134 protein-coding genes, 1 tRNA gene and 3 pseudogenes are annotated in these 162,740 nt (G+C 69.8%); 75 read left to right on the forward strand and 63 right to left on the reverse strand.

Annotated elements, in window-relative coordinates:
- Positions 1–188: 188 nt before the first annotated feature.
- The 5 genes and pseudogenes from ACFY2A_RS21475 to ACFY2A_RS21495 all read right to left on the reverse strand — a co-directional run bounded on the left by ACFY2A_RS21475 (position 189) and on the right by ACFY2A_RS21495 (position 6,304).
- Positions 189–1,121 carry a hypothetical protein gene (locus ACFY2A_RS21475; RefSeq protein WP_387173966.1) on the reverse strand — a complete coding sequence of 311 codons (933 nt, stop codon included), beginning with the start codon at positions 1,119–1,121 and terminating at the stop codon, positions 189–191.
- A gap of 954 nt (positions 1,122–2,075) precedes the next feature.
- A pseudogene (locus tag ACFY2A_RS21480) lies at positions 2,076–2,857 on the reverse strand (transposase family protein).
- A 482-nt stretch (positions 2,858–3,339) separates the two neighbouring features.
- Positions 3,340–4,704, reverse strand: coding sequence for a hypothetical protein (locus tag ACFY2A_RS21485; RefSeq protein ID WP_387173968.1), 1,365 nt, complete (start codon positions 4,702–4,704; stop codon positions 3,340–3,342).
- Positions 4,701–5,081: a hypothetical protein gene (locus tag ACFY2A_RS21490; protein ID WP_387173970.1), complete on the reverse strand. Its 381-nt coding sequence runs from the start codon at positions 5,079–5,081 to the stop codon at positions 4,701–4,703. The genes ACFY2A_RS21485 and ACFY2A_RS21490 overlap by 4 nt, the downstream gene beginning before the upstream one ends.
- A gap of 113 nt (positions 5,082–5,194) precedes the next feature.
- On the reverse strand, positions 5,195–6,304 hold the full coding sequence (locus ACFY2A_RS21495) for a hypothetical protein (protein ID WP_387173972.1): 1,110 nt from the start codon (positions 6,302–6,304) through the stop codon (positions 5,195–5,197).
- Positions 6,305–6,499: 195 nt separating this feature from the next.
- On the opposite strand from ACFY2A_RS21495, the pseudogene ACFY2A_RS21500 reads away from it, so the two are divergent.
- A pseudogene (locus tag ACFY2A_RS21500) lies at positions 6,500–7,156 on the forward strand (MAB_1171c family putative transporter); the annotation flags it as partial.
- Entirely contained in the window at positions 7,153–8,052 is a 900-nt protein-coding gene (locus tag ACFY2A_RS21505; protein ID WP_387173974.1) for an oxygenase MpaB family protein, read from the forward strand. The pseudogene ACFY2A_RS21500 and the gene ACFY2A_RS21505, both read left to right, overlap by 4 nt.
- Here ACFY2A_RS21505 and ACFY2A_RS21510 read toward each other — a convergent pair.
- From ACFY2A_RS21510 to ACFY2A_RS21530, 5 genes are read right to left on the reverse strand one after another with little or no spacing between them, the layout of a single operon-like run.
- A complete protein-coding gene (locus ACFY2A_RS21510; RefSeq protein ID WP_387174193.1) occupies positions 8,045–8,461 on the reverse strand; it encodes a Pycsar system effector family protein in 417 nt (138 codons plus the stop codon). The two genes, ACFY2A_RS21505 and ACFY2A_RS21510, sit on opposite strands and share 8 nt — an antisense overlap.
- 38 nt (positions 8,462–8,499) lie before the next feature.
- The gene (locus ACFY2A_RS21515; protein WP_387173976.1) at positions 8,500–9,174 is read right to left on the reverse strand and encodes a hypothetical protein; all 675 of its coding nucleotides are present in this window, start codon (positions 9,172–9,174) and stop codon (positions 8,500–8,502) included.
- Entirely contained in the window at positions 9,171–11,207 is a 2,037-nt protein-coding gene (locus ACFY2A_RS21520) for a hypothetical protein (protein WP_387173978.1), read from the reverse strand. Before ACFY2A_RS21520 ends, ACFY2A_RS21515 begins: the two co-directional genes overlap by 4 nt.
- The gene (locus ACFY2A_RS21525) at positions 11,204–11,989 is read right to left on the reverse strand and encodes a hypothetical protein (protein ID WP_387173980.1); all 786 of its coding nucleotides are present in this window, start codon (positions 11,987–11,989) and stop codon (positions 11,204–11,206) included. Before ACFY2A_RS21525 ends, ACFY2A_RS21520 begins: the two co-directional genes overlap by 4 nt.
- 30 nt (positions 11,990–12,019) lie before the next feature.
- On the reverse strand, positions 12,020–12,727 hold the full coding sequence (locus ACFY2A_RS21530; protein WP_387173982.1) for a Crp/Fnr family transcriptional regulator: 708 nt from the start codon (positions 12,725–12,727) through the stop codon (positions 12,020–12,022).
- 261 nt (positions 12,728–12,988) lie between these two features.
- Here ACFY2A_RS21530 and ACFY2A_RS21535 point away from each other — a divergent pair, with 261 nt between their 5' ends.
- Positions 12,989–13,537: a hypothetical protein gene (locus ACFY2A_RS21535; RefSeq protein ID WP_387173984.1), complete on the forward strand. Its 549-nt coding sequence runs from the start codon at positions 12,989–12,991 to the stop codon at positions 13,535–13,537.
- Between the two features lie 97 nt (positions 13,538–13,634).
- Here ACFY2A_RS21535 and ACFY2A_RS21540 read toward each other — a convergent pair whose 3' ends face one another.
- The 3 genes from ACFY2A_RS21540 to ACFY2A_RS21550 are packed head-to-tail and all read right to left on the reverse strand — an operon-like array spanning position 13,635 to position 15,200.
- Positions 13,635–13,838: an NlpC/P60 family protein gene (locus ACFY2A_RS21540; RefSeq protein ID WP_387173986.1), complete on the reverse strand. Its 204-nt coding sequence runs from the start codon at positions 13,836–13,838 to the stop codon at positions 13,635–13,637.
- Positions 13,825–14,619: a hypothetical protein gene (locus tag ACFY2A_RS21545; RefSeq protein WP_387173988.1), complete on the reverse strand. Its 795-nt coding sequence runs from the start codon at positions 14,617–14,619 to the stop codon at positions 13,825–13,827. Before ACFY2A_RS21545 ends, ACFY2A_RS21540 begins: the two co-directional genes overlap by 14 nt.
- Positions 14,616–15,200 (reverse strand): hypothetical protein, encoded by a 585-nt coding sequence (locus tag ACFY2A_RS21550; RefSeq protein WP_387173990.1) that lies wholly within the window; start codon positions 15,198–15,200, stop codon positions 14,616–14,618. Before ACFY2A_RS21550 ends, ACFY2A_RS21545 begins: the two co-directional genes overlap by 4 nt.
- A gap of 168 nt (positions 15,201–15,368) precedes the next feature.
- Here ACFY2A_RS21550 and ACFY2A_RS21555 point away from each other — a divergent pair, with 168 nt between their 5' ends.
- The 10 genes from ACFY2A_RS21555 to ACFY2A_RS21600 all read left to right on the forward strand — a co-directional run bounded on the left by ACFY2A_RS21555 (position 15,369) and on the right by ACFY2A_RS21600 (position 25,717).
- A complete protein-coding gene (locus ACFY2A_RS21555) occupies positions 15,369–15,698 on the forward strand; it encodes a hypothetical protein (RefSeq protein WP_387173992.1) in 330 nt (109 codons plus the stop codon).
- A gap of 3 nt (positions 15,699–15,701) precedes the next feature.
- Positions 15,702–16,457 (forward strand): hypothetical protein, encoded by a 756-nt coding sequence (locus tag ACFY2A_RS21560; RefSeq protein ID WP_387173994.1) that lies wholly within the window; start codon positions 15,702–15,704, stop codon positions 16,455–16,457.
- Positions 16,454–17,881: a hypothetical protein gene (locus ACFY2A_RS21565; RefSeq protein WP_387173996.1), complete on the forward strand. Its 1,428-nt coding sequence runs from the start codon at positions 16,454–16,456 to the stop codon at positions 17,879–17,881. The genes ACFY2A_RS21560 and ACFY2A_RS21565 overlap by 4 nt, the downstream gene beginning before the upstream one ends.
- Positions 17,878–19,365 carry an SCO6880 family protein gene (locus ACFY2A_RS21570; protein ID WP_387173998.1) on the forward strand — a complete coding sequence of 496 codons (1,488 nt, stop codon included), beginning with the start codon at positions 17,878–17,880 and terminating at the stop codon, positions 19,363–19,365. The genes ACFY2A_RS21565 and ACFY2A_RS21570 overlap by 4 nt, the downstream gene beginning before the upstream one ends.
- Before the next feature lie 22 nt (positions 19,366–19,387).
- Positions 19,388–20,821, forward strand: coding sequence for a hypothetical protein (locus tag ACFY2A_RS21575; RefSeq protein WP_387174000.1), 1,434 nt, complete (start codon positions 19,388–19,390; stop codon positions 20,819–20,821).
- On the forward strand, positions 20,818–22,194 hold the full coding sequence (locus tag ACFY2A_RS21580) for a type IV secretory system conjugative DNA transfer family protein (RefSeq protein ID WP_387174002.1): 1,377 nt from the start codon (positions 20,818–20,820) through the stop codon (positions 22,192–22,194). The genes ACFY2A_RS21575 and ACFY2A_RS21580 overlap by 4 nt, the downstream gene beginning before the upstream one ends.
- Positions 22,098–22,652 (forward strand): TraG/TraD/VirD4 family protein, encoded by a 555-nt coding sequence (locus ACFY2A_RS21585; RefSeq protein WP_387174195.1) that lies wholly within the window; start codon positions 22,098–22,100, stop codon positions 22,650–22,652. Before ACFY2A_RS21580 ends, ACFY2A_RS21585 begins: the two co-directional genes overlap by 97 nt.
- 27 nt (positions 22,653–22,679) lie before the next feature.
- Complete coding sequence (locus ACFY2A_RS21590) at positions 22,680–23,765, forward strand: toprim domain-containing protein (RefSeq protein WP_387174004.1); 1,086 nt, start codon at positions 22,680–22,682, stop codon at positions 23,763–23,765.
- 687 nt (positions 23,766–24,452) lie between these two features.
- Positions 24,453–25,043: a hypothetical protein gene (locus ACFY2A_RS21595; protein WP_387174006.1), complete on the forward strand. Its 591-nt coding sequence runs from the start codon at positions 24,453–24,455 to the stop codon at positions 25,041–25,043.
- Positions 25,040–25,717: a hypothetical protein gene (locus ACFY2A_RS21600; protein WP_387174008.1), complete on the forward strand. Its 678-nt coding sequence runs from the start codon at positions 25,040–25,042 to the stop codon at positions 25,715–25,717. Before ACFY2A_RS21595 ends, ACFY2A_RS21600 begins: the two co-directional genes overlap by 4 nt.
- A 98-nt stretch (positions 25,718–25,815) precedes the next feature.
- Here ACFY2A_RS21600 and ACFY2A_RS21605 read toward each other — a convergent pair whose 3' ends face one another.
- The 3 genes from ACFY2A_RS21605 to ACFY2A_RS21615 are packed head-to-tail and all read right to left on the reverse strand — an operon-like array spanning position 25,816 to position 28,825.
- Positions 25,816–26,325, reverse strand: coding sequence for a DUF4913 domain-containing protein (locus tag ACFY2A_RS21605; protein WP_387174010.1), 510 nt, complete (start codon positions 26,323–26,325; stop codon positions 25,816–25,818).
- Positions 26,322–27,464 carry a hypothetical protein gene (locus ACFY2A_RS21610; RefSeq protein ID WP_387174012.1) on the reverse strand — a complete coding sequence of 381 codons (1,143 nt, stop codon included), beginning with the start codon at positions 27,462–27,464 and terminating at the stop codon, positions 26,322–26,324. The genes ACFY2A_RS21605 and ACFY2A_RS21610 overlap by 4 nt, the downstream gene beginning before the upstream one ends.
- A gap of 20 nt (positions 27,465–27,484) precedes the next feature.
- Positions 27,485–28,825, reverse strand: coding sequence for a relaxase (locus ACFY2A_RS21615; protein ID WP_387174014.1), 1,341 nt, complete (start codon positions 28,823–28,825; stop codon positions 27,485–27,487).
- 159 nt (positions 28,826–28,984) lie between these two features.
- Between ACFY2A_RS21615 and ACFY2A_RS21620 the strand changes: the two genes are divergently transcribed.
- Both ACFY2A_RS21620 and ACFY2A_RS21625 read left to right on the forward strand, forming a co-directional pair.
- The gene (locus ACFY2A_RS21620; RefSeq protein ID WP_387174016.1) at positions 28,985–29,827 is read left to right on the forward strand and encodes an IS5 family transposase; all 843 of its coding nucleotides are present in this window, start codon (positions 28,985–28,987) and stop codon (positions 29,825–29,827) included.
- The gene (locus ACFY2A_RS21625; RefSeq protein ID WP_387174018.1) at positions 29,824–30,243 is read left to right on the forward strand and encodes a hypothetical protein; all 420 of its coding nucleotides are present in this window, start codon (positions 29,824–29,826) and stop codon (positions 30,241–30,243) included. The genes ACFY2A_RS21620 and ACFY2A_RS21625 overlap by 4 nt, the downstream gene beginning before the upstream one ends.
- A 92-nt stretch (positions 30,244–30,335) precedes the next feature.
- Here the strand turns inward: ACFY2A_RS21625 and ACFY2A_RS21630 are convergent, their stop codons facing one another.
- The 3 genes from ACFY2A_RS21630 to ACFY2A_RS21640 all read right to left on the reverse strand — a co-directional run bounded on the left by ACFY2A_RS21630 (position 30,336) and on the right by ACFY2A_RS21640 (position 32,619).
- Positions 30,336–30,752, reverse strand: coding sequence for a hypothetical protein (locus tag ACFY2A_RS21630; RefSeq protein WP_387174020.1), 417 nt, complete (start codon positions 30,750–30,752; stop codon positions 30,336–30,338).
- 185 nt (positions 30,753–30,937) lie between these two features.
- Complete coding sequence (locus ACFY2A_RS21635; protein ID WP_387174022.1) at positions 30,938–31,780, reverse strand: hypothetical protein; 843 nt, start codon at positions 31,778–31,780, stop codon at positions 30,938–30,940.
- Positions 31,781–32,310: 530 nt separating this feature from the next.
- Positions 32,311–32,619 carry a hypothetical protein gene (locus ACFY2A_RS21640; RefSeq protein ID WP_387174024.1) on the reverse strand — a complete coding sequence of 103 codons (309 nt, stop codon included), beginning with the start codon at positions 32,617–32,619 and terminating at the stop codon, positions 32,311–32,313.
- A gap of 355 nt (positions 32,620–32,974) precedes the next feature.
- Between ACFY2A_RS21640 and ACFY2A_RS21645 the strand changes: the two genes are divergently transcribed.
- Positions 32,975–33,724, forward strand: coding sequence for a hypothetical protein (locus tag ACFY2A_RS21645; protein WP_387174026.1), 750 nt, complete (start codon positions 32,975–32,977; stop codon positions 33,722–33,724).
- On the forward strand, positions 33,700–34,350 hold the full coding sequence (locus ACFY2A_RS21650) for a hypothetical protein (protein WP_387174028.1): 651 nt from the start codon (positions 33,700–33,702) through the stop codon (positions 34,348–34,350). The genes ACFY2A_RS21645 and ACFY2A_RS21650 overlap by 25 nt, the downstream gene beginning before the upstream one ends.
- A gap of 1,050 nt (positions 34,351–35,400) precedes the next feature.
- On the opposite strand, the gene ACFY2A_RS21655 is transcribed toward ACFY2A_RS21650, so the two are convergent.
- The 3 genes from ACFY2A_RS21655 to ACFY2A_RS21665 all read right to left on the reverse strand — a co-directional run bounded on the left by ACFY2A_RS21655 (position 35,401) and on the right by ACFY2A_RS21665 (position 37,096).
- Positions 35,401–36,420 carry a tyrosine-type recombinase/integrase gene (locus ACFY2A_RS21655; protein WP_387174029.1) on the reverse strand — a complete coding sequence of 340 codons (1,020 nt, stop codon included), beginning with the start codon at positions 36,418–36,420 and terminating at the stop codon, positions 35,401–35,403.
- Positions 36,417–36,896: a hypothetical protein gene (locus ACFY2A_RS21660; protein WP_387174031.1), complete on the reverse strand. Its 480-nt coding sequence runs from the start codon at positions 36,894–36,896 to the stop codon at positions 36,417–36,419. Before ACFY2A_RS21660 ends, ACFY2A_RS21655 begins: the two co-directional genes overlap by 4 nt.
- A 113-nt stretch (positions 36,897–37,009) precedes the next feature.
- Positions 37,010–37,096, reverse strand: a tRNA-Leu gene (locus ACFY2A_RS21665).
- A 207-nt stretch (positions 37,097–37,303) separates the two neighbouring features.
- Here ACFY2A_RS21665 and ACFY2A_RS21670 point away from each other — a divergent pair.
- The 6 genes and pseudogenes from ACFY2A_RS21670 to ACFY2A_RS21695 all read left to right on the forward strand — a co-directional run.
- Positions 37,304–37,486: pseudogene (locus tag ACFY2A_RS21670) on the forward strand (hypothetical protein); the annotation flags it as partial.
- A gap of 1,713 nt (positions 37,487–39,199) precedes the next feature.
- Positions 39,200–40,078, forward strand: coding sequence for a fibronectin type III domain-containing protein (locus ACFY2A_RS21675; protein WP_387174204.1), 879 nt, complete (start codon positions 39,200–39,202; stop codon positions 40,076–40,078).
- Between the two features lie 218 nt (positions 40,079–40,296).
- Positions 40,297–42,906 (forward strand): fibronectin type III domain-containing protein, encoded by a 2,610-nt coding sequence (locus ACFY2A_RS21680; protein ID WP_387174196.1) that lies wholly within the window; start codon positions 40,297–40,299, stop codon positions 42,904–42,906.
- Between the two features lie 25 nt (positions 42,907–42,931).
- The gene (locus tag ACFY2A_RS21685) at positions 42,932–43,927 is read left to right on the forward strand and encodes a MoxR family ATPase (RefSeq protein ID WP_204002867.1); all 996 of its coding nucleotides are present in this window, start codon (positions 42,932–42,934) and stop codon (positions 43,925–43,927) included.
- 15 nt (positions 43,928–43,942) lie between these two features.
- On the forward strand, positions 43,943–45,088 hold the full coding sequence (locus ACFY2A_RS21690; protein WP_387174033.1) for a DUF58 domain-containing protein: 1,146 nt from the start codon (positions 43,943–43,945) through the stop codon (positions 45,086–45,088).
- Positions 45,064–47,337, forward strand: a complete 2,274-nt coding sequence (locus ACFY2A_RS21695; RefSeq protein ID WP_387174035.1) for a transglutaminaseTgpA domain-containing protein — start codon at positions 45,064–45,066, stop codon at positions 47,335–47,337. Before ACFY2A_RS21690 ends, ACFY2A_RS21695 begins: the two co-directional genes overlap by 25 nt.
- Positions 47,338–47,371: 34 nt before the next feature.
- On the opposite strand, the gene ACFY2A_RS21700 is transcribed toward ACFY2A_RS21695, so the two are convergent.
- Both ACFY2A_RS21700 and ACFY2A_RS21705 read right to left on the reverse strand, forming a co-directional pair.
- On the reverse strand, positions 47,372–48,205 hold the full coding sequence (locus ACFY2A_RS21700; protein WP_387174037.1) for an SDR family oxidoreductase: 834 nt from the start codon (positions 48,203–48,205) through the stop codon (positions 47,372–47,374).
- Entirely contained in the window at positions 48,202–49,182 is a 981-nt protein-coding gene (locus tag ACFY2A_RS21705; protein ID WP_387174198.1) for an LLM class F420-dependent oxidoreductase, read from the reverse strand. The genes ACFY2A_RS21700 and ACFY2A_RS21705 overlap by 4 nt, the downstream gene beginning before the upstream one ends.
- 104 nt (positions 49,183–49,286) lie before the next feature.
- On the opposite strand from ACFY2A_RS21705, the gene ACFY2A_RS21710 reads away from it, so the two are divergent.
- On the forward strand, positions 49,287–50,150 hold the full coding sequence (locus ACFY2A_RS21710; RefSeq protein ID WP_387174039.1) for a DUF1028 domain-containing protein: 864 nt from the start codon (positions 49,287–49,289) through the stop codon (positions 50,148–50,150).
- A 128-nt stretch (positions 50,151–50,278) separates the two neighbouring features.
- On the opposite strand, the gene ACFY2A_RS21715 is transcribed toward ACFY2A_RS21710, so the two are convergent.
- Both ACFY2A_RS21715 and ACFY2A_RS21720 read right to left on the reverse strand, forming a co-directional pair.
- Positions 50,279–51,031, reverse strand: a complete 753-nt coding sequence (locus tag ACFY2A_RS21715; RefSeq protein ID WP_387174041.1) for a maleylpyruvate isomerase N-terminal domain-containing protein — start codon at positions 51,029–51,031, stop codon at positions 50,279–50,281.
- 4 nt (positions 51,032–51,035) lie between these two features.
- On the reverse strand, positions 51,036–51,923 hold the full coding sequence (locus tag ACFY2A_RS21720) for a phosphatase PAP2 family protein (RefSeq protein WP_363924113.1): 888 nt from the start codon (positions 51,921–51,923) through the stop codon (positions 51,036–51,038).
- 82 nt (positions 51,924–52,005) lie between these two features.
- Between ACFY2A_RS21720 and ACFY2A_RS21725 the strand changes: the two genes are divergently transcribed.
- Positions 52,006–52,731, forward strand: a complete 726-nt coding sequence (locus ACFY2A_RS21725; RefSeq protein WP_387174043.1) for a DUF3159 domain-containing protein — start codon at positions 52,006–52,008, stop codon at positions 52,729–52,731.
- 277 nt (positions 52,732–53,008) lie between these two features.
- Here the strand turns inward: ACFY2A_RS21725 and ACFY2A_RS21730 are convergent, their stop codons facing one another.
- Positions 53,009–55,909: a glycoside hydrolase family 48 protein gene (locus tag ACFY2A_RS21730; RefSeq protein WP_387174045.1), complete on the reverse strand. Its 2,901-nt coding sequence runs from the start codon at positions 55,907–55,909 to the stop codon at positions 53,009–53,011.
- A 965-nt stretch (positions 55,910–56,874) separates the two neighbouring features.
- Between ACFY2A_RS21730 and ACFY2A_RS21735 the strand changes: the two genes are divergently transcribed.
- Both ACFY2A_RS21735 and ACFY2A_RS21740 read left to right on the forward strand, forming a co-directional pair.
- On the forward strand, positions 56,875–58,368 hold the full coding sequence (locus tag ACFY2A_RS21735) for a GH1 family beta-glucosidase (RefSeq protein ID WP_387174047.1): 1,494 nt from the start codon (positions 56,875–56,877) through the stop codon (positions 58,366–58,368).
- Between the two features lie 60 nt (positions 58,369–58,428).
- The gene (locus tag ACFY2A_RS21740) at positions 58,429–59,664 is read left to right on the forward strand and encodes an MFS transporter (RefSeq protein WP_387174049.1); all 1,236 of its coding nucleotides are present in this window, start codon (positions 58,429–58,431) and stop codon (positions 59,662–59,664) included.
- Positions 59,665–59,701: 37 nt separating this feature from the next.
- Here ACFY2A_RS21740 and ACFY2A_RS21745 read toward each other — a convergent pair whose 3' ends face one another.
- The 3 genes from ACFY2A_RS21745 to ACFY2A_RS21755 all read right to left on the reverse strand — a co-directional run bounded on the left by ACFY2A_RS21745 (position 59,702) and on the right by ACFY2A_RS21755 (position 64,144).
- A complete protein-coding gene (locus tag ACFY2A_RS21745; RefSeq protein ID WP_155218583.1) occupies positions 59,702–60,115 on the reverse strand; it encodes a roadblock/LC7 domain-containing protein in 414 nt (137 codons plus the stop codon).
- Positions 60,116–60,120: 5 nt separating this feature from the next.
- Positions 60,121–62,637, reverse strand: coding sequence for a nitrate- and nitrite sensing domain-containing protein (locus ACFY2A_RS21750; RefSeq protein ID WP_387174051.1), 2,517 nt, complete (start codon positions 62,635–62,637; stop codon positions 60,121–60,123).
- Positions 62,638–62,761: 124 nt separating this feature from the next.
- Positions 62,762–64,144 (reverse strand): FGGY family carbohydrate kinase, encoded by a 1,383-nt coding sequence (locus tag ACFY2A_RS21755; protein WP_387174053.1) that lies wholly within the window; start codon positions 64,142–64,144, stop codon positions 62,762–62,764.
- Positions 64,145–64,398: 254 nt separating this feature from the next.
- Here ACFY2A_RS21755 and ACFY2A_RS21760 point away from each other — a divergent pair, with 254 nt between their 5' ends.
- On the forward strand, positions 64,399–66,309 hold the full coding sequence (locus ACFY2A_RS21760; RefSeq protein ID WP_387174055.1) for an anthranilate synthase family protein: 1,911 nt from the start codon (positions 64,399–64,401) through the stop codon (positions 66,307–66,309).
- Positions 66,310–66,403: 94 nt separating this feature from the next.
- On the opposite strand, the gene wrbA is transcribed toward ACFY2A_RS21760, so the two are convergent.
- On the reverse strand, positions 66,404–67,021 hold the full coding sequence (wrbA, locus tag ACFY2A_RS21765) for an NAD(P)H:quinone oxidoreductase (RefSeq protein WP_363924103.1): 618 nt from the start codon (positions 67,019–67,021) through the stop codon (positions 66,404–66,406).
- A 201-nt stretch (positions 67,022–67,222) separates the two neighbouring features.
- Here wrbA and ACFY2A_RS21770 point away from each other — a divergent pair, with 201 nt between their 5' ends.
- From ACFY2A_RS21770 to ACFY2A_RS21795, 6 genes are all read left to right on the forward strand, one after another.
- Positions 67,223–67,711 carry a GNAT family N-acetyltransferase gene (locus tag ACFY2A_RS21770; protein WP_387174057.1) on the forward strand — a complete coding sequence of 163 codons (489 nt, stop codon included), beginning with the start codon at positions 67,223–67,225 and terminating at the stop codon, positions 67,709–67,711.
- A 46-nt stretch (positions 67,712–67,757) separates the two neighbouring features.
- Positions 67,758–68,345 (forward strand): HAD family hydrolase, encoded by a 588-nt coding sequence (locus tag ACFY2A_RS21775; protein ID WP_387174200.1) that lies wholly within the window; start codon positions 67,758–67,760, stop codon positions 68,343–68,345.
- A 244-nt stretch (positions 68,346–68,589) separates the two neighbouring features.
- Positions 68,590–69,744, forward strand: a complete 1,155-nt coding sequence (locus ACFY2A_RS21780; RefSeq protein ID WP_387174059.1) for a winged helix DNA-binding domain-containing protein — start codon at positions 68,590–68,592, stop codon at positions 69,742–69,744.
- A gap of 271 nt (positions 69,745–70,015) precedes the next feature.
- Positions 70,016–72,910: an ATP-binding protein gene (locus ACFY2A_RS21785; RefSeq protein ID WP_387174061.1), complete on the forward strand. Its 2,895-nt coding sequence runs from the start codon at positions 70,016–70,018 to the stop codon at positions 72,908–72,910.
- Positions 72,911–72,991: 81 nt separating this feature from the next.
- Positions 72,992–73,144, forward strand: coding sequence for a hypothetical protein (locus ACFY2A_RS21790; protein WP_363924096.1), 153 nt, complete (start codon positions 72,992–72,994; stop codon positions 73,142–73,144).
- A gap of 14 nt (positions 73,145–73,158) precedes the next feature.
- Complete coding sequence (locus tag ACFY2A_RS21795; protein WP_387174063.1) at positions 73,159–79,344, forward strand: S8 family serine peptidase; 6,186 nt, start codon at positions 73,159–73,161, stop codon at positions 79,342–79,344.
- 103 nt (positions 79,345–79,447) lie between these two features.
- Here the strand turns inward: ACFY2A_RS21795 and ACFY2A_RS21800 are convergent, their stop codons facing one another.
- Both ACFY2A_RS21800 and ACFY2A_RS21805 read right to left on the reverse strand, forming a co-directional pair.
- On the reverse strand, positions 79,448–79,870 hold the full coding sequence (locus ACFY2A_RS21800) for a hypothetical protein (protein WP_387174065.1): 423 nt from the start codon (positions 79,868–79,870) through the stop codon (positions 79,448–79,450).
- Between the two features lie 351 nt (positions 79,871–80,221).
- Positions 80,222–80,716, reverse strand: coding sequence for a hypothetical protein (locus tag ACFY2A_RS21805; protein WP_387174067.1), 495 nt, complete (start codon positions 80,714–80,716; stop codon positions 80,222–80,224).
- Between the two features lie 92 nt (positions 80,717–80,808).
- Here ACFY2A_RS21805 and ACFY2A_RS21810 point away from each other — a divergent pair, with 92 nt between their 5' ends.
- Together ACFY2A_RS21810 and ACFY2A_RS21815 are read left to right on the forward strand one after the other, a co-directional pair.
- On the forward strand, positions 80,809–81,387 hold the full coding sequence (locus tag ACFY2A_RS21810) for a TetR/AcrR family transcriptional regulator (RefSeq protein WP_387174069.1): 579 nt from the start codon (positions 80,809–80,811) through the stop codon (positions 81,385–81,387).
- Between the two features lie 199 nt (positions 81,388–81,586).
- Complete coding sequence (locus tag ACFY2A_RS21815) at positions 81,587–82,600, forward strand: NAD-dependent epimerase/dehydratase family protein (protein ID WP_387174071.1); 1,014 nt, start codon at positions 81,587–81,589, stop codon at positions 82,598–82,600.
- Between the two features lie 262 nt (positions 82,601–82,862).
- On the opposite strand, the gene ACFY2A_RS21820 is transcribed toward ACFY2A_RS21815, so the two are convergent.
- Positions 82,863–83,054 (reverse strand): DUF397 domain-containing protein, encoded by a 192-nt coding sequence (locus ACFY2A_RS21820; RefSeq protein WP_387174073.1) that lies wholly within the window; start codon positions 83,052–83,054, stop codon positions 82,863–82,865.
- On the reverse strand, positions 83,045–83,845 hold the full coding sequence (locus tag ACFY2A_RS21825; protein ID WP_387174075.1) for a helix-turn-helix transcriptional regulator: 801 nt from the start codon (positions 83,843–83,845) through the stop codon (positions 83,045–83,047). Before ACFY2A_RS21825 ends, ACFY2A_RS21820 begins: the two co-directional genes overlap by 10 nt.
- Positions 83,846–84,158: 313 nt before the next feature.
- Between ACFY2A_RS21825 and ACFY2A_RS21830 the strand changes: the two genes are divergently transcribed.
- Positions 84,159–84,458 (forward strand): hypothetical protein, encoded by a 300-nt coding sequence (locus tag ACFY2A_RS21830; RefSeq protein ID WP_387174077.1) that lies wholly within the window; start codon positions 84,159–84,161, stop codon positions 84,456–84,458.
- Complete coding sequence (locus ACFY2A_RS21835) at positions 84,455–84,709, forward strand: flavin reductase (protein ID WP_363924087.1); 255 nt, start codon at positions 84,455–84,457, stop codon at positions 84,707–84,709. Before ACFY2A_RS21830 ends, ACFY2A_RS21835 begins: the two co-directional genes overlap by 4 nt.
- A 64-nt stretch (positions 84,710–84,773) precedes the next feature.
- On the opposite strand, the gene ACFY2A_RS21840 is transcribed toward ACFY2A_RS21835, so the two are convergent.
- Positions 84,774–85,532: an IclR family transcriptional regulator gene (locus tag ACFY2A_RS21840; RefSeq protein WP_387174079.1), complete on the reverse strand. Its 759-nt coding sequence runs from the start codon at positions 85,530–85,532 to the stop codon at positions 84,774–84,776.
- A gap of 161 nt (positions 85,533–85,693) precedes the next feature.
- Between ACFY2A_RS21840 and ACFY2A_RS21845 the strand changes: the two genes are divergently transcribed.
- The 6 genes from ACFY2A_RS21845 (at position 85,694) to ACFY2A_RS21870 (ending at position 93,503) form a co-directional block, all read left to right on the forward strand.
- The gene (locus tag ACFY2A_RS21845; RefSeq protein ID WP_387174081.1) at positions 85,694–86,878 is read left to right on the forward strand and encodes a fumarylacetoacetate hydrolase family protein; all 1,185 of its coding nucleotides are present in this window, start codon (positions 85,694–85,696) and stop codon (positions 86,876–86,878) included.
- A complete protein-coding gene (locus ACFY2A_RS21850; protein WP_387174083.1) occupies positions 86,875–88,398 on the forward strand; it encodes an aldehyde dehydrogenase (NADP(+)) in 1,524 nt (507 codons plus the stop codon). Before ACFY2A_RS21845 ends, ACFY2A_RS21850 begins: the two co-directional genes overlap by 4 nt.
- A gap of 49 nt (positions 88,399–88,447) precedes the next feature.
- Positions 88,448–89,788, forward strand: a complete 1,341-nt coding sequence (locus ACFY2A_RS21855; protein WP_387174085.1) for an ABC transporter substrate-binding protein — start codon at positions 88,448–88,450, stop codon at positions 89,786–89,788.
- Positions 89,789–89,864: 76 nt separating this feature from the next.
- Positions 89,865–90,806: a carbohydrate ABC transporter permease gene (locus ACFY2A_RS21860; RefSeq protein WP_387174087.1), complete on the forward strand. Its 942-nt coding sequence runs from the start codon at positions 89,865–89,867 to the stop codon at positions 90,804–90,806.
- A complete protein-coding gene (locus tag ACFY2A_RS21865) occupies positions 90,806–91,690 on the forward strand; it encodes a carbohydrate ABC transporter permease (RefSeq protein WP_387174089.1) in 885 nt (294 codons plus the stop codon). The genes ACFY2A_RS21860 and ACFY2A_RS21865 overlap by 1 nt, the downstream gene beginning before the upstream one ends.
- A gap of 85 nt (positions 91,691–91,775) precedes the next feature.
- Positions 91,776–93,503 (forward strand): IlvD/Edd family dehydratase, encoded by a 1,728-nt coding sequence (locus tag ACFY2A_RS21870; RefSeq protein WP_387174091.1) that lies wholly within the window; start codon positions 91,776–91,778, stop codon positions 93,501–93,503.
- A 69-nt stretch (positions 93,504–93,572) separates the two neighbouring features.
- On the opposite strand, the gene ACFY2A_RS21875 is transcribed toward ACFY2A_RS21870, so the two are convergent.
- From ACFY2A_RS21875 to ACFY2A_RS21890, 4 genes are all read right to left on the reverse strand, one after another.
- Positions 93,573–94,781: an ABC transporter ATP-binding protein gene (locus ACFY2A_RS21875; RefSeq protein ID WP_387174093.1), complete on the reverse strand. Its 1,209-nt coding sequence runs from the start codon at positions 94,779–94,781 to the stop codon at positions 93,573–93,575.
- Between the two features lie 10 nt (positions 94,782–94,791).
- Positions 94,792–95,625, reverse strand: a complete 834-nt coding sequence (locus tag ACFY2A_RS21880) for a carbohydrate ABC transporter permease (RefSeq protein ID WP_387174095.1) — start codon at positions 95,623–95,625, stop codon at positions 94,792–94,794.
- A 1-nt stretch (position 95,626) separates the two neighbouring features.
- Entirely contained in the window at positions 95,627–96,625 is a 999-nt protein-coding gene (locus ACFY2A_RS21885) for a carbohydrate ABC transporter permease (RefSeq protein WP_387174097.1), read from the reverse strand.
- A 76-nt stretch (positions 96,626–96,701) separates the two neighbouring features.
- Positions 96,702–97,991 carry an ABC transporter substrate-binding protein gene (locus tag ACFY2A_RS21890; protein WP_387174099.1) on the reverse strand — a complete coding sequence of 430 codons (1,290 nt, stop codon included), beginning with the start codon at positions 97,989–97,991 and terminating at the stop codon, positions 96,702–96,704.
- 307 nt (positions 97,992–98,298) lie between these two features.
- Here ACFY2A_RS21890 and ACFY2A_RS21895 point away from each other — a divergent pair, with 307 nt between their 5' ends.
- The 3 genes from ACFY2A_RS21895 to ACFY2A_RS21905 all read left to right on the forward strand — a co-directional run bounded on the left by ACFY2A_RS21895 (position 98,299) and on the right by ACFY2A_RS21905 (position 99,933).
- The gene (locus ACFY2A_RS21895; RefSeq protein ID WP_387174101.1) at positions 98,299–98,994 is read left to right on the forward strand and encodes a VOC family protein; all 696 of its coding nucleotides are present in this window, start codon (positions 98,299–98,301) and stop codon (positions 98,992–98,994) included.
- Positions 98,995–99,184: 190 nt separating this feature from the next.
- On the forward strand, positions 99,185–99,616 hold the full coding sequence (locus tag ACFY2A_RS21900) for a hypothetical protein (protein WP_363924183.1): 432 nt from the start codon (positions 99,185–99,187) through the stop codon (positions 99,614–99,616).
- Between the two features lie 47 nt (positions 99,617–99,663).
- Entirely contained in the window at positions 99,664–99,933 is a 270-nt protein-coding gene (locus tag ACFY2A_RS21905; RefSeq protein ID WP_332907863.1) for a hypothetical protein, read from the forward strand.
- A gap of 3 nt (positions 99,934–99,936) precedes the next feature.
- On the opposite strand, the gene ACFY2A_RS21910 is transcribed toward ACFY2A_RS21905, so the two are convergent.
- The 9 genes from ACFY2A_RS21910 to ACFY2A_RS21950 form a co-directional block, all read right to left on the reverse strand.
- On the reverse strand, positions 99,937–101,757 hold the full coding sequence (locus ACFY2A_RS21910) for a BTAD domain-containing putative transcriptional regulator (RefSeq protein WP_387174103.1): 1,821 nt from the start codon (positions 101,755–101,757) through the stop codon (positions 99,937–99,939).
- 192 nt (positions 101,758–101,949) lie between these two features.
- Positions 101,950–102,645, reverse strand: a complete 696-nt coding sequence (locus tag ACFY2A_RS21915) for a hypothetical protein (protein ID WP_387174105.1) — start codon at positions 102,643–102,645, stop codon at positions 101,950–101,952.
- A gap of 71 nt (positions 102,646–102,716) precedes the next feature.
- Entirely contained in the window at positions 102,717–102,920 is a 204-nt protein-coding gene (locus ACFY2A_RS21920; protein WP_387174107.1) for a hypothetical protein, read from the reverse strand.
- Between the two features lie 283 nt (positions 102,921–103,203).
- Complete coding sequence (locus ACFY2A_RS21925) at positions 103,204–103,692, reverse strand: hypothetical protein (protein WP_387174109.1); 489 nt, start codon at positions 103,690–103,692, stop codon at positions 103,204–103,206.
- Positions 103,693–103,703: 11 nt separating this feature from the next.
- Positions 103,704–112,400 (reverse strand): DNRLRE domain-containing protein, encoded by an 8,697-nt coding sequence (locus ACFY2A_RS21930; RefSeq protein WP_387174111.1) that lies wholly within the window; start codon positions 112,398–112,400, stop codon positions 103,704–103,706.
- A 165-nt stretch (positions 112,401–112,565) separates the two neighbouring features.
- A complete protein-coding gene (locus ACFY2A_RS21935; protein WP_387174113.1) occupies positions 112,566–113,270 on the reverse strand; it encodes an HAD family hydrolase in 705 nt (234 codons plus the stop codon).
- A 131-nt stretch (positions 113,271–113,401) separates the two neighbouring features.
- On the reverse strand, positions 113,402–114,424 hold the full coding sequence (locus ACFY2A_RS21940; RefSeq protein WP_387174115.1) for an acetyltransferase: 1,023 nt from the start codon (positions 114,422–114,424) through the stop codon (positions 113,402–113,404).
- A 206-nt stretch (positions 114,425–114,630) separates the two neighbouring features.
- A complete protein-coding gene (locus ACFY2A_RS21945) occupies positions 114,631–115,203 on the reverse strand; it encodes a TetR/AcrR family transcriptional regulator (RefSeq protein WP_387174117.1) in 573 nt (190 codons plus the stop codon).
- 82 nt (positions 115,204–115,285) lie between these two features.
- Positions 115,286–117,988: a glucosidase gene (locus tag ACFY2A_RS21950; protein ID WP_387174119.1), complete on the reverse strand. Its 2,703-nt coding sequence runs from the start codon at positions 117,986–117,988 to the stop codon at positions 115,286–115,288.
- Between the two features lie 41 nt (positions 117,989–118,029).
- Here ACFY2A_RS21950 and ACFY2A_RS21955 point away from each other — a divergent pair, with 41 nt between their 5' ends.
- The 12 genes from ACFY2A_RS21955 (at position 118,030) to ACFY2A_RS22010 (ending at position 134,089) form a co-directional block, all read left to right on the forward strand.
- The gene (locus ACFY2A_RS21955; protein WP_387174121.1) at positions 118,030–119,961 is read left to right on the forward strand and encodes an amylo-alpha-1,6-glucosidase; all 1,932 of its coding nucleotides are present in this window, start codon (positions 118,030–118,032) and stop codon (positions 119,959–119,961) included.
- Between the two features lie 140 nt (positions 119,962–120,101).
- Entirely contained in the window at positions 120,102–121,433 is a 1,332-nt protein-coding gene (locus ACFY2A_RS21960; protein WP_387174123.1) for a glycosyltransferase family 4 protein, read from the forward strand.
- 133 nt (positions 121,434–121,566) lie between these two features.
- Positions 121,567–123,396: a protein kinase gene (locus ACFY2A_RS21965; RefSeq protein ID WP_387174125.1), complete on the forward strand. Its 1,830-nt coding sequence runs from the start codon at positions 121,567–121,569 to the stop codon at positions 123,394–123,396.
- A gap of 57 nt (positions 123,397–123,453) precedes the next feature.
- The gene (locus tag ACFY2A_RS21970; RefSeq protein ID WP_387174127.1) at positions 123,454–124,032 is read left to right on the forward strand and encodes a DUF1707 domain-containing protein; all 579 of its coding nucleotides are present in this window, start codon (positions 123,454–123,456) and stop codon (positions 124,030–124,032) included.
- A gap of 197 nt (positions 124,033–124,229) precedes the next feature.
- Complete coding sequence (locus tag ACFY2A_RS21975; RefSeq protein WP_363924056.1) at positions 124,230–125,039, forward strand: metal-dependent hydrolase; 810 nt, start codon at positions 124,230–124,232, stop codon at positions 125,037–125,039.
- Positions 125,036–125,953 carry an amidohydrolase family protein gene (locus ACFY2A_RS21980; protein ID WP_387174129.1) on the forward strand — a complete coding sequence of 306 codons (918 nt, stop codon included), beginning with the start codon at positions 125,036–125,038 and terminating at the stop codon, positions 125,951–125,953. Before ACFY2A_RS21975 ends, ACFY2A_RS21980 begins: the two co-directional genes overlap by 4 nt.
- Positions 125,954–126,081: 128 nt before the next feature.
- Positions 126,082–127,194: a LacI family DNA-binding transcriptional regulator gene (locus tag ACFY2A_RS21985; protein ID WP_387174132.1), complete on the forward strand. Its 1,113-nt coding sequence runs from the start codon at positions 126,082–126,084 to the stop codon at positions 127,192–127,194.
- Positions 127,195–127,231: 37 nt separating this feature from the next.
- Positions 127,232–128,527 carry an ABC transporter substrate-binding protein gene (locus tag ACFY2A_RS21990; RefSeq protein ID WP_387174134.1) on the forward strand — a complete coding sequence of 432 codons (1,296 nt, stop codon included), beginning with the start codon at positions 127,232–127,234 and terminating at the stop codon, positions 128,525–128,527.
- Between the two features lie 57 nt (positions 128,528–128,584).
- Entirely contained in the window at positions 128,585–129,562 is a 978-nt protein-coding gene (locus ACFY2A_RS21995) for a carbohydrate ABC transporter permease (RefSeq protein WP_387174136.1), read from the forward strand.
- Complete coding sequence (locus ACFY2A_RS22000; RefSeq protein ID WP_363924052.1) at positions 129,562–130,437, forward strand: carbohydrate ABC transporter permease; 876 nt, start codon at positions 129,562–129,564, stop codon at positions 130,435–130,437. The genes ACFY2A_RS21995 and ACFY2A_RS22000 overlap by 1 nt, the downstream gene beginning before the upstream one ends.
- Positions 130,434–132,665: an alpha-xylosidase gene (yicI, locus tag ACFY2A_RS22005; RefSeq protein ID WP_387174138.1), complete on the forward strand. Its 2,232-nt coding sequence runs from the start codon at positions 130,434–130,436 to the stop codon at positions 132,663–132,665. The genes ACFY2A_RS22000 and yicI overlap by 4 nt, the downstream gene beginning before the upstream one ends.
- A complete protein-coding gene (locus ACFY2A_RS22010; protein ID WP_387174140.1) occupies positions 132,662–134,089 on the forward strand; it encodes a GH1 family beta-glucosidase in 1,428 nt (475 codons plus the stop codon). Before yicI ends, ACFY2A_RS22010 begins: the two co-directional genes overlap by 4 nt.
- 76 nt (positions 134,090–134,165) lie before the next feature.
- On the opposite strand, the gene ACFY2A_RS22015 is transcribed toward ACFY2A_RS22010, so the two are convergent.
- From ACFY2A_RS22015 to rox, 7 genes are all read right to left on the reverse strand, one after another.
- Entirely contained in the window at positions 134,166–134,759 is a 594-nt protein-coding gene (locus ACFY2A_RS22015) for an NTP transferase domain-containing protein (protein ID WP_387174142.1), read from the reverse strand.
- 144 nt (positions 134,760–134,903) lie between these two features.
- A complete protein-coding gene (locus ACFY2A_RS22020) occupies positions 134,904–136,154 on the reverse strand; it encodes a glycosyltransferase 87 family protein (RefSeq protein ID WP_387174144.1) in 1,251 nt (416 codons plus the stop codon).
- Positions 136,151–137,572, reverse strand: a complete 1,422-nt coding sequence (gene mptB, locus ACFY2A_RS22025) for a polyprenol phosphomannose-dependent alpha 1,6 mannosyltransferase MptB (RefSeq protein WP_387174146.1) — start codon at positions 137,570–137,572, stop codon at positions 136,151–136,153. Before mptB ends, ACFY2A_RS22020 begins: the two co-directional genes overlap by 4 nt.
- Before the next feature lie 174 nt (positions 137,573–137,746).
- Positions 137,747–138,853: a hypothetical protein gene (locus tag ACFY2A_RS22030; protein ID WP_387174148.1), complete on the reverse strand. Its 1,107-nt coding sequence runs from the start codon at positions 138,851–138,853 to the stop codon at positions 137,747–137,749.
- A 202-nt stretch (positions 138,854–139,055) separates the two neighbouring features.
- Complete coding sequence (locus ACFY2A_RS22035; protein ID WP_387174202.1) at positions 139,056–140,765, reverse strand: bifunctional 3'-5' exonuclease/DNA polymerase; 1,710 nt, start codon at positions 140,763–140,765, stop codon at positions 139,056–139,058.
- 25 nt (positions 140,766–140,790) lie between these two features.
- Positions 140,791–141,189 (reverse strand): nitroreductase family deazaflavin-dependent oxidoreductase, encoded by a 399-nt coding sequence (locus ACFY2A_RS22040; RefSeq protein WP_387174150.1) that lies wholly within the window; start codon positions 141,187–141,189, stop codon positions 140,791–140,793.
- 1 nt (position 141,190) lies between these two features.
- The gene (rox, locus tag ACFY2A_RS22045) at positions 141,191–142,624 is read right to left on the reverse strand and encodes a rifampin monooxygenase (protein WP_387174152.1); all 1,434 of its coding nucleotides are present in this window, start codon (positions 142,622–142,624) and stop codon (positions 141,191–141,193) included.
- A gap of 178 nt (positions 142,625–142,802) precedes the next feature.
- On the opposite strand from rox, the gene ACFY2A_RS22050 reads away from it, so the two are divergent.
- The 4 genes from ACFY2A_RS22050 to ACFY2A_RS22065 all read left to right on the forward strand — a co-directional run bounded on the left by ACFY2A_RS22050 (position 142,803) and on the right by ACFY2A_RS22065 (position 145,137).
- Positions 142,803–143,177, forward strand: a complete 375-nt coding sequence (locus ACFY2A_RS22050) for a VOC family protein (RefSeq protein WP_093407273.1) — start codon at positions 142,803–142,805, stop codon at positions 143,175–143,177.
- On the forward strand, positions 143,161–143,808 hold the full coding sequence (locus ACFY2A_RS22055; protein ID WP_387174154.1) for a GyrI-like domain-containing protein: 648 nt from the start codon (positions 143,161–143,163) through the stop codon (positions 143,806–143,808). The genes ACFY2A_RS22050 and ACFY2A_RS22055 overlap by 17 nt, the downstream gene beginning before the upstream one ends.
- A gap of 32 nt (positions 143,809–143,840) precedes the next feature.
- Positions 143,841–144,809 (forward strand): GNAT family N-acetyltransferase, encoded by a 969-nt coding sequence (locus ACFY2A_RS22060; protein ID WP_387174156.1) that lies wholly within the window; start codon positions 143,841–143,843, stop codon positions 144,807–144,809.
- A 109-nt stretch (positions 144,810–144,918) separates the two neighbouring features.
- Entirely contained in the window at positions 144,919–145,137 is a 219-nt protein-coding gene (locus tag ACFY2A_RS22065) for an RBBP9/YdeN family alpha/beta hydrolase (protein WP_387174158.1), read from the forward strand.
- 41 nt (positions 145,138–145,178) lie between these two features.
- On the opposite strand, the gene ACFY2A_RS22070 is transcribed toward ACFY2A_RS22065, so the two are convergent.
- Positions 145,179–145,919 carry a TioE family transcriptional regulator gene (locus ACFY2A_RS22070; protein ID WP_387174160.1) on the reverse strand — a complete coding sequence of 247 codons (741 nt, stop codon included), beginning with the start codon at positions 145,917–145,919 and terminating at the stop codon, positions 145,179–145,181.
- Between the two features lie 54 nt (positions 145,920–145,973).
- On the opposite strand from ACFY2A_RS22070, the gene ACFY2A_RS22075 reads away from it, so the two are divergent.
- The 3 genes from ACFY2A_RS22075 (at position 145,974) to ACFY2A_RS22085 (ending at position 149,143) form a co-directional block, all read left to right on the forward strand.
- On the forward strand, positions 145,974–147,563 hold the full coding sequence (locus ACFY2A_RS22075; protein ID WP_387174162.1) for a DUF6194 family protein: 1,590 nt from the start codon (positions 145,974–145,976) through the stop codon (positions 147,561–147,563).
- Between the two features lie 93 nt (positions 147,564–147,656).
- Positions 147,657–148,217 (forward strand): GNAT family N-acetyltransferase, encoded by a 561-nt coding sequence (locus ACFY2A_RS22080; protein ID WP_387174164.1) that lies wholly within the window; start codon positions 147,657–147,659, stop codon positions 148,215–148,217.
- A 92-nt stretch (positions 148,218–148,309) separates the two neighbouring features.
- Positions 148,310–149,143: an AEC family transporter gene (locus ACFY2A_RS22085; RefSeq protein WP_387174165.1), complete on the forward strand. Its 834-nt coding sequence runs from the start codon at positions 148,310–148,312 to the stop codon at positions 149,141–149,143.
- On the opposite strand, the gene ACFY2A_RS22090 is transcribed toward ACFY2A_RS22085, so the two are convergent.
- Positions 149,091–149,858, reverse strand: a complete 768-nt coding sequence (locus ACFY2A_RS22090) for a S1 family peptidase (protein ID WP_387174167.1) — start codon at positions 149,856–149,858, stop codon at positions 149,091–149,093. The genes ACFY2A_RS22085 and ACFY2A_RS22090 overlap by 53 nt on opposite strands.
- A gap of 132 nt (positions 149,859–149,990) precedes the next feature.
- Between ACFY2A_RS22090 and ACFY2A_RS22095 the strand changes: the two genes are divergently transcribed.
- A complete protein-coding gene (locus tag ACFY2A_RS22095) occupies positions 149,991–150,446 on the forward strand; it encodes a GNAT family N-acetyltransferase (RefSeq protein ID WP_387174169.1) in 456 nt (151 codons plus the stop codon).
- A 44-nt stretch (positions 150,447–150,490) separates the two neighbouring features.
- On the opposite strand, the gene ACFY2A_RS22100 is transcribed toward ACFY2A_RS22095, so the two are convergent.
- Positions 150,491–150,904, reverse strand: a complete 414-nt coding sequence (locus tag ACFY2A_RS22100; RefSeq protein WP_387174171.1) for a DUF6924 domain-containing protein — start codon at positions 150,902–150,904, stop codon at positions 150,491–150,493.
- A gap of 196 nt (positions 150,905–151,100) precedes the next feature.
- Here ACFY2A_RS22100 and pyrE point away from each other — a divergent pair, with 196 nt between their 5' ends.
- The 3 genes from pyrE (at position 151,101) to ACFY2A_RS22115 (ending at position 152,878) form a co-directional block, all read left to right on the forward strand.
- Positions 151,101–151,625 (forward strand): orotate phosphoribosyltransferase, encoded by a 525-nt coding sequence (gene pyrE, locus ACFY2A_RS22105; protein WP_387174173.1) that lies wholly within the window; start codon positions 151,101–151,103, stop codon positions 151,623–151,625.
- 284 nt (positions 151,626–151,909) lie between these two features.
- On the forward strand, positions 151,910–152,239 hold the full coding sequence (locus ACFY2A_RS22110; protein ID WP_387174174.1) for a VOC family protein: 330 nt from the start codon (positions 151,910–151,912) through the stop codon (positions 152,237–152,239).
- Between the two features lie 243 nt (positions 152,240–152,482).
- Positions 152,483–152,878, forward strand: a complete 396-nt coding sequence (locus ACFY2A_RS22115) for a nitroreductase family deazaflavin-dependent oxidoreductase (RefSeq protein ID WP_387174176.1) — start codon at positions 152,483–152,485, stop codon at positions 152,876–152,878.
- A 75-nt stretch (positions 152,879–152,953) separates the two neighbouring features.
- Here the strand turns inward: ACFY2A_RS22115 and ACFY2A_RS22120 are convergent, their stop codons facing one another.
- The gene (locus tag ACFY2A_RS22120) at positions 152,954–153,637 is read right to left on the reverse strand and encodes an FAD-dependent oxidoreductase (protein ID WP_387174178.1); all 684 of its coding nucleotides are present in this window, start codon (positions 153,635–153,637) and stop codon (positions 152,954–152,956) included.
- A gap of 324 nt (positions 153,638–153,961) precedes the next feature.
- Between ACFY2A_RS22120 and ACFY2A_RS22125 the strand changes: the two genes are divergently transcribed.
- From ACFY2A_RS22125 to ACFY2A_RS22135, 3 genes are all read left to right on the forward strand, one after another.
- The gene (locus ACFY2A_RS22125; RefSeq protein ID WP_387174180.1) at positions 153,962–156,175 is read left to right on the forward strand and encodes an MMPL family transporter; all 2,214 of its coding nucleotides are present in this window, start codon (positions 153,962–153,964) and stop codon (positions 156,173–156,175) included.
- A 134-nt stretch (positions 156,176–156,309) separates the two neighbouring features.
- Entirely contained in the window at positions 156,310–156,786 is a 477-nt protein-coding gene (locus ACFY2A_RS22130) for a DUF6223 family protein (RefSeq protein ID WP_387174182.1), read from the forward strand.
- Positions 156,787–157,080: 294 nt separating this feature from the next.
- Positions 157,081–157,605, forward strand: coding sequence for a hypothetical protein (locus ACFY2A_RS22135; RefSeq protein WP_387174183.1), 525 nt, complete (start codon positions 157,081–157,083; stop codon positions 157,603–157,605).
- 236 nt (positions 157,606–157,841) lie between these two features.
- On the opposite strand, the gene ACFY2A_RS22140 is transcribed toward ACFY2A_RS22135, so the two are convergent.
- Positions 157,842–158,741, reverse strand: a complete 900-nt coding sequence (locus ACFY2A_RS22140) for a helix-turn-helix transcriptional regulator (protein ID WP_387174185.1) — start codon at positions 158,739–158,741, stop codon at positions 157,842–157,844.
- 131 nt (positions 158,742–158,872) lie between these two features.
- Here ACFY2A_RS22140 and ACFY2A_RS22145 point away from each other — a divergent pair, with 131 nt between their 5' ends.
- Entirely contained in the window at positions 158,873–159,778 is a 906-nt protein-coding gene (locus ACFY2A_RS22145) for an oxidoreductase (protein WP_363924028.1), read from the forward strand.
- 123 nt (positions 159,779–159,901) lie between these two features.
- Here ACFY2A_RS22145 and ACFY2A_RS22150 read toward each other — a convergent pair whose 3' ends face one another.
- Positions 159,902–161,104, reverse strand: a complete 1,203-nt coding sequence (locus ACFY2A_RS22150; RefSeq protein WP_387174187.1) for a tetratricopeptide repeat protein — start codon at positions 161,102–161,104, stop codon at positions 159,902–159,904.
- A 95-nt stretch (positions 161,105–161,199) separates the two neighbouring features.
- The gene (locus tag ACFY2A_RS22155) at positions 161,200–161,967 is read right to left on the reverse strand and encodes an SDR family NAD(P)-dependent oxidoreductase (protein WP_387174189.1); all 768 of its coding nucleotides are present in this window, start codon (positions 161,965–161,967) and stop codon (positions 161,200–161,202) included.
- A gap of 46 nt (positions 161,968–162,013) precedes the next feature.
- On the opposite strand from ACFY2A_RS22155, the gene ACFY2A_RS22160 reads away from it, so the two are divergent.
- The gene (locus ACFY2A_RS22160) at positions 162,014–162,376 is read left to right on the forward strand and encodes an ArsR/SmtB family transcription factor (RefSeq protein WP_387174191.1); all 363 of its coding nucleotides are present in this window, start codon (positions 162,014–162,016) and stop codon (positions 162,374–162,376) included.
- The last annotated feature ends 364 nt before the right edge of the window (positions 162,377–162,740 follow it).

Here is a 162,740-nt window from a genome sequence, read left to right on the forward strand (position 1 = left end):
CAGTCGTGGTGACATTGCCCTTGATGTCGGTCGCACTCACCGGCCGGCCCGCGGAGTCATAGCCGCCCTGCGACACGACCTGCCACACAGTGCCGAGTCTGGGTCGGTGGTGCGCGAGAGGCGGTCCGCGTTGACGATCGAGTGGCTCACGACCGCATCGATTGTCGGTACCCTAACGGGACGCTGGATCAGATGCCGAGCGCTGCCCGCAGCCGGTGAACGCGATAGACGGCCATGGGGTTGGCGCCCATGTCGTTCCAGGGCCATCGGGTCGCCCGGCCCCGGATCAAGGCGAGGTGTGGCCTGGCTGATTTCCGGTCGCCGATGACGCTGAACCAGGCGGCGGCGTAGTTGTGAGCGAGTATCTCGCCGGGCCGCTCGCAGCTTGCCAGGTTCATCCGGGTCGACGCCTGCCGGGCGCGTTCGAGAGCGTCGATGTCCTTCCGCAGGGGCGTGCCGGTGTTGTCGCGGCGCCAGCGTTCGAAATTTGCGATGTGGATCAACGCGTGAGTCGGGGAACCGATGGGATGGCCGTCGGTCCACTCTCGCGCGCACTGTGCCGTGAAGGCGGCGGAGTATCCCCAGTGCGGAGTGACGGACATAACCGCTTGATAGTGCCCGCGAAAGTGGTAGGGATTGCGCTTGGCCAGCTCCTCGCGGCGTTCACCGGTACGCTGCGGGCCGATTTCCAACCCTCGCGCCAGCTGCAGTAGCCACACCCAGGGCGATGCGTCCGCCGGCGCCAGCGCGGCGGACGCCTGCAGCAACTCCTCGGCACAGTGCAGACCTTGGTGGAAGCTCGACATCTGCTCGGCGCCGGTGTAGCGGGCAAGAGCCCCGCCGCGTAACAGCCAAGCCCGTTCGACTTCCAGCGCGCCCCGCAGCAGGTACGCGGTAGCGTCTGCTCCGAGCGAGGCAATGTACTGCTCGAACTGGGCCGGGACAACAACCTTCCATCGCCCGATCAAGGTCTGCACGGCAACTTCGACGCGGTCTGACCGATCTTCGTCATCGGATAGGCCAGCCTTGATCGCATCCATCAGGCCGGGCCAGTCACCCTTCCGGGCCGCATTACGCACCGCCAGCAAATCAGGTCGGCCGTAAGTGATGTCGAGTGCCATGTCACCTTGCCCCAGATAGATCCACGCCCGGGATCGTGCCACACCGAACGTGGGCCGCCGAGGCCCTACCGGGCTGATTGGGGTTCGACGGGCAGACGCCGCTCGCGAACTCGGGCTTGCCGATTTCCAGTCCACTCCGCCGCCACGCCATGATCAACAGCGCGTTCTCCTTCGACGCGAGACACGCACCGACCCAAGCACCCATCGACAGCCCCGTGATCATCAACTCGACCGGGTGACCGTAGAGAGCCTGCGGTTCCGGTGTGAAGCACCGTTACGAGTTGATTCCACAGAGCGGTCATCGGAGTAGCAAAAGGGCCGGTCGTTCACGGTCAGCTACGGCGGCGGCCAGCGTGCGTGAGCGAGTAGGGTCAACCCGCCCGTCCTGGCGGGTCTCGTTGCCGAACCGTCCATCGGCCCCGACGCTGCGTCAACTGTTCCACCGGCACGGCGGCCGACACCGTCCAGTAACCGTCGAACATTCGCGTCGGCGGACCGCTCGTTGACGCAGATACGCGACCGTCCCGCGGCGTAGGAAAGAAATGCCCTATCTGTCCAAAATCGCCTGCCGTTAAGGAGTCCAGCAGCGACGAAAACTGAGCCGATGCAGTGCGCCTACCAGGCGATTGACCGCAGAGGCAACCAAGATCGGGTCGCAAAACCGCCCGAGTTAAGGGCTCCAGCAGCGCCTCACACGCCACTTCATCGAGCTAGAACAATAGACTGAGGGTTTCCGCAAGTCACTGACCTGCGGAAACCCTCTCGCTGTCGGGACGGCCGGATTCGAACCGACGACCCCTTGACCCCCAGTAGTCCAGTGGCCCGGCGGCATGCTCACGCACGTCTGCCCAGGTCACCCAAAGCATAAACCAGCCGAGTAAAGGAGTCGTCGCACGCGTCCCGCCCGTCGGCTTCCCTACAGCACAGCCTCCCCACACCCACAGTGAGCCGTTTTCATCCTGAGTGGCGGCTGGTCTCGATGCGGTGCAGGACGAGGATGGCCTGCACGATCGCCGTGGCGCGGCGGGGACAGCAACGCAGCTTGGCCAGGACCTTCCAGGTCTTCAGCGTGGCGATGGCTCGCTCGCCGCGGGCGCGGAGCCGGGCATGACCACGGTTGACGGTCCGCTGACGGCGGGACAGTTTCGGTCGGTGTCGGTGGCGTTTGAACGGCGTGCGCACGCTCCCGCCGGCTCCCTGATAGCCCTTGTCCGCGAAGGTCAGCACGTTCGCGCTGGTCAGCGCGTCGATCAGGCCGTGGGTTCGGGCGGCGGTGAGGTCGTGGACCGCGCCGGGCAGGGCGGCCGAGGTCCAGACCAGCCGCCCGGCGGCATCGGCCAGGACCTGCACGTTCACCCGTGGCGCTTGTGTTTGCCCGAGTAGTAGGGGCGTTGGTCGGCGACCCGGTCGATCGGGATCAACGTGCCGTCGAGGATGGCGTACGCCAGCCGGGCGGCCCGGCGCATCGCGGCGGCGAGGTCGTCGGCGCAGGCGGCGAGCAGGTCGACGGCCTCGCGTAGGTACCGCCACGCAGTGCTGACCGACACGGCGAAGCCGGCCGCGAGGTGGGTGAGGGTATCGCCGTTGCGCAGGTGAGCCAAGGCCACCAGCGCCTGCTGCTGCGCCGCCAACCTGCGCCAGCGGCCACCGAGCGCGCGGCGTCGGTCGCGGATCAGCTCAGTCAGCCGGGTCAGGCTGCGCGTGGACAGCGGGATGCTGGCAGGATAGGTCAGCAACGAAGCTCCCGTACTGGGCAGTGCGTCTTGGTCGACTGCTGTCCTACCGGGAGCTTCGTCCTATCTGGAGCATCGGCACGCTGCCCCTGCCTGCCTGGTCAACCGTCCTTGACCACGATGAAAAGGCTTCACTCCATGGTCATGGTGGACCTTGGAATCCTGAGCGACGAGGCGAGCTACCATGTGGCCCACCTTGTAGAACAATTAGACGTAGAGCCACCACTTACTCCCGGTTGGCGAATCTCTTCGATCAAGTACGACATGTGGGGTTCAGCGGTGGTAGACAACGAACCAATCCTGAGACTGCTCCGCGAGAATGATGCACGCCGCCTGGACCACGGCCACAGCTAGCCCGGCGAGCAAGCGAGATCGACACCGATTTCCGACGGCAAATCCGTCGGTTAGGCGCACTAAGACGACGCTCGCCGGAACGCTTGGAAGAATTCGATAATGGTGCGGGCAGATCAATTCGTTCTCGGTGATTATTGCGTTCGGCTACGACTGCGCGACGCTGCACCGGTCACCGTTCGGTCCGACGTTTGGTCCACCGAAGTCCTTGGTCGTGGTGGTTGAGGAAACGCCCGAGCCGCAGTCCCTGGAGTGTCGTTTTCTGGTTGATGCCGCTGCGCGAGCCCTCGGTTCAAGTCATGGACCACGTCGTCATCGGCGACAGCCGGCCGCCACCGCTCGGCGGTACGGAAAACGAGCGAACCGGCTGGGCGCGTCAGAGGCATCTCGCCCTTGACGAACAACTGCCCCCGCCGAAGGGCAGCCGACAACCCGCGGTGAAGGGTGACTGCCAGGAACGAGAGCTCGGAGCTGAGGCGTACGACCAGCTTGTTGCTCAGCGGCACGCGCTCGTTGCGGCCGACCGCCGCCTGTGACCGCACCCAACGCAGGGTCTCCGCCAACTCAGCGGCAGCTTCCTGAGCCGGGCCGATCGGCGGGGTGGCCCGCAGGCCGGCGGCCGCGATGGCGGCCTGCCGCCAACCGCCCACCATCGTCGGGGCACCCTTGCTAATCAGCATGTGCACGGCCAGTCCGAGCTGGGTTCCGAGCTGCAGATGGACACCCGTGACCTGCCCCGGGTACTGCCACATCCAGCTCCGCGCGGCGGCCACGGCGCCGATCGCGTCGTCGACGGTACGGACGCTGGGCGTGGGGTTGATCGGGGAACGGGCGATATCGAGTGCATCCAGTGGAGGTTGACCTCGCCCGGCGGCGATCATTTCCCGGGCGACTGCCGCCAAGCCACTGTTGGTAGTCCACCTGGCGGCCTCCGCCACCGGACGGTAGATCTCGGTCAGATGGCCGCGCCCGTGGCTGAACCATCCCGGTAGCGCGAGGTCGATCATGACCAGGTCTGAGGTGAGCCTGGCGATGTCGGCAATGCCGGCTTGGAGACCGCCGCCCGCTCGAATCGCGAGCCCTTCCGGTGTCCGGGGTCGCTGTCCCGGAGGAACGTGGCTGGCGAAAATGTCGGCAATCACGCCGACGGCGTCTGCGGCCCGGTGCAGCGAGCGTGCCGGTTCGGCGGTCACTGGGGCGGGAGGCGGCGGGAACTGCCGCTCGACGATCCCGGCGACTCGAAGCCCGACGTAGAGCTGGGTGAGCCGTTGCCCGCGTCGCCGCAGAATGGTCAAGGCAGCGGCCCGGTTCGGCACCTCGGCTACCGGGCGACCGCCGACCAGAAGTTCGGTCGCTCGGGCCAGCTGTGCGTAGATGGCAGACCTGGCGATAACGGCGGCGTTGATGTCGGCCGCGCTGCTGGCGGGGTGCCGTTCCATTGCCGTGGCCGCCGCACGCAGCGCCCGCTGCGCTTCCCTGTGCCAGTGGCCGATGGTCATGCCAGGGCCGCCGCCGCACGCCGTAACTGCTGGGCACCGGCGTCGTGGTGGAGTCGACGAGCCAGGTCGTCTCGCCCGTCGGCGGCCAGCCGCTCGTGGTACCGCGCAAGCTGCTCCACCAGCGTCGTCACAGCCAGCCGGGTCGCCGCGTCATCGCGAACCGGTGCCGCCGCATCGACGACCACGTCGTCGTGATCCGAGTAGAGCCTCGCCCGAATGTCGAGCAGTTCCAGGCCGAAGTGGTCCCAGGCAAAGTCGGTCCCGGCCAGGCTCTTCCAGGCTTCGATCGCCAGCTCAATGGCTGCCGCCGCAGCGGTGTCGTCTGCAGCGTCCGCGAGTCGAGCGCCGACCTGTCGCGTTGCCTCGATGTACTCCATGCCGCCAGTTTCTTTCGACGTCAGCAAGGTCGTTCACTCCGTTCGGTCGGTTGTTCAACCTGTCTGTTCGTGGTCTGGGTTCGCCGGTAACCGGTCGGGTACTCACGGACCGCCTATCCGCTGCTGCTCGCAGCGAGCAGGTCCGGCAGGAGTTCGCGCAGCAGGGCGTACGTGACCGGCGCAAGGTCCTCCGGCACCTCGGCCTCGCGGACCCGCATCAGCTCCCCCAAGAGGTTGCGCAGCTCCGCGGTGTGTCCCTCGGTGTGGGCGGCTCGCATGATGTCGTGCCAGGGCCCGTCGTCGCCACGCTCCGGGTCGGCCAGCCAGGCTTGCTGCACGGCCCACCGCGCACCAGTCGGATCGCCGGCTTCGAGGTAGAGCTCGGCGAGTTCGTGTGCGGTGTCCACGATGGCGGACGTGATGTGCCCCGGGTAGATGTCGGATTCGGGTAGCCAGGTGAAAGGGTTGCGAGCGCCGGCTGCGTAGGCGCGTTCGGCCCCTTCGAGGGGTACGCCCCGAACCAGCTCCAACGCGGCTCGTAGATCCTTGACTCCGGCAGCGCCGCGACTTTCGCCGCGGCTGCGCAGCCGGCGGAACAGGTGCCAGTCGAGTAGGTAGCCCGAGTTCAGCCGGTAGAGCCGGTCAGAGCCCATCTCCGGCAGCCAGGCGTTGCCGTCCGGGGTCTCCCCCAACCACCGGCGGGCCCGGGTGATGGCGACCCGGCGGCTGGCGTCCTTGACCTGCTGGTCGGGCCACAGTGCGTCGGTGAGCTGCTCGGCGGAGGCTCCACGGGCTCCACGTTGGGCGAGGTAGACGATGAGTTCGGCGTGGAAGCGGCGGCGTTGGTCGGGTACCGGTCCGGGCGCGTCGACCGTGACCGCGCCGAGGACGCTGATCCGTGGTCGGGTGGTGTCCTGCTCGCGCCAGGCCCGCAGGTCCGAATCCAGCTGCGGGTCGGCTTGGCGGCGTCGCTGTCGGATCGCAGCGGTGACCTCGCGCCGTGGGGTGGCGACGGTGTGGGTGTACTCGACGCGGGGCACGGCAACGATGGGGTCCAGCGGAACTGCTGTATCGACAGAAGCGGTGGCGCTTACTGCCGTGACCGGCTCGTCTCCGGTCAGCAGGGCGAGCACGGAGCCAGCCACATCGGTACCGTCCGCCCATGTCTCCGGCTCCGGGGCCGGCGGGGTCTGCTCGTCGGTGGCGGATCGCGCCTGCGTCATGATCTCGACGAGCGGTTCCAGCTCGCGTACGGTAGTCCTGCCGCCGCCCCTTAGACGAGGAGGAACGGCAGGGCGAGGTGCAGTTGACCGTCCTGGTCGACGATGGCGGTGTTCGGGCCGGCGGTCGCCTGGGCTCTGGTTGTACTGACCACGGCGACGGCGCACCGACCGGCGTCTCGCAGTTCCTTCCCGCCCCTGCTCTACAGCACCAACAAGATCGCGTACCTGATCGCCTACTGGAGCGGGTACCAACCCACCGGCGAGCGGGAGATCGCCGCGGTCCTGGTCACCATCAGCGCACTGCTCATGATGATCGGCCTGACCATGCCAGCCTGGGGCCCGATTCTCACGATCACCCGACGCTGGGACGACTTCCGCTCCTACCAGCGCCTCGAACCGCTCTGGCGCGACCTCGTCAACGCCCTACCCGACCTCGACGCGAGCCTGCGCCGCCGGCTCGGCGCCGTCCGCGACATCGACTACGCACTGACCCGCCGCGCCGCCGAGATCCGCGACGGCTGCCTCGCACTGCGCCCGTACATGGACCTCAGAGTGACCGCGCTGGCCGAGCAGCACGCCGATCGGGCCGGCCTGACCGCCGACGAGCGGCGGGCCACAATCGAGGCGGCGCACCTGGCCTGCGCACTCCGCGCGCATCAACAGAGCCTCCTCGCCGCAGTCCCCCTACCACCCGACGACCTGCACCGCCCCTCCGGCGGCTACGCCGGGGAAATCGCCTGGCTGACGCTGGTGTCCAGCACCTACGCCCGGTCGCTCGTGGTGGCCCAAACGCTCGCCGACTCACGACGCCTCCCCGTACAGAAGTCCGCGCTTGGAGACTCCCACCGATGAGAGCCCGCTACGCCAACCTCGCTCACACTCGCACGCTCGACCCCGAACGCGACTACCTGGCCATCTACCAGACGATGCTGCGCTACGAGGTCCCGTGGGACATGAAGCTCGGGCTGAACCTCGCCTTCAACCGCTCCTTCTCCATCCCCGCCATCGCCGCCGTACACACCGCCACCGGCGAGCTCACCGAACGCACCCAGAAGCGCCTCGACGACACCGGCCTGCTCATGTACGAGATGGTGCTCAACGGGTTCGACCAACCACGAGGCCGAGACGCGCTACGACGGGTCAACCAGATCCACCGCCCGTACGACATCCCCAACAAGGACTACCTCTACGTCCTCGGCTGCCTGGTCGTCGTCCCCACCCGCTGGCTGCAGAAGTACGGCTGGCGCCGCCCCTGCTGCCACGAGATCCAGGCCACCTACGTGTTCTATCGGGAGTTGGGCCGGCGGATGGGCATCACCGACATCCCCGACTCCTACCAGCACTTCGAGACCTGGTTGGACACCCACGACGCAGCCCACCTGCAACCCAACGACGACGCTGCCGCTATCGAGCGCGCCACCCGCATGCTGATGCTCACCCGCATCCCTAAGCCACTGGCCCCGCTCGGCAACGCCCTGGTCAGCGCCATGTACGACGCACCACTGCGCCGCGCGATGCAGGTCGACAAACCAGCCTGGCCCGTCCGGGCCGGCCTGCACCTGGCGCTGAAGATGCGCGCCCGGCTGCAACGCTGGTTCGGCACACCACCGACCACGCCGCTGTTCGCCGACGGCATCCACACGAAGACCTACCCTAACGAGTACGACGTCAGCCAACTCGGTCCACAGGAAGCCCACGTACCGGATCGGCGAACGTGGCCGTCAGGTGCGGCAAGAGATTTCAGGTAAGCGCCACGGCCGCGAGGGCCACGACGCCGACCACGAGTGCGCGAATGGCCCAGGTGATCCGGGTGAACTTTCGGTACGCCACCATGTTCGCCGCCCAGATCTGTCCGACGACCGCCCGTTCGAACGAGGCCTCGTCGGCCGCTGCCTCCACCCATGCATCGATGAAGGCTTCCCGGTCATCGCCGTATCGTCGGGCGACGTGGTCGTAGTAGTGCAACGACCATGCAGTCGTCATCTGCCGCCGCGGTGCCAGGGTGTAGAGCGCCAGCAGCGCGCTGAGCACGATGCAGATACCAGCGACGAGCAGAACGGCCCTGGCCCAGTAGCCATGACCCGACGGCAGCTGCCCGGCCAGGACCCCGGCAGCGGCCAGTATGGCGGCCGCCTTGACGTCGGCGAAGCGAATCATCTCGTTCACCTGTTGCAGTGAGGCACGTTCCGCTTCTCTCATGAAATTTCCAGCCGTTCCGCTAGGTCGGTCCGGTTGTACGAGGAGAAGACCTGCCCCACCTGCCCGAGCAGATATCGCCGCTCGCTCTCCCCGAGCTGCCCGAGAAATTCATCGATCAGCTTGGCAACTCCCAGTGACCGTGACTCAGCGGCATCCCCGAACTTCTCCGCGATCTCCTCGAACTTGATGGTGAGGAGCTCTTCCGGCCGGTCGGGGTGGTGGTAGAGCCAGTAGCTGCGGGCCACATCGGGTTGGGAGTACACGGTCTCGCGCATGAAGCGGACCCGCTCCAACTCGGCCTGCTGCTTCAAGCGTTCGAGCGCGGTCTGCCGGTGCACGTCCAGGATGCCTTCTGCCGCAGCACGTGCTTGCCGGCTGACCGTCAGTTGGACGTTGGCGTTATAGGCGACGCCGCTGTTGATCTCGTTTTCAGCGTTGCCGACCTGGGTAACACAGTACTTGGCGGTTACCTGGTCGGCCCACCTTGTGACGTCCTGCCGCACTCGCCAGTAGGCGTCATGGCCATCCCCCTGCCACTGCATCTGGAAAATCGCGTCAAACGCGATGTGCGGATGGCAGCTGCGCAGCTCAGCGGAAAAGGTGAACGACCGTACGGAATCCGCGGGTCGCGTCCGGAGGCCCGTCAGGTGGCCAAGCCAGTTGGCAGTCATGAGGCGACCAGCGGACTCGCGTTGTGAAGCCGCTCGTTGAGTCGGTCACGCAGGTCCCGGGCGGCTGGTGCCTGGGTGTCACGGGCGACAGGCTGCCAGTCGTACAGCAGGTCGGACATGCGGGCGAAGCGGCTGCTGGCGCCTTCGCCGGTCCCCCCGGCAGCGACCATCACGCCGGTTAGCAATTCCTCGTACACCGGTTCCTCAGTCGCCGCATCCAGCCAGCGCAGAAGCGCCTCGCGGATTTTGCCCTGCGGCCCTTCGCTCCCGAACAAGTACGTGAAGGCGTGAATGAGTCCGGCCTGCACCTCCGCGACGCCAGCCAGTTCGGCTAGGAGAGAGCCGGCACGCTCCGGGGTGTCCGAGATTGCCGCTAGCGCCCGCCTCCCTGTGTCGCGTCGCTGTTGGTCCTGCCCGGCCGCCCACTCGACGACCTGACGCAGCGTCGTCTGCCGGTGCAACGGTCGGTCCCAGAGCGAACGCACAGCTTCCACGACCCCGTCGGTGACGGGGTCTATCCCCCGCCCTGCCAGGTTCTTCATCCGAGTCAACACCGCCTGCGGATACGCATCTGCCAACGCCCCGCCGCACACAGCGGCGACCGCACAGAGCAGCGGCACGCTCCCCGATTGGACGGCCCACTGGTTCAGCCGACCACGCATCGCCGTCCCTGCCTCAGGGCTCATCGCGATCGCTGTCATCAGGTCGACGACCAACGGATGCAGCGTCTGGTAGTTCCACCACCGCTCGATGAGGGTGCGCACCTCAGGAGCGTCGGCCCCGGGAAGCGCCAGGGTCACGGCGAGCATGGCCGAAGCGACCTGCCCGGCCACGCGCGCGTTCGGAGAACCGCCGCGTCGTATCGGCAGGTCGGACGCCCAACTCCAGAGGCGGGTACGGAAAGCCTTGGACTGGTCACCGTGCACGTAGCGCAGGATCGCGACATCGTACGAGGGCAGGGTGAAGAAGATCCGGTGCCTGTCGTCGATGCGGGCGTTGACGTTCTTGGCGAGTTGGCGGATTCCCGGTGCACCGATGCCGCCGCATACGTCCGCCGGTTCGTTCAGCTTCTCGGCGAGCTTTTCCATAGCGTGCAGGACATTGGTGGCCTGTCCTCCCTGCAGAAAGGCCAAGGCGATAAGGAAGAGCCGTGTCCGCGGATCGGGGTTGTCCTGGAACCAGGCGGCCAACTCTTCGTCCCAGTTTTGGTAGGCCTGCACCGACTTTCGGGCGATCTCGGCCAGCGATGCCTGCGGATTATCTGCGGCGGCCCTGATCCGGCGGGACAGCCTCGCCACCTGGGCCGGGGTAGCGCTCTCCAGCATCTCCGGCAGCGGCGACGTCTGGAGCAGCGCGTCCACATCGAGCCGGGCGCGCTGGTCTTCGAGAAGTTGGCTCAGCAGACCCTCGCGCGCGGGTGCGGTAGCCGTGAGGACGGTGAAGCCTGGAATTTCCTCGGGTCGTTCGAGGCTCTTCTGGTCGACTAGGACGACAAGGTACGAATCTCGCTTCTCCACCGCCTCTCGGTAGGCAATGAGCAACTCCCTCAGCCGCCCGTTACGGTTTCCGGTCGGCACTGTGAGCAGGTAGGCAGACTGGTCGTAGTACGACCATGGCACCTCGTCGACGGGCAAGAGCCGCTGAGTGTCGTCATCGATGGGAATTTCTCGCCGAGGCGAGGGAACACCGCCGAGCAGTCCCACTGCGGCGGTGCGACGGCCGGTGCCGGGGTCGGCTACCAGCAGGACGTGTCGTCGCTCCCGCAGGATCGCGGCCGCCGCTTCCCTGGACCATCCGCCTGGGCCGTAGTTTCGTTCCACGAAGGTCGCGATCGTCTCACGCACGAAGGCGTCGGAAAGTTCCCGGGCGGCTTGGTAGCGGCCGAGCCAGTTATGGACGTTCTGCACCATGTCGCCCCCGACGTGCGAGGCGACTTGGCCGCTGTTCTCTTCTACATAGGGGCTGTCGTCGATGTCATCGGCGTAGGACTCATCGATGTCCGGATCCACGATCTCGATCTGGTCCGTCGTCATCGCGCACCGCCCTGGTTCTGAGTCATGCTCTCGACAGCGGTGGCAACCTGGCCGTCGTTCCGCCTTACCCGCGGCCCGGAGATCCGAGGCCGTTCAGATTTCTCCCCGTCCATCGGCGGCGGCAGCACGGCGTGTGGCAACACGCCGAGCAAGTTCCCGGAAACCTCGGGGAGGTAGAGCCACGCCTGCCGACTGAACGCTTTGTCGTCGACCGTCGCCATGACCGGGAGACAGCGGTCGGGCTGCATCCCGGCGTACCCAGCGGCGATGACATCCTCGAAAACGCGGTCGGAGAAGATGCAAGCCACGAAGGTCACCTGCGGGCTGGCCGCGGCGAGCACGGCCTTTACCGGCGCGGAGTCAAGCAGGCGATGTGTGTCATTGCGCGCGTCCCCGTTGCCGGTCCAGTTGGGATTTTCTGGGTCGGCCGGCAGCGGGCCGACGTGCAGGCTGACTCGCAGCTGAAGCCGTCGTCGGCCCTGACGGTTGTGCTCGGCGAGGCGCTCCTGAAGCAAGCGTGGAAAGGGGTCCACCAGATGCGGCAGGACGTGCGTCGGGAGGCCGACGGCGAAGCCGTCACCGGTCGAGCCGAGGAACGCCGGGCGATCCCACTCGGCCTGCAATCCGGCGCCGGTCAGGGCATCGCCCACCAAGTCGAGCAAGCTTTTGCTGATCGCCTCGTGGGTGCTGCCTGGTTCCGCGGTGAAGCCCTTGGCATCCACCGCCAATATCGCCCGGTACGGCGGTAGATCGATCGAACGTGCGAACGGAACATATTCCACAGGAGTCCCTTTCTCGATGAACTGACCCCCTCAGCGTCCGTTGGCAACGCGCGGCTCTCTGCCCAAATCTGGGCGTAAACCGTGTGACCGGCCACGCAATGCCGCCGGGTCCACGATGGTGACGTCGCGCCGGCCGGTGACGACGATGCCGGCCTCGCGCAGCGCAGCCAACTCGGCGACGACCGCGTTGCGCGAGGCACCGACCAGTTCGGCGAGCTCCGCCTGGGACAGTCGGATCGCGGGCGGCCCATCCGCGCGCCGGCTCTCCCGGTCAAGCTGGATCAGGGCCCGGGCCAGCCGGTCCCGCACAGGCAACAGGGCCAACGCCGCGCGCTGAGCGTCCGAGATGCGCAGCCGGCGCACCGTATATGCGGCGAACCCCGGTGCGAATTCCGGCCGTGTCAGAAAGCGCCGGAACTGCGGTCCGGTCAGTAGGCGGGTGACGGTGGTGGTCAGAGCGGTGGCCGTGGCAGAGCGGGGTTGCAGGTCGACGGCAGCCAAGTCTCCGACGACGTCGCCGGCCACCCGCAACGTCAGCATCGCGCGACTGCCATCGCTTTCCGACCGCACGATCTTGACGCACCCAGCCAGGAGCACATACACATGCTGCGTAGCGTCGCCCTGACGTACGAGAACATCGCGGGGCTCGAATCGCACAGGAATTCCGGTCTCCTGAACTCGGCGCCACTCGTCCTGCGGCAGATAAGCAACGAGCCCGGAATCGCCGTAGTCAATCATGTACAGAATGTATCGTCGACCGCCACGTCAAAGTAATGACAACCGGTAGCACTGCCCGCCCACTCAGCCCCGCATCGTCGCCGCTCGCCTGGTCACGGCACCGGACAAGTTCTCGGTGGAACCTGCTCAATGCCACAGCCACGCGATCCGCAGCTGCCGGAGGATCCGAGACGGTCCACAGAGGTCGGCGCAGGTTCGCATTGCGGCCCAACCTGATGACCTCGATCAACACTGTCAGCCGTCGCGCTTACGATCACGGCCATGCCGAACGCCTTTACCACCCTATGGACCCAGGATGTCTGCCGGGAGCTACGCAGACACCGCGTCGGTCAGCGTCCCCCGGTGGCATTCAGCGGGTCGCATCAGTCTCTTCCCAGCTGGACCAGCGTCGGTGTCGGCGATGATGTCTTCGCGCTGCATGTCAACCGATGCGTGGTCTACCTCGTGAGCCGCCTCCGTGTTGTCGACAAGCAGCGGCAGGACTGTTGCGGCACCGCCCCAGCAACATGGTCGGACCATGCCTGTCCGGGGCACACCGACTGGGCCATGCTCGGTGCCGCCAGATGCGGAGCAAGTCCGGTGCATATCGAAGCAACACCGGTCCGCTTCGATATCGCCGTCCCCGGCGACATGCTCAGCACCCTGACCTGGCGCAACCGAAGTGGAGAACAGCGCAACTTGAAGTACGTCGTCAACGGTCGCCTCGAACGCTCCGTGAGCCTCCAGGGCATCTATGGCCTGGCCGAAGACTCCGCCGCCCGGCTGGGCACCCTGCTCGATCGTTCGCCAACCCCGAGCCAAGCGGCATAGCCACATCAGTTTCGGGTTGGAACACGGGTAGCGCCTCCACGTCTGTTGCGTCCTGCGCTATTCCGGGCACGAGACTTCATCAGGCGCACGACCTGCCCTACTGCGCCAGCGGTCTGCGGATAGCGGCGACCTGTCGGCTCCAGTTGCTGACGGCGACGACCTTCACGACGTCGCCGGTCCTGGGCGCCTGAACGAGGTACTGCCGGCCGTGCCCGTCGGTGCCGATGTACATGCCGACATGGCCGGGACGGGACATTGTCCCGTCGGAGCCGGGGATAAAGATCAGGTCACCGGGTCGCATCGCCGCTAATGAGGGGACGGCGACACCCGTTCGCAGCTGGTCGGTGGTGATCGGCACCCCAGACGTAGGGCTTGCCTCGCTGAGCGAGCGCGAAGGAGACCACGGCCCGAAGCTGCGGGTCCGCCGGCAGGACGAAGCCGTCCGGGAGTCCCGCGTCGTCCAGAGGCGGCAGGCCGTCGCCGCCGTCGCTGGTGCAGACGATGCCCAGTCCGTCGCTGATCACGGCGACCATCTGCTGTGCCTCTGGCTGCCACTTCGCGTACGCGTCAGGGAACGCCGACCGCTGCACGGCCTGCGCGGCCTGCGTGAGCCCCATGGTCTGCCAGCCGTCGACGTCGACCAGACGCTCGTAGAACTTCCTGGCGGCGTAGCGCGGACCGAGGATTTGCTCGGGGGTCCCCCAGCCCTGGCTGGGTCGCTGCTGGAACAGGCCGAGTGAGTCGTGGTCGCTGTCCGCGCCGAGGTGTCCGAGGTTGCGCAGGGTGGATTCCTGCATGGCGGTGGCGACGGCGATTTCCCTGCCGTAGCGGGGCACCTGCATTTCGGCGCCGACGGTGACGATGCTGGCGGCGTTGCTGACCTGCTCAGAGGTCCAGGAGCCCTGATCGGACCAGTCGGACGTTGCGGGTGTCGCCCCGGGTGAGGCGCTGGGCGGGCCGATGGTGCAGGCCGTGGCCGGGCCAGCTCCGACGACCGAGAACGTGACAAGCACGATCAGGGCCAGCGGTGCCAGGACCACAGCGGCGAATCCTCCGGCGAGGATCGACCAGCCGCGGTTCATCGCAAACCAGCCTGGCGGATCTCGTAGCCAGCGACCCGCCACCCGGGTCCGTCCGGACCGCCACGAATCAGGGCGCAGTCGGCGATGCTGTGCTCGGTCCAGCCACGCCAGCCGCCCTCGCCCAAAGGAGTCACCGTCACCCGGATCGCACGCCGGGCGGTGATGCCGTTGTCTGCTGGTTGCTGTGGGTCGGCGAAGGGCTCCACTTCCGCCGTCAGGTGGACGCGGTGGTGAGCCCAGGTCGCCCAGCGGCCGTCGCGGTCGGCGGCGGCGCTCTGCTCGGCCAGGGTGCTGCTGGCGAAGCGCATGGCTCGCTGGTAGGCCTCGGCCGGGCCGGTGTCGCGGCGGGTGTCGGCACTGTAGAGGGCCGTCACGAAACGTCGACACACCTGCCCCGGATCGGCGTACGAGAAGCCGGGCTGCGTCGACGGCAGCACCGGGGCGGCCACCCCGGTCGGGCCGGTGCCGGTCGTGGGTCGGTTGATGCTCGGCGTGGGTGGCGTTGGCGGTGGGCTGGTGGCGCAGCCGGTAACGGCCAATGTGATCGCCACTGCCGTGGTTACTCGAATTCGCGCGTCCATGGCCACGACGGTGTCGGGTCGCTGGGGAAGCTACCGCTGCCAGCTGTAGCTGGTAGCGACGGTAGCGGTGGCGGCCACGCCAGCGTCAACTCTGCCGTCAGCGATGCCTGGTCAAGGTCCCTGGCAGATGCCCCGACCGCGGGCGTCCTGACCTTCGGGAGACCTGCCGTGCTTGTTCACTACCTGACCATCGCCGCCGCCCTCGCGGATGCGCCATTCGCTGCCGTGACGGGCGTTCTGGCCGCCGCACCGAACCCGAGCCCTGCTGCGCCGCCCGGGTTGGAGGCGACCGGGAACCTGTTCATCGGTTGGATGAAGTGGATCCTGATCGTCGCCGGTGTCGGCGACCTGCTGGTATGCGGGATCATGATGGCCGTCGGTCGTCGCAACCGTTCGGCGTTCGCCGCCGATGGAGCGGCCGGCATCCCCTGGGTGTTGGCCGGGTTGACGTGCGGGGCGGTCGCGGCCGTCGTTGTCGGCGCGATTCTGCCGAGCTGAGCCATGACCTACGACGTCATCGCTCGTGCTCGCTGCACCACCCGCCGCCGCATGCTCACCGCCGTGTGTGTGGCCGCCGCGATGCTGGCCGGCGCGGTCGATATCGCGGTGTTCGGCGTGTCCCCTGATCGGCCTGCCACCTCACCGGCAGATCCGGCACTGACAATCCGCCCTGACGCCAGCCCGACTGCCGATGACCGGATGGCCCTGCCCAGCGATCTGGACTGGGTCGACCTGGCGGGCGTGTCGGTGCCTGCGTCGGGCCGGTCGGGTCCCTACTTCAGCAGAGGCGGGCTGGCTTACGGCTTCGCGCACGACCGCGCCGGCGCGGTACTCGCCGCGGTCCACATCGTCGTGCGCGTCAATCCCCAGGTCGGCCCGGCTGTGTTCGAACCCACCCTGCGCGACCAGGTGGTCGGGCCCGATGCGGCCTCGATGCGGGTCCAGGTCGCGCAGGCGTACGACGAACTGCGCGGACAAGCGGGCGTCGCACCCGGGCGACCCCTCGGGCGGTTGTACTCCACCCTGCGGGGTTACCGGATCCTCAGCTACACCGACGGCGAGGCGGTCCTGTGGCTGCTGACTGAGGCGCCAGGCACCACCGGTAGCCCGCTCACGGTCAGCACCGAGGTACGCGTGCGCTGGACCGGGTCGGACTGGGCTCTGCTGGCGCCCGCCGGCGGGACGTTCGACCAGGCGGTGACCACCGCGTCGGACCCCGACATCGCCACGTTCCTTCCCTTCACCGCAGGCGGGTGATTCTCGTGCCGTTCTGTAATCCATTCCTTCCTGCCACCTGCGCCGGAGTCGTCGTCGATGGCGCCAACGCCCCCGCAGCCGTACGCGATTCGATGGTCAACACGACCCTCGACGGGCTGGCCAGTGCGGTCAGGGAAGCGATCCAGTGGGTCGCCGGCCTGCTGACCAGTTGGACGCTCATCCCGTCGAACAGCCTGTGCCCCACCGATGGCTCGGATCCAAGTCAGTGGGCCGCTGACTGGGTGGTCCAGTGCCAGGAGGCTGCCGGTCCGGCGCAGCAGCTGCGCGGGTTCATGCTGCCGATCACGATTCTGGTGCTGGTCGGTGGGCTGCTCTGGCAGGGCATCACCATCGTCGTCAGTCGAAAGGGCGAGCCGCTGCTGCGGGCCGTACGCGGGGTGTGGAACACCGCGCTCTGGGGCAGCATCGGCGTCGCCGGCACCCACCTGGTCCTCAAGGCCGGGGACAGCTACTCGATGTGGCTGCTCAACGAGGCGATCTTCAAGGATTCCGACAAGCCACCGAACGAGGCGATGAGCGCGGCGCTCGGCGGGTTGTTGCTTCCCGGCACTGCGGTGGCACCGTTCGTGATGATTCTGGTCGGTGTCGTGGTCATCCTCGCCGCCGTGGCGCAGACCATCCTGATGGTGTTCCGCGAGGGCTCGGTGGTCGTCCTGGCCGGAATTCTGCAATTGGCGGCGGCCGGCTCCGTCACTCGAGGCACCAGCCAGTGGCTGCACAAGACCCTTGGCTGGTCGCTGGCACTCGCGCTGTACAAGCCGGCAGCCGTCTCGGTGTACGCCACCTCGTTCGTGATGATGCGCGGTAACGGTCGGGACTGGCTGATGGGTCTCGGCATGCTGGCCCTGTCGGTGATCGCTCTGCCTGCGCTGATGAAGTTCTTCACGACCTTCACCGGCGGCGTCGCCTCCGGCGGTGCGGGCATCGGCATGGCCGGCGCCGGAGCGGCGGCCGGCCTGCACGCCGCGTCGTCGCTGCGCGGAGCCGTCGGCGGTCACAGTGCCAGCGACCACGCCCGCTACCTCGACTCGCGGGGACCCGGTAGCGGCGGCGGCAACGGTCCCACCGGGGCCATGCCGACCACCTCGGCCTCCTCTCCCGCGACCGGTAGCGCGCCGAACGTGATGAACGGTAACGCTGGTAGCGGCCCGCCCGGTCCGGTAACGCCCACGACCACCGTTCCGCCCGGGACCGGCGCTACCGCATCCACCGCCACGGCTGCCGGTGGTAGCGCAGCGACCGGCGGCAGCATGGCCGGAGCCGGGGCGGCGGGAGCTGCGACCGGACCGGGGGCACCCGTTGTCATCGGTGGCGCGGTGGTCGCTCAGGCCGGGATAAGCGCCGCGAGGGCGGGCGCGAACACGGCCAGTTCGGCGATGCGGGACGGGAGTTCGTCGTCGTGAGCAGCGAGCAGGCACAGGTACGCACCTACGGCGGCTGGCGGAGGGCCCGGGGCATGGGCCTGTTCGGCCTCGGACCGGCGCAGACCTTCACCGTGTTGTTGGCGATCACCGCGCTGATCGTTTCCGGCTCGCTGGGGCTACGGGCGCTGGCTGTTGCCGCTGGGCCGTGTGTGCTGCTCGTAGCGATGCTGGTGCTGCGCTGGGACGGGGTGCCGCTGTCGGCCGGAATTACGCAGCGGGTGCGCTGGCTGATCGGCACCAGCCGCGGCTACACCTCGTACCGATCCGGGTTGATGGTGGCCGGCGAGCATGCCTGGCAGCTGCCGGGTGTGCTCGCCCCCACCACCCTGCTGACCGTCGACTACAGCGGCGGCGCGTACGGGTTGGTCTACAACCAGCGGCTGGGCACCATGACGGTGACGTTGCGCTGCGCGGCCACCTCCACCTGGCTGGCTGACCCGGACGCCAGCGCCGCGTGGGTGACCGACTGGGGCGGATGGCTGGCCAACCTGGGCTACCTGCCGATCGTCGACCACGTCGCGATCACCGTGGACACCGCACCGGATCCCGGTTCCCGGCTGGCCGATCACGTCAGCCGGCGGATCGTGCCGCACGGGCCGGCGTCAGCCCGACGGGTACTGCAACGCCTGGTGGAAGTCTCCCCGGCAGCCGCTGCGGACGTGGAAACCCGGGGGTCGGTGACCTTCAAGCCCGGCGCCTCACCCGGCAAACCGAAGAACCTCGACGAAGCCTTGGAGGAGATCAGCCGCACCCTGCCGGGCCTGCAGGATTCGCTGAGCAGCTGCGGGCTGACCGTCCTCGGCCGGGCGAGCGCCGACCACATCTCGGCGATCGTCCGTACCGCGTTCGACCCGGCCAGCCGCGGCGACGTGGCCCGACTCGCCGCGGCCCCCGGGCTCGACCTGAGCCGGTGGGTGGACTGGGACAGCGCCGGACCCGTGATGGCCGAGGAACACCTCGACCGGTACGCCCACGACTCCGGCACGTCCGTGTCGTGGGCGTGGCACGAAGCGCCGCGTCAACACGTACACGCCGACGTCCTCGCCCGCCTGCTCGCTCCTGGCCCGTACCCGAAACGGGTGTCCCTGCTCTACCGGCCCTTCCCCGCCGGCGAGGCCGCGCGGATCGTGGAGAGCGAGGTCAACGCGGCGGCGTTCCGCGCGGCATACCACCGCGCGCAGAAGCGCGACGAGTCCGCCCGCGACCACGCCGACCGGGAACGCGCCCTACAGACCGCGCGGGAAGAAGCCACCGGCTCCGGGGTGGGCCTGATGTCGCTGTTCGTCACCACCACCGTCGTCTCCCCCGACGACCTGGGCCGGGCCATCGCCGACGTCGAGTCCCGCGCCGACGTGGCCAAGATCCGGCTACGGCAGCTGCGCGCCAGCCAAGCCGCCGGCTTCGCCACCACCCTGCCCTGCGGCGTCTGCCCGCCGCAGCTCGCCCGCCACTGGCCCCACTGACCTGATCGCGAGGAGAAACTCGTTGAAGAGCACCGTTGCTGCCCCTGCCTGGGGAGTGCGAGCGCCCGGCACCGGCCGAGCGAGCCACGTCTCCCCCGGCATGGAGTACCAGGGCACCACCGTCCAACTGTGTGGGCTGTTCCCCTTCGTCGCCGGCTCCGGGGCACCCACCATCGGGGTTCCGATCGGACGGCACATGCTGTGGGGCGAAGTCGTCTGCCTCGACCCCCTCGAATGGCTCCGCGAAGGCCTGATCACCAACCCCGGCGTGTTCGTCCTCGGCCAACCCGGCGTCGGCAAGTCCACCGTGGTCAAACGACTGATCACCGGCATGACCGGCTTCGGCACCAGCGCCCTCATCCTCGGCGACACGAAACCCGACTACACCAGACTCGTCGAACACCTCGGCGGACAGGTCATCCGCATCGGACGCGGCCTGGACCGCCTCAACCCCCTCGACTCCGGCCCTCTCGGCACCGCCCTCGCTCGCATGGGCACCGCCGACGCCCGACAACTACGCCTGGAAATCCGCGGCCGCCGCATGTCCCTGCTCCTGGCACTCTGCGCCCTCGTACGCGGACACGTACTCAACAACACCGAAGAGATCATCCTCGGCCGCGCCATCGACGTACTCACCGAACGCCTCGACCACGACCCGACGGTGCCCGACGTGCTCAGCCTCATCGAAACCGGCACCGGCGAGCTGCAGGCCGCGGCCGCGGCCCGGGCACGCACAGACGGCGAGTACCGCCGCCGCGTCGACCAGCTGGTGCCCACCCTCGCACTGCTCTGCGAAGGCAGCCTGCGCGGGGTGTTCGACGGACCCACCAGCAAACCCCTCGACCTCGACGCCCCCGCCGTCAGCGTCGACATCTCCCAGGTCGCCGCCGCTGGCGACCAGCTCGTCGCCGCGGCGATGCTGTGCACCTGGGCGTACGGCTTCGGCATGGTCGACGCCGCCTCCGTCCTCGCCGACCAGGGCCTGGCCCCACGCCGCCAGTACCTCGGCGTCATGGACGAACTATGGCGGGCGCTGCGCGGCGCCTCCGGGCTCGTCGAGCACGCCGACGCACTCACCCGACTCAACCGGCAGCGGGGCATGGCCAGCGTGATGGTCACCCACTCCCTCGCCGACCTCGACGCCCTACCCACGGCCGAAGACCGGGCCAAAGCACAAGGCTTCATCGAACGCTCCGCCATCAAAATCCTCGCCGGCCTGCCACCTCGAGAACTGGCCCGCGTCAACGAAGTCATCAAGCTCTCCGGCCCCGAGCGGGAGCTGGTGGCGTCCTGGGCCGCGCCGGAGGCTTGGTTCGCCGGCTCTGTGCATCCCGGCCGGGGCAAATACCTGATCAAGACCGGCGAACGAAATGGGCTGCCGGTGTCGCTGACCCTGGTCGGCGAGGAATGGGACCTCTACGACACCGATTCGGCCATTCGTGAGGTGCGGCCATGAGCACCCGACCCGTCGAGCCGCGCGGCACCGCCGGCGGCCCTCTCACTCCGTTCCTGGTGCTCGGGCTGGTGTGGGCGGTGTTCGTCCTGATGTGGTTGTCCTGGCTGGCCGGCCTCATCGCCGCGACGGTGACCCAGCCTTCTGCTGCTGGTCCCCGCTTCGGATCCTCGTACGTGCAACACCTGCTGCGGGCCGACTGGGCCGTGCTGTGGCCCGAGGTCTCCCCCACCGTGGTCGGCGTCGTCTACGCAGTGCTGCTGCTGGTGCTGGTCGGCCTGGTCACCTTCGTGACTTTGTGGTGGCAGGGCCGCAAGCCGGACGCCGAGGACCCGCTCCCATCGCTGGCCGGCCCTGTCGAGGTGCGCACCATGACACTCCCAGCGACAGCCGCCAAGGCTCGCCGACTGCGGCCCGGCCTGGCGAACGTGCCGGTGAAGGAGATCCCGGCCGAGGCGGCCGGTGTGGTGCTCGGCGCGCACCGACGACGACGCGGCTCGGGTCCCCGCGTATACGCCTCCTGGGAGGACGTCGTGCTCGCGGTGATGGCACCCCGCGCCGGCAAGACAACCGCGCTGGCCGTCCAGTCGATCCTCAACGCGCCGGGGCCGGCGCTCGCCACCAGCAACAAACCGGACCTGTGGGCCACCACGGCGGCCTTTCGCGCTACGCACGGCGCTGTGTGGGTGTTCGATCCGCAGTCCATCGCGCACATGCCGCAGGGCTGGTGGTGGAATCCGCTGGCTGCCATCGAGGACGTCGAGGGCGCACACCGGCTGGCCAACCACTTCGTCCAGCAGGTACGCAACTCCCACAGCAGCGACGACTTTTGGATCCAGGGAGCGCTGGACCTGCTCACCTCGCTGATCCTCGCCGCCGCACTCGAAGGCCGCACACTGACCTCAGTGCAGACCTGGCTGTCGGACTCCACCTCCCGCGAGCCAGCGACCATCCTCAAGAGCCACGGCTTCGGCGCCTCCGCCCGAGCCATGTCCGGCCGCCAAGCCGGCGCCCCCGAAACCCGCGAAGGGCTCTACGAAACCGCCCGCACCGCAGCAGCGTGCCTGGCTAATCCGACGATCATGGCCTGGGTCACCCCACCGGATCGGCCGCTACCAGCGCTGGACGTCGAGGCCTTCGTCGAAAGCACCGACACGCTCTACCTGCTGTCCAAGGACGGCGCGGGTGCCGCCGCACACTCGTCGCCGGCCTCACCGACCAGGTGCTGCGCGCCGCAGTCACCGTCGCAGAAGCGCACGGTGGCCGACTCGATCCGCCGCTGGTCGCCTGCCTCGACGAGGCCGCGAACATCTGCAAGATCGCCGACCTACCCGAGCTGTACAGCCACTTCGGCAGCCGCGGCATCATCCCCCTAACCATCCTGCAGTCCTACCGCCAAGGCACCTGCGTCTGGGGCGAGCAGGGCATGGACGCCCTCTGGTCGGCCGCCACGGTCAAGCTCGTCGGCGCCGGCATCGACGACGCGCGGTTCGCCGAAGACCTGTCCCGACTCGTCGGCGAACACGACGTCACCGTCGCCTCCCGCACCCGCGACGCCCAAGGCCGCACGTCGTACCAGACCTCCGTGCGCCGACAGCGCATCCTCGACCCCGCGCGGATCCGGGCACTGCCGAAAGGCTCGGCGCTGCTGTTCGCCACCGGCGTCAGGGTAGCGATGCTCAACCTCCTGCCCTGGTACGACGAACCAAACGCCGAGCGGCTGACCACCGCCGTCGCCACCTCCACCGCCGAAATGACCCGCCACGCGCGAGGCACCCGCGCCGCACGCCAGGACCGGATGACGCAGCGGTCCTGGCCGAGACAGGGCAGCTGAAGCTAGCTTGGATATCGGAGGTCGACTATGGGCGCACCTCGAATCAGTCAACCGACGTTCCCGATACGCGGCACCGGACTTGAGCCCAGGCGGCTGCTGGCGGCCGTCGAGGCCGCGGTGACCTACTACCGCGCCCAGCTCGCACACGCCGACGGGCCCCGCGCGTATCTCGCCGAACGCGGCCTCGGCGTCCTTGCGCAGCGCGAGTGGCCGTGGCGAGTCGGGTACGCCCCATCCGGATGGAGTTCGCTCACCGATCACCTACGTGCTGCCGGCTTCAACACCGAGGAGCTGGTGGGTGCAGGCCTATCAACCCGCACTCGGGTGGAGCCGGACCGCCTCATCGACGTGTTCCGGGACCGGATCATTTTCCCGGTACGCGCCCCAGCCGGGCACACCGTGGCCTTCCTCGGCCGCTCCAGCCCTGGCTCCGGCGAGCACGTGCCCAAATACATCAACAGCCCGGGGACCGCGATCTACGACAAGGGGCAACTGCTCTTCGGCGTCGCGGAACAGCAGGAACGCATCAACGCACGGTGGACGCCGATCCTGGTCGAAGGACCCGCCGACGTCCTCGCGGTCTGGCTGTCGTACTCCCGGTCGGGCCGGCCCGGAGCGGTGGCACTGGCACCGTGCGGCACCATTCTGACCGGCCACCAGGCCGCGATCTTGCGGGAGCTGCCCGGTGCCACGCAGGGCATCGTCGCCGCATTCGATGCCGATCCGGCCGGGCGTGGTGCCGTGAACCGAGCCTGGCAACTGCTCCGGCAACCGCGCCCACCCGGCCCACTGCTGGCAGCTGAGTTCCGTGCCGGCGCCGACCCAGCGGACCTACTACGGCAGCCGAACGGCAGGGCCCGGCTGCGAACTGCCCTGCAGCGACGGGCACGACCCATGCTCGACGCGGTCGTCGACCATCGCCTCACCCGCCTCGTCGAACGGCATCCTCGGCTGTTAGAGGACATCGACGGTAGGTGCGCCGCGGTGCGCATCCTGGTGCCGCTCTTGTTCGAGGTAACGAAGCCGGAAGATGCAATCCGTGTGGCCCAACGCATCGTCAACCACACCGGTGCCGGAGTCGATACTGTTGCGATCGCCGCGCTTAGCACATAGAAGGCCGCGGTGGGTTCCTGTACCGGTACGAGGGCATGGATACCTTGGAGCTTTACCTGCCACTGGGCACGTTGGCCCGAGCCAACCACCGAATCGGTGCGGCTACTCCTGCGACGAAGCCAGCGGCGTGGAATCGTCACGTGCCGTAGAGCGCCCGACCGGTGGCTGGCTGACATCGCCACTGCCTTGTCCATGTGCCGTTGCACCGCGCGCTCGTCGGTTCCGAGATCGATGAGGACCGCGACATCACCGTCAACCAGCGGTATGCCGCGGACCTGGTATCCCGCGTAGACGGCTTTGATTACCGTCCCGCCTACGCCTGAAGCGCGACGAGTTGGCGAGTTGCCGCCGCGGCCGGTCTGCCGGCGTTCCTGCTCAGCAGGCGAGCCGACGTCAACCCGATCGAGCATCAGACCGATATCTGGGTTTGCCGCAAGGGGCTCGTCACCGGAGGTGGCGTCGGGCTCGACCACTGCCGTCCGGGCGGCGCTGCACGAGGAGGCGAAGCTGGCGATGGCCCGCAGACCGGAGTCAGCCGCCGTCCCTTCGAGCGATGGATTCGGTCCCACTGCCAGCAGCTGCGAGTTCCACGACGGCTGGTGTCAGCATCCTGACATCGCCGACGGAGCGTTGCTCACGTACGCTTCTGCACCGTCCATTGCTGACGGAGGCGCGGAGGAATCACCTGTGACAGACGAAGAGTTGCGCGATCTCGAGCGCACCCTTCGACGCCTGCTCGCAGAACGCCACATGGACTGGGTGTTGGAGAGCGTCGACCAAGCTCTCGTCGAGGGTGTACTGCAGGAACGGCCGGTAGAACGGATCCGCCGAGCTCGCTCGGATCGAATATACGAGGACCTGCAGACTGCCCGGGAACCGCGAAGCGCGGTGGATCTGGAGGAAATTGTCGTAGCAAGAGGACGGGAGCCTGCCATCCCGTCCGCGAGCACGACAGGCAACACGGGTGTGACCGTGCGAACCCACACCTCTCTCGAACGCGTCCTCCTGATCATTGACTCGATGCAGCGCGTGCTTGTGGAACTGCCGGAGGCCGCCAACCAGACGTATGCAGGCCTCGCTGAGGCAGCCGATGGTGAGTCATCGGGGATCGACCTAGAATTTGCGAGCGAGTTGGGGGGGTCCTCGCCGGAAGAGTTCGCCTCGCCTTCCGAACAGCGACGCAGGCCGTCCGGTAGACACGAATTGGAGCAGGATCGGCAGCGACGGGACCAGCTCAACTGGCTTCTAGAAGAACTCAAGCAGGAGGCGCAGTCATGACGTCGAAGGACGATCTGATAGCGGCCATCCGGACGATACTTGCCACCAGCGGCACCCCCTATTCGAGTACCTTCGAAGCGCACGACGCCTACGAGGGTTACCTGTTCTCGCTCGTCGTGTCGGTTGCCCGCAATAGTGACGCGACCGTCGACTACGTTGCCGTCACCGGCGAGTCCACCCGGAAACTCCTCTTCCGCACCGCACCTGGAATGCTCTACTCGACGACCCATCCGTACACGCACGCAGAACTTCAATTTCCCGGAGTTCCAGCACTGGAGGTACATCTGGGGGTGCGCGTCCAGGGCAGTTCACGGGTACTACATGAGTGCGACGTACTGGTGCTGCCGAAAGACGAGGCTGATCGCAGCCGCAACAGCCAGGTTGCACCACGTGGCAGCAAGGCGGTGCTTGCGATCGAATGCAAGTTCTACGCCGCCCACCTACAACTGAACGTCGCACGCGGATTCGAGGGACTGCACGCCGATCTCGGCCTGCGTCACACACTATTCGTCTCCAACCTGCCGGCTCCCCGGGTGGCCACCTACCTGAGCCACCGTAGGCGCTCCTGGGAGCAGCGGGTCCGCCCTGGATCACCCCAGGTACATCATCTTGAAACGTTGATCCGCGAGGCATTCAAGAATCATTGTGCCAAGCACGGGTTCGTGTTGCCGTAAGCCACGAGCGGCCGTCAGATTCGGTTGCGCCGACGCGGCAGCTACCCCGACCCCGCATCAGCTATACGGCATCGAGAACCAGAAAAACTATGCATGCGTCAATCCCACCAATTCCACCAGTTCTCTGGAGCGGGTTCGGCTGGCATCTCTGCCGGTGAGTGGTGTCGCGTTTCTCCGAGGTCGCCGCCTGCTGCGCAGTTGCGGAATGGTCCGTCGTCGCCGTGCAGGATGGGTAGTTGGTGGTCGAGTTCTCGCAGCCAGGGCAGCATGCCGGTCATCTGTAGGCGGGCTTGTTCCCAGCCGTACCACAGGGCCGTCAGTCGGGTGACCGCTTCGTCGTGGCGCCACCACTGTTCGCACCAGTGCCACCGAGTCATGCCGACCTCGCCGACCGGGCGCGGGAAAGTCGGCAGCAGGTACGTGGTCACCCACTCCTCGACCGTCGCATACAGCGGCGGCTGATCATCCCCGTCGCTGGCCTGGGTGCATTCGGCGTGGGTCTGCTGCAGGTCGGTGACCTGCGCCGCGAGTCTGGCTACCTCAGCGGCGAGTTCGTCGAGTCGAGTAGGTGCGTCCGTGCTGGTCTGCTGTGACGTGGTGGCCGTCATCGGGCCCTACCCCGCATCGGCACCGCGGTGACCGTAGCCGCAGGCTGCTTACCGGCGACCGTCGGCTCGATCTGGGCTACGCGAAGCTTCGGGAAGGCCTGCGCCCACGCCGGCGTCCTGACCGTTTCAGCATGACGGACGGTGGCTGCGGTGGCTGCGGTGTGATCGGCGATGTTGTCGTGGAGCATGTTCGCCGACTGCCCGGCTGCGTGTTCGTCGACCGGGGTACGAGGGTCGTCGGCTGTTCCGCCGGCGCGGACTCCTTCGCCGCGTTCGGCGGCTGCTCGGCTGTGCAGGTCGCGGGCCAGGGCTTCCTCCACGTGAATCTGGGCGAGGCGGATCGCCTCGACCGGCCGCCCGGCGGCTTCGCCGGCCCTGATGGCTTGGTTCATGTGCGCTGCCAGGTCGCGGAGTAGCTGCACGGGTTCGCCTGCGGGGAGTCTGCCGGTGGCGCGCCACTGGCGTTGGAGTTCGTCGAGGGCTTCGGGCCGTACGTGCTCCGCCAGTTTCATGGCCTCTTGGCGGACAGCGGCGTCGAAGTTGTCGACCAGCCCACGGCCACCCGGCGGCAACGCGGCTGGTCCCTCCGGGGTGATTCCCGGTCGGTCGGGTGTGCCGCCGTGCGGACGAGCGCCATGCTGGCGGTGGCCGGTGCGGCCGTCGTGTTCCCATACCTCCCGAGCGGCGGCGCGCATGGCCTCGGAGATCGGGGTTCCGGCTTGCCGGTGGCGTTGGTAGGCGGCCATCAGGTCCGGGCGGAACTGGCGGAGTCGCTGCTCGGCGAACTCGACCACCCGGCGGGCTACCGGGTCGGTGCCAGCGTGGATCGTCGCGGTCCGCCACACGCCGGCGGCTTCGGCGAAGGTGGCCTTGGTGACCAGCCAGTCCCCGTCCAGCGAGGCGGCCATCCGTTCGCGGTCCGCGCGTACCTTGGCGGCCAGGCGGTCGGCTTCGCGGCGGGCCGTCGCGGCGGCCTGGTCCCGTTGGGCCTGGCGTTCCCGTTCGGCGACCTTGTTCTGAATCCCGACGGCGGCCCAGCGGGCGCCGGCCTCGCCGACGGTCGCCATCGTCGCCAGCCCTTGCAGAAACTGCTGGCGGGTCTCGACCACCGGATCATCGTGGTGCTGCGGGTGCGGCACGTGCACCTCCCGTGCGTGCGTCAGCGGCCGCGCGCGGCACGCCGGCCGCCTCCCACTGTCGGTACGGGTGTTGCCGTGACCGTGAGCGGCGGCGCTACCACCGGCCGCCGGCCGCCCGCTACCAGCCGCAGCGCCTCGGCGGCGGTCCGGGCCGCCTCGGCCTGGTGGAGACGCTGCTGCGCTCTTCGCAGCTGCTCGATAGTGTCGGCGAAGCGGGACAGGTCCATCATCAACGCGAGCGCGGCCACCGTGTCCTCGTCGCCGGAGATGCGACCCATGAGTGCTACCAGCCGCGACATCGCACGCATCTCCTGCGAGCGACCGCTGGGCTGACGGACCCGCCCGTACAGGTCGCGGGCTGCTCGGTCGAACGCCTCGGCTGCCCGGTGCAGCGCCCCGCGCCGGTCACCCTCTATCCCGTACGCCAGGCTCGTGAGCAGATCCGCCGCGGCGACCGCGGTGGCCTGCGCTCGACCGGGTGCGGTACGGGCGTCGCGGTGGATGTCGTCGGCGGCCGCAGCAACCACCGTGGCGGCCTGACGCAGCGTCTCGACCCGCTCTGCCCGGCTTACTGTCGGCGCGGCTGGCGGTGGTGTTGGGGTGCCCCAGCGCTGGCGCAGCTTGGGCAGGGTCAGGTCAGGCGCCAACCGGCCTCCGCCGAAGTACACCGGCTGCCCACTGGCGGTGCGGGGACCGGGCAGCGCCACCGCGTACCCGGTGACCTGACCGGGGTCGGTGCTGCTGTTCCGGAGCCGGACCAGCACGCCTGCCTCGCCTAGCTGGACGAAGAACTCCTCCTCTGAGCCGGCGGCGGCCACCGCCCGACGTACGCACCGGCGCAACTCGTCGCGGGGCATTTGGGCCCGGCCGGTACGACGGGCCTTGCTGACCTCGGCCGGGTGCGGACGCCGATGTGCAGTCCGGTCAGCGGGTGGGACACGGCGGTGCAGGTGGTAGCGGCGGGCGACATGGTAGGTGGCCTTCACACAGCGCGGGTAGTCGTTGCGCATCCAGTTGGTGCGGCCGTCCTCGCGCACCAGGGTGGCGACGATGTGCACGTGATCATCGGCATGACGCATGGCGATCCATCGCAGGCCCGGATCGGTGGCGGTGGTGGCGATGCCGACCTCGGTGAGCATCTGCACTGCCATGTTCGCCCAGGTCGAGTCACTGATGGTGCGGTGCCGGTCCTCGGGAGCGAGCCGCATGCTGGCATGCCACACAAACCTGTTCGGCGGCCGGTAGCCGGCGCGGACCGGTTGCTCCAGCAGGGCAGCCAGCGCGCGAAGGTCCCGCTTGCCGCTGACGGTGACCTTGGGCTCCAGGTCCTTCAGGGGGCCTGCGCCGTCCCAGGCGGCCACCAAGCGCGGGTCGAGGTGTTCCTCGGCCTTGCCCGGGCCCCACAGATAAAGCAGCAGTCCTCCGACCTGAGAGGGTGGTTTGTGACCTCTTATCCGCTTTGCGGTTGGCTGATCTTTGCGGACCCGTAGCCGATGTGGTGGCGTCGCGTTAGGACGGTCGTGAGTGGACGTGCGGCGTATCCGAGTGACCTGACCGATGAGCAATGGGCGGTGGTGGGGCCCTTCCTGCAGGTGTGGAAGGATCGGCATCCGTCGGTGTCGGGGCATCAGGGCCGCTACGAGCTGCGGGAGATCGTGAACGCGATCTTCTACCAGAACCGGACCGGGTGTCAGTGGGCGTACCTGCCGCACGACCTGCCGCCGAAGTCCGCGACGTACTACTACTTCGCGCTGTGGCGTGATGACGGTACCGACCAGGTGATTCATGACCTGCTGCGCTGTCAGACGCGGGAGAAGGCCGGCCGGGCGGAGGACCCGACCGCGGTGGTGTTGGACACCCAGTCGATCCGGGCAGCCAACCACGTACCGGCCGCGACGACCGGCAAGGACGCGGCGAAGAAGGTACCCGGCCGCAAGCGGGGCCTGGCCGTCGATGCTCTCGGCCTGATCATCGCGGTGGTGGTGACCGCGGCGTCGGTCACCGACAACGCCATCGGCATCCGGCTGCTGGACAACGTCGTGGCCCACACCCCGACGGTGACCAAGGCGTGGGTCGACGCCGGTTTCAAAGACGACGTGCAGATCCACGGCGCGGTCCGAGGTATCGACGTCGAGCAGGTCCTTCGGTCCGACACGACCGCCGGGTTCGTGCCAGTGAAGCGCCGGTGGGTGGTCGAACAGACCAACGGCACCCTGATGCTGCACCGCCGCCTGGTCCGCGAGTACGAAAGCCGACCCGCCTCTGCGATATCACGCACCTGGTGGGCCTCGACGGCGAACCTCATCCGCCGGTTGACCGGCACCGCCACCGCGTCGTGGCGCGACCCGGGCCGGCAGCGGTGACCCCGCCGACGCTGCTGACCCTGCTCACCGAACGCGAGACCGCCGCCGGCCTCGCCATCGAGCGGCTCCGTGCCCAGATCGCCTCCCTCGACGAGCAACTCGCCGCGGCCGAGACCGAGATAGCCGAACTCGCCATCACCCGCAAGACGCTCCTGAGCCTGGGCGGCCCACTCGACGCGTCGGCACCTGCTGACCCCACCGTCGCCAGCCCGGCCTACCAGCAGATCCTCGCCGTGTTCCACGGCGCCACCGCGCCGATGCGCGCCAAGGACATCTGCCAGGCGCTGGGCACCGGCACCACCGCGAAGGACACCGAGAACCTCCGCGCCAAACTCAAACGCCTCGTCGCCCGCCAGATCCTCACCGAACCCGAGGCCGGCCTGTTCACCCTGGCCTCACCGACGACGTCCGCGTAACCACCACCAGGGCCTCTAACGAACCGCCAAGCCTACATCGGACATAACCTTTCGAACCATCCTCTGAGAGCCACGCCGGTGTACTCGCGTGATCACCGCAGTCTCCGGTCGATCAGGGAGATGACCTCGTCGAGCCGAGCCACCGCTGACGCGCTCAAGCGGATAGCGTCGGCGGCCCAGTCCGGTAACTGGCCGGTGGCGTTGAACGCCGCAGCGGCTTGGTTGACGTTGTTACCGAACATCACCACCGCGCGACGGGCGGCAAACAACTCGTGCTGCAGCTCCCGCAGGTCCCCAGTCACGCCACCCGGTGCCTGCCCGGCGGAGGCGGCGGAGACGGCGGCCTTGGCGGCGTAGCCGGTCGGGGTCAGCCCAGCGGCCTGCGCCGCCACGTCGATCGCGGCCTTCTCCTCACCGGACAGCCTCAGCAGCACAGCATGTGGGCGAGCCGGCCGATGGTGGGCACGGTGCCGCGCCTTGCGAGGCGGGGTGGGCTGTCCGCTGTCCATCCTCGCCACTGTGCGCCCCGGGCGTTGCCAATGACGTCAACACCAGCGGCTACCGGCGCCGGTCAGGACGACGAGCGGGCAGAGCTCCTCCCCATTGCCGATCTGCGACCGCGCCCGGTCGCAGGCTGATAAGCAATAGCCATATCTTGCTCCAACCACTGCGGACGTGATCTTGGTGCCGGGTGCTACCGGTTAGCGCCTCGGACCAGCGTGGACAGGAACCGGATGGAGTTCTCCACGCGATGCTTGATGGCGCGGAGGGCGGGGATGTCGAAGTTGCCGGCAGCGCCATGCGTGCCCTTGTTGAACTGGGAGAACAGGTTCAACACGTCGTTGACGTCTTGCTCGACGAAGTCGCCCAGGGGTTCGTAGCCGGCGCCGTTGAGATCGAGCAGGTATCCGATCTTCTCCCGCCGCGCGACCGCCCTGCCGTCCGGTCCCCGCGCGCAGTCTGGCTTGGCCTGCAGCACCGCGGCGTCGGGGGCGTTCATGTCGATCAGCTTCACCACGACCTCGCGGGCGCTGGTGCAGAAGTGTCGCGCCGCGTCGGGGTTGCGCGGGTTGATCGCGAACCGTGCGCCCTCCCAACGGTTGTGCAGGTCGAGCGACAGAGACGACAGCTCGTCGGTGAGGGAGGTTTCCTCGATCTGCTCGGCGTCGGCGGCCGTGCCGTCCAGGAGGGTGTTGGCGAGCTGGGCGCTGTTGGCCGTCTCGGCTTCTGCCAGGTCGGCCAGATGCTGCCCGCGTTCGTTCCAGCCCTCGGACTGTTCGTCGACGTGGGCGTACGCGGCGTGCAGCGCGATGGTGGAGGTCTGAACCGTGACGTAGCGGGTCGTCGAGCGCTGCCGGTTGAACCGTGCGATCTCGGCATTTAGCCGCTGCCGGTTGGCGCGCACGCGGGCGTTGTACGCCCGTACCTCGCGATTGTGCTCGTCGACGGCCCGCTTGAGCTTGCGGTTGTAGTCCGTAACCTGGCGGTTGTACGTGTCGACGGCCCGCTTCACCTTGCGGTTGTGCTCGTTGACCATGCGGTTGTACTGGGCCGGTGTGACCTTTCGTGGCATATCAGCCTCCGTGCGCGAGGAACGCCTGAGGTACGACAAGAACGCAGGTCATTTCGGGGTGCGCATGGTGTTCCGTGGTCAGCGTCACGCTCGATGAGGACGCGACCAGGTCATCGTCTGTTCATCCCCCGTCCACGAGATTGATTACTGAGCGCGACGAACCGGCAATGATCCTGGAGAACTCGCACACGTCGAATACGCAAGGCGGCCAGTCGTCAAGCAGTGGAGGCGCCGAGTAGCGCCAGCTCGCGTGGGCACTGAGGTACCGAGGTCCGGGCGTCCGGGTGTACGTCGTCTGCGCCCAACAAGCAGCCGACCGAGGTCGCGCAGCCCGCACGCCGCTCGCCACCACAGGAGGCATGGCTTGGTAGTGAACTGGCCGAAACCGGGGACAACCCTGCCGCCGAGCGTTACGGAGGTGACTGCACTGCGCCCGAACAGCGGCAAATCCGGATGCTCTGTTGGCACCTGTCAGCTTGGGTGCCCGGCTCTTCCTATGGTCGTGAGATGCGGGCTCGGTCCAACCGCCACTGGGCCGCTTCTCGATATTGCGGGCCGAACAATGGCAGCCAGTACGGGTCGGTTACGGCCCACTCGACGGTTAAGTCCGGTCGGCCCAAGCGCACGAGGCGCTCGAATCCGGACTGGATGTCACCACTGACAACCAGCCGTCGAGCCGCCTCCGCAGCCCCATGCTCCTTGATCATCACTTGCCATGCGGTCGGGTGATACGGCGGGACAAGTTTGCGGCATGCATCGATCGCCTCTTCGCAGGCTGCTTCAAACTCTTCCTCGAGGGACATAGGCCGAGTGTTGCGGCACAACGCTCGACGAACAATCGGTCGGTCAGATGACTCGGCGTTGCCGCCGCTGCGGGGCCGCGCAGGCACGGCTACTGTACGCAGGTCGACAGGCGCGCCGATCGTCGACGCGCGACTCGCGCGGCTAGATGGGTGCGGTGCGATCGAGCCGTCGGAAGGTTGAAATCGCGAGCTGTGACCCTAGCCCGAAGCTGTCAGGCGGGCCGAGGTGCATTCACCGACCGTCGGGCAACCGCGACCCGGACTTGCGGGTCTGACTCCGAACCAGGGCGGAGGGGGACATGGGCCAATCCAACCGGTGCTGTACGCCTCGGTACGCGTATAGAGTGAGCGCCTGATGAGTCCCGACCTGCGAGAGTTCTACGGTGCACTAAAGTCCTGGGCCGAGGAAGCAGTCGCCCATCTCCGCATGTCGTCTGACGCTATGTGGGATGTTTACGCTGGCGAGCATTGGCAGTATGCCGGCAGCGACACCTACTGCGTTCAGCCCCGAACCGACAAGAGGTGGAGTTTCGCCGGCCTCGACCGTGTCCGACAGCTCGACAGCTACGCTCGGGCCAGAGCGGCCGGTAGCCACTGCCCACCCATCGCCGCCGTGCTTGACAAGCTGGTCGGATCCGCTCTCGGCGAGATTCGTGTTGAGTTTTGGCGGCTCGCGGAGAGTGTCCTGCCGACACCAGAAGACCTCGACGATTACGGCCCGACGTTCTTCGACCGCAGATTCGAGCACCTCGCATCCTCCCTCGAAGCCTCCCAATTCCACTTCCACAGCATCCATTTCCTGGACGGTCTGGTCCTCGACGGAGGAGTCATCGAGATTGCACCGGGCCTAACGCTGGAAAGGGCGACACCTGAGGAAGTAATTCGTGGGCTCAAGCTAGGAATGCTGAGGCCGGATTTCCCCATGGTGAGCACATCGACGTTCAACCTCGCGGAACGGCAAGCGAGCGTACTCAAGAGAAGATGGACGCTACCCCGCGTCGTCTTCGACCCGATTTCCGACGAGAGAGAACCGCACAGCGTTTTGCCGGAGTGGGATGAACGGGAAAAGAAGGGCGAGCCGTGCTTGACGCGATCGCCGTGCTAACTGGGAGGAGGGTTTCGATCGTCGGATTCGTCACCTTCAAGGATCCAGCAGCGACCTCCCTGCTCGACGACGGTTGGTCGCCGCTACGGGTCTATCCTTCCGTCGTCGGAGTCGGTGAGGTCAAGGGCTCGCCCGAGCTGGCGCAGAATCTCCGCCGCACGTATACCATGATCCGCCATCCTGCCTTTGCTCGGAACAAGGCCCTCGCTCTCGCGGTCCGTAGGTTGGGTCTCGCCGCTCACAGGGACCTGGCGGAAGATCGCTTGCTCGACGTCTTTATTGCGGCTGAGGCGTTCTACCTGTCCGACGCCGATAATCTCGAACTTGGCTACCGGCTTGCGTTGCGCGCGGCGTTGTGGGGCACAGATGGAGCCCTGGATTGGTCGAGACAGCAGATATTCGATCACATGAAGCGTGGTTACGGTCTGCGCAGCAAGTACGCTCACGGCGCCGAAACCAAGCCCAAGGACCTTAAGCTTCAGGACCGCCAGGTGAGCCTCGCGGAGTTCGTCGCCGTCACCGAGGAGATCGTACGCGCAGCTGTGTTGAAGGCGATGCGGGTAATGGAGCAATCAAACGGTCAGTTCACGATCGACTGGGAGGCGCTTGTCCTGCCAAATCGCTAGGCCGGGCAAGTGTCTCTATGATCATGGCCTTCCGCATAGCGGCACACTCAATTCAGCACGACCGCGCGCTCGACCTCACCGCACTGCGTCACGCAACATGACGCCCGGCCTGCGGCAGATAAGTGATCCTGATGCAGCCGAGGAAGCGTCGGGGCAAAACTTTACAAGAAGCGCAGAATTGATTCGTAGAGAGTTTCCGCTATTTGCTGGACGCCAAACGGCTCGGCAATAATGGTCAACCTTCAAGCTGTACGTCAGCTGGCGCGGATCACTTTAGCCGCTTACGCCAGATTGTTCGACGTCTGACTGGCCCTATCGGAGTCCATGAAGCTGATTCTTCATCCCATCGGATGACCTTGCCCGCGATTCTTGCATTAAGGAGGTCTAGGTCCATCAGAGCTAGATGCGCTTGATCTGACAGCTCTCCAGTTAGCACCACCACCGTTGTCGGCCCACCGGCGGGCGTAACTTCAAGCTCTGCTGACTTGACCCCCTTCCGGTTGCACCGTAGACGGGCGTGAACTCGGCGGTAAGTGGCTGGCGCGCCTTCCACTGTCTTCTTGGCCAACTCCTGCGCGACAGCCGAAACGTAGGGCACAACGGCGGTCGTTACGGCGGCCACCGCGGCCGTCTCAATCCATGTCGGTGCGCCCCAAGTAAAGTCGACGATGTCGTAGGAAGGGCCAATCTCTGGATTGAACGTCGACTTTTCCTCAGGCGGGGACTGTTCTTCCTGTTTAGCCATCTATCATCAACCCCTTGGAAGGCATAAGAAAAGAGCATTGTTTGGGTGCGCCTGCAAGGATAGACTAGAGATGCAAGCGAACCGATGAGGTAGCGGCTTCGCCGATTCCAGCACCTGCCTTCAATCAATCACTGCGGACGAGGCTGTCCATCTTTTACGCGTGGCATAGGTGGGTGGCACACTACTCTCGGCCAGATCCGGACGCCGACGCTACGTAGTCCGCATTGGCTACGGCCTTGTTGCAAATGAGCTCTCGCGAGTGGGCCTGGACGCAACCTCCAGGCCCACCATGCAATGGCTTCAGCTCAAGCGAGGGGATGGGACTCGTTGGTCAGGGCCGCCAGCGCTGCGGCGACCTCCTGGAGACTCGCTCGGACGTACGTGCTTGTGGTGCCGGTATCGCTGCCGCTGTCGGTGTGACCGGCGTAGGCGCGGGCCACGGCGTAGCCGAAGTTCCGCTCGACCCACGTCAGCGTCGTGTGCCGCAGCCAGTGGGTGCTGATCTGCTGCACATAGACCCACGGCAGATGCTGACCGATACGCGCCCACAGGTGGTCGTAGCGGCGGTAGGTGATCGGCTGCCCGTTGCGGTAACGCAGCAACTGGCCCGCTCCCACCGCCTGGCGTTCCTCGGCGTGCTGCTGCAGATGCCTCATCAAAGTGGGTGACACCGGCTGCCACCGCACCGTGTCACCCTTCTCCCGCAGCAGGATCAGGCACTGGTCCGGGTCCAGGTCGACCGGCCGCAACGCCAACGCGCCACCCCGACGACACGCCGTCTCGGTATGCAACCGCAACAGCAGACTGTCCAACGCCGGATCGTCACCCGTGCTGGCAGCGACGGCGTTGATCTCCGCCAACCTGCTGTCCGCTACCGCCCGCCTAGTGCTCGGCAGCCGCCGCGGCTTGGCCACCTTCAGCGCCGGGTTGTCCGCCGCGTTGAGGTACCCGTCGGCCACCGCCCGCTTGTACAGGCACCGCAACGCCGCGATCAGATGCTCCGCCGCGCTGCGTCCACCTCGGGCGTTGCGCCGGGCCACCACGTGCGTCTTGGCGTACTCGGCGAGCTGCTCGATCTCCGACGGGCTCGGCTCATCGAGCCGCCGCTGTCCCCAGTGTTCCAGGACCCGCTTCCAGTACGAGCCGTAAGCCCGCCGCGTACCGTCACTGACCGCCGCCGACACCACCGGCACGTACTCGGCGAACGTCGGCGCGGGCGGACAGTCCGACGCCGCCTCGACAAGATCAGCCGGAGAGATCCCCATCCGCGCCAGCAACAGCCGCGCGGCGTCCAACTCGGCTCGGCCCACGGTGGTGTCACTCATACCTGACCACCGCCCAACACGTCGGCGTGCACCGACATGACCATCGCGTCCAGAGCCGCCGGCGGGTGCACCACAAGCAGGCCGTCAGCAGGGCTCGCGGCCAGCAACACTCGGTCACCGGCAGTCAGCCCGCACCACTGCCGCACCGCCACCGGCAGATGCAGACGACCTTGACCGGTGACGGTGAAGACGCCCTGCCGATCCACCCCTACGACGACCAGTCCGGAGCTCTCGCGGATGTGCAGGCGGGTGCCCGGTGTCCAGCCGAGGGTACGGATGATCGTCCGGTCGGCGATGCGACCGCTGACGTCGATGGCCGCCACGCCGTACACCATCGTGCCGGCACGCGGCGTCGGCAGGACCGGCAGCGGCAACGGCGGGCGGCGACGCGCTCCCCCGGGCTGCTGACGGTGGCCCTTCTCCTGGTCAGCCAACATCACCGGCGGGATGACCGGAGCCACAGAGCGATCAACCACGACTACCGCCCCCGATCGAAACAGGGTCGGTCGAGGGCGTTGCTGCGCTGAGATTTACGTGGTCAAGCGCGCTTGACCACCGGTATGCGATACACAGCATGGATGCTGCAAACTGGTGTCCGAGGGGGGACTTGAACCCCCACGCCCTATACGGGCACTAGCACCTCAAGCTAGCGCGTCTGCCATTCCGCCACCCGGACCTACTTGCCCAGCCTACCGTGTCAGCCTCGGTGATCCCATCATCCGTAGGCCGCCCGGTGGGCTGCACGGGGAGTTACTGTACACGCCGCAGTTGGATCATGCACATCGGCATCGGGGGCCTCGCCCGGCCGTCCTCGCAGGGTCCTGCGGTGGGCTTTCGGCGGGTGTGTGCGCCGGGTAGCGTCGAGGTGCCCGTACCCGGCAGCATGGGCCTCGTGCCCCATGCCTCTCCTCTGGCCGTCGCTCAGCAACGGGCTCTCGCGCTGCGTGGTGCGGGTAACCTCGCCGCCGCCCGTGACCTGCTGGTCGATGCGGTCGAGTCCACTCGGCCGCCGTTCAGCAAAGATCATCCGGACGTGCTCAGCACCGCTCATCTGCTGGCCAGGCTGCATCGGGAGGCGGACGACCCGAGCGCGGCCCGACGGGTGCTGGAGGAGGCGTTCGCCGCCGGGGAGCGCCGCTGGCCGCATGCCGATCCGCTGATGCTGGCGTTGGCCTTCGAGCTGGGGTCCGTCGCGGACGAGCTGGGCAATCGCCACGAGGCACGCCGGAACTACACCCGCGTGGCCGCCGCCGGCCCCGCCGTGCTCGGTGCCGACCATCCGGCGGTACGGACGGCACGGGAGTATCTCGGCGACGCCGCGCCCGCCCCTCAGCCTGCGGTCCCCGCTGCCCCCCAGCCTGGTCCAGCGAGCCAGCCTTCCCGGGGAGCGCTGGACGAACCGACGGTGTCCCTGGCCGCGCTCTCCACGCTGTGGAAGCCACACGACGCGTCGACGGCAGCACCGGCACGTCCCGCCTCCGCTTCGACGTCGCCATCTGCCGCCATCGATCATCCCATTTCCGGCGGTCCTGGAGCAGCGACCGTCCCTCCCCCGCCCAGCTCACCACTCGAGTCCGCCGTGCTGTCGGCACCGGTCGTTCCCGGGACACCGCCGACCTCGGCCGAGCCGGGACGGCCCGCCCCACCACCGATTCCGTCACCACCCACCGTGCCACCAACCGCGCTGCCGCAGATCCCGCCGGCGTCCACCACGGTGCCGCAGATCCCGCCGCCCACCGTGCCACCAACCGTGGCGTCGCAGGTCCCACCATCATCCGCGGTGCCACCGACTGTCGCGCCGCAGGTCCTGAGGCCAACCTCACCATCACCCGCTACGCCGCCTGGCCCAACTCGCGTACCGCCGTCGATGGTGCCGCCGTCAGTTACGACGCCGTCCGCCCCACCGCTGCCCGGCGTGTCTGCGCCGCCGGTGGTGCCGCAGGCGCGGACGGCTTTTCATGATCAGTCGACTCACCCGGTTGCACCTCCGGTCGACCGGGCCCGATCGGCTGGGGCGCCACCCGCGCCGGTGGTTTCGGCTGCCGCCCTGGCCGGGCCGGCAAGCGGGGTGCCGGCCTCGTCGTCGCCCGCTCCGCCCTACCCCGCACCGTCGGTCGCGCCGCCCGGCCCGTCTCCGGCCGGACCGGCTCCGCGCCAGCCGATCGAGGACGACGAACAGACCGGCGTACTGCGGTCCTCCCCGGCCGCCGGCGGGGCGGCGGGCGTCGAGTCTGCCTCGACCGGGCATCCCGAGTGGGCCCGGCCCACTATCCGGGTGCAGCAGATCGGGCCCCTGCTGGAGGAGGAAGCGGCACGGGCCGGCCGTACGCCTGAGCCTCCGGCACCTGCAGACGGTATGTCCTCACCGGTGAGCGCGTCCCCGGCCTGGTCATCGGCGGTCACCGAGCCGCCGGCCGAGGGGCAGCCGGTCAGTGCACCACCTGCCTCGGCCTGGTCGGTCAGCGCGCCACCGGCGCTGGGGCAGCCCGCCGAGCCGGCCTGGAGCCAGGCCCAACCGATCAGCGCACCACCTGTGAGCGCGCCACCCGTCAGCGCACCACCGATCAGCGCGCCACCCGTCAGCGCGCCACCCGTCAGCGCGCCACCGGGTACTTCCGTGCCTCCGCAGGGCACCCCACTGGTCAGCCCGACGGCCGGCCCGCACGACCTGACCGCACCGTTGCCGCAACCCGGCCCGACCAACGCATCACCAGGCTGGGCACCGACAAGCGGTCCACCCCTCAACGCGCCGCCCGTGAGTGCGCCGCCGGGTACTTCCGTGCCTGAGCAGGGCGCCCCACCGGTCAGCCCGGCGGCCGGCCCGCACGACCTGACCGCACCGTTGCCGCAACCCGGCCCGACCAACGGACCACCCGGCTGGGCACCGCCGGCCAGCGGACCACCCGGCTACCCACCGCCGACCGGCGGAGCCGCCCACCCCGTACCTCCGTCGTACGGGTCGGTGAGCGGTGCCGGCTCGTACGAGGGTCCGGGTGGCGGACCCAACCCGTACGGGCCGGGGAGTGGTGTACAGCAGCGTGACCCCCGGCTGGCGGGTCCGGGTCATGGAGCCCAGCCGCACGGCGCACCGACGTATCCGCAGTCCGGCGGTCACGGTGCGCCGCCGCCCTATCCGGGTCCGGCCGCGCCGCCGGCCTGGGGCCAGTCCGGTGCTCACCATCCGGGGATCGCCGCGCCGTACCAGGGGCCGTTGGCGATGCCGACGGCGGAGCCGGCGCCGGGTCGTAACCGGGTGGCGATCGTGGTGGCGGTGCTGGCGGTCCTGGTGGCTCTGGCCGCGGTGATCGGGGTGGGTCTGTTGGTCCTGGACCGACAGGCCGCACCGCCGTCGGAACCTTCGTCGGCGCCGACGTCGCCGCCGGGTTCGGTCGGTCCGCCTCCCGGTAACCTGACGATGCGCGACGACACTACGACGATCACGTTGACCTGGACCGACCCGTCGGACGGGCTGGTGCCGTTCATGGTGGCCGGTGGGCGCACCGGGCAGTCGCTGGGCATGATGGCCACGGTGGACCCGGGTCGGACCAGCTACACGGTCAACGGGTTGAGCACGCGGGTGAACTACTGCTTCGCGGTGCTCGCCGTCTACGACACCGACCAGTTCGCCACCTCCGACCAGGTGTGCACGTCGCGGTAGGCCGACCGGACCTGACCGAGTGGCGGTGCGAGCGGTCCCGGTCGGACGGTCGTGGCGGGACACGCCGACGACACGCCACGCTGGGTGTCCACAGCCGGACGGTGCGGGTTCCCGGGGTCCGCAGGGTGACCATATGATGGCTCCCGGCTCAGGGGAGGGGTCGCCGTCCGGGGCGCCACCTGCCGAGACGACACGGGAGGCTGCCGGCTGTGGCGAGCATCGACGAGGCCGTTCCGACCCGCACCCCACGATCCCGGTCCCGGGTACGCGGTGGTCTCGTCACCGTGGGTACGGTGCTGGCGCTGCTGGCGGCGATGGGGCTGACCGTGCTCGGTCTGGGTTCGGCGGACAACGCGGTGGCCAACTACGACGCGAGTTCGTGGTTGTGGAGTGCGGCGCGCAGTGAGTTGGCGCGGGTCAACGGGGTCACCGCCCGGGTGGACACCCGGATGGAGGTGCCGGCGGCGCGGCGGCATCCGATGCAGGTGACGCAGACGGACCGGCTGCTGGTGCTGCGGGATCTGAACACGGGTCAGATCAGCGCGTTGGATCTGGCCACGTTGCAGATCACCGCGACCACGCCGACCACTCCCGGGCTCGGGGTGAGTGTGGCGTTGCACGAGGACGCGGCGTTCGTGGTGGACGCGGTCCAGGGTGTGGTGCGGCAGTTGGATCCGCGGTCGCTGGCCCCTGTGGGCGAGCCGGTGCGCTATCCGCCGGGGATCACCGGTGGCGCGTTCGACGGTGCGGGCCGGCTGTGGGTCGCGGTGCCGGCGGAGGGCACTGTCTCGGCGATCACCCCGGCGGTGCTGCCGTCGGAGGCGGCGGACTCGCCTGTGGGTTCACCGCGGGTGCAGACGTACGACGTGGCGGAGGCGAGCCACGAGTTGGTGGTCTCCACCTTGGACGACGGGGTGGCGGTGCTGGACCGCACCGCCGGGGCGTTGGTGACCGTCGTGGACGGTACGACCCGACGCACGCCGTTGGCGTCGACGTTGACCGGTCCCGGCATCCTGCCGGTGCGTACCAGCGGGCCGGTGGTGCCGGTGACGGTGCCCGGGCAGCGGCAGGTGCACGCGATCGGCGACGGCGGCCAGGTGCGGTCGTTCAAGGTGCCGGGCGATGGTGACCGGCTCGGTCCGGCGGTGGCCTGGGCCGGGCGGTTCTACTGCGCGGACGAGGCGGCGGGCACGGTGTACGGGTTCGACGCGGCAGGCCAGCTGACCGACACGATCCGGGGCCGGTGGGGTGGCCCGCTGGAGCTGGAGGTGCGGGAGAACTACCTGTTCATCAACGCGCCGGACGCGGCGACCGCGCGGGTGGTCGATGATTCGCACCAGGTGCGGGAGGTCGACAAGTACGCCAACGACGTGCTCGGTGGCGATCCGCCGCCGGAGCCTCCGCCGCCACCTCCGCCGCCGAAGAAGCCTCAGGTGAACAAGCCGGGTGCGCCGCGCAACGTGAGCGCGGCGGCTGGCGACGCGCGGGCCAGGGTGAGTTGGCGGCCGGCGGCGGCCAACGGCGCCGAGATCGTCCGGTACGTGGTGGAGGGTGCCGGGCAGCGCCTGGAGGTCGGCGCGAACCAGCGGTCGGTGGAGGTCACCGAGCTGACAAACGGTGAGACGTACCGCTTCTCGGTGCATGCGGTGAACGCGAAGGGCGCCGGTCCGACCCGGACCAGCAATCCGGTGACGCCGACCGCGGACGTGCCGGACGCGCCGACCGAGGTGACCGCCGAGGCGCGGGCGGACGGCACGGTGGTGGTGACGTGGCCGGAGGCCAACGGTCAGGGCAACACGATCGCCCGGTACGCGGTGTCGGCGAGCTCGGCGGGCGCGAACGCCCCGGTCGGTGAGGCGACCGGCACCGAGTTGGTGGTGAAGGCCGGTGAGCTGGAGTACGGCACGCAGTACGCGTTCACGGTCGTCTCGGTCAATGACAAGGGCGCGGCGTCGGAGGCGTCGCCGGTGAGCAACACGGTGGTGCCGTTCACGGTTCCCGGTGAGCCGGTGGAGTTGCGGGCGAGCACGGTGGCCGACCAGCCCGGGACGGTGGCGGTGCAGTGGGCACCGGCGGTGGCCAACGGCCGGCCGGTGACCGGGTACGTGGTCGAGGTGGGTGACAAGCGCAGCGAGGTCACCGACACTCAGGCGACGGTGGGTGGGCTCGGTGACGGGCAGAACGTGACGGTGCGGGTCCGGGCGGTCAACGAGGCCGGCGAGGGTGCGCAGGCCACGACGACGGCGCGTACGGTGGCCGCGCCCCGGGTGACGGTGACCGGTTCGTCGGCGACCGCGACGGCGGCGACCGTGACGTTCACCGTGGACGCCGGTGGTGGCCAGGCCAGTTGTACGCTGTCCCGGTCGGGTCAGCCGGCGAAGAGTGGCCCGTGTTCGAGCATCACGATGAGCGGGTTGGCTCCCGGCACCCGCTACACGTTCACGGTGACGGCGACCAACGCCGCCGGCAGCGGCACCGCCACCAGAGCACAGCAGACCGACGCCCTGTACGGCATCGCCACCTGCGAGAACGGCCCCGACGGCGACCAGCGCACCTACTGCGACCGGGACCGCGACGGCCGCAACGGCAACGAGATCTTCTCGGTGCCCCGGCAGGACAACGACCGCCAGGTCGGCTGGGCGGAGCCGGGCACCCGGTTGAAGGCGTACTGCAAGGTGCGGGGCACGGACATCGACTCCTGGATCTACAACGACAACAAGCAGAGCACCTGGTGGGTGCAGGTCGAGTACAGCGGACGTAACTACATCCCCTGGGCCTGGCTCAACCTGGAGGGCGGCGACGACATCAACGTCCTGCCCACCTGCTGATCCACCCCAGGCGAGGAGCACCACGGTGAACAGCCAGGAACCGCTCACCCAGCAGGAGGTGCAGGGCTTCGCCGCCCTGGCCGCCCGGCTGGCCGAGAACGTCAACACGGTGGTGCTCGGCAAACCGCAGGTGGTGCGGCTGGCGTTGACCGCGTTGTTCGCCCAGGGGCACGTGCTGCTGGAGGACGTGCCCGGGGTGGGCAAGACGACCCTGGCGCGGGCGATCGCGGCGACGGTGAAGGGGCAGTGGCGGCGGATCCAGTTCACGCCGGACCTGCTGCCCTCCGACGTGTCCGGGGTGACCATCTTCAACCAGGCCACCCGGGGCTTCGAGTTCCACCCCGGCCCGGTCTTCGCCAACATCGTCATCGCCGACGAGATCAACCGGGCGTCGCCGAAGACGCAGTCGGCGCTGCTGGAGGTGATGGAGGAGCGGACGGTCACCGTGGACGGGGTGCGGCATCCGGTGCCGCAGCCGTTCCTGGTGGTGGCCACCCAGAACCCGGTGGAGATGGACGGTACGTACCGGCTGCCCGAGGCGCAGCTGGACCGGTTCCTGGTGAAGTTGTCGGTGGGGTATCCGGACGAGTCGGTGGAGGTGGAGGTGCTGCGCGGGGCGACGGTCCGCTCCCCCGAGGCACTCGCGGCGGTGACCGACACCGCCACCGTGGGCGAGATGGTGCGGATGGCCCGGCGGGTGCACATCGCCGAGCCGCTGTACGCGTACGCGGTGCGGCTGGCGGCGGCCACGCGCACCCATCCGCAGGTTCGCGTCGGGGTCAGTCCACGCGGGGTGATCGCGTTGACCCGGGCGGCGTGCGCGTACGCGTTGATCGACGGCCGGGGCTGGATCATGCCGGAGGATCTGAAGACGCTCACCGAGCCGGTCTTCGCGCACCGGCTGCTGCTCACTCCTGACGCCCAGGTGCGCGGGGTGACCGCCGCGGATGTGCTGCGGCAGGCGGTCGCCTCGGTGCCGGTGCCGCTGCCGTCGGGCCAGCCGGCCCCGGCGCACCACTGACCGGCGGGGTCTGGCGTGGGGATCACCGCCCGGGGCATCGGTCTGCTCGTCGCGGCCGTGCTGCTGCTGGGTGCGGGTTTCCGGTTCGGGTACCCGGAGTTGACGCTGCTCGGCGCGGCGGCCGGCACCGCGCTGGCGGTCGCCCTGGTCGCCGCGGCCCGGCGGCCCCGGCTGCTGGTGTCCCGGCAGGCCGACCCGGACCGGGTGGCCCGGGGTGAGCCGGCCGCGATGACGTTGACCGTACGCAACGCGGGCCGGATGGGGGCCGCGAGCATGCTGGCCACCGACCGCTGCGGTGACCAGGTGGTGCCGGTGCCGGTGCTGCGGCTGCGTCCCGGGGCGGACACCACGGTCAGCTACCCGGTGCCGACGAGCCGGCGCGGGGTGGTGCCGGTCGGGCCGCTGCGGGTGACCCGCCGCGACCCGCTCGGCCTGGTGGTGCTGGCCCGCTCCTACGGCGAGGTCGTGCCGGTGTGGGTGCACCCGCGTGTGCATCCGCTGCGGGCGGTGCCCACCGGCGCGGGCCGCAGTCTCGACGGGCGCATCGACGCGGTGCCGCACGGTTCGATCACCTTCGATTCGCTGCGCGAGTACGTCGTCGGTGACGAGTTGCGTCGGGTGCACTGGCGTACCAGTGCCCGGGTGGGTGAGCTGATGGTGCGGGAGAACGTGGACACCAGCCTGCCCCGGATCGTGGTGCTGCTGGACAACCGGTCGGTCGCGCATCCTGACCCGGAGTCGTTCGAGTCGGCCTGCGAGGCGGCGGCGTCGGTGGTCACCGCCGCGGTCCGTGAGGATCTGCCGGTGGTACTGCTCTTCGTCACCGCCGACGACACGTCCGCCGAGCCGATCGGTACCGGTCCGAGTGGGCCGCTGGACCGGTTGGCGGCGGTGACGCTCACCGGCGAGGGCACGCTGGAGGCTGCGATGGCGCGGCTGCGCCGCGACCGGCTCGGCGACACCCTTGTCGTCCTCACCGGACCGGGCGCGACCGAGGATCTGGGGCACGTCGGCGCGCTGCGCGGCGCGTACCCGTCGGTGGTGGTCGGGATCTTCGGGGCGGCGGAGCCGACGCCGCCGGGCGCGGCCGGCCTGGTCGTCGTCGACGCGGCCGACGGGGCGGCCTTCGCCGCCGAGTGGGACGGGGTACGCCGGTGGTGAGGCTGCTGCGGGCGGTGGCGGTGCCGGCCACGCTTGTCGTGCTGGTCACGCTGGCCGGTGTGGTGCTCGGCCGGGTGTACGCGGGGTCGCTGCTGACGATGCTGGTGGCCGGCGCGGCGGTCGGGTCGGTGCTGGTAAGCGTGGTGACCCGGCGGCTGCCGTCGTGGCTGGTGGCGCCGGTGTCGGTGCTGGCCATGCTCGGGTGGACGGCGGTCTGCCTGCGGGTGGCCGCCGCCGACGCGCAGGTGCCGGGCGGGTTCGTCGAGGTGGCCGGCGACGCCGCCCGCAACGCCATTCCCCGGCTGCTGACCGCGATGATCCCGGTGGAGGCCACGCCGGACACGGTTCTGCTGCCGGTGGTGGCCGCCTGGCTGGCGGGGTTGGCCGGCGCGGAGGTGGCGTTGCGGGCCGGGCGGGTGCTGCTGGGCTACCTGCCGCCGGTGCTGCTGCATGTCGGTGCCGTGTACGTGGTCGGGCCGAACGCGCAGCCGGCGATCGGTGCGACGGTGGCGTTGGTGGTGACGGCCGCGCTCGGGTTGGCGGTGTCGTCCCGACCGGCGGGCGGTGACCCCGCCGACGGGCTCGCCCCGGCGGTGCGGTCCGGGGTGCGGGCCCGACTGGCGGTGGCCTCGGCCGCCGGTACGGCGGTGGTGGTGGCGCTTGCGGTGTTGCTCGGCCCGGCGGTGGCGGCCCTGGTGGACACCCGGCCGGTGGATCCCCGGCGGTATGTGGAGCCGCCGCAGGTGGAGACGCTTGACGAGAATCCGCTGATCCGGATCTCCGGTTGGGCGTTGAACCCGGAGCAGGAACTGTTCCAGGTCGCGACCGACCTCCCCGGCGGATCCGGCCCAGCCGACCCGGCCGACGGTGCGGCGACGGGCAGTGCCGGGGTGCGGATCCGGCTGGCCGTGCTCAGCGACTACGACGGGGTCACCTGGCGGGTGGGCGCGACCTACCGCAACGCCGGCCGGATCCTGCCCGCCCGCGAACCGGCCCCGCACGCCACGGTCGAAACCGTGCGGCAGGAGATCACCGTGGGTGACCTGAGTGGACGGCTGCTGCCTGCGGTGCCCACCCCACGCGAGGTCAGTGGCGCCCGGGTCGCCTACGACCCGGGCACCGGCACGCTGATCCGTCCCGACGGTCTCGCCCCCGGCCTGCGCTACACGGTGACCTCGGCCCGGGAGCGCCCCGACAGCAATCTGCTGGCCACCGCGAACACCCCGGCCGGCGACGCGGTGGCCCGGGTGCTGCACGTCCCCGACGGGGCCCCCGAGCAGTTGCGGCGGCTGGCCACCCAGTTGGCCGAGGAGAACGGCGCGCCGTACGCGCGGGCGGCGGCGATCGAGCAGTGGCTGGCCGAGCACTACCGGCTGGTCGCCGACGCGCCGAGTGGGCACGCCTACCCGAATCTGGCGTTCTTCCTGTTCGGGCCGCGTAACGGTGGCGGGCAGCGCGGCACGTCCGAACAGTTCGCGGCGTCGTTCGCGGTGCTGGGTCGGCTCGCCGGGCTACCGACCCGGGTGGTGGTCGGCTTCGCCGCCCCCGGGTCGGGTCCGGTGCGGGCCGCCGACGCGTACGCCTGGCCGGAGGTGCTCTTCGACGGCCTCGGTTGGGTGTCGTTCGACCCGCTGCCCCAACCGGACGAGCAGCCCCGCCCGGTGGAGGAGGACTTCCGCCCCCAGCCGGAGGACCCGCCACCGTCGGAGCAGCCGGAGCCCACCCTGGAGCCGACCGCCTCGCCACCGGCGCAGGCCGCTCCCGCTGGACCCACCGACAGCGGCGGCGTCCCGACGCCGGTGCTGGTCGGTGGCACCGGCGGTGCTCTGCTGCTCGTCGTCGTGGCGCTGCTGGTCACCCTCGCCGGGCTGCGCCGGGCACAGACCCGGGCCCGGTTGCACCGGGGCGACCCCGGCCACCGCATCGCCGGCGCCTGGCGGGAGCTGACCGACACGTTGCGGTTGGCCGGCCGGCCGGTCGCCGCCGACCTGTCCGCCACCGAGGTCGCCGCGCAGGCCCGGCAGGCCCTGACCGACGTCCGGCCGCCGGCCGCGGCGTACGGGGCCGTCGATGAGCTGGCCCGGCTGGTCAACCAGGTCAGCTTCGCTCCCGGCACGGCCGACGAGGAGCAGGCCGGTGCCGCCGCCGCGGCGGCCACCGCCTACACCGGGGCGGTACGAGCGGCGCGTCCCCGCTGGCGGCAACTGCTCTGGTCGGTGCACCCGGGCCCGCTGCGCTGGCGCCGCTGAGCCTTGCCCTGGGTGCCATTGCCGAGAAAGCCACCTACGGTGATGCTGCCGGCTTCGGCGGCAGCGCGTCCTGATCGACGGCACGCAACCGGCGGACGAGTTTGCGCAGGCCGGACTGCCAGCCGTCGGGGTCCTCGGCGCGACGGCGGGCGTAGTCGGCCACCTCCGGGTGCGGCAGGATCAGGAACCGCTCCTCCGCCATCCCGGCCACCGCCGCCGCAGCCACGTCGTCCGGGCTGAGCACCGCGCCGGAGGCCGCGACGACCCGGGCACCCAGGTGTCCGGCGGCCAGTCCGTCGGCCAGCATCGCCGTGTCGACGCCCTGCGGGCACAGGGCGCTGACCCGGATGCCCTGGTCGCGGTAGGTCACCGACAGCCACTCGGCGAACCCCACGGCGGCGTGCTTGGTGGTGGTGTACGCGGCGTCACCGACGGCGGTCAGCACCCCCGCCGCCGAGCAGGTGTGCAGCAGGTAGCCGCTGCGCCGGGCGAGCATCGCCGGCAGCACCGCCCGGGCCGCGTACACGTGGGCGAGCACGTTGACCTGCCAGGACCGTTCCCAGCCGGCGTCGTCGACCTCCACTCCCCCACCGCTGCTCACCCCGGCGTTGGCGCAGAACACGTCGATCCGGCCGTGGCGGCGCTCGGTGTCGGTGACCAGGGCGCGTACCTGCTCCTCGTCGGTGACGTCGACGGCGACCCCACGGGCCCGCGGGCCCACGGCTGCGGCGACCGCCTCGGTCGCGGCACCGTCCAGGTCGGCCAGGACCAGCGCGGCGGCTCCCTCCGCGGCGAACCGCCGGGCCAGCGCCGCACCGATCCCCCCGGCCCCGCCGGTGATCACCACTACCCGGTCGGTGAGGTTCACACCGACTCCTTCGCGTCGCGCCCGAGCCGGGTGACAAGCGTGGCCAGGGCCACCGGATCGGTGGCGGTGACCTCCGGCGTGGGCAGCAACGCCAGCACCGGTACGTCCACCCCGGCGTCGACGTACCGACTCACCTGTGCCCGGCACTGCTCGGGTGAGCCGTGCAGGATCAGCGCGTCGACCACCTCGTCCGGGATCGCGGCCAGGGCACCGCGCCGGTCGCCCGCCGCCCACGCCGCCCACATGTCGGCAAGCGCCTCCTGCCGACCGAGCCAGCGGTGGAACTCCGCGTACGCGGGCACGGTCAAATAGCTGGTGATCATCCGCCGGCCGAGGGTGCGGGCGTACCCGGCATCCTCGGTGGGACAGACGAAGATCCGGGCGACCACCTCGAACTGCGGACGCCGCTGCCCCAGCTCGGCCACCGCCCGGGGCACGTCGGTGGCGGCGAGCCAGTTGAGGATCACCCCGTCGGCCTCGGCGGCGGCCAGCCGCAGCATGCCCGGACGCAACGCGGCCAACAGCAGCGGCGGCGGCACCACAGGCGGCCGTTCCAGGGTGAACCGGCGGACGGCGAAGGTGTCGAAGGCACCGTCGACGGTCTCCCCGCGCAGCGCCGCCCGCAGGAAACGCAGCACGTCGCGGGTGCGCCGGAACGGTTCGGTGAACTCCACGGCGTTCCAGTCGGAGACCACCACCGGCGACGACGCGCCGATGCCGAGGGCGAACCGGCCGGGGGCGACGTCGGCGAGCGCGGCGGCGCTCATCGCCAGCAGGCCGGGGCCGCGGGTAAACGCCGGTGTGATCGCGGTGCCCAGCCGCAGCCCGGGCTGCCAGGCGGCGGCCAACGTCAGCGGCGTGAACGCGTCGGCCCCGTTGACCTCGGAGGACCACACGTCGGTGTAGCCGGCGTCGGCGAGGGCCGCGTACACCGCGGCGTGGTCAGCGAGCGGGATCCCGCCCAACGGCACCGTCATTGCCCATCGCGTCGTCATCGGTCGATGGTGCCCGTCCCGGCGTCGTCGGGCAAGGTCGTCGCGGCGGCGGCCACAGGACCGTCACCAGCGTTAACCTTCCGAGCGTGACCTTCTCGCTCGTGGCTCGCTCCGACGACGGCCGGCTGCACGGCATCGTCGTGGCCAGCCGTTTCCTGGCTGCCGGGGCCCTCGTGCCGGGTGCCGCAGCCGACGTCGGCGCGATCGCCACCCAGGCGCACGTGAACCTGGCCTACCGGCCGCAGGGGCTGGCGCTGCTGCGGACCGGTGTGTCGGCCGCCGGTGTGGTCGCCGGCCTGGTCGCCGCCGACCCGGAACGCGATCATCGGCAGCTCGGGGTGGTCGCGGCCACCGGGCCGGGTGCCACCTGGACCGGTGAGCACTGTCGGGGCTGGGCCGGTGGGCAGGCCGGCGATGGCTGGGCGGCGCAGGGGAACATCCTCACCGGCCCGCAGGTCGTCGACGCGCTCCGCGACGCCTGGCTGGCCGGTTCCGGCCTGCCGTTCGCGCACCGGCTGCTCGCGGCGCTGCGCGCCGGCGAGGCCGCCGGCGGCGACCGTCGGGGCCGGCAGAGCGCGGGGCTGCTTGTGGTGCGCCGTGGCGGCGGGTACGGCGGCACCGGCGACGCCATGATCGACCTGCGGGTCGACGACCATCCCGACCCGGTCACCGAACTCGACCGGCTGCTGGCGGTGCACACGCTGCTGTTCAGCCGGCCCGATCCGGCCACCCTGCTGGACCTGACCGGTGCGCTGGCCGGCGAGGTCGCCGGTCTGCTGACCGCGCTCGGGTATCCGGCCGATCCGGCGGAGCCCGAGGACGCGTTGGTCGCCTGGGCCGGGTTGGAGAACCTGGAGGAGCGGCTGGCGCCCGGTCGTATCGACCCGGTGGTCCTGGCTCACCTGCGTGCCGCCGCCCCGCACGTGCCGGCACCCCGCACCGCCGCCTGACCCACCACCCGCCGGCCGGCCATGCCCGGGCAGCAGCGGCAGCCCGACACCGCCACGCCGACGCCTGACATACCGGCTACCGGGCCAGCGGCGGCTCGCGCGGGCGGTGCGCGGCGGTCGGGTGCCGGTCAGCCGCCGAAGGCGAGCAGTCGGATGCCGGCGGCGTCGAGGGCGTCCTGCTCGGCCCGGCTGCGGGGGCTGCGGCCGGTGGCCTTGCGGATCAGGGTCAGCCGGTCCCAGCCGAGATCCGCCGGCAGTGCCCGCCCGCCGGTGAGCAGGTCGCCGATCACCCGGGCGGCGGTGGGGGTCAGCCAGGGCGGCCGGTCCAGCGCCTCGGCCAGGTCGAGGCCGTGCACGCCGACCTCCACCACCCGGGTACGCAGGAACTCCGGCACCGTCATCGCGTCGCCGTGCCGGGTGCGTACCACCCGGTCGGCGGGATGGGCGTCTACCGCCGCGAGGGTGGCCCGCCACGCCCGGTCGAAGTCCGCAGCGAGCACCGCACCGGGCCGGTCCGACGAGGATCCGGCACTGCCCGAGGCGGCCCCGCCCCGGGCGGCCTCCACGCGGGCGGCCTCCACGCGGGCAGACTCAACGCGGGCAGACTCGACACGGGCGGACTCGATGCGGGCGGCGTCCACCTCCGGGAGGAACTTCGCCGCAGCGAAGTAGCCGGCGGCGCCGACCTCGGCGGGACCGGGCACCGTGGCGCGCAGCATGTCGGCCAGCCGGCCGGCTCCGGTGCGTACGTGGGCCAGCAGGTCGGCCACCGTCCACGGCGCGCAGCGGGTCGGGCGGTCGAGGTCCGCCCGGTCGAGGGTACGCAGCACCGTGCCGAGCCGGTCGCACTCGTCGTGGAACGCCGACCGTACGACGCTCATCCGGTCAGCCCTTGTAGCGGGGCACGAGACGGTGCACGGCGGTGAGCACCAGCGCCATCACCACCGCCATGGAGCCGGCGATGCCGGCGGCGCTGCCCGCGTAGCCGACGAACAGCGGACGGCGGGACAACTCCACCGCCGGGGTGGACCGCAGGCCCACCAGCCACCACAGGGCCAGCGCGCAGCCGGCGATCGCGAGCAACCCGGCCGCGCCCAGCAGCAGGGCGGTGAGCCGGTGCGCGTCACCGGGCGCGACCTCCGCCCGTTCCCGCTGGGTGACCAGCAGCAGCAGGCCGGCCAGCGCCGCCCAGACCCCGACCACCAGGAACGCGGCGACCGCGTCGCTGGGCCGGTGCCAGCCCGCCGACAGGGTCGCCACCCCGGCGGTCGCGGCATAGCCGGCACCGATCACGGCGCCACCGGCCCGCACCTTCGCCGGGAGCACGAGCACCAGGGCCACCGCCACCGAGCCGGCGACCGTGGTGTGCCCGCTGGGCAGGCTGTTGCCGACGAACGCCCGTTCCAGGTCGATGCCGTAGTCGGGACGGCTCAGTCCGTACTTGAGCAGTTGGGTGGTGACGTTGGCGCCCGCGATCAGCAGGGTCGCCGCGACGGCCAGGGCGACCCGACCTCGGATCAGCGCGATGAACCCGATCATCACGGTGACCGCCAGCAGCGACACCACGGACATGGCGTTGAGGATCCGGTCGACCGGTTCCTCGATGTGGTCGCGGCCGATCCGGTTGCCGGTGAGGGCCACCGTGTCGATCCACTGGCCGATCTCCGTGTGCAGGGCGAATCGCCAGACGGCGATGAAGGCCGCCGTCTGGATCAGGGCCAGCACGACCAGCCAGACCGCAGTACCACCCCTGGGCGTCACGCGCACCCGCACAACTTAGCGGCACGCCACCGGCGTCCGGCCGGTGGCCCGTCCGTGGCGTGGAGATAGGTTGGCCGCAGGTGAAGGAGGGCACGTGACCGGTACGTCGGAGCGGGACGTCGCCGTGGCCGGGCGACCCGAGTCACTTGCCGATCTGCTCGGCGGGCGCCGGGGAGCGGTGGACGCCACCGTGCCGCCGGTCGCGTTCGCGGTGGGCTGGCTGGTGTCCGGCCGGTCGGTCATGGTCGGGGTGGTGGCGGCGCTGGTCGCCGGGGCGGTGGTGGCCGGCTGGCGGTTGCGTCGCGGTGACCGGCCCCGGTCGGTGCTGGTCGGGCTGCTCGCGGTCTGCGTGGCCGCGCTGGTGGCGGTGCGCACCGGGCGGGCCGAGGACTTCTTCCTCGTGCAGGTGCTGGCCAACGCCGCCAGCGCGCTGGCGTGGGCGGTGAGCATCATCGTGCGCTGGCCGCTGCTGGGGGTGGTCGTCGGCGCCGCGCTGAGGCAGCGCGGACGCTGGCGCCGTGACCCGGCGCTGCTGCGGGCGTACGGACGGGCCAGTTGGGTGTGGACGGGGACCTACCTGCTGCGGGTGGCGGTGTTCGTGCCGCTGTATCTCGGTGGTCACGTGCTCGCCCTGACCGCGGCCCGGGTGGGGCTGACCTGGCCGCTGGTCGCGGCGGCATTGGCGGGCAGTTGGGCCGTGGTGCGCCGGTCGTTGCCGGCCGGTCATCCGGGGCTGCGACACCCGGTGACGCCGCCGACCGAGCCGGCCGCGAGAACGTCGGACGACGGCGAGCCGCACGCACCGGGGCTGGGACAATAAGGGAGAGGCCGCCACGGGGGGAGCGGCCTCTCCGGTGATGTACGTTACTCCGTCCCGGGCCGGGTTGTGATCCCGGGGCGGTCACTTTTTTTCGCTATGTGCGCGCCGTGCCCGGCGGGTCGGGTGGTGGGGTGGGCCGACCGCTCCGCTGCGTCGGCCAGAGGGCCGACCCACCCCGGCCTGACCGTGGGTGTCAGGCCGTCAACCGGACCTGCCTCTACCCCCGAGGCCCGGCCGGTGCCTCCGGGTGGGTCAATGCCCACCCGGAGGAGTTCGTTCAGCCGTTGGGGAACAACTTCCCGTAGTCGGCGTAGGCCATGGCGACGTCCGCCTGGGCCCAGAAGCGGTGGTAACGGAACTCGGGCTCCGGCCCACCGTCGAGGTACGCCTGCACCTTCGGCCACGCCGGGTCGTTCTTGTAGAACGACCGGATGTCGACGAAGCTCTTGCCCGGGGCGATGACGTCACCGTTGGGCATCTCGCCGGTCCAGCCCGGCGGGATGTACAGGCCCTGCCCGGTGGAGGCGTCGTAGACGTCGTCGAAGCGCCGGTAGTCGCCACGCTTCTCCACCGTCGAGACACCCTGGGCGTCACTGTGGGCGTGCAGCGCGTCCAGCAGCCCCTTGGCGGTTTCCTTCGCCTCGGTGTTGCCCGACTTCGCCGCGTACGCGATCAGGGTGCGGGCGTAGGCGGCGGCGACGCCGACGTCCTGGCCCTTGACCGTCACCTCGACGTGCAGGTTGTTGTTCGGCTGCGGGTTGCTCGGGTTCCAGTTGTTGGGCTGGCCGGTCCACTCCATGTCCGACGGGATGGACCAGTCCTCACCCAGCGTGGTGTGCTCGATCGCCCACGGCACCCACTTGTCCAGCAGCGCCTTGGCCTGGGCGTTGCCGCTGACCAGGTACAGCTCGGCGATGCGCTGCATCGACCAGGCCTGCATGCCGAACCACTGGTTCGACGGCGGGTCGTTGTAGACCGGGTCCTCGTCGTAGAACATGCCGTAGAAGGTGGCCGTGCCGGCCGGCGGCGTGCCGTAGTGCCCGCCCCAGCTGTTGGTCGCGCCACCGGCGATGCCGCCCTCGGCGGACTGGAGCCAGGTGTAGAGCTCCAACTGCCGGTTGAGGCTGTTGGTCCAGTCCGCCGCTGCCGTCGGCGAGCGCGGCTTGAGCTCGTCGACGTTTGTCAGCGCCCAGGCCGCGAACGGGTTCTGGTAGCCGAAGTGGCTGTGGCTGGAGCCGATCCGCCAGGACCAGTTCTGGCTGGTCTCGTACGCGCCGCCCCAGGCGTAGTACCAGGACAGCAGGTAGTGGGCGGAATCGCGGCCGGAGCCGGCCGGGCAGGCGCTGGCCCCGACGCAGTTGCCGACCCGCTTGAAGTACTTGTCGAACAGGGCGTACCGCAGGTAGTCACCCATCTTGGCGGCCTTGGTCACGGTGGCCGCGACGTCGGCCGCCTTGTTCTGCTCCTTGGCCCAGGTCAGCGCCCAGTACGCGGCCTGCACGGCGCGGGCGTCGGCGTCCGGGGCGTTGGTGTACTTCCACTGCTTGGCCGGCGCCTGCGACTCCTTGATGAACAGGTCCAGGTAGCCGTACTGACCGCCGTGGGCGAAGGTGTCGCAGGACGGCTGCGGCACGGTCTCCCACACCGACTCCTGGGTGCCCCGCTGGAAGGTGTTGATGTAGGCGGGGCGGGTGGTGCCGTCGCCGCAGCGGCCGTAGCCGTAGACGTTGTCGACGTCCAGCAGCCAGTGCATGCCGTAGACGGAGCCGGTGTTGTAGGTCGACCGGAGCTCCGAGCGCAGCGGGTCCTGGCCGACCGGCACGTTCGAGTCCAGCTGCGACGGGTACTGGCTGGGCAGGTCGTGCTCGGCGGCGTAGGTGGCGTCACCGGCGGAGCCGGCGGTCGGCTGGTCGGCGTCGGACGGGATGATGTACCGCTCCATCACCGTCCAGGCGTTGTTGAACGGCGTCCAGTTCTGGGTCACCCGACCGTAGTAGGCCTCCAGCCACAGCCAGAAGCTGAACGCCTCGGAGGTGGTCTCGTGGCCGTGGTCCGGCGCCTCGACGATGAGCGTCTCGATGGAGTGGTACGGCACGCCCTCCGGGCTGAAGTAGCCCGAGTTCTTGATCTTGTTGTACTGGGTGAGGAAGCGCTGCACGTACTCGTCGTCCCCGCCGGGCACGTCGTTGTCGATCTCGGTGACGGTGACCGTCGCCGGGGTGTGCCCGGTGGCCGAGGCGGTGATCGTGGCGGTGCCACCGACGGTGTCTTCGTCCTCCGCCGCCCGGACGGTCACGTCGACGCCGGTGTTCCAGTTCGACGTGGTCAGCGTCGCCGAGGTCGGCGTGACGGTGACGTCCGTGTCGCCGGTACGCGCCAGGCTCACCGCGACGTTCGCGGTGGGCGCCCGGCTCAGCTTGAGGTTGAACGTCGAGTCGCCGCCCTCGGGGACGGTCACCGCGGTCGGCGTGGCGACCAGGGCCGGCGAGGTGGAGCCGGCGACGGTGAACGACCGCTCGGCGATCGCGGACAGCCCGCTGTTGTCGTACGCCCGGGCCTGCACCGTGTAGTCACCGGCCGGCAGGCTCTCCAGGGTGTACGCGTACGGCGCGCTGGTGTCGGTGTTGACCAGCAGCCCGTTGCGGTAGAACTCGACCCGGGCGATGGTGCCGTCCGGGTCGCTGGCGGTGGCGGTCAGCGGCACGGTCGCCGGGGCCGTGAACGGGCCGGCGGGCACCGACAGGCTGACCGTCGGAGGCTGCTGCGCCGTACCACCGCAGGTGACCCCGTTTACCGAGAACGAGGTCGGCTTCGCGTTGGTGCCGGAGTAGGAGCCGTTGAAGCCGATGCTGGTGCTGCCGCCGGCCGGGATGTTGCCGTTCCAGGATTCGTTGACGGCGGTGACCTCGTTGCCGCTCTGGCTCCACCGGGCCGACCAGCCCTGGGTGACCCGCTGGTTGCCGGGGAAGGCGAACTTCAGGGTCCAGCCGTTGATCGCGTCGCCGGTGTTTCTGATGGTGACGTTGGCGGTGAAGCCGTTGCTCCAGTCATTTGTCGTATAAACCACGTCGCAGGCCGGTGCGGCCTGTGCGGCGGCGGCGGGGACGGTCGCCCCACCGATCGCCAGCGCCGCGGCGGCGAGCCACGCCAGGCGCCGACGTCTAGCCAGGTTTCTCATCTGCGCGGTGTCTCCTCGGACCAGGCCGGTGGCGGTGGCGCCCCGGCGGTGGCGCCCCGGGGACGACGGGTCCGCCGAGGTGCCAGTGGATGGTGGTCGCTGCGGCCCGGGTGGGGCCGGCGCGGCGGGGCGCCCCATGGGACGGCAGCTGCTCCCGCTGCTGGCAGGACGCCGTACCGGACGAGCCGGAAGCCCTCGGCGACCCGCGCTCACGCGTACCTTGGCTCCGCGCGGTCGATCGACAGTGTGCCATGGAAGCGCTCCCAACGCTAGCAAGGGAACTTCCGGAAACACTGAGTTGTTTCGATCTCGTTTTGGGGCTTTCACAAAGCCGTGACGGGCGTTACAGTCGCAGCAACGTCGATGGGAGCGCTTCCATCGACAGAGTTCCACCCGGAATATCGCCCGGGGTCGTGCCCACGGCTCCGGGGAACAGACCACAGGCCGACGGCGGGCCAGCCCGGACACCGCCGCCAGCCGTCACCCCACCACAGTGGAGGGAGGTGGATCCTCAGCCACTCGCGTGGCCCGGCTCCCGCGCGACACGCACAACTGGGACGCCAATCCGAACGTGCGTGTACCGCAACACGGTGGGGACGGGGGTTGCCCTCCCCCGTCCCCACACTAAACCCCCGTTCACGATGGGAAAAGAGGCCGACGGGTCAGACGCGCACCACCCGCGCGCCCCGCACGGCAGTCGACCCGCCCGCCGACCGCCATCCGCGACGCCCCGCCGACCGCCCGGGCGCGCACCACCGGTCCGCCCGCGGCAATCGGCGCACCCGGTCCCGCCGCACCAGCTGCCCGACCGGCACAGCGCCCTTCCCCACCCCACGTCACCCGCCACCGGGGCAGACCGCCCCACCCCTCGCGACGACTCGGCCCGGCGGGGACCGCCTACCCTCTACCCTTTGTTGGGAGCGCTCCCGGGCTCAGGCGGTCGTCCCCATCCACGAGGAGAACCCATGTCGATACTCACCAGGCGGCACCTGCTGCGCCGCGCGGCGCTCTCGGCCACCACCGCCACCCCGGTCAGCGCAGTGCTCGGCACCACCGCCGCGGCCACCACGGCCACCGGTCTGGCCGGCTGCCAGCCCGGCGACCCGGCCGACCACACGGCCACCGCGTCGAACCCGGCCACCCGACGGTCCTTCCCGCCCGACTTCGGTTGGGGCGCCGCGACCTCCGCCTACCAGATCGAGGGTGCCGCCAAGGAGGACGGCCGCGGCGAATCGATCTGGGACACGTTCAGCCGCGCACCGGGACGCACCCGCAACGGCGACACCGGCGACGTGGCCGCCGACCACTACCAACGCTATGCCGAAGACCTCGATCTGATGCGCGACCTGGGGCTGCGCAGCTACCGGTTCTCCATCTCCTGGCCGCGCATCCAGCCCGACGGAACCGGCGCCGCCAACCAACGCGGCCTCGACTTCTACCGTCGCCTCGTCGACGGTCTGCACGAACGCGGGATCGCCCCGATGGCCACGCTGTTCCACTGGGACCTGCCGCAGAGCCTGCAGGACACCGGTGGCTGGGAGTCCCGCGACGTCGCCCAACGATTCGCCGACTACGCCGGCATCGTCTTCGACGCCCTCGGCGACCGGGTGCCCGTCTGGCTGACCATCAACGAGCCGAAGACCGTGGTGCAGAACGGCTATATCTTCGGCCACCACGCCCCCGGCCGGCAGGATCCCGACGCGGCGTACCTGGTCGCCCACCACCTTCAACTCGCCCACGGCCTCGCCGTCCGCGCCCTGCGCGCCACCGGCGGCAAGAGCCGCATCGGCCCCGCCTTCAACCTGCACCCCTGCTACCCCGCCGACGACTCCGCCGCCGCAGCGGAGGCCGCCCGCCTCTACGACGGCTACGAGAACCGCCTCTACCTCGACTCCGCGTTGATCGGCAGCTATCCGTCCGACGTGCTGGCCGACCTCGGCACCGGCAGCCGGATGGTCCGCGGCATCCGCGACGGCGACCTGGAGATCATCTCCGCCCCGATCGACCTGCTCGCCGTGCAGTACTACACCCCGATCTACGTCACCGCCGACGGCGGCACGGTACGCCGCTGGCCCACCTCCGAGGCGGACTGGCAGCAGATCTACCCGGACGGGATGTACGACATCCTGACCCGGGTCACCCGCGACTACGGGCCGATCCCCCTCACCGTCACCGAGAACGGCCTGCCCACCCCCGACGAACTCAGCGCCGACGGCACCGTCGAGGACGACGGCCGCGTGACGTTCCTCCGCGACCACCTGACCGCCGCCCACCGGGCCATCGCCGAGGGCGTGCCGCTGGAGAGCTTCCACGTCTGGTCCCTGCTCGACAACTTCGAATGGGCCGAGGGCTACGAGCAGCGCTGGGGGTTGATCTACGTCGACTACCCCACCCAGCGTCGGGTGTTCAAGCGCAGCGCCCACTGGTACCGCCAGGTCATCGCGGACAACGCGGTCTGACCCCGTCAGCTCGGCGGCGGCCCGGCTCCGGGCCGCCGCCGAGGCACGTACCATCTCCGCATGCGTGATCGCCACCGTCTGGGCCGGCCGTTCTGGACCTTCTGGAGCGCCGCCGCGCTGGCCAACCTCGGCGACGGCATCCGGGTGGCCGCCTTCCCGCTGCTGGCCGCCGCACTCACCGACGACCCGCTGGCCGTCGCTGCCGTCGCCGCCGCCCAGTTCCTGCCGTGGCTCGTCTCCGGGCTGCTCGCCGGTGCCCTTGCCGACCGCCGAGGGGCTCGCACGCTGCTCGCCGCCGCCGACACCGGCCGCGTCGTCGTGCTGGCCGCGCTGGCCACCACCGTCGCCCTGGGCTGGGCCACCATCGCGCTCGTCGTCGCCGCCGCGTTCCTGCTCGGCGTCGGCGAGACCATCCGGGACACCGCCGCCCAGACCGCCGTACCCAGGCTCGTCACCGACGCGCAGCTGGAAAAGGCCAACGGGCGCCTGGTCGCCGGGGAGATCGTCGGCAACGAGTTCGTCGGTCCACCGGTGGGTGCCCTGCTGTTCGTGCTCGGTGCCGCCATCCCGTTCGCCGTCAACGGAGCCACCCTGGCCCTGGCGGTGATGCTCGTGCTCTCCCTGCCGCTGACCCTGGCGCACCGGGCTACCCCGGACACCAGCGACGCCGCGCCGGCCACCGACGGCCACGGGGTCCTGGCCGGCCTGCGCTGGCTCGTCCGCCAGCCGATGCTACGCACCCTGATGCTCGTCACCGCCGCCGTGGCCGCCGCGGACACCGCCTGGTTCGCGATCTTCGTGCTCTACGCCCGCGACGCCCTCGGCCTCGGCGCGTTCGGTTTCGGCCTGCTGCTGGCCACCGGCGCGGCCGGTGGACTGATCGGCTCGTTCGCCGCCGACCGTCTCGTCGCCCGCTTCCAGCACCGGTCCGTGTTGACCTGGTCCATGGCCGTCACCGCCGGCGTACCGGTCCTGCTGGCCGTCGTCGGGCACCGCGCCGTCGCGGTGGTCGTGGTGGTCACCACCAGCGCCGCGTTCGCCGTGCTCAACGTCGCCGCGCTGTCGGTACGCCAACGACTGGTGCCGGGCGGGCTGCTCGGTCGGGTCATCGCCGCCTCCCGCCTGGTCACCTACAGCTGCACCGCGCTGGGTGCGCTGGCCGGTGGTGCGCTGGCCGCCCGAGCCGGCATCGAGGCGCCGTTCCTGTTCAGCGGCGTCGTCGCCGTGGCCGCCACCGTCGCCTGGTGGGTCGCCTCCCGACCCACCACCCCCGGCACCGCACCCGGCCTTCGGTAACGCACCGTCGGCCGGCGACCCGCCACCCCGCCCGGGGTCAGCGGGGCAGTGCCTGCTGAAGTTCGGCGCGCAGGGCCGGGGTCAGCATCTCGCCAGCCTGCTTGGCCAGCCGGGCCATCTCGTAGCCCACCACGCCGATGTCGGCGTCCGCCGCCGCCAGGGTGGCCAGGATCGAGCCGTCGCGTACCTGCATCACCAGGAAGTAGCCCCGCCCCATCTCCACCACGGTCTGCTTGACCACGTCCCCGTCGAACATCTGGGCGGCACCGGCGGTGATGCTCATCAGTCCCGAGGTCACCGCGGCGAGCTTGTCGGCGTGGTCCCGTGGCAGGTGGTCGGATATCGCGACCAACAGCCCGTCGGAGGAGACCACCACCGCGTGCGCCACCCCGGGCACCCGCTCCGCGAACGCGCTGACCAGCCAGCTCAGGTCGCGAGCCTCCTGCGACAACCCCGTCACTTCCGTCCTCCTTCGCTCCACGCCCCGAGCGGTGGCACGGGTATCTCGGTGGTCTCCTCAGCCTCGGCCCGCCGTACCCCGCTGTACAACCTGGACAACATCCCACCGACGGCTTCCGGGTCCGGTTCGTTGCGGGCCGCCGGCTGCTGCTCCGGACGGGCCGGCTGGGTCACCGCACTGAGCTGCGCCATCGGCACCCGCATCGGCAGGCCCCGCTCGTTCGTCCCGGCGGTCACCGGCACGGCCGGCGGTGCCGATGCGCCGGCACCGACGGCGGGTACGACCGACGAGGGGCCCTCCCGCGACCACCAGCCGCTCCCGCCGCTGGCCGGTGCGACGGCGGGGGCGAGCACGTCCTCGGCGCGTACCGGGACCGGGTGGGCCTGGCGGGGCACCGTGGTCGGACGTCGCCCGGCCACCGGCAGATCCGCCGGCCCCGGGTCGGTCGGGGTGACCGGGCGAGGCTTCGCGCCGGGCAGCCCACGCGGCGCCGGCACCGGGTCCAGGCTCGGCGGCGGCGCCGCCGCGAGCAACGGACGCGGCAGCCGTACCCGGGCCACCAGCCCACCGGCACCGCCGTGCAACCGCACCTCGATGCCGTGCCGAGCGGCGAGGTGACTGACCACGAACAGACCCATCCGCTCGACCGTCGCGACGTCCGCGGCCGGCGGGGCGGCCAGCACCCCGTTCGCCTCCGCCAGTGCCGTCGCGCTCATACCGAGGCCCTGGTCGGCGATCTCGATCACCGCCCCGGTCCCCTCCACCCGGGCCATCACCTGCACGATCGTGTCCGGACGGGAGAAGGCGGTCGCGTTCTCCAGCAGCTCGGCGAGCAGGTGCACCAGCTCACCCACCGCGTGCCCGACCACGTGCAGGTCCGCCACCGCCTCGTGCCGCACCCGCTGGTACTGCTCGATCTCGGCGCTGGCCGCGAGCAGCACCGCGCTCAGCCCGATCGGCCGGTTCCACCGGCGGGTCGACTCGGTGCCGGCGAGCACCAGCAGGCTCTCGTCGTTACGGCGCATCCGGGCGGCGAGGTGATCCAGCTTGAACAGGTTCTCCAGCTGCTCGGGGTCGCCCTCCTCGCGCTCCAGGTCGTCGAGCAGCTCCAGCTGCCGCTCCACCAGTACCTGGCTGCGTCGGGCGAGGTTGATGAACATCGCGTTGACGTTGCGGCGCATGTTCGCCTGGTCGACCGCCACCCCGACGGCGCTGCGGTGCACCGCGACGAACGCCTCGGCCAGTTCACCGATCTCGTCGAGCGACCGCACCACGGCCGGCGAGACGTCGATCGGCGGTACGCCGCCGGAGACCGACCGCAGCCGGGCCAGCGCCTCGGGCAGTTCGATCTGCGCGATCCGCAGCGCCTGCGAACGCAGCAGCCGGATCGACCGGGCCAACGACCGACCGATCAGCACCGAGATCAGCACCGCCACCAGCAGAACCGTGATGATCACGCCGACGACCAGCAGCGTCTCCCGCAACTGGGTCTCGCTCGCGTCGTCGGCCTGCCCCGCCGAGTCCGACAACACGTCCGCCTCGAAGCTCTGCAACAGCTCGTGGCGGGCCTCGCTGGCCGTCCACCACTGCTCCGCGTCCAGCACCGACGACCCGGACGTGCCCTGCGACAGCGCCTGCTCCTCCATCCGGGAGGCGGCGATGAAGGCCGGATCCAGGCTCATCTCGTCGTAGCGGGTGACCTGTGCGCTCGTCGCCGCGATCCGGAACGCGCCGAGGGCAGTCAGCTGCCGCGCCCGCAGGTCGGGCAACTGGGCCGCGTCCTCGGCGTCATAGCTGCCGACACGGGCCGCCGAGTACAGCTCCGCCCGGACCCGGGAGGAGAGTTCCTTCGCCCGGGCGAACTGCACGTACCGCAGCACCGCATCGGCCAGTTCCGGTCGGTCGGCGCCGGGCGTCGGCTGGGCGAGCAGATTCAGCAACGCGTCGATCGCCCGGTGGTAGTTACCGATGATGGTGTCGCCGCTGAGCACCACCGTGGTCAGCGTGTTCCGGATGTAGCCGACCTGCTGGTACGCCTGCGACGCCACCACGTAGACGTCCCGCCACGAGGCGTCCGCCTCGGCCAACGGCTCGGCCGCCGCACGCAGTTCCGCCGCCGCCTGGTCGGCGGCCTCGCGGTAGGGCTGCAACACTGCCAGCCGCTCCTCGCTCGCCTCCTCGTCGGTGGCCGCACGCAGCGCGGGCAGCTCCCCGGCCGTACGGTCGCGCTCCAGCTGCAACCGGTGGATCAGCGCGGTGATCTCGCGTCCGATGCCGACCTGGGCGGCGAAGTCACCCAGCACGCTGGCGCGGCTGACCAGGCTCTGGGTCTGCACGCCCGCCAGCACCAGGAAGGCGACCGACGGAATGACCAGCACCGTGGCCAGCTTGGTACGCATCCGCCAGTCCTGCAGGCGCAGGGCGGAGCGACGCCGGTGGGGTACCACCCGGACGTCGAACCGACGCCGGCGGTGCTGCGACACCCCGTGCGCCTGCTCCGGTCCTACACCCACCCGCTCCTCCTCCCCCACGCGTCCGCCGCGGTCCGGGGAGCGCGGTCCATCCAACCAGGCCCGAGAGCAGTGTCAACGCCCTGCCCTTATGAACGGTTAAGGAAGGGTACTGCTGGTCGCCAGCCTATGCCGAGGTCGCCGAGTCTTGATCATCCGTCCGGCCGATGTCGGCCACCACCACGGCATCGGCGATCCGGCCGGTGGCCACCAGCGCCGCGCCGGTGGCACCGATCTCCGGGTGCCGCGCGAAGTGCACCGGCCGGGGGGCCAGCACCGCCGCGAACGCCTGCCGCCACCAGGTCGAGGCGGCTATCGCACCGCCGCCGAGGACCACCTCGACCGGCCGACCCACCGTGGACTCCAGCACCACCAGGTCGTCGACAACCTGCTGGCACACCCCGTACATGAGCCCGGCCAGCATCTCCACCGCGGTGGTGCCGAAGCCCAGCCCCCGCAGCTCGCCCAGCCCGGCCGGGCGAATGCCCGGCGGACGGTCACCGCCGAAGCGGACGTTGGCCGGCAGGCCGCCGTCGGGCGGCAACAGAGCCAGCGCCTCCTCCAGCGCCCGGCCGGTCGGCAGCCGCAGCTCCCGGTCCGCCCAGGCGAACAGGTTCCCGCCCGAGGAGTACGCGGCCCCGGTCACCACATGGTCGTGGTCGACGCGGTAGCGCCACAACCGGTGCGGCAGAACGGTCGACTCGGCGGGCGTCGACATCCGCTGCAACAGCCGCACCGCCGAGGACGTGCCCACGGTCACCGCCGCCCGGGCCGGGTCGACGCAGCCGGAGCCGACGTTGGAGGCGGCACCGTCACCGAGCGGTGGCGCCCACCGGGCCCGGGCCAGAGCCGGCCACCGCCGGCCGTACTCGGCGCGCAGCCCACCGTGCCAGCCGCGGGGGGCCAGTTCGGGAAGGTCCGCACCGTCGCTACCGGCCAGCGCGCAGGCCTCCGGGTCCCAATCCAGGGTGTGCAGGTCCAGCAGGCCGGTGCCGGACGCCTGGGACATCGACATCGGCGCCTCGGCGAGCAGCCCGCCGAGCACGTACTCGACCAGCCCGGTGAACCGGGCCACCCGGTCCCCGGCGCGGGCCCGCAGCCAGGGCAGCCGCACCGACCAGTAGCAGCGGTGCCACCAGGTGCCGGTGCGCTGGTGGAAGGCGTCCGGGTCGGCCGGGCCGACCACCGTGGCCGACGGCTCGGGCCGGGTGTCCAGCCAGGTCAACACCGGGCCGAGCGGCTCGTCGTCGGTGCCCAACGGCACCACCGAGTGCCACTGGCCGCTGATCGCCACCAGCTCCACCCCGTCCAGCCACCCCTGCCCGTGCAGCTCGTCCAGGCACTCGATCAGGCAGGCCAGGTAGTCACGGGCGTCCAGGGTGCCGGCGCCCTCGTCGTCGACGGTGACCAGCATGCGGCGACGAGCCAGCGCCCCCGGCAACGGTTGCGCGTCGTCCAGCACGAGCCCACGCACCGACGAGGTGCCCAGGTCCAGCGCGAGAATCTTCATCGCGGGTCAACGTACCCGGTGATCGCGACGCCACAACGCTGCCGCGCACCGGGTCCGCCGATCGGCTTCCACGCCGACCATCCGACGCGTAGAGTGTTCGCATGCTCGCGCGATTGACCTGCTGGTGGCCCGCCGACCCGGCGGCCCTCCCCCGCGCGTAGCTTCACCCACGCGGCCGCCCGACGAGGCGGCCGCCGGTCATGTCCCGGTTCCCGGGCCGCCCCCGACGGTGGTCACCCGGCCCGAGGAGACCGATGCACCAGCTCACCGACCTGCTCAACGCGCTCGCCGCCGGCCTCGACCCCGGCCCGTTCGCCCTGTTACACCGCGAGGGCACCGAGCATCTCGACCTGTTCACCGGCACCGTGACGACCGTCGACCGGCTCGCCGACATCCCCCTGCCCGCCGCATCCGCCGGCCCGGCGACGCTGGCCCTGGTGCCGTACCGGCAGGTCGCCGAGCGGGGCTTCGCCTGTGTCGACGACGGGGTACCGCTGGAATGCCTGCGCATCGACCACCGCCACCGGCTACCGCTGGCCGGCGTGCTGGCGGCGCTGCCGACCGCCCCGGTACGCACCAGCGGCGCCGCCTTCGACATCAGCGACGACGAGTACGCCGCCATCGTGGCCCGGGTGCTGGCCGACGAGATCGGCCACGGCGAGGGCGCCAACTTCGTCATCCACCGCACCCTGCGCGCCCAGGTGCAGGGCGCCCCGCTGACCGCCGCGCTGGCCGCGTTGCGCTCGCTGCTGACCCGGGAGCGCGGAGCGTACTGGACGTTCGTGGTGTACACCGGGGCACGCACCCTGGTCGGTGCCAGCCCGGAGCGGCACGTCAGTGTCGACGACGGTCTGGTGATGATGAATCCGATCAGCGGCACCTTCCGGCACACCGGTGCCGGCGCCGATCGGGCCGCGCTGCTGCGCTTCCTCGCCGACACCAAGGAGACCGAGGAGCTGTACATGGTCCTCGACGAGGAGTTGAAGATGATGGCCACCGTCGCCGAGCGGGGTGGGCAGGTCGTCGGGCCGTACCTGAAGGAGATGTCGCACCTGGCGCACACGGAGTACCTGCTGGCCGGACGGGGCTCGAAGGACGTCCGCGAGGTGCTGCGGGAGACGATGTTCGCGCCGACGGTGACCGGCAGTCCGATGGAGAACGCCTGCCGGGTGATCGCTCGGCACGAACGCACCGGACGCCGGTACTACTCCGGGGTGCTGGCCCTGCTCGGTCACGACGAGACGGGCCGGCAGACCCTCGACGCGCCCATCCTGATCCGTACCGCCGAGATCTCCTCCACCGGTGAGCTGCGGGTACCGGTCGGTGCGACCCTGGTCCGCCACTCCACCCCCGCCGCCGAGGTCGCCGAGACCCACGCCAAGGCCGCCGGCGTGCTGGCCGCCCTCGGTCTGGGCCCGCAGGCACCGGCCGGGCCGCACCCGACGCACCGGCTCGCCGACGACCCGCAGGTACGCGCCGCCCTCGCCGCCCGCAACGCACCGCTGGCCCGGTTCTGGCTGGACCAGCGGCCACCGGGCGCCCTGGCCCTGCCCGCCCTGACCGGCCGTCGGGCCCTCATCGTCGACGGGGAGGACACCTTCACCGGGATGCTTGCCCATCAGCTCGGCGCCCTCGGCCTGTCGGTGACCGTCCGGCCGTGGCACGACGAGCAACCCTTCCGGGCGTACGACCTGGTGGTGGTCGGCCCGGGCCCCGGCGACCCGAGCGGTGACACGGAGAAGATGACCAGGCTGCGCACCCTGCTCACGCACCTGCTGGACGCCGGGCACCCGACGCTCGCCGTCTGTCTCGGCCACCAGCTTCTCGCCGGTCTGCTCGGGCTGCCTGTGCACCGTCGGGACGCGCCCTACCAGGGGCTGCAACGCACGGTCCCCCTCTTTGGCACACCCCGCCGGGTCGGCTTCTACGCCACCTTCACCGCCCGCGCCACCACCGACCACCACGACGGCCCGTACGGACCGGTGGAGCTGGCCCGCGACGAGGCCGACGGCGCGGTGCACGCGCTGCGCGGGCGCGGTTTCGCCGGGGTGCAGTTCCACCCCGAGTCGGTGCTCAGCCCGGACGGGGTGGCGGTCCTGACCGACCTGCTGCGCGACCTGCTGCCGGCACCGGCCGGTGAGTTGTCCCCGGCGGTGCAGGCATAGTCGCCCCGATCCCGGGTAGCGCTGTGGACGGCCGACGGTCCGGGCGGGTCTGAGAGCCCCCGCCCGGACCGTCGGTCCTGTCGTACCGGACCGCTCAGGCGGCCAGACCCTGCTTGAGCGCCGCACTGATGCTGACCGCCCGCTTGGCGGTCAGCGCGGTCGCCCCCAGCGCGACGTGGTCGGGCGCGGTCTCGCCGTTGTTGCTGGTGTGCGAGGCGCCGTACGGGTTGCCGGCGGTGAACTGGCTCGGCTCGGTGTACCCGGGGGTGACCACGATCCCGCCCCAGTGGTAGAAGACGTGGAACAGCGACAGCAGGGTCGACTCCTGCCCGCCGTGCTCGGTGGCCGTGGAGGTGAAGCCCGAGTAGACCTTGTTGGCCAGCGCACCCTGCGCCCACAGCGGGCCGGTGGTGTCGATGAACTGCTTGAGCTGGGCGGCGACCAGTCCGTAGCGGGTCGGCGAACCGAAGATCACCACATCCGCCCAGCTGAGGTCGTCGAGCTGCGCCTCCTCCACGTCCTGGGTCTCCAACCGGTGCGCCTCCCATCCCGAGTTGGAGCGGATCGCCTCGTCCGGTGCCAGCTCGCGTACCTTGCGCAGCCGCACCTCCGCACCCGCCTCACCGGCCGCCTCCGCTGCCGCCAGCGCCATCTGGTAGGTGATGCCAGTCGCGCTGTAGTAGATCACTGCCACCTTGACCTGTGCCGCCATCGTTCGTCCTTCCTTCTCGGGATCAGCTTCGGCGACTACCCGATGGTTGCGCCGACAAACACCGGGCGGTGTCCAGCGGTCGACGGAAGCGGTGTTCACCGCATCGCCGCGATGGCCGCCGGCCCGCTGCGGGCCGGGGCCGCCAGACCGCTGGTTTTTCCGGTAGCCGGCACCGGCGGCGTGCTGGCAGGCTGACCGGTGATGGAGATCAGGAGCGCGACCGCCGACGACTGGCCCGGCATCTGGCCATTCCTGCGGCAGATCGTCGGCGCGGGTGAGACGTACACCTGGCCCCGGGACGTCGACGAGGCACGGGCCCGGCAGATGTGGCTGGTGCCCCCGCCCGGCCGCACCGTGGTCGCGGTCGACCGGGACGGCACGGTCCTCGGCTCGGCGAAGCTGACCCCCAACCAGCTCGGTCCCGGGGCGCACGTCGCCAACGCCAGCTTCATGGTCGCTCCGGCGGCGGCCGGGCGTGGGATCGGGCGGGCCCTCGGCGAGCACGTGCTGGACCTGGCCCGCGCCGACGGCTACCGGGCGATGCAGTTCAACGCGGTGGTGGCGGTCAACACCCGCGCGGTGGCGCTGTGGCGCTGGCTCGGCTTCGAGGTGGTGGGACGGATCCCGGACGGCTTCCGACATCCCACGGACGGCTACGTCGACCTGCTGGTGATGTACCGGCTGCTCTGAGCCGGCAGGGCGGCCGTCGCGTGCCGCCGGATAGCCTGGGCCGGTGATGCTGCCCCTGCCGACCGGCGAGTTCCAGGCGTACCTGTTCGACTGCGACGGCACGATCGTCGACTCGATGCCCCAGCACTACACCGCCTGGCGGGACACCCTCGACCTGTGGGGCTGTGCCTTCCCCGAGGACCTCTTCTACGCCTGGGCCGGGCGACCGACCGCGGACATCGTCGTCGCCCTCAACGAACAACACGGCCTGGACATGCCGGTGGAGGCGGTCGTCGCGCACCGCGAGACGCGTTTCCAGCAGCTACTGCCCACCGCCACCGGCATCCCCGGGGTGCTGCGGCACATCGACGACGCGCACGGACGCATCCCGTTCGCGGTGGTCTCCGGAAGCACCCGGCAGGCCGTGACCGCCTCGCTGGACGCGCTGGGCATCCGCGACCGGTTCGACGTGCTGGTCTGCGCGGGCGACTACACCCGCCCCAAGCCCGACCCGGAGCCGTTCCTGCGCGCCGCCGAACTGCTCGGCGTACCGCCGAGGTCCTGCCTGGTCTTCGAGGACGCGGACCTGGGCATCGAGGCCGCGACCGCGGCGGGTATGGCCGCCGTCCGGGTGCCGCCGCCCCGCCGGGGCTGAGCGCGAGCACCGCCCGGCTTTGCTCAAGATATCCGCAAGTTGCGCGGAACACAGTTCTCGGCCAGGTAGGAAAACGTCATCCTGATGGCACCGGTGCCGGCGATTCCGTCGCCGCCCCGCACCGGTCGCCTGAACGGGGGATCGCGCTCCGCCACCAACGGCGCTGGCGTAGCGCGATCAGGGGAACCGCTCGGTCCACCGGGCCGGCCGTGTTGTCGGTGTCCGCGCCTATGCTGCCGTCGACATGGGTTCCGGCAGGAAGGCGGCCGACGTCGTGGCACTCGCCGATACGACCGCGCTCAGCGGTTCCGAGGCCCTCGCGCTACGGATGACGAGCCTCCTGCTGCGCCCCCACCCCACCATCGTCCCGCCGACCAATGTGGCCGACGTGGTGGAGTGGTTCGGTGCCATGCAGGCACAGGACCTGGCCAGCGGCATGTGGTCGCTGGGCGTACGGCTACCCGGGTCCACCCACGCCGACGTGCACGCCGCACTGGAGCACCGGGAGGCCCTACGGACCTGGCCGATGCGCGGCACCATCCACCTGGTGCCGGCCCGCGACGCCCGCTGGCTGCTGGAGCTGACCGGCGTACGCGCGCTCGCCGGGGCGGCGAGGCGACGTGAATTCCTCGGCCTGTCGGAGGCGGAGGCGGACCGGGCGGCCGACGTGCTGGGCGAGACGCTCGCCGGCGGCGGCCGACTGACCCGCGCCGAGTGCGTCGCCGCGCTTGTCGCGGCCGGCATCGACGGTGCCGGCCAGCGCGGCTACCACCTGCTGTGGTACGCGGCCCAACGCGGTGTCACCTGCATCGCCCCCAACGTCGGCACCGAGCAGACCTTCGCCCTGCTCGACGAGTGGGCACCCGGCCAGCGTCAACTCGACCGCGACGAGGCGCTGGCCACCCTGGCGCTGCGCTACTTCCGCAGCCACGGCCCCACCACCCGGCAGGACTTCGCCGGCTGGACGGGCCTGACCGCCGCCGACGCCAAGCGCGGCATCGCCGCCGCCGGTGCCGACCTGACCACCGTCGTGGTCGACGGCGTCGAGGCGGTGCTGCACACGCCGCTGCTGGACGCACCCCGCGCCGAGGTGGACGACGTGCTGGCCCTGCCCGGCTTCGACGAATACCTGCTCGGCTACAAGGACCGCGCGCTGATGCTCGCCCCGGAGCACAAACAGGCCATCATCCCCGGCGGAAACGGTGTCTTCCAGGCCACCGTCGTGGTCGGTGGCCGAGTGGTCGGCACCTGGAAACGCAGCCTGGCCAAGACCCGCGTCACCCTGACCGTGCACCCGCTGGCCGACCTCGACGCGGTCCGCCGCAAGCAGGTCGAGCAGGCGCTGCACCGGTACGCCGACTTCCTCGCCCTACCGCCCCGGGTCAATTGGAGCGACTGAACCACGGATACCGCGAGCCGGCCACGGCGGCCAGGCTGGCGAGCCCCGCCAACACCGCGACCGGTCCGCCAGGTCCGAGCACCGCGCATCGGCGAGGCCAACTGGGTGCGCGCAGAGCGCTACCTGATCCGGCACTCCGGCTGAGGATCCCGCAACGGGATTCGCCGCGATGGCACTTGTGCCCAAGCAGCCAAAAGCGAGATCATCACGCATGCTCGACCCCTCACCCGAGGACGACGGGACTTCGCCGACTGTTGCTACGCCGGCCTTCGTGGGTCGCGATCGGGAGATGGCGGCGCTGCGGGGTGCCGTGGCCCGGCCACCGGCGATCGTGCTGGTGGAGGGCGAGGCGGGGATCGGGAAGAGCCGGCTGCTGCGCGAATGGTTGGCGGCGCCGGACCACCGCACCGCCTTGGTCTCGGTGTGCCCACCGCTTCGCGAGTCGCTGACCCTGGGACCGATCGTCGACGCGTTCCGTGGGGTCGACACTCCGGTGTCGCGATTGCCGCTCACCGCGCTTGCGGGTGCGTTACGGCCCCTTTTCCCTGAATGGTCCTCGGACCTGCCGCCCGCACTGCAACCCCTGGACGACGCGAAGGCGGCACGGCATCGCCTGTTCCGCGCCCTGGACGAGCTGCTGGGGGCGCTGCGGGTCGACGTTCTCGTGCTCGAGGACGCTCACTGGGCCGACGAGGTGACCTTGGAGTTTCTGCTGTTCGTCGCCTCTCGGCAGCAAACGCACGGGCCAAGCCTCGTGATCTCCTACCGGCCCGAGGAGGTGGGCGACGGGTCGCTGTTGTTGCGGCTGACGTCCCGGTTGCCTGCCGGCGTGACCCAGCTGAGGATCGCCCTGGCGCCGATGCGACCCGACGACACGGCAGCGCTGGTGTCCTCGATGCTGGACGGCAACCCGGTATCGCACGAGTTCGCGACGTTCATGCACGAGCGGACCGGTGGCGTTCCGCTGGCGCTGGAGGAGTCGGTGCGCCTCGCGTGCGACCGTGCCGACCTCGTCTTCCGCGACGGGCAGTGGGTCCGGCTGAAGCTGCGCGAGCTACGGGTGCCGCCAACGGTGCGCGACTCCACCCGGGAGCGGGTGGGTCGTCTGTCGCCGACGGCGCAGCAGGTGTTGCGGGCCGCGGCCACGTTGGCTGAACGGTCATCGGTGGCCACGATCGCGGCGACCGCCGGCCTGCCACCCGCCGCCTGTCAGGGCGCCATCGCGGAGGCGGCCGACGCCGGCGTCCTGGACGCAGACGACCGCGGCCAGTGGCGGTTCCGGCATGTGCTGGCCGCCACGGCTGTCTATGAAGCGATCCCGTTGACCGACCGTAGACACTTCCACCTGTTGGCCGGCCGCGCCCTGGAGAACATCCATCCGCAGCCGGTAGCACGCCTTGCCCACCACTTCCGGGAGGCGGGCGAAACCCGGCGCTGGGCGCGATACGCCGAACAGGGTGCCGAGCGGGCCATGGCCTCGGGTGACCACACCAAGGCGGTCGACTTGCTTGTCGATCTGTTGAGGTATGCCGTACTGCCGCCGGTGGATCGGACCCGGGTCGCGCGGATCACCGGGGTTGCCGCACTGGGCCGTCGTGAACCGGTCGACGAGGTCTACCACCGCGTGATCCGTACCCTGCGCTCGGTGCTGGAGACCCCCGGCCTCTCCGCCCGCCAGCAGGCCGAGATCCGCAACCCCCTGGGTCGGCTCCTGATCCGCGGGGGTGAGGCGCAGGCCGCACTCAGCGAGCTGGAGCAGGCGGTGGCAAACCTCGACCATGACCCGGTCGAGGCGGCTCGGGCGATGACCTACCTCGGATGGGCCTATGCGGGACCGTGGCCGGCGTCGACCCATCGGCGTTGGCTTGATCGCGCCGCCGAACTCACCACCGAAGTCGACTCTCCCGCCGAGCGGCTGAACCTGGCCGGCAACCGAGCTGCGGCGTTGCTCATGCTCGGCGAAGAGGAGGCCTGGGACGTCGTTGCTGCATTACCCATCGACGGTGCGGCCTCGGCAGAGCGCCTCGACGTGGCCCGCATCCACACGAATGTCGGGACGGGCGCTCTGATCTGGGGTCGGTACGCCGACGCGGCGGAACACCTCGCCGTGGCCATCCGCCTTGCCGAGGTCGAGCAGGCGTCCCGGTTGCAGCACAACGTCCGACTCGAACAGGCCAACCTGGCGTGGCTCACCGGCCGGTGGGAGGGTCTCGCGGAACAGAGCGCGGCACTCGCCGACGCCGACCGCGACCGGCCGGCGCACTACCTCGGCAGTATCCGGCTCGCGGCGCGGCTGGCAGCCGCAGCCGGACGGCGGCGTGCCGCGGAGGAGCAGTTCCGCCTGGTTCTCGAAGAGGCCGCCCGTCTCGGCGCAGCCGACGACACGATGGAGGCCGCCGCCGCGCTGGCCAGACTGTGGCTGACGGACGGGAACAGCGGCCGGGCGCTGCAGGTCACGAACGAGCCGATGGACACCGTCCGGAGAAAAGGCATCTGGATCTGGGCGACGGACCTCGTTCCCGCCCGGATCGAGGCGCACCTTGCCGCTGGCGACCTCACGACCGCGACCCGCCTGGGCGACCAGCTCGCCAGGGGACTGCGGGGCCGAACGGCGCCTGCGCCCCGCGCCGCGCTCGCCGTATGCCGTGCCCTGCTGCTCGCCGCGACCGGAGACCACGCCCGCACGGCGGCGGCATACGATCGGGCGGCGCGCGCCTGGAGCGCACTGCCGCGCCCCTACGACGCCATGCTCGCCCGGGAACGTCAGGCCGAGGCACTCATCGCGCAAGGCCAGATCGAACACGGCCGAGAGCTGCTGGCCGCACAGTACGAGCAACTGTTCAGGCTCGGGGCCCGCGGCGACGCAGACCGTGTGGCACAGCGGCTTCGCGAACACGGTGCCGAGGTTCCGCGACTGTGGCGCGGTGGCCGACGAGGGTACGGCGACCAGCTCTCACCGCGCGAGCTTGACGTGGTTCAACTGGTTGTCGCCGGCAAGACCAACCGGGAGATCAGCCGGATCCTGGCCAAGTCCCCGGCCACGGTGGATCAACAGCTGCGTGCGGCGATGCGCAAGCTGAAGGTGACCTCCCGGACCGCGCTCGCGGTCAAGGCAGTCGAGGCTGGAGTGTTCGCCGAAGAGGACTCCCTCGACGCCCCGTCGTGAAAATTGACGTATCCGCTGGATAGCGACGGCCACTCGGTCCACCCGAGCATGGCTCCATGATCCATAGCCCTATGGCAATGCATGCCTGAGCAACCATCCGCGCGTGACGATGCCGCCATCGAGCACCCGCCACCAACCGAGCTGCCCCGCGAGCCGCGCGTCAGCGCCCCCGACGCCCACGACGCCGACGGTGGCGACGACCACGAGAACCACGACCCCTACCAACCCCTGTAGGCCGAAGGATCCACATGAAACTCAAAGCCCTTGCGGCTTCGCTGGCCGCAGCAGTCGGCCTGAGCATGATCCAGGCAGCACCGGCGTACGCCGCCGAGCCGGATCCAGGCGCCGCCGCCAGCAAGATCGCCTCAGACCTGAAGGACCGGTTCCGCACGGCTCCGGCTTCCGACTTCTGGATCACGTTCGACACCGCAGCCGACCTTGAGCCGGCGAAGAAAGTCACCGACTGGAACGCTCGCGGTCAGTTCGTCTACGACGCGCTGGCCACAGCGGCGAAGGACGCCCTGGATTCCGTCTCCGCCGAACTCGACCGGGCAGGCGTCGAATACACCTCCTACCCGATCGTCAACACGGTGCTCGTCAAGGGGGGCAGCGAAAAGCTCGCCCTCGACGTGGCCACGAAGAAGCAGGTCGCCGAGATCCAGGCGACGCCGCAGGTCGCGCTGATCGAGCCCGTCGACGAGAAGGGCCCAGCCGACCAGGCTGCCCGCCCCGCCGACCCGAAGGCCGCCGCCGAGGAAGGCACCTCCACGTGGGGTCTGGACGCCATCCGGGCCCCCCAGGCGTGGGCCATGGGCGCCACCGGTGCGGGTATCACCGTGTCCAACATCGACACGGGCGTCCAATTCGACCACCCCGCCCTGATGCACCAGTACCGCGGCACGAAGCCCGACGGCACCTTCGACCACAACTACAACTGGATGGCCACCCGGGGCACGTGCACGGGTACCCCCTGCGACGACGACGGACACGGCACGCACACCATGGGCACCATGGTCGGCGACGACGGCACCAACCACGTCGGCGTCGCCCCGGACGCGCGGTGGATCGCGACAGACGGCTGCTGCGACAGCACCGGCGTCGAGTCGCTGCTGCGGTCCGGCTGGTGGCTGCTCGCCCCGACCGACGTCCACGGTGACAACCCCGACCCGTCCAAGCGCCCGCACGTCATCAACAACTCGTGGGGCCAGTCCCTCGAGCACAGCTTCGACGACTTCTTCCAGGCCATCGACGAGGCCTGGAGCGCCGCGGGCATCTTCAGCGTCTGGTCATCGGGCAACACCGCGCCGTACGCGGCCTGCGACACCGTCTCCTCGCCCGGAGCCGCCGCGAGTGCCTACTCCGTGGGCGCCTCCCGGTCGGACGGCACGCTCGCGTCGTTCTCCCGCAAGGGCGAGGGTGAGGGTGGCCGGATCAAGCCCGAGATCTCCGCTCCGGGCGACGGCGTCCGGTCGTCCTACCCGAACAACAGCTACGCCCAACTGTCCGGCACCTCGATGGCGGCACCCCACGTCGCCGGCTCCGTCGCGGCGCTGTGGAGCTACGAGCCGACCCTCATCGGACAGGTCGAGCAGACCCGCCGCCTGCTCGCCGAGTCGGCCGTCGACGTCGACGACACCGAGTGCGGCGGCACCGCCGACTTCAACAACAAGTACGGCGAGGGCCGGCTCGACCTCGTCCGCCTGATCGAGCTCGCGCCCCGTAACGGCGGCACCCTCACCGGTGTCGTCACCGCCGACGGCGCCCCGGTCCCCGCCGCCGAGGTGACGATCAGCGGGCCGTTCAGCCGGTCGATCGGAACCGACAAGGACGGTCGGTTCACCACGAACCTGCCGGTCGGCGACTACCAGCTCAGTACCAAGGCCTTCGGCTACCTGACCGCGACCGCAGACATCACGATCACCCTCGGCCAGGACACCTCCATCAAGCTGCCACTCACGGCCGCCGCGAGGCACGACATCAGCGGCAGGGTCGTCGACGAGAAGAAACAGCCCGTCCCGAACGCCGACGTCTCCGTCAAGGACACCCCGCTGAAGCCGGTACGCACCGATGCCAACGGCGCGTTCACGATCACCGCTGTCCCCGAGGGCGGGTACACGCTCAACGTCAAGCCCAACGCCTGCTTCTCGCCCACGACCCTCCCGCTGACCGTCGGCGCGCAGAACGAGTCGCGGGAGATTCCCGTCGGGCTCGTCGTCGACGGGGGCGGCTACAGCTGCGCCGTCTCCGAGGGCGAGTACCTGCGCGGCACCGACCCGGTCGCGTTCACCAGTGGCGTGTGGGCGACGGTACAGCTGCCGTTCCCGGTCGCGCTCTACAACGGCAGTCACGACACCCTCGATGTCAGCCTGCGCGGCGTGGTTTCTCCGGGCATCAGCGGACCCGGCACCGGCGGTGCGGGCGTATTCCCGTTCTACGTCCAATCCCCCGTCCAGTTCGCCCCCGGCGGGGGCGTCTTCACGGCAGCCACCAACGTCGGCGGTGAGGACGCGTTCGTCGTCGAGTTCCGCAACGCCAGGATCTGGGCCTATCCGATCCGGTCGGAGTACACGGAGCCGGTCAACTTTTCGGCCACGCTGACCCGCTCGGGCACCGTGATCTTCGGGTACGGCGACGGCGTCGGAACCGACGACCCGGTGACCGCCGGCGTCCGCACCATCACCGGCATGCAGGGCTGGGCCGGCGTCGACGGCATCCGGTTCTCCGACAACGCCCCGGTGCTGCACGACGGGATGATCGTCACCTACGACATGCCTGACTTCGGCTACCTCGACGCGACCGTCGTCGACCAGAACGACGGGCTGCCGGTGGCCGGGGCCAAGGTCTCTTTCACGAACGAGAACGGGCTCGTCGAGACCGTCACGACCGACGGGACGGGCATCGTGCATCGGCAGCTTCCGGTCGGCGACTACACCATGACGGTCGACAAGCCGAACTACCCGAGCGCGGCATTCCCCTTCACCCTCGACAAGCTCTACGCGAATGCCAAGATCGACGTACGGCTGACCACGGGTGTCGCCGGCCTGAAGGCCGACGGCCTCGACGCGCTGTTGGGTACCGACCAGAACGGCGTGGGCTCGCTGACGCTTACCAACAACGGTTCCGCTCCGCTCACGTATGACCTGGCCGAGGCCGCGCGCCACCCCGACCTCGACGCCGCGGGCGCCACCACGCGCACCGGGAAGGGCGCGGACAGCACGATCGACCTCACCGCGTGGCAGGCCGGTGCGAGCGGCATGAAGCCGTCGAACGTCGACGGCAAGACGGCGACGTCGAGCGCCGCGGAAGCACAGGCGGCCGGCAAGGTCGGCACGACCGCCGGCGGAGACGTCATCACCCGGATCCCCATCCCACGCACGAACGAAAACCTGGCGACTACCGGCATCGGGTACGACGGCGACGTCTGGGTCCACGACTACAACGCGCGGACCAACACCGCCTACACGGTGGCAGGCAAGCCCACCGGGAAGGTCTTCGACGCGTCGTGGAACCCCGCATACCGGGCTTTCGACATGGCGCTCGACACCAAGACCGGTGACATGTGCCAGATGGAGGACAGCCCCGCCAGCTACATCCACTGCTTCGACCGGAAGACCGGGAAGAAGACCCGGCAGATCAAGGGTGACTGGTCGACGCTGCAACTGAGCGGACTCGCCTACAACCCGAAGGAGGACGTGTTCTACGTCGGCGGCCGGGCGAACGGCAGGATCGGGACCGTCGCCGGGACGTCGCACGACAACCCGGGTGCGCTGCTGTCCTTCTGCGCCCCACCGCTGCCCGAGGTGATCGGCCTGGCCTACAACCAGACGTCCGACACCATCTGGTACACCGACTTCACCTCGAATCGGCCCACCCGCCTGCTACAGGTCGACCCCGACGACTGCTCGCTGGTGAACGCGTGGTGGTTCCCCGGCCAGAAGCCACGCCAGGGCGGCGGCCTCGAGACCGACGCGACCGGTGCGCTGTGGGCGGCGGACCAACTCGCCGATGATGTCGTGCTGGTTGACGTCGAGGACGACCTGCTGACCGACCTGCCGTGGCTGTCGCTCTCCTCGACCGGCGGCAGCCTCGCCCCGGGTGAGTCGACGACCGTCCAGGTCTCGATCTCCTCGAAGGACACCAAGCCAGGAGTCCTCGGCGCGAACATCGTGGTCAGGTCCAACTCCGGACGCCAGTCCAAGACCTACGTCCCGGTGACGCTCACGACCACGAAGTACCAGGTCGGCGTCAACGCCGGCGGCGCCTCGTTCACCGACGCCTCCGGCTACACCTGGTCCGCCGACCAGGCCGCGGGCAAGAAGGCGTGGGGCTACGAGGGCAAGACGAAGGTCGCCACCACGAAGGCCGGGATCGAGGGCACGACCGACGACGCCCTGTTCCAGTCGCAGCGCACCACGCGGCAGAAGGAGCTGTTCTACCGCTTCCCCAACGCGCCCAAGGGCAGCTATGCGATCGATCTCGGGTTTGCCGAGATCGAGAAGGTGGCCAAGGGGAAGCGGGTGTTCGACGTCCTCGTGAACGGATCGCTGGCGGAGTACGCGTACGACGCCGCCGCGGTCGTGGGGTCGAACACCGCCGACTGGCGCACCGCCGTCGTGCAGCACGAGGGTGGTCCGCTGACCGTGGAACTGCGGGGGTCCAAGGGACTACGGACCCCGACCATTGCCGCGCTGCGGGTGACGCGCGACCCGCGCGCGGACACGGCGGAGCCGGAGCCCCAGCCCGAGCAGCCGGAACCGGGCCCCGTGCCGGTGGCCCCCGCCGGTCGCTCGTACTCGGTGACGGTGACCGACGGGCTCTACCGCCAGGGCACAAAGGAGTCCGGGTGGCACGGCGATGACGTCTGCGGGGTGCTGTGGTTCGACTCCAGCTTCCTGTTCCCGTTCTACGACACGGCCTGGGATGGCGTGTGCGTGACGACGAACGGCACGCTTGTCTTCGACCGCTCCAGCACCCTGAGAAACAACACGGCCCTGCCGTCGCGCAGTCCGATCGACGCGATCTATCCGCTCTGGGACGACCTCGTCGTCGACGCCCAGGCAGGCATCTACCTCGGTACGACCGAGGTGGACGGGCTGGCGGCGCAGATCATCGAATGGCGCAACGTCACCTTCGACAGTGACCCGACGGCTCGCGTGAGCTTCTCGGTCACCCTGGTCGCGGACGGGCGGGTCCAGATCGGGTACGGCGAGGGTGTCGGCGGAGAGAATCCCCTCACCCGAGGGGCGTCGGCGACGGTCGGCCTGGAGAGCCTGACGCGCAACCCCGCGAGCCAGTACTCCTTCAACGAACCGATCCTGAAGGCCGGCCTGGGGCTGGAGTACACCCTCCCGGCCGCGGGCACGATCGAGGGCACGGTCACCGACGCGAACGACGGCAAGCCAATCGCGGGGGCGATCGTCACGCTCGACGGGCCGAGCGGCGAACGGGTCATCACGGCCGACGAGAAGGGTCGGTGGAAGGCCCAGGCGCTGGTCGGCGAGAACTCCGTGCAGGTATCGGTGCCGAACTACGTCACCGTCAGCCACCCGGTGACCATCGCCGAGAAGGATCAGGCCGAGGTGGTCAACACTGCGTTGACCACGGGCGTCGCCACCGTCACGGCAGGTGACCTCGACTGGCTCCTCGACAGGGACCAGAAGGCGACGGCCGACGTGACCGTGACAAACACCGGCTCCGCCCCGCTCGAGGTGCGGATCAGCGAGCAGAAGCGCACCAGCGACGGCGGACACGAGGCCGCCGACCTGCCGTGGCTGACCCTCACTGGCGCGGCGGCAACCGGCACGGTCGAGCTCGCGGTCGGCGAGTCCACCACGGTCACGGCGACGGCCGACAACGCCGACGTCGAGCCCGGCCTGCTCGCCGGCGGCGTGCTCGTGGCGTCGAACGCCGGCAAGGGCGAGGCCCAGCTCAAGCAGGTCCGCGTGGCGACCTCGGCCTACTGGAAGGGCGTCAACGTCGGCGGTTCCGGGTACGTCGGCACCGACGGCTTCGTCTGGTCGCCCGACCAGCGGCTCGATTCGCGCCCGTGGGGCTACGTCGGCGGCAAGGCGCGTGCCACAAAGGCCGACATCGCCGGCACCGAGGACGACGCACTGTTCCGCACCCAGCGGACCGGCGAGACGTTCAGCTACGTGTTCAAGAACGCCCCCGCCGGGAAGTACCGAATCGCCCTCGACTTCGCGGAAATCGAGAAGGTCAAGCCCGGCAGGCGTGCCTTCGATGTTCTGGTCGACGGCAAGGTCGCGCTACACGACCACGATGTGCAGGCGAAGGTGGGTGCGCGGACCGCCGACGTGAACACGGTCACCGTCGAGCACGCCGGTGGCGATCTGAAGGTCGAGCTTCGCCGCGAGAAGGGCGAGCGCGACCCGATCCTCAACGCCCTCAAGGTCCAGCAGGACCCGCGCCTGTGAGGTAACCAACCTATCCGTCAACAGTGGTCAGAGCCTCCACGAACGGATCGCCGTGGGGGCTCTGACCACAACTATGAGGACTGGCCGACTCCGCCACCCTGCGTTACCACCCGTCCACCGCTGGTGCCGCCCCGCTCAGGATCTCGGGTCGGTGGTCAGGAAGGCGCGCACCGTCGCGGCGGCTGGCGATCACCAGGGCCGGTTGGGTGACCTGCGCGGTGAGGTCGTCGCGGGGCCGCATGTCGTTGCGGAAGCCGGTGCCGGAGCGCATCCGGGAAAGGAGCCAGACCAATTGCGTACGCTGCGCCGGGGTCAACTCGGCCAGCACCTGATCCGCCGGCAGGGTGGCCAGGCCGGCGAGCAACTGCCGCAGACCTCGTTCCGGCGCGCGGCGCAACAGAGCCCGCATCCCACCCCACGTCACACTCTCGGTGCGGGGCGCGAACATCAGCCGCGCCAACAGCCGGGTGCGGCGGTCCGGATAGGGCAGCGGCCCCAACGCGCCTTGCAGAATCAGCCGCTCCACCAGGGTTGGGTGACGGGCCGCGAAGGCCACCGCGGTCGGCCCGCCCGGCGGAGATGCCGACCGCCGCCGTGACCCGCTGAAAGCCCAGGTGCCGGCACAGCTCGGCGGTCACGTCGGCGAAGCCGGGCACGGTTGTCCCGGTGGTGACAGGGGTGCGGCCGTACCCCGGACGCGACGGCGCCAGCACTGAGATGTGCGCCTCGGCGTAGACCCGCTCGTCCAAGGTCAGACCGGCACGCATGTGACCACCGTGAAACACCACGACGACCGCGTCCCCGCGCTGGTCCAGCCGATACTCCACCGGGCTGGGGGACAGGGTCACGGTGTTCGTCGGCCGCTCCATCATGGAGGTCATCGGGTCGACACCCCGCTGCGGACCTTGCCGGCCGCGATCCGGGACGCCGCCTTGCGCAGAACGCCGGGCACGAGCCGGCGATGCAGGACCGACAGCGGGGGCCAGACCAGGTGCGCCAGCCAGCGGTCGTAGCGTAGGAATGTTCCCAGAGCCACGCTGTCACCGGAGGCCTGGACGACCAGGTTGGCGGCCAGGAACCAAGAAGCAGCCTCGAGTCGGATCCATCCGTCGCCCTGCTCGCCGATCCGCCAGCCGGCTACGGTGTCCGCCGACGGGGTCCGGCTGAGCCGCAGGCCCATCAGGCCCCGCCACAGAAACAGCTCGATGGCGTCGGGTGTGTCACCGAACATCACGCGGGCCCATTGTTCGACCGTCGCGGCGGCGTTGGTCGGCAGCACGAAGTGGTCGGCGTAGTCGATCCGGGACAGGGAGCTGAGGGTACGCACCGACGCGGGCAGACGTTCGGCCCCGACGGTGGCTCCTACGGTCATGGGGACAGCTCCATTCGTAATATACGGTGCCGTATATAGCTACTGTAGCGACCATATACGGTGATGTACACAACAGAACGAGGTGAGACGCAGTGGCTGTCACCCGCACGCCTCGCGACAGGTGGATCGAGGAGGGCCTGCTGGTCTTGGCCGAGGGCGGCCCGGACGCCGTCCGGGTCGAGGTGCTCGCGAAGCGGCTCGGCGTCACCAAGGGCGGCTTCTACGGCTTCTTCGACGACCGTGAGGCGCTGCTCCGCGCGATGCTCGACGTGTGGGAGTGCGAGAGCACGGACGAGGTGATCGCGCGCGTCCAGCGTGAGGGTGGCGACCCGCGCAGCCAGATCCAGCGGGCCGGCGTGCTCACGTTCTCCAGTAGCCGGTTGCTGCCGATCGACCTCGCGATCCGCGCCTGGGCGCGGCGCGATGAGGTGGTCGCCGAGCGGCTGCGCGCGGTGGACAACCGGCGGATGGCGCTGCTGCGCCAGATGATCGGCGCCTTCTATTCGGACCCGGAGGAGATCGAGGCCCGCGCCCTGCTCGCCTTCTGCATGGCGATCGGCGTGCACTTCCTGGCCGCCGATCACGAGCAGCGCACCCGAAGTGACGTTGCGCAGCGTGCGGTCGACCTGCTGTTCGATCGCGCGCCCCGATCCGCAGCGACGGCCGAGTAGGCGACAACATCAGAGATGTTGTCGCATCAAGCCGCTGCGAGGCAGCAACATCCCGGTAGTTGCGGGCGGCCCGGTGAGCGACGAACGCGCGCTACGCGGACGGGGCAAAGGTCAACGCCGGGCCGCGCCGTCGGCCTCGTGTTCTGCCTACGGCAGAGTCCGTTGGCTACGTCGCGCCACCGCTGCTTGGCTGGGCACCATGCAGACACTGGTGCTGGGCGGGACGGCGTGGCTGGGGCAAGAGGTGGCCCGGCAGGCCGTCGCTCGGGGACATTCCGTCACCTGCCTGGCCCGTGGGGAGAGCGGGGCGGTGCCGGACGGCGCGGTTCTCGTCCGCGCGGACCGCAGCGACCCGACGGCGTACGACGCGCTGCGTGACCGTGACTGGGATGCCGTCATCGAGGTGTCGTGGCAGCCGGGCTTCGTCCGGCAGGCCCTGCGCGCGCTTGGCGACCGGGCCCGGCACTGGAGTTACGTCTCGTCGGTCAGCGCCTACGCCAGCCACGACACGCCCGGCGCCGACGAGTCGGCGGCCACCCTGCCGGCTGCGGTCCGCGACGAGGTCGACCGTGAGGAGTACGGCGAAGCCAAGGTGGCCTGCGAGCAGCTCTCCGCCAGCGAGGTGGGAGAACGGCTGCTGGTGGCCCGCGCCGGGCTGATCGGCGGCCCCGGCGACCACACCGATCGCTCCGGCTACTGGGTCGCCCGTGCCGCCCGCGACCCCGAGGCACCCATGCTGGTACCCCGCACCCCCGACCTGCCGACCCAGGTGGTCGACGTGCGCGATCTGGCCGCCTGGCTGCTGGACAGCGCAACGGCCGGCACCGTCGGCACGTTCAACGCGGTCGGGCCGGTGGTGCACTTCGGTGAATGGGTCGCCCGGTGCCGCGCCGTCGGCGGGCACACCGGCCCGGTGGTCGACGTCGACGCCGACTGGCTGGTGGCCCAGGGCGTGGCCCAGTACATGGGCCCGGAGTCGCTGCCGATGTGGCTTGTCGAACCGGGCTGGTCCGGCTGGTCGGCGCGCAGCGGCGCGGCGGCGGTCGACGCCGGGCTGCGCCACCGGCCGCGCTCGGATCTGCTGGCGGACACCCTCGCCTGGGAGCGCGAGGCGGGGCTGCACCGCGACCGACGCGCCGGTCTGAGCGCCGGCCGAGAGGCCGAGCTGCTCGACGCCCTGGCCCGGTCGAGCGGCCCTCGGTCAGCCTGCTGAGGGCTGCTGCCGGACAACCGACGCTGTAGCTGGCCGAGGAGCGACAACATCAGGGATGTTGTCGTGTCAAGCCACCGCGAGGCAGCAACATCCCCGTAGTTGTAGGCGGCCCGGCGGGCGTCACCGGCGAGCGACGTACCTCCCGGCGCGAGGCCGTGTGTGTTCCCAACGGTTGCTCACAGCGCTGTGCCATGTCGGCGTGTCGCGCTGCCAACGCAAAGCGCCCGCCCTGCGAAGGGGCGGGCGTTGTCGCGTGTCTGGGTCAGGCCCGATCGGTGACCTGAGCGACGAACGCGCGCCACGCGGACGGGGCAAAGGCCAGCGCCGGGCCGGTCGGGTCCTTCGAGTCGCGGACACCGACGACGCCGGGAAGATTGTCGGCAACCTCAACGCAGTTGCCGCCGCTGGTGCCGCTACGGGTCGTCTTGCGCCACCGCGCACCGTTCAGGTCCATCGATTCGCCACTTCCTTGAGGAGGTCCAGGGACTGTCGCCGGGGTAGGGCCTCGGTACGAACGCTCTCCCACCGCTCGAAGAGCGTATCGAGGTCGGCTGTGCGGTCCACGACATCGCCGCCTAGCTGGCTTTCGAGGTGCCCGATCCAACTGCCGTCCGGCATGTGTGCCAGGGACAGCGGGCCGGACAACCCGGCGTGAAGGCCAACGTCGGCCGGAACGACGTGGATGCTGATGTTGGGTCGCTCCGCGCAAGCTACAAGGTGCGAGAGCTGCCCGGCCATCATTTTCTCGGCCCCGTCGCCCGCGCGCCGGATCGCACCCTCATCGACGACAACGACGAGTTGGGGTGGAGACTCCCGCGTGAGGATGGCTTGCCGTTCGAGCCGACCGGCAACCCGGCGATCCACCTCGCCGTCGGTCAGGCGGGGGTCGAGCCGCAGGACGGCGTGAGCGTATGCCTCGCTCTGCAACAGGCCCGGGATCAGGTTGGGCTCGAAGTAGCGGAGCTGCGTCGCACCGCGCTCGGCGTCGAGCCATGGCAGGAACCAGGACGGTGTGCCGAGCTTCATCGCCAGGCGCTCGAACAGGCCACCGTTGCCCAGCGCGCGGTCGGCGCCTCGGGCGAAGTCCAAGGTCAATGCCCGAGTGCCGCCTTCAACGGCGCTGACGTGGGAGGCACTGAAGCCTGCGCCCCGACCGAATGCCTCTTGCGTCATGCCGGCTGCGCCCCGCGCCCGGCGGATCTCGCCCACGATGAAGGACGCCACGGGCTCTGGCATGTCACGCATTCATGGCTCCCCACAATGAAGGTCAACTACCCACGTCGCCACCAGGTCAGCGGCCGTTTCGCCAGCTCAGCCCGGACGCCGGAAGCACCTTCCGAGAGTAACGGCCCGCATATCAGAGTGTCACCAGCGGAACCGTGGGCGTGGCACAGCCCGCCGGCGGGACCAGCACGGGGCCGCCCGACGGGCGAGCACTCTCGGGCGGCCCTCCCCCAACTCCGTGTCGACTGAGGAGGCCAGCCGTGCCCGTTCCGAAGCCCACCACCGCCGTACCCGCGTCCCGCTGGCCGGCCCGGCTCGACCGTCGCCGTGTCGGGTGACGCGAGAGGACGGCACGCCTCGGGTCTGCCCCGGCGTGTACCTCCTGGACCGGGAGACCTCCCCGCAGTTCGCCAACCCGATCCTGGTGCGGGTGATCCGCGAGCTAATCGACCGAAACCCGCCGTACGGCTGGACCTGGGTCGACTGCTATCAGCTCGACCGGCACGGCGACGCGACGGAGAAGCGGCAGTTGTTCGTGATGCCGCAGGGGATGCGCCCGGTCAACGTGGCACCGGTCCCCTACGCCGCGCGGCGGCCCCCGCCCCGCTCCCGCGCCGCGCGGACACGCGGATGAGCACCGGGCCGGATGAGCATGTGCCGTCCCGTCCCACCTGGCGCTGCCGGGCCTGCGGGATCGCCTGGCCCTGTTCCTCGGCGAAACTGCGCCTGCTCGCCGAGTACCGGGACAACATGCCGGGCCTGATGGTCTATCTCGTGACGGTGCGCGAGGAGGCCGCCGAGCAGCTCGCCGGGCTGAACGGCGGCGGGCCGCCTGTCGACCTGCACCGGCGGTTCACCGACTGGGTGCCGGTCCGGTCCAGATGAGCCGCCCGCCCCGGGTCCGCGCACTCCCCCGACGCGCGCCCGGGGCGGGCTCCGCCGCCTGGGCTCAGTCGACGTCGGGGGTGTGGCCGAGTTCGCCGGAGATCTGGGTCGCGGTGTCGAGCAGCAGGGGAAGGCTGTCCTTCAGCTTGTCGAGGCTCGCGATGACCTCGATCGCGGTCATCGAGGCGGCGGCGATGACCCGCCCGCGCGAGTCCCTGATCGGCGCCGCCACGCACATGACGTACGTGTCGTGTTCGCCGTTGTCGACGGCCCAGCCCTGTTCCCGGATGCGGACGAGTTCGGCTTCGAGCGACTCGCGGTCGGCGTACGTGGTGGGGGTGAATCGTTCGAAGACGACGTGGGAGAGGAGTCGGTCGCGTTCCTCCGTGGGCAGGTACGCCAGAATGATCTTGCCGACGGCGCTCGCGTAGATCGAGACCGCGCGCCCGATCCGCGACGGCAGCTTGACGGCGTCGAAGGCCGGACTGTCGACCTTGTCGATGTAGATGATCTCGTCGCCGGTCAACTGTGCCAGGTGCACGGTGTGGCCGGTCTCGCGCTGGAGCGCGCGCAGCGGCGCGGCTGCGAACTGGCGCAGGTCCATCGAGCCCAGGGCGAGTTCCGACAGTTCGATGATGCCGCTGCCGAGCACGTAGGTCCCGGCACCGGTGCGGCGGACGAAGCGCGCTGATTCGAGCGTCTGGAGGATCCGCAGGGCGGTGGACTTGTGGACCCCCAGGACCTCCGCCGCCTCGGTGAGTGACAGCGGATGCTCCGCGGCGCGACGGATCAGGTCGACCGCACGGCGAATCGATTGCGACAAGGTGGTGTGCTCCCTCCGCACAGTGACCCCGACGGCCCCGGTTGCATCATATGCAATGTAGTCCGCTCCAGCTGCAACCCACTATTGACACCGTTGCACATAGCGCTACGATCGTTGCAGATTTCAGCTCGGCGACTCTGACCTGTTGCAGGGGAGCGACGATGCGCAAGGAGCCCTGGTTCGGAAGTGCCGCTGAGGCGTTGCCGGACGACGTCGACCACAGCGTCCTCATCGGCCGGATCTGGGACCCGTCCGTCGACGGCCCCTCACCCGTGACCGTCCGCGACGGCGAGGTCATCGACGTCAGTCACCGGTTCCCGACCGTCCGGGACATCTGCGAGCTGCCGGACCCCGCCAGGACGGTGGCCGGGTTGGACGGGCCGCGGGTCGGCGGCTTCGACGAGCTACTGGCCAACACCGGCGCCACCAACCGTGACCGAAGCCGGCCCTGGCTGCTCGCACCGGTCGACCTGCAAGCGCTCAAGGCCGCTGGCGTGACCTTTCCCGTCTCGATGATCGAACGGGTCATCGAGGAACGGGCCCGGGGAGACCTGACCCGCGCGGCGGACATCCGTCGCCGGATGCTCGCCGACATCGAGGCCGACCTGCACAGCCTGGTCCCCGGCTCGGCAGCGGCGGAACGGCTCAAGACCGCACTGATCGCGGAGGGCATCTGGAGTCAGTACCTGGAGGTGGGGATCGGGCCGGACGCCGAGATATTCACCAAGGGTCAGCCCCTCTCCGCCGTCGGCACCGCCGTCCCGGTCGGCGTGCTCGCCGCGTCCACCTGGAACAACCCGGAACCCGAGGTCGCACTGATCGTCCAGTCCAGCGGCCGGATCGTCGGCGCCACCCTGGGCAATGACGTCAACCTGCGGGATGTCGAGGGTCGCTCGGCGCTCCTGCTCCCCCTGGCGAAGGACAACAACGCCTCGTGCGCCCTCGGTCCGTTGATCCGGCTGTTCGACGAGCGGTTTCCGCTCAGTCGGGTACGCGAACTCGAGGTGGCTCTCCAGGTCCACGGGGTGGACGACTTCCGCCTGGCGGCAACCTCGGAAATGGCCCGGATGTCACGCGAGCCGGCGGCGCTGGTGCGGCAGTTGATCGGCCCCCATCACCAGTATCCCGACGGCGCTGTGCTGATGCTCGGCACCATGTTCGCCCCCACCCAGGACCGCGAACGCCCCGGTGAGGGCTTCACCCACAAGGTCGACGACGTGGTGCGGATCAGCTGCCCGGCGCTCGGCACCCTGGTCAACCGGGTGCGGCACGCCGAGCAGTGCGAACCCTGGCGGTTCGGCGTCCGCGATCTCATGAGCAATCTGGCGAGGAGAGAACTGCTGTGAACGTCACCACCACCGATCCGCGCGACGGCCGACATCACCCGACCGATCTCACCGAGACGGACGAGCCTGGCGTGGCGACGATCGCCGGCCAGGCGTCCCGGGCGGCACAGTGGCTGTTCGACCTGGGCAGGCTCGGCCGGGCGCAACTGCTGGACGCGGTCGCCACCTCCCTGGAATCCCGTCGCGGGGACCTGGTCGCGGCCGCGGAGGCGGAGACCGGGCTGAGTCAGGCGCGACTCGACTCGGAACTCACCCGGGCGGCGATCCAGTTCCGGATGTTCGCGGATGTGCTGCGCGACGGTGGGTACCTGGAGGCGGCCATCGACCACGCCGCCGACACGCCACTCGGGCCCGGCCCGGACCTCCGGCGGATGCTCGTACCCCTCGGGCCGGTGGCCGTCTTCGGCGCCAGCAACTTCCCGTTCGCCTTCTCGGTCGCCGGCGGCGACACCGCTTCGGCGCTGGCCGCCGGGTGTCCCACGGTCGTGAAGGCCCACCCGTCCCATCCGCTGACATCGCGTGCCTCCGCCGACGCGATCGGGTCGGCCGTGGGCGACCTGGGTGGGCCCGACGGTGTGATCGCGGCCGTGTACGGGGAGCAGGCCGGCCGTTGGCTGGTGCGCCAGCCGACGATCCGGGCGGCCGCCCTGACCGGCTCCGTCGGTGCCGCCCGCGCCATCCAGGCGGCCATCGACGAACGCGCCGACCCCATTCCGTTGTACGCCGAGTTGAGCAGCGTGAACCCGATCGTCGTGCTGCCCGACGCCGCTGCCGGGCGGGGAGACCAGATCGCCGACGGGCTGTTCGCCTCCTTCACCGCCTCGAGCGGTCAGCTCTGCACCAAACCCGGGCTGGCGTTCCTCCCGGCGGACCCGGGCGGCGACCGGCTGGTCGACACGCTCCGGGCAAAGGTCGCCGCCGCTGGCGGGATGGTCCTGTTGAACCAGCGCATCCGGGATGCGTACGAGAGCGGGGCGATCGCGTTGGAGAAGGCCGGCGCTCGCCTCTCGGCGCGGCCCCGGATCGACGCTGGCGCGGGTTTCACGGTGGCACCGATGCTCCTGGAGGTCGACCTGCCGGGCCTGACCGCCGAGATCGCCGACGAGTGCTTCGGCCCGCTCATGGTCGTGGTCCGCTACCGCGACGTCGCCGAGCTCGACGCCGCGCTGGCGACCGTGCCGCCGTCGCTCACCGGCTCCATCCACAGCGGACCGGGCGATGACACCGATGCCGTACGCACGTTGGTGGACGGCCTCGCCGCCCGCTCGGGTCGCATCGTCTTCGACGGCTATCCCACCGGTGTCCGGGTGTCGTGGGCGCAGCACCACGGTGGGCCCTGGCCGTCGACGAATGCCGTGCACACCTCGGTGGGCGCCACGTCGATCCGACGGTTCCTGCGCCCGCTGGCGTGGCAGAACGCCCCGGAATGGATCCTCCCCGAGGAACTGCGAGACGAGTACACCGCCATCCCCCGCCGAGTCGACGGGAGGTGGGTGCCAGGGATCGATCCCCAGCCGTGATGTCGACGCTTGGAACCTCGTGCACCGCGAGCCGAAGGGAACCACGTCAATGAAGACGAGACGAACACTCGCCACGGTAGCGATGCTCGCCGCCGCGAGCGGCCTGGTCGCCTGCTCCTCCGACGAAGGCGGAGGCGACGCGAGCAACTGTACGAACACGATCACCAAGCCGGACCTGCCGGTTGTCACGATGTGGGCCTGGTATCCCAACATGCAACTGGTCGTGGACAACTTCAACAAGACCAACGACGAGGTGCAGGTCTGCTGGACCAACGTCGGGCAGGGCGGCGACCAGTACGACAAGTTCCAGACGGCCATCTCGGCGGGCACCGGCGCACCCGACGTGATCATGGTCGAGATGGACCGGATCCCGACCTTCCAGATCCAGAACGCGCTCGTCGACATCAGCGGGTACGGCCTCGACGCGGTCCGGGCCAACTACGGCGACGGCGCCTGGAAGGACGTCTCGGTCGGCGACGCGGTCTACGGCGTACCGGTCGACGGCGGCCCGCTGGCGATGATCTACCGCAAGGACATCTTCGACAAGTACGGCATCACCCCGCCGCAGACCTGGGCCGAGTACGAGCAGGCCGCGCAGAAGGTGAAGGACGCCGGCGGACCGCTCTTCGGTGACCTCGGCGCGAACGTCCCGGCGCTGATGATGGCGCTACAGATTCAGAAGGGCGCTGCCCCGTTCACCTACGATCCCGCCCAGCCGGAATCGATCGGGGTGCGGCTGAACGACCAGGCATCCAAGGACGTCCTGGACTACTGGGGTGGCCTGGTCCGCAAGGGCCTGGTCGGGACGCAGGACCAGTTCACCCCGGAGTACATCTCGGGGGTCATCAACGGCAACTACGCGACCTACATCTCGGCCGCCTGGGCACCGGGTTACCTGACCGGCGCGGGTGTCGGTCAGGGACAGGACACCGGCACGTTCGCGGTGGCGCCGCTGCCGCAGTGGGATTCGAACAACCCGGTCCAGGTGAACTGGGGCGGGTCGGCCTTCTCGGTCACCAGCCAGTCCAAGAAGCCGGACCTCGCGGCCAAGGCAGCCTACGGCCTCTACGCCGACGAGGAGTCGCTCACCGACGGCTGGACCAACCAGATCATCTTCCCGCTCAACCTGACCGCGCTCAACAATCCCGAGTTCGTCGATCTCAAGGTGGCGTTCTTCGACGGCCAGCAGGCGAACAAGGAGGTGTACGTCCCCGCCGCCAACGCCTACCAGGGCGTCGTCTACAGCCCCTTCGGCCAGTACTACTTCGATGCCATGACCAAGCAGATCAGCGAGATGAGCGCCGGCTCCATCACCGGTTCGCAGGCTGCCGACCGGCTCCAGGAGGACGTGACGAAGCACGCCACTGAACAAGGGTTCACCGTCCAGTGACCGACCGGGTGGGCCGCGCCGTCCTCCCCCGGCCGGCCCACCCTCGCCCCCAGCGGCCCTCGTCCCGGAGCCCGAGATGACATCGTTGACCGAGAAGCGCGCACCGCGTACTCATGATGAGAAGCGCAAGATCCGCGGCAAGATCCACCGTCGTGAGCACCTGACGGGGTGGCTGTTCGTCGGGCCGTTCGGGGTCGTCTTCCTCGCCTTCCTCATCGCCCCACTGGCGTACGCGCTGTACCTCAGCCTGTTCCAGAAGAAGCTGATCGGTGGCACCAGCTTCGTCCTGTTCGACAACTACGTGAAGGCGTTCACCGACCCGAGCTTCCTGTCCGGTGCGTGGTTCGTCATCCGCTTCGCGCTCGTCGCCATTCCGGTCCAGATCGGCGTCGCGCTGGCCATGGCGCTCATCCTGGACGCGGTGACCTCGCTGTTCACCCGCTTCTCCCGCCTCATGATCTTCCTGCCGTACGCGATCCCCACGGTCATCGGGGCCGTGATGTGGGGCTTCCTGTACAGCAGGAGCTTCGGCCCGCTCACCGACGTCTTCGGGTTCTTCGGCGCCACGGCACCCGACTTCCTCAGCAGCAACCTGATCTTCTACGGCCTGCTCAACATCGTCACCTGGCAGTGGGCCGGCTACTACATGATCATCCTGTACGCGGCCTTACAGGGCATCGACCCCACCCTGTACGAGGCCGCCCGCATGGACGGGGCCGGACGATGGCAGGTCGCCCGGCGGATCAAGATTCCGCTGATCGCGCCCGCCCTGATCCTGATCCTGGTCTTCTCGCTCATCGGCACCCTGCAGTTCTTCAACGAACCGCAGATCCTGCGATACCTCGCGGCGGGCACCATCGGGTCGGACTTCACGCCCAACATGTACGCCTACCAGCAGGCGTTCGGACTGGCCAACTTCAACTACGGGTCGGCGATCTCGTTCGCCCTCGGCGGCGTCGTCTTCATCTGCGTCTACGCCTTCCTGTTCCTCACCCGCAAGCGGAGGAGCTTCCTCTGATGGCCGAGCACACAAGCGTCAGCGCAGGCCCCGGCCGAGCGCAGCGCCACCTTCCGCTGCAGATTCTGCTCGGCTTCCTGGTGATCTACTTCCTCGTACCGTTCTGGTGGGTCGTCGTCAACAGCTCGAAGGACGCGCCGGGCCTGTTCGGCGGCGGCAACACCCTCTGGTTCGCCGAACAGGTCGACTACCTCGGCAACCTCAGACAGTTGTTCACCTACGACGGGGGCATCTACCTCCGGTGGCTGCTGAACTCCACGTTGTACGCGCTCGCCGGCGGCATCGGCGCCACCGTCCTGGCGGTCATGGCCGGCTACGGGTTCGCCAAGTACCGCTTCGCCGCCCGGCGCTTCAGCTTCGCCGTCGTGCTCGGCGCACTGATGGTGCCGGCCACCGCCCTGGTCATCCCGACCTTCATCATGTTCGCCCGGCTCGGCCTGACGAACACGGTCTGGGCGGTGATTCTCCCCTCGCTGCTCAATCCGTTCGGCGTCTACCTGATGCACGTGTACGCGCGCGACGCGGTCCCCGACGAGATCCTGGACGCGGCGCGGGCCGACGGCGCGGGAGAGATACGTACCTTTCTCCAGATCGCCCTTCCGCTGATGCGCCCCGCGGTGGTCACCGTCCTCCTCCTGTCCGCCGTCGCGTCCTGGAACAACTACTTCCTGCCGCTGGCCATGCTCTCCGACAACCGGCTCTTCCCCGTCACCGTCGGCCTCGGCCTCTGGCAGGGGGTCGCCTCCGCGAACAACGCGGGCGGCACCTCCCTGTGGAGCCTGATCATCCTGGGCTCCCTCGTGTCGGTCGTTCCACTGATCATCGCGTTCTTCAGCCTCCAACGACACTGGCGCGGCGGGCTGTCCGTCGGAGGCCTCAGGTAGGTCACCGCCGCCGCCAACTGATCAACAGCTTGCCCCTTGACCGCCGCGCACGTCGCGGCCAGACCGTTGACAGGAAGGTGTGCCGATGTCGATGACGAGTCGACCGTTGCGCAGCAGCCAGTGGTTCGGTGCCGACGGGCGCAACGGGTTCATTCATCGATCCTGGATGCGCAACCAGGGGTTCGCCGACGACGTCTTCGACGGTCGCCCGGTGATCGGCATCGCCACCACCTGGTCGGAGCTGACCCCGTGCAACGCCCACCTGCGCGAACTGGCCGAATCCGTCAAGCGAGGAATCTGGGAGAGCGGCGGCCTGCCGCTGGAATTCCCCGCGATGAGCCTCGGCGAACCCCTCATGCGCCCCACCACCATGCTCTACCGCAACCTGCTCGCGATGGAGGCGGAGGAACTGATCAGGGCCAACCCCCTCGACGGCGTGGTCCTCCTCTCCGGCTGCGACAAGACCACTCCCGGCCTGCTGATGGGTGCGGCAAGCGTCGACCTGCCAACCCTGTTGATCACCGGCGGGCCGATGCTCAACGGCAAGTTCCGCGGCCAGGACATCGGCTCGGGCACCGCCGTCTGGCGCTTCACCGAGGAACTGCGGGCCGGCCGGATGACCGTGGCCGACTGCGCGGAGGCGGAGGTCTGCATGTCCCGGAGCCGAGGTCACTGCATGACCATGGGCACCGCCTCCACGATGGCCTGCGTGACCGAGGCCTTGGGCGTCCAACTGCCCGCGGCCGCCGCGGTCCCGGCGGTCGACTCCCGACGGTACGCGCTCGCGCACGCCGCCGGACGCCGCATCGTCGCAATGGTCGAGCAGGACCAGCGGCTGTCCACGGTGCTCACCCGCCAGGCGTTCGAGAACGCCATCCGGGTCAACGCCGCGATCGGTGGCTCCACCAATGCCGTCGTACACCTGCTCGCGATCGCCGGACGCGTCGGTGTCCCCCTGTCGCTTGAGGATTTCGACACCCTCACCACCGACGTGCCAATGCTTGTCAACCTGATGCCCTCCGGCACGTACCTGATGGAGGACTTCGCCTACGCGGGCGGCGTGCCGGCGGTGATGACGGAGATCGCCCCGCTGCTGCACCTGGACCAGATCACGGTCAGCGGAAAGAGCGTCGCCGACAACATCAGCGGTGTCCAGTGCTGGAACCGACAGGTCATCGGCACCCTGGCCGAGCCCTTCCAACCCGCCGGATCGGGCACCGTCGTGCTGCGTGGATCACTCGCGCCGTCCGGGGCGGTGCTGAAGGTCTCCGCCGCCTCGGCGCACCTGCTCACACACACCGGGCCGGCGCTCGTCTTCGACCGGATCGAGGAGTACGCCGTCGCCGCCGACGACCCGGATCTCGACGTCACACCCGACACGGTCATCGTGGTGCGCAACGCCGGACCGCGCGGCTACCCGGGCTTCCCCGAGGTGGGCAACGTGCCGATGCCACGACGGTTGCTCGCCGCCGGCATCACGGACATGGTGCGGATCTCCGACGCCCGGATGAGCGGCACCGGGTACGGCACCTGTGTCCTGCACGCGGCGCCGGAGGCGGCGGTGGGCGGCCCCCTCGCGCTGGTACGCACCGGCGATCCGATCCGCCTCGACGTCCCGACGCGCCGCCTGGACCTACTTGTCGACGAGGTCGAACTCGCCCAACGCCGCTCCGCCTGGCAGCCGCCGCGACCGGTGGCCGACCGAGGATGGGTGCGGCTGTACAGCGAGCACGTCCAGCAGGCCGACAAGGGCGCAGACCTGGACTTCCTCGTCGGTGGCAGCGGCAGTGCGGTGCCTCGGCACTCCCACTGACCCGGGCACCTGGGTACATCTGTTGTCGCCGGGACGACAACAGATGTACCCAGTGGTCATCGCGGCAGGTCAGTCGGCGAGGGTGCCGGCGGCGCGGCCCTCGTGCAGGGTGAGGTTACGGCCGTCGGACGGGTCGAACAGGTGGATCTTCTCCAGATTGAACCAGACCCGCCGGTCCTCCCCCTCGGTGACGGTCGACTCCGCCGACAGCCGGGTGACCAAGTTCGACCCGGCGCCGCTGAAGTCGGCCGCGCCCGCGTCGGCGGCCAACTCCTCCAACTCGGCGGAGGTGGCCCGTTCCCCCTCGACGCTCAGGTAGACGTACTTGTCCGAGCCCATGGACTCGACGATGTCCACCGGGGCGGTGAACTCCATGCCCCGACGGCGGGTCTCCTCGTCGATCAGCTCGGCGTCCTCGAAGTGTTCCGGACGGATGCCGAGGATCAGCTCCCGAGAGGCGTCGGCGCCCTCCAGCTCGCGGCGGATCCGGTCGCCGATCGGCACATCACCCAGGGCGGTACGCAGCGTGCCCTCCTCGACCTTGGCGGTCAGGAAGTTCATCGACGGTGAGCCGATGAACCCGGCCACGAAGAGGTTGTTCGGGTGGTCGTACAGCTCCTGCGGCGGACCGACCTGCTGCACCGCACCACCCCGCATGATCACCACGCGGTCGCCGAGGGTCATCGCCTCGGTCTGGTCGTGGGTGACGTAGACGGTGGTGGTGCCGAGCTGCTTCTGCAACCGGGACACCACGGTACGCATCTGCACCCGCAGCTTGGCGTCCAGGTTGGACAGCGGCTCGTCCATCAGGAACGCCTTGGGCTGCCGGACGATCGCCCGGCCCATCGCCACCCGCTGCCGCTGCCCGCCGGAGAGGTTGGCCGGCTTACGGTCCAGCAGCGGCGTCAGCTCCAGGACCTTCGCCGCCTCGTCGACCTTCTGGTTGATCGTTTCCTTGTCGAGCTTGGCCAGCCGCAGCGGGAACGCCATGTTCTCCCGCACCGTCATGTTCGGGTAGAGCGCGTACGACTGGAACACCATGGCGATGTCCCGATCGCGGGGGGCCTTGTCGTTGACCCGCTGCCCGCCGATGCGCAGCTCACCGGAGCTGATGTCCTCCAGCCCGGCGATCATGTTGAGGGTGGTGGACTTGCCGCAGCCGGAGGGGCCGACCAGGATGACGAACTCGCCGTCGGCGATCTCCAGGTCGACGTCCCGCACCGCCGTGGTGCCGTCCGGGAACTTCTTGCTCACCTTGTCGAGCACGATGTCAGCCACGAGTAGTCACCTATCCCTTGACGGCGCCGGAGGTCAGGCCGGAGACGATGCGGCGCTGGAAGAAGAGAACGAACAGGATGATCGGTACCGTGATCACCACGGCGGCGGCGCAGATCGCGCCGGTCGGGTCCTCGAACTGCGAGGCGCCGGTGAAGAACGACAGCGCCACCGGCACCGTGCGCGAGCGCTCGGTGGAGGTCAGCGAGATGGCGAACAGGAAGTCGTTCCAGCAGAAGATAAAGACCAGGATGGCCGTGGTGAACAGTCCCGGCGCGGCCAGCGGGGCGATCACCCGTCGGAACGCCTGCCCCTGGGTGGCGCCGTCCATCTTCGCGGCCTTCTCCAGGTCCCACGGGATCTGCTTAAAGAACGCCGAAAGCGTGTAGATCGCCAACGGCAGCGCGAAGGTGATGTACGGCAGGATCAGGCCCGGCCAGGTGTCGAAGAGACCCAGTTGCCGCTCGATCTCGAACAGCGGCGAAACCAGCGACACCTGCGGGAACATCGCGATCAGCAGCGAGACGCCGATCAGCACCCGCTTGCCGGGGAAGTCCAGCCGCGAGATCGCGTACGCGGCCATCGCGCCGAGCACGACGGCGATCGTGGTGGCGATCAACGCGATGCCGATGGAGTTGATCAACGCTCGGACGAACTGGTCGGTCGCGAAGATCGTCCGATAGTTCTCAAGCGTCCACTCCCGGGGGATGAACTTGCCGTCGGTGAGCGTCGCCGGCGTCTTGAACGACAGCGACATGATCCACAGCACCGGGGTCAGCGCGAACACGACCACGGCGACGTCCAACAGGCCCCAGCGCACCTTGGCCCGGGTGGTGGTGTCAGCCATGTCAGCGCCTCTCTCCGTCGTCGCTGCCCGGAGCAGCGGTACCGAACAGCTTCACGAAGACGAACGCGATGATCGCCACGGTGATGAAGATCAGCACCGACATCGTCGAGCCGATGCCGAGGTTCAGGCCCCGGATCAGGTTGTTGTACGCGATCATCGACACCGACGAGGTCTCGTTGGCCCCCGACGTGAGCACGTAGATGTTGTCGAAGACCCGGAACGCGTCCAGGGTGCGGAACAGCAACGCCACCAGGATCGCCGGCTTCATCACCGGCAGCATCACCTTGGTGAACCGCTGCCAGGCGGTCGCGCCGTCGGTGGAGGCCGCCTTGAGCAGGTCCTCCGGCACCAGCGCCAGGCCCGCCATCAGCAGCAGCGCCATGAACGGCGTGGTCTTCCAGATCTCCGCCAGCATGATGATCGCCAGCGAGCTGGCCCGCTCGGTCAGCGGCGCGCCGTCGGAGAACAGGTTGGCCAGGTACCCGGTGCCCGGCGTCCACGCGTACCGCCAGGAGAAGGCGGCCACGACCGTGACGATGCCGTACGGGATCAGCGCGGAGGTCCGGACGATCCCCCGCCCGACCAACGTACGATGCATGATCAACGCGAGGCCCATGCCGAGCACCAGCTCCACGGCCACGGTGACCACCGTGATCAGCATGGTCACCCCGAACGCCGTCCACCAGAACTCGTTGGTCAGCACGGTGGCGTAGTTCTGCAACCCGACGAACTCCCGCTCGGCGGGGAACCGCAGGTCGTAACGCTGCAACGACAGCCACACCGAGTACAGGATCGGATAGGCGGTCACCGCCAGCATGACCAGCGCCGCCGGGGCGCACAGCAGCCAGCCCAGCCGACGCTCGGCCCGCTTGTTCTCACTCAGCGGCGCCTTGCCGCGCCGGTTGTCCCGCTGCGCGGGCACCGCGGCGTGCCGGCCGCTACGGCTGTCGGTGCCGTCGGCGGCCACGTCCGCGCCGGCCGGGGTGGCATTCACGCTCATGCCGTGCCTCCGCTTCGCTCCGGCCCGGCCTGAGGCACCGGCGCACTGAGCCCGATGGTTCGCTCGCGGTGCTCGCTCACGGGAGGACTCCCCTCGACTCCAGGGCGGCGGCGACGGCCTCGCGCAGTTCGTCGGCGGTCGCCTGCGGGTCGATCGCCGCCGGCGGCGACAGGATCGCCGAGGTCACGGTGGAGATGCTCTGGTACGCGGGAGTCAGCGGTCGCACCGCCGAGTCCCGCAACTGTTCGAGGATGGTCTCCTTCATCGGGTACGCCTCGTCCATCTCCGGGTCCTCGTACACGCTCTCGATGGTCGGCGGCACCCCGTCGTTGATCGCGGAGAACTTCTGGTTCTCCGCGTTGCGCAGGCACCTGGCCGCCTCGAAGGACTCCTCCGGGTGCTCCGAGTACCGGCTGACAGCCAGGTTGATGCCGCCAATGGTGACCCGGCCCGGCGTGCCCTCCTCGACCCCGGGCACCCGGGCCCAGGCGACCTGCTCCGCCAACTCCGGGTTGGCTTCCTGCATCGCCGGATAGACGAACGGCCAGTTCACCTGGAACGCGCCGTTGCCGCTCTGGAACTCCAGCCGCACCGGATCCTCGGTGGCGTTGCTGAACGACGGCGAGGTCACCCCGGAGGTGGCGAAGTCGCGCAGCACCTCCAGGGCCCGCACGGCACCGTCGTCCACCACGGCCTCGGTGCCGTCGTCGTTGAGGATGTTGCCGCCCGCGCTGGCCACCAGGGTGTTGTAGAGCACCACGAGTCCCTCGTACTGGGCACCCATGGTGAGCACCTGATGCGGCTGGCCCTGGTCCCGCAGCCGCTGCGCCGTCGAGATCATTTCGTCCCAGGTGGTCGGCGGCTCGGGCACCAGGTCCTTGCGGTACCACAGCAACTGGACGTTCGTGTTCTTCGGCGCGGCGTAGAGCTTGTCCTCGTAACGAGCGGTCTCCAACGGGCCTTCGAGGGTGCCCTCCTCGACCTCGGCGCGGTCCTGCCCGGTCCACTCCCGGATCCAGTTCGCGCTGGCGAACTCCTGGGTCCAGGTCACGTCGAGGCCGAGCACGTCCATACCGTCGTCCTCGGCCGCGAGCCGGCGCACCATCTGCACCCGCTGCTCGTCTGCCTCCCGGGGCAGCACCCGGTTGACGATGCGGTACCGCCCGCCGGCCTCGGTGTTGCACCGGTCGACCACCTGTTGCAGGTTCTGCTCCGGCGGGTAGTACAGGTTGATCGTGGGCACCCCGCCGTCGTCGCCGGAGGCGCACGCGGCCATCGGTGCCACAAACGTCAGTGCCGCGGCCGTCGCCGCCATCCGTACGCGGGGCCGGCGCCGACCGCCGACCGGATCACTCCGCTCGCTCATGACCCTCCCCTCGTTCTCGGCCAACAGCCGGGGAGGTCTCCGTGCCCCGGCGCACGGCGAGACGGCCAGGGCGTGTGACCTGCTGCTCCGCACCCCTGCGTTTCGTGGCTGGAACACTGCCCGACCTGTGGAGCCGCGAAACCTGCCCGGGCAGACACGCGCTAAACACCAAGATGTGTGGCCCACGTCACGCGCCGGCATCGCCCCTGCCATCAGCCCGCACCGGCACACCTGGCATGTTGCTGATCACGATCGAGGCGGCGGCCTTTCGGAGGCGGATGTCGGTGCCGGCCGGCATGATCGGCGGATGATCGCACGCTTCAAGGACCTCTGTCTCGACGCCGCCGACGCGCACGCGCTGGGCACCTTCTGGGCGCGGATTCTCGACGCCGAACTTGTCGACACCGGTGACGGCGACACCCGGGTCGACCCGTCCGGCGGCGCCAGCGCGGACTCGATCTGGGTCAACCAGGTTCCCGAACGGCGTACCGTCAAGACTCGCGTACACCTGGACCTGCGGTTGGCCGAGGCGGACCCGGCGGCGCTGCTGGACGCCGGCGCCCGGCTGGTCCGCGAGCCGGATTCGGAGATCAGCTGGTGGGTGCTGGCCGACCCCGACGGCAACCAGTTCTGCGCATTCGCCCCGGGCGACGACTCCCGGCCGGGCCCGTTCGAGCTGGTGGTGGACTCCGCCGACCCCACCGCCCAGGCCACCTGGTGGGCCGGCGTCGTCGGCGGCGAGGTCCAGGTCAGCGAGGAGGGGCACGCCTCGGTCACCGGCGCGGGCGGCTTCCCCTGGGACTACTGGGTCTTCGACCCCGTCCCGGAGCGCAAGAGCGTCAAGAACCGGATGCACTGGGATGTCGACCTGACCGACCCGGAGCCGTCCGCGCTGATCAGGGCCGGGGCCACCCTGCTGCGGGAGCCGGACGACGCGGTGTCCTGGTGGGTGCTGGCCGACCCGGAGGGCAACGAGTTCTGCGCGTTCCCGCCGCGGGACTGACCGGCCGGTGCTACCGGGCAACCGTCAGGTGGACTAGCGTTTAACAAGCTCCGCCGCCAGCGCGTACGCCGTCGCCGTCGATACGCCACCGGCCGACCCCGACCCGCCCGATCGGTTGGTTCTCGCGGGAACAGCCCCTCACCGGTTACCGGTTGGGCAGGATCGTCCCCAACGAGGAGGTGCCGCCGTGGTGCAGGACACCCGCGCTCTCACCCTGACGTTCGAGGTGAGCGGCCTGCCACCGGTCAAGACCGAAGCGCTGTCCATCTTCGCCGCCGGGCACCGGCAGGCGACGAGGGTACGCGCCCTGTTGCAGGCCGCCTGCGCGGCCGCGCAGGAGACCGGCTGGACGCCACTGTCCGGCCCGATCGAGATCGACCTGACCCTGCGCTGCCCGCCCGGGCACCGCACCTCCGACGCCAGCACGCTGCTGGGTGGGGTGTGCGCGGTGCTGCAGGACAAGAAGCGGATCTCCAGCATCGGGCTGGCCCACCTCGGCGTGCTTGTCGACGTCGCACTCTACGACGACGACAAGCAGATCCGTCGGCTGTCCTACCTGGAGCAGCCAGCCGAGGAATTCTCCTACCAGGTACGCGTCGCCGCCGTACCGGACGGGGTTTGACCGACGGCAGCGGTGGGGTACCGCAGCCGCCGACGAAGGGAGCACCAATGTCGGAGCCGCACGTCACGCTGGACCCCCACGACCCGGTGCAGGAGAAGCTGCGCGGGCCGCTGGAGGAGCAGCTGACCTCTGCCCTGCAGGTGGCCGCCGACCGGGTGCGCGACAGCTACGCCGGTGAGCCGGTGGAGCAGGTCTGCCAGCGGCTGCTCGACGAGACCCGCGCCGGCCTGCACCCCGACATCGCGGCCGGTTTCGAGCCCGACATGGACGAGTTGTGCCGGGTGGCGGTCGCCATCGTCCGGGGCGCCGCCACCTGAGGTTCATGCCGCGACCGGCCTCGCCCGCGCTCCCGTCCTCGTCGGCCGTGCCGCCAGCTCGGCCACGTAGTCGCTGACCAGCGCGGGCAGCCGGTAACCGAGGGGCTCGTCCCGGTAGACCAGGTGCGCGTCGACCAGGCCCTCCAGGGCCCGCCAGACGCGCTCGGCAGGGACGCCGAGCCGCGCTGCGGTCTGTTCGGGAGCGACCGACGCGCCAGGTGACTCCCCGAGCAGGGCGAGGATCCGGCCGGTCACCTCGTCCGTGGCGCGGACCGCGGCGACCCGGGTCGCCAGGCTCGCCCGCACGGACAGGTCACCGAACGCCAGGACGTCCAGCCGACCGCGCCCGTCGTCCGCCCGCTCCGCCAGGACGCCGACCGACAGGTCCGGACGGCTCGCCAACCGTGCGGCGGCGATCCGCAGGGCCAGCATCGAACCGGCACAGAGCCGGATCAGCTTCGCCGTGGCGGCGGGTTCCGCCTCGAGCCGGTCGGCGCCGACATGAGCCGCCAGCAGCGCCAGCGCCTCGGAGTCGGTGAGCCGCCGCAACCCGACCGACGGGACGTCGTCCAGGCCGTACAGTTTCCGCAGCCCCACGACGATCAGCGCCGGACCGGGCCCGGCGGGGACGAGCGGTCGCACCTGTTCCGCCCGGATCACCCCGTCGAGCACCAGCAGGATCCGCCGGCCTGCGACCCGCGTCCGATACCAGCCGGCCCGCTCGTCCACATCCTCCGGCACCTCGTCCGCCGGCACACCCAGGGCGCGCAGCACCCGGCCCAGCACCTCACCGGAGGTCACCGACGGCCGGGAACCGAGGTCGACGAAGACCTGCCCCTCCGGGAACTCCGCGGCGACCGCGTGCGCCGCCCGGACCCCGACCGCCGTCCTTCCGCTGCCGGCCGGCCCGCTGACGACCACGGCGGCCGGCCTGCCACCGCACGCGGCCGCCACCACGTCCGCCACTTCCCGGGTACGCCCGACGAACGTCGTGAGGTCCGCCGGCAGTTCCCGGGGTACGAGGGCAGCCGGGGTCACGGGCCGGGACCTCTCGTCCGGCCGGCTCTGGGTACTGTCGCCGTGCGCCAGATCGGGCGACCGATCGAGCATCGACCGGTGCAGCGCTATCAGGTCCTCCCCCGGCTCGATGCCGAGGTGTTCGTCGAGCGCCGCGCGTGCCTCCTGGTACGCGGTGAGCGCCGCCGGCACGTCCCCACACCGGTAGAGGGCGAGCATCAACTGCCCCCACGCGCGCTCCCGCAGCGGGTGCGCGGCGAGGTGGCGCCGCAGATCGCCGAGGAGGTCGCCGTGCTCGCCGACGGCCAGGCGCGCCTGCGCCCACTCCTCGAACACCTGAAGACGCTGCTCCTCCAGGCTGGCCCAGTGGCCGTCCAACGCCGGACCCGACGGAAGTCCGTCACCGGCGCGGCCCCGCCAGAGATCAAGCGCACCAGTCAGCGAGGCGACCGCCGAGCCGTGATGCCCGGCCGCCAGGTCCGCCCGGCCCTCACGGGCCAGCCGGTGGAACCGGTCGACGTCCAGTTCCTCGTCAGCCAGGCACAGCTCGTACGCGTTGGGACGGGCGACCAGCCGGTCACCGAGCACCTTGCGGAGCCTCATCGCGTGCGACCGCAGGTTGGCCACCGCGGAAGGCGGCGGCTCGTCGCCCCAGGCCACTTCGGAGAGACGGTTCAGCGACACCGGCCGGTTCGCTGCCAGGGCCAGGGCGGCGAGGACCGCCTGCCGCTTCACGGATCCCGGCGTGACGGTGGCACCCTCCACGATCAGTTGCATCCGGCCGAGTACCCTGAGGTCAACCTGCATGTTTTCGCTCCCCCGTTGAGCCTTCGAGCGCGCTCAGGCTAAGTGCCGGCCGCAGGCGACAACAAGGTGCATCGATCGACGACAATCGTGATGCATGTCTATCGGCTACGACGGCGTGTCAGCGTAACGATCTGGCGGGCTGGAAACGCTTAGCCAACACACCGTTGCCGGCCAGGCCCGCTCTCAAATAGATCAGCTTGCGGCTAGCGCCGTGGAGATCTCGAGCAGGTCGGCGGGTGAATGCCCAGCTGGTCCCGCCGGGTTGCGCCGGCTGCGTCGCCCATCGCACACCAGGGCACCGTTGACGTTGGACCGCCAGCGAGGCCACCTCTCCGGCTGCCGCAGCATATACGCGGCCAGTTCACCTGCCCCCACTCCCGCGCCGCAACTCCTCAACGCGGCGGTCACCGTTCCGTTCGCGTCGGCCGGCAGGTCCGCGTCCCCGAAGGCGGGTAGCAGCAACAGCAGTCGAGCATGCGGCTCGACGATCCCATGCGGTTCGCCGGAGAGGTTGGCGGCGGCTACGAGCTCTGGCCAACTCATCCCCGGTCGGAACTCGTGCCCTCCCACACTTGCCAGATCCAGCTTGGAATTCTGACCGGATCGACGCAAAACAAACTCCGTACTGTTGTCTTCCGGCTCGTTCCAGTAGACCAGATCGATCTCGTATCCATCACGCAGGCTGATCCGAAACACCGGCCACTCGTCAGGGTCGGTCAGCCGATCGAAGTATTCAAAGCAGGCCGCTACGTCAACCGCGAAAGCCTCGGTGACCAGCGAATCCCGGTGGGGCGCCATCGTGGCCGACAGGTAGGTCGGCCAGAACAGGGGGTCCTGAAGCATCGGCGCACCGTCGATCAGCGGAAATTCCTCACACCCAGCGATCACGATTCCCTCCTCCAGCCTACGGGCAACACATGTTCCGCGCCCTCCTCTGCGTCAAGGGGTGCGGCTGACGTTCAGCTGTTCCGGTTCGGGTTCGTGAGGGCCTCCCACTCCTCAGCGCTTGAGATCGTCTGTCCGGTCGGCAGGAAGAACGCCCGCCGCGGCGGATCAGCGACCGTGAAGGGCTTGAACTCCGGATCCGCAAGCAGTCGATAGACGAACTCAGCGGTCGAGATGTCCAGCCGGTGCCACGACTCCAGCGGGTCCTTCCGGGCCACCACCGGCCACCGGTCGGATTCGACGGAGCGGTCGGCCAGCCAGAAGTACTCGCCCTCGGTCTGGTCCGAGGCCCAGCGAATCAGCCCCGGGCCCTGATCCGGCTCGTACAGTCGGTAAGGTGCGAGGAACTGCTGGATGACGTCGCCCGCACGGTTGTCCTGTCGATACCGCCTCCACGTCGCGAGCAGTGATGTTGCGCCGTCGTCGGCGTGCCGGAGGCAGCAGCCTGAACTGCCACCTCCGGCACAATTTCTAAACTGTCAGGTCGCAAGTCAACCTAGGTCAGCACGCAGTATCGCACTTCCGGTAAATTCTCCTGTCCTTCAGGTCAGGGTCACCAACATAGAACGCCAAGGTTATTGTCCCGTCTCGCATTTCGGCATACATCTCCGCGCCAACTGAGACCTGTCGGCCACCCAATTCCTTGACATGCAACTTCACTCGGTTAGTGGGACCATCCGGGTCCTCCCGGGATGTCGCCGTATCCCAGACCCCCACCGCGCCCAGTTTGTCACGAACCGGGTCGAAGTTCTGCGGGAGGGCGGACTGGAAGTCTTCGAACTCCTCATAGGGCAGATTAGTCGCCGAGAATTCTCCGGCTTCCCTGAAAACCAAACCATCGCCCGCGTCGTCCTGCCAGGTACCGACCAGGTCTCCGGCGGTTAGGTCTGCCCGATCGTCACGAGCAGGAGCACCCCCGACGAAGCACCCACCCAACATCACGACAGCCAACACCAGAGCGGCTAGCCGGCCGGTATTCATTTCCACCATCCTGTCACGCCCTACCAGAGGGAAGGAAGGGTCGGCCAGTTAATATACCTCAACGGCTCGAGAGCCGGCGCCCACCGACCCGGACGCTCTGGCGCCGCCCCACCAGGAAACGTCTCTCGCCATCTTACCGACTGTTGCATCCACCGCTCACCAAGACCGGCCTCATGCCCGTCACCTGCGCTCGGGCTCGTGAGACCCTGCCCAGGATAGTTGTGCACCTTCCCCGGGTCTGGTTTCGCCGACGCCCAGGTGCTGGCATTGGTTAAATTGAATTCGATAACTGCGTTTCCACTCTTATCATAGCCCAACAGGTTCCATGTCATATCGTATGACCCCATGAATGCCTGCTCAATAGGCATTCCCATATGACCATTCGTCAGAACAGACAAGCCGTTGTCAATGGCCGCCTCTCTGCGCTGATCAGGCGACTGGGAAAGGTAATGGAAGTGGACCGGCCCCGCCGTCTGACCATTTGCGATCGCAGCAGCGATATCCTGCCGAGCCTGCTCGACGCTGTCCAGCTTGCGGATTCCCTCTGTGAATGGATCCCCATCCCGGAAATACTCAACGGACTTGTTCTCAGCAGGGCAGCCATAGTTGACGTTCCGGCACGCCGCCATTTGGGGGAAGCCGGAGACAAACCCGATGAGCCATTTCGCGCCAAGACCGTAGGATCCGAGGTCGTTCTCCCCAGGAGGGTGACAGTACTCTGGCGTCGCAGTAGAACAGGTGGGCGGGGCCACGCCTCCCCCTCCGCCACCGCCGTCACTGGTGACGACGTGTCCGTCGACTTCAATCATTGAAATCGGGTTGCCTCCGCCGAAGGCGTAGCGGTTGCCGGTGAAGGGGTTGAGGCCGAGGTTCATGTCGGCGAGTGCACCGTTGTAGCTGTCGCGGGACAGGAACCGGTTCAAGCCGGGGCTGTAGTCGCGGAAGCCCATGTCGTACGAGCCGGAAGCCTGATCCCACCGCTTGGCGTTGAACCGGTAGGCGTTGTACGGCTCCTTGGTGGGGTCCGCGGCGTCGGGCTTGTCGATGCCGGTGAACTCGGCCTCGTTGTCCTTCCCGTACGCGGTGTAGCCGTAGGTGGCCTTCGTGTTGCCGGTCGCGTCGGTCAGCTGCTCGACGTCGGTGTGCGGGTTGTACCCGTAGTACGCCTGCTCCTCGGTGCCGTCATCCTTGTGCGTGATCTGCGACAGCCGCTGACCCCAGGGCGAGTACTGGTAGGACTTGGTGAGTTCTCCGGCCACCTCCTCGTCGAGTACCTCGGATGACAGGCCCAGGTAGTTGAAGGTGGTGGTCTTCTCCTTCGCACCGCCGGCGTCGGTTGTCTTCGTCGCGGTGCGGTCCAGTGGATCGTAGGTGTACCTCGTGACGGTGGTGCTGGTACCGACCTTCTTGCGGTTTTCGGTGATGTGGTCAAATCCGTCGTACAGGTTCTTCTCGATCACCTGACCCGCGGCGGTCACCGTGTCTAGGCGGCCGAACGGGTCGTAGTTGTACGACGAGGTCGACCCACCTGTGGTAACGGTCAGCAACCGGTTGCGGTCGTAGTTGAAGGTGGTCGTCGCGCCCTTGATCGTCTGGGTGATGACGTTGTTGTTGGCGTCGTGGATGTAGGTTTCCGTGTCGGCGCCGTCACCGGTCCTGGCCAGTTGCGCGAGGCGGTCACGCGGGTCGTAGGTGTAGTCACTGGTCGTGTTCAGGTACGCCGAGTTATTGTCGGCGTTCATCTTCTTCGCGACGTCCCGCGTGCGGTTGCCGTTCAGGTCGTAGGTGAAGGTGTGCTCCGACACCAGCGTCCCGTTCGACTTCTTCTCGAACTGGGTTCGTAGCAGGCCGTCGAGGTAGTAGGAGTACTCGACGGTGTTGCCGTTGCCCTTGGTCTCCTTCTTCTTCTCACCCCGGTCGGTGTAGGTGAAGGTGGTCGTCTTCTTCCCGGGGTCGGTGGCGGACTTGCCGTTGACCACCGTCGACACCAGGTCACGCTCGTCGTAGCCGTAGCTGGCGTACTGCTTGTCGTGCTCGGTGGTCAGCGGCGCGCTGTTCTCGTTGTACGTGAGCTCGGTGCTGTTCTTGACCGTCCCCGACTTGCGCTCGATGACCTTGTCGACCTGGTTCAAACCGGTGTAGGTAACCGAGTACGTGTCGACCCGGGCACCGGGCGACGAGTCGGTGATGGTTTCCAGGTTGCCGTTCGGGTCGTACCGGTAGGCGTAGTCGACCTTCTCGTTGTCGGTCACACCGGTGTTGTCCCGCACCACCTTCACCGCGTCCGCGACGACCGTGCCTGTCGCCTGGTCGGACAGCGACACCGTGTGGCTGTTGCCCTCGGTGAGGCTGTACGAGCCGAGGCTCACCCACGTCCCGGCGTTGGCGGATTGGTTGACCGTCTTCACCGTGTCCCCGCCACCGTGCTTGACGGTGTATCGAGCGTCCGTGGCGGCGCCGGACACCTGCGGGTAGCGGGCGAACACCTCGTACGTGCCGGCCTGCGGCACGTTGAGCTGCCAGGTGAAGGTGTCCGTGCCGGTGCCCGCCGGCCGGGTGGCGTAGTTCGGGCCGTACTTGTTCCCGGCCGTGGTCGCGGCCGTCCAGGTGCCGGTGGTGGTGACGTTGTTGAAATCGGAGTTGTCCACCAGCACCACGTGCTTGCCGACCGGCACGCCGTCGTCCGTGCGGGAAGCCAGCTTGCCGTCCGGGAAGTACGACCAGGTCATCGTCCGGTTCGACGACCCACCCGCCGACGTCACCGTCCGCGCCGTCTGCGCGCCGAGCTTGTTGTAGTCGTACGTCGTGACGATGTCCCACGGATCGCTGCTGGACTTGGTCCAGCCGTTGTCGAAGTACGAGTACGTGGTGTCGTTGCGAACCGACTCACCCGCCGACGGCGGCATGCTGACCTTCGCCAGCCGGCCCACGTCGTCGTAGTGGTAGGTGGTGACGTCCGCGGTCTTGTAACGGGCGTCGTCCTTGTCGTACGCGGTGCGGGTCTCCTTCACCCGGTTCAGTTCGTCGTAGACGGTGACCGTGGCGAAGTCGTCCGGGTCGTCCGTGGTGGCGACTCCCCGCGGGCTGATGACCCGCGTCTGGTTGCCGACCTCGTCGTACTCGTACTTGGTCGTCCGGTAGGTGATGTCGCCGTTGTCGTTCTTGTGCGGCACCTTCACCTCGGTCGGCTTGCCCCGCCGGTCGAGGGTCACCTCGGTCGTGTTGCCGAGCTGGTCGGTGGTCGCGGTGACGAGACCGTCCCGGTCGTACCGGCTGGTGGTGAACTTGCCGATGGCGTCGGTGACCTTGGTGACCCGGTGCGCCCAGTCATAGTCGTAGAGGGTCGTGTAGTCGGAGGTCGATGCCGACGCGTTCTTGCGCGGGTCGACCACCTTCTTCACGTTGCCGACGTTGTCGTACTCGTAGGTGATGCGGTGCCCCTCGGCGTTTGTGACGCTGGTCGGCTGGTAGATCTCGTCGTAGGCGTTGCTGGTGACGAAGTCGCCGGCCACCGTGGTCAGGTTGCCCTTCGGCTCGGTGGTGGTCAGCGGGTTGCCGACCTTGTCGTAGGTGAAGGACGTCTTCCGCTCCGGGTCACCCGCCACGTCGACCGGCGCCAGCGTGTAGGTCAGCTGGTCCGCCTTGTCGTACGACGCGGTGGTGTACGCGCCGTTCGGGGCGTACGACTTGACGACGTTGTCGTTTAGGTCGTATTCCGGGGCCGGGGTGACGACGAAGTCACCGGCCGCCTGGTCCTTCGGTACCCGGTTCTCCAGCGGGCGGCCGAACGTGTCGTACGCCTGCGTGGTCTCCTTCTCGTACGCGTCGATGACCTTCGTGACCTGGCCGCGCACGTCGTAGACGAACTCTGTCTCCTTCAGCTTCGCGTCGATGATCTTCTGTGGGTAGCCGTTGTCGTCGAACAGGTCGTTCTTGGTGGTGTTGCCGTTGGCGTCGGTCGCCGTCAGCATCTGGCCCCACGCGTCGTAGGTGTAGGAGGTCTTGTAGTCCTCCGGGTCCGACGTCGTGTTGCCGATCGGGTCGATTACCCAGGCGAGGTCACCGTCGGCCTCGTAGCCGAAGGTGTGCTTGCGCCCCTCCGGGCTGGTCTTCTCGGTGAGGTCGGCGACGTAACCGTTGAGCTGGCGCTGGTAGGTCAGCACCGTGCCCGAGGTGCCGTTCTTGACCGCCTCCGCGTCCTTGATCTCGGTCGGGTAGCCGGTCTTGGCGTCGTACGCCCAGGTCGAGACCGCGCCGTTGGCCTCCTCCAGCCGGGTGACGTTGTGGTCGTCGTCCCAGCCGAGCTTGGTGGTCTCGTTCTTCGCGTTTGTGGTCTGGACCGGGCGGCCGTAGCCGTCCATCCGGTACGCCGTCGCGTGGTTCTCCGCGTCGGTGACAGTTGTGTCGATGTTGTTGCCCTGCGGCCCGTCCGGGTCGGTGTAGGCGAACTGGGTCGGGTGCCCGAGCCGGTCGGTGTAGGACTTGGTGGTCCAGTGCCACTTCGGGTCGTCGCCGGTCTGCGGGTAGTTGTAGACCAGGTTGGTCGCGTTGGCGCGCGGGTCGGTGACCTTGACCAGCTTGACGTTCTTGTTGCCCTGGGTCATGTCGTAGGCGAACTTGAACGTCTTCGGCGCGCCGTTGGTGGAGCCGGCGCCGTCGATCAGCTCACCGAGCAGGCCCTTGTCGGTGTAGGTGAAGGTGAGCTTGCGGCCCGAGATGTCGGTGATCTGCGAGATCTTGTCGATGATGTGCGGGTTGGTCAGGTTGGTCGCACCGGAGACCCGGGTCCAGGTGGAGTCGTCGATGTAGTCGAACGTCTGACCCTTGGCGTGGTAGCTGACGGTCAGCGTCTGCCGGCCGGTCGGGTCGGTGATGTACTTCAGGAACTTGGTCGGCTTGTTGTTGGACTTGCGCTCCTCGTACACGAAGCGCATCTCGTTGCCGTTGTTGTCCACCACGCTGGACAGGAAGCCCTCGCAGTCGTAGAAGAACTGCGTCCGGTCCGGCTTGGTGAGCACCCAGGCCCTCGGCTCCTGCGTGTTGGGTTTGCAGTCGACCGGGGTGTGCTTCTGCAGGTAGAGATGCACGCCCTTCGGGCTCTTCCACTCGTTCGCGGCGGCGTCCCAGGTGAACCAGTGGCTGGTGCCGTCGCCGTCGGTCAGGGTGACCTTCGTCGGGTTCGGGTTGGGGTGGAAGTCCAGCGGAGTGCCCAGCCGGCCCAACGATGACGCCTGCAGGGACCAGCCGAAGCCGGCGACCGTGTCGGAGGTGTCCAGCGAGTTGTACGCCAGCCGCACGAACGTCGACAGACCCCGCGACGGGTTGGTGAACGCGTTGTACGACCAGACGGTGTTGCCGGCGTACAGGTTGTTCATCACGGTGGAGCCGGCACCGGTGTTCTTGCCCGCGTACGAGTAGAACTTCTCCAGGCCGAGCTGGTCGGAGGTCGGCTCCTCGACCGCCACGTTCTGCGGCAGCGCCTCGATCGGCGTGGTCTCCGACAGCTTCTTGCCGGTGAGCTTGTTGCGCAGTTCCCACTGGAGTACGTAGGGCGTGCGCTTGCTCCCCTCCGTCGACGACGGCGGGGCCTTCACCTGGGCGGCGACGTCCACCGTGCCGCCGGCCGGCACGTTCTTCGGCAGCGGCGTGCGTAGCTCGAAGCTCGCGTCGGCACCGTCGGTGACACCGTCGGCGCGCTTCCAGTCGTACGACAGCTCCCAGTCGCTGGTGTTCCAGGCCGCGAGCGTCGGGTTCGACACGGTCACCGGCAGCGTGTACGTGGTGTTCGGCGTGAGCACCTGCGGGGTCGAGGCGGCGTAGTACGTCGACTCGGCGGTCTGCTCGAGGTAGGTGACCTCAAGCGTCGGCCGCAGCATCGGCTCGGCGCCCTCGGAGGAGAGCAGCATCGCCCGGGCGGTCTGGTTGGCCTCGTCGCGCTGGCGCAGCAGCAGGCCGTAGTTGCTGGCCGGGGTCTTCACCCAGCCGTCGACGGCGGCGGTGACGTCCCAGGTCTCCCACTCGGGGTCATTGGTGAAGCCGTTGAAGCTCGCCTTCCAGGCGGCGTCGTAGTCACCGCCCGGCGTGGTCCAGGCGTTCACCCCGTCGTAGCTGTTCCACGTCGCCTTCGTCTCGTTGAAGGCGCGCTTGAGCTTGTAGACATCGACGTACTCGTCGGTGTCCGTGCCGGGGAACAAGGCGTTGTTGTACATCCGCAGCTCGGCGCCGACGACCCTGGCGTCGGTCGGGATGCCGGTCAGCGTCGGGAACTTCACCACACCCCGGGAGTCCCCGTAGTACGGCGAGTTGTTGCCCGGGCTGACGTAGGGGTCTCCGTCGTAGACGTCGACGTTCTCCGTCGGCCGCGCCGCGGAGAGCGTGGTGTCGATGACGCCGTTCGAGCCGGTCGCGTCGGTCGCCGCGGTCCGGTAGATCCGGGTGATCTGGCCGGCCTTCGGCAGCATCGCCGGCTGCGTCGGCCCGGCGAGCAACTGCCCGTCGCGGGTCTTCACCGCGACCATGTAGTAGAAGAACTTGCGGGCCATCGGGTCGGTGTTGTCGGCCGCCGTCGGCTCCGCGGTGGTGTCCTGATAGGTCCGCGTGCCCGACGAAACCGGGGCGATCAACGTCGCCGCCGACGGGGTGAAGTTCTGGTGCACGCTGCGATGTACCTGGTACTCGGTGATGTCGTCGCTGGTCGCCGTCGACGGGTCGACGTACGCCGGCCAGGACAGCACCGCGCCGGTCGAGGTGATCGTGGTCGGCGGGTCCACCGAAACGCCCGGCCGCCCGTAGGTGACGACCAGCTTCGGCAGGTTGTAGTCCCGCCGGTCGTTCGCGTACGCGTACTCCGACGCCTCGTAGATCGGGCCACCCCGGTCCTTGGTGGCCTCGTCCAGGGCCTTGATCATGAAGCCGTGGTTCGAGTGCGTCCCGTTCACCCAGTCCTGCACCAGGTTGCGGACCGGGAACGACGTCCACACGCTCGACTTGGCGTTCTTCTTGACCGCACCGGCCTTGGTGAAGCGCACCGCGTCGGCGTTCGCCGACGTGCCCGGAACGCCGTTGAGGACCACCTTGCCGGTGGTGCCGGCCACGAACGGGTGGGTGCCGAGGGTGACCCACCTACCCGCGCTGTCGGGCGTCGTCTGGTCGACGGTGTAGGCCTTCGAGCCGCCGCTGTGGTGCACTGTGTACTTCGCGTTCGTGGGCCGGTCGAAGGCGCCGACGTAGTGCACCTCCACCTGGTAGTCGCCCGCCTCGGTGATGGTGGGCACCCAGGTGTGGGTGTCCGACGAGCTGCCGCTGCCGTGGTAGCGGTAGTCGCCGTTGACCGCCTTCGGCGTCAGCGTGGCGTTGCCGGAGTACGGCCACGAACCGACCACCGACGTGCCGGAGTCCCCGTCGTCCTTGGTCACCACATTGCCGGCCGGGGCGCCCGCGATGTTGCCATTCATGTTCGCCCAGTTGGCGGTCTCCTCGGACCAGGCCGTCGTGACCCGCCGCGCCTCCATCGGCACGTCGTAGGCCCACTGGGTGTGGGTCTGCGAGTAGTACAGCTGCAGCTGCGCGTCGTCGATCGGCGTGTTCGCCGGAATGGTGCCGAGGTTGAACTTGAGCAGCGACCGCCAGGTGTGGGTCGCCTCGGTGCCCACCTTCAACTGGTAGGTGTCGTTGTAGTTCCTGGTCGTGTTCCCCGAGTAGATCTGCACGTCCTGCGCGTCGGCGGGGACGGGCTGGATCTTGATCGTCGGGTCGATGACCACCGGGTAGACGCGCGCCGGGTCGGCGAGCCAGCCGGCGTCGGCGGTCACCGTGATGGTCGAGGCGCCGCCGAACTGGGTCACCGTCTGGGTGACCTTGTCGCTCCACACCTTGCCATGCGGGGACGACCTGTCGTCCTTGTCGTCGTACATGAACGGCGCCGGCATCACGTAGACCGGCGCACCGCCACTCGCCCGCACGAAGGCGATCGAGCCGTCGTCCCGCTGCTGCGCGGTCAGGCCGGCGGTCTCCAGAGTGAACGTGTACGACGCCGGGCCGCTCGGAGCCTTGCGCAGAACGATCTTCTCCTTGAGCGCGGTCGCGGTGACGTCGTAGACGACGTCGGCGCCGTCGGCGATGCCCGGGTAGGTGACCGTCGAGCCACTGACCTTCGGCGTCACGTCCTTCGCAGCGCCGGCCAGGCCCAGCTCGATGCTGCGCCCGTCCCGTTCGAAGCGGACCAGTTCGTCGGAGCTGTCACCGAACAGGCTGGTGAAGGTGTTGCTGAGGTTGCCCTGGACGTAGCCCTTCTCGGTGGTCGGGCGGACCTTGGTGTCGACGGGCTGGAAGCGGCCCTTGGCGTCCTTGTAGTGCAGCGGCACCGCGGAGATCTCCGCCTGCGTCCGCCCGTCGGAGAGCTGGTAGACGCGGGCGTTCGCGGTCCGCTTGCCGGTCAACTCCCGGACCCGCTTCTGCGGCGGCCATGCCTTGGCCGGTAGCGCCTTCTCGTGGACCGTCAGCCCGGCGCTGACCACCTCGGGCTTGGTGCGCCCGGTACCTCCGTCGACCAGGTCCCGCGCAGCGCCGCCGATGCGCTCCAGCAGGCCCGGCCCATCGTCGGAACTCGCTGCCGGGTCGGGTCGGTCATAGGTCAGCAGCTGCGTCCCGCCGACGGTGCTGCCCACCAGCGTGACCGCCAGGACCGCGATCAGCGGTCCCCGTAGTCTTCTCTTCACCCGTCACCCTCCGATCAAGGGCCAATACGACGGGTAGAAGCTAGGTAGGGTCGATACATCCCGGGCTATCGATCAGATAGCGATGCGTCCGAGCTTTCCGCGCGTCCGGTCGCCCCTCGAAGCGAGGATTGCGCGGACGCTTTGCGGCGGGCGGCCAAACGCCGCTCAGAAGTGGTGGAGCAGGTCCGGGAAGGCGGCGAGGCGCAGCAATCCCGCGTCCGCCAGGTCCAGCTCGTCGTGCTCCAGCACCCAGGTGTTCTCGTTGGGGATGAACACGGCGTTCATGCCAGCCGCCCGGGCCGGGGCGATGTCGGACTTCGGGGAGTTGCCGATCATCCAGGCCCCCGCCGGGTCGAAGCCGTGTTCCCTTGCCAGCCACCGGTAGGTGTCCACATTCTTCTCCGGCACGATGTGCGCAGCCCGGAAGTGGTGCAACAATCCGCAGGCGTCCAGCTTGCGCTGCTGCTCCTCCCGCTCGCCCTTGGTCAGCAGCAGCAGCTCGTGCCGGCCGGCCAACTCGTCCAGGGCGTCGGCCACCCCCGGCATCAGCTCGACCTGGTGGGTCACCAGCGCCACCGCCAGCTCGTCGATCTCACGGCGCTCCGCCTCGGTCGCCGGACGCTGACGCAGCCGTTCCAGACACTCCCGCAGACTGCGCAGGAAGACCTTGCTGCCGTACCCGTGGGTGACAGCGTTGGCCCGCTCGATGTCGTCGAGCACGGTCCGCAGCTGCGCCCGGTCGAGGGTGGGATGGTCCAACCACTCCAGGAAGTCGTCGATCACCCGCTCGAACACGACGTTGTTCTCCCAGAGGGTGTCGTCGGCGTCGAAGACCAGCACCCGACCCGGCTCGATGGCTGCCGCACGCATCACCTCGCGGACTCTAGGCGAACCGGCGCACGTCCGACGACCCGATAACCGGGGACCCGTCCTTGATCGTCTGCATTCCAGTGACCGTCGTGCCGTCGTGTCGAGTCACTGGAATGCAGACGATCATCGGCTCAGGCCGGGGTGAAGACCACCCGCGAGCGGATCCGCCGGAAGCCGGTCCGCTCCAGCTCCGCCACCACCGCCACCCGGTGCGCGTCCGCGTCGGCGACCACCTCGTACGCCCCGCCGGCAGCCAACGCCGCGACAGAGTCGGCCAACAGCTCGCCCAATGCCGTACCGCCCCGCACCGTGTCGTCCCGCAGCGCGTCGCCCTGCACCGTTTCGCCCAGTAGGCCGAGGTAGGCGATCATCGGGAAGCAGGCGTCGGCCGTCGGTCCCGCCAGGCCCACCGGTTCGTCACCGTCGAGGGCGACGCGCCAGTTGCCTGGCGGCGTACCGGTCAACCAGCCAAGCGGGTCGCGGGCCAGGTCCACCCCGGCGACCACCCGGGCGGTCTCGGCACCGGTCAGCACGACCGGTTCACCGATCCGGGCCACCAGCGCGTCGATCTCCGCGGCGTCGGCGGCGGGACGGAACGAGAACCGGCCGGACGGAGCTGGCAGCGGGCCACCCGCCCAACTGAACCTGAGCCGCTCTCCCCGCTCGACCAGTCCCGCGAGCCGGGCCGCCGCCATCGCCGCCTCGGCGACGGACCGCACCTCGGGTTGCCGACGCCAGTACGCCGGCAGAGCCGCGTGGTACACCTTCGGGCCGCCCAGCGCGTCGTGCGCGGCCCGCAGCAACGCAGCACCGATCTCCGGCGCCGTACCGACTGGCCGCGTTGGGTCGACCAGCCGCGCGGTATCGACCGACCCGGCTGGGTCGGCCGACCGTGCCGCATCGGCGGACGGCCTGGGGCCCAGGTCGAACCGTTCCAGCCACGGTTCGCCGACGGATCCGGGTGGCAGCAGCCACGCGGCGCGACCCACCACCCGGCCGGCGCGCAGGGCGATCCAGGTGTGCTCCGGCCGGTAGCCGCCACCGGCGATCCCGTCGGCGTAGCTGATCTGTCGCAGTTGCGGCAACGGGTCGGGCATCGAGTCGAACAGTTCTTCCTCGCCCGCGACGAGCGGGCGGATGACCAGATCGGTCATGGCAGATCCTCCGGGGACAGCGACGCCCCGGGTCAGATCCGCGTGGACGCCGGGCCGCGGACGGGGCGCAGAACATCGGACATTGTTCTGACCTCCTCTCCCACTCGACGGCGTGCCAGCGAACCTACGACCCCACCCCACCGCCCGCAACCACACCCCACCCCGACCCGACCCCAACCCGTTGGGCCGGGCGGGGGTGGGGTGGGTCAGTGGGGGGTGAAGAGGTCGGTGCTGAGGACGTGTTCGCGGTGGTCCTGGGTGTCGGGGCGTAGGCGACCGCCGCGGGTGAGCATCACCATGCCGTGCAGCAGGCTCCAGCCCAGCTCGGCGAGGATGTCGGGGTCGCGGCCGGCGGCCAACGGCGTCAGCGCGGTGCGCAGTTCGCCGAAGGTGGCCGCGACCGTCTCGGGGACCTGCTCCACACCGAGGGTCAACTCCGGCGTGTGGGCGAACATCGCGTCGTAGACCTCCGGATTGGCGTACGCGAAATCCAGGTAGGCCGCCAGCACCGCCGGCCAGACCTCCGCCGGGCGCTCGACCGCGGTGCGGGCCCCGGTCAGCGCGGCGGCCAGGTCGGCGAAGCCGCGCACCGCGACGGCGGCGACCACCGCGTCCCGGTCGGCGAAGCGTTGGTAGAGGGCACCGAGGTCGACGTCGGCGCGTTCGGCGAGCCGGCGGGTGGTCACCGCGGCCAGGCCCTCCGCCTCGGCCAACTGCCAGGCGGTGGTGACGATGGCGTCACCGTCCCGCCCGGTGCCTGGTTCGTCTGCTCCGGACACGCCGCTGATGCTAGCCCCGCTCCACGCAGGGTCATTCGGTCGCGACGGATTGGCGACTGAAGGGAGGTCTGCCAGGAGACCGTCAGCGGCGCAGGGTGAGGATGAGGTCGGCGACCAGGGCGGTCCAGCCCGTCTGGTGCCAGGCACCCAGGCCGGCGCCGTTGTCGCCGTGGAAGTACTCCGGGAACGCGATCAGGTCACGCCAGTCCGGGTGGGTCTGAAAGAGCTGCGCCGCACCGTAGATCGGTCGGCGGCCCCAGCCGTCGCGGGTGAACAGCGCGATCAGCCGGGCCGACAGGTCGTCGGCGATCTCGTCGAGGGTCTTCTTCACCCCGGAACGGGTCGGATACTCCACCTGGAGGTCGTCGCCGAAGAACGCGGCGTAGTCCCGCAACGCGCTGATCAGCAGGAAGTTCGTCGGCATCCAGATCGGGCCGCGCCAGTTGGAGTTGCCACCGAACAGACCGCTTGTCGACTCTGCGGGCTCGTAGCCGACGCAGAACTCCTGCCCACCGAGGGTCACCGCGAACGGCTTGTCCAGGTGGGCACGGGACAGCGTACGCAGCCCGTACTCGGAGAGGAACTCGTCGGTGTCCAGCATCCGGGCGAGCAGCCGCACCACCTGCTCCGGGCCGCACATGGACAGCAGCCGCTGCTGCCGCCCGTCCGGGCCGAGCCGCCGCGCGCCGACCACCGAGGCGTACTCGGGCCGGTTGGTCAGGAACCAGCGCAGTCGGGCACCCAGTTCGGGCAGCCGGTGCAGGGTCCGCGCGGTCAGTCGGGTCACCGCGGCCAGCGGCAGCAGGCCCACCACCGAGCGCACCTTCAACGGCACCTGCGTGCCGTCGGCCAGCCGCAGCACGTCGTAGAAGAACGCGTCCTCGTCGTCCCACAACCCCTGGTCGTACGCGGCCGCCGCGATGTAGGCGAAGTGTTCGAAGAACTTCGTCGCGGTGTCCACCCAGGTGCGGTCGTGCTCGGCCAGCACGATGGCGATGTCCAGCAGGTTGAGCGCGTACATCGCCATCCAGCCGGTGCCGTCGGACTGCTCCAGCACCCCGGCCACCGGCAGCGCCGCCGAGCGGTCGAACGGGCCGACGTTGTCCAGCCCGAGGAACCCGCCCTCGAAGACATTGTTGCCGCCGGTGTCCTTGCGGTTGACCCACCAGGTGAAGTTCATCAGCAGCTTGTGCATCATCCGGGCCAGGAAGTCGTGGTCCCGGCTGCCGTCGATCTCGAACACCTTCAACGCCGCCCAGGCGTGCACCGGCGGGTTGACGTCGCCGAAGGCCCACTCGTACGCCGGAATCTGCCCGTTGGGGTGCAGGTACCACTCACGCAGCAGGAGCAGCAACTGCTCCTTGGCGAAGCCGGGGTCGACCCGGGCGATGCTCACACAGTGGAAGGCCAGGTCCCAGGCGGCGTACCACGGGTACTCCCACGGGTCGGGCATGGAGATCACGTCGAAGCTGGTCATGTGCCACCAGTGGCTGTTGCGCCCGTGCCGGCGACCGGCCGGCGGGTTCGAGCCGGGGTCGCCGTCCAGCCACCGTTTGACGTCGAAGTGGTAGAACTGCTTGCCCCACATCAGCCCGGCGATGGCCTGCCGGGCGATCAACGCCTCGTCGACGCTGGCCTTGGCCGGGATGACCGCGTCGAAGAACCGGTTCGCCTCGGCGCGACGGGCCCACACCACCGCGTCGAAGCCGTCGCCCAGCTCGGCCGGCGGCGGCTCGCCGCCGCCGGGCGGCGGGGCCGTGCGGGTCAGCCGCAGCCGGATCCGCCGTTGCTCGCCGGCCGGCACGTCCAGCACGTAGTGCAGCGCACCCTTGGTGCCCTCCAACTGCGGGTTGACCGTCTCCGCACCGTCGACCACATGGTCGTTGATGCCGTCCTTCGGGTACGGGGTACGACTCGGCAGCCCCCACAGCCGCTCGGCGTTGGTGTCGTTGTCGCAGAGCAGCGGCGTCGGGTCGCCGTCGCCTTCGAGCATGATCTGACCGAGCACCCAGTGCTCGCCGACCAACCGCCGCCCGGCCCCGACGATCCGGGGCACCCGGTCACCGCCGGGCAGCCCCCACGCCCAGGTGTTGCGGAACCACAGGTGCGGCAGCACGTGCAGCCGGTCGGCTTCCTCGCCGCGGTTGGCCACGGTCACCACGATGCACATGTCGGTCGGGCCGGCCTTGGCGTAGTCGACGGTCACCGCCCAGTACCGGTCGTCGTCGAAGATGCCGGTGTCGACCAGCTCGTACTCCGTATCGTCCCGGCCACGCAGGCCGTTGACCGCGACCAGCTCGTCGTACGGGAACGCGGCCTGCGGGTAGTGGTAGCGCCACCGCATCCAGGAGTGGGTGGGCGTGGAGTCCTCGTACCACCAGTACTCCTTGGCGTCCTCGCCGTGGTTGCCGCCGTCGCCACCGAGGCCGAACATCCGCTCCTTGATGATCGGATCGCGTCCGTTCCACAGCGCGAGAGCGAAACAGAACGTCTGCCGGTCGTCACACACGCCCGCCATGCCGTCCTCGGACCACCGGTAGGCTCGGGAGCGCGCATGGTCGTGGGGAAAGTAGTCCCAGGCCGTGCCGTGCTCGCTGTAGTCCTCCCGTACCGTCCCCCACGCCCGCTCGGACAGATAGGGACCCCATGCGCGCCAGTCCTGCTCCCCGGCATCGGCCTGGGCGAGCCGGATCCGCTCGACGTCGGGGGCCGGCGCGGAGGACGAACTGTCAGTGATCACCTGAACATCTTCGACGCCGCCGGGGTACTTCACCACAGCGGCCATTGTCGTCGTGTCGTGTTACACCTCGCCGCCGTGGAGGAAAGTTGATCGAGATTCGCTACGGTTCGCAGGTCTGCGGCGAGCTGACCAGTGCCGCCAGCCGCGAGTGGCTGGTGCCCGACGGCCTCGGCGGGTACGCCATGGGCACCGTCGCCGGTCTGCGCACCCGCCGCTACCACGGGCTGCTGGTGATCCCGGGTGAAACCCCGGCCTCCCGCAAGGTGGGACTGGTCAGCCTCGATCCGGCCGTGCTGCTGCCATCTGGTGCCCGGGTGCGCCTGGGCGCGCACGAGTGGGCCTCCGGCGATGTGGACCCGCGCGGCTTCGAGCTGCTGGAACGCTTCGACCTGACCGACGGGCTGCCACGCTGGCGGTGGCGGGTCGGCGATGTGGTGATCGAGCGGGAGCTGGCCATGCTGCCCGGCCGGTCCTGCGTGGCGATGGTGCACCGGCTGGTCAGCGGTGGTCCGGTCGAGCTGGAGCTGGCCGCCGCCTGCACCTGGCGGGACGCGCACGGCGAGCGACGCGGCGACGGGCCGCCGCTGCGGATGGACCCGGTCGACGGCGGCGCGGTGATCGAGGAGGCGTACCGGCTGGCCGGGCCCGGCTGGTCACCGCAGGGCCACTGGTGGCGGGGCGTGTACCACCGCGAGGAGGCGGCGCGGGGCCTGCACCCGGAGGAGGACCTGTGGTACGCGGGCCAGTTCCACGACACCCTGCACCGCCCCGGCGACACGCTGTCGGTGCTGGCCTGGGCCACGGACCTGGAGCAGGAACCGCCGCCGGGCCCGCAGGTGGTGGCGGCGGCGCGGCAACGCAACCGGCAGGTGGTCGCGGCGGCCAGGCCGGCCGACGCGGTCGAGGCGACCCTGGCGCTCGCCGCCGACGCGTTCGTCGTACGGACCGCCACCGGACCGGACGTGGTGGCCGGTTACCCGTGGTTCGGCGCCTGGTCACGAGACACGATGATCTCGTACGAGGGGCTTTTCCTGCGCACCGGCCGGGCCGACCTCGGTCGTGAGCTGCTGCGCTCGTACGCGGCGACGCTGTCGGAGGGGATGCTGGCCAACACCGCCGACACCGGACGGGTCGAGTACAACACCGTCGACGGCACGTTGTGGTTCCTGCACGCGGTCAGCCGGCACGTCACCGTCACCGGTGACACCGACCTCGGCGACCAGCTGCTGCCGGCGCTGCGCGCGGTGATCGACGCCCACATGGCCGGTACCCGGTACGGCATCGCCGTCGACCCGGCCGACGGGCTGCTCACCTGCGGTGCCCCCGGTGCCGCGCTGACCTGGATGGACGCCCGGGTGTACGGGGTGCCGGTCACCCCGCGGCACGGCAAGCCGGTCGAGGTCAACGCCCTGTGGATCAACGGGGTGGCCGGCGTCGCAGAACTAGCCGAACTGGCCGGGCAGGACGCCGACGGGCTGCACCGGCTGCACGAGCGGGCGGTCAAGGCGTTCCGGGACCGGTTTCCCACCCCGGCCGGCTGGCTGCACGACGTGGTCGACGCGCCCGCGCCGGCGTACCCGCTCGGTGGTGCGGCCCACCACGACGACGATCTGCTGCGCCCCAACCAGCTGCTGGCCTGGTCGTTGCCGTTCGCGCCGATGAAGCCGGATGCTCCGGCGCTGGGGCACCTCGGCGCCGGGCTGCTCACCCCGCTCGGCCCGCGCAGCCTCTCCCCCGACTGTCCCGGCTTCCTCGGCCGGCACCGGGGCGGGCCGGCCGAGCGGGACACCGCGTACCACCAGGGCACGGTCTGGCCGTGGCTGATCGGCCCGTACGCCGACGCCGTCCGGCGGGCCGGTCTGCCGGTCGACGACCTGTTCACCGGCCTGGAGGCGCACCTGAGCGAGTACGGCCTCGGCTCGGTGAGCGAGACCGCCGACGGTACGGCCCCGCACACCGCCACCGGGTGTCCCTTCCAGGCGTGGTCGGTCGCGGAGCTGCTGCGCGTCCGCCGGTAGCGCTTTACACCCCCGCAACGGTTACGTCTCCGCTGGTTAGCCAGGTACGACCAGGATTGGTCCCGATCCGGCCGCAACGCGAACGCCACCCGTCAGGGGGCTTCCCAGGGGTGCGCGGAGACAACTCAAAGGGGGCGCGTATGTCACCGAACGCCGACGTGATCGACATCAACCCCGCACGCTCGCAGCGGGTGTTGATGCTGTCGTGGGAGTACCCACCCGTCCTCGTCGGCGGTCTCGGCCGACACGTGCACGCCCTGTCGGTGGCGCTGGCAGCCGCCGGTCACCAGGTCACCGTCGTCACCCGCCACACCGACGGCGCACCGCTGGAGGAATACGTCGACGGCGTCCGCATCATCCGCGCCGCCGAAGACCCCGTCACCTTCCCCCTCGCCACCGACTCACTACTGGCCTGGACCATGGCCTTCAACCACACCCTCACCCGCGCCGCCCTGCGAGCAGCCGCCACCGACACCTACGACATCATCCACGCCCACGACTGGCTCGTCGCCCACACCGCCATCACCCTGCGCGACCACCTCGACCTCCCCCTCGTCACCACCATCCACGCCACCGAAGCCGGCCGACACCAAGGCTGGCTCCCCGAAGACATGAACCGCACCATCCACGGCGTCGAACACTGGCTCAGCAACGCCTCGAACCGGGTCATCGCCTGCTCCGGCTACATGCGCGATCAGGTCATCACGCTGTTCGACACCCCCGGGCACCGCGTCGACGTGGTGCCCAACGGCGTCGACGACCGGGCCTGGCGGGCCCGGCCCCGCGCGGTCGCCTCGGCCCGCGCCCGCTTCGCCGGCGACGGGCCGCTGGTCGGGTACGCCGGTCGACTGGTCTACGAGAAGGGCGTGCAGCACCTGGTCGACGCCGTGCCGAAGCTACGCGCGCGGCATCCCGGGCTGCGGGTGCTGATCGCCGGGGACGGACCCTACCGGGGTGAGTTGGAGGACCGGAGCCGTCAGCTCGGGCTCGCCGACACCGTGCGCTTCGCCGGTTTCCTCGACAACACCCAGTTGCCGGCGGTGCTCGGTGCCACCGATGCGACTGTCGTGCCGAGCCTCTACGAACCCTTCGGCATGGTGGCGTTGGAGGCCGCCGCGGCCGGGGCACCACTGGCCGTGGCCCGCACCGGCGGGCTCGCCGAGATCGTCGAACCGGGCGTCACCGGCGTCACCTTCCCGCACAGCGACCCGTCGGCGCTGGCCGGTGCCGTGGGTCAGCTCCTCGGCGACGAGGTCTTCGCCCGCCGGGTCGCCCGGCAGGCACGCAGCATGGTCGGCCGACGGTACGGCTGGGCCACCATCGCCGCCCGCACCGCCGACACGTACGCCGCCGCCCGCCGCGAGCACACCGCGCCGCAGCCCCGGCGCATCACCGCCGAGCTGCCCGCGTGCCGGCAGACGATCGCCATCCCGGACGGCAACCTCCTCACGGTCGGAGGAGCCGCCTCCTGAATGGCTGCGTCGGATAGGTGATTCCCGATCCGCTGGCTAGGGTCTGTGTCGAGGTCCGCGGTCCGACCGTGGACCTCGACCAGACCCTAGGGGTGTACGCCGGACCACGGCGGATGGGAGAGATGTGCGAGCGGTGATCGCCGGCCGGTACCGGCTGCTCGATCTGGTCGGGCGCGGCGGGATGGGGACGGTCTGGCGGGCCGAGGACGAGCTGCTGCACCGCCAGGTGGCGATCAAGCAGGTGGTGCTGCCGGCCTGGCTCGGCGGCGACGAGTTGGACCAGTCGCGGGCCCGCACGCTGCGTGAGGCGCGTACCGCGGCGCGGCTCAACCACCCCAACGTGGTCCGCGTCTACGACGTGGTCTCCGAGGCCGACGAGCCGTGGATCGTGATGGAGTACGTGCCGTCGCGCACCCTCCAGGACCTCCTCGACGCCGACGGGCCGCTGTCGCCGCAGCGGGCCGCTCGGATCGGTCTGGCGCTGCTGGACGCGCTGCGGGCGGCGCACCACGCCGGGGTGCTGCACCGCGACGTCAAGCCGGCGAACGTGCTCGTCGCCGACGACGGGCGGGTGCTGCTGACCGACTTCGGGTTGGCCGTGTTCGACGGTGGCGATCAGACGATGACCAGGCCCGGCACCATCCTGGGCTCGCCGCAGTACGTCGCCCCGGAGCGGGCCGCCGAGGGGGTGTCCAGTGAACGCGCCGACCTCTGGTCGCTCGGCGCCACGCTGCACGCCGCCGTCGAGGGACGCGCCCCGTACGCCCGCAGCACCGCCATGGCGACGCTGAGCGCGCTGGCCTCCGCACCACCGGACCCGGCACCGCACGCCGGCCCGCTGTCGGCGGTGCTGGCCGGGCTGCTGCGCCGCGACCCCGCGCACCGCACCGACCACGCCGAGACGCGCCGCCGACTGCTGGCCGCGGCCGGTCCCGACCCGGCCGACGAACCCGACCGGTCCGGTGAGGACACTGCTCCCCTGACCACGACCGGATCGTCTCCCGCCGGCACCGCCGCGTCCATCGAGGCTGCTGACGCTCCGGCGATGACCGCCGGCTCGCCCCGCAGGGAGCCGACCCGGCACCCGAGCGCCGACGAGGCGACCCGGCCGTCAGCCGGGCACGACCCGGATCAGACCGGCGGGGACGGCCCGGACCGGACCGGCGGGTCACCGCCACCGACCGCGCCCGCCGGCACCCCGGCGGCGATGCCGGGAACCGGGCAGCGCCGGGAGCCGGTGGCCCGGTCCTGGGCACTGGCGGGGGTCGCCGTGCTGGTCGCCATGGCGGCCGGGATCGGCACCGCACTCACGGTGGTCGGCACCGGCGCGGACCAACCCGACCCGGGGACGCAAAGCCCACAGTCGTACGACGTGGGCGCGCCAGGGCCCGGCGGCTCGTTCCCGCGCGACGGGCGACGCCCGCCCGGCCCGCCGCCGGGCGGCGTCATTCCCCCGCCGCTGCCCTGCGTACGGCCGTGGGTCGACGGTGTCTCGCTGCGCACCGCAGCGCCCCGGCCCGGCGACGGTTTCCGGCCGCCCGCCGGGTGGGTGTGGCATGCCGACGCCGGCGGATTCCAGGTGGCGTTGCCGGCCGACTGGCGGCACTCCCGCGACGACGACGTGGCCTGCTTCCAGGATCCGGCCACCGGTCGCGCGTTCACCGTCGCGGACAGCGCCGACGTCACCACCGAACCGGCCGCCCGGCTCCGGGCGGTGCGGGACCGGGAACTGGCCGACGGCACCCTGCCCGGCTACCAGGAGTTCCACCTCGGCCGGGTCGGCGACGCCATCGAGTGGGAGTTCGGGTGGTTGACGCCGCACGGTGACCGGCTGCGCGCCACGCAGATCGTGCCGGATCCGACGCGGGGCCGTTCCTGGACGTTGGGTTGGATCACACGCGAACACGACTGGGCAGCCGCGGCGAGCGAGCTGGCGACCGTCCGGCTCAGCTTCCGACCGTAGGCCGCGTTGAGACATGCCCTGGCAGACGGCCTCGCGGGACGCCGTTAGTCTCGGACCGTGGAACCGGACCGGCACGACGACACCGACCAGCTGCGAGTCTCCGACCGGGAACGGGAGGAGGTCGTGGAGCTGCTCGGCAAGGCCACGGCCGAGGGCCGGCTGACCCTCGACGAGTACTCCGAGCGGGCCGGCGTCGCCCACGCCGCACAGACCCGCGGCGAACTGGCCCGGGTGACCAGGGACCTGCCCGACGCGACGGCCCGCCCTGCGGCCGGCGCGCTCGCCCCCGCCCCGGAGAAGCTGCTGGCCGTCTTCGGTAACGAGGTACGCAAGGGCGCGTGGCCGGTACCGGAGCGCATCGAGGCCCGAGCGGTCTTCGGTGACTGCCGGATCGAGCTGCACGAGGCCCGGCTGCCCGGGCGGGTGACCCGGATCGACGCCGAGGCTATCTTCGGCAACGTCACGATCGTCGTGGCGGAGGGCACCGATGTCCGGCTCACCGGCAGCGCGATCTTCGGTAGCAAGCAGTCCAAGCTCAGTGGCCCTGTCGCGGCGGGCGCACCGGTGATCGAGGTGCACTGCCGGGCGATCTTCGGGGACGTGACCGTCCGCGCGCCCCGCAAACGCTTGTGGTGACCACGCCCGTCCCATGCCCGACAGATCGGGCCGGCCGACCGTAACACGCTGCCATACTCCCTGGTGGTCGGCCCGGTCCACCGACCAGCTCCGAACGCTGTCTAAAGTAGACGTGGCGGGTGGTCCCCCTGCGGCGTCGCCGCGAACTACAGTGGCGTAGTTTTGGCGCTCAAGATCCCTGGGGAGGGCGAGCCGAGATGATGGGACCGTCGCACGCGCTGTCTGGCGCGGCGGTATGGCTGAGCGGGTCCTGGGCGCTACAGCACTTCTACGACTACGAGCAGTCGCCGTTGGCGTTGGCCGTCGGCACCGCCGTCTGCGCCGGTGGAGCGCTGCTGCCCGATCTCGATCTGTCCGGCAAGGTCACCCGCAACCAGGGTGGCGCGACCGTGGCCCGCACGTTCGGCGTCTTCTCGCTGTTCATCGCCGAGGTGGTGGAGAAGGTCTCGCTGGGCGTCTACTACGCCACCAAGCTCAGCCGCGATCCCAAGCGCAGCAACGGCCACCGCACCCTCACCCACACCATCCCGTTCACGGTGCTGGTGGGTTGGGGTACGACCACGCTGTGCGCGCGGTACGGCAAGTGGGCGGTCATCGGCATCCTGTTCTTCATGATCGGCCTCGCCCTGCGCGGCCTGTTCGACGAGTGGGCCGAGCGCGCGGGCTGGGTCATCGTCACCCTGGTCTCGGCCGGTGCGGCCATGTTCACCGCCGCGAACCTGCCCGGCGACCGGGGCTATCCGATGATCGGACTGGCCGTCGGCGTGGGCTGTTTCGTGCATATCATCGGTGACATGATCACCCGGGCCGGCGTACCGATTCTCTGGCCGATTCCGATCAAGCGCCGGATGTGGACACCGATCAGCCTGCCCGACAAGATCGCCCTGCGGGCCGGCGGCAAGACCGAGATCGTCGTGGTCCGCACCGCACTGACAATCGTGTCCGTGCTGGCCGCGGTCGGGCTGGTCGCTCCCTCGGTACTACAGAAGTTCAACCTCGACCTGTGAGTGTCGAGGCCGTCGACCCGGCGATCGTGGCCGCCGACGCGGCGGTGCCACGATTCTGGCAGGGGCTCGGCCTGCCCGGCCTGGCCGACGTGCACGTGCACTTCCTGCCGCCGAGGCTGCGCCGCCGGGTGTGGGAGTACTTCGAATCGGCGGGCCCGCTGGTGGGGCTGGAGTGGCCGATCCGGTACCGGTGGAGCGACGCCGAACGCGTCGACCACCTCCGTCGGCTGGGGGTACGGGCGTTCAGCGCGCTCGCGTACGCCCACCGCCCCGGCATGGCCGAGCAGTTGAACCGGTGGACGCTGGACTTCGCGCGCGACACCCCCGGATGCCTGCCGTCGGCCACCTTCTTCCCCGAGCCGGCAGCGGCACGCTACGTCGCCGAGGCGATCGACGCCGGCGCCCGGGTGTTCAAGGTGCACCTTCAGGTGGGTGGTTTCGCACCCACCGACCCGGCGTTGGCCCAGGCGTGGGGCCTGCTCACCGAGGCCGGCGTGCCGGTGGTCGTGCATGCCGGGCACGCGCCGGTGGGCACCGCACACACCGGGCCGGACCCGTTCGCCGCGCTGCTCGCCCGGCACCCACGGCTGCCCGCGATCGTCGCCCACCTTGGCGCCCCGGACTATTCCGCCTTCCTGGATCTCGCCGAGCGCCACGATCGGGTGCGGCTGGACACCACCATGGCGTTCACCCCGTTCCTCGACCAGTTCGTGCCCTTCCCGACCGAGGAGCTGCCGCGACTGCGGGAGCTGGGGCTGGCCGGGAAGGTGCTGCTGGGCAGCGACTTCCCCAACATCCCCTACCCGTACGCCGACCAGTTGACCGGTCTGGCCCGGCTCGACCTGGGCGACGACTGGCTGCGGACGGTCTGCTGGCAGGCCGCCGCGGACCTGTTCGACCTGCCCGCGCACTGATCGAGCGGGATCCGACCTCAGTTCGTCACCGCCTATTGACGTGGTCGTAACACCTGACCTACCTTCTGTCGAACCGCCTAGTCGAAGCGCTTCGACAACGCCCCGGGCGTACCGCGAGGAGGTGCCGGATGGCCACCATGCAGGACGTCGCGCGTCGCGCCCAGGTCTCGGTCAGCACCGTGTCGTACGTGCTCACCGGCACCCGACCGATCTCCCAGGCCACCCGGGACAAGGTCCTCGCCGCCATGGCCGAGCTGGACTACCAGCCCAACGCCCTGGCCCGCGGGCTGGCCAGCCGGCGCAGCCGGATCCTCGGGCTGCTGCTGCCGATGGACGAGCGCGGCATCGGCGCCACCGAGACCGCCTTCGTCACCGGCGCGACCGCCGCCGCCGTGGCCGCCGGCTACCACCTGGTGCTCTCCCCGATCGGCGTCGGCGACCTCGACGAGCTGCGCCGACTGGCCAGCCAGCGGATCCTCGACGGCGCGCTGCTGATGGAGGTCCAACTGCACGACCCCCGGGTGGACGTGCTGCGCGAGGCGGGCGTGCCGACGGTACTGATCGGGCGCACCGAGGACCCGACCGGCCTGTCGTACGTCGACATCGACTTCGACCGCACCGTCCGCGCGGCGGTCGACCACCTGGTCGGCCTGGGCCACCGCCGCATCGTCTACGTCAACCACTCGGCCGACACCATCGCCGAGGGTTACGGCCCGGCCCTGCGCACCCGTGACTCGTTCACCGCCGCGATGACCGAGCACGGCCTGGCACCGCTGATGATCCCCGCCGAGGACAGCGCCGCCAGTGGTCGAGCGGCGCTGGCCACCGCGCTGCGAAAGGCGCCCGACCTCACCGCCGTGCTGGCGATGAACGAAAGTGCCGTCTTCGGGCTGCTCGGCGAGTTGTCCACCCGGGGGCTGGGGGTGCCCGACGACGTGTCCGTCGTCTCGATGGTCACCTCTCCGCAGGTCGCCGAGCTGGCCACGCCCGCGTTGACCGCGATGACGTCGCCCGGCTCGGCGCTGGGGCGCATCGCGGTGCAGACGCTGCTGCGGCACGTCGAGGGCGGCGACGGGGAGATCCACCAGGAACTGCTGCCGTGTGTGCTGGAGGTCCGCGGTTCCAGCGGCCCGCCACGTACGCCGGCGGCCAGCACCACCGACCCGGGGCCGGCCGACGACCGGTCGTCCCCGAGTACCGAAGCAGCCCGCCGCCGCGCTGCCACGCGACGACGGGCTTGAAGGAGTACCGGCTCGATACTCACCAGGGAGACTAGCAATGCGACGATTCCGTAGCGTAGCCGTGGCCGCCACGGTCGCGGTGCTCGCGGCGACCAGCCTGGCGGCCTGCGGCGACGACGGTGGCGACAGCGAGGCAAACGTCCTCAAGCTCTGGCACTACGAGAGCGCCAACAGCGCCATGGGCATCGCCTGGGACCGGGCGATCGAGATCTTCAAGGAAGAGCACGAGGGCGTCGAGGTGCGCTTCGAACGTAAGGCGTTCGAGCAGATCCAGCAGAACGCCGGCATGATCATCAACTCGTCCGAGGGGCCGGACGTGATGGAGTACAACAAGGGCAACGCGACCGCCGGGCTGCTCTCCTCGCAGGGCCTGCTCACCGACCTCACCGAGGAGGCGACCGAGCGCGGCTGGGACACCGCGCTCAGTCCCAGCCTCCAGACCACGGCCAGGTACGACAACGGCGTCATGGGCTCCGGCAACTGGTACGGCGTGCCCAACTACGGCGAGTACGTGATGGTCTACTACAACAAGGACCTCTTCGCCGAGCACGGGGTCACGGTGCCGACGACGCTGGCCGAGATGACCGTGGCGATGGACACCTTCGTCGCCAAGGGCGTCACGCCGCTGGGCATGTCCGGCGCCGAGTACCCGGCCGGGCAGCTCTTCTACCAGCTCGCCCTCTCCCGGGCCGACCGGGCCTTCGTCGACAACTACCAGCTCTACGCCAACCCGGTGGACTTCACCGCCGACCCGCTCAAGTACGGCGCCGAGACCTTCGCCGAGTGGGTCGACAAGGGCTACATCGCCAAGGACTCCGCCAGCCTCAAGGCCGAGGACATGGGTACCGGTTTCATCTCCGGCAAGACACCGATGATCGTCTCCGGCAGCTGGTGGTTCGGCCGCTTCAAGAGCGAGATCTCCTTCGACTGGGACACCTTCCTCTTCCCCGGCAACACCCTGCACGCCGGCTCGTCGGGCAACCTGTGGGTGGTCCCGGAGACGAGCAAGGCCAAGAGCCTGGCGTACGACTTCATCGACATCACCATGCGACCGGAGATCCAGGCGTTGATCGGCAACAACGGCGGCGTGCCGGTGGCCAGCGACCCGGCCACGATCAACGACCCGAAGGACCGCAAGCTGATCGAGGACTTCAACACGGTCAGCTCCCAGGACGGCCTGGCCTTCTACCCGGACTGGCCGGTCCCGGGCTACTACGACGTGCTGGTCTCCGGCTTCCAGGGCCTGATCAACCAGTCCAGGTCGCCCGCGCAGGTCCTCGACGCGATCGCCGAGCCGTACCAGGACGGCGTCGCGGAGATCAAGCGCGACTGACGGCGGCCGGGGCAGGCGCGACGTCCGGCGCGCCTGCCCCACCCTGGAAGGACTCCCATGGCATCCCCTGACACGGTCGTCGTCGCACCGGCGACCTCGACACCCCCCTCGGCACGGACCTCCGCGAGCCGGCGACGGCGGTCGCGCTCCGACGCCGGGTACTGGCTCTACCTGCTCCCCGGCGCGGTGCTCTTCCTGCTGGTCATCGGCGGTCCGCTGGTGTACACCGGCTACCTCTCACTGACCAAGTGGTCCGGTGTCGGCGACCCCACCTTCATCGGGCTGGACAACTACCGCGATCTGCTGACCGACGACGTCTTCTGGACCTCGTTCAAGAACACCATCGCGATGATCATCGCGATGGTGGTGCTGCCCACCCTGATCGGGCTGGTGCTCGCCGCGGTGCTCTTCGACACCATCGGACGCCGGTTCCGGCCCCGCACCGCCGCCGCGCTACGGGCCGCCTTCTACCTGCCGCAGGTGCTCCCGGTCGTGGTGGCCGGCATCGTCTGGGGTTGGATCCTGCGGCCCGACGGCGCGCTCAACGGGCTGCTCGACGCGGTCGGGCTCGGCTCGCTGGCCCACGACTGGCTGGGCGATCCGAACACCGCGCTGCCCGCCGTGATGGCCGTGATGATCTGGGTACAGCTCGGCTACCCGGTGGTGGTCTTCATGGCGGCCCTGGAACGGGTGAACCCGGAACTGTACGAGGCGGCGGAGATCGACGGAGCCGGCTGGTTCCGGCGGTTCCGGGCTATCACCCTGCCGCAGATCCGGCCGGAGACGTTCGTGGTCGGGCTCACCTGCACCATCGCGGCGATGAAGGTCTTCGGCCCGATCTTCGCGCTGACCCGGGGCGGGCCGGAGAACGCCACGAACGTGCCCTCCTACTTCGCGTACTTCACCTTCTTCAAGCGGTTGCAGGTCGGCTACGGCTCGGCGATCTCGATGGTGCTGACCCTGATCATCGTCGTGGTCGCGGTGCTGTTCATCCGGGCGCAGAACCGTGCCGAACGCCGGGACGGAGTGCTCTGATGGCGATCACCCTCACCCCGCCCCGACGGGTACGGCGCCCCGCCGACCGGCGGCGCCGGGGCGCCGCCCGGTGGATCGTGCTCGCGCTGGTCGGCGCCGCGGCACTGGCCATGCTTGTGCCGTTCGCGTTCATGCTGCTCAACGCCTTCAAGTCGCCCGGTGACTACTCGACAAACGGCCCGCTGAGCTGGCCCGGCGAGTTCTACACGACCGGCCTGCGCACCTACTGGGAGCAGGTCGACTTCCCGGTGAAGCTGTGGAACTCGGTGCTCATCTCCGGCTCGGTGGCGGTCCTCGCGGTCGTCGTGTCACTACTGAGCGCGTACGCCCTGGGCATCGGCCGGGTCCGCGGCCGGCTCTGGATCATCGGGCTGTTCCTGCTGGCCAACATGCTGCCGCAGGAGGCGCTGATCTACCCGCTGTACCACTTCGCCAAGGAGGCGGGGCTCTACAACACCCGCCTGGCGGTCATCATCATCTTCACCGTCATCCAGGCGGCCTTCGGCACCTACCTGCTCGCCTCGGTGCTCGGCACCTTCCCGCGCACCCTGCTGGAGGCCGCCGCGCTCGACGGGGCCGGCCGGTGGCGGACCCTGTGGCGGGTGGTGCTGCCCAACATCCGGCCCACCATCTCGGTGCTGCTGGTCTTCTTCTTCATCTGGACCTGGAACGAGTTCCTCATCCCGCTGGTCATGCTCATCGACAACCAGACCCAGACCGTCCCGGTCGCGCTGGCCTCGTTGCAGGGCGACCGGCTGATGGACGCCCCCACCACAAACGCCGGGGCACTGATCAGCCTCCTTCCGGCGATCCTGTTCTTCCTCATCTTCCAGCGCACCCTCTCGCGCGGCATCACGGCAGGAGCCGACAAGTGAAGTTCACCGACGGGTACTGGCAACTGCGTCCCGGGGTCAGCGTGCTCCGCCCCGGCACCGTGGAGTCGGTGGAGCCGGACGAGCGCTCCTTCACCGTCTTCGCACCCATCGGACGGATCACCGGACGCGGCGACACCCTCAACCGGCCGGTGATCACCGTACGGTTCTTCTCCCCCGCACCCGGCGTGGTCGGGGTGACCATCGGCCACCACACCGGTGGACTGCCCAAGCAGCCGCGGTTCACGCTCGCCGAGAGCACCGAGCATCCCGTCCAGGTGGAGGTCACCGGGCTCAGCGCGCGGTTGACCACCGGCGAGCTGACCGTCCGGGTCGCGCTGACCGGGCCGTGGCGGGTGGACTTCCTGCGCGGCGACCGGTTGGTCACCTCGTCCACCGAGCGCAGCATCGGGGCGGTCACCGACGGCGAGGGCCACAAGTACGTGCACGAGCGGCTCGCGGTGGGCGTCGGCGAGACCATCTACGGGTTGGGCGAACGCTTCGGCGCGTACGTCAAGAACGGCCAGACCGTCGACATCTGGAACGCCGACGGCGGCACCGCCAGCGAGCAGGCGTACAAAAACGTGCCGTTCTATCTCAGCAGCGCCGGCTACGGGGTCTTCGTGGACCATCCGGAGCACGTCTCCTTCGAGGTGGGCTCGGAGGTGGTGTCGCAGACCCAGTTCAGCGTGCCGGGTCAGTCGCTGACGTACCACCTGATCGACGGACCCACCCCGAAGGACGTGCTGCGCCGCTACACCGCGCTGACCGGCCGGCCGGCGCGGGTGCCGGCCTGGTCGTACGGGCTGTGGCTGTCCACGTCGTTCACCACCTCGTACGACGAGAAGACGGTCACCGAGTTCATCGACGGCATGGCCGAGCGGGACCTACCGCTGTCGGTGTTCCACTTCGACTGCTTCTGGATGCGGCAGTTCCACTGGGTCGACTTCATCTGGGACCCGACGACCTTCCCGGACCCGGAGGGGATGCTGCGCCGGCTGCACGAGCGTGGCCTGAAGGTGTGCGTCTGGATCAACCCGTACATCGCCCAGCGGTCGTACCTGTTCGAGGAGGGCCGGCAGGCCGGCTACCTGGTCCGCAACCCGGACGGTTCGGTCTGGCAGTGGGACAAGTGGCAGGCCGGCATGGCGCTCGTCGACTTCACCAACCCGGACGCGGTCGACTGGTTCGCCGGCAAGCTCAAGGTGCTGCTGGACATGGGCGTCGACTGTTTCAAGACCGACTTCGGCGAACGCATCCCCACCGACGTGGTGTGGCACGACGGCTCGGACCCGCAGCGGATGCACAACTACTACTCGTACCTGTACAACAAGACCGTTTTCGAGCTGCTGGCGGCCGAACGCGGGGAGGGCGAGGCGGTCGTCTTCGCCCGGTCGGCGACCGCCGGCGGTCAGCAGTTCCCGGTGCACTGGGGCGGCGACTGCGAGTCGACATTCGTGGCGATGGCCGAGTCGCTGCGCGGCGGACTGTCGCTGGCCGCCTCCGGGTTCGGCTACTGGAGCCACGACATCGGCGGCTTCGAGGGCACCCCCGACCCGGCGGTGTTCAAACGCTGGATCGCCTTCGGCCTGCTGTCGTCGCACTCGCGGCTGCACGGCTCCGGCTCGTACCGGGTGCCGTGGGCGTACGACGACGAGGCGGTCGACGTGCTGCGCCACTTCACCCGGCTCAAGCTGAGCCTGATGCCGTACCTCGCGGCAGCGGCCGAGGAGGCCCACCGCGAGGGCGTACCGGTGATGCGGCCGATGATCCTGGAGTTCCCGGACGATCCGACCGCCGCGTACCTCGACCGGCAGTACATGCTCGGCCCGGACCTGCTGGTCGCACCGGTGATGAGCGCCGACGGCCAAGTGACCTACTACGTGCCCGCCGGCACCTGGACCCACGTGACCACCGGTGCCCAGGTCACCGGGCCGGGCTGGGTCACCGAGAAGCACGACTTCGACAGCGTTCCCGTACTGGCCCGGCCCGGGTCGGTCATCGCGTTCGGCTCGGTCACCGACCGCCCGGACTACAGGTGGGCCGACGGTGTGCGGCTGCGGATGTTCGCTCCGACCCCCGGGCAGCGGACCCGGGTTCGGATACCGTCGCCGGACGGTGGTGCGGGCACCGAGTTCGAGGTGCACCACCGGAACGGGAAGGCCACCGTCGAGTTGGTGGCCGGTGTCTCGTCGGGATACAGCTGCGAGGTCACGGAGGTGGCGAAGTGAGCGATGTGGAATTTCCCCAGGGTTTCGTCTGGGGCTCGGCCACGGCGGCGTACCAGATCGAGGGCGCGGCGCGCGAGGACGGTCGGGGCCCGTCGATCTGGGACACCTACAGCCACACCCCGGGCCGCACCCTGAACGGGGACACCGGCGACGTCGCGGCCGACCACTACCACCGGTGGGCCGACGACCTCGACCAGGTGGCCGCGCTCGGGCTGGGCGCGTACCGGTTCTCCATCGCCTGGCCCCGGGTGCAGCCCGGCGGTTCGGGACCGGTGAACCAGGCCGGGGTGGACTTCTACTCCCGGCTGGTGGACCGGCTGCTCGAACTCGGCATCCGGCCGGTGGCCACGCTGTACCACTGGGACCTGCCGCAGGAGTTGGAGGACGCGGGCGGCTGGCCGGTCCGGGACACCGCCGCGCGCTTCGCCGACTATGCCGAGAAGATCGTCGGGGCGCTCGGTGACCGGGTGCACACCTGGACCACGTTCAACGAGCCGTGGTGCTCGGCCTACCTCGGGTACGCCTCCGGGGTGCACGCGCCGGGGCGGACCGAGCCGGCCGCCGCACTGGCCGCCGTACACCATCTGAACCTGGCGCACGGCCTGGCCGGCCGGGTGATCCGCGACCTGGCACCGGCGGCGCAGCTGTCGGCCACCCTGAACCTCCACGTCATCCGACCGGCCTCGGACTCGGCCGCCGACGTCGACGCGGCGCGCCGGATCGACGCCCTCGCCAACCGGGCGTTCCTCGGCCCGATGCTCGACGGGGCGTACCCGGCGGACCTGCTCACCGACACCGCCGCCGTCACCGACTGGTCGTTCGTCCGGGACGGCGACGAGGCCACGGCAGCCGTCCCGCTGGACGTGCTCGGGGTCAACTACTACTCGACCACGCTGGTCCGTGCCTGGGACGGCGTGTCGCCCAAGTCGGACTCCGACGGACACGGCCGCTCGGCGCACTCGGCGTGGGTCGGCTCCGAGCAGGTCGAGTTCCTGCCGCAACCGGGTCCGTACACGGCGATGGGCTGGAACATCGAGCCGGCCGGCCTGACCGAGCTGCTGCTGCGCCTGCACCGCGAGTATCCCGACCAGCCGCTGATGATCACCGAGAACGGTGCCGCCTTCGACGACGTGGTCTCCCCCGACGGTGCGATCCACGACGACCGCCGCGTCGACTACCTCCACCGGCACATCGCCGCCACGCACCAGGCGATGGTCGCCGGCGCCGACGTACGCGGCTACTTCGTCTGGTCCCTGCTGGACAACTTCGAGTGGGCCTACGGCTACGACCGCCGCTTCGGCATCATCCACGTCGACTACGACACCCAACAGCGCACCTGGAAGGACTCCGCCCACTGGTACCACCGCCTCACCACCACCAACCGCCTCCCCGACCCCGCTCTCACCCCCGGCCCTACTCGTTGATCATGAGGTTGGCGGCAGTTTGAAGATCATCCAGTGCCGCCAACCTCATGATCAACGGGGGCAGGGGCGGCGCAGGTCAGACGCCGACGCGTTGTTCGGGGACGGTCAGTCCGTAGAGGGCCATCAGCTCGGGGGTGTCGACCCGGCTGCCGTCGGCCACCGTGTCGCAGGCGATGTCGACGATCTGGTCCTTGTGCGCCAGCAGGTACGGGCGGGCCCCGACGTCGGCGCTGGCCAAAGTGGCGATGCCCGGCCAGTGCCGACGACCGAACAGCATCGGGTAACCGCGCAGCCCGCTGTAGGTGGCACAGACCAGCACGTCGGGGAAGGGCAGCGCGGCCACCCGGCTCACCGCCGCGGCGGTGAGCCCGGGCATGTCCACCGGCACCACCACCGCCGCCTCGACCCGGTCGTCGTCGATTCCGGCGAGGCCGGCCCGGATGGACGAGCCCACGCCGGTACCCCAGGCGCGGTTGACCACCACCGTGGCGCGACTCAGGTCGGCGGTCTCGCGGACCTGGTCGGCCGCGGCGCCCAGGACGACCACGATCTGCCCGCAGCCCGCCTCCGTCAGCGTGTCGATCATCTGGTCGACCAGCGGCTTGCCGCCCTGGTGCAGCAGGGCCTCCGGTCCGCCGATCCGGCGGCCACCCCCCGCGGCGATGATCATTCCTGCGATCCGGTTCAGAGCTGCGCTCCCTCCAGCGTGGGAGCGGTCGGGGCCACGTGACCCCGACCCTCCCGTCCTACGCACACCGTTTGCAACGACGGCGGTCGGACGAGAGTGGCGGGGCATTTGGTGTAAATTGGGTATCTATCCGGACTGCACGGACATCCCCTCCGGCGCGCGATGGTCCGCACCGCCCGAAACCGGCAGCAGCACCAGCATCCCCGCCGCGACCAGCAGATAGGCGTTGCCGCCGAAGAAGCCGTGCGGCCCACCGGACCCGTTGGCGAAGATCCACACAACTCCGCTGCACAGCACCGCGTACCCGACGACGCCGGCCCGCAGCCGCCGCCGCGCGACGGGTCTGGCCGGCGGCCACGGCAGCGTCACACCGACGAGGACGATCAACCCGGGCACCAACCACACGAGATGGTGCACCCAGCTGACCGGACTGACCAGCACCCCGAGGACCCCGGTGAGGGCGAACCCGACCCGCTCGTCGCCCGCGGCCCGTCGGACCCGGCACCACCACACCGCGAGCGCTGCGGCCACCAGGCACAGCCACAGCAACCGGTCGGGGTGCGCCGGGTCGAGCCGGGCGACCAGGCCCAGCAGCGACTGGTTCGACACGTACTCCAGCTTCCCGACCCGCCCGGTGTCCCACAGCGCCTCGGTGAAGAATGTGCGGGTGGCGTTCGGTGCCACCGCCGCCGCCACCAGGGTCGCCATCGCTGCGGTCGCCGTGGCCGTCGCGGCAGCCCGCCACCGTCGGGTCACCAGCAGGTACGCGACGAAGACCGCCGGAGTCAGCTTGATCGCGGCGGCCAGGCCGATGCCGACGCCGGCCAGCCGATGCCGACGCTCCAACAGCCACAGGTCGACGTAGACCAGGGCCATCAGCAGCAGATTCACCTGCCCGAAACTGACCGTGTCGCGGACCGGGTTGAGCACGGCGAACAGGCAGGCAGCCAACGCGAAGGTGCGCCACCTCGGCCAGCCGGCGCGCCGTGCGACGGGGTCCACCAGCAGGTGCAGCAGGAAGCCGGCCGCCACGACGGTGAGCGCCAGGTTCACCGCGATCGCCGGATGCCAGGGCAGGGCCGCCACCGGCAGCATGACCAACGCGGCGAAAGGTGGGTAGGTGAAGCCGTACTGGTTCCAGGTCACCCACTCGTAGAGTTGGCCGCCGCCCGCCCAGTGACGTACCGCGCCGTGGTAGACACCGATGTCGAACCAGCCACGGTGCCCGGGCAGCACGGCGATCGCCACGCCGATCACGGTGGCCAGGCCGATGATCAGCAGCGTCGGCCGCCAGGTCGGCGTGGCGGGTCCGGCGGCCGTGCCGGTCCCGCTGACGGCGGTGGTACCGACCCGGGGCCGTCCGGTGGTGGTGGTCATCGGCGACCCGCCAGGGCGAGCGGGGCGGACCGGGTGAGCAGCCACAGCACACCGACGGCGGCCAGGCCGACGAGCACCCCCGCCGCCGCGAGCACCGCCTGGCCGAGATCCGGGCCGAAACCGCTGGGCAGGACCGCGAACGCCAGCACCATCGCGGCGAGCGCCGCCGCCTGCCGCGGCCACCCGTGCGGCGCCGCTGCGGCGAGCAGCACCAACCCCCACAGCGCGTACCAGGGCCGGGTCGCCGGGCCGAGCAGCGCCACGGCCAACAGGACCAGGCCGACGGCGTACGGCGGGCCCAGCCGACGCCGCTGATGCCAGGCGACCACCGCGACGGCGAGCAGACCGAGCAGGCCCAGCAGCACCCCGGCGCGCATCGGCGCGGCGCCCAGATCCAGGTCTAACGTCTCCGCGAGCCGCTGCGCGCCCCGACCGAGGGCGGTCGAGACCGACCAACTGTGCCGGTACACGGGCGTGGCGAGGGCGTCCATCCAGCCGTATCCGATTCCGCTCGCCCAGGTCACCGCCACGCCGCTGACCACCGTGAGACCGACGACCCGCACCACCGCACGGCCGACGCCGAGGCGCCGGGCAGCGAGCGCACCCACCACCAGCAGCCCCAGCAGCGCCGGCACCTTGACCAGGGCGGCGAACGTGACCAGCACGGTCGCCGCACCGAACCGGTCGGCAAGTGCCAGCCGAAGGCCGAGCACGAGCAGTCCCAGCATCACCGCCTCGTTGTGGGCACCCGCGACCAGGTGCAGCGGAACGAGTGGGTTGAGCACCCCCAGCCACAGCGCGGCCGCCGGGTCGACCCCACAGTGCTGCGCCAGACGCGGCAGGTTGATCACGAGAAGTGTCACCCCGGCCAGCGCGACGAGCCGCAGCGTCAGCACGCCGAGCGCCAGGTGCCCACCGGTGAACCAGGACACTCCGGCGGCGAGGGACAGGAAGACCGGCCCGTACGGCGCGGGCGTCTGTTGCCACATCTGCGGTACCTCGGCGGCGAGGTGTCCACCGAGGTGCGCCACCCCCACCCGGTAGACATCCAGGTCGGCCAGGACCATCGCGCCCTGGGCCAGGTAGCTGTAGACGTCGCGGGAGAACATGGGCGGTGCCAGCAGCAACGGTCCGACCCAACAGGCCAACGTGACGGCGGCGCCTCGGGCGCGGGCGGTGTTGTCCGGCGTGCGACCGGGCCGGCGCAGGTCGCGGCCGGCCCACCACCAGGCGAGCGTGAGCAGGGTCAGCCCGGCGTAGCCGACCACCAAAGCGGGCCGGTCGGCGTGACGAAGGGCCGTCCACCACAGGGCGTCCCGCACCGGCAGGGCACCGGCACCGCAACCGGCGACCGCCAGCAGGGCGGTGCCCACCCCGCCCATGAGTCGGTACGCGGAGACGCTCGTCGGTGTCAGCATCGGGGCATGGTGGCAGCGCGAGCTGACCGCGAGACGGCCACCGGTCGGTCAACAGGAGGCCCTCGGGTGTCCGCTCAACTGGACCTGGCCGGGACGCACGGTGGGTGGCACCGGGCCGACCACCCGAACCGGATGGCGCAGGCTGGGAGATCCCGGGATCGTGCCCGCGCGGGGCTACGGCTCGCGGCGGGTGGCCAGGCGCAGCCGACGTTTGACGCCACCTGCCGCGCGGGTCCTGAGCCGGGAGAGAACGTTGACGTTGTCGGGTTGGCCGTCCGGCCGCTGGCTGAGGGTGTCGGCGTGGCCCAGCATGCCGACGATCGTCTCGACAGCGACCTGGAGCAGTTGCTGCTCGTCCAGTTCGTCGGGGCTGATGCTCTGCCGCATCACGCTCGGCCGCAGGTCGTCGAGGTCACCGACGATCTGGCACGGGTAGTCCTGAAGCTCCTTGATCTGCTGCTCCGCCAGCTCCCGCACCCAGTCGGCCCGGTCCAGGCCGACGCCGAAGGGCACCCCGTCGCGCCGCTTGAGCACGGCGTCGACCAGGTGCCGGTGGACCACCTTCTGGTACGGCGTCCGCAGCGGATACCTGTCGCCCAACGCCAGGTTGACCCGGCGGAGCAGTTCGATCTCGGCCGCGCCGAGCGACGGGTTCGAGGTGGGTTCCGCCAGTTCGCACAGCCCGTCCGGGATCCCGAGGATCCCAGCGAACCGGTGCCACAGCAAATCCCTCGGTGCGCCGGGCGGCGGAACCGTCACCAGGTGCCGGTGCTGTGCGGGGACCAGGTCGCCCCAACGGCGCAGCATGCGCGGTGCGGTGTGGTTGTTCCAGAAGGCCTCGGCCCTGCCCTCCTCGACGGCGCGCATGAAGGCACCGAACCGCCAGCCGCTACGGGCCCGGATGCTCTGCTGCCAGAAGGACGGGAAGGTCCGCCACAGGTCACGACCGGCCGCGATGACGTGCACCTCGGCGGCCTCCAGGCTCTGCACCGCCCGGGCGGCCTGCGTGCTGGTCGCCGCGCCCAGCCCCTCGTTGCTGATGATCACATCACCGGGCCAGCTGCGCGCCTTCTCGGCCAGCCGGTCCCAGGTCCAGTAGACGTCGCTGTCCCGCCAGGGTGCCTCGCGCAGATCGGCCATCGCGTGGTCGTGCGCCACGGCACTACCCGGCAGCAGAATGCCGGCGTCCCGCAGCGCCGCACAATTGTTCCAGAGCACGTTCTGCACGTAGGTGCTTCCCGTTTTCGGCGCACCGATATGCAGATAGACGCGTCTGGCCATGCCGCCTCCCTGGCACCGACACCAAGTCGATCGAAGTGGTCACGTTTGCGGAGCCAGGGTGACATACGGCGGGGGTCCGCCAAAACAGCGGGCGACGCCTTTTCCGGCAGACCAATTCCCTGTTGTGCAGAGATGTATAGGCCGCGAAATCCAGGTGAACAGTTCCTGCCGGCTCACGTGGTCAACAGTTCGTCGGCGGTGATCACGCCGCGTCGGCGTAGCACCCCACGATGGACAGGTCCAACGGAAAGCGGACCGGAGTGTCCCCGAACAGCAGCGCGGTGGCCCGTCGACCGGCCCGGTCGACCGCCTCGGCGACCTGCTCGGCCTGCGCCGCCGGGCAGTGCACGATCACCTCGTCGTGCTGGAAGAAGACCAGCTCGGCCCGGGTGCCGGCCAACTCGCCGCGGAGCACCGCGAGCAGGGTGGACGCCCACTCGGCCGCGGTGGCCTGGATGACGAAGTTGCGGGTGAACCGGCCCCGGGACCGGGCCGCCCGGGCACGCGGCGACTGGACGTCACCGGCCCCGTCCGGGTCCACCGGACCATCCTCGTCGGCACCGAATCCCGCTGTACCGGGCGGGCAGGTCCGCCCCAACCAGGATCGCACCAACCCGCCCACCTCACCGGTCCGCGCCGCCGCCTCGACGTAGCCGAACGCGGTCGGGTAGCTGCGCCGCAGCACCGCCAAAGCCGGCACCGCCGACCCGCCGGTCTGCCCGTACATGGCGCCGAGCAGCGCCAGCTTGGCCCGGCCCCGGTCACCGTCGAACGCGTCCCGGGCCAGCGCGGCGTAAAGGTCACCGGTCGCCCCGGCGGCGGCGAGCCGGACGTCCCCGGAGACGGCCGCCAGCACCCGTGGCTCCAACTGCCCGGCGTCGGCCACCACGAACCGCCAGCCCGGGTCGGCCACCACCGCCCGGCGGATCACCTTCGGGATCTGCAACGCGCCGCCACCCCGGGTGGCCCACCGCCCCGACACCACCCCGCCGGGAACGTACTCCGGCCGGAACCGACCGTCGCGCACCCAGGCATCCCGCCACGCCCGGCCGTGCGCCGTCCAGATCCGGTACAGCTCCTTGTACTCCAGGACCAGCGGCACCGCAGGGTGATCGACCCCGCGCAGCACCCAGGCCCGGGTGTTCGGCAGCTCCACTCCCACCCGCGCGAACGCCTTCAGCAGCTCGGCCGGGCTGTCCGCATGGACCTGCCGGACCCCGAACGCGTCGGCGATCCGCGCGGCCAGCTCCGCCAGCCGGCGCGGCGGCCCGCCCACCGGAGAGGGCTCACCCAGCAACTCGGCGAGGACCGCGTCATGCACATCGGCCCGCCAGGGCAGCCCGGCCGCCCCCATCTCGGCCGCGATCAACGCACCGGCCGACTCGGCCGCCACCAGCAGCCGGAACCGCCCCGGGTCGCCGGTCGCGACGACCCGGCCGAGTTGGTCGGCGTACACCCGGGTCAGCGCGGTGATGCCGGGGCCCGGCGGCCCCGGCACGGCGTCGAAGAGCGCGGCCTGACCGGCACCGGGCGGGGTGGCGGCGCGCGGCGGCGGGTCGGCCGGCACCGACGCACCGGTCAGCCGCGCCCAGGCCGCCGCCAGGCCGCGGGGCTCACCCCACCGACCGGCGTACCCGAGCAGCAGCGCCTCGGTCAGCTCCACGTCGTGACACCGCTGCACCGTGACCCCGGCGCGTAGCAGCGTCGGGTAGAGCCCGGCCCCGGACGCCCACACCCAGCGTGGCTGGTCGGTGCGCTCCCGGGCAGCCACCGCGCCGGGCAGGTCGACGACCGACTCGGGCACGCCCAGCGGCGCACCGATCGGGTCGAGGGGTTGCAACACTCCCCCACCCCGCTCGTCAGACGCCACCGCCACCAGCACGAACGTGATTCTGCCCGGCCCCTGCGACAGACCGGGGCCGGGCTCGGTCCGCTCGTCAGTCTCGACGAATGCTCATCTGCAGCAGTTCGGAGTCGTCGGAGACGCCCGGTGGCGCCTTGGTGCCCGCCGGGAGCAACGACCAGACCTCCTGTTTCCGCACCAACCGAGGAGAATCCAGCTGCACCTGCTCGCCGCCGACGGACAGACCTGCGGTTCCCGCCGCCAGGACGTTTCGCACCCAGTCGGTACGCGGCCCGTACAGCGGAAGGAACAGGTATCCGTCGGGCAGCGGATGAGCGTCGAGCGGAGTCTGGTACGTCCTGCCGGACGATCTACCGACGTGCGTCAGGACCGGTCGGACACCCCGACGGATTTCCCGGGGGTTGACGACCCGTTTGTTGAGCCGGGCGAGCCAGCGCGGCAACGGCATGCCGACCTCCTCGTTCTCGTGCATGTCAGCGAACACCACCGAACCACTTGGCCAGCGCCACCTCAAGGGTCTGCTGGTCCTCGCCGACCCACGCGACGTGCCCGTCCGGCCGAAGCAGGATCGCCGGCACGTCCAGCTCCCCACTGGTGTCGACGACATGATCTACCCGGTCACGCCAGCCGTCCACCGAGAGCCGTCCGGTCTGGTCGAGCAGCAACCCGTCGCCGGTGCGCATCAGCTCGAACAGCCGCCCATGTTCGAGCTGGACGTCGCGCAGTCGCCGCCCGAGCAGGGCATGGCCCTCCCCGAAGTCGTACCGGACGCTGATCGCCGTGATCTTCTCGATCAGGAACCGGTTGACGTCGTTGAAGTCCATCAGCTGCCCCAACAACCGTCGGACGGCCTGCGGCCCGGGCTCGTTGGTGGTCAACTCCATCTGGGCGCGCGTGTTGTCGAGCACGTCCGCTGCCACCGGATGCCGCTCGGACTCGTAACTGTCCAGCAGGTCCTCCGGCGCCCAGTCGTCGATCGCCGCCGCCAATTTCCAACCCAGGTTGAACGCGTCCTGGATCCCGAGGTTGAGCCCCTGACCACCCATCGGCGGGTGGACGTGCGCGGCGTCCCCGGCCAGGAACACCCGTCCGACCCGGTAGCGCTCGGCCTGGCGGGTCGCGTCACCGAAGCGCGACAGCCAGCGGGGCGAGTGCACGCCGAAGTCGGTGCCCGCGTACGCGCGCAGCTGTTGCTTGAACTCGGCAAGCGTCGGCGGCGTGGACCGGTCTTCGACCACGCCCTGCGCCGGCACGACCGCCCGGAACACCCCCGGCGTACCCGACGGCCCGACCCCGAACCGCTTTTCGGTCTTGCGGATCTCCGTCACCACCTCGGCGATGTCCTCCGGAGACGCCGTCACCGCCACCTCGCCCAGCAGCGTGTCGACTCTCGACGGCTCGCCGGGAAACCCGACGCCGAGCAGCTTCCGAACCGTGCTGCGCCCGCCGTCACAGCCGACGACGAACCGCGCACGCACCGGCGACCCGCTGCCATCTCCGAGATGGACGGTCACCCCCGCGTCGTCCTGCTCCAGTCGGACCACCGCGCAGCCCCGGCGGATCTCAGCTCCGACGTCGGCCGCGTGCTCGGCGAGCAGCCGGTCGGTGAGCGTCTGCGGAATCCCCAACACGAATCCGTGGGCGGTGTCCAGTCCGGTGGGGGCGGGCTTGTCGATGCCCGCGAAGAATCCCCGGATCGGAAACTGTTTACCATTTTCGAGGAACCGCTCCAACAGCCCCCGCTGATCCATCACCTCGATACTGCGCGCATGCAGTCCGAGCGACCGCACGAACGGCGGCGGTTCGGCTTCCTTCTCCAGCACGAGCACGCTGACGCCCCGCAGCCGCAATTCGCTCGCCAGCATCATGCCGGTCGGCCCGCCGCCGACGACGACCACATCGAACATGCATTTCCCCCAGGTGTTCCGATTCAGGCGCTGGCCGACGATTGTGCGCCACGACCGGGGTCTTGCCGCAATGCCGGGGGTGCGGTATATGTTGATAGTGGCAAGGAGTTCTCCTCCTTGCCTTTGTGGTTTACGGTCCGGCTCGCCGGCCCGCGTCCAGAGCTATTAGCCTGGGCGCATGACAGTCGACCTCTTCGCCGGGCTTCCGGTCAGCGACTATCAGCGTGCCCTCACCTGGTACGAGCGGCTGCTGGGCTCCGCACCCACTTTCGTGCCGAACGACACCGAGGCGGTGTGGGAGCTTGCCGAGCACCGGTACCTCTACATCGAGGAACTGCCCGAGCGGGCCGGCCACGCCCTCCAGACCGTGTTCGTCGACGACCTCGATCAGCGGGTGGAGGGCATCGCCGCCCGAGGCATCCAACCTGCCTCACGAGAGACGTACGACAACGGTGTGCGCAAGGTGATCTACCGCGACCCCGACGGCAACGAGATCGGCTTCGGCGGTGCGCCGCTCGACCCGGCCCAGGAACCCGATGACAGACAAGATTGACTTCAAGAAGACCGTCGACGCCTACCAGGCACCACGGGGACGATTCCGGATCGTCGACGTACCCGACCTGTGTTACCTCATGATGGACGGCCACGGCGACCCGAACACCTCACCCGCCTTCACCACGGCCGTCGAAGCGCTGTACCCGGTGGCGTACAAGCTCAAGTTCGCCAGCAAGCGCGACCTCGGGCGCGACTACGTCGTCCCGCCTCTGGAGGGCCTGTGGTGGGCCGAGGACATGGCCGCCTTCACCACCTCGCGGGACAAGTCACGGTGGAACTGGACCCTGCTGCTCATGGTCCCGGACTGGATCGACCGGGCCATGTTCGACGCCGCCGTCACCCAGGCCGGGGCGAAGAACCAGCCGGTACGCCTCGACGACATCCGCCTGGAGACCCTGTCCGAAGGACGGTGCGTCCAGACGCTGCACGTCGGTTCCTTCGACGACGAAGCGGCGGTGCTCGCCCAACTGCATGACGAGTTCATCCCGGCCCAGAGGTTGCGCATGGCCGGGAAACACCACGAGATCTATCTCAGTGACTTCCGCAGAGTCGCGCCCGAGAAACAGCGCACCATCCTGCGACAGCCGGTCACCGCCGGGGCCGCATCGGCGCCGTCGAAACCAGGATGACCGCGACACCGGCGGCGCGTAGGGTGCCGGCCATGTCCCGCACCGAGCTACGGCCGTTCACGGCCGCGGATCTGGCTGCCTGCGCCACCTTGCTGGCCGACCGGCACCGCCGGCACCGCGTCGCCCAGCCGCTGCTGTCCGCCCGGTTCGAGCACGCCGCCGCGGCGCTGGCCGAGCTGACCAGCGCGTACGAGACGCCGGACGCGTCGGGGGCGGTCGCCTACCGCTCCGGTGTCGCGGTGGGTTTCGTCCTCGGTGCGCCGAAGCCGTCACCGCTGTGGGGGCCGAACATCTGGGTCGAGGCCGCCGGGCTGGCGGTCACCGATCCCGAGGTGATGCGCGACCTGTACGCGCTCGCCGCCAGCCGCTGGGTCGACGAAGGCCGCACGGCGCACTACGTCGTCGTTCCGGCACACGACGCGGAGCTGGTACGAGCCTGGTTCCGGCTGGGCTTCGGCGAACAGCATGCGCACGCCATCCGGCCCGCCGCACGGCCGGCATCGGTCACACCGGGCGGACTGTCGGTGCGTCGGGCGACCCGAGCCGACATCCCGGCACTCGCCCAACTCGATCTTGAGTTGCCGCTGCACCAGGGACAGTCCCCGACGTTCTCCGCCGGCCCGACGGGCACGCTTGAGGAAGCCGTCGCCGAGTGGACGGCCGACATCGACAATCCCGCGTACGCCACCTTCGTGGCCGAAGCGGACGGCCAGGTCATCGGCTCCGCCGTCGGCTGCGCGCTGGAGAAGTCGAGCGCGCACCTGAGCCTGGCCCGCCCGGAGCACGCCGGGTTCCTCGGGTTCGCGGCGGTCCTCCCGCCCGCCCGTGGCGCCGGCGCCGGACGAGCCCTCGGATCCGCCGTCATCGACTGGGCGGCGTCGGCCGGTTTCGACAGCGTGGTCACCGACTGGCGAGTCACCAATCTGCTCTCCTCGCGGACCTGGCCGAAGCTGGGCTTCACCGAGACGTTTCTCCGGCTGCACCGGCTGATCCGCTACTGACCGCCGTAGCCCTCACGTTCGCTGCCGCTCGGGACTGGCCCGGTCGGTTGGGGCCGGTTGGGCTTGAGTGCCGTTGCCTCAGGAGACCGTCGATGTCATCATCGACCACGTGCCACGCGAGCCACTGCCCTTCCGCTCGATTCTGGTCGCCAGTCGCAACGATCCACATGCCACGTACGAGCAATTCGAAGCGTACGCGCGAGACTGGGGCTCGGAACTGTTCGACGCAGGCACGGTCGGGCACCTGGACTCCAAAACCCGGTTCGGTGCGTGGCCCGACGGCCAGCGTCTCGTCCGGTCGTTGACCCAGCCCTTCCTACCCGGTTAACCACGTCGGCTTGGCGGGTCGCGGCGAAACCCGGGCTGGGTCTAGCGCCGTCCGGCGGACGTGGTCTCGACGTCGAGGTATTCGGCGAGCCGGGCGGCCCCGGTGAGCATGGCTTGGCCGCGGGTGGTGAGTTGTTGCCGCCACTGGCGCAGCGACGCGGCGAGCGGTTCGGTGCCACCGGCTGCACGCACCCGACGCACCACGCCGGCGATGTGCTCGAGCCGGTAGCCGCCGCGGCGCAGCAGGTGAGCGAGTTCGGCGTCGCGGACATCGTCCGGCGAGTAGACGCGGTAGCCGGTCGCGGGCTCGCGCGCCGGCTGCACGATGCCAGCCCGTTCCCACTTGCGCAGGGTCGCCGGTCGTACGCCGAGGCGGTGGGCCAGCACGCTGATCGGCACGGCGCTCCGGCTCTGCGGTTGCTGCTGCGAGCCGGCGAGAGAGGCGACCGCCGCCTCGACCGCGTCCAGGGTTTCTCGGTCACGCTGAAGCAGGATGTGGCTGTCGTCGATCGTGCGCAACGCGGCGTCGATGTCGCCCCGGTTGACGGCACGCATGATCTCACCGCTGGCCGGGTAGCCGTGACCCGCGATCAGCGCGAGGTAGGCGCTCAACGCCTTGGCGTGCACCTCGGTGAACAGGCGGTAGCCGGTGGGGCTGCGCTGGGCCGCCGGCAGGACGCCATCTCGTTCGTAGTTGCGCACGGCCTGCGCGGAGAGGCCGTGCCGACGCGCGAGGTCGGCTGGTCGGCGTACCCCCCGGTTGGAGGGTTTCGTGGCTCCCACCGCGCTCCATTGCTCAGAAGTCTCAACCGCTGGTTCAACGATACGGTTGATGGAATGACATCCCTTCTCGACCTGCTTGCCGTACCGCCGACGCTGCTCGCGCTCGGCGAACCGACGCACGGCGAGTCCGCCTTCCTCCAGATCCGCAACGAGACCTTCATGTCGCTGGCCGAGCAGGGCTACCGGTCGATCGCGCTGGAGAGCGACCGGGCGGCGGGGCTGACCGCCAACGAGTTCGTCCAGGGCAGCACCGCCGTCACACTCGACCGTGCGCTCGCCGAAGGCTTCAGCCACGGGCTCGGCGCCGCCCCGGCCAACCGCGACCTGCTGCTGCGGATGCGCGAGTGGAACGCCGGGCGGTCGGCCGCCGAGCGCCTGACGTTGCACGGCTTCGACGCCCCGCTTGAGATCGAGGGCGCCCCGAGCCCTCGGCGCTACCTCATTCGGGTCTGCGAACTCCTCGGTCTCGACCGGTCAACGGAGATCGACGGCCTGATCGGGAACGAGGCGCGGTGGAGCGACACGGCAGCGATCTGGGAGCCCGGTAGGTCGGTCGGGCGCTCGGCCGACGCCCAGCGCCTGCGGGTGATCGCCGACGATCTGCTGACCGAGCTGTACCTGAACGCACCCCGACTGGCCGAGGGCTGGCAGACGGCATTCGTGCACGCCACGTCCGCCATCGCGGTGCTGCGCTACCACGCAGCGGCCGCCGCACCACTGGAGCAGGAAGAACGCTTCGCCCGCCTGGCCGGGGTCCGAGACGCGCTGATGGCCGAGAACCTGCTCGCGATCCGCTCGGCCGAGGCACACCGCGGACCCACGCTGGTCTTCGCGCACAACACTCACCTTCAGCGCCGATCGAGCACGATGACCATGGCCGGGATGGACGTCTCGTGGGCCGGTGCCGGCGCCATCGTCGCGTCGTTGCTGGCCGACAGGTACGCGGTGATCGTCGGCAGTCTCGGCGCCTCCCCCACGCTCGGCATCGAGGCCCCCGCCCCGTCGACCTACGAAGGCAGACTCCAGCAGGAAACCACGCTTCCACGGTACGTCCGGGCATCCGAGATAACAGCGGCCGAGCAGAGAGCCCACGACTACCGCTACTTCCCGCTGGATCAGGCCACCATCGACCACGCCGACGTGGTGCTGCACATCCCGACCGGCGTCGATGCGGCCGTGCTCGCCGACCGGATTCTCGCGCTGCCCGGGGTCGAGCAGGTCGTGGCGAGCGAGGAGAACGGATCACCCGAGGGCGCCTGGGGCGACCGGTTCTTCCACGTCGGCCCCGACCGCCGCCAGCCGTTCGCCACCATCGTCGAGCACGACGTGCCCGGCTTCGACGACGCCTCCGAGCTCGACCGTCCCGGCGTCTTCCGCCTCAACCTGGACCTAGGCCGAACCGAGTTCGAGAGCCTGTTCGGCTTTCCACCCAAGGCGTTCGAGGACCACCGGCACGAGTTCGACTTCGCCCGCCTGGACACCCTCGTACCGCACCCGGGCTACGCGCGGTACGGCTTCGGCAGCATCGTCATGCCCGGCCCGCACATGCTGCCCGAGATCGACCGGCTCCTCACCATCGCCCACGCCCGAGCAGTCGACCGCCACGCACGCGCCGCGCGTCGAGCGGCCGACCAGCAGGCTTGAGCCCGACGACCGCCAAGCGGACCTGTGCCTTCCGGCCGATCCGGAGAATACGTCTCGGTGGGCGGTGGCAGGGTAGGCGTCATGGCGATTAAGATGCGCCCCGCGACGGTGTTCGAGGATGTCGCGGCTGTCGTCGGTCCGAAGCGGCCGGACGCAAACGTGTGCTGGTGCCTGAGCTATCGGATCGGCGCGAAAGCCAACTTGCAACTGCGCGGGCCGATGCGCGGCGAACGGGTCCGTGAACTCGTCAGGCTCGATCCCCCGCCTGGAGTGCTCGCCTACGATGGCGACGAGGTCGTCGGCTGGGCGGCGGTGCATCCACGAGCCGACACGAGCTTCGCCGGCAACAAACGGATCCCGCACCTCGACGACCTCGATGTGTGGAGCGTGTGGTGCTTCCGGGTACGGCCAGGCCACCGCAAGCGGGGCATCGTGCACCACCTGCTCGCCGGTGCTGTCGCCTTCGCCCGCGAGTACGGCGCGCCGGCGATCGAGGGCTATCCCGTCGACAACCGCGGCGAAAAGGTAGACCTCACGATGGCCTACGTCGGTACCCGCGCGGTCTTCGAGCACGCGGGCTTCGTGAAGGCGACCGACACGACCTCGGTACTCGCCGGGTTCCCGCGTGTGCTCATGCGGCTCGACCTGCGGTGACGTCGACCACCACGGGTTACCTCAGCGAGCAACAGACTCATGACCAAGCGAGCTCCCGGCCGGCCTGACGGCCCGCCCACCGGTGACCCCGGATGAACTTGGTGTCGGCGTTCGTACCGATCTGGATCCTTACCGCGGTCGGCTACGCGGCCTGTCGGTGGGGCCTGCTGGGCGAGGCGGTGGCGTCGGTGCTCGGCCGGTTCGTGTTTCATCTTGCGATGCCGTCGGCCCTGTTCCTAGCCCTGTCCCGCATGCCGCTCTCCGCGTTCGCCGGCCGCTCGCTGCTGGCCTTTGCGGTGAGCACTGCCGCAGTCGTCGGGTTCGGGTGGGTCGGCGCGAGCCGGCTGTTCGGTCGCGAGCCCGGCGAACGGCCGATCTGGGGCATGGCCGCCGGGTACGTGAACTCGGCGAACCTCGGCATCCCGATCGCCACACAGGTGCTCGGCGACGTGTCGTTCCTGGCGGAGGTGGTGCTGCTGCAGGTGCTGGTCGTGACGCCCGTGATCCTGGTCGCCCTGGACCGGCACAGCGACCCGGCCGGGCGGGTACGAGTCCGCCGTATCGCCTCCCTGCCGGCACGCAACCCGGTGATCCTGGCGTCGCTGCTCGGTGTCGCGTGCTCGGCTACCGGCCTGCATCTGCCGTCGGCGGCCGGCGCGTCGCTAACCCTGCTGTCGGGCGCCGCGGTTCCGGCCGCCCTGGTAGCGCTCGGCGCGTCGCTGCACCGCACGGCGCCGTCCCCGGCTGAGCCGGCCGAGCTTGCTGAGCCGGCCGAGCCTGCCGAACTGGCCGTGATCACCGCGCTGAAGCTCGTGGCACAGCCGGTCATCGCCTACGCGGCCGGGCTGGTCTTGCATCTGCCGGGGGTGGTGATCAGCTGGAGCTTGAGAGCAGTTGCTCGGCGGCGCGCTGGATGCTCTGGCTGAAGTAGGCGACGTCGGTGTAGTTGGGGGTCGGCTCCTCGCCGATGTCCCAGTCACAGTCCGAACCGGCGCTCACGATGCCGACCTGCTCCCAGGCGCCGTGGGGAAGCCGGTGCAGGGCTGGCCCACCGGAGTCGCCGGGGCAGTGGCTCTTCTGGTTCACCGACTTCGCGCAGATCGTCGACCTCGGGTACTCGGGGTGCTCATCCCACCAAGGGTCGTCGAAGCACTGCTCGTCCGGCAGGAACGGCAGCTTCACCTTGTGGAGGAAGCGTTCCTGGGGGCCGCCTGACTTCTTCGTGCCCCAGCCGGTCACGGTCAGCGTGTGCAACTGTCGGGGCTCGGTGGCCAGTCGCAGGATGGGCAGGTCGAGCGGTCGTTCCAGCTTGATCACCGCCCAGTCCGGTCCGTTCCACCACTCGGTTCCGCCGGTGTGGGCGGTGGATCTGGTCATCGTCCGGCGTGGCTTCTTCAGGTCGACGGTGCCGGAGACGACGGTGAAGCTGTCGCCCGGCTGCTCATCGACACAATGCTGGGCGGTGAGAACCAGTTGCGGGTGAATGAGGGTTCCGCCGCAACCCACCGGCAGCAGCCGGACCATCCACGGGAACTCACCGGGCGCAGCTCGTTCACCGCCGCTGATGGCGGCGGCCGGAGCCGCCGTTACCAGCACGGCGGCCAACGCCACCACGGCGATCACAAGTCGTTTCAAACGCATCTGACACCCTTCGAAGAACTACCGGTACGGGGTAGAACGGCACCAGCGGGCGTTTTTGTTGCAACCAGGGATGAAGGACAGTTGCGCTCGGGCTCGCGCTCGTCCGCTCGACCAAGTGACAGACTTGCCCCCGTGAGGATCAGTCAGGCCGACACGGATGACATCGGAAACCTGGCCCGGCTGTTGTGGCGCGACACCCTCCACGAGGAACCAACCCGGCAGTCCGTTGACGCCTTCGCCGTGGACCTCGCCCAATGGTGGGCCGCCCACCACCACACGCATGCCGCGTTCGTCGCTCGACTCCGCGGCACAGAGATCGTCGGGATGGCCTGGGTCGCACTCCTGCCTCGGGTCCCGAGACCTGGAGCAACAAGTCGGCTATCCGCAGACATCCAAAGCGTCTTCGTGATACCAGAGCACCGAGGACAGGGCATCGGCTCGGCGCTCGTGCAGGCTGCCGCAGAGCACGCGACACGCCTCGGCTCCCTTCGTACGACGGTCAATTCCAGCCGCAGAGCAGTGCCCGTCTACGAACGGCTGGGCTTCGAATCATCTCGGCAGTTACTGCAGTGGCCGGCGCGCCAGTGAACGTCCATCGGCACGACCGGACAGGCAATCTGGAAGCTCTGTGGCTATTCCTCGCCTAGGCCCCGGTAGGTGCCCGTCTCGTCAGACGCGTTGGCGAAGTCTTGGAAGTCCAGGTTCGCTATACACAGGTTGGCTGAGACGTCGGCGTACCAGCGCGGCGGCAGCCGGAATGCACGGCCGGGCTCGTCGTACAGATCAACAGCAAGAATACAGTGCTCATCGTCGGCCATGGTCGTAGCGTCAGCGACGAACAGGTAGGTCAGCTTGTGATCGTCGATCGCGGCTGCGTCCGCGTCGACCAGGTCCTGGATGGTGACGTCCGCGTAGCGGGGGTCGCTGACGAAGGTCGCGTGGTCGGCACCCACCGCTACCTGTAGCTTGGTCCACGCTGTCTCATCGGTGAAGTCGATTCGCAGGACGAGCGAGTGCAGGTCGTCAGGCTGGGGCAGCGGTAGCACATCGGCGATCTTCGCACGTCAAGTCGGTCTTCTCAGGTAGCTGCACTATGAAGGCGCTGTCTCCCACACGAGCGGGCACGCCCGCATCGGCGAATCCGGACGCCGGCGATTAAGTGCGTCGTCGTTGCAGGACGGTCTGCGGGTTGCTGTCGAGAGGCGTGGTTGCTGGGCCGATGCAAGGTGGGAGGCTGTTCAGGTGACTGACCTGCTCGCGCGTCGCGTCTATGACGCCTGCCATCTCACGGGACGGTTCCGGCTGCGGTCCGGGCAGGTCAGTGAGGAGTACTTCGACAAGTACCTGTTCGAGGGGCAGCCGGACCTGTTGCGCGAGGTCGCCGAGGCGATGGTGGCGCTGCTGCCGGGGTGCGATGTGCTGGCGGGGATGGAGATGGGCGGTATCCCGCTGGCCACGGTGATGTCCCAGCTGACCGGGTTGCCCACCGTCTTCGTGCGCAAGCAGGCCAAGGAATACGGCACCAACAAGGTGGCCGAAGGCGGCCCCGTCAAGGGCCGACGTGTCGTGCTGATCGAGGATGTGGTGACCACCGGAGGCGCACTGCTGGCATCGTGCGGACAGCTACGGTCCGTCGGTGCCGAGGTGGACACGGTGATCTGCGCCATCGACCGCGAGCAGGGCGGGCGGGAGAATCTGGCAGCCGAGGCACTACACCTGCGTTCCGCGCTCACCCGCCGCGATCTGGAAGCGGCACTGTCGGCGTGACAACTCTGGCGCTGCTCGACGAGTGACAGGAGGATGCACCTGGTTTCCTGCCCAGATCGTCGCCACCCACCTACCCCAGGTGCCGAGGCATCCCTGCGACCCGGTGGCCGACCGAACACCCTGTCGCTGCTCGGAAGCGCCCGGACGGCGACAGATCAGGTTGCCCGCGGCACGTGATGTTCGAGCGCTCCGCAGCGTCCGCCCTGCGCCTGGTGAGCGGGGTCCACCAACCGTACGAGCAAGTACTTCGCGTGCCACAATCCGGCATGACGATTCGCCGCGCCGTGCCCGACATCACAGCCGCCGACCCGGCCGCGAGCAGCGGCTTCTACCAGATTCTGGGCTTCCGGGAGGAGATGAACCTGGGCTGGGTGGTCAACTTGGTCTCACCGTCCAACCCCACCGCCCAGGTCATCCTCATCACCAAAGATGCAGCGGCCTCCGTCAACCCGGACCTCAGCGTGGAGGTTGATGACGTCGACGCCGCCTACGAGGCGGTACGCGCGACGGGCGCAGAGATCGTGCATCCGATCACCGACGAGCAGTGGGGCGTCCGGCGCTTCTTCGTCCGCGACCCGGACGGCAACGTGGTCAACGTCGTCAGCCACCGCTGACCGGCAGAAGGGCCAGCAGATCCGGATGCCGGAATGCGGCACTGATCAGGCCCGCCTTGACCCGCTGGCCCGGACCGAACAGGCTGGACGGGTTTCCCGAGCCAACCCGATCGATGGAGGGCGGTAGCGGTGACTGACACGACACCCAGCCAACCAGGGCCAGCAAATCCTCGTGGACCCCGGCAGTTCCGCGCCAGCCGGGGGCGACGCGTGGGCGACGCCGTCATCGGTGTGTTCGTCCGAGTGGGCCTGGTGCCCAGCACGTACATGCTGACCACGACAGGCCGCAAGACCGGCCGGCCGCTCACGCACCCGGCGACGGTGGTCCAGCACGAGGGGCGGCAATGGCTGGTCGCACCCTACGGAGCGGTGTCTTGGGTGCACAACGCCCGCGCCGCCGGACGAGTCGGCCTGGCCCGACGCGGCGACCGGCGGAGTTATGCCGTTCGTGAGATCTCGGCAGCGGAGGCCGGACCGGTACTCAAACGCTACGTTGCCATCGCCACGCCCACCAGGCCGTACTTCAGTGCGGACAAGGACGCGCCGGTCGAGGACTTTGTGGCCGAGGCTGATCGTCACCCCGTCTTCGAACTTCTCCCGATCGATCAGCACGGCTCTGCCGTCGACGACGGACGCTGACGAGTACCTCCCGATCCGGCTGGAATCCTCGGCCATGCGCGTACCTGCTGTTCGGGCCGCCGTACGACCGCATTGTCAGACCGTCTCGTAGTCGAGAATGCTGCTGACGCCGCGAAGCTGCGCAACATAAGCCTCACCGACAAGTCTCGGCGGGATGATCCGGGCCAGCACGCGTACAGGTGCAGGAAGGGGCTTGTTGGTCCGTTCGCTCACGGCCCGCCGCGAGACCCTGCGCACGCGGCGGGCCCGCAGCGCCTCGTAGCGGCGCAGTGCGCGCGGTACGTCGGCGGGGGCAACGCGCAGCGCGCGGCTGAGCAGCCACGCGTCTTCGAGTGCCTGGTTGGCGCCCTGTGCCTGGGTCGGTGGGAAGGCGTGTGCGGCGTCGCCGAGCAGAGTCGCTCCACCGTGACCCCACTGGTCCGGGACGTGATGCGTGACGTGCCGGAACGACTCCAGGTCCTCGTCGCGGATGTTCTCAAGCAGTTGTTCGACGAGCGCGCCGTATCCGGCGAACCGCTCGGCGAGGGCGGCGGCGGGCGAGCCCTCCAGCGGCTGGTGGACGTCGAACCACCACATGAGAAGCCCGTCACCCGAGGGTAGGAGGCCGACCAGACCGGCAGTGCCTACGACGCAGACGCCCGTGGTGCCGGTGGCCAACTCGGGCAGGACCGACGACAGGCCCTGCCAGGTGGTCCACTCGTTCGCGGTGGCGGGTGCCGGGTCGAGGACCGGAGCCCGGCGACGACAGGCCAGTGTCAAGCCGCCGGCCACCGACGGCAATTAGCCGAGCAGGTCGAGATTCGGGCGGCGTAGTTCCGGACAGCCCGGCGAACAGCGTCGTCGTCACCACGCAGACGGCGATCGTCCAGCCCCTCACGCCGGCCCGCATCCTGGACCGTCCGGTACTCGTGCGCGCACCTTGGCCGGATGCCGCCCGGGCGACTCCTGCCCGCGGATGTGCGGCCGCCTACCGCGCAGGCGGTACCTGCGCGGCGCCTGCCGCGTCTGCGGCAGCCGGCTACGCCGTCGGCCGCAGCGCGAAGTGCATCCATCTGCGGGACGACCAGCGGCCCGTCCGGCGACATGATCGGGCGGCACCCAACCATCGAGGAGAAGATGATGACAACCCAGGCTCCCCGTACGGACGGAGCTCTGGCGGTCCTGGCCCGGTTCTGTTATCGGCGCCGCCGCCTGGTCCTGTTGGCCTGGACCGTCGGCGTGATCGCCGTGGGGTTCATCGGCTTCAGCTTCGGAGCCGCCGCCGACAACGACTTCTCCGGCGGAAACTCCCAATCCGCCAAGGCGCAGCAGCTGATCGAGAAACACTTCCCCGAGCAGCAAGGGGACACGCTGACCCTGGCCATCAGGGCAGCGGAGGGAATCGACGATCCCGCCGCCCGGCAGAAGATCGAGAAGGTAATCGCCGAGCTCGCCAGCTCATCTGTCACCGGACCGGTGATTTCGCCGTATCAGGACAAGAACCTGGTGACGCAGGATCGTCGTATCGCCCGTACGACCATCCCGCTGAACGACAAGGACGTGACCAAGACAGAGGTCAAGCCCCTGGTGGACGTCGTCATGGCCGCCTCCGATGACAGTGTCACGCTCGGGCTGGGCGGGTACATGGCGGAAAAGGCCGAGACGCCCCCGCAGGGTTCGGCCGAGAGCGTGGGCATCCTGGCGGCAGCGGTGATCTTGTTCATCGCGTTCGGGTCGCTGGTGGCAATGGGCCTGCCGATCGTGACCGCCCTCCTGGCGATTGTGGGCGGCCTCGCGCTGATGAAGCTGGTCGGGCACGTTGTTCCCGCGCCGAATTTCTCTTCGATCTTCGGCGCGATGATCGGGCTCGGCGTCGGCATCGACTACGCATTGTTTATCGTGACCCGCTACAAGGACGGCCTGCAGGATGGCGATGACCCCGAAAGTGCCACGGTAAATGCCGTCACCACCGCCGGTCGCGCGGTGTTGTTCGCCGGCACGACCGTCGTGATCGCCCTGCTGGGCCTGGTCGTCATGGGACAGCGGCTGATGACCGGGGTGGCCGTCGCCACGTCGGTGATCGTACTGGTGACGATGATCGCCGCAGTGACGCTGCTGCCCGCGTTCCTGGGCTTCACCGGACACAGGATCAACTCACTGCGCCTGCCCCGTCGTACGTCCCGCCGGGACCAGGCCGCCAGCATCCCGTCCCAGCAGCGCCCTACCCTCGCCGAGCGTTGGGCCGATGTGGTGCAGCGCAAGCCGGTGGTCGCCGCGGTCCTGGCCAGCGTGATCTTGCTGGTGCTGGCCGCGCCCACGCTGTCGATGCGGCTGAGCCAGCCCGACGCCAGCGTCCAACCCCGTGACAGAAGCAGCTACATCTCGTACGAGATCCTCACCGAGGGCTTCGGTCCCGGCTACGGAGCACCCCTGGTCTTCGTCACCGAGGCCGACTCCAAGGACGCCGATCTGCGTTCCCTCGTCGAAGCGATCAGCAATACCGAGGGCGTCGCCTACGCCACGCCACCTCGGGTCAGCACGGACGGGCAGGCCGTCAGCTTCACCGCCTTCCCCACGACCGGGTACCAGGATGAGGAAACCGCGAAACTGGTGCACGAGCTCCGCGACGACGTGCTGCCCAACACACCCGGCGGCCAACGGGTCCACGTTGGCGGACCGAACGCCAGCACCATCGACCTCGCCGAGGAGTCCGGCTCGCGCCTGCCTCTGATGATCGCGGTCGTCATCGCGATCTCCATGCTGCTGCTGATCGCGATGGTCCGGTCGGTCGTCATCGCCCTGCAGGCCGCTGTGATGAACCTGCTGTCGATCGGCGCCGCCTACGGGGTGGTAGTCGCGGTCGTCCAGTGGGGATGGTTCGGCCCGGCCCTCGGATTCCCCACCGCCATGCCGGTCACGACCTGGGTCCCGATGATGATGTTCCCGGTTCTGTTCGGCCTGTCCATGGACTACCAGGTCTTCCTGACCTCACGGATCCGTGAGGAGTACGAGCGAACCGGCGACACCCGCACGGCCGTTGCTCAGGGGCTGGCGCGGACTGCCAAGGTCATCACTGCCGCGGCCGCCATCATGATCGCCGTCTTCACCACCTCTCTGCTCGGCCCCGACGTCGCGGTCAAGCAGGGAGGGCTCGGCATGGCCGTTGCTGTGCTCATCGACGCCACCATCATCCGGATGGTCCTCGTCCCTGCGGTGATGGAACTGTGCGGCAAGGCCAACTGGTGGATGCCCGGACGTCGGGCACCGAAGGCGACCCTGGCCGCGCCGACCAGGGTCGCGGAGGAGGCCGGCGTCTGACCCCTCCCAACACCTACAACGTCAGCCGTACGTCACATGCGGCGGCCCGAAGTCAGGCATCCGCGGGACGACCGGGCGGTGTGACCAGGCGAGATCGCAACTACAACACGAGCCTCATGAGAAGGAGAAGGCAGATGAGTTCATCAAGAGCCTCGATGCCGGTCCGACGGGTGCTATCGGTGACCGCAGCCGTCCTGGTCGGCGGCATCACGCTCGCCTCACTGCTCGGAGCGTCCGGGCTCGGCGGACCGGCGGCCGCAGACGGACCGGCGGCCGCCATCGATGCTTACCAGCCGACCACCGGGCGACTCGTGTCCCTCGTGGGTGCGCTGGCGGCGCTGGCCGGGGTGGTCATCGGCGGGCTGGCTCTGAGCCGCCCCAGCAGTCGCATCGGCATCCGCAGCGGGCGGCTCGGCGCCACCATCGCGCTGATGGCGGGGCTGATCGGCGTGACCCTCGGCGGATATGTGGTGGCCGCCGCCGAGGGTGGTCCCGGCACCGGTTACGGAATAGTCGGTGGCGTCATAGCCCTGGTGGTGGGGCTGATCGCCGTGGTCCTCGGCGGACTGGCCCTGGCCCGCTCCCGCCGCGCCGGCCGGCTGACCACCTGACCGGGCGGCTACCGCATCCCCCTGCTCGGATCAGGTGGGCAGGGGATGCCGGCGACAGCGACAAATGCTGGACGGCGACCCGTCGCCGGTCGGCGTCGGTGACCTCGTCGTCGAGCCAGACGAACGGACGCACTGCCGCCCACCGTGCCACCGACGCGGTCTTCCAGTGCACGCCGCGCGGTGGTCCTTCGTCACCGTCGATCCAGTCGACCACGGGTAGAACGGGCAGGCCGAGCAGAGGTGCCACCACCTCGTTCGGCTCGGTCAGCCACGTACTTCAGCTACCATCGTCAGGTGCCGGCCACCCGCACCGCAGTGACCGCCCTCGTCGTCCTCACGGTCGTCGACGTCATTTACACCATCGTCGCTCTTGCAGCGTACGAGCACGGGATCGGCGTAGTGACCCACGACGGGTCCGGCTCGGTGGAGATGCTCAACACCATCGTGCCGCTTGGCAAGCTGTCCTCGGCGATGTTCTGGCTGCTGCTTCTCGCGCTGCTTGCCGCCTGGGCCAGCGTCGCCAAATGGATCATCCGGACCCGGCGCACCGGACCACCGGTCGCACCCACAGCGCCTGTGGCGCGGTTGCGGCTGAGCGCCATCGTTGCCGTACCCCTCAACCTGATCGCAGCCGTGCAATACCTGTACGCCACCACGAACGGGGGCGAGTACATGCGCACCAATTTGGCCGTGACCACCCTGCTGCTGGTCGCCGCATCCGTGGCACTCGTGATCACCACGACCGCCGGTATTCAGGTCGTCCGGCGCGACGCGGAGAACCAGCAGCACACGGCCGGTGCCGAAGCCACAACTGCCTAGTCGTCCCAGTCGTCCGAGCGGAACCGGTGCTACCCGCGCGGCGGCACGCCGTACCGTGCCTACATCGCAGGAGCCAGTCACGTCGGCCTGGCAGAACTCATCCCTGGCGCTCAACTTAATTTGATCGATGGGGCGGGTCATTTGGTGCAGCTTGACCAGCCCGTACAACTGGCCACGACGCTGCACGGTTGGCTTACCACTCAGGCAACGATGTCTTGATGCGATCCAACAACCGCTCATCGGCTATGGGCGCTCACCCGATGGTGTCTGTTGTCGAGCGCTGAGCGGGTCACGTACAACGATGCCAGAAGCTGCAGCCGGTCCGCGTCGGCGCTGCCCGGCTCGGCGGTGAAGACGAGCATGACCGAGCCGGGGTTTCCCGGCAGGGGGTACGTGTCCCAGTCCAGGACGATGTCGCCTACCTCAGGAACCCGGAAGGTCTTGGTGCCGCTGACCGACTCGCGTACGTCGTGCCGAGCCCACAGCCGCCGGAACTGGGCGCTGCGGATGCTCAGCTCGCCGACGATCGCGGTGGCGCGTGGGTGGGTGGGGTCGGCGGCGACGGCGGCGCGCATCATGCCGATGTAGTCCAGGGCCTGCCGCTCCCAGTCCGGGCAGCTACGCTCGCCGGTCAACGTGTCGTCGAACAACAGCAGGAGCATGTTGAGCCGGTCGGTCGGGTAGGTGTCCGGGTCGCCGAGCAGTGCCTGGGCCATCGGGTTCCAGTCGAGCAGGTCGAGATGCCGGCCGAGTATCACCGCAGGGGTGTCCATCACCCGCAGCAGGCGTCGTGTGCTGTTCGGCACCCGCTCCGGATCGCGGTTCACCCGGGCGGGCGTCGATCGGCGGGCGGCGTGGGCCAGGGTGAACAGGTGCCGGCGTTCCTTCTCGTCGAGGCCCAGCGCGCCGGCAAGCGCGTCCAGGACGTCGTCGGACGGGCGTACCTCCCGGCCCTGCTCGATCCGCTGGTAGTAGTCAGTGCTCAGCCCGGCCAGCAGGGCAAGCTCCTCGCGCCGCAGCCCGGTGACCTTGCGCCGGCCGCCCGGCTCCAGGCCTACGTCGTGTGGACGCAGCCGGCTACGCCGAGCGCGTAGGAAGTCGCCGAGCTCCCGAGCGTACGGATGAAGGCTGCTCATACCGCAAGTGTGCAGCGGCCCGGACCGGCGAAGGTAGGTCCCGCAGACCTAGGCAACCGAGAACGATCGAACCGCGCCGGACCGCTCCTAACGTCGACGGCCCAGCCCACCGACACCTCCAGGAGCAGCAGATGACCGGATGGACCGCCGACCGCATCCCCGACCAGCGTGGGCGGGTCGCCGTCGTGACCGGCGCGAACTCGGGCCTCGGCCTGGTCACCGCCACCGAACTGGCCCGCCACGGAGCCCACGTCGTGCTCGCCGTTCGCCACACCCCCGCCGGCGAGGCGGCCGCCCGTCAGATCGGCGGCGACGTCGAGGTGCGCGAGCTGGATCTGGCCTCCCTCGCCTCCGTGCGGGTCTTCGCGGCGAAGCTGGCCGGCGACCATCCGGCGATCGACCTGCTGGTCAACAACGCCGGTGTGGTGTTGCTGGGACCGCGCCGCACCTCGGCCGACGGATTCGAGCTGCACCTCGCCACCAACATGCTGGGCCAGTTCGCGCTGACCGGCCTGCTGCTTGGCAACCTGGCCGCGGCGCGGGAAGCCCGCGTGGTCAGTCTCAGCTCGATCACCCACAGGAACGCGCACCTGGACTTCGATGACCTGATGTTCGAACGTGACTACCGGGCAGCCACCGCCTACGGCCGGTCCAAGCTCGCCGCCACGATCTTCGGCATCGAACTGGACCGCCGCCTGCGCGCCGCCGGAGCACCGATCGTCAGCGCGCTCGCCCACCCCGGTCTCACCCGCACCAACCTGACTCCGCGTGCCTGGGAGCACCGTGGCCGGTTGGGGCGGCTGATCGCGTGGGCTGGGCTGCTGGCAACCCAGCCGGTGGAGCAGGGCGCGTTGCCGCAGTTGCGCGCGGCGACCGAGCCGGGTGTGCGGGGCGGCCAGTTCTTCGGCCCGTCCGGGCTCTGGGAGACGCGGGGCAGGGTCACCGAGGCCCGGCTCAGCCGGGAGGCCGCCGACCCGGCAGTCGGCAAGCGGCTGTGGAGGGCAGCCGAGGACCTGACCGGCGTCAACTACCTCTGACCTACGACGATCACCGGCCGGTCGGCGGCGATCCGCAGCGTCGCGATTAGCCGCCGCACCTGTTCTCGCAAGGCTGCCAGCCACGATCGCGCGTCCGATCGTCGGGTCAATCGGAGGCAGCGCTCAGGAAGCGTGCCGCTGGACGAAGATGTCCGCCTCCAGCAGCCGGCCCGAAAGTCGGCCCGCCTCGTGGATTTCATCGACGGTCATACCCGGCACGATCGCGTGTGCTGCGTGGACACCGTCACCGCTGCCGACATTCAGCATGGCGAGGTACCACCGCAGTGCCTGCACAAGGTCCACCGGACCGCCGAATCCATCGCGGTACCAACAGGCCGCCGCGAACATGCTCCCCTTGTCGCCGGACTCGGCACCGCGCACATACCATCGCAGCGCCTCCTCATCGAGGTCACGCGCGCTGAGCTGGTCACCCAGCGGCGGGTACGCCTCGGTGACCCCGGCCTCAGCCGCCTGGCGCAGCCAGTGCACCGCCTCGTCGGACCCGCCGGACAGCACACCGAGGTTGAACGCAGCGAGCGCGTCCCCTGCCTCGGCTGCCGCCCGGTAGAGAGCGGTCGCCCGGATGTCGTCCTGGGTCGTGCCGATGCCGTGCTGGACCAGGTACCCGAGGGTGCGCTGCGCGGTCGCATCTCCGTCGTCCGCCGAGACGGCCAGCAGCTGCACGCCGCCGGCCGGATCTGCGAGATGGAAGGCGCGGATCACACCGAGCATCGTGCGGGCCCGGCGGTCCACTGAGGCCGGACCGTGAAGCTTCGGCGCGAGCAGAGCCAGTTCCCGCTCGGCCATCTCGATGCCCGCCTGGGCGGCCTTTAGGTACCAGGACGCAGCCTCCGGCAGGTCCACTTTGTGATACGCGAAGAGGGTGCCCAGATCGTGCAGCGCCTGCGCCTCCCCGGCGGCGGCAGCCATTCGCCAGTGTCGCTCCGCCTCGTCCTGGTCAACCGGAACGCCCTGACCGGTGCCGTACATGAGCCCGACCATCCGGAGCGCGGGCACACTGCCGAGCTCGGCCGAACGCTGATACCACCGCAGCGCCGCCGTCTGGTCCTGTGCGACACCCCGGCCGGTGGCGTAGAGCACCCCGAGGTTGTGAGCAGCCTCAGCGTTACCCAACTCCGCCGCACGCTCGTACAGCCTGCGGGCTCGTACCGGATCTGCCGGCTCCCCGTTACCGCTGGCAGCCAACTGGCCCAGCACCAGCAACGCCCGGTCGTCGGGCCCGGCAAGCTCCAACTGCTCACGAGCCTCCTCGAAGGCCCCACGTTGCACAGCGAGCAACCCACGGTCATACGGTTGCAATCTCACGCCGGCAGTGTAGAGAGGCTGCGGAGCATTTCGTCGCGCTGTCTGAGCGCCGGGTTGTGGAGCTACGGTCGTTCGTCGACCGAGTTGCTGCCCTGTCAGGTGAGTTCGAGGCCGCCGTCGATGGTGAGGACCTGTCCGGTCAGCCAGGTGGCGGCGGGGTCGGCGAGCCGGAGCACCCAGGTGGCCGCTTCGTCGGGGTGGCCGCGGCGACCCAGTGGGATGCGTTCGGCTTCGTCCTGTTTGATCTGGTTGACCACGGGTTCGGGCAGGCCGGCGGCGCGCAGGGCTTCGCTTTCGGTGGGTCCGGGAGCCAGGGCGTTGACCCGGATGCCGTCGGTGGCCAGTTCCAGTGCCCAGCATCGGGTGAGCTGTTCGAGGGCGGCCTTGGATGCGGCGTAGTGGGCGGCGCCGGCTACCGGGCGGTGGCCGTAGGTGCTGGAGATGTTGATGATGGTGCCGCGGGTGTGCCGCAGGTGGGGTAGGGCCGCGTGGGCGAGCATGCTGGGCGCGGTGACGTGGAGATCGAACATCTCCGTGATGCGGTCGGCGACCGTGTCGGCGAGCGGCATGACGGCGGTGGCGCCGGCGTTGTTGACCAGCACGTCGACCCGGCCCCACCGGTCGGCGGCGGCATCGATGATCGCCTGGCCGGCGTTGGTCATGCGGATGTCGGTGGCGAGAACGGCGATGCCGGCATGCTCTTGCGCGGTGCGGTGCAGTGCGTCCGCGCGGCGTCCGACACCGAGGACGTGCGCGCCGGCTTCGGCGAACGCCATCGCGGTCGCGCGGCCGATTCCTGATCCTGCTCCGGTGATGACGGCCACGCGACCGGTGAGTGGGCCGGTGTCTGGGGGTGTGGTCACAACTCCACCTCTTGTTCGATGTTCGTAGAACATCGAACAAGCTACCATGGTTGGTGTGAAAGATCCGCAACACCCGGAACTCGCCGAGATGACCCTCACCGACGTGATGGCCGCGCTCAGCGACCCGCTCCGGATCGGCCTGGTCCGACTGCTGTCCGACGGCCACGAACGCGGCTGGGGAGAGCTGCGAACGCCGGTGTCCAAGTCGACGCTGAGCCACCATCTGCGTGTGCTGCGCGCTGCGGGGCTCACCCGCACTCGCCAGGAAGGCACCCGGTGTTACGTCGTGCTGCGCCGGGAGGACCTGCACGCCCGTTTCCCCGGCTTGTTGGACGCCGTACTGGCCGCCGCAGACAGCGAGGGCGTCGGCAGCCAAGTTGGTCTCGCGACCGGCCGCCCGCCCAAGTGACACATCGGCGTCTGGCAGCCTGTCGACGCGCGTATGCTTCACCACACGGCGACCACCCACCAGCCGCCCCTGTCCCGCAGCCCGGGCCACACCTGTTGCGGCAGACCATGTCACCGGTGCGGAACTTTGCGGCGCACAGGCGGCACGAGTCTGCGGGATCACGTCGACCATCCGAAGTGCTTCCCGGCGTGAAGCCGGGCTCGACAGGTCCACAGACATGGGCACGCGTGCAAAGTAGTCGAGCGACTCATCGACTTGGACCGTCCGCAAAAGGACGTCTCGTAACTCGGTGGAGGCGTTGCCGGGTAACGATGTTGGTGTCATCCGGTGAGGATGATGTTGTGGAGGTGGGCGATGCCGGATG

Source organism: Micromonospora sp. NPDC000442, assembly GCF_042898635.1.
In the GTDB taxonomy this organism is placed as follows: Bacteria; Actinomycetota; Actinomycetes; order Mycobacteriales; family Micromonosporaceae; genus Micromonospora.

Coding starts and splice junctions, on each gene's coding strand:
- ACFY2A_RS21705 (WP_387174198.1), bottom strand. CDS start 49,182: ATGACGGTGCCGTTGGGCGGGATCCCGCTCGCTGACCACGCCGCGGTG.
- ACFY2A_RS21775 (WP_387174200.1), top strand. CDS start 67,758: ATGCTGCCCCTGCCGACCGGCGAGTTCCAGGCGTACCTGTTCGACTGC.
- ACFY2A_RS21860 (WP_387174087.1), top strand. CDS start 89,865: ATGACATCGTTGACCGAGAAGCGCGCACCGCGTACTCATGATGAGAAG.
- ACFY2A_RS21635 (WP_387174022.1), bottom strand. CDS start 31,780: ATGGTCAACGAGCACAACCGCAAGGTGAAGCGGGCCGTCGACACGTAC.
- ACFY2A_RS21530 (WP_387173982.1), bottom strand. CDS start 12,727: ATGATTGACTACGGCGATTCCGGGCTCGTTGCTTATCTGCCGCAGGAC.
- ACFY2A_RS21655 (WP_387174029.1), bottom strand. CDS start 36,420: ATGAGTGACACCACCGTGGGCCGAGCCGAGTTGGACGCCGCGCGGCTG.
- ACFY2A_RS21580 (WP_387174002.1), top strand. CDS start 20,818: ATGAGCACCCGACCCGTCGAGCCGCGCGGCACCGCCGGCGGCCCTCTC.
- ACFY2A_RS22015 (WP_387174142.1), bottom strand. CDS start 134,759: ATGATCATCGCCGCGGGGGGTGGCCGCCGGATCGGCGGACCGGAGGCC.
- ACFY2A_RS21535 (WP_387173984.1), top strand. CDS start 12,989: ATGCCGAACGCCTTTACCACCCTATGGACCCAGGATGTCTGCCGGGAG.
- ACFY2A_RS21540 (WP_387173986.1), bottom strand. CDS start 13,838: ATGCGACCCGGTGACCTGATCTTTATCCCCGGCTCCGACGGGACAATG.
- ACFY2A_RS21835 (WP_363924087.1), top strand. CDS start 84,455: ATGAGCACCGGGCCGGATGAGCATGTGCCGTCCCGTCCCACCTGGCGC.
- ACFY2A_RS22020 (WP_387174144.1), bottom strand. CDS start 136,154: ATGACCACCACCACCGGACGGCCCCGGGTCGGTACCACCGCCGTCAGC.
- ACFY2A_RS21735 (WP_387174047.1), top strand. CDS start 56,875: ATGTCGATACTCACCAGGCGGCACCTGCTGCGCCGCGCGGCGCTCTCG.
- ACFY2A_RS22030 (WP_387174148.1), bottom strand. CDS start 138,853: ATGGCCAGACGCGTCTATCTGCATATCGGTGCGCCGAAAACGGGAAGC.
- ACFY2A_RS21985 (WP_387174132.1), top strand. CDS start 126,082: ATGGCCACCATGCAGGACGTCGCGCGTCGCGCCCAGGTCTCGGTCAGC.
- ACFY2A_RS21790 (WP_363924096.1), top strand. CDS start 72,992: ATGCCTGAGCAACCATCCGCGCGTGACGATGCCGCCATCGAGCACCCG.
- ACFY2A_RS21760 (WP_387174055.1), top strand. CDS start 64,399: ATGCACCAGCTCACCGACCTGCTCAACGCGCTCGCCGCCGGCCTCGAC.
- ACFY2A_RS22075 (WP_387174162.1), top strand. CDS start 145,974: ATGACATCCCTTCTCGACCTGCTTGCCGTACCGCCGACGCTGCTCGCG.
- ACFY2A_RS21740 (WP_387174049.1), top strand. CDS start 58,429: ATGCGTGATCGCCACCGTCTGGGCCGGCCGTTCTGGACCTTCTGGAGC.
- ACFY2A_RS22060 (WP_387174156.1), top strand. CDS start 143,841: ATGTCCCGCACCGAGCTACGGCCGTTCACGGCCGCGGATCTGGCTGCC.
- ACFY2A_RS22085 (WP_387174165.1), top strand. CDS start 148,310: ATGAACTTGGTGTCGGCGTTCGTACCGATCTGGATCCTTACCGCGGTC.
- ACFY2A_RS21780 (WP_387174059.1), top strand. CDS start 68,590: ATGGGTTCCGGCAGGAAGGCGGCCGACGTCGTGGCACTCGCCGATACG.
- ACFY2A_RS21495 (WP_387173972.1), bottom strand. CDS start 6,304: ATGACGCAGGCGCGATCCGCCACCGACGAGCAGACCCCGCCGGCCCCG.
- ACFY2A_RS22145 (WP_363924028.1), top strand. CDS start 158,873: ATGACCGGATGGACCGCCGACCGCATCCCCGACCAGCGTGGGCGGGTC.
- ACFY2A_RS21485 (WP_387173968.1), bottom strand. CDS start 4,704: ATGACCATCGGCCACTGGCACAGGGAAGCGCAGCGGGCGCTGCGTGCG.
- ACFY2A_RS21880 (WP_387174095.1), bottom strand. CDS start 95,625: ATGGCTGACACCACCACCCGGGCCAAGGTGCGCTGGGGCCTGTTGGAC.
- ACFY2A_RS21515 (WP_387173976.1), bottom strand. CDS start 9,174: ATGACTGCCAACTGGCTTGGCCACCTGACGGGCCTCCGGACGCGACCC.
- ACFY2A_RS21755 (WP_387174053.1), bottom strand. CDS start 64,144: ATGAAGATTCTCGCGCTGGACCTGGGCACCTCGTCGGTGCGTGGGCTC.
- ACFY2A_RS22040 (WP_387174150.1), bottom strand. CDS start 141,189: ATGCACGAGAACGAGGAGGTCGGCATGCCGTTGCCGCGCTGGCTCGCC.
- ACFY2A_RS22160 (WP_387174191.1), top strand. CDS start 162,014: ATGGTTGGTGTGAAAGATCCGCAACACCCGGAACTCGCCGAGATGACC.
- ACFY2A_RS21550 (WP_387173990.1), bottom strand. CDS start 15,200: ATGGACGCGCGAATTCGAGTAACCACGGCAGTGGCGATCACATTGGCC.
- ACFY2A_RS21605 (WP_387174010.1), bottom strand. CDS start 26,325: ATGACGGCCACCACGTCACAGCAGACCAGCACGGACGCACCTACTCGA.
- ACFY2A_RS21795 (WP_387174063.1), top strand. CDS start 73,159: ATGAAACTCAAAGCCCTTGCGGCTTCGCTGGCCGCAGCAGTCGGCCTG.
- ACFY2A_RS22055 (WP_387174154.1), top strand. CDS start 143,161: ATGACAGACAAGATTGACTTCAAGAAGACCGTCGACGCCTACCAGGCA.
- ACFY2A_RS21715 (WP_387174041.1), bottom strand. CDS start 51,031: ATGAGCGTCGTACGGTCGGCGTTCCACGACGAGTGCGACCGGCTCGGC.
- ACFY2A_RS21885 (WP_387174097.1), bottom strand. CDS start 96,625: ATGAGCGTGAATGCCACCCCGGCCGGCGCGGACGTGGCCGCCGACGGC.
- ACFY2A_RS21975 (WP_363924056.1), top strand. CDS start 124,230: ATGATGGGACCGTCGCACGCGCTGTCTGGCGCGGCGGTATGGCTGAGC.
- ACFY2A_RS21855 (WP_387174085.1), top strand. CDS start 88,448: ATGAAGACGAGACGAACACTCGCCACGGTAGCGATGCTCGCCGCCGCG.
- ACFY2A_RS21990 (WP_387174134.1), top strand. CDS start 127,232: ATGCGACGATTCCGTAGCGTAGCCGTGGCCGCCACGGTCGCGGTGCTC.
- ACFY2A_RS22140 (WP_387174185.1), bottom strand. CDS start 158,741: ATGAGCAGCCTTCATCCGTACGCTCGGGAGCTCGGCGACTTCCTACGC.
- ACFY2A_RS21865 (WP_387174089.1), top strand. CDS start 90,806: ATGGCCGAGCACACAAGCGTCAGCGCAGGCCCCGGCCGAGCGCAGCGC.
- ACFY2A_RS21630 (WP_387174020.1), bottom strand. CDS start 30,752: ATGGACAGCGGACAGCCCACCCCGCCTCGCAAGGCGCGGCACCGTGCC.
- ACFY2A_RS21935 (WP_387174113.1), bottom strand. CDS start 113,270: ATGCGTGCGGCAGCCATCGAGCCGGGTCGGGTGCTGGTCTTCGACGCC.
- ACFY2A_RS21645 (WP_387174026.1), top strand. CDS start 32,975: ATGAGTCCCGACCTGCGAGAGTTCTACGGTGCACTAAAGTCCTGGGCC.
- ACFY2A_RS21640 (WP_387174024.1), bottom strand. CDS start 32,619: ATGTCCCTCGAGGAAGAGTTTGAAGCAGCCTGCGAAGAGGCGATCGAT.
- ACFY2A_RS22050 (WP_093407273.1), top strand. CDS start 142,803: ATGACAGTCGACCTCTTCGCCGGGCTTCCGGTCAGCGACTATCAGCGT.
- ACFY2A_RS21825 (WP_387174075.1), bottom strand. CDS start 83,845: ATGCGTGACATGCCAGAGCCCGTGGCGTCCTTCATCGTGGGCGAGATC.
- rox (WP_387174152.1), bottom strand. CDS start 142,624: ATGTTCGATGTGGTCGTCGTCGGCGGCGGGCCGACCGGCATGATGCTG.
- ACFY2A_RS21560 (WP_387173994.1), top strand. CDS start 15,702: ATGACCTACGACGTCATCGCTCGTGCTCGCTGCACCACCCGCCGCCGC.
- ACFY2A_RS21590 (WP_387174004.1), top strand. CDS start 22,680: ATGGGCGCACCTCGAATCAGTCAACCGACGTTCCCGATACGCGGCACC.
- ACFY2A_RS21510 (WP_387174193.1), bottom strand. CDS start 8,461: ATGATTCGCTTCGCCGACGTCAAGGCGGCCGCCATACTGGCCGCTGCC.
- ACFY2A_RS21545 (WP_387173988.1), bottom strand. CDS start 14,619: ATGAACCGCGGCTGGTCGATCCTCGCCGGAGGATTCGCCGCTGTGGTC.
- ACFY2A_RS21905 (WP_332907863.1), top strand. CDS start 99,664: ATGTCGGAGCCGCACGTCACGCTGGACCCCCACGACCCGGTGCAGGAG.
- ACFY2A_RS21490 (WP_387173970.1), bottom strand. CDS start 5,081: ATGGAGTACATCGAGGCAACGCGACAGGTCGGCGCTCGACTCGCGGAC.
- ACFY2A_RS21820 (WP_387174073.1), bottom strand. CDS start 83,054: ATGGACCTGAACGGTGCGCGGTGGCGCAAGACGACCCGTAGCGGCACC.
- ACFY2A_RS22130 (WP_387174182.1), top strand. CDS start 156,310: ATGAGTTCATCAAGAGCCTCGATGCCGGTCCGACGGGTGCTATCGGTG.
- ACFY2A_RS21730 (WP_387174045.1), bottom strand. CDS start 55,909: ATGAGAAACCTGGCTAGACGTCGGCGCCTGGCGTGGCTCGCCGCCGCG.
- ACFY2A_RS21815 (WP_387174071.1), top strand. CDS start 81,587: ATGCAGACACTGGTGCTGGGCGGGACGGCGTGGCTGGGGCAAGAGGTG.
- mptB (WP_387174146.1), bottom strand. CDS start 137,572: ATGCTGACACCGACGAGCGTCTCCGCGTACCGACTCATGGGCGGGGTG.
- ACFY2A_RS22090 (WP_387174167.1), bottom strand. CDS start 149,858: ATGCGTTTGAAACGACTTGTGATCGCCGTGGTGGCGTTGGCCGCCGTG.
- ACFY2A_RS21950 (WP_387174119.1), bottom strand. CDS start 117,988: ATGGCCGCTGTGGTGAAGTACCCCGGCGGCGTCGAAGATGTTCAGGTG.
- ACFY2A_RS21520 (WP_387173978.1), bottom strand. CDS start 11,207: ATGACGACGGACCAGATCGAGATCGTGGATCCGGACATCGATGAGTCC.
- ACFY2A_RS21895 (WP_387174101.1), top strand. CDS start 98,299: ATGATCGCACGCTTCAAGGACCTCTGTCTCGACGCCGCCGACGCGCAC.
- ACFY2A_RS21940 (WP_387174115.1), bottom strand. CDS start 114,424: ATGACCGATCTGGTCATCCGCCCGCTCGTCGCGGGCGAGGAAGAACTG.
- ACFY2A_RS21890 (WP_387174099.1), bottom strand. CDS start 97,991: ATGAGCGAGCGGAGTGATCCGGTCGGCGGTCGGCGCCGGCCCCGCGTA.
- ACFY2A_RS21870 (WP_387174091.1), top strand. CDS start 91,776: ATGTCGATGACGAGTCGACCGTTGCGCAGCAGCCAGTGGTTCGGTGCC.
- ACFY2A_RS21505 (WP_387173974.1), top strand. CDS start 7,153: ATGAGAGCCCGCTACGCCAACCTCGCTCACACTCGCACGCTCGACCCC.
- ACFY2A_RS21770 (WP_387174057.1), top strand. CDS start 67,223: ATGGAGATCAGGAGCGCGACCGCCGACGACTGGCCCGGCATCTGGCCA.
- ACFY2A_RS21475 (WP_387173966.1), bottom strand. CDS start 1,121: ATGGCACTCGACATCACTTACGGCCGACCTGATTTGCTGGCGGTGCGT.
- ACFY2A_RS21925 (WP_387174109.1), bottom strand. CDS start 103,692: ATGGTGGAAATGAATACCGGCCGGCTAGCCGCTCTGGTGTTGGCTGTC.
- ACFY2A_RS21805 (WP_387174067.1), bottom strand. CDS start 80,716: ATGACCGTAGGAGCCACCGTCGGGGCCGAACGTCTGCCCGCGTCGGTG.
- ACFY2A_RS21960 (WP_387174123.1), top strand. CDS start 120,102: ATGTCACCGAACGCCGACGTGATCGACATCAACCCCGCACGCTCGCAG.
- wrbA (WP_363924103.1), bottom strand. CDS start 67,021: ATGGCGGCACAGGTCAAGGTGGCAGTGATCTACTACAGCGCGACTGGC.
- ACFY2A_RS21995 (WP_387174136.1), top strand. CDS start 128,585: ATGGCATCCCCTGACACGGTCGTCGTCGCACCGGCGACCTCGACACCC.
- ACFY2A_RS22000 (WP_363924052.1), top strand. CDS start 129,562: ATGGCGATCACCCTCACCCCGCCCCGACGGGTACGGCGCCCCGCCGAC.
- ACFY2A_RS22125 (WP_387174180.1), top strand. CDS start 153,962: ATGATCGGGCGGCACCCAACCATCGAGGAGAAGATGATGACAACCCAG.
- ACFY2A_RS21600 (WP_387174008.1), top strand. CDS start 25,040: ATGACGTCGAAGGACGATCTGATAGCGGCCATCCGGACGATACTTGCC.
- ACFY2A_RS21845 (WP_387174081.1), top strand. CDS start 85,694: ATGCGCAAGGAGCCCTGGTTCGGAAGTGCCGCTGAGGCGTTGCCGGAC.
- ACFY2A_RS21910 (WP_387174103.1), bottom strand. CDS start 101,757: ATGCAGGTTGACCTCAGGGTACTCGGCCGGATGCAACTGATCGTGGAG.
- ACFY2A_RS22080 (WP_387174164.1), top strand. CDS start 147,657: ATGCGCCCCGCGACGGTGTTCGAGGATGTCGCGGCTGTCGTCGGTCCG.